Consider the following 225,976-nt stretch of genomic DNA (forward strand, 5'->3'; position numbering starts at 1 on the left):
ACGTGATCCCCGGATCGGGTCCCGAGCTGCGCACGGTCACCTGCCAGTACGCGCTCACCAAGGACCGTCGGTTCGTGCTCAGCGCGCTGCCGCAGCACCCCGACATCATCGTGGGCCTCGCTGCGGGTCACGGTTTCAAGTTCACCCCGGCCCTCGGCCGCGTGCTCGCCGAGCTCGCCCTGGACGGGGAGTCGACCGACGACCTGAGCGAGTTCGCCGCGGCCGACTCGATGGTCGTCTGACCTGCATGCCCGCGGCATCCCGATCGCCGCGCCCATCTTCCGCCCCTGCTATGGAGGTTTCGCCCATCATGCGACCGTTCCCCTGGGCCGCCGCACCGTACAGACGCCCGTGCGCGCTGGGTAGCGTGACCGCCATGTCATCGACGACACCCTCCGTTCTCGGACCCCGCACGCACGCGACATCGGGCGGAAACGACCGCGCGACGAGCACGGGGGAGTGACACGACGGTGACCCGCTACATCATCCAGCGCATCCTCTCGTCGCTGTTCGTGCTCTTCATCCTCTCGATCATCGTGTTCTCGATGGTGAGGATCATCCCGGGCGACCCGCTCGCCGCGTTCGTCGACCCGGCCAACCCCGACCCCGCGAAGCTCGAGGCCCTGCGCGCCGAACTCGGTCTCGACCAGCCGTGGATCACGCAGTACTTCTCCTGGCTGCTGGGCGTCGTGCAGGGCGACTTCGGCCGAGCGATCACCGTGCCGGGCGAGGTGTCGAACCTCATCGCGACGCGCCTGCCGCTCAGCCTCACCCTCGCGGTGATGGCGACCGTGTTCGGCACGGTGCTCGGCATCCCGGCCGGCGTGCTGGCCGCGACCCGCTGGCGTCGTCTGCCCGACCACGTCGTGCGCGGTCTCTCGTTCGTGCTGCTGGCCACCCCGCCGTTCGTGCTCGGCACGGTGCTCATCCTGGTGAACTCGCTCACCCTGCGTCTCCCGCTCGTGGGATACGCGGGGGCCGCGAACGATCCGCTGCGGGCGATCGGGGTGCTGATCCTGCCCGCCCTGCTGATCGGCATCGTGCTCGCCGCGATCGTCGCCCGGTACACGCGCGGCACCCTGCTCGACACCCTCGGTCAGGACTTCGTGCGCACCGCCCGCGCCAAGGGCGCCTCGCCCGGACGCCTGGTCGGCCGGCACGCGCTGCGCAACGCACTCATCCCCGTGACGACCGTCATCGGTATCGAGCTCGCGGCGCTCGTCGGCGGCACGGTCGTCATCGAGGCGGTGTTCTCGCTGCCCGGCATGGGGTCGCTGCTGCTGACCGGCATCCGCTCCTCCGACTATCCGATCATCCAGGCCACGGTGCTGCTGATCGGCGTCGTCTACGTGGTGATCAACTTCGTGGTCGACCTGCTCTATCCGCTGATCGATCCCCGAGTGAGGGTGCACACGCGATGACCGTCACAAGAGAACTCGCCCTCGCGAAGGTCGCCGGCAAACGTCCGGCCCGCCGGAAGTTCGGCCCCGCGTTCTGGAGCGGCGCCGGCATCCTGGGCGTCATCCTGATCCTCGCGGGCTGGATGACGATCGCACCGCTGTACGACCCGTTCGTGGCCTCGGGCCCGGCGCTCGCGCCGCCGAGCCTCGAACACATCCTCGGCACCGACAACCTCGGCCGCGACACCTTCACCCGACTGGCGCTCGCCGCCCGCACGAGTCTCATCATCTCGGGCGCGGCCGCCCTGCTCGGGGCGGTGATCGGCACCTTCTTCGGCCTGGTGGCCGGGTATGTCGGCGGATGGGTGGATGCCGTCATCATGCGCGTCGTCGATGCGGTGCTCGCGCTCCCGGCGATCCTCGTCGCCCTCGTCGTCGGCGTCGTGATCGGCAACGGACCGTGGCCGTTGATCCTCGCCCTCGGTCTGGTGTTCGCCCCCGGCTTCGCCCGGGTGATGCGCGCTCCGGTGATCGCCCTCCGCGAGCGGGACTTCGTGCTGGCGGCGACCCTGAGCGGGGTGCGCCCGGCGCGGGTGATCGTCGAGCACCTGCTGCCCAACGTGCTCACTCCGCTGTTCGTGCAGTTCGCGTCGGTCGCCTCGCAGGTCGTGCTGATCGAGGCGGCGCTGAGCTACCTCGGCCAGGGAGTGCAGGCGCCCGAGCCCTCGGCCGGCCGCATGATCAGCGAGTTCACCCGCTTCATGCAGCTGCAGCCGCTGCTGATCATCCTGCCCTCGTTGGTGATCATCCTGCTGTCCGCCGCCTGGAACCTGCTCGCCGACGGCATGCAGGACTACCTCGCTCCGCGGCGCGAGCCCGCCTTCTCGCTGGGCAAGCGCACCAAGCGCCGCGGCCCCGCGCGTTCCGACCGCACCACCACATCCACGCAGCACACCCGAACGGAGTAGAGGTATGAACAGACGACACTGGGCAGGGGTGGCGGCACTCGCCGTCGCGACCCTGGCGATCGCCGGATGCACGTCCGGCGGCGGTACCGGCACCGGCGGAGAGGATGCCGGTGACCCGGTCGCCGGCGGAACCCTCACGTGGGGCGTGCCCGCCGAGCCCTCGGCCGGCGGAATCGACCCGATGGTGGCTTCGGCCATCGCCGCCGAGGTCATCTACTCGATGGCCTACGACACCCTCCTCACCCGCGACGACGACGGCACCATCGAGCCGGCCCTCGCCACCGAGTGGGAGCAGACCGACGAGACGACGTGGGTGTTCCAGCTGCGCGACGACGTCACGTTCGCCGACGGCACGCCGTTCGACGCGGGCGACGTCGTCTACTCCTTCGAGACCCGCAAGGACGGCGGCACGAACGCCACCTACCTCAGCCTCATGGACAGCGTCGAGGCCACGGGCGACTACGAGGTGACCTTCCACTTCAGCGCTCCGGACGGAACGTTCCTCGATGCCGTCTCGGCCCGCCAGACCTTCCTCATCGTCAGCGAGGAGGCCTACGGCAACGCCACCGAGGAAGAGCGTCAGACCACGAGCGTCGGCACCGGCGCGTACCAGGTGACCGAGTGGAATCAGGGCGTCTCGGTCACGATGGAGAAGAACGAGAACTACTGGGGCGACGAGCCCTACATCGACACCATCGTCTTCGAGCTGTACCCCGACGAGAACACCCTCCTCGCCGCCGTGCAGCAGGGCAGCGTGCAGGCCGCGTCGTTCATCGACGGCAGCCTCGCGCAGCAGGCGGCATCGTCGGGCTTCACGCTCGGTGAGGCCGCGTTCCGTCAGAACCTCGCCGTCTACGTGAACCCGGAGTCGGGTCCGCTGGCCGACGTCGACGTGCGCCGCGCGTTCTCGCTCGCGCTCGACCGTCAGGCGATCGTCGACACCGCGATGCTCGGCAACGCCGGGATCTCGTTCGTGCCGCCGGCGGGCGACCCCGGCGCCACCGACGCCAGCAAGCTCCCGTACCACGAGCGTGACGTCGACGAGGCGAAGCGCCTGCTCGAAGAAGCCGGTCAGCCCAACCCCGAGATCACCCTCAGCTACATGGGTGACGTCGCGGCTGCGCATCACCCGGTCTACGAGATGATGCAGCAGCAGCTGGCCGAGGCGGGCATCACGCTCAACCTCAAGGCCACGCCGCTCGCCGAGATCTCGCCGATCTTCACCACCGGCGAGTCGTGGACCGACCTCGTGGCGATCCCGGGCAGCCCGCGCGCCTCGGCCGCCTACTACCTCGAGCCGGTGCTGCTCGAGGGCGGCTACTACAACCACTGGGACGGCAACCCCGACGCCGAGAAGGCGCGCGAGCTGCTCGTGCAGGCGAAGTCGGCGGCCACGCCCGAGGAGTACAACGAGCTCGTGGCGGAGCTCGCGAACGAAGCCGCCGACAAGGCGCTCGAGTTCGTGCCCGCCGCGGTGCCGGTGTACTTCGAGGTCTGGGACAGCAACAAGCTGCACGACTACGAGAACGACGCGTTCTACGCCCGTTCGGCGCTCGACCACGCCTGGTTGACGCAGTGACACCCCGCCCCGGCGCCTCTCTTCCGGGAGGCGCCGGGGCGCCACCCCTCTTCTCTTACAGAAGCTCCCTCACAGAAGCGAGAAGCGCATGACCGACGCCACCGACGCCCTCCGCGTCGAAGACCTCAGCATCGCCTACGGCAGCGCCCCGCCGTCGGTCTCCGGCGTCTCGCTGCGCGTTCGCAAGGGCGAGATCGTCGGCGTGATCGGCGAGTCCGGCAGCGGCAAGTCGAGCATCGCGCTCGCCATGATGGGCCTGCTGCCCGACTCGGCTCGCGTCACCGCCGCAAGCATCGACGTCGCGGGCTCCGACATGAACGACGCCACCGAGCGCGACTGGGCCGAGGTGCGCGGAGTGAAGGCATCCATGGTCTTCCAGGAGCCGATGTCGGCGCTCAACCCCTGCATGCGCATCGGCGCCCAGATCGCCGAGGTGCTGCAGATCCACGGCAAGGCCGACAAGAAGCAGGCCCGCGCCCGCGCCCTCGAGATCCTGCAGCTCGTGCAGATGCCGGATGCCGAGAAGCGCCTGAACTACTACCCCCACCAGCTCTCCGGCGGTCAGCGCCAGCGCGTCGTGATCGCGATCGCCGTCGCCGCCGGCCCCGACCTGCTGGTCGCCGACGAGCCCACCACCGCGCTCGACGTGACGGTGCAGGCGCAGATCCTCGACCTCATCAAGAGCCTCCGCGACGAGACGGGCATGGGTGTGCTGTTCATCAGTCACGACCTCGGCGTCATCGGCCAGCTCTGCGAGCGGGTCGCCGTGATGTACCGCGGACGCGTGGTCGAGACGGGTGCGGCCCGGCGCGTGCTCGAGGACCCGCGGCATCCGTACACCCGGGCGTTGCTCGAGAGCATCCCGCGGCCCTCGGTGCCCGTGCGCTCGCCGCTCGCCGTCATCCCCGCCGTGAACGACTTCGACAGCGTTCCCGCCGTGCTCGAGGAGGCATCGTGACCGACGCCCTGCAGACCCCCACAGCCCTTCCCGACGACGTGCTGCGCGTGAAGAACGTCACCCAGCGGTTCGGGCACGGCGACAACGTCATGACCGCCCTCGACGACGTGAGCCTCACTGTGCCCCGCGGCGAGACGCTCGGTCTGGTCGGCGAGTCCGGGTCGGGCAAGAGCACGCTCGCCCGTGCCATCCTGCTCATGCGCAAGCCCACCCTCGGCACGATCGAGTTCGACGGCGCCGACGTCACCGGCATCCGCGGTCGCGCCCTGCGCACGCACCGCCGCCGCATCCAGATGGTCTTCCAGGACCCCAACGACTCCCTCGACCCGCGCTTCACGGTCGCCCGGTCGATCGCCGAGCCGCTTCTGGCCGCCGGGATCGGCCAGAAGGAGCGCCGCCGGCGCATCGCCGACTCGCTCGACCGCGTCGGACTGCCGATGGATTCCGCCGGACGCTACCCGCACGAGTTCTCGGGCGGACAGCGCCAGCGCATCGCGATCGCTCGGGCGATGGCCGCCGAACCCGAGTTCGTGGTGCTCGACGAGCCCACCTCGGCGCTCGACGTGTCGGTGCAGGCGCAGGTGCTCAACCTGCTCGTGCAACTGCAGAAGGACACCGGCGTCACGTACCTCTTCATCACCCACAACCTCTCGGTCGTGCACCACATCGCGCATCGCGTGGCCGTGATGCACCAGGGGCGGGTCGTCGAGGAGGGCACCGGCGAGCAGGTCATGAACGCTCCGCAGCATCCGTACACCCAGAAGCTGCTCGAATCGATGCCGGTCCTCTACCGGAGCTGAGAGCTCTTCCGCGAAAGGGGTCGACCATGCGTGTGCAGAGGCGCGGTGACAACGAGCACGACTGGGAGCTGTACCACGGCGAGGGTCGCATCGGCATCGAGTGGTACTTCCAGCAGACGACCTCGTTGCCCACCTCGGTCATGATGTACCGGCTCGAGCCGGGCGCCGAGGAGGGGCAGCACCACCACCTCGACGATGACCCGACGAGTTGTTCGCCACGGAGTTCCGACGAGATGTACATCGTCACGCGCGGGGAGGTCGTGATCACGGCGGATTCGGATCGCCGCGTTCTGAGGGCGGGTGACGCGTTCTACGCGCCGGAGGGGATGCACCACGGGGTGCGCAACGAGTCGGATGCCGTCGCCGAACTCGTGCTCGTCTTCGGGCCCCGCGGCCCGCACCCGTTCCCGCAGACCGGGGTCGAGGCGTTCGACGCGGAGGGTGACCGGTAGGAGGAGCTGGGTCCCTGAGCTTGTCGAAGGGCCCACCGCGCGGCATCCGTGATGGGCGGAGTTCTCGCTGTGGGGCGGAGATCCGGGGCGGATGCTTCCGCCCCACGCGGAGTTCTCCGCCCGAGGCGCGGGCGGGGACGCTTCGACAGGCTCAGCGACCCAGTGATGGCGGTGGCTCAGCGACCCGGTGATGGTGCTGGCTCAGCGGCCGGTGTCTGCAACTGGGTCCCTGAGCCTGTCGAAGGGCCCCGCCCCGCGGCATCCGTTCGGGAGGACTTCTCGCGTTCGGCAGGGTCGAATCAGCGGATGCCTCCTGCGGAAGGAGAGATCTCCTCCGTTGTTGTGGCCCAGCACAGCCTCGGAGATGGGGAGCGGCGCCTGCGCGGACGCCCGAGGCGGGCGGGGACGCTTCGACAGGCTCAGCGACCCGGGGGTGGGGCTCAGCGGCCCGGGGGTGGGGCTCAGCGACCCGGGGGTGGGGCTCAGCGACCCGGTCGGTGGGGAGGGTGCTAGGCGGCCGCGCCCTGAAGGCGCTCGCGCAGCTCGTCGAGGCGCACCGCGATGCCGATGCGGAACATCCGCTCGTCGTCGCGCCATCCGGCACCGAGCACGTGGTCGAGGCGGTCGAGGCGCTGCAGGATCGTGTTCGTGTGGAAGTTGAGGGCGCGCGCCGTGCGGGTGGGGCTGGCGTTGTTGCGCACGAACGCCCGCAGGGTGCCGAGCAGGTCGGCGTTGCGCTCGGCGTCGTACTGGCGCACCGATCCGATCGTGTCGCGCAGGAACGCCGACAACCCCTGCGCATCGGTGTCGAGCACGGCCGAATAGGGCAGGAAGTCCTCGACGCGGGCGGTCAGGTCGGCGAGTTCGAGGGCGGCGAGCAGCCGCGCGGTGCGCCGGGCGGCGAGGAACGCCGACGGCAGCGGACCCTTCGCGGGCGGCGGCACGACCACGGTCACCGCCTCCTGGATCGCCGAGGCGACCTCTCGCCGCAGCCGCTCGGGGTCGACGGGGCCCCGGTCGCTCGCGAGGGCGACGACCACGAATCCGCGGTACTCGCCGACCAGCGCCCGGTCGTCGAGGGAACGTACGACGGCGCGCGCCGCGGCGGTCTGCTGATCGCCCGGCACCGCCAGCAGCAGCAACGAGTCGAGGGTCGCGAGGTCGACGCCGAGGCGTCGCGCCCGACGCTCGACATCGGAACGCCGTTCGGGCACGTCGTCGAGCAGGTCGGCGATCAGTTCGCTGCGCACGCGGTGGTCGGCTCCGGATGCCGCCTCCTGCTGCAGCTCGAGCAGTGCCCCGACCTGGGCCGCACGCTCGATGGTGCGGAGGTCGACGGCGCCGAGTTCGAAAGCGCCGTCGCCGAGCAGGAGAGCCCCGAAATGGCGGTTGCCGGCGGTGAGGGCCGAGACGGCGCGCACGCCCGCGCCCGCGACCGGGACGCAATGCCCGTTGCGGCGGCTCTCGGCCAGTGCCTCGCGCACGGGCTCGTCGAGCGACAGCATCCCGGGAGCCAGCGGCAGCCCCGCGGCGGCGATCACGTTCTCCTGCGCATCGATGATCGCGACCGCGCGGCCGAGAGCCGAGGCGAGGGTCTCGGCCACCGGGCCGAACCCGCCGCCGGCGAGCACCGCCTGCACGAGCTCCTGGTGCACGGTGTTCGCGCGGTCGCGTTCGACGAGGTGCGCGGTGAGGCTCTCGAGGGTGCGGCGGCTGGCATCCTCCGACACCTGCAGCTCGCGCAGCGTCTGCGTCGTCTGCAGGATGACCGAGGCGTGGTCGGCGAGAGCCGACAGCAGTGCGACCTCGTCGGGGGAGAATTCCTTCATCTCGCGGTTGCCGACGAACAGCACGCCGAGCACGTCGTCGCTGCTGAGCATCGGCACGCCGAGCATCGACACGAGCCCCTCGGCCGAGACGGCGTCGTCGATGCCGGTGTCATGGCGATCCTCGGTGTACGACGTGTAGTCGGCGACCCACTGCGCGGTGCGCGACTCGACCACGACGCTCGCGAGGCCGCGCCCCGGCGGCACGCGCAGCTGCTGGAACGAGGCGCTCACCGAACCGCTGGTCTCGCGCACCCGCAACTCGGAGGTGTCGGGGTCGAACTCCGACAGGTAGGCCAGATCGACGCCCATCATCTCGCGGGCGCGCTGCACGAGGCGGGCGAGCACGGCGTCGCTGTCGCGCAGCTCGGCGAGCTCGCGGGCGCTGGAGAAGAGGGCGGTGAGTTCGTGCTCGCGGCGGCGGAGACGCGACAGTTCGCGCTGGATGCGGGCGACGCGCTCGGCGAGGAGCGCGGCATCCGCTTCGCTGGCCCCGAGCGCGCGGAGGGCGTCGCTGACACCGGTGGGGCCGACGAGTTCGGGGTCGTGGGCCGCATCCAGGAGCGAGGCGATGGCGTCGTCGTGCTCGGGCATCTTCGTCCCTTCGGGGGAGGGCGGCGCCGACAGGCGCGTGACTTCAGTGTCGAGCATGAGCGCGGTCGCCCTCAAATCAGGCTGTCAGTCGCGGCCCTCGGCGCGGGCGGCGGTGCGCAGGAGGCCGGCGGCGAGTTCGGGCCACAGCTCGTGCGGGATGAGGTGGCCCATGTCGGGGTGCACCTGCAGTTCGGCGCCGGCGATCGCCTTGGCGATGTCGACGGCGGACGCCCAGTGCAGCACGTCGTCGTCGCGGCCGTGGAAGACGAAGGTGGGCGCGGTCACCGACCGCAGGGCGTCGAGGCGCTCGGGCGCGCGCTTCAGCGCCGCCCACTGCCGGGAGAACCCCTCCGGGTAGTACCCGCGGTCGTAGGCCTCGCCGGTCGCGCGCACGTGCCACTCGACCTGGTGATCGAAGCGTCCGATCGGAGCCGCTTCGAGCGCGGCCCGGGTGAACGCGACCGCCTGCTCGCGCGTCACGCGCACGGGCGCCTCGGCGAGTTCAGGACGCTCGCCGTGCGCGACCCAACGGCGTGACTGGCCCGGGATGGTCGACAGCAGCCCGAGGCTCAGGATGCGCTCGGGATGGTGGATCGCGAGCATCTGGGCCATCATGCCGCCCATCGAGTGCCCGGCGACGTGCGCCTGCGCGACTCCCAGATCGTCGAGTACGCGCAGCACGTCCTCGGCCAGATCGATGAGGTCGTAGCCGCCGTCGACGTCGTCGGGTCCGCCGAAGAGCTGCGAGAGGCCGGTGTCGCGGTTGTCGAAGCGCACCACCCGCAGGCCACCGGCCGTGAGGATGCCGATGAACTCCTCGTCCCAGCTGAGCAGTTGCGCGCCGCCACCCGAGACGAGCACGAGCACGGGGTCGTCGGCCTCGCCGAACACCTCGTAGTACAGGCGCACATCGGTGGAATCGGTGTAGGGCATGCGTACTCCTCGCGCTCGGGGGACCAGCGGTCCGCGCTCCGGGTGATGGTGCGAGTCTAGGTTCCGGGGTGGGGCGGGGTGATGTGTCGACCGCATACAGCGGGGCTCCGAGGATGAGTGTTCCACCCATCGTCGGCCCTGCCGCCCGCTCCTAGTGTCTTCCTTGACCACAGCGCCGATGACCCGGTCGCTGTCCCGAAGGAAGGTGGCCGATGTCGATCAACAGCCGAATCTCCGGACTCCGCGATCACACCCCCGATGAGCGGCTCGCCCTCGTCGCGCAGGGTGCGGAGCTGGACGCGGATGCTCTGAAGGCACTGCGCCCGGACGGCGGGCTCTCGCTCGCCCAGGCCGACCACATGGTCGAGAACGTCGTCGGCCTCATCTCGGTGCCGGTCGGCGTCGCCACGAACTTCACGATCGACGGACGCGACCGCCTGATCCCGATGGCCACCGAGGAGCCGAGCGTCGTCGCCGCCGCCTCGAACGCCGCCCGCATGGCCCGCGGCCACGGCGGCTTCACAACCTCGTACACGGGTGACGTGATGATCGCGCAGATCCAGGTGCTCGAGGCGGTCGATCCGCACGGCGCCCGCTTCGCGCTGCTCGAGGCGAAGGACGAACTGCTCGAACTCGCGAACCAGCAGGACCCGATGCTGGTCTCGCTCGGCGGCGGGGCGTTCGACATCTCGGTGCGCGTGCTTCCCACCCGCGCCGGAGTGCAGGTCATCGTGCACCTGCACGTCGACGTGCGCGATGCGATGGGTGCGAACGCGGTCAACACGATGGCCGAGGCCATCGCCCCGCGCATCGCCGAGCTCGCCGGCACCCGCACGCTGCTGCGCATCCTCACCAACAAGGCCGAGCTGCGCCTCACCCGCGCCCGCGCCGTGTTCGACGCCGAACTGCTGGGCGGCCCGCAGGTCGTCGACGACATCGTCGCCGCGAGCGCGTTCGCCGAGGCCGACCCCTACCGCGCGGCCACGCACAACAAGGGCATCATGAACGGCATCACCGCCGTCGTGCTCGCCACCGGCAACGACACCCGCGCGGTGGAGTCGGGCTGCCACTCGCACGCGGCCCGCACCGGCGGCTACACGGCGCTGTCGCAGTTCGAGAAGGATGCCGACGGCAACCTCGTCGGCACGCTCGAGGTGCCCCTCGCCGTCGGCCTCGTCGGCGGTGCGACCCGCGCGCACCCCACCGCGCAGGCGTCGGTGAAGCTGCTGGGCGTCGAGACCGCACGTGAGCTCGCGAGCGTGATCGCCGCGGTCGGGCTCGCCCAGAACCTCGCCGCGTGCCGGGCGCTCGCCGCCGAAGGCATCCAGCGGGGGCACATGACCCTGCACGCACGCACGGTCGCGGCATCCGCCGGTGCCGAGGTCGACGAGATCGGCGCGGTCGCCGCCCGCATCGTCGCCGACCGCCGCATCCGGGTCGAGTACGCCCGCGAGGTGCTCGCCGAGCTGCGCGGCGGGGCCGGCGCATGAGCGCCACGGTCCCGGCGCCGCGGGTGATCCGCGAGGAGGGGCTCCCCTCCCGCGTCACCGTGTTCGAGGTGGGTCCGCGCGACGGCCTGCAGGCCGAGACCGACATCATCCCCGCCGCCGTCAAGATCCAGCTCTGCCGTCGGCTGTACGCGGCCGGCAGTCGCGACCTCGAGGTGACGAGCTTCGTGCCGCCGACCTGGATCCCCCAGCTCGCCGACGCCGAGCAGGTCGTCGCCGGTCTCGAGGTGCCCGCGGGGTCCCGCGCGGTCGGCCTCGTGCCGAACCTCCGCGGCCTGCAGCGCGCGATCGACGCCGGCATCCGCGAGGTGTCGGTGGTCGTCAGCGCCACCGAGTCGTTCGCGAAGGCCAACCTCAACACGACCCGCTCGGGTGCCATCGACCGCGCGGTCGAGGTGATCGCTGCGGCGACCGCGCAGGGAATCCCCGTGCGCGGCTACGTCTCGATGGCCTTCGGCGATCCCTGGGAGGGGAGCGTCGACACGGATGCCGTCACCGAAGCCGCGCGCGCCCTGCACGAGGCCGGAGCCCGGAAGATCGCGATCAGCGACACGATCGGCGTCGCCACCCCCGGCCACACGATCGCGGTCATCGACGAGGCCCTCGACGCCGGCATCCCCGTCGATGCGATCGCCCTGCACCTGCACGACACCTACGGGCAGTCGCTCGCGAACGTGCACGCCGCCCTGCGACTCGGTGTCGCCGAGTTCGACGCGTCGGTCGGCGGCCTCGGCCGTTGCCCCTACGCCAAGGGCGCGACCGGTAATCTCGCGACGGAGGACCTCGTGTGGATGCTGCACGGCCTCGGCATCGAGACCGGACTCGATCTCGAAGCCCTGGCCGCCACCACGCTCTGGCTCTCCCGCATCCGCAGCGTGCGTCCCGCGTCGAACGTGGCTCGCGCGTTCGCGGCCGCCGGACTCGACACCCCCGAACCCGCACAGGAGGTCACGCCCGCATGATCGACAGCACTCTCCCCGCCCCCGGCGCGCTCGCCGGAGTCACCGTGATCGACCTGTCGCGCGTGCTCGCCGGCCCGTACGCCTCGCAGACCCTCGCCGACCTCGGGGCGACGGTCATCAAGGTCGAGAACCCGCGCGACCCCGACGTGTCGCGCGGGTTCCCGCCGTACCTCACCGACGGCGACGAGGAGTTCAGCGCGTACTACGCCCAGTACAACCGCGGAAAGCTCGGCGTCGGTCTCGACCTCGCGACCCCCGAGGGCAAGGAGGTGCTGAAAGACCTCGTACGCGGTGCCGACGTGCTCGTCGAGAACTTCCGCCCGGGCACCATGGAGAAGCTCGGCGTCGGCTACGAGGTGCTGCGCGAGATCAACCCGCGCCTGGTCTACACCGCCATTTCGGGGTACGGCCGCACGGGGTCGCGCAGCAAGCGCCCCGCCTTCGACAACACGGCCCAGGCCGCGGGCGGCATCTGGTCGATGAACGGCTACGCCGAGCATCCGCCCGTACGCGTCGGCGTCACGATCGGCGACCTCTCGGCGACCCTGTTCGCGGTGATCGGCACGCTCGCCGCCCTACGTCACGCCGAGGCGACCGGCATCGGCCAGGTCGTCGACGTCGCACAGGTCGACAGCATCGTCGCGCTCACCGAGACCGCGGTCGTCGACTACACCGTCACCGGCAACGTCGCCTCTCCGCAGGGCAACGCGCACGCCTGGGTGCGCCCCTACGAGCTGTTCGACTGCGCCGACGGCCAGGTCTTCTTCGGGGCCTACACCGACAAGCTCTGGAACGCGAGCTGCGACCTGTTCGGCACCCCCGAGCTCAAGGACGACCCCGAGATCGACACCATGCGCAAGCGGTTCGAGACCGACGTCTACGAGCGACGGGTCAAGCCGATCGTGGCGGGCTGGCTCGCCTCGCGCACCAAGCAGGAACTCGAAGACCTCGCGGGCGACGTCGTGCCGCTCACGGCCGTCAAGACGATCGGCGAGGTGGTCGAGGACCCGGGCACTGCCGAGCGCGACATGATCGTCGAGGCCGACTACGGCGACCTGGGCGTCCTGCGCATGTTCGGTCAGCCGATCAAGCTGTCGGAGACCCCCGCGACCCCCGCGCGCACCGCCAACCGCTTCGCCGAGCACGCCGACGAGGTGCTGGCGCGGTTCGCCGGGTACGACGCCGCGCGCATCGCCGAGCTGCGTGCCGCCGGGGCACTGCCGTGAGCACCCCCGCGCCCGTCGTGCGCACCGCGCCCATCACCGCCGACACCGTCGAGGCGTACCGCGGCACGTTCGCGGCATCCGATCCCGCGCTCGCCGCGGGAGATCTGCTGCCCGCGGCCTGGGAGGGCGTGTTCTTTCCGTTCGCGGTGCCGCTCGCCGATCTGCGGCCCGACGGCACCCCGGCACGCGACGGCGTGGTGCCCGAGATCGACCTGCCCCGACGGATGTATGCGGGCGAGACGACCGAGTTCCTGCGGCCGATCCGCCTGGGCGACGAGGTCGTGCAGACCACGACGCTCGGCTCGGTGGTCGACAAGACCGGCTCTCGCGGGCGCCTGACCTTCGTCGACATCGTGCGCGAGTACGCGGTCTCAGGCGAGGTCGCGGTGCGCAGTGTGTGGCACGACGTGTTCCTCGAGGCGGCGGATCCGGATGCTCCCGCTCGCGCCCCGCGCCCCGACCCGTCGATCGCGGCGGAGGGGGAGTGGGTCGAAGAGCTCACACCGGACGCGCGCCAGCTGTTCCGCTTCTCGGCGCTCACGTTCAACACGCACCTCATCCACTACGACCGCGTCTGGGCGCGCGACGTGGAGGGCCTGCCCGACCTGCTCGTGCACGGGCCGCTGACGCGCATCCTGCTGATGGACGCCGCCCGTCGCCACGCGCCCGAGCGTGTTCCCGCCGGCCTCGACGTGCGGGCGATCGCCCCGGTGCTCGTCGACCGACCGCTGCGCCTCGTCGGGAACACCCTGCCCGACGGCATCCGCGTCACCGCCGTCGACGCCGACGACGTCGTGCTCGCCACCGCCGACATCACCTGGGCCTGACGGCCACCCACCCCCCCTGGAGACACCGTGAGGCACAACCCGGACTACGCCCTCGACGACGTCGAGACCGTGCGCGCGCTCGTGCGCGAGAACCCGTGGGCGACGATCGTCAGCCACGTGCCCGGCGCCGGCCTCGTCGCCTCGCACTACCCGGTGCTGCTCGAAGAGGATGCCGAGGGCGTCTCGATCGTGAGCCACGTCGGACGCCCCGACGAGCGGCTGCATCAGCTGGGTCAGCACGAGACGATGGTGATCATCTACGGTCCGCAGGGGTACGTCTCGCCGAGCTGGTACGGCACGTCGCCGGCGGTTCCGACGTGGGACTTCGCCGTCGCGCACCTCCACGGCACCCCCGAGATCCTCTCCGATGACGAGAATCTCGCGGTGCTCGACCGCCTCGTGAGCTGGTTCGAGAGCCCGCTGCCCGATCCCTTCCTGATGCGCCGCACGCTCGAGAACACGGCGTATGCCGAGCGCATCGTGCACGGCACCGTCGGTTTCCGGCTGCGCGTGGAGCGCGTCGAGGCCAAGGAGAAGATGCACCAGGACAAGTCCCCCGAGGTGATCGCCCGCGTGATCGATGCGCTGCGCCGCCCCGGCCCCTATGAGAACCCGAAGCTCGCCGATCGCATCGCGGATGTGAACCGCGACGTGCTCGATGGAAAGGAAGTGACCGCATGACCGCGTTCGTGGGTGTGCAGGACATGGTGGAGTGGATTTCGCGCCGTGGTGCGGAGTCGATCATGACCGAGATGGCGGACACGATCGAGGCGGATTTCCGTCGCTGGGAGTCGTTCGACAAGAGTGAGCGGGTCGCGAACCATACGCCGTTCGGGGTGATCGAGCTCATGCCGATCAGCGATCCCGACGTGTACGCGTTCAAGTACGTGAACGGTCATCCGTTCAATCCGGGTCGCGGGTACCAGACCGTGACGGCGTTCGGTGTGCTCGCCGACGTGCACAACGGTTATCCGGTGTTCCTCGCGGAGATGACGATGCTCACGGCGTTGCGGACGGCGGCGACGTCGGCGATGGTCGCCCGTCGTCTCGCGCGGCCGGATTCGTCGACGATGGCGATGATCGGGGCGGGTAGTCAGGCGGAGTTCCAGGCGCTCGCGTTCCGGGGGGTGCTGGGTGTCTCGCGGCTGCGGATCTATGACGTCGACCCTGCGGCGTCGGCGAAGTTCGTGCGTAATCTCGCGCCGCGCGGGTTCGATATCACGGTGTGCGCGTCGGCGTCGGAGGCGGCCGCCGGTGCTGACATCGTCACGACGTGCACGGCCGATAAGGCGGTCGCGCAGGTGCTGGCGGATGCCGACGTCGCCCCGGGTATGCACATCAACACGATCGGCGGCGACTGCCCGGGCAAGACCGAGCTCGACCCGCGGATCCTCGACCGCGGCCCGGTGTTCGTGGAGTACACGCCCCAGACGCGCGTCGAGGGCGAGATCCAGAACGTCGCCGCCGACTTCCCGGTGACGGAGTTCTGGCAGGTGCTGAATGGCACGGCGGTGGGGCGCACCTCGCCCGAGCAGGTGACGATCTTCGATTCGGTCGGTTTCGCGATCGAGGACTTCTCGGCGCTGCGGCACCTGCGCGCCGACCTCGCGGGCACGGGTCTCGACACCGAGATCGACCTCGTCGCCGCCCCCGAGGACCCGAAAGACCTCTTCGGCTTCGCGACCTCACCCGTCCCCGTCGCCTGACGGCCCGTATTCCCGACCATCCGCGCGGTACGCGCCGAGAGGAGCAGCATGACCGAGTCCCTCACCCTCCGGAACGTTCGTCCGTACGACGGCGGCGAGCCGGTCGACGTGCTCGTGCGCGACGGTGTGATCGCGGAGATCGCCCCGGCGGGATCGGCCGCGCCGGCGGGCGAGGTCGTCGACGCGGGCGGCCGCTGGATCGGCCCGGGGTTCTGGGACGCGCACGTGCACTTCACGCAGCACGTGATCCGCCGCCGGCGCCTCGACCTCACCGAGACCCACAGCGCCGACGACGTGCTCGACATCGTGCGGCGGGCACGCGCCGAGGGTGCGCCGCTGAGCGACGGGATGCTGATGGGCTACGGGTTCCGCGACGGCCTATGGCCCGTGCCGGCATCGCTCGCCGCCCTCGAGGCGACGGTCAGCGACATCCCGGTCGTGCTCGTCAGCGGCGATCTGCACTGCGGCTGGATGAACCGCGCCGCGGCCGCACGCCTGGGCGTCGAACTCGACGAGACGGGGCTGCTGCGCGAGGGGCCGTGGATCGGCATCCTGCACGACTTCGACGAGGCGTCGCAGCTGCCGGCGGACGCCTACGCCGAGGCCGCCGCGGCCGCCGCCGCCCGCGGGGTCGTCGGCATCGTCGAGTACGAGAAGACCGACAACATCGCCGAGTGGTCGGCACGCACGGCCGGCGGGCTCACGAGCCTCCGCGCCGACATCGCCGTGTGGCCCGACCTGCTCGAGCAGGTGATCGCCTCCGGCGTCCGCACCGGCGACATCGTCGACGAGGCCGGTCTCATCACCTTCGGCCGCCTCAAGGTCGTCGTCGACGGCTCGCTGAACACCCGTACCGCCTGGTGCTGGGACCCGTACCCCGGTATGGACCCCGGCCACCCGCACGCCTGCGGCATGGAGAGCGTACCGATCCCCGAGCTGCGTCGACTGCTCGAGCGCGCCCGCGGCGCCGGCATCGAGGCCGCCGTGCACGCGATCGGCGACCGGGCGAACACCGAGGTGCTCGACACGTTCGAGGCCCTCGACATGAAGGGCGTGATCGAGCACGCCCAGCTCGTGCGCGACGACGACTTCGCCCGCTTCGCCGCGCTCGGCCTGATCGCCAGCGTGCAACCCGAGCACGCCATGGACGACCGCGATGTCGCCGACCACCACTGGGCCGGCCGTACCGGGCGCGCCTTCGCGTTCGGGTCGCTGCACCGCTCGGGCGCGACCCTGCGCCTGGGATCGGATGCCCCGGTGGCCCCGCTCGACCCGTGGATCTCGCTCAGCGCGGCCACCGCGCGCAGCCGCGGCGACCGCGGCGCGTGGCACCCCGAACAGCGTCTTCCGCTCGACGTGGCGCTCGCGGCATCCGTTCGCACCACGTTCGCGGTCGGGCAGCCCGCCGACCTCGTGATCGGTGACCGCGACCCCTACGCGAGCGACCGCGACGAACTGCGGTCCATGCCCGTCGCCGCGACCCTGCTCGGCGGACACTTCACCCACCGGGAGCTGTGATGACCACCTTCACGAACGGCCGCGTGTTCACGGGCGAGAGCGAGACCGCGTTCGCCTCGGCGTTCCGCATCGTCGACGGGATCGTCGACTGGGTCGGCGATGCCTCGGAGGTGACCGACGCGGATGCCGTCGACCTCGGCGGCCGCACCGTGCTGCCCGGTCTGCTCGACAGCCACACGCACCCCGCGCTGCTCGCGGGCACCGCAGCGGCGGCCGAGTGCTTCCCGCCCGCCGTTCTGAGCGCCGACGACCTCGTACGCGTGCTCGACGCGCACGCCACGACGATCTCCGGGGCGGATGCCTGGGTGCTGGGGCGCGGATTCGACGACACCAAGTTCCCCGAGGGGCGGATGCCGACGGCCGCCGACCTCGACCGCGTCGCCACCGATCGCCCGGTGCTGGTCTGGCGCTGCGACGCGCACTCGGCCGTCTGCAACACCCGGGCGCTCGAGATCGCCGGCATCACCGCAGCGACGGTGGACCCCGAGGGTGCGCGGTTCGAACGCGATGCCGACGGGAACCCGAACGGAGTGCTGACCGAGATCGCCGCCGTCAACGCCGTGGCCGCATTCATCCCGGCGCCGAGCCGCGACGAGCAGATCGACGCGATCGTGACGATCGGCGACGAGCTCGCCTCGCGCGGCATCGTCGCGGTGTGCGACCTGCTGTCATCGCGCATCGATCGCCCGCTCGAGACCTTCCGCGCCGCCGCCGAGCGCGGCCTGCGCACCCGCGTGGCGCTGTACCCGGGGTGGGACCCGGAGGCGCCCCTCGGTGAACTCACCGACGACGAGCGCACCGGACCGATCCGGATCGCGGGCGTGAAGGTCGTGCTCGACGGCGCCTACTCCAACCGCACCGCCTGGGTGCACGACGCGTACCCCGACTCCTGCGACCATGGTCTGCGTCTCGTCGACGACGCCGACGTGCTCGCGGCGGGCGACTGGGCGCGGCGCAACGGCGTGCAACTCGCCGTGCACGCGATGGGCGACCGGGCGCTCGACCGGGTCGTGGAGCTGTTCGAGGATCAGGAGCCGTGGCTCGACGGCATCCCCTCGGTGCGTATCGAGCACGCGACGATCGTGAGCGATGCGTATCTGGAGCGTCTGCGCTCGGCGCGCATGTCGTTCGGCATCGCGACGCACACGGTGTTCTTCTTCGCCGAGTACGACGGGTACGAGAAGGCGCTGCGCGTCGAGCAGGTGCCGGATGCGTACCCGATCGCGCGCCTGTACGCGGGCCTCGAGCCTCTGGCACTGTCGTCGGACCGGCCGGCCACCGCCTGGAGCGGCGCCGACGACGTGATGCTCTCGGTCGAAGCCGCCGTGCGGCGCCGCACCTACAACGGCATCGAGTTCGGCGCCGAGGCGGCGATCACCGTGCCGCAGGCGCTGCTGCTGTACACCTCGCGGGCGGCCTCGCTGTCGCCGCTGGAGGGCGTCGGGCGTCTCGCGCCGGGGCTCGACGGCAGCTTCGCGGTGCTCGACCGCGACGTCTTCACGGTGCCCGACGACGAGATCGCCGCCGTGCGCGTGGCGGAGACGTGGATCCGCGGAGAGCGGGTCTTCGTGCGCTGAGGCTGGTTGCTCTGAGGGGTCAAGACACGCCGCGTCCCGGCATCCGTCTGCGGCGTGTTCTGACTCCTCACGTCGGTGCGCCTCCCGCACAACTGCCACCGCACAACTTCGGAGTTTCAGGACGACACTCCGGGGACGGATGCCTCGACGCGGCGTGTCTCGCCAGAAGTCCGAAGTTGTGCGAGGTGGGGCCCTTCGACAGGCTCAGGGACCCTATGCGGCTCAGGGACCCCATGCGGCTCAGGGGCCCGGTTTCCGGGCGGCGAGGGGTCAAGACACGCCGCGCGACGGCATCCGGATAGGGCGTGTTCTGACTCCTCACGGAACCCCGGCCGCCGACCTACCCGGCCCCGAGGAGCCGCACGCGGCAGGCGAGCTCGACGGCGAAGCGCGCGTCGGGGTCGGCGAGGTCGATGCCGAGCAGCTCGCGGATGCGCCGCATCCGGTAGCCCACGCCGTTCGGATGCAGCATGAGTTCGCGGCCGGCGTGCACGAGCGACCCTTCGTGCGCGAGGTACACGAGCAGGGTGCGTACCGACTGCAGGGCCCGCTCGGGACCGAGGTCGTCGAGCGGTCGCAGGATGTCGTGCAGCAGCTCGCGACTGATGGGCGAGGCGTAGACGTCGAGCAGCACCCGCCGCAGGCCCGTGACATCGGTGAGCTCGACCCCGCCGAGGCGCCCGGCGGCGATCGCCGACTCGGCCGCGATGCGCGCCTCTGCCGCCGACTGCCGCAGCCCCAGCGCGCCGACCTGCGGGGTGCCGAGTCCGAGCGTGTAGGCCCAGTCGGATCCGGCGATCTCCTGCGCCCGCTGCTGGATGAGCGTCGCGACCTCGCGCACGCGCCGCTGGTGGTCGCCGGCCCCGTGCTCCTCGGTGCACACGAGCAGCAGGTCGTCCTGCAGGAAGGCGACGTGCCACATCTCCTCCCGCGCCTCGACGAGCTGCAGCGCGAACAGTTCGAGCGCGGGTTGCACACTGCGCGGCGCCCGGGCGTCGGGGTCGGCGGTGCCGGTCGGGGCGAGCCAGGCGACCGCGTGCGACTGGGGGAGGGGCAGGCCGAGGCGGGCGGCCTGGGCGACGAAACCCTCGGCGCGTGAGGGCTCGGCGAGCACGAGCTCGACGAGCAGGTCGGCGCGCGACTGCGTGGGGGCGAACCGGTCGCGGCTCTGCCGCTGCGCGACTCGTGAGAGCAACGAGGCGATCACGGGCAGGGACACCTCGGTCGCACCGTCGGTGCGATCGGCCACGAGGCGCCCGACGAGCACCTCGCCGATGAACACGGCATCCGCATCGGTCCACGCCGCGGTCGGGTCGGGGGCGATCGACAGGGTGACGCCGAGGGCGCTGCCGGCGACCGACAGGATGCTCTCGGTCGTGCTGTCGGCGGATGCCGCGGCTTCGGTCGCGAGGGCGATGGCGTGCGCGCCGCGCATCATCGCTTCGGATGCCCCGCCCGAGATCGCCCGGTCGATGGTCTTCGCGAGGTCGGCGGCGCCGACGCCCACGGCCGAGAACACGGGCACGCCGGCGCGCTCGGCGAGCACCCGGGCGGTCTCGGCGAGCGTGAGCGGGGCGGTGAACACGAGGCCGGCGAGACCGCGGGCGCTGGCCTGCCGCAGGGCGACGTCGATGCGGAAGGGCGGTGGCTGCTCCTCGCCGTCGATGATCGCGAGGGTGCCGGTGGCGAGGGCATCGAGGCGGTCGACGGCGGCGAGGTCGACGCGCACGATCTGCCGGTCGTCGACGGGGCCCGCATGGGACCGCAGCCCGAGCCGGTCGGCGTCGTCACGAAGATCCCGCAGTGTGTACTGTGCCATGCGCACAGTATGCCGGGAAACACTGGATGCCCGAAACATTGCCGCGAGGTGAACGGCTCCGTACCGTGAACACATGGCCCAGACTTCCTCCGTCGCACCCACCGCGGCGCCGATCACCGAGATCACGGCAGACGACATCGCCGCACTCGGCGTCGGCACCGCGATCTTCGGCACCGGCGGCGGTGGCGCCGTGTACACCTCGCAGATCATGGTCGAGACCGCGCTGCGCGAGCACGGCCCCGTTCGCCTGGTGCAGGTCGACGACCTCGGTGCCGACGACGTCGTCATCCTCATGTCGGGCATCGGTGCTCCGACGGTCGGCATCGAGATGCTGGCCGCGAAGGATCAGATCCACGCGCTGCTCGCCGAGGCCGAGCGCCTCCTCGGGCGCAAGGTCACGACGCTGATGGCGGCGGAGATCGGCGGGAGCAACGGCGTGCAGCCGATCGGCTGGGCCGCCCGCCTCGGACTCCAGATCCTCGACGCCGACGGCATGGGCCGCGCGTTCCCGGATGCCGCGATGGTCGCCATGAACGTGGCCGGTGTGCCGTGCGCATGGGCCGTGCAGAGCGATGTCGTCGGCAACATCTCGGTGATGAAGACGATCGACCTGCACTGGCTCGAGCGCCACGCCCGCGCACTCACGGTCGCGAGCGGCTCGATCTGCATCGGCGCGCACTACCCGATGACCGCCGACCAGGTGAAGGGCTCGGTCATCGAGGGCACGGTGAGCGCCGCCATCCGCGTCGGCCACGCCCTGATGTCGTCGTCCGACCCGGTCGCCGCCGTCGCCGCCGAACTCGATGCCCGCGTGTTGATGACCGGCAAGATCACCGACCTCGACCGCCGCACCGTCGGCGGATTCGTGCGCGGCTCGGTGACCATCACCGGCACCGGCGCCGACCGGGGCCGCCTGCAGCGCCTCGAGTTGCAGAACGAGAACCTGCTCGTGCTGGAGGACGGCGAGGTGCTGGTGAGCGTTCCCGACCTCATCACGATCATCGACGCCGAGACCGGCCACGCGATCACCACCGAGATGCTGCGCTTCGGCCAGCGCGTCTCGGTGCTCGCCTGGGCCTGCGACCCGATCTGGCGCACGCCGCGCGGCCTGGAACTCGCCGGCCCCCTGGCCTTCGGCTACGACTTGCCGTACGTCCCGTTCGAAGGAGCGACCCGATGACCGCCCGCGATCTCTCCATCGGCGTCGACGTCGGCGGCACGAACACCGACGCGGTCGTGCTCGACGGCGAGGGCCGGGTGCTCGCCTGGACCAAGCGCGCCACCACCGACGACATCACCGGCGGCATCCGCGCGGGCATCCGCGACGTGCTCGCCACGATCGGCGACGACCGCTCCCGGGTCTCGCGCGTCATGCTCGGCACCACGCACGCGACCAACGCGATCGTGCAGCGCCGCCAGCTCGACCGGGTCGCGATGATCCGCCTCGGCGCCCCGGCCGCGACCGAATACCCGCCGCTGACGGGGTGGCCCGACGACCTCGTGCGCATGGTGCTCGCCGGCGCCACGATGCTCGGCGGCGGTCACATGGTCGACGGCACGCCGATCGCCCCGCTCGACCGCGACGGCATCCTGCGCTTCGTCGACGGCCTCGACGACTTCGACGCGATCGCCGTGGCCGGCATCTTCAGCCCCTCGTCGCCCGAGCAGGAGCTCGAGGTCGCCGATCTGCTGCGCGGCCACCTGGGGCAGGACACCCGGGTCTTCCTCAGTCAGGACATCGGCCCTACGGGGCTGCTCGAGCGCGAGAACGCGACGCTGCTCAACGCCGCTCTCTACAGCGTCGCCCGGTCGGTCACCGAGGCTCTCGTCACCGTCGTCGCCGAGGAGGGCCTCGACGCGACCACCTTCTTCGCTCAGAACGACGGCACCCTGATGTCGCTCGACTACGCCGCGCAGTACCCCGTGCTGACGATCGGCTCCGGTCCCGCGAACTCGATCCGCGGCGCCGCCTACCTCTCGGGGCACGACGACGCGATCGTGATCGACGTCGGCGGCACGACCTCCGACCTCGGCGTGGTCGTGGGCGGCTTCCCCCGCGAGTCGACCCTGCCGCGCGAGATCGGCGGAGTGCGCACGAACTTCCGGATGCCCGACATCCTCAGCGTCGGCATCGGCGGCGGCACGATCGTCGACGTCGCCTCGGGCCGCGTGGGCCCCGACTCGGTCGGCTACCGCATCGATCGGGAGGGCCTGCTGTTCGGCGGCTCCACCCCGACGCTGACGGATGCCGCGGCACTCGCCGGCAGCCCCGTCGCCGGGCGCTCGCTCCCCGCGCTGTCGTCGTCGGTGACCGAGGCGCTCGAGCAGGCGCTCGCGCGGGTCGCCGACCGCCTCGACGAAGCCGTCGAACGCCTCTCGCTCGGTCGCATGGACATCCCGCTCGTCGTCGTCGGCGGTGGCGGATTCCTCGTTCCCGACAGCCTCGCGAGCGCGGGCAGCATCCTGCGCCCCGACCACGGCGGCGTCGCCAACGCCGTCGGCGCCGCGATCTCGCTCGCCGGCGGCCGGGCCGACCAGATGGCCCCGATGGGCGATCGCGATCAGGCGATCGAGCAGGCATCCGAAGCCGCCATCGCGAAGGCGATCCAGGCCGGCGCCGACCCGTTGCAGGTGTCGATCGTCGAAGTCCTCGAGACGCACGTGCCCTACACCGCCCAGCCCACCGTCAACGTGACGGTCAAGGCCGCAGGCCCGCTCGCGCGGCTCTCGGCCGAGGTTCCGGTCCGCTGACCGGAAGAACAAGACCACAGCATCCGCAGCTCCACCCCCTCACCCGAAATCAGGAGATCGCTATGAAACGCAGTACCGCAGTACCCGTGGCCGCCGTTCTCTCTGCGCTTGCGCTGACGCTGACGTCCTGCGCGGGCTCGCCCGATTCGTCCGCGCCGACCGAGGGTGACTACGTCTCCGGTGGCACCTTCGTGACCGCCGTCGGCGACGACCCGGGTGACCTCAACCCGCTCGTCGCCGTGTCGCCCGACACCTTCGCCGTCGTCAGCCTCGCCTACGAGACGCTCATCGCCGTCACCCCCGATGGCGAGCTCGTCCCGTGGCTCGCCGAGAGCTGGGAGGAGACGGGCACCGAGGTCGTCTTCACTCTGAAGGACGGCATCACCTGCGCCGACGGCTCGGAGTTCACCGGACAGACCGTCGCCGACAACCTCAACTACAACGCCGACCCCGCGAACGCCACGTTCTCGTACGGCTCGGTCATCGACGAGAAGGTCTCGGCCACGGCCGACGGCAACACCGTCACCGTGACCAGCACCGAGAACAACCCGTTCCTCGCGGTCAACGTCGGCACGATCATGCTCGTGTGCGATGCCGGCCTCGCCGATCCGTCCACGCTGTCGGACGCCACCGACGGCACCGGGCTGTACACGATGACCGACATCAAGCCGGGTGACACGTACACGTTCACCAAGCGCGACGACTACACGTGGGGTCCCGACGACGTCACGAGCGACACTGTCGGTCTGCCCGACGCGATCGAGTCGCGCGTCGTGAGCGACGAGAGCACCGCGGCGAACCTGCTGGTCTCGGGCGAGATCAACGCGGCGACCATCTCGGGCGCCGACCGCGCTCGACTCGACGGCGCAGGACTCACCCACACGGGTGTGCGCAACCCCGTCGGCATGATCCTCTTCAACGAGAAGGAGGGGCGTCCGTTCTCCGACCCGCTCGTGCGCGAGGCGCTGTCGATCGCGATCGACCGCGACGAGGTCGGCACGGTCATCGCCGATGGCGAAGGACTCCCGTCCGAGTCGCTCGTGACCAAGAACCCGTTGCTCTGCGTGGCCGGCGGCCCGAAGTGGGAGCTGCCCGAGACCGACACCGAGCGTGCCGGCGAACTGCTCGACGAGGCCGGCTGGACGCTCGGCTCCGACGGCAAGCGTTCCAAGGATGGCGAGCCGCTCGTCATCAAGTTCATCTACAACGCGCCGACCTCGACGCACGCCGCCTCGGCGGAGCTCGTCAAGGAGACGTGGGATGCTCTGGGTGTGACCACCGAACTGTTCGCGAACGACGCCGCGGCGTGGTCGGAGCAGCTCTACTCGACGTTCGACTGGGACACCGGCTGGGTGCAGATCGCGCCGGGCGGACCCGTCGTGCTCTCGACCTTCTTCGAGGGAGCGACCCCCGACCAGGGCGGCCTGAACTTCATGTTCGTCGACAACCCGGAGTACTCGGCACTGGCCGCTGAAGCGTCGAGCGCCGAGCCCGACGCCGCGTGCGACATCTGGCAGGATGCCGAGGCCGAGCTCATCAACCGCTTCGACGTGTTCCCGGTGATCGACAACATCCTGCCGACCTACCAGTCGGGTGCGGTGTTCGATCAGCCGAACTTCATCCAGCCCACCTCGATCCGGATGCTCGGCTGACATGACGATCACTCCTCCTCCCGCGACCGCCGAGGTGGTCGACACGTCCACGGCCGCCCTGGCGGCGCGGGTGGAGGAGCGCCGTCTGCGTCGCGGCCTCTCGCCGCGCACCGCGTTCCTGCTCCGCCGTCTCGGGCGGCTGGTGATCTCGCTCGCCGTGGTCATCGTCGCCTCGTTCCTGCTCATGTACCTCGTGCCCGGTGACCCGGTGCGCGCGGCGCTGGGCAACAGCGCCACACCGCAGCTCGTCGAGGCGACCCGCGCCCAGCTCGGCCTCGACCGGCCGATGTGGGAGCAGTTCTTCCGCTTCATCGGAGGGCTGTTCACGGGCGACCTCGGCACCTCGGTGCGGCTCCAGCGCCCGGTGGCGGATGTCATCGCCCAGCGCTTCCCGACCACGCTGCTGCTCGCGGTGCTCGCCTTCGTCATCGCCGTCGTCGGAGCGCTGCCCGCGGGTATCGGTGCGGCGGTGCTGGCCCGCTCGGGTCGCCGCCGCGGACTGTCGATGACGCTCTCGGCCGTGCTCGGCATCCTGATCGCCGTGCCCAGCTTCCTCGTGGCGGTCGGCCTCATCTCGCTCTTCGCGGTGCAGCTCGGCTGGCTGCCGGCGGCGGGGTGGGGCAAGCCGGCGGATGCCGTGCTGCCGGTCATCGCGCTGGCGATCGGCCCGATGGCCTACCTCGTGCGCATCGTGCAGGTCGAGATGCTGGCGGTGCTCGACACCACCTACATGACCACCGCCCGGGCCAAGCGACTGCCGCGGCGTCTGGTGTACCTGCGCCACGCGCTGCCGAACATCGTCACCGCGTCGCTCACCGTCGGCGGGCTCATCCTCGCCGGCCTCACCGCCGCGACCGTGCTCATCGAGACCGTCTTCGCGATCCCCGGGCTCGGCACGATCATGGTCTCGTCGGTCGGGGCCAAGGACTACCCGATGGTGCAGGGCGTCGTCATCGTCTACGCCCTCATCGTGCTGGGCGTGAACCTCGTCGTCGATGTCATCCTCGCCACCATCGATCCCCGTTCGTCGATCACGGAGGGCTGAGACATGTCCGTGCGCAAGAAGCTGCTCAACGCCACCGCGATCTCGGCGATCGTCGGAAGCGCGCTCCTGGTGTTCCTCGCCGTCGCCGGACCCACGATCTGGGGTCCCGCGGCCGACACGACCGACGTCTCCTCGCGCCTCCTCGGCGCGAGCGCCGCGCACCCGCTCGGCACCGACGAACTCGGCCGCGACATCCTCGCCCGCGTGCTCACCGCGACGCGCCTCACGCTGCTGCTCACTCTCGGCGCCACGGCGATCTCCCTCGTCGGCGGTATCGTCTTCGGCCTCGTGGCCAGCATCCTGCCGAAGTATCCGCGGCGCTGGTTCACCGGTCTCCTCGACATCCTCCTCGCCTTCCCGTGGCTGCTGATGGTGCTGTTCTTCACCGTCATCTGGGGGGCGACGGCGACCGGGGCGATGCTCGCGATCGGTTTCGCCGGCATCCCCTCGTTCGCCCGTCTCGTGTACAACCTGGCGTCATCCGTGTCGGGTCGCGACTACGTGCGGGCCGCCCGAGTCGTCGGCGTCGGCCCCGTCGGCATCCTGGTCAAGCACGTGCTGCCGAACATCGCCAACCCGTTCTTCGTGAACGCCGCGGCGACCGCGAGCGTCACGCTGCTGTCGTTCGCCGGTCTCTCGTTCCTCGGCCTCGGGGTGCAGGCGCCCGCCTACGACTGGGGCCGGATGCTGCAGGAGGGCATCCTGCGCATCTACGTCAACCCGCTCGCGGCGGTCGGACCCGGCATTGCGATCGTGCTCGCCGGCCTCGTCTTCACACTGCTCAGCGAGGCCGCCGCCGGCTCCCGCGGGTCGGGCTTCCGCGCGGTCGCCGCCCGGGCCGCCGGCGGGGTGACGATCACCTCGCGCCGGCGGAACCCTGCCCCGGCCGTCGCGGCGCCCGAGGGCGACGTGGTCGCCGAGATCACCGACCTGCACATCTCCTTCCCCACCGCCGACGGCGGCGTGGTCGAGCGGGTGCGCGGCGTCGACCTGCGGGTCGCCCGGGGCGAGATCGTCGGGATCGTCGGCGAGTCCGGATCGGGCAAGTCGCTCACCGCGATGGCGCTCGCCGGCCTCCTCGGCGACGACGCGATCATCGCGACCTCGGTGCACCGCTTCGACGACCTCGACATGACCGGTCAGTTGACGGCATCCGACCGTGCCCGCCTGGGCGTCGAACTCGGCATGATCTTCCAGGACCCGCTCACCTCGCTGAACCCCGCGCTCACCATCGGGCGCCAGCTCACCGAGGTGCCCGAGGTGCACATGGGCATGCGCCCGAAGGAGGCGCGTGAGCGCGCCGCCGACGCGCTGACCGCCGTCGGGATCCCGGATGCCGCGGGACGGCTGAAGCAGTATCCGCACGAGTTCTCCGGCGGCATGCGCCAGCGCGCCATGATCGGCATGGCGCTCACCGGCAAGCCGCGGCTGATCATCGCCGACGAGCCCACCACCGCACTCGATGTGACCGTGCAGCGTCAGGTGATGGGCGTGCTGCACCGGGCTCAGGAGGAGACGGGGGCGGCGATCGTCTTCATCTCGCACGACATCGCCCTCGTCTCGGCGTTCTGCGACCGGGTCATCGTGATGAAGGACGGGCGGATGGTCGAGAGCCTCGCCGCGGAGCGCATCCGCCAGGACGCGCAGCATCCGTACACCCGGGCGCTCATCGCCTGCCTGCCCGACATGACCAGCGACCGCACGCAGCCGCTGCCGGTGATCCCGCCGGAACTGATGCCCGAGGCGCTGGACGACTCCGCATCGGCGGAGGAACCGTCGGACGCCCGCGAGGACGCCCACGAGAAGGAGGTGCCGGTGTGAACGCACTCGAGATCACGGACCTGAGCGTCCGCTACGGCCGCACCCGCGTGGTCGAGAAGGTGAGCCTGTCGGTGCCGAAGGGTCGCACGGTCGGCCTCGTCGGCGAATCGGGGTCGGGCAAGAGCACCATCGCGGCCGCCGCCGTCGGGCTCGTGCGCCCCGAGTCCGGGTCGATCCGCGTCGACGGGGTGGAGACCGCGGTCGGCGGCTCCGCCGCGCGCCGCGCGCGCCGCCGTATGCAGCTCGTCTTCCAGGACCCGTTCTCGGCGCTCGACCCGCTCATGCCGATCGGCGACTCGATCGCCGAGGCCTTGCGCGCCACCGGCCGCCGCTGGACCCGTGCCGAGCGCATCGCCCGCGTGCGCGAACTGCTCGCCCAGGTGCACCTCGACCCCGACCGCGCGGGCGAACGCCCCGGCGCGTTCTCGGGAGGCCAGCGTCAGCGCATCACGATCGCGCGCGCGCTCGCCGGCGAGCCCTCGGTACTCATCGCCGACGAGGTCACCAGCGCCCTCGACGTCTCGGTGCAGGGCGCGATCCTCAACCTGCTGCGCGAGGTGCAGCAGGAGCTCGGGCTCTCGATGCTCTTCATCTCGCACAATCTCGCGGTCGTGCGATACATCAGCGACGAGGTCTGCGTCATGCGGCATGGCAAGCTGGTCGAGGCCGGGCCGACCGAAGCACTGCTCGCGAACCCCGCCGACCCCTACACGGAGGATCTGCTCGACGCGGTCCCCGTTCTCGGCGAGAGGATGCAGTTCTGATGGGTTCCGGTTCGGACGCGGGTTCTGGTTTCGACGGCGGGTTCGGTTCCGAGGCGGAGGAGCTGCGATCGCACCTCACCGCTGTGCGGCGCGAGCTGCACGGGGCGGTCGAGATCGGACTCGATCTGCCGAACACGCAGGCGATCCTGCTGCGCGAGCTCGATGGCCTCGGGCTCGAGATCAGCGTCGGGCAGTCGCTGTCGTCGATCACCGCCGTGCTGCGGGGTGGACGACCCGGACCCGTGGTGCTGCTGCGCGGCGACATGGACGGCCTGCCCATCACGGAGGCATCCGGTCTGCCGTTCGCGTCGACCTCGGGCGCGATGCACGCGTGCGGCCACGACCTGCACATGGCCGGAGTGCTCGGTGCCGTGCGGCTGCTGGCCGCCCGCCGCGACGAGCTGCCCGGAACGGTCGTCTTCATGTTCCAGCCCGGTGAGGAGGGGCAGGCCGGCGGTCGCATCATGATCGAGGAGGGCGTGCTCGATGCCGCCGGGTCGCGGCCGGTCGCGGCGTACGCGATCCATGTCGACAGCGCCACCCCGCGCGGGCAGCTCGTCACCCGCGAGGGCGCGATGATGGCGAGCGCCAGCGCGCTGCGCCTGACCCTGCACGGCACCGGCGGGCACGCGGCGTTCCCGCAGCTCGGCATCGACCCGGTGCCGGTGGCCGCGCAGCTCATCCTCGCGGTGCAGACCTTCGCTGCGCGTCGCCTGCCCGCCACCGACCAGGCCGTGATCTCGATCACGCGACTGAGCAGCGACTCCGAGGCGAGCAACGTGCTGGCGGCGACCGTCTCGCTCGAGGCCAACATCCGCACCCTGTCGATGCAGACCCTCGCCACGGTGCGCGAGCAGCTGCCGGTGATGCTGGCGGGCATCGCCGAGGCGAACGGATGCCGGTTGGAGTCCGAGTTCATCGCCTCGTACCCCGTGACCTACAACGACCCCGCCGAGACCCGCGAGGTGTTCGAGGTGCTCGACGAGCTCGTCGGCGAGGAGCGCGTGACGCGTCTCGCGGCGCCGTCGATGGCATCCGAGGATTTCTCCTACGTGCTGCAGGAGGTGCCGGGCGCCCTCGTGTTCGTCGGCGCCGCTCCCGACTCCGGCCCGATGCCGCTGCACTCCGAGCAGGCGATCTTCGACGACGAGGTGCTTCCGCTGCAGGCATCCGTTCTCGCCGAGCTCGCCTGGCGCCGGTTGCTGCGCGGCTGAGGCCGTCTGTACGCGGGGGCGCTCCGACAGGCTCAGCGACCCAACGGTGTGGCTCAGCGACCCAGTTCCGTAGCTCAGCGACCGAGTCTCAGCACTGGGTCCCTGAGCTTGTCGAAGGGCCCCAGCCCACGGCGCGGCTCGCGTCAGGAAACGGCTGCCTACTCGTCTTTTGAAAGTGACCTTCCGCACGCTTACCCGGCCGAACCCGCCCCGCTCTGCCGTGATCATCGCGCTTGCGGCCATGGTTCTCGGAGGATGCACCGCACCCGCGCCCGATGAGGACGAGTTCTCGCTCGGGGCGTGCGACCTGCTTGAAGCCGTGACCGTGGAGGCGATCGTCGGTGCCGGAGCGGGCAGCGAGGAGCATTCCGTCGACCAGGGGGCGCCGGCGGACAACTGGATCGTCTGCTCGTACAGTCCGGATGAGGGCGCTACGCGGCGCGAGCTCTACCTCCGTGTCGATCACAGTGGGCGCGATGATGCGGCCTTCTATGACGAGGTCTCTCCGACGTGCGATGACGGCATCCCTCTCGATGTGGAGGGCGCGATCGAGTACATCTGCGCGGACCCCCGAGCGGATGGGTCACGTGGGCCGCACGTCGTCGCTCTGTGGGCCGAGGATCTGAGATATCGCGCGAGCATCCAGGTCGTCGCATTCGAGAACGCGCCGACGGTCACCGATATGGCGGAGCCGCTCCGTGCCGCGGTACGAGACCTGATCGCCAATGTCGACGAGTCCGACTTCACCGACGACTGACTCCTGGCGCGCGTAACGCAGGAGATCTCGCGCAACGCAGGATCGAATCCCGCGGATGCTCCTGCGGAGCGCGAGATCTCCTCCGTTGTGCGCGGGGACGCTTCGACAGGCTCAGCGACCCAGTGGCGCGGAGAGCCATGTGTAGGCCACAGGTGTGTGCGACCGAGACATAGGCCCACGTCTCCCGCCCCTGACAGGCTGATCCCTGGCCGGCGTCAGCGGAGACGCCGCGGAAAGGGAACCCCATGACCTCGGCATCCACCGCCCGGCGCGACGCGCCTCCCGCGGAGCGCTCGCAGATCCGCACGATCGTCGCCTCGAGCGTCGTCGGCACGACCGTCGAGTGGTTCGACTTCTTCGCCTACTCGACGGCGGCGGCGCTGATCCTCAACAGCCTGTTCTTCCCCGACTACGACCCGTTGGTCGGCACCATCCTGGCGTTCGGCGGTATTGCGGTGGGCTACTTCGGCCGCCCGCTCGGATCGATCGTGTTCGGTCACTTCGGCGATCGCATCGGACGCAAGCGGATGCTCGTCATCTCGCTCGTCCTCATGGGTGTCGCCACGTTCCTCATCGGTCTCCTGCCGACGTACGCCGCGATCGGCGTCGCCGCTCCCATCCTGCTGATGGTGCTGCGGTTCGTGCAGGGCTTCGCCCTCGGCGGCGAGTGGGGCGGTGCGGTCCTGCTCGTCGTCGAGCACGCCGAGCCGCGCAAGCGGGCGTTCCTCGGGAGCTTCCCGCAGGTGGGTCTCGCGCTGGGCCTGACGCTGTCGACCCTCGTGTTCCTGCCGCTGGTCGCCCTTCCCGGCGATGCGTTCCAGGCGTGGGGCTGGCGCGTGCCGTTCCTGATCAGCGCGGTGCTGGTGCTGGTGGGCCTGTTCATCCGCCTGAAGATCAGCGAGACGCCCGAGTTCGAGAAGATGCGCGATGCCGGCAAGGCCGCCCGCGTGCCGCTGTGGGAGACGCTCAAGACGCACCCCGGTCAGGTCCTCTTCGCCGCTCTCAGCTTCGCCGTGATCGGCGCGGTCTTCTACATGCTGTTCACGTTCAGCCTCACGTACGGCACCCAGTTCGTCGGGCACACGCAGCCCGAGATGCTGACGATCGCGACGATCTGCTCGCTGCTGGCGCTGGTGGGGCTGCCGCTCGCCGGGGGGTTGGCCGACCGCGTCGGGGTCGCGAAGGTCTTCGCCTCCGGCACGATCCTCTCGGTGCTCCTCGCGTTCCCGGCGTTCTGGCTGATCGACACGGGCAGCCTCGCCGCCGCCTACGTCGCGTACATCGCGACCACGATCGGCTTCTGCGCGACCTACGGCACGCTCGGCGTGCTCTACGCGCAGGCGTTCGACGTGCGCATCCGCTACACGGGCATGTCGCTCGCGCTCGGGATCGGCACCATCGCCGGGTCGGCGTTCGTGCCGATCATCTATCTCGAGCTGCTCGACGTCTTCGGCGGCTCGTGGGCGATCGCGCTCTACATGGTCGTCGCGGGTGTCGTCACCCTCGTCTCGGTCGCCCTGCTGCACCGTCTCACCCGTCGCGCCGCCCGGCGCGACTCCGCCGTCTCGGAAGGATCCTCTCGATGATCGACGACACCACGCGCGCCCTGCTCGCCGGACTCGGAGGAGTGGATGCCTCGCCCGGCTCTCTCGCGGGTGTGGTGGTGGTCGACGTGACACGCGTCGTCGCCGGTCCGTACTGCTCGATGATCCTGGCCGACCTGGGCGCGACGGTCATCAAGGTCGAGAATCCCGGCGACCCCGACTACACGCGCACTTTCCCGCCGATGCTGCCGCGCGAGGAGGCCGAGCCGCTGAGCGGATTCTTCGCGCAGTACAACCGCAACAAGCTCGGCGTGACGCTGAACCTGAAGAGCCCGGGAGCGACCGAGGTGCTCGACCGGCTCGTGGAGCGCGCCGACGTGCTGGTCGAGAACTTCCGCCCCGGCACGATGGAGCGGCTCGGACACGGCTACGAGCGCCTGCGCAAGGTGAATCCGAAGCTCGTCTACGCGGCGCTCAGCGGCTACGGGCAGTCGGGCCCGTACCGGCTGCGACCCGCCTACGACAACAGTGCGCAGGCCACCGGCGGGCTGTGGTCGATGAACGGCGAGGCCGGAGGCCCGCCCACCCGCGTCGGCACGATCATCGGCGACCTCGCCGCCAGCCTCTACGGAGTGATCGGAGTGCTCGCGGCGCTCCGGCACGCCGAGCAGACGGGCGAGGGGCAGCTCGTCGACATCTCGCAGCAGGACTCCGTGCTCACCCTCACCGAGAACGCGGTCGTGTCGTACACCGTCGACGGCGTCGTGCCGAAGCCGCTCGGCAACCAGCATCCGTTCGTGCGCCCCTACGAGCTGTTCCCGTGCGCCGACGGATTCGTGTTCTTCGGCGGCTACACCGACAAGTTCTGGCGCATCTCGTGCGAGACCTTCGGCAGCCCGGCCGACTGGGACGACAACCCCGACCTGCACACCATGGCCACCCGGTTCGACGCCGAGGTCTACCAGGAGAGGGTGAAGCCGATGGTCGTGCACTGGTTCGCCGACCGCACCAAGGCCGAACTCGAGGCGCTCGCCGGAGACCTCGTGCCGCTGAGCGCGGTGAAGGACATCGGCGAAGTGGTCGAGGATCCGCAGATCGCGGCGCGCGGCATGATCGTCGACACCGACTACCCCGGCCACGGATCGCTGCGCACCTTCGGGTCGCCGGTGAAGCTCGACCGCACCCCGCCGCGGACCGCGGGGCTGGCACCCGACATGGGGCAGCACACCGATCGCGTGCTGGGGGAGTTCCTCGGCTACTCGGCCGACGAGGTCGCCGCGCTGCGCACGGGCGGCACGATCTGATGGGCATCCGTCTCGACCGCTCGGGCGGCATCGGCGTCATCACGATCGACCGCCCCGAGAAGCTCAATGCTCTGACGCTGGCGATGTACGACGAGCTCGGCGCCGCGTTCGCCGAGGTGCAGGGCGACCCGCGCATCGGCGTGGCGGTGCTGACGGGCGCGGGGGAGCGCGCGTTCTGCGTGGGTGCCGACCTGGGCGAGTCGATCCCGGCGCTCACCGAGGAACGATTCGACATCAGTGAGTGGGACGCCGCGCACCAGAAGCACTCGACGCTCGAGAAGCCGGTGGTGGCCGCGATCAACGGACTGTGCCTCGGGGGCGGGTTCGAGATCATGCTGTCGACCGACATCCGTCTCGCCTCCGCCGAGGCGCAGTTCGCGCTGCCCGAGACCGGGGTCGGCGTCGTGCCCGCTGGCGGCACGCTCGTGCGGCTCATCCGGCAGATCCCCTACGCGTTCGCGATGGACCTCATGCTGCGCGGCGACCGCATCGACGCCGAGACCGCGCTGCGGTACGGGCTCGTGAACCGGGTGGTCGAGGCATCCGCCCTGCACGACGAGGCGCTCGCCGTCGCCGAGCAGCTGCTGACCAAGAGCGCGACGGCGCTGGCGACCGTGAAGCGCGCCGTGCGGGCGCTCGCCGACCTGCCCGAGCCCGAGGCGTTCCGTCTCGAAGCGGTGCTCGGGCAGCAGGCGTTCGCGAGCGACGACGCACGAGAGGGCCTGGCAGCCTTCGCCGAGCGCCGCCCGCCGCGGTTCCCGTCGCGGGGCTGAACCCGTAGAAGGGTCCTTCCCGCATGACTGGTCCCTGAGCCTGTCGAAGGGCCATTCGCGTCGAAACCCATCACGCCCGTCGAAACCCACCGCGCCCGACGTCGCGGAAGGTGGGTCTCGACGCGATCTGTGGGTCTCGACGAGATCGCTCGGGCATCGCGCAGATACCCGGGGGAACCGGGCCCGTGGGAAGGTGGGGGTGAGAGGAGCCTCATGGTCGAGAAAGCCGCGTCGGAGCTCGTGCGCGAGGTCGTCGCCGCCGTGCGCGCCGAGCCGGGGGAGCGGATGCCGGCGCTCACGCAGTTGCTCACCGAGGCGGAGGCCGCGGCATCCGAGGTCGAGGACATCCTCGCGGCGGTGCAGGAGTCGCAGCAGCAGACCGCGCGGCTGCGGCGGCGCACCGTCGAACTCGAGGCCCTGTTCTCGACCGCGCGCGAACTCGTGCGGCTGCAGGACGTGACCGATGTGCTGCGCCGCCTCGTCGAGCGCGCGCACGAACTCATGGGCACCGACGTCACGTACCTCTCGGAGGTCGACAACGCACAGGGCGATCTGCGCGTGCGGTACTCGGCGGGCACGGTGACGCCCGAGTTCCGCGACCTGCTCGTGCCCGCCGGGTTCGGCCTCGCGAGCCTCGTCGCCGATTCCCGCGAGCCGGTCTGGGTGCGCGAGTACACGCGGATGGCGGATGCTCCGCACGATCCCGCCATCGACGGTGCGGTCGCGCGCGAGGGGCTCGTGTCGTTCCTCGGGGTGCCGTTGGCCGTCGGTGACGAGGTGCTCGGGGCGCTGTTCGCCTGCAACCGCTTCGCCCACGACTTCACCCCCGATCAGGTGCTGCTGCTCTCGGCATTCGCCGATCATGCCGCCGCCGTGCTGCACAGTGCCCGCGTACTCGCCGAGAGCGCGGCCGCCCGCGCACGCGCCGAAGAGGCCTACGCCGAGCTGCAACGCCACCTCGCCGCGACGCAGATCGTCGGCGGGATCCACGAAGAGCTCACCGCCGCCGTCGTCTCGGGGGCGACCCTGATCGATCTCGTCGCGACGGTGTCGGATCGGCTGGGGCGGCGTGTGCGCGCGGTCGACGAGGCGGGGATTCCTCTCGATGCGGGCGCGGACGCCCGTGCCGGCCTGCCGCGTCGTCGTCCGCTCACCGATGCGATCCGGGAGAGCCGCGCGAGCGGGCATGCCGTCGCGGTGCTCGACGGGGAGCGCCGGTGGCTGGTGGTCGCGATCCTCGGTGCCGACCGTGTGCTCGGCGCGATCGTCGCCGACGACGAGGCGGGGCCTCGGCAGAACGCTCGGGCCGACGAGGTCGCCCTGCCCGACGACGTCACCCGCCCCACGCTCGAGCGCGCCGCGCAGGTCGCCGCCCTGGTCTCCTTCAAACGCGACGCCGTCTCGGCGATCCGCGCCGAACGCCGGGCACGCGTGCTCGGTGCGGTGCTCGACGGGACGGCCGAGGCATCCGCTCTCTCCACCGAGGTCGCGCACCCGCTCGTCGGCGCGGCGGCGATCGACGTACGCGGACGCGAGGGGGCGCTGACCGTGGCCGCGGATGCCGTCGGCGACGACGGGCTCGTCGCGGTGCGCGAACACGGGCTCGTGGTCGCGTGGACGGCATCCGTCGGCGAGACCGACATCGTGGCAGCGACCGAGCGGGTACGGCGCACGCTCTCCCAACGACTCGACGAGCCCGGGGTCACCGCGGTCGTCGGCGCGACGGTCGAGGGTCTGCCGGCGCTGCGCACGTCGGTCGAGCGCGCGGTGCGCGACCTGCGGTTCCTCGCGCCGCTCGGGGTGTCGGGGGCGACCGTGCGATCGGACGACTTCGCGCCGTACCACGTGCTCTCCTCGGGGGAGCCGGAGGCCGCCGCCCGATTCGTCGACGGCGTGCTCGGGCCGGTGCGCGGGTGGGACGATCGGCGGGGCACGGCGCTCGTCGAGACCCTCGTCGCGTACTTCGACGCGGGGGAGAGTCGCCAGGGCGCGGCCAGCAGGTTGCGGGTGCACACGAACACGGTGCAGCAGCGCCTCGACCGGATCTGGACGCTGCTCGACGGCGACCCCGCCGATGCCGAGTACCGCTTCCGCCTGCAGGCTGCGGTGCGCCTGGAGCGCCTCCGCCGGGAGTTGCTCCGCTGAGGCGGTGCCCCGCGGCATCCGTTCGGGAGGAGTTCTCGCGTTCGGCAGGGCTGGAACGGCGGATGCCTCCTGTCGAGCGCGAGTTCTCCTCCGCAGCGGTTGACCCCGCACAACTTCGGAGATTCGGAGCGGCGCGCCGGGGCGGAGCATCCGTCGGCGGGGTGTCGTCGCGGAACTCCGGAGTTGTGCGGGCGGGGCGCGTCGACAGGCTCATCGACCCCGTGGTCAGCCTCGACCTCGAAACTAGGGCCCCTGAGCCTGTCGGAGGGCCCCACCCCGAAGAAGCGCCGACCCTATCGGAACGGATGCGGCAACTCACCCGTGTGACGCAATCTGACGCACGGTGTCGCCGCGTGTAGCCCGGCGCGACGAGCATCCGTGCGCCTGGATAGCGTCGGAAGCCCGTGCCGACCCGAGAGGACCCATCGTGGCATCCGGAATCCCCCGTCGCCTCGGCGCTGCCGTCGCAGCAGCCGTCGTCACCGCTCTGACCCTGACCGCCTGCGCGTCGGCCGCCCCCGAATCCTCGGGTGACAGCGGCGAGCCGGTCACCGGCGGCGACCTCGTCGTCGCGGCGCGTTCCGAACCGCCGCAGCTCAACCCGCTCGTCGACCAGATGGGCGGCGCGCACGTGCTCACCCCGGTCGTCGACTCGCTCGTGTGGGACAACGGCGACGGCACCTACGGCTCGTGGCTCGCCACCGACTGGGAGGTGTCCGACGACGCCCGCGTGTACACGTTCACGCTGCGCGACGACGTGACCTTCCATGACGGCACCCCGTTCGACGCCGAAGCCGTGAAGGTCAACTTCGACTACGTGGCCGACCCGGCCAACAAGTCCACGGGTTCGGTCGCGAAGCTCGGACCGTCGGCCGAGGTGGTCGACGAGTACACCGTGCGCATCACGCTGGAGCAGCCGGAGTCGAGCTTCCTCACGCTGATCGCCGCCCCGTACTTCGGCATCGTGTCGCCGACACAGCTGCTCGACGACCCCGACTCGCTCGCGTCGACCGTGGTCGGCACCGGACCGTTCGTCTTCGACGAGTGGGTCAAGGGTCAGAGCATCAGCTACGTGCGCAACGACGACTACGACTGGGGCCCGGAAGGCACCCACGAGGGCGCCGCGTACCTCGACAAGATCACCTACCGCTTCCTGCCCGAGGACCAGACGCGCTACAACGCGCTGCTCACGGGCGAGGCCGACATCGTCGATTACATCGCCCCCGAGTACGCCGAAGACGTGAAGGCCGACGACCGCTACGAGTCCGACGAGTTCCTGCTGCCGGGAGTCGGCTTCACCCTGCACCTGAACACGCGCACCGCGCCGTTCGACGACGTGAACGTGCGTCGCGCGCTGCTCACGGGCATCGACCGTGAGGCGATCGTCAAGAGCGCCACCTTCGGCGCGTACCCCGTGCAGGAGTACTTGGCGACCACGACCCCCGACTACAAGAAGGATCTCGAGAACGTCATCGAGTTCGACGCGGATGCCGCGGGCGCGCTGCTCGACGAGGCCGGCTGGACCGAGACGGATGCCGAGGGCTACCGCACCAAGGACGGCGAGCGCCTGAGCACCACCGTGCCCTACGCCGACAACGACCAGCTCGCGCAGCGCACGCTGGAGCAGGTGCAGATCGACGCCAAGGAGCTCGGCTTCGAGCTGGTGCTGCAGCCGGTCCCGGCCGCGGACTTCTCGCAGCGCCTCTACACCGGCGAGTACGGCATCATGCCGTCGTTCCAGTCGGAGGCGACCGGTATGCAGCTGTGGCGCCTGTACGGCGGCGACAACGTGTCGGACGGATCGTCGATCGGTTCGAACGCCTCGTTCCTGGCGGATGCCGAGCTCGACGGCATCCTGGCCCAGGCGCGCGCCAGCGCCGACCCGACCGCCCGCGCCGAGTTCTACGGACAGGCGCAGGAGCTGCTGCCCTCGCTCGCCCCGTCGATCCCGCTGTACTCGCGGGCCCGCGTGGTGGCGTGGCAGCCGACCGTGCACGGCGTCGCGTGGGACTACGCGTGGCCGCAGCCGTACCTGTTCGACGCCTGGAAGAACTGACCTTCGCAGGGCGACCGCCCCGGGATGCTTCGACAGGCTCAGCAACCCAGGGCGGTCGCTCTTGGCCGCCCGGTGTCTGAGCAGGTCGAAAGAGCTGTTCGGTACTGGGTCCCTGAGCCTGTCGAAGGGCCCCGCCCCGCATGACGAGAGGAACGACATGAGCACGGTCTGGCGAGTACTGCGCCGTCTCGGCGTGAGCCTGATCACGCTGTGGGGCGCGGCGACCCTCACGTTCTTCGCGCTGCGGCTCGTGCCGGTCGACCCGGCGTTCGCGATCCTCGGCGCCGGCCAGCAGCAGGTCGACATCAGTCCCGAGGTGCTCGCCGTCGTGCGGCAGGAGTACCACCTCGACGAACCGCTGATCGTGCAGTACTTCCTCTACCTCGGTCGTCTGCTGCGCGGAGACCTCGGCATGTCGTACGTGCAGGAGCAGCCGGTCGCTCCGCTGCTCGCCGCGCAGGCGGGTCCGACGATCGCCTTGGCGCTCGCCGCGATCGTGCTCGCCGTCGTGATCTCCCTCGCCGGGGGCGTGCTGACCGCCGGCCGGCGTCTGCCCAGCTGGATCTCGTCGGGCGTCGAACTGGTGCTCGCCTCGACCCCGGTGTTCTGGCTCGGCTTCGTGCTGATGCTGGTGTTCGCCGTGTGGCTGCGCGCGCTCCCCATCCTCGACAGCGGCGATCTGCGCTCGCTCGTGCTCCCCGCGCTCACCCTCGCCCTGCCGACGGCCGCCCTGCTGCTGCAGGTGCTGCGGCAGTCGCTCGACGACGCGCTCGAGCAACCCTTCATCCTCTCGGCGCGTGCGCGCGGGCTCGGATCGCTCGCCGTGACCGTGCGGCACGCGCTCCGCCACGCTGCGGTGCCGTATCTGACCATGCTCGGGTTCTCGTTCGGAGCCCTGCTCGGCGGCGCCGCGATCACCGAGACCCTGTTCAGCCGCCCCGGGCTCGGACGTCTGCTCGTCGACTCGGTGGCCTCGCAGGACATCCCGGTCGTGATCGGCGTCGTACTCGTCGGCACCGCGGTGTTCATCCTCGTCAACACCCTCGTCGACCTCTCGTACGCGCTCGTCGATCCGCGGGTGCGCGACGCCGATCGGGCGATCGGCGGGCCGATCGAGTCCGCCGATGCAGCTTCCGGAGCAACGGATGCCGCAGTCGCGGATGCCGCCTCCGCCGCCGATGCCACCGACCCGGCCGCAGCATCCGCCGCAGGCCGCACGACCGTCGAGAGGGAGGCCACCCGATGAGCGGGGGAGTCGTCGCCGGGGCCGTCACCGCGCGGCAGCACGTGCGCTGGCGCGGCTGGGTGCGCCTGGCCGCCGACATCGGCACCCTGCTGTGCGCGCTGGTGCTGGTGCTGTTCGTGCTCGCCGCGCTCTGGCCGCAGCTGCTCACGGGGCAGGACCCGCTGGCCGCCGACCGGGCGTTGATCCTGGCGCCTCCCGGGCCGGGGCATCCGCTCGGCACCGACGAGATCGGGCGCGACGTCTACGCCCGCATCGTGTTCGGTGCGCGCAGCTCGCTCGTGCTCGGGTTCGGCGCGGTGCTCATCTCGCTCTTCTTCGGAACGATCCTCGGCCTCGTCGCCGGCCTGTCGAACCGGGTGATCTCGACCGTGACCCTGCGGCTGACCGACATCGGCGCGGCGTTCCCCGAACTCGTGCTCGCGATCCTCATCCTGGCGCTCTTCGGCGGGGGGCTCGCCACCGCCACCATCGCGATCGGTATCGCCGGCATCCCCTATTACGTGCGCGTCGTGCGCGGCGAGACGCTGCGCGTGCGCACCTCGACCTTCATCGAGGCATCCCGCGGAATGGGTCTGCCGCGCGCCCGCGTGCTCGGTCGGCATCTGCTGCCGAACGCCGTGCGCCCGGTCGTCGTGATCGCGACGATCGGTCTCGGCGGGGCGACGCTCGCGGGCGCCGCCCTGTCGTTCCTCGGTCTCGGCAGCCCGCCGCCCACTCCCGAATGGGGATCGATGCTCTCGAACGCGCGCAACTTCCTGACGCTGGGGTGGTGGGCCGCGGTGTTCCCCGGTCTCGCGATCACCCTCTTCGTCATCAGCACGACCGTGCTCGGTCGTCGCCTGCAGGCACGTCTGGAGGGCCGCGGATGAGCGCGCTGATCCGCGTCGAGGGCCTGACCGTGTCCTTCGGCGGGCGTACGGCCGTCGAGGGCGTCGGGTTCGAGATCGCGCCGGGCGAGTGCGTCGCGCTGGTCGGCGAGTCGGGGTCGGGCAAGTCCGTCAGCGCGCGCAGCCTGCTCGGGCTGGTCGGCACGGGGTCGCGGGTCGATGCCGCGGTGCTCGAGATCGACGGCGTCGATGCGCGTCGGCTCACCGAACGTCGCTGGCGTCGCATCCGCGGCCGCCGCATCGGGTACATCCTGCAGGACGCCCTGTCGTCGCTCGACCCGCTGCGCACGGTCGGCAAGGAGGTGCGCGAGGCGATCGCCGCGACCGGCGGTCCGCGCGGACGAGACGGCCGCGAACGTGCGCTCGAACTGCTGCGCCGCACCCACGTGCCCGATCCCGAGACGCGTATCGACGAGCGTCCGGCGCAGCTCTCGGGGGGTCAGCGTCAGCGCGCGCTCATCGCCACCGCGCTCGCCGGGGACCCCGCCGTGCTCATCGCCGACGAGCCGACCACCGCGCTCGACGTGTCGGTGCAGAAGCAGATCCTCGCGCTCTTCGGCGAGCTCAAGCAGCAGGGCATCGCGCTGCTGCTCATCAGCCACGACCTCGCCGTGGTGTCGCAGCTCGCCGATCGCGTGCTCGTGCTGCAGGGCGGCGCCGTGGTGGAGTCGGGCGAGACCGCCGACGTGCTCTCGAATCCCGAGCATCCGTACACCCGCTCCCTGATCGACGCCGCGCCGCGGTTCGAGGGCGGCTCGGCCCCGCACGACTTCGGAGATTCGACCGGACACACCGGGGCGCAGCATCCGATCTCCGGGGTGTCGCCTCAGATCTCCGAAGTTGTGCAGGGAACGGATGCCGTCACCGACTCGGATGCCGTGACGGAAACCGGGTCCCTGACGGAAACTGGGTCCCTGAGCCTGTCGAAGGGCCCCGCCCCGCACGACTTCGGAGATTCGACCGGACACGCCGGGGCGCAGCATCCGATCTCCGGGGTGTCGCCTCAGATCTCCGAAGTTGTGCAGGCAGTGGAGGCGTCCGTGGCATCCGATGTCGTGCTCGCCGCCGACCACGTCAGCAAGACCTTCCGGCTCCCGGGCGGTGGCTCCCGTCCAGCGGTGAAGGACGTCTCGATCGCCGTGCGCCGCGGGCGCTCGCTCGGCGTGGTGGGCGAATCGGGATCGGGGAAGACGACGGTCGCACGCATCCTGGCCGGGTTCGAGACCGCGGATGCCGGCACCGTCCGACGTGCGAGCGACGACCCGCGCGACGTGCAGTTCGTCTACCAGGACCCGGGGTCGTCGTTCGACCCGCGGTGGACCGCCGGACGGCTTCTCGACGAGGCGATCGGGCTGCGGCATCCGTCTCTGTCGCGCGCCGAGCGCGGGGCGCGAGTGCGGGACTGGCTCGACCGCGTCGGACTCCCGGCGGACTTCGCCGACCGCCGACCGTCGTCGCTCTCGGGCGGTCAGCGCCAGCGGCTCGGCATCGCCCGGGCACTCGCCGTGGAGCCGGCGGTGGTCGTGCTCGACGAACCGGTGTCGGCGCTCGACGTGGCGGTGCAGAAGCAGATCCTCGAGCTGATCGCGCGCCTGCAGGCCGAGACCGGCGTCGGCTACCTCTTCATCTCGCACGACCTCGGTGTGATCCAGAAGGTCTGCGACGAGGTCGTGGTGCTGCAGGGCGGCGTGGTGCGTGAACAGGGCCCCACGTCGCAGGTGCTCCGTGCTCCCGCCGACGCCTACACGCGCCTGCTGATCGACGCCGTGCCGTCGCTTCCGGTGTCCGGCTGACCCTCCTCTTGCCCGCACCGGTCGCGCGAGTGGTCGGTTTCGGCGCTGAGATCAGCCCTTCGCGCGACCGGTACGGCCCGGTGCAGCCGTTCGCGCGACCGGAGGGCGAAGCGGATGCTTGACGCCCGCACCGCGCCCGGGTTACTGTTGCTCCACCCGTTCTGACAGCGTTGTCATTCCGCACCATCTCCGATGACTCCTGTCGATCCGCACGCGGCGCCCGAAGGCCGCTGATCCCAGGAGACACCCCATGGCCCGCTCCGGCCTCATCCCCGGTCTGAAGAACCCGCGCCGCCGCGGACTCCTCCAGCGCGGCATCCTCCGCCGCGCGACGACTCTCGCCCTGGCCGCGACGCTCGCCGCCCCGATCGCCGCCCTCGCGCCCGCGACGCACGCATCCGCCGCCCCGATCGTGAAGACCGCGGCCTTCGGCGCCCCCGACGACATCGCCGCCGACTACTACGCGGCCCTGCTGCGCCACACCCGCTGGGTGAACACGGTCTGGGATCCGGCTATCGGTGCGTACCAGTCCAAGGACTTCAACTTCGCCGTCGTGCTCGGCAACGCCGTGATCCTCACGCACGGCGAGTACGACGCCTCGGTCACCGGCATTCCGAAGGAGCAGTTGCAGCAGCGCACGGTCGACACGATCCGCTACTACGCCGCGAAGAACCGCTTCGTCGACCCGAACGGCACGTGGGGCAAGCGCCTGTTCTGGGACTCGACGTTCCAGTCGTACTTCCTCGACGCCGGTCGGGTGCTCTGGGATCAGCTCGACGCGACGACCCGGAAGAACCTCGAGACGATCGCGGTCGGGCAATCTGCGTACACGTCCGACCTGAACTACGGCAACGATCCGCTCTCGGGCTCGTGGACCGCCGATTGGCCGAGCGGCAAGCACGAGGGCGACACGGCGCAGGAGGAGGCCGGCGTCTACACGCAGGCCCTCGCCCCGGGCCTGGCCTGGGCGCCCGACCATGCGGATGCCGCGCGCTGGGACGAGCAGCTCGGAGACTGGGCGCGCAACGCCGCCGGTCAGCCGACCGCCGACCTCAACAACCCCGCGATCGTCGCCGGCAAGCCCGTGTCGACCAACACGATGCAGACGATCTACGACACCTACCTGGTCGAGAACCACGGGTCGTTCGGGCCGCACTACCAGTCCGACATCTGGCGCTCGGGCGGTCGCAACGCGATCCAGTTCATCCTCAACGACCAGCCGGTCCCCGAGTACCTGAAGCACCAGCCCAACTCGGCGGAGCTCTGGGAGTCGATCAAGATGGTGATGTCGAACCAGGGCGAGCCGTTCATGCCCATGGTCAACGACCGCGAGTACCTGTACGGGCGCGACGTGATCCCGATGGCCTTCCTCGGTCAGGTGCTGCGCGACCCCGATGCGGTGCGGGCCGAGGCGAACATGGCGGCCTCGCTCGAGGCCTACCAGGCGTACGCACCGGTCGACCGCCTCGCGAAGTTCTCCGGCGAGCCGAAGTACGAGCCCGAGGCGCGCGCCGAGATCGCGATCTCGTACCTCCTGCACGTCGCCGCGGCCGAGTCCGAGGAGGGGCCGGTCGCCCCGACCCCGCAGGACGAGTTCTTCGCGCGGCTCGCGGGCGTGCGCGACTTCGGCGCCGGCCCCGGGCTGTCGGTGCAGCAGACCGCGGATGCCTGGGCCGCCGCATCCAGCAAGAAGGGGTTCCTGAAGTTCCCGTGGGTGCCGGGTCACGACTCGTGGCTGTTCGCCCTCTCCGGAGCGACGCCGTACCTCTACCCGAACTCGGCCGCGACGGTCGACGACCGGCGCACGAGCACCTTCACGAACCCGCGCGACGGCTTCGAGGGCACCTCCTCGGTGTTCCGCATCGGCGACGGCTACGCCGGCCAGGTGACACTGCCGAACGGCGCGGCGCTCTACGCGTCGACGGGGGCGGGCTGGCAGGACGGCTCGGTATCCGTGCGCAACCTCGACATGGGCGGGTACAACGGCCTCGACGGTTCGCGCACGTACGTCACGGCCGAGGGCTCGGCGACCGACGCCCTTCCCGTCGTGACGCCGCCGGATCCCGCAGACACCAACGCCGCGCGCGTCGACGACCTGTCGTTCGACCCGGTGTCGGCACGCTACGTGCGCATGCAGGGTCAGCAGGGCAACGCGCAGTTCGGATACTCGCTGTACTCGTTCCACGCCTACGGTGCGGATGCCGAGGCCACGACCGACCTTGCCGCAGGCCGCCCCGCGACCGCGTCGAGCGAGGATCCGGCGCGCCTCGCCGCGACCGTCACCGATGCCGACCCGACGACCCGGTGGGCGGTGTCGCGCACCGATCGCACGCGTGCCGACTCGTGGATCCAGGTCGACCTCGGCAGCGAGCGCACCGTCTCGTCCGTACGGCTGGCGTGGGAGGCGAGTGCGGGCGAGCGCTACCTCGTGCAGACCTCGTCGGACGGGGTGACCTGGACGACGCAGACCGCCCGCACCGGTGGCGTCGATGCGAACGTCGCCCGTCTCGACACGGTCGATCTGACACCCGCGGGTGCGACCGCGCCGGCGCCCGTCGAGGCGCGGTTCGTGCGCATGCAGGGCGTGCAGGGCGACCCGGCCTACGGGTACTCGCTGTACACGATGCGCGCGCTGACCGCCGCCGGCGTCGATGCGGCAGCGGGTAAGCCTGCCACGGCATCCAGCGCCGACACGGGCCGTGCGCCCTCGAGCGTCACCGACAACGACGCGGCCTCGCGCTGGGCCGTCTCGCGCGCCGATCGCACGCGCGCGGATTCGTGGATCCAGGTCGACCTCGGAGCCCCGACCGCCATCGCGCAGGTGCAGCTGGGGTGGGAGGCATCGGCCGGTCGCGAGTACCGCATCCAGGTCTCCCCGGACGGCCAGACCTGGACGGATGCGGCGACCTTCCGGTACACCGGTGACGAGGTGACCTCGACCGAGGGGTCGTGGATCAACGTCGAGGATCGGGCCGGGTTCGTCGTGCGCGGCGGCCAGGCCCCGATCACGGTGTCGGCCGAGAAGCCCGGCATCAACGCGCTCCGGCTCGGCGGCGGCGATCGCCCGCTGCTCGTCGAGATGGTGCCGGGCGACGCTGCGGCGACGGCGGCTCAGGACGCCGCGCCGCAGCCGTCGGCCGAGGGACTGCTGGTCAGTTCGCTCGGCGGCTACCTCACTGCGTTCAACCTCTCCGGCGCCGACGTGACGACCGACGTCACGATCCCGTACGTCGGCGACACGGTGTCGCTGTTCGCCGGCGAGCAGACGCTCGGCGCCGATGCCTCGACCCTGCGGGTCACGGTGCCGGCCGGACAGGCGGCCGTGCTCGCTCCGCGCGCCACGGTGCCCACCGAGGTCGCGAGGTCCGCCGGAGTCGGCATCTCGGTGGTCGACGGGCGCACGGTCCGGATCTCGGATGCCGCGGCGGATGCCCGCGTGCAGGCATCCGCCGCCGCACCGACGATCGCAGTGACGAACGCCGAGACGGGCGAGACGCGGGCGCTGCCCGTGGGTGAGCCCGCCGTCGCCGCCGCCGCGAGCTTCCCCGGTGCGACGCCGTTCCCCGTGCCCGACCGGGCGCTGAGCACGCTGACGTTCCCGGCATCCGTCCTGCCCGAGGGCATGACCTCGCCTCAGGGCGCGGTCGACGGCGACGCCGCCACGTCGTGGACCCCGGGCGTCGACGGGCGCATGGTCACCGATCTCGGGTCCGCCCAGCCGATCGGAACCGTCACGACGCTGTGGGACGGATCGGATGCCCCCGCCGCCACGGTGTCGGTGAGCGACGACGGCGTGACCTTCCGCGATGTCGGGAAGATCGAGGCGGGAACGACGCACGGTGCCGTGCCGGTCGATGCGACCGCGCGCTACGTGGCGTTGAGCACCGCGTGGAAGGCGGGAGACCCGGGCCTCACGGCACTCCGCGTGCTCGTTCCGGGTGCGGTCGACGACGCCGCCCCGGGCGCGATCCGGGGGGAGATCCCCGCACTCGTGGTCGGAGCGCCCGTGACCGGCGCCCTGCAGGCATCCGGTGTTCCGGCGCCGACGTATGCGGTCGTGGCTGGGGCACTGCCCGACGGCGTGACCCTCGACCCTGCCACCGGGGCGCTCGGGGGCGAGCCGACGACAGTCGGTGCGTACGCCTTCACGGTCGCTGCCGACAACGGGATCGGCGAGGCCTCGACCCGCGCGTTCGCCGGAGAGGTCACGGCGGTGCCGGTGGATCCGGGTGAGCCTGGTACTCCCGGCACACCCGGTACTCCCGGCGGTGGTTCCGGTGGCGGAGCGGGCGGTGACGGCTCGGGATCCGACGGCGATCTCGCCGCGACCGGTCTGGTGCTCGGCTGGTCGCTCGCGGCCGCGCTGCTGCTGCTGGCCGCGGGCGGACTGCTCGTCGCACGACGTCGCCGCCTCGCGATCGAGTCCGAGGACTGACGCTCACTCACCCCGAGGGGTCGAGACACGCCGCAATCGCCTTCGCGCGCGCGGCGTGTCTCGACCCCTCAGGGCGTCTCTGACGCTCAGCTCGCGTCGGAGTCGTCGTGGTCGGGCTCTTCCGGCGCGCCGCCCGAGGCCGTGTCGGCCTCCTCGTCGGCGCCGGGCGTGCCCTGCGTGTTCTGGTTGTCGTCGTCGTGCAGGTCGTTGCTCACGGGATCGCTCATGTCGTCCTCTTTCCGTCGGGGATTCGCACCGTACGTCCGTGGCCCGCCCTCGGCGCAGGGGGTTGACTCCGCCGGAGCGAGCGTCCCGCGCTCCTAGGATGGAACGAATGACGGGGTGGACGTGGCAGGCGTGGTTCGGGCTCGTCGGTGGAGCGGCGATCTTCTTCGCGGTACTCGTGCCGATGCTTCTGGTGCAGGTGCGGCGCTACGGCGGATTCTCGTTCCGCCGTCTTCTCGGCGCCGCTGCGGTGAGCGTCTACGCTGTGGCGCTCGTCGCCTACACGCTCCTGCCTCTTCCCGAGGTGAGGGCGAACTGCATCGGCGGAGTGACCAGTGCGGAGTGGATCCCCGGGCACTCGATCGGCGACATCCTCCGCGAGACCGAGGGCCTCTCCCTGGCCGCGACGCTCACGAGCAGGGCCACACTGCAAGTGGTGCTGAACGTGGCGCTGTTCGTGCCGTTCGGCATGATCTCCCGCCGCTACTGGAACCGCGGACCGGTGGTGTCGATCCTCCTCGGCGGGGCGCTGTCCGTCCTGATCGAGGCGACGCAGTTCACGGGTGTGTGGGGCCTGTACGAATGCGCCTATCGGGTCGCCGATGTCGATGACGTCATCGCGAACACGGCCGGGGCGGCGCTCGGCGTCCTCCTTGCGCCAGTGGTGCTCTCGTGGATGCCGAGCGCACGCAGCCTGCGGGCGGCCCGGTCGACGCCCCGGCCCGTCACGGTGTGGCGCCGCTGGTTCGGCATGATCCTCGATGCGATCGCGGTGCAGGTCGCCATCAGCGTGATCTCCCTGGTTCTGCTCGTGCCTCGACTCGTCTCGTCCGGAGGCCGCGGTCCGGCGGGGCCGCAGAGTGTCGTCGAGGTGATCGTGATCGGGGTGGGGGCCGTCGCGCTCGTCGTCGTGATTCCGGCGCTGACGTCGGGGGGCGCCTCGATCGGTCAACGCCTCGTGTGGTTGTCGCCCGTCTGGCAGGAGGGGCGCGGATCCGCGCCACGAAGGTTGTATCGCGCGTCGGTCGTGGCTCTCCCCTACACGCTGGCGACGGTGGCTCAGCAGTGGCCGGGGGCGGAGACCGGGATGACGCAGACGATCGTGGGAGTGGTCGGCATCGTCAGCTCGCTGATCGTGTTCACCGCTGTCGTGTCGGTGCCCTTCAGTCGTGAGCGCCGAGGGCTTTCGCTGATCGTCTCCGGAGGCGAGCTCCGCGATTCGCGCACCTGACGACCGAGCTCGTGTCATGGACGAACTCGCCGTCCGCGCGCACGGAGGGAGTTTCCGTCACCCGACCCGCTCGAGCGGATTGTTCCGCAGCTTGTCGACCACACCGCCGTCGACGAGTCGGAGAGCCGCGGTGTGCGGCTTGCGTCGGGCCTGGTCGACGACGCCCGCGCCGAACTCCGCGGCGAGATCGAGGCGCGGATAAGCGACGAGCACCTCCCGCACGAATTCTTCCGGGAGGGCATCGGGGCGGGCGCCCGAGATGTCGAGCCCCGTCGCGATCTCGAGCAGGTGGCCCTCGATGTCGAACGCCGGATCGACCGAGGGCCAGTTGTGTCGGACGATCACGTCGAGAGCGCGATCGCTGCGTTCCGCCGACCATCCCGCCCCGGCCGTCAGCGCCACGGCCACATGTCCGCCCGCTTCCTCGTAGGAGAGGGAGGCGTTGTCGAAGGCGGGAACGATGCCGATGTCGTGCAGCAGAGCCGAGACGTAGAGCAGCTCGTGATCGATCTCGTCGCGGCCCTCGACGATCGCGAAAGCTTCGGCCCATAGCCAGGACCGCACCACGTGATTGAGCAGCGACGGGGAGTGGTACCGGGTCGCGATGTCGCGAGCGGCGACGGCGGCGGGAGACGACGGAGGGGTGAGATCGGCGAGGCGCATGTTCGTATCCTCTCGCTGAGAGGGGTGCAGAAGCGAGTCGCTCCGATCCCGCCCTGCGGCGGGCGAAGCCCCGTAGCCTGGACGCATGTCGACCCCCGCATCGCGCACCGCCCTCGACGTCGCCGACTGGCGGCGTCGCGTCTTCGCCCTCTACGCCGCCGTGCGCGAGGCCGATTCGCCCGAAGACGCCCACGAGCTGTGGCGCATCGAACGCGACGACCTCATGCTGCACCACCCCGCCACCGCGCTGCTGCCCGAGGACCGCGTGATGTTCGAGGGGCTGCCGATCGCTTCGTACGACGCGCAGTGGCGGTTCGAGCTGCCGATCCTCGAGGCCGAGCCCGGCGGATTCGACTTCGCGACCGGCACCGACGGCGTCGTGCCGTTCGAGCGCATCGGTCGGGTCGAGGTGCCGGATGCCGGTTCGCTCGACGTGTGGCGCCTGACGACGTACGGCGGAGGGTTGTTCATCCCGGTGCGCGATGCGCTCGCCGGCAAGCCCGGCGGCACCTACGGCGGCGGACGCTACCTCGTCGACACGATCAAGGGCGCCGACCTGGGATCGGATGCCGCGGGCGCCACGATCGTGCTCGACTTCAACTTCGCCTACAACCCGTCGTGCGCCTACGACCCCGCGTGGGCGTGCCCGCTCGCCCAGCCCGGCAACGTGCTTCCGGTCGCGGTGCCGGTGGGGGAGATGTACGGGGGCTGAGCGGGCCAGTGGGTCGCTGAGCCTGTCGAAGCGTCCCGCCCCGCGTCATGCCCCTGGCGTTGTCAGTGCCGGGGCTCCGGCGGTCGCCACGCTGTGCTGGTAGAACCCCCACCCGAACACGATCGTGCCGAGCAGCTGGACGACTCGCACGACGACGACCGCGGCGATGACGCCGCCGCCGCTCATGCCACCCGCGAACAGGGTTCCCAAGAGGACGACTTCGTACCCGCCGACGCCGTTGGGAGTGAGGATCACGATGCTCGCGAGGGTCGCCATCCCATAGGCCACGAAGAGGAGCGCAGGGTCTGCGGGGATGTCGAAGGCAGCGAGTCCGACCCAGAGGATGCCGGCATCGAGGACGTTGACGGCGAACGACCACAAGAGCGGTGTGAGAAGTGTGCGAGGTCGGTCGGTGATGTCGCGGAGCTCGACGTGGAGTCCGTCGAAGAAGCGCACGAGCGCGACCGTGCTCATCGGCGGAGGCCTCCGGATGATCCGGGCCGCGCGAGCGGTCGTGTGCGAGATCAGGCCGGCGAAGCGGTGTAGGAGGCGCCGACGCCGCAGCAGGACGATCGTGCCGACGATCGCGATGATGGCGAGGAGCGCGATCAGGGCGGCGAGCCACAGGAGGTCCGACCGGCCTCTGCCCTCCAGGATGAGCGCGAGCGCTGCCGCCGCCAGAAGGCAGACGAAGGAGACGAACGTGACGCCGAAGCGAACCAGCTGAGCGAGCGTCCCGCGGCTGGCGGTGACGCCGAGCGTGGAGAGCTTCCAGGTCGTGTACGCGATGCCGGCGGCGCCGGCCGACGGCAGCATGTGGTTGGCGAAGTTGAACTCGAGCGACATCCGCATGGCGGCGAGAGGACCCACGCGTGCGATCTCGCCGCGCGAGCGGAGGAAGGAGTAGAGGACCTCGCCCGTGACGGCGAAGCTCGCCAGTTGCACCGGCACGAGGAGCGCCAGCACCCAGAGGTTCACGGTCGCGAGGGACCCGATCGCCTCGATCACCTGCGGCCATGCACCCCAGATGATTCCGCTCACCACCACGACTGTCGCGGCGCTCACCCAGAATCTGCCGGATCGATACCACGGCGGGCCGGCGTCGCCTCGGATGCTCTCGTCGCTCACGTCCGGCTCCCGGTGGTGAGCGGCGAGACCCAGCGTTGCGGGTTGCCGACTCCGTGGCGGGCGAGCGTGAGCCCGTCGGAGAGGTAGTACTGGCGGAGCTTCTCCCGCTGGATCGAGCGGAAGAGGCGTGCTTTCACGATGAGCGCGGGGTCGTGCCGCAGGGTGTGCCCGGTGCGCAGGAGGGCGATGGTGACGTCCAGGTCGTCCGTGACGCGCAGGTCATCCGTGCCGGTCAGATGCCGAGCGCTCTCCCAGGCCGTCCGCCGGAAGGCGCAGTTGAATCCGTAGAGCATCGGCTGCACACCGATACTGCGCTGATGCCAGGCCCGGAATCCGCGATACCACCAGCGGAACCAGAGACGGTCACCCGGGGAGAGCTCCGAGATCGCGGCATCACCCCCGATCGCATCCAGGTCGGGCTCGCGGGCGAACCGACCGCGGATCCGATGGAGCCAATCGGAGGCCACCTCCGAATCCGCATCGATCCGGGCGACGACGTCTCCTCGAGCCGCGTCGAACCCGGTCGATCGCGCGAAGGTGATGCCCCGACGCGGCTCCTGGACGATCCGGACGCGGTCGAACGTCCGCGCGAGATGCACGGTGCGATCCGAGCATCCGTTGTCGACGATGACGACCTCTTCGGGAGGATCGGGCGTTCGCGAGAGCGCGTGGAGGCAACGGGTGATCGTCCGCTCTTCATCCAGGGCGGGGATCACGACCGAGACGGTCGGCAGATCATCAGTGCGGGGCGACAGCACGATTCGAGCACCTCTCGGAAGGGCGGGAGCGTGGGATGTGTCGACGCGTGGAGCGTCCACCGCTGGATGCTACGCATCTCCGCGCGGGATCTCACCTCCTCCGAGAGGGGGAGTTTTCAGATTTGATCTGGTATTTCAAAGGCCTTCCGGTATGCCGATCAAGGCAGTCGTGGCCGGGCGGCGCGCATGCGCCGTCAGAGCGCCCTGCCTTCGATCGCCCAGCAGAATATCGGTCCGGCGGGGCCTGCCGGCCCCGCCGGGTGGGAGAAGTGCCGAGGCAGTGTTCGGCACCTCCGATTCGGTGCAATCACTCAGGTTGAGCGGCGCTCACTTCGTCACGGGGGCCGCCGCCGCTGACTCCGCCGGCGCCGCGGCATCCGCCCGGTGCAGCGTCTCGGGCAGCACCGAGATGCCGATGAGACCGATCACGCTCAGACCCACGAGGTAGCCGGCGACGAGCCAGGGCGCACCACCGGAGAGTCCCACGAGCGCGGTGGCGACCAGCGGTGCGGTACCGCCGACGAGGGCGGCGGGGATCTCGCGCGAGATCGCGATGCCGCTCCACCGCATGCGGGTGGGGAAGAGCTCCGCCAGCATCGCCGCGCTCACCCCGATCGTCGCGCCCTGCACGATCGCGAGCCCGAGGATCAGGCCGAGGGCGACGAGAACCGAGTTCTCGGTCTGGAACAGCATGAACATGGGGAACGCGAAGGCGATCGCGAAGATCGCCGCGCCGATGAGCACGGGCTTGCGGCCGATGCGGTCGGCGAGACGCCCGAAGCCGAGGGTCGCCGGGATCGTGAGCAGCTCGGCGACGATGAGGCCGATGAGGGCGTGCGTGGGGTTCACCGAGAGCGTGCCGGTCGTGTACGAGATCGAGAACGTCTGCACGACGTAGACCCAGGGCAGGGCGAACACGAACAGCGCCATGCCGGCGAGGAGCGTGCGCCAGTGCGAGCGCACAGCCGTGACCAGCGGCGCACGCGTCACCTCGCCGTCGCGCTCGGCGGCCTCGAACGCGGCGGTCTCCTTCACGCGCAGGCGGAAGTACAGCGCGAACGCCACGATCACGATGCTCGCGATGAACGGGATGCGCCATCCCCATGCCTGGAACTGCTCGACCGGCAGCAGGCTGATGAGCGCGAACGTCGCGGTGGCGAGCGCCATGCCGATGTAGACGGATGCCCCGGGGAACCCCGCGATGAAGGCGCGGTTGCGCGTGTCGGACGATTCGCTCGCCATCGTCATCGCTCCGGCGAACTCGGCGCCCGCTCCGGCTCCCTGGAAGAGGCGCAGCACGATCAGCAGGATCGGGGCCCAGATGCCGATCGTCTCGGCGGTCGGCAGGAGGCCGATGAGGGTCGTGGCGATGCCCATCATGAGGAGGGTCGCGAGGAGGGTTCCCTTGCGGCCGATCCGGTCGCCGAAGTGCGCGAACACCAGCCCGCCGATCGGGCGCGCGCCGAAGCCGACCGCGAATGTCGCGAACGCGCCCAGCAGGCCGGCGAAGTCGCCGCCGCCCGGGAAGAACAAGGGGGCGAACACGAGGGCCGATGCCAGCCCGTAGAGCGTGAAGTCGTACCACTCGATGATGGTTCCGACCGAGCTTCCGATGACGGCCCGTCGGCGCTGTGCGCGCGGGTCCAGTCCGGGGCGATCGATGTCGTCGGCGATGTCGATGTCCATGGCACTCCTGTGTGTCGAGGTGGTGGTGCGCGCGCCGTTGTGGTCGGTTGCGGGCGAACCTCCCCCAGGCTAGGCAGGTCGCCGCACGGTCTTCATGTGCGCAGGGCACAGGGTCGGATGCTCGGAATGAACGGTCCGCACATAGGGGGTGTCGCGCATCGCATGGGCGGCGAAGGGCAGGCCTCGAGACGCCTAGCGGAAACGCATCGTCGAAGCAATGGATCCCGGCGGAATGCCGGGGAGTGGAACGATCGGATCATGGATGCGGTGGCCGAGGCTCAGATCCCCCAGGGGTCCGATGAGGCCAGCGCGCGCGTGCTGATGGGTCGGACGGCCCGCGGAGACCAGGTGGCCTTCGCCGAGATCTACGATCGCACCTCTGCACAGGTGCTCCGTGTCGTCCACGATATCGTCGGCGAGCGGGCGCCCGCCGAGGAGATCCTGCAGGCGGCGTACCTCGCCGTCTGGCGACGCGCGGCCGAGGGGGCGTCCACCTCGGCATCCGTTCTCGGGTGGATCGCGGAGATCGCGTACGGGCAGGCGGCGGACCGCTATGGCAGCGGCATGTTGGGCACTCTGCCGAAGGCACAGCGCGAATGCGTCGTGCTCGCTCGGTATTTCGGCCTCTCCGCGCAGGAGATCGCCGCGGCGACCGCCACCGCCTTCCCGATCGTCCGCGCACTGACGCGAGCGGCGCTCACGAACCTCCGCCCGGCCGCGCCGGGCATCGACGGCATCGCCAGCTGACACCACCCGCGGGCGGGCAGGGGTCACGCCGTGGTCACGCGTTCCCGCGGCCGAGTGAGCCGCGGGATCAGCACGGGCGTGCTGTCGCGGTACGCGATGTAGTCGCCGCGGTCGCCCCACTTCTTCTCGGCCCGTGCCTCGAGCAACGGGATGCCGCTCACCCGCGTGAGCAGCAGGATCACGAACAGCGGTGAGAGCAGGGCGACCCACTGCCACCCGCTGAGCACGGGCGCGGCGGTGACGAAGACTCCCACCCAGATCACGATCTCGCCGAAGTAGTTCGGGTGGCGCGAGCGCGACCACAGCCCGGTGCGGATGAACTCGTCGCGGTTGCGCGGGTCCTTCCGGAACGCCGACTTCTGCGCGTCGGCCACGACCTCGATCACCATGCCGATCGCCCACACGACGATGCCGACGATGCTCAGCCATCCGAGGGGCGGCCGGGCCGCGGCATCCGTGCTGATCGCGATCCACGCGGCCGCCGCCGTCAACGACACCCATGCGCCCTGGATCACCCACACCTGCAGGAATCGCACCGGCGACCCCTTGATCTCGTCGAATCGGCCGTCGGATCCCGCCTTGTGCACGCGCAGGGCGAGGAAGGATCCGAGGCGGACCGCCCACAGCATCACCATTCCGGCGAGGATCCAGCTGCGCACGTCGGGCATCGGCGTCAGCAGCAGGAGTGCGGCCGAGATCACGAAGAAGGTGAGGCTGCCGGTGAGATCGAAGAACCGCTCGGTGCGAAACAGCATCGCGGGGATGAAAGCGATGATCTGGATCACGAACGCGGCGGCGACGGCGAGGGAGAACAGCGGGATGCCGCCGAGCGTCGCGCCGTTCTGGCTGCCGGCGAGGGCCACGAGGGCGCCAATGACGAGGGCGGCGACGATCGCGATGAGCGAGGAGCGGGAGGACGGGGTGCGGGTGGGCGTCGGCGATGACATGGCGTTCTTTCCGTTTCTCAGAGGTAGAGGTCGTTCACGGTCACGGCCGCGCGATCCAGCACGACGCTCCGCTTGAGCTTCATGGTCGGCGTGACCAGCTCGCGGTCGTCGAGGTCGGCGAGCACGACGCTGAAACGGCGTACCTGCTCGCTGCGGGCGACGAGCGCGTTGGCGGCGTCGACGGCGCGCTGCAGGTATGCGTGCAGCGCCGGGTCGCTCACCGCGCGGATGTCGGCGTGCGAGCCGGCGGGGAGGGTCACGCCTTCGGCGGATGCCCAGGCCCGCGTCTGCTCGGGGTCGAGCACGAGCAGGGCCGAGAGGTAGGGCTTGCCTTCGCCGACCATCACCGCGTGCGAGACCAGCGGATCGCACTCGACGGATCGCTCCCAGCGGGTGGGCACGATCGTCTTGCCGTTCGAGGTGACGATGACCTCTTTGAGGCGGCCGTCGAGGATCAGCCGACCCTGGTCGTCGAGTCGCCCGAGGTCTCCGGTACGGAAGAACCCGTCGACGAAGGCGTCCGCATCGTGCGCCGGGTTGCGATAACCGTCGAACACCCCGATACCGCGCGCGAGGACCTCGCCGTCGTCGCTGATCCGCACGGTCAGTCCGGGTAGGGGCTGGCCGACGCTGCCCGAGGCGATGAGACCCGGGAGGTTGCCGGTGAGTGGCGCCGTCGTCTCGGTCAGCCCGTAGCCCTCGATGACGGGCACACCGAGGCCGCGGAAGAAGAGCGAGAGCTCGGGATCGAGCGCGGCGCCGCCCGAGAGGATGTATCCGACCCGACCGCCCATCACGGAGCGCAGGCGGCGGAAGAAGAGGGCGTCGAAGAGGCGGTGGCGCAGCCGGAGTCCCCGGCGATTCGGAATCCTGCGTCCCGCGTCGATGCGCTCGGCGCGGCGACCCCAGGCGACGGCCGTCTCGTGGGCCTTCGCCCAGACGCGGCCGAGACCCTTGTCGGCCGCTTTGGCCGCCGCAGCCGCCTGGATCTTCTCGAGCACCCGCGGCACGACGACCAGGAAGGTCGGGCGGAGGGTGTCGAGGGTGGCCACCACGGTCGACGGGTCGGACAGGTGAGCGATGCGCATGCCGCTGGCCAGGCAGATGAGCTGGAGCCCGCGCGCGAGCACGTGGGCGAGCGGGAGGAAGATGACCGTGTTGCCGTTCTCGTTCACGATCTCTCGGTACGCGGCGGCGATGTTGAGCACCTGGCCGAGGAAATTCCGATGGGTGAGCACGACGCCCTTGGGCTCGCCCGTGGTGCCCGAGGTGTACACGATCGTCGCCGGGTCGGTCTGCGCGGCGTGCCTTCTGCGCGCCTCGACTTCTTCGTCGGCGACGTCGGAGCCCAGCGCGACGAGGTCGTCGAGGGTTCCGGATGCCGCGGCGGCGGCCTCGGAACCGCGCGGGGTGGCGGCATCCATCGTCCACGCGCCCAGCGTCGGTTCGTCGGTCTGCGCGAGCGCCGCCTGCAGCAACTCCACGTGCGCCGAGGATCCGCCGATCGCCAGGCGCACGCCGGCGTCGGTGATGATCGCGCTCACCTGCGAGGGGGACGACGTCTCGTAGATCGGCACGACGACGGCGCCGGCGAACCACGCGGCGAGGTCGGCGACGGCCCACTCGTACCGCGTCGGCGCCATGATCGCGATCGGATCGCCGGTGCGGATGCCGCGGGCGATGAACCCCTTCGCGAGGGCGCGCACCTGGTGCGCGAACTCGCGGGTCGTGACCGGCTTCCATGCGTCGCCGCGGTCGACCTCGAAGGCGATGTGGTCGGGGGCGGTCGCTTCGCGCCGGGCCAGCAGGTCGGTGACGTTGCGGTAGCCGTCGAGGTCTGCGAGCGGTGGGGTCGACGACTCGATCATGGGGAGTTCCTCTCGTCGTGCGGGCGCACGCGAGTCGCCCATCTGCACCTGTTCGGAGCCGGAGGGGATTCGGATGGGGAACCCCGGGAGGGTGCGGTTACTCGGTCATCCACCCCTGCATGTCGGTCCATACCGCCGCGAGGGCACCTTCGAGCGAGAGGTCGGAGGGTCCCTCCAGCCATCTGTCCATCGCGAGATCGAAACAGGTCACGGCGAGCGCTGCCAGCGCATGCGCGTGCGCGGGGTCGATTGCGCGTTCGGTCAAGGACTGCTCGATGGCGCGTGCGAGGTGATGGCTGCGCAGAAGATCTCGCTCGTGGAGCGCGGGTTCGCTGTGGATGATGCCGCGTCGGCGTGCGATCTGTTCTCGCCAGCCCTGGATGCCTCGGCAGGCGGCGGCGAGGCCTGCGCGCACGGTGGCCGCTCCGCCCTGTTCTTGCGGGATGGACGCCATGAAGTCGCTCACCGCCTGAGGGAACTCGCGATCGCGGAGGAACAGCACGTCGCGCTTGTCGGAGAAGTGGCGGAAGAACGTCCGAGTGGTCAGCCCCGCCGCCTCGGCGATCTGCGGAACCGTGGTTCCTCGGTACCCCTGTTCTGCGAAAAGGGTCATCGCCGCTGCTTCCAACCGCAGCGCGGCATCCGGTGACCAACGAGGCATAGAGCCATGATGACACGAACTGTCGTAAGGTGGGTCTGATGACATGAGATGTCATCAGACCCGAAGGATGAACGACGATGAGTGACAACAGCGCGGCGTGGATCGATTCCCCCTATGCGGATCTGACGATCCGAGATGCTCCGGTGCCGAAGCCCGGCGCGGGGCAGCTGCTGGTCGAGGTGCGCGCGGTCGCGGTGAATCCGCTCGACGCGATCATCCAGTCCAACGGCACCGTCATGTACGGGTGGTTGCACTACCCGGTGATCCTCGGGGAGGACGTCGCCGGCGTCGTCGTCGGAACCGGCGCCGACGTGAACGATTTCGCCGTCGGCGACCGCGTCGCGGCGTATGCCACGGGCTTGGAGAAGGGGCGGGATGCCGTCTCCGAGAGCGGCTTCCAGGCCTATGCCGTGGTCGACGCGAGCCTGGCCGTCGCTCTGCCGGCCACGACGACGTTCGAGGACGCCGCGGTCCTGCCGCTGGCGGTATCCACCGCGGCGGCCGGCCTGTTCGAGAAGGACCAGCTGGCGCTGGACTACTCCCGTCTCGCCGACGCGGCACCCCGCGACGACGTCGTCGTGATCTGGGGCGGGGCGACCGCGGTCGGAGGCAATGCGATCCAGCTCGCCCGGGCGGCCGGCTATCGGGTCATCACGACAGCCTCCGACAAGAACCACGACCGGATGAGGCGGTTGGGGGCAGAAGCCGTCTTCGACTATCGCGACCCCTCGGCGGCGGCTCGGATCATCGACGAGATCGGGGACTCCGCGGTGGCAGGCATCCTCGCCGTCGCAGTGGGGTCGGCCGAGCCGTGTCTGAGGATCGCGCGCGCCACCGGCGCCACGCGTATCGCGATGGCGAGCCCTCCCGTCTCGTTCTACGATCAGCCCCGTCGTCGCGGCTTCTCCCTGGCTCGCATCCGCCTCTTCCTCACGCTCGGAACGCGAACCGCCCTCCTGCAGGTGCGCAGTCGCTCTCGCGGTATTCGAGCATCGTTCATCTGGGGGAGCGCCATCGCCACGTCACCCGTGGGGCCGGCCGTCTGGGGGGAGTATCTCCCCACCGCCCTCGCCGCGGGCAGCCATCAGCTCTACCCCGAAGCGCGCATCGCCGGAGACGGCCTTTCGGCGATCCAGGAAGCCATCGACATCCTTCGCCGTGGTGTATCCGCACAGAAGCTCGTCATCCGCCTCGATCCTGCGTCGCCCCGGTCGTGATCGACCCCTGAGATCGCGTCGACGAGATGACGTGCCGGAAGCACGGGAACCTGCATATGGAGGGGCTGACGGGAATCGAACCCGCGCTGTCTGCTTGGGAAGCAGAAGTTCTACCATTGAACTACAGCCCCGAACCCGGCATCCGTGCGGAGCAGGGTGACGCCAGCCTACCCGGCGCGCGGCCGTGGGCCAAAGCGTCGGGCAGATGCTGCGGGACGAGCGAGGGCATGTGCCAGGTCTTCGACACTAGGCTGAACCCGTGCTTCTCAGCGATCGCGACATCAGGGCAGAACTCGCTTCCGGCAAGATCGGGCTCACCCCGCACGACCCGGCGATGGTGCAGCCGTCGAGCGTCGACGTGCGGCTCGACCGGTACTTCCGACTGTTCGACAACCACAAATACCCCTTCATCGACCCCTCGGTCGATCAGCCCGAGCTCACCCGGCTGATCGAGGTCGCCCCCGACGAGCCCTTCATCCTGCACCCCGGCGAGTTCGCGCTCGGCGCGACGTTCGAGCAGGTCAGCCTGGCCGACGACGTGGCCGCCCGCCTCGAGGGCAAGTCCTCGCTCGGACGCCTCGGCCTCATCACCCACTCGACCGCCGGGTTCATCGACCCGGGTTTCACGGGACACGTCACCCTCGAACTCGCCAACGTCGCGACGCTGCCGATCAAGCTGTGGCCGGGCATGAAGATCGGGCAGCTCTGCTTCTTCCGCCTGACCTCTCCCGCCGAGAACCCCTACGGTTCCGGTCCCTACGGCAACCGCTATCAGGGGCAGCGCGGGCCGACGGCATCCCGTTCCTTCCAGAACTTCCATCGCACAGACGTCGGCGTCACAGACGTCGGAGCCCTCGGAGGCTGACATGACCAGCGACAGCATCACCCCGCCCGACCCCGACGAGATCGAGAACGGCGCGGCGGATGCCGTCGTCCCGCCGCCTCCTGCATTCGACGACACCGCAGCGGATGCGGTCGTGCCGCCGCCTCCCGTCTTCGACGATGATCGAGCCTCGGTCGTGGTGCCTCCGCCGCCCTCGTTCGACGGGCCCCTGACCGGGTCTGTTCCGCCGTTGACGTCGAGCACCGACGATGTGGTCCCGCCGCCGCCCGCGTTCGAGGGGACGACGGGAGACGCCGTGGTGCCGCCGCCTCCCGCGTTCGACGCGAGCGGCGCGAGCGCGCCGGCATCCGAATCACTGCGACGACGCAGCCCACCCGCCTTCCCGCCCGCCGCCGCTCCGGACGCCCCGTCGACCGCGCCGGAACCCGATCCGGCGTTCGTCGCACCCGAGGTTCCAGCATCCGGTGGATACCGCGCCTGGACCGTCGCGATCTTCAGCATCCTCGTGCTGCTGCTTGCCGGGGCGATCGCCCTCGTCATCTACCTCGCGACGAGCACGACGCTGAACTTCCCGAGCTTCGACGATGCCTCCTCCGATGGCGGCTCGAGCACCGTCGCGACATCGGCACCGGCGGCCGACGCCGACGCGCTGCCGGGCGTCGGCGTCGTCGCCGGGCAGCCCTGCAGCGACTTCTGCGGCGAGGTATCCCGTGCCGTCGGAGCCTCGGTGGTCGGGGCCGACGGTGCGGTGAGGTGGGGCATCGCCGAGCCGTGGACGTCTGCGGACGGTGCCGCCGCGGATGCCGTGGAGCAGGCGGTCGGCACGTATTCGTCATCGGCGGGTTCGCTCGAGTTCACGGTGTGGCGCTTCGACGACGACACCTCTGCGCTGGCCGGGTTCGACGCGCAGACGGCGGACCGTGGAGAGCCGGTGTCGAGCGACACGGTCTACGGCGACGGTCGCGGCCAGCAGCGCACCTTCAGCGACGCCGAGGGGATGACGATCTTCTGGGTGGTCGCCGACGACGACGGCAATCCCTGGGTGTTGAAAGTCACCGGACCCGACGACGCCACGAACCAGTTCTACCTCGCCCTGCCGATCTGACCCGGTCTCTGCGTTCATAACTCCGGAGAAGCGGGTCGCGGAGGCCCAGAAACCCGGAGTTCGGGCGTTTCGGTGGGCGGTTTTGAGGAGTTGCGAACGGGAGCGTGGCACCAATTCAGGACGGATGCCCTGAATCGGGGCCATTTCGGCCGATTCGGCGGGGGTGGGCGCGATCCTTCCTGAGTTGGGTACAGGCGGAGACGCGAAGAGGGGCGGATGCCGAAGCATCCGCCCCTCTCTCGTGGGGTGATTCGGGGTCAGGCGTCGCGCCCGCGGCTGAAGCCGGCGTCGAAGCCGCGCTCGTAGGCGTGCTGCGCCAGGCGGGCGGCGCGGTGCGGACCGTGCCCGCGGTGGTCACCGTGCGCGTGGGGTCCGTGGCCGCGCTCGCCGTGGGAGCCGTGGCCGCAGTCCGCGTCGCGGCCGGAGCCGTGTCGGGGATCGAAGCCGTGACGGTGGCCGGAGCCGTGTCGGGGATCGAAGCCGTGACGGTGGCCGAAGTCACGCTCGCCGTCGGCATCCTGTCCGAAGCCGTGCTCCGGTCCGAAACCGCGACCGGGACCGAAGCCCGGACCGAAGCCATGACGGTGGCCGAAGCCATGGCGCGGGCCCGCGTGCTTTCCGAAGCGTCCGCGCGGGCCGAAGCCACGGCGGTGCGAGCGGGGGAGAGGGGTCTCCTCGTCCCATCCGAAGGCGCGGGCGATCTTCTCGAGCGATGCGAGGGTGGTGGCGAGCTCGTCTTCGGAGACGGCGTCGGCGACCTTCGCGCGGATGCCGTCGACGATCGCGCCGAGGCGGTCCTTCGCCGCGCGTCCGTCGTCGGTGAGCGTCCAGCCGTCACCGTCGGCGACGACCCAGCCGCGCTCGACGAGTCGGTGCAGCTTGTGTTCGTTCAGGGGGCGTCGCGCCGGCATCGTGCCGTCGACGACGTTGAGGAGGCGCCAGTCGCGGCGGCCGACCTCGTCGCCCTCGCGGTCGAAGGCGGAGGCGAACTCGGCCGCCATGAGGCGATCGACGGCCTTCAGCCAGTAGCCGAACGGACGGGTGGTGTTCTCGGGATTCTGTTCAGAGGTGTTCATGGGATACGTCCTTTTGCATGTCAGGGTGCACGTGTATGTCACTGTGCATGTACATGTAGTGTGACATGCGATACGAATGCATGTCAAGTCGCATGTAAAATCGATGTGTGAGCACCGAAGAGATCGACCCGGCCGAAGCGATCGCCCAGGCGCTGTCCCGTCTGCGCGGACGCCGGCCCGGCGACCGCGGCGACCGCGGGGGGCCGCACGACCACGGCCACGGCGGACCGCACGGCTGGCACGGTGGCCCGCGCGGGGGCGACCGCGGCGCGCCCTTCGGTCACGGACACCCCGGCATGCCCCCGTGGATGGGCGATCCCTCCGGACGCCTCGGCGGACCCGCGCGCATGCGGATGCTCGAAGCCCTCGCCGCGGCATCCGCGCCGCTCAGCGTGAGCGAACTCGGTGCCGCCATCGGCGTCGACCAACCGCGCGCCTCTCGGCTGGTGCAGCAGGGCGTCGACCACGGTTTCCTGCGGCGCGAAGCCGATCCCGATGATGCGCGTCGCACGCGCATCGCGCTCACCGACGAGGGCCGCAGCCTCGCTCGCGGCGTGCGGGGCGAGCGGCGTCAGATGCTCAGTGGCGCGCTCGCCGCGTTCAGCGACGAGGAGCGCACCGAGCTCGCCCGTCTTCTCACCAAGCTCGCCGACAACTGGCAGCGCTAGCCGGGGCAGACCCGGTCAGCGCGGAGCCTTCACCGGGAGCAGCAGCAGGAAGCCGATGATCAGCACGATCATGATGCCCAGGATGCCGAAGGCCGTCTGAGCCGTGAGCACGATGAGCAGCGTCCAGGCGCCCGAGGCCATCCAGCTCGCCGCGCGACCGGTCGTCGCGTAGAGGCCGAAGATCTCGCCCTCGCGCCCGGCCGGGGTGACCCGGGCGAGGAACGAACGCGCGGCGGCCTGCGCCGGCCCGACGAACGCGCACAGGATGAGTCCGCCGATCCAGAACACGATCGCCCCACCGTCGCGCAGCAAGAAGACCGCCATCCCCGCGACGACCATCGACCCGATCGACGCGAGAATGATGCGCTTGGGGCCGACGCGGTCATCGAGGCGCCCGGCGAGGATCGTCGATACCCCGGCGATGAGATTCGCGGCGATGCCGAAGATGATGATGTCGTCGGTCTCGAACCGGAACACCGCGGTGCCGATGATCGCCCCGAAGGCGAACACCCCGCCGAGACCGTCGCGGAAGACGGCGCTCGAGAGCAGGTACCAGAACGTCGGGCGCGTCTCGGGATCGCGGTAGAGACCGGCGACGTCCTTCACGAGCAGCGCGTAGGAGCGGAAGAATCCGACCTTCCGCTCCGGGCGGCCGAGCGAGGGCTCGGGCACGTTGAGGAAGATCGGGATGCTGAACACGATCGCCCACACCGCGCAGCCGACCGCGATCAGGCGGTAGACGAGACCGTTGTCGGTCGGCATCCCGAACCAGTCGACCGCGTTGAGGGCCACCACGATCACGAGTGCGATGATGCCGCCGAGGTAGCCGAAGCCCCAGCCGAGACCCGAGATGCGGCCGACGTTCCGGGGGTTGGCGATGCCGATGAGCATGGCGTTGGAGTTCACCGCCGCGATCTCCTGGAACACCGTCGCCGCCGAGATCAGCGCCACGCCCAGCCAGAACAGGCTCGGCACCGGCTCGACGAACCAGAGGCCGAGCATGCACAGGATGAGGGCGCCGGTACCGATGCCCAGCCAGAGCTTCTGGCGCCCCGCGGCATCCGCTCGCTGGCCCAGCACGGGGGCGAGCAGCAGGATCCCGAAGGCCGCGATCGTCGATCCCAGCCCGAGGCCCGAGGTCAGGTCGGCCTCGGCCGCCAGGCGCACCGGGTCGTTCTCGTCGAGGGCCGCGATGTCGGCGGGCAGGAACCCCTCGCCCACGAGGTACAGGGCGGTGAAGACGAAGGTCAGGATGACGGTGTTGAAGGGCTGCGTCGCCCAGTCCCACAGCGCCCACGAGAAGACCTGCTTCCCGGGGGCCGGCGTCTCGCCGCGCAGCTCGAGGCCGATGACGGCGACGGCGCCGCTGTTCGCCGTCGCGACCGGCTCGGGGACGCCGGGCGGGGGTTCGGGTGCGCTCATGAGTCGAAGTCTGGCCGCACCCGGTGAACGGGCGGTGACGGCGCGCCGTGCCGGAGAGCCCGGACGATCGGTCGGATGCCGTGGACGGGCGGTCGGGCGCGCAGCATCCGTCTGCACCAGGCTGGACGCATGACGATCACCTCCCCCGTGCCCACCACCGCCTCCGCCCCGGCCGGACGGATGCGCTACGGCGGGCTGATCGTCGTCATGCTCATGAGCTTCCTGCTCGTGACGGCGGAGTTCCTGCCCAACGGCGTGCTCACCGAGATGGCCACCGCGCTCGGCGTGACGCCCGGGCAGGCCGGTCAGACCGTCACGGTCACGGCGCTCGTCGGGTTCGTCGTCGCGCCGACCATCGGTCTCGTCTTCCCGCGCCTCGACCGTCGGTCGCTGCTGGTGTGGATGGCGCTCGCCGCCGCCGTCTCGAACCTCATCGTCGCGATCGCCCCGAACCTGATCATCGTGCTGCTCGCCCGGTTCCTGCTGGGGGCGGCGATCAGCGCCTTCTGGTCGATGTCGATCACCGTCGCCGCGCGCATCGCGGGGCCCGAGCGCCTCGGCCGCGCCGTGATGTTCACCGCCGCCGGCACCTCGCTCGCGACCGTGGCGGGTGTGCCGCTCGGCGTGATGCTCGCCGAGATCGTCGACTGGCGCACGGTGTTCGCGATCGCGGGCGTCGCCACCGGACTCCTCGCCATCGCCCTGCGTGCACTGCTGCCCTCGGTGCCCGCGGCGCAGGCATCGAGCATCCGTCTGCTGGTCGACACGATCCGTCTGCCGGGCATCGGACTCGGCCTGATCGGTCACGTCTTCGTCGTTCTCGGGCACTTCCTCGCCTACACGTACGTGCGGCTCGCGCTCGAGCGCATTCCCGATGCGGAGGCCACGACCATCGTCGTGCTGCTCGCGCTGTTCGGCGCCGGAGGCCTGATCGGCAACCTGGTCATCGGTTTCGTGATCGACAAGACCTTCGCGTTCTTCGCGGTGCTCGCGCCCGTGGTGATCGCCGTCTCGGTCGCCTCGATGCTGCTGCTGTCGGGCTCGGTCGTCGGGATCGCGGTCGTGGTGTTCGTCTGGGGCTTCTTCTTCGCCTCGTGGCTCATCGTGGTGAACACCTGGGTCGGGCATCGGATGCCGTCGCGCCTGGAGGCCGGCGGAAGTCTGGTGGTCGTCGGATTCCAGGGCGCCATCATGCTCGCAGCCGGACTTGGCGGATTCCTCGTCGACGGGGCCGGGGTCGAAGTCGCCTACGTGCTCGGGGCGTCGCTGCTGGTCGTCGGAGCCGTGCTGTTCGGACTCTCCAACCGCGTGCGCGGCTGAGTCCGACGGGCGACGGGCGACGGTTCGAGGGGGATCGTCGCCCGCCCTCCCGCACAACTTCGGAGTTTCAGAACGACGCGCCGCGCACGAGCGCGTTTCGACGGGGTGTCGGACCAGAACTCCGAAGTTGTGCCGTCTTCGGGAGTGGGAACGCGCGAAGGAGCGGGTACGCGAAAAGGCGGGCGGATGCCGCGGCCTACGCCGAGACCGGTGTGCGGTGCGCCAGGCGCCACGACGACGGCGTCATGCCGGTGCGCCGTCGGAAGGCGCGGCTGAACCCCTCGTCGGAGGCGTAGCCCAGCGCGCGGGAGATGTCGGAGACGGACCGCCCGGCGTCGAGCATCCGCTTGGCCTGATCGACGCGCACCTCGGTGACGTACTCGGCGGGGGAGCGGCCGATCGCGGTGCGGAACCGCTCCGCGAACGCCGAGCGCGACATCGCCCCGACGCCCGCGAGGCGCTCGACGGTCCAGTCGCGGCCGGGCTCGTCGTGGATCGCGTCGATCACGCGGTCGAGGAACGGGTCTCTCGACGCCTGCGGCCACCCGGCCGGCGCACAGCCGTTCTCGGCCCATGCGCGGATCACCGACAGGAACACGGTGGTCGCCATGAGCTTGCAGATCACCGGATCGGTGCGCCGGAGCGGGAACTGCGTCGGGTCGACGAGCCCCATGCTCGCGGCGAGCGTCGCAGCGGCGGGTTCGAGAGCATCGAAGCCCGTGACGGTCACGAGATCGGGCAGCAGGGCGAGCAGCGGGGATGTCGCGTCGGCGAGCTCGATGTCGAGCACGATGAGGGTGGTGTCGCCCTCGGCCTCGAGCGCGAAGGTCGAAGCGCCGCGTGTGAGGAACGCATCGCCGGCGACGAGCAGATCCCGCGGCGCGCCGACATCGACCGAGACCTCCTGCGAGAAGCGGTCGACGTCGAGACGGCAGCCGGCCTCGAGCGGCGGATGCCCCGACACCCCGCCCTCGGCGACGTAGACGAGCGTCATGGTGTCGGGGATCATCGGCAGCAACTCGCCCGAGGAGATCGGCACGCGGCGGGCGAAGCCCACGCGGAGGTCGACGCTCGCGAGCACGCGCGCGAGGGCATCCGCATCCACAGTCATGCTTTCGGCAACGCGGCCGCGCTCGGCCTTATTCCGCTCATAGGTGCCCCCGATACCCTGGAGCCACCCCCACCCGAGGAGTCCCGTGTTCCGTTCGCCCGACCGCCTGTACCGAGTTCTCGCGATCGCGGAGGCGATCACCTGGACCCTCCTGATCGGGGCGATCATCGCCCGCGCCGTCGGCGCCCCGGGCATCGTGGTGACGATCGGCGGGGGCATCCACGGATTCGTCTTCCTCGCCTACGGGGCGACGGCGCTGCTCGTCGCCGTCAATCAGCGTTGGCACGTCGGCGTGGCGATCCTCGCGGTTGCCAGCGCCGTGGTGCCGTACGCGACGATCCCGATGGAGATCTGGCTGCACCGCACCGGGCGCCTCGCGGGCGCCTGGCGCCTCGAGGCCACCGACGATCCGCGCGACCGCCGCTGGTACGACCGCCTGATGCGCTGGTTCCTGCGCCGGCCGGTCGTGCTCGTGCTGCTGCTCGCCGTGGCGATCGTCGCCCTCTATGTGATCCTGCTGCTCGCGGGCCCTCCCGGCGGCAAGTGAGCGCGCCCGATCCCGCCCGCCTCAGGGTGTGACGACGACGGAGTTGCGATCGGCGATCTCCGCGAGCACCGCGGCCGGGTCGCCGGTCGTGCAGTCGACGATGACGTACAGCCCGACGCCGACCTCGCTGAACGCGCGAGCCGCCATGATCCACGTGCGTCCGGTGTCCTGGCCGACCACCTGGCGGTTCTCGACCGCATCGTTGCCGCCGACCTGATAGCTGAACGCGCCCGTGGTCGCGTTCGGGGTGATGTCTCCGGGGGCTCCGCCGAGCACGGCGGCGATGACGGCATCCGACGTGGCGCTGTCGTCGCCGGCGACCTGCATGTCGGCGCCGATCGTGCCCTGCCAGAAGTGCGCGGTGCAGGAGCCGTCGACCGTCGCATAGCTCCAGTTGCCCTGCCCGTCGTCGGGCGAGGCCATCTCCCATCCGTCGTCGACGAGCAGTCCGTCGCCCCACTGGATGTAGGCGGTGGTCGGCAGGGAGAGGCCGTCGTCGAACGACATCGTGGTCGGGATGCCGTCGCTGGGCGCCGTGGTCGGCGAATCGTCCGGTGCGGGCGTGGTCGTGTCATCGGCGACGGGGGCGTCGGCGGGGATCTGCGCGTAGATGCATCCGCTCAGCGGGAGGAGGGCCGCGGCCACGACGACGGCGACGGCGAGGCGGGGCAGGGGCATCCGTGACATGCGCCTCAGCCTAATCCGCCCTGCACTCCCTGCGCAGGGGGAGGAATGCCCATCCGGCGTCAGTGCGACGTCGCGATCCCGAGTCCGTCGTGCACGATGACCGCCGCGACCCGCGCTCCCGCGCCGGCCGCGACGATCAGCTGCTGCGGGCCGGGCGCCGCTGCATCGCCGGCCGCGTAGATGCCCGGCACGTCGGTACGTCCGGAGCGATCGGTGAGCAGGTGGCCGGCGGCGTCGCGCGCCGGGTCGATGCCGTCGAGGAACGGCAGCGCGGCATCCCATTCCGGGCGGACGAAGCCGCCCTCGATGGCGACGGAGGTGCCGTCGGCGAGCCGCACGGCCTCGAGATGCCCGCGGTCGCCGATGAGCTCGACGATCGGATGCCGTCGCACCACCACTCCGGCGGCGCCGAGTCGGCCCTCCTCCTGCGGGGTCACGACCGCGGCTCCGTTCGTGAACACGGTGAGGCTCTCGGTCCAGCGCGAGATCAGTCGGGCGCGGTCGGCGAGGTCTGCCGTCTCGCCGATCAGGGCGAGCGTGCGCCCCTGCAGCTCCCACGCATCGCAGGCGGCGCAGCTGAAGAGGCTCATGCCGTAGAAGCCGCGCAGGTTCGGGACGTCGGGCAGCGTCTCGCGCAGCCCCGTCGCGAGAAGGACCGCCGGGGCGGATGCCGTGCCCGCGGGCTCGCGACGCCCGATCTCGGCCGAGAACCCGGCATCCGTCCGTCGCAGCGAGACCACCCGCACCCGCGAACGGATCTCGACGTTCGGATAGCCCGAGAGCTCCTCCCGGGCGAGTCGGCGCAGCTCGTGCGGCGCGATGCCGTCGCGCGTCAGGAATCCGTGCGAGGCGAGCGTGACGGCGTTGCGCGGCCGGTCGGCGTCGACCACGAGCACCCGCGCGAGCGAGCGGCCGAGGTTGAGGGCGGCCGAGAGTCCGGCGGGGCCGCCGCCGATGATGATCACGTCGTACTCGGTGTGGTCCACAGCATCCTCCTGACCTGCGTTCGTCGCGCACGCGGTCTCGGATGGGATGCGGCTGCGCCGCCCGGGCGACGCCGCTGCGAGCCGCACCGGGTAAGGCTCGCCTTACTCCATCCTGCCATGCGGTCCGCAGTCCCGGTCCGCAGGGGACGCAGAATCAAAGTTGAGCCAGTTCATATCAAGTTTGTTTGACAGTCATCGTCCGTCGATGTACAGTTGAGCCATCGCGACTCAGGTTTTCCTGGTCGCCGCAGATTTTCAGACCAACCATCGTCAGCAACACAAAGGAGAACAACATGGCACGTGCTGTGGGAATCGACCTCGGTACGACGAACTCCGTCGTCAGCGTCCTCGAGGGCGGCGAGCCGAAGGTCATCGCCAACGCCGAGGGCTTCCGCACCACCCCGTCGGTGGTCGCCTTCACGAAGGACGGCGAGGTGCTCGTCGGCGAGACCGCGAAGCGCCAGGCCGTCACGAACGTCGACCGCACCATCGCGTCGGTCAAGCGTCACATCGGTACCGACTGGACCTTCGACGTCGACGGCAAGAAGTGGACGCCGCAGGAGATCTCCGCGCGCATCCTCATGAAGCTCAAGCGCGACGCCGAGTCGTACCTGGGCGACACGGTGACCGACGCGGTCATCACCGTGCCCGCGTACTTCAACGACGCCGAGCGTCAGGCCACCAAGGAGGCCGGCGAGATCTCGGGCCTCAACGTGCTGCGCATCATCAACGAGCCCACCGCCGCGGCCCTCGCCTACGGCCTCGACAAGGGCAAGGAGGACGAGCTCATCCTCGTCTTCGACCTCGGTGGCGGAACGTTCGACGTCTCCCTGCTCGAAGTGGGCAAGGACGACGACTTCTCGACCATCCAGGTGCGCGCCACCGCCGGTGACAACCGCCTCGGTGGAGACGACTGGGACCAGCGCCTCGTCGACTACCTGATCTCGCAGTTCAAGTCGACGACCGGTGTCGACGTCTCGGGTGACAAGATCGCCCTGCAGCGCCTCAAGGAGGCCGCGGAGCAGGCGAAGAAGGAGCTGTCGTCCTCGACGAGCACCTCGATCAACCTCCCGTACCTCTCGCTCACCGACTCGGGCCCGGTCTCGCTCAGCGAGACCATCACCCGCGCGAAGTTCGAGGACCTCACGAAGGACCTGCTAGACCGCACCAAGAAGCCGTTCGAGGACGTCATCCGCGAAGCCGGCATCAAGGTCGCCGACATCGACCACATCGTGCTCGTCGGTGGGTCGACGCGTATGCCCGCCGTCGCCGAGCTCGTCAAGCGCGAGACCGGCAAGGAGGCGAACAAGGGCGTCAACCCGGACGAGGTCGTCGCCGTCGGCGCGGCTCTGCAGGCCGGTGTCCTGAAGGGCGAGCGCAAGGACGTCCTCCTCATCGACGTCACCCCGCTGAGCCTCGGCATCGAGACCAAGGGCGGAATGATGACGAAGCTCATCGACCGCAACACCGCGATCCCGACCAAGCGCAGCGAGACCTTCACCACGGCCGACGACAACCAGCCGTCCGTCGCGATCCAGGTCTTCCAGGGCGAGCGCGAGTTCACCCGCGACAACAAGCCGCTCGGAACCTTCGAGCTCACCGGAATCGCCCCGGCCCCCCGCGGCATCCCGCAGGTCGAGGTGACCTTCGACATCGACGCCAACGGCATCGTGCACGTGTCCGCCAAGGACAAGGGCACGGGCAAGGAGCAGTCGATGACGATCACCGGCGGCTCGTCGCTGTCGAAGGACGACATCGAGCGCATGGTGCGCGAGGCCGAGGAGAACGCTGCCGAGGACAAGAAGCGCCGTGAGGCCGCCGAGGTCCGCAACCAGGCCGAGACCCTCGCGTACTCGATCGACAAGCTGATCAAGGACAACGAGGACAAGCTCCCCGCCGATGTCAAGGAGTCGGTCCAGGCCGACGTCGACGCCCTCAAGACGGCTCTCGCCGGTGAGGACGACGAGGCCGTGAAGACGGCGTTCGACAAGCTCAACGAGTCGCAGACGAAGCTGGGCGAGGCGATCTACGCGCAGTCGCAGGCGGATGCCGCGGCCGGTGCTGCTCCCGAAGGTGACGCTCCTCAGGGCGACGCATCCTCCTCCGATGAGGATGTCATCGACGCCGAGGTCGTCGACGACGAGGACGAGAAGAAGTAATCATGGCTGACAAGGACTTCGAAGAGAACAACGGAGTCGCAGGCGAGGGGTCGGATGCTCAGGCATCCGGCCCCGCGCCGCAGAATCCGGACTCCACCGAGGCCGCAGCGGCCGAGGGCTCGGACGAGACGCCGGTCGACGCGATGGATTCGGTCGACGAGCCCGTCGAAGGGCTGACGGTCGACGACATCCTCGGCGCGACGCAGACCGGTGAGGCCGCGGCGGAGGACGCCGTGCTCGCCGACCTCGAGTCGACGCTGCTCAACGACCTCAAGCGCCTGCAGGCCGAGTACGCGAACTACCGTCGCCGCACCGAGGAGCAGAGGCAGGTCGAGATCGAGCGCGCGAAGGGCGAGGCCGTCAAGGGTCTGATCCCGGTGCTCGACGATCTCGATCGCGCCAGCCAGCACGGCGACCTCGTCGACGGCACCCCCTTCGCCGTGATCGCCGAGAAGGTGCGCGCGGTCGTGGAGCGACTCGGCGTCGTCTCGTACGGCGAGAAGGGCGAGGATTTCGACCCGCAGCGCCACGAGGCCATCTTCCAGCAGCCGACGCCCGGCGCGACGGCGACCACGATCCTCGAGGTCGTCGAGGTGGGATACCGCCTCGGAGACGTCGAGCTGCGTCCTGCGAAGGTCGTCGTCGCCGTCCCAGCGGAGTAGGTGATGCATGGCTAGCCAGGATTGGTTCGACAAGGACTTCTACAAGACCCTCGGGGTCTCGAAGGACGTGAGCGAGGCCGACCTCAAGAAGGCGTACCGAAAGCTCGCACGGAAGTACCACCCGGATTCCAACCAGGGTGATGCCAAGGCAGAGGCGACCTTCAAAGAGATCAGCGAGGCCTACTCGGTGCTCTCCGACGCCGAGCAGCGCAAGGAGTACGACGAGATCCGCGCCATGGGCTCGGGCGCCCGCTTCACGGCGGGCGGCTCGGGCGCCGGCGGGTTCGAAGACGTCTTCAGTCGCTTCGGCCAGGGGGGTCGCGGGCAGTCCGCCGACTTCGAGGACATCTTCGCGATGTTCAACCAGGGGCAGGGCGGAGGGGGCTTCGGCAACGGGCGCTTCGGTCAGACGAGCGGCGGATTCCGCGGCTTCGGCGGTCCGCAGCGCGGTGCCGACGTCACGGCTCGCACGACCCTCGACTTCGTCACCGCCGTGCAGGGAGAGACGATCTCACTGCAGGGCGACGACGGCAAGCCGTTCAAGGTGAAGATCCCGGCCGGGGTCGCCGACGGGCAGAAGATCCGTCTGCGCGGTCGCGGTCGGCCGTCGCCCGACGGCGGTGAGAGCGGCGACATCGTGGTGCAGATCTCGGTGCGCCCGCATCCGGTCTTCACGCGCGAGGGTCTCAACCTGCGCCTCGTCGTACCGGTGACCTTCACCGAGGCGACGCTCGGCGCGACCATCGAGGTCCCGACGCTGAGCGGCGACGTCGTCAAGCTCCGGGTCGCCCCCGGCACCCCTTCCGGGCGGGTGCTGCGGGTCAAGGGGCGCGGCGTGACGACCAGCAAGGGCACCGGCGATCTGCTCGCCGAGCTGCAGGTGGCCGTGCCGACGCATCTCGACGAGGCGGCGCGCGAGGCGCTCGAGAAGTTCCAGGCTCTGGAGCCGACCGAGAACCCCCGTGCCGAGCTCATGGCGAAGGCTCGGCGATGACGAGCATCCGCTCTTCGTACGCGAGGACGGGGGTGTCGGATGGATGCTGACACCCCGGTCTTCGCGATCGCCGTCGCGGCCGAGCTCGCGGGTATGCACCCGCAGACCCTGCGCCAGTACGACCGCATCGGACTGGTCACCCCCGGCCGCACGCGCGGCGGCTCCCGCCGATACTCGCACCGCAACATCGAGCAGCTCCGCGAGGTCGCACAGCTCTCGTCCGAGGGGGTCAGCCTGCCGGCGATCGCCCGCCTCCTCGACCTCGAGGACGAGAATCGGATGCTTCTCCGACGTGTCGCCGAACTCGAGGCGTCCCTCCGCACCGAACGCGAGAACCGCCCCGGGGTGCGGGTGTTCGCCGCCGGTTCGTCCGGTGTCGTACCGATGCCGTCGGGCCGCCGCATCCGCCGGTCCACCGAAGTGGTGCTCTGGAACCCTCGCGACAACCGCGGCTGACGCCTCTCTCGCCATCCACCTGTGTATCCTGTCAACTGTTAACAGGAGGTCGGCGTGACACAGATCGTCAAGCGGGCGGAGTCGCTCGGGGCCCAGGTCGCGCGAGTGCTGCGACAGCGCATCGTGCGCGGAGACCTCGCGCCGGGCACCCGCATCACCGAAGAGGCGCTGGCCGAAGAGTTCGACGTGAGCCGCGGCCCGATCCGCGACGCTCTCACGCAGCTCAGCTTCGAGAATCTCGTCGAGGTGCAGCGCCCGCGCGGCGTCTACATCACCGGTCTCACGAACGACGATGTCGACCAGCTCTACAGCCTGCGCGGCGCGCTCGAGCAGCTCGCCCTCTCGCGGGCGATGCGCGTCGACGACGCCTCGCGCTGGGCGCCGATGGCCGCCGCCGTCGGGCGCATGGGAGAGGCCGCGGATGCCGGTGATCATGCGGCTTTCGTGACCGCCGACCTCGACTTCCACTCGCAGATCTACGCGCTCGCCGACCACCCGCGGCTCGAGGGCGCGTGGAGTCAGTACCTGCCGACCTTCGCCGCGCTGCTCGAAGTCACGATCAACCACGACGAGGATCTGCACGAATCCTCGGGCGACCACCGCACGCTCATGGACGTCATGCGCACCGGCACCCCCGACGAGGCATCCGCCGTCCTCGCCGCGCACCTCGACGGCGCCCGCGATCGCATGCTCAGCGAGATCACCGCGCGGGTCTGACCTCGCCTTCGGCTTTCGAATCGCGCGCCGTGCGCTCCTCCGCCCGCCGCGGCGACGAGGTGCGTGACTCGAGCGCCGCCGGTGTCAGCCGCGGCGGTGGAAGGGGCAGCCGCGGACGCGTCCGCCGGACGCCGGCATCGTCGGGAGGCGGCGCAGATTCACCTCGAGCCCGTCGTCGAGGATCTCGACGCTTCGGTCGCTCAACGCGGAGACCGCAGCCGCGAGCCCCGCGATCGCGAGCTTCTCGCCGGGGCAGCGGTGCCCCGTGCGCGGATCCGCGCCGCCGTGCGGGATGAAGGTCTCGATCGCCTCGTAGTCGTCGATCCCGACGAACCGATCCGGAACGAAGTCCCCGGGGCGGTTCCACGACGCGGCATCCGTATTCGTGCCGAGGATGTCGAGCACGACCCGATCGCCCGCCTCCACCCGCTCGCCGTCGAGTTCGACATCCTCCGTCGCCCAGGCCGGAAGCATCGGCACGAACGGCGAGGTGCGGCGGATCTCCTGCGCGAACGCCGTGGCCAGCGGGCCGTCGGTCAGCGAACCACGCTCGGCCGCTTCGGTCGCGATGCGCCCGCGCCACTCGGGATGCTCGTGCAGTCGCTTCGCGGCGTAGGCGACGAACCGCGCCACGGCGATCATCGGCCGCAGCACGTTCTGCAGTTCGATGCCGGCGAGGCGCGGAGACAGCAGCACGCCGGTCTCGTCCCTGTGCCAGGCCCATTCGTGCAGGGCGGTGCCCTCGACGGTCTCGAGCTCGCCGAGCCGCACGGCCATGATGAGGTTCTCGGCGTGGCGATCGGACCATGCCCGGTTGAACTGCGCGCTGAGGAAGGCGAGGGAGTAGGGCGCACCGAATCCGTCGACGATCTGCGCGAGGCGCTCGGCCCACCGGGTCTTCGCCCGCGCCGTGCCCGGGAGTCCGGCCCAGCGCATGACGGCGCGGCCGAAGGCCCCGACCGCGGCGTCATAGGCGGAGCGGCGGCTCGTGCCGGCCGCCCACGCGTCGACCTCCGTCCGCCACTCGCGTTCGAGGTGCGGCGCGAGGCGCGCGACCTGCTCGTCCTCGTACGCGACATCGAGGAAGGTCGTCTTACGGTGGCGGTGCGTCGGGCCGTCGAGGCTGTGCACCGAGCCCTTCCCGAAAAGGGTGTTCTGCACGAAGGCGGGCATCGCGCCGTGCCGGGCGATGCGGTCGCCGTCGTAGAACAGCGATACCGCCTCGGCGCCGCGCACGAACAGCGCGGGCTTTCCCAGCAGGCGCATCCCGACGGCGCGAGCCCCCGGTTCCGTGCGCCTCCAGAGGTGCTCGCCGAGGCGGTAGCCGCGGGTGAGCAGGCCGATCGAATCGTCGTGCAGAGGGCGGGGAGTGCTCGATCGCGTCAGCATGCGTCCACTGTCGCCGGAGGGGTGCGCCGGCGATAGGGGCTTGCACGAAGGACAAAGCGTGCTTAGGGCGCGAGTCTCCGGCGCAGACGCCAGGTGTTTCCGCGGGCGTCGGAGTAGTGCCGCAACTCGTCGAGCGCGGCGGTGGAGAGCGCCAGGCCACGGCCGCTCTCGCTGTCGGCATCCGGCATCTCGACGCCGTCCCAGTCGATCTCCGCCGGCGGGGCGGTGTCGGTGAGGGTGGCGAGGAGGTCGTCCGGCGAGACGCGGATGTCGACGGTGAGGGCGACCCCGTCCGGATCGTCGGTGTGCTGCACCATGTTGGTCGCCACCTCGCTCACCGCGAGGGTGAACAGCGTGCGGTCCTGGTCGGCGACGTGGGGGGCATCCGTCCACAGCCCGTCGAGTGCGTCGAGGACGTGGTCGACGAGCTCGAGCCGGGCCGGCCCGTCGATGTGCACCGCGCGGGTCTCAGCGTCCATCGAACGCCGATTCCGGCGTCGGGTGGTCGCGCAGCACGCGGTCGAGGTTGGTGAGGTGCAGCACGGTCTGCACCGCCTCGGGCACGGCCGCGATGCGCAGGTCGCCACCGGCGACTCGCGCGCTCTTCAGCCCGCCCACGAGAGCGCCGAGTCCGGACGAGTCGACGAACAGCAGACCCGCCATGTCGATGACGATGTTCGATTCCCCCGCCGCGATGAGGTCGCTCACCGCGTTGCGCAGCAGCGGTGCTCCCGTCGCGGTGAGTCGACCGGCCAGGGCGATGACGGAGTAGCCGTCGCGGGTGTCAGTGTTCAGATCCATGGGGCTCTTTCTCGAGGACTCGGGCGGCCGGCCCACGGTAGCGGGCGGCTTGGATGATGACGCTCAGCACGACGAGGTCGTAGAGCACCCAGGCGGTGTTCACCAGTGTGCCTGTGCCGTCGGCGGTGCCGATGATGACGCGCGTCACGCCGATGATGAGGGCGATCGTCAGCACGACCATGGCCGTCAGCTGCGGCCAGATCTGCCGCCAGGGAACTCCTCGCGGATCGCGCCCGTCCTTGCGGGTCACGGCGAACGAGAGCGGGCGGCCCAGCACGACGTTGGCGAACGCGGTCCAGCAGGCGTTGATCCACACGGGGAACAGCGCGAGCGAGTACTGCTGGCCCCGCCAGGTTCTGAGGCCTCTCGCCACCACCAGGAACAGCACCTGGTTGACGACGAAGTACGGCAGGAATCGCGCGAAGAAGTCCACCGACCAGGCGGTGACCGGGAGGACGCCGAAGACGAGGTACACCACGGGGGCCGTGAGGTAGACGACGGCGGCGAAGCCGGCGAGGTAGCTCCACATCGTGGCGAAGTACATCAGTCGCTGCCCGATCGAGAGCCCGCGCTTGACGAGCGGGTTGTCGCGCAGCATGACCTGCAGCGTGCCCTGCGCCCAGCGGAGTCGCTGGGTCAGCATCGTGCGCAGATCCTCCGGCGCCAGCCCCTTCGCGAGGATCTCGTGGTGGTAGACGCTGCGCCAGCCGAGGGAGTGCAACTGCATCGCGGTCGCCATGTCCTCGGTGACCGAGATGGTCGCCAGGGGCAGGATCGGCTGGGCCTCGTCTGCGCGATCGAGGCGCAGGGCGTCGAGCAGCGCGCGAACGGTGTCGAGCGCGGTGATGGGGGAGAGGTCGGATGCCGCCAGTGCCGCGAGCCCTGCCTCGTCGACGACGATCGCATCGAGTTCGGCATCGTGCTCGATCGGCAGGGCGCCGAGTTCGGCGAGGTCGGCGCGGATGCCCGCGAGATCCTGCGCGACGAGGATGCGCGACGCGTCATCGACGGCCGCTCGCACCCGGTCGGCCACCTCGGCGACGGCGACGCCCGCCGCCAGGTCGCGGCGACCCTGGCGGATAACGATCTGCAGCGCGCGGAACTCGCGCGTCAAGTTCGCGTCGGCCGCCGCTTCGACCTCCGCCTCGATCATCGTCTCGGATGCCCGCAGGGCACGGGCGGCCGAATCGGTGACCTCGCGCACGTACCCGATGATGCCCAGCTGCATGAGCGCCTCGCGCCGGAGCACCGCGTTCGAGCCGCAGAAGAACGCGGCATTCCAGCCGTCCTTGCCCTGCTGGATCGGTCCGTAGAAGAGTGGCGCCTGGGCCCCGAGCGGATCCGCCTCGTCCACGTTCATGAACCACTGCGGCGTCTGGACGACGGCGACCTCCGGGTCGTCGGCGAAGTAGCCGAGGGTCCGGTGCAGGATCAGCGGGTCGGGGATCTGATCCGTGTCGAGGATGAGCAGGAACTCGCCGTCGGTCTGGAAGAGCGCACTGTTCAGGTTGCCGGCCTTGGCATGGCGGGGCTTGCCCGTCCAATCGTCCGTGCGGGTGAGGTACGACACCCCGGCGGCGCGTGCCGCCGCCTCGAGCTCCGGTCGGGAGCCGTCGTCGAGGATCCAGGTGGTGTGCGGGTAGGCGATGAGCTTGGCCGCTCGCGCGGTCGTCATGACGAGCTCGATCGGTTCGTCGTAGGTCGTGATGAAGACATCGACCGTTCCGCGCGGCTCGGAGACCGGGGCCGGCCTCTCCTTGGCGCGCCACATGGTCAGGCAGAACAGGAACGTGTCGATGAGGCTGTACGTCTCGGCGATCACGAGCGGCACCGCGATCCACCAGGCCGACCAGTTGACCGATTCGAGCCATCGCCAGGCCACGTAGTTCACACCGAGCAGCACCGACAGCAGTGCCAGGATGCGGATCGTGGCGAACCGCGCGGTCATCGGTCGCGCCTCACGACGATGACCGTGATGTCATCGGTCGCCGCTTCGGCGGTCGCCAGGCCCATCGCCTCGCGGATCGCCCCGTCCGGTCCGAGTTCCGTGAGTACCCGGTAGACGTGGGCGTACGGGTCGTCGGGATCCAGCACGTCGAGGAGCCCGTCGCTGCAGCACACGAAGGCATCGCCCGGCTCGAGCCGCGCGTTCCGGGGCTCGCGGATCTCGGGGGGCTGCAGGCCCATGCCCATGCCGAGGGGTAGGCTCGTCGATCGCAGGTGTTCCCACGAGCCGTCGGCGCGCAGGATGAACGCGAGGCTGTGGCCCGCATCGATGATGTCGAGATCGCCGGTCGTGGGCGACATCTCGGCGTGCACGGCGGTGACGAACATCGCCGTGTCGCCGAGGTCCTCTTCGAGCAGCCGGTCGACCTCGGCGATCGACGCGGCGAGCCCGCGTTCGGGCGCTGTGCGCAGCGAGGCCCGGACGCTCGCGGCGATGAGCGCCGGGCCGGTGCCCTTGCCCATCGCGTCGGCGAGGGTGATGCGCAGCGCCCCGTCGTGCATGCCGAGGTCGTAGAAATCGCCGGCGAGTGCGCCGCGGGAGACCGAACCGCCGGCGATCGTGTAGCCCGGCACCTGCGGATGCGCGTGCGGTCGGAGTGTGCTCTGGATGACCGCCGCATGATCGAGTTCGGCGTCGTTCGCCAGTTCGGACTGCACCCAGAACGCGAGGTCCCGCAGCAGGTCGAGTTGTGCGTCGGTCAGCGTGCGGGGCTCGGTGTCGAGCACGCACAGCGTGCCGATCGGCTCGCCTCCGGGGGCGTGCAGCGGATGCCCCGCATAGAAGCGCAGGTGCGGATCACCGCTCACGAACGGGTTGTCGGCGAAGAGATCGGTGAGCGCGGCATCCTCGACGACCACCGTGCGATCCTGTCGCACCGTGTAGTCGCAGAACGAGTCCTGTCGTGGGGCCTCGTCGGCGCCGAGCCCGATCTCGGTCTTGCGCCACTGTCGATCGCGGTCGATGAGCGAGACGCTCACCATCGGTACCCCGAACATCTCCTTGGCCAGTCGTGCTACTCGGTCCACGCGCTCGTCGCGCGGGGTGTCGAGGATCCCCAGTTCCTCGAGCGCTTCCTGTCGTCTTCGCTCGTCGAACATTCTCCGCCCTCCACGGTCCCCACCATCCTGGCATTCTGGAACTCGAACCGCACCTCTACTATCCACGTTCGTGCGACGAAGTGTTGACTGTTAACAGTCAACACTGTTAGCCTCGCGATGTCGACAACACGGTCGACCCACGTAGAGGAGCAAAGATGCCCCGCAAGCGCATCACCCGGGCGGCCGCCGCACTCGCCGCCCTCGCAGCCACCGCTCTCGTCGTCTCGGCCTGCACCAAGGTCGAGGAGGGCGAAGATGCCGCGTCGGCATTCCCCGAGAAGGACATCCGCCTGATCATCCAGGCCAACCCCGGCGGCGGATCCGACCTGTCGTCGCGCGCCCTCGCGACCGAGCTCGAGAAGATCCTCGGCGTCAGCGTCATCCCCGAGAACATGCCCGGTGCGGCCGGAGCCCTGGCCATGGAGTACGTCGGCTCGCAGGACGCCGACGGCTACGTGATCGGCTTCGCGCCCGTCGAGATCGCCATGCTCAACACCACCCAGGGTGCGAACGTGAACCCCTCGGACTTCGACCTGCTCGGCCAGATCATGCTCGCCCCCGGCGTCATCACGGTCGGCGCGAACAGCGGCATCGAGACCCTCGAAGACCTCGTCGCCCAGGCGAAGTCCGGCCCCGTCACCGTCGCCAACTCCGGCGCCGGCTCGATCTGGGAGGCCGCGACCGTCGGCCTCGGCACCGCGACCGACGCCGACTTCACCCCGGTTCCGTACGACGGCGGTGCGACGGCCGTCGCCGCCGCGGCGTCCGGCGAGACCGTCGCCGCCGTCTCGGGCCTGGGCGAAGCGCTCGCGCAGGGCGAGGCCGTGCGCATCCTCGCCGTCATGAACGACGAGCGCCACCCCGACGCCGAAGACGTCGAGACGGTCGAAGAGGCCATCGGCGACGAAGTCGTCTTCGGCGGCTGGGGCGGCATCTACGCCCCGCAGGGCCTGCCCGATGACGTGAAGTCGACGCTGGAGGCCGCGGTCAAGGAGGCCGTCGAGTCCGACAGCTACCAGAAGTTCCAGGCGGATGCCGGGAACCTCGTCGTCTACCGCGACTCGGCCGAGTGGACGACGTACGTCGACGACCAGTTCGCGCTGTTCCAGGACCTCCTGGGCTGAGAACACTCCTGCGGGGCCGGCGCGTGCCGGCCCCGCAGTGCTCCCCTCCAACGAAGGAGACCTCATGTCGACCCCCGACATCGCCGCCGAGGCGGCACCGCAAGACGAGTACGAGGGCGCACCCGCCTCCCGGGGCCTCGAGATCGCGTTCGGCGTCGTGGCCCTCGCCTTCACCGCCGGCTACCTCTTCCTCTCCACGCAGATCCCGCTCCGCCGCGCGGCGGCCCCCGGGCAGATCGATGCGCGCTTCTGGCCTCTCGTCATCGGCGTCACCGGCGTGGTCATCGCGATCGCGATCCTCGCCGTCGCACTGACCCGTCCGGCACCCACCCGTGAAGACCTCGAGCGCATCCAGCCCGGCGGCTATCTGCGCGTCATCGCCACGCTCGCGATCACCGGTGCCTTCATCGCCCTCTGGTCGCTCGGCACGGTCATCCTGTTCGGCTACCGCATCGAGGTGTTCCCGGTCGCGGCCGCCCTGCTGATGGCCGCACTCATGCTCCTCTACGGCCACCGCCGCTGGCTGAGCCTCGTCATCTACTCCGCCTCCGTCACGGCGTTCGTCTACGTCGTGTTCGGGATGCTCCTGAGGATTCCCCTGTGAACGCGCTCATGGAGGGGCTGAACTCGCTCCTCGACATCTCGATCCTGCTCTACATGCTCGTCGGCCTCGTGCTCGGCTTCATGGTCGGAGCCTTCCCCGGCATCACCGCGACCATGGCGGTCGCGCTCGCCGCCGGTTTCACGATGACCCTCGAGCCCGTGCAGGGTCTCGCCGTGCTGCTGACGATCTACGTCGCCGCGAACTTCGGCGACCGGGTGCCGTCGATCCTCATCAACACGCCCGGCACCCCGGCATCCATCGCCACCACCCTCGACGGGTACCCGATGGCCAAACAGGGCAGGGCCGGACTCGCGCTGACGATCTCGGCGATCGTCTCGGCGGTCGGCATCCTCGCTTCGCTCGTGCTGTTCTCGGTCGCCGCCGTGCCGATCGCCAGCTTCGCCCGCGACTACTTCAAGTCGCCCGAGCTGTTCGCGCTCGTCGTCTTCGGCATCTCGATCATGATCGGCATCTCGTCGAAGTCGATGCTCAAGGGCATCCTCGCCGGCCTCTTCGGTCTCATGCTCGGCAGCGTCGGCACCTACGCCGCGACCGCCGACCAGCGCTTCACCTTCGGGGTGCTCGAGCTCGTCGAGGGCGTCAACTTCATCGCCGTGATCATCGGCCTCTTCGGCATCGCCGAGCTGTTCGACCAACTGCTCACGTACAAGAAGTCGAACGTGCGGCCGATCTCGAGCCTCGGCCGCTGGTGGCCGAACCGGTCGGAGCTCAGGCAGTCCGGCCGCGCGACCGCCGTCGGCGGGGCCGTGGGCCTGGGCGTCGGCCTCATCCCGGCCGCCGGTGGCGACATCGCCGGCCTCATCGGATGGGAACGGGCGCGTAAGGCGTCGAAGCACCCGGAGATGTTCGGCAAGGGCTCGATCGAGGGCGTCGCGGCCTCCGACACGGCGTCGAGTGCGACGCTCGGCGGATCGCTCACCACGACGATGGCGCTCGGCATCCCCGGCGACTCGGTCATGGCGGTGATGATCGGCTCGATGATCATCTGGGGCATCACCCCCGGGCCGACGCTGTTCACCAACCGTCCCGACCTCGTCGTCTCGATCGTCGGCATCATGCTCGTCGCCACGATCCTCTCGCTCGTGCTCAGCCTCATTCGCATGAAGGGCATGGTGAAGCTGCTCGACGTGCCGCAGCCGTACCTGTGGAGCGGCATCCTGATCTTCTGCATCATCGGCACCTACGCGACCTCGAACAGCCTGTCGACCGTCGTCACGATGCTCGTGTTCGGTGTGGTGGGTGTGCTGCTCAAGCGCATGCAGGTGCCGGCGGGCCCCGTCGTCCTCGGGCTGCTGCTCGGCCCGCTCGCCGAGGAGAACCTCGCCCGCACCCTCGCGATCCTCCCCACCCGGCCGTTCTTCGAGGTGGTCAGCCCGATCGCGATCGTGCTGCTCGCCCTCGCCGTGCTCTCGATCGTGATGCCCGCGATCCGTGCCGCCCGCAAGCCGCGTGCCGAGCGCACGTCGCTCGAGGACTCGATCCTCGACGACGAGAGCCGCGAGCAGATCGAGAAGGCGCACCAGGAGCTCGCAGCGAACCCCGACCTGCTCACGTCGACCGTGCGCAACGTCGACACATCCCCCCGCGCGCTCCGCAAGGCGCGCAAGAACTCCAAGGAGAACGAGAAGTGACCCGCTACGACATCCTGACCGCCGTCCCCACCGCGTTCCACCGCGACGGCAGCCTCGACCTGGAGGGGTCGCGCGCGATCTTCCGCTTCGTCGGGCAGTCGGGCAACGAGGGCGCGTTCATCCTCGGCACGACGGGGGAGTTCCCCGCCGTCGACGTCGAGGAGTTCCGCTCCCTCGTCGGCGCCGCGATCACCGAACTCGCCGGCACCATGCGCGTGATCGTGCATGTCGGCCAGCCCAGCACCTTCGAGGCCGTGCGCCTGGTCGAGATCGCCCGCGGACTCGGCGCGACCGAGTTCGCGGCCCTCACCCCGTACTACCTGAAGTCGACCGACGACGCGATCTTCGACTACTTCCAGGCGGTGTCGGATGCCGTGGGCGCCGGCCGCCTGTACGTCTACATCTATCCCGCACGCAGCGGCAACACCGTCTCGCCCGAACTGCTCGTGCGCCTCGCCGCATTGCCGAACGTCGTCGGGGCGAAGCTCAGTGAACTGTCGCTCGACGAGATCGCCGCGTACCGCGCGGTGGTTCCGGCCGACTTCGACCTGTACACGGGAGCCGACCGCGACCTGATCGCCGCCGTCGGCGCCGGGGCGCAGGGCGTCGTCTCGGGTGTCTCGTCGGTGACGCCGAAGCCGTTCCGTGCACTCGCGGATGCGGGTCGATCGGGTGATGCCGGTGCGATCGCCGCCGCCCAGGCCGCGGTCGACGACGTCGTCTCGCTGATCGGCGGAGACATGGCCCGCATGAAGGAGGCCTACCGCGTGCTCGACGTGGTCGACGCGTACTGCCGCATGGCGATCGCCGAGCCCACCGAGGCCGAGCGCACCGCCGTCGCCGAGGTGGTCGCCGCGCACCGCTGAGTCTCGGATTCGAGGGACGGATGCCCGTGGGCCGGGCATCCGTCCCTCTTCGTGCCGCCCTGAGCCGCACAACTTCGGGCCCTCTTCGTGCGGCCCTGAGCCGCACAACTTCGGAGTTCCGAAGCGACATGCCGGCGAGACGCATGCCGGGCCGGCGTGTCGGCCGGGATCTCCGACGTTGTGCAGGGACGGGCCACGCCCACAGGAAACCGAAAGGTGGCTTTCCTAGCGTCGAAGACGGGTTCCCCCGCCCGCTCCGCGCCTGGCGCGCGGTGTCCTGCCACGACGGAAGGCCTCCTCATGACGAACACCACCGCCCGAAATTCCGCCGCGACCGCCTGGGGACTTCTCGTCCTCCGCGTCGCCGTCGGCGGCATCTTCTTCGCCCACGGCGCGCAGAAGATCTTCGAGTACACGCTCGCCGGCACCACGCAGAGCTTCGCCGGGATGGGCGTGCCGCTGCCCGAGATCGCGGCTCCCTTCGTCGCCTTCCTCGAGCTGATCGGCGGAGCGATGCTCGTGCTCGGTCTCTTCACCCGCCTGGCCGGCATCCTGCTGGCGGTCGACATGGTGGTGGCGCTCGTGCTGGTGCACCTGCCCGCGGGCTTCTGGGTCGGCGAGGGCGGGTACGAGTTCGTCGCCCTGCTCGGCGCCTCCGCTCTGGCGATCGCCTTCACGGGTGCCGGACGCTTCTCGGTCGACCGCGGGGTGCTCCGCGGGCGCGCCCCGGCCTGGCTGGCCTGAGTTCGAGAACGACGGATGCCGCGGGGGCTCAGCCCTCGCGGCATCCGTCGTTTCCCATCTGTTCTGCTCGTGAGGGGTCAAGACACGCCGCAACTCTCCCGCGAGTCGCGGCGTGTCGTGACCCCTCACGGAAGTCGACGCCTCCATGCGCCGGTTCACATCGTCGGAGGTTGCGTAACCATTTGGTCCTTGACAGCGTGAAGACTACGAAGTTATCTTTATGAAACCGATTTCACGCGTCCCGAGCGAGGAGTCGGCTGCACCGTCGCAGAGAACTTGCTGGCCAAAGGAGTGAACAGTGAAGTCGAACCCCCAGAACCCGTCCCGCAACGCACGCGCGCTGCGGATCACCGGCCTCGCCGCCGTCGCCGCCGTCGCCGCCATCGCCCTCGCGGGCTGCGCGTCGGGCGGAGAGAGCGATGCCGGAAGCGCCGGAGGAGAGCTGACGTTCTCGAACTGGCAGTTCCTCGAAGACGGCAAGGGTCCCATCATCTGGGACGCCGTCAAGGGATACACCGGACCGAACGACGACATCGAGCTCACCAAGGTCGAGATCCCGTTCGCCAACTACGCCGACAAACTCAGCACCGAGCTCGGCGCCGGCGGCGGCCCCGACGTCATGGTGCTGCAGGACAGCCAGTTCGCCTCGCTCGTGGATGCCGGTGTGCTCGAGCCCCTCGACGACATCGCCGACGAGCTCGGCGACGACCTCAACAACACCAACGAGGCCGGCGTCTTCGACGGCGGGCAGTACGGCTTCAACTGGGAACGCCCGACCTACAGCACCGTCATCTACAACAAGGACATCTTCGCCCAGCTCGGGCTCGAGGTACCGACCACGTTCGACGAGTTCCTCACCACCGCGCAGACCATCAAGGACGAGCTGGGCATCGCCGGCTGGGCGGGGCGTCACCAGACCGCCGAGATCGACGGCTGGACGCTCGAGATGGCCAACTGGATCTACGGATTCGGCGGCGAGCTCAGCGACGGCGACGAGCTGACGATCGACAGGGCCGAGAACGTCGAGGCCGTCGAGGCGTTCCTCGAGACCTTCGCCTCGGGCGTCGCCCCGATCGGCGACGACGCGTCGACGTTCCGTGCGAAGTTCGGTCAGGGGCAGGTCGGCATGCTGTTCGAGAACTCGGGCGTCGCGACGACGATCACGAGCAACCCCGACAACGCCGTGAACGGTCAGAACATGGGCGCGGCTCCGCTGCCGCTCGCGAACCCCGGCTCGAACTCGCAGCTGATCATCGCGGTCAACGCGAACAGCGACAACAAGGAGGCCGCGAAGGACTTCGTGCGCTGGGTGCTCGGGGAGGAGGGGCAGACCGCGATCCGTGCGGGCCTCGGTGCCTCGGCCATGGCGACCGACGTCGAGCCGGATGCCGCGTTCCTCGAGGCGAACCCCTGGGCCACGCAGTTCCTCGAGGCCGCGAAGACCTCGAAGTCGACGCTCGTCGAGGGCTTCGAGACCGAGAGCAAGGTCATCTGGCGCGAGGTGCTCACGGCGGTCGAAGACCTGCGGGTCAACGGCGGCGACGTGAAGGCGAAGCTCGCCGAGGTGCAGGAGACCCTCGAAGCCGAACTCGGCTGAGCACCCCGAGGGGCGGGCGGTTCTTCCCCCGCCCGCCCGCCCCTCGGTCACTCCCGCGACACGCGAAAGGACACCCGGCCATGGCCACCCCCACGCTCGAGGCGCCGCAGACTGCGCCCCCTGCCTCGCCGCCGAGGCGTCGCCGCGACAGCGGCGCGATCTCGCGCTTCATCGAGCGCAACGGCGCCTACCTCTTCCTCTTCCCGGCGATCGCGTATCTGGCGATCTTCACGGTTTTCCCGCTGATCCGCGGCGTGCTGCTGTCGTTCACGGCGACCAAGCTCGTGAACCCCGCGGGTGGTCGGGCGGTCGGTCTCGAGAACTACGACTACCTGCTTTCGAGCGACAAGTTCTGGTCGTCGGTCGCCACGACGCTGCTCTACACGCTCTTCACCGTCGTGTTCTCGGTCGCGATCGGCACCGCCGGCGCCCTGCTGCTGAACACCGCGTTCAAGGGCCGCGGCATCATCCGCGCGATCGCGACGATCCCGTGGGCCGTGCCGACGGTCGCCGCCGCCCTCATCTTCGTGTGGATCTACAACAACGAGCAGGGCATCCTGAACCGCACCACCAGTGCGCTGGGGCTCGGGCAGCACGGCTGGCTCGTCGATCCGCAGTACGGACTCTTCGCCGTCACACTCGCGACGGTCTGGAAGCTCACCCCGCTCGTCATGCTCGTGATGCTGAGTGCGCTGCAGAGCGTGCCGCACGAGCTCCGCGAGGCGACCTGGGTCGACGGCGCGACGCGCTTCCAGTCGTTCCGCGCGGTCACCCTGCCGCACATCATGCCGACCGTCCGCGTCATCACCCTGCTCATGACGATCTGGTCGATCCGGCGCTTCGAGATCATCTTCCTCATCACCGGCGGTGGACCGCTCGACGTCACCAACACGCTCGTGGTGAACGTCTACCGCACCGCCTTCCAGGACCAGAACCTCGGGCGGGCCGCCGCGATCGGCGCCCTGGGCCTCGTGCTCTCGCTGCTGGTCACGGTCGTGTACTTCATCGTCGAGCAGATCCAGGAACGTCAGGAGAGCCAGCGATGACCACCGTGCGCATTCCCACCGACCTCCCGCGCCGTCGTGGCGTCGCCGCCAAGTTCGGCAGCCTCGGCAAGGCCGCGCTGATCACTCTGCTCGTCGTGTTCTGCGGCTTTCCCGTCTACTGGATGCTGTCGACCTCGCTCGGCACCGAGTCCTCGCTGTACGGCGGATCGCAGCCCCTCGTGCCCGAGGTGCAGAACATCGGTCAGTGGGGCGGGTTCCTCGCCGACATCCCGATCTTCCGCTGGCTGGGCAACTCGTTCGTGATCGCCGCGGGCACCACCGTCCTCAGCCTCGTGCTGGCGACCATGGCCGCCTACGCGCTCAGCCGCTACAGGTTCCACGGCCGCGGCGTCGCGGGGTTCATCTTCTTCAGCACCCAGATGCTGCCCGAGGCGCTGATCATCGTGCCGCTGTACGCGATCTTCGCGGGCGCCGGGCTGCTCAACAGCCACTGGGGCCTCGTGCTCGCCGACACCGCTTTCGTGATGCCGGTGGCGATGTTCATCATCAAGAGCGGCATCGACAAGATCCCCTACGAGATCGAGGAGTCGGCGCGCATCGACGGATGCTCGCGCCTGCGCATCCTCACCACGATCGTGCTCCCGCTGATCATGCCGAGCATCGCGGCGGCCTCGGTCATCGCGTTCTTCGACGGGTGGAACGAGTTCATGTTCGCGAACACCTTCATCTCGTCGAGCGATCTGTGGCCGGCATCCGTCGGGCTGTCGTCGTTCCTCGGCCAGTTCTACACGCCGATGAACGTGGTGATGTTCTGCGCGCTGCTGTTCGCCCTGCCCGCCATCATCTTCTTCCTGTGGGCGCAGCGCGGCATCGTGTCGGGCCTGACCGCCGGATCCGTCAAGGGCTGAGCGCCCTGCAACCTGGAGTATCGAAAGACATGTCTGAAGGATTCGACCCGCTGTTCTCCGTGCGCGACAAGGTGGTGGTCGTCACCGGCGGCTTCGGCCAGATCGGCGCGGAGTTCGTGCGCGAACTGCACGGCCGCGGCGCGCGCGTCGCCGTCACCTCCCGCCGCGAGGTGGCCGACCCGTCGGCCGAGCTCGGCATCTCCGACCCCGAGGGCCGACTGCTCGCGGTCGCGATGGACATCACCGATCAGCAGAGCGTGGATGCCGGATTCGACCGCGTCGCGCAGACCTGGGGCGTGCCGACCGTCGTGGTCAACAACGCCGGCCTCGACACGCAGCCCAGCGCTCCGCCGGAGGTGTCGGGGCCGTTCGAGCAGTTCCCCGTCGAGGTGTTCCGCGAGGTGGTCGACACGAACCTGGTCGGCACCTTCCTCGTCACCCAGGCGGCCGGTCGTCGAATGCGCGACGCCGGACTCGGCGGCTCGATCGTCAACGTCGGGTCGATCTACGGCATGGTCTCGCCGGTGCAGGACATCTACGCCTACAAGGCCGAGCAGACCGGCATCCCGTTCATCAAGCCGGTCGCGTACTCGGCCGCGAAATCGGGCCTCTACAACCTCACCCGCTACTGCGCGACGTACTGGGGGCGCGCCGGCATCCGCGTCAACACGCTCACGCCCTCGGGCGTGCGCCGCGACACGCAGGACGCGACCTTCCAGGCCAACTACACCGCGCGCATGCCGATCGGGCGCATGGCCGAGGCGAACGAGTTCAACGGCGCCCTGGTCTTTCTCGCCTCCGACGCCTCGACCTATATGACCGGGTCGAACGTCGTCGTCGACGGCGGGTGGACGGCGTGGTGAGCGACCTGCTGGGCACGCGTCTGTTCATGGCCGCGGTCACCCCGATGCACCGTGACGAGAGCGTCGACCACGAGGCGCTCGCCGCGATGCTCGACGGCGACATCCGCCGGGGTGTCGAGGGCGTCTACGTGTGCGGCTCGTCGGGGGAGGGCGTGCTGCTCGCAGAGGCCGAGCGCGTCGCGGTGGCCGAGACCGCCGTCGCGGCCGCCGCCGGGCGCGTGCCCGTCGTCTCGCACGTGGGTGCCATGTCGACCGGAGAGGCGGTGCGCATCGCGCAGGCGGCGAAGGATGCCGGGGTCGGCGCGATCTCGATGATCCCGCCGCTCTACTACGGGTACTCCACGGCCGACGTCGTGCGGCACTTCCGCACGGTGATCGACGCCGTCGACCTGCCGTTCGTGCTCTACAACATCCCGCAGTTCACCGGCCGCGACATCTCGGAGGGCGGCTTCGACGAGCTGCTCGCCCTGCCGCAGGTGATCGGCGTCAAGCACACCTCGCGCAACCTCTACGGCGCCGAGCGCATCCTGCAGCGCTACCCGCACCAGACGCTCATCAACGGGTTCGACGAGTTCTATCTGCCGGCACTCTCGATCGGTGCGCGAGGCGCGATCGGCACGACCGTCGCTCTGCAGATCGACCTCTTCCTGTCGCTGCGCCGCAGATTCGAGGCGGGCGACCTCGCCGGGGCACGCGCGGTGCAGGTGCGCATCAACGACACGGTCGAGGCGATGGTCGAGGTCGGGGTCTTCGGCGCCGCGAAGTACCTCGGCGGCAAGGCATCCGCTCTGTCGCTCGGCGACTGCCGCTCGCCCCTGCCGGCTCTCGACGACGCCGCGCGCGCTCGACTCGACGAGGTGCACGCACGTCTGCAGCACCACATCGCGACGACCGCCGAGGAGGATGCCGCCTGACCCTGCCCACATGCATCGATCGGTGCGAAATGACGGTTCTCGCGGGCCAGAGCCGACGCTTTCCACCGATCGATGCACCGGCGGGGCGGATAGGGTGAAGCATCCGGGCAGCAGAGGGCGGGACATGACCACGATCTACGACGTCGCCGAGCGCGCAGGCGTCTCGCCGGCGACCGTCTCGCGGGTGTTCAACGGCACCAAGGTCTCGCCCGAGAAGGTCGAGGCCGTGCGTCGGGCCGCCGCCGATCTCGACTTCACGCCCAACCGCGCCGCCCGCAGTCTGCGCACGCAGACCTCCGAGGTGATCGCCCTCGTCATCCCCGACATCGAGAACCCGTACTTCACCGAGATGGCGCGCGGGGTCGAAGACGTCGCGAGCGAGGCCGGGTACTCGGTCGTGCTCTGCAACTCCGACTCGCAGCCCGCCAAGGAGTCGACCTACCTGCAGATCGCGATCGCGGAGCACATGTCGGGCGTCATCATCGCCGCGGCCTCCGACGCCACGAGCCTCGACAGCATCCTCGCGACCGGTCGCCCCGTCGTCGCGGTCGACCGCGCCACGCGCTACGACCTCGACGGCGTCGTGATGGCGAACCGGGAGGCGGGTGTCGCGGCGACCGACTCGTTGATCGCGGCCGGATACCGCCGCATCGCCTACATCGGCGGGCCGGAAGACATCGACACGGCCGCCGATCGTGCCGCCGGGTGGCGACAGGCGCTGACGGATGCCGGGCGCGAGGCCGACATCGCGGCGCTGCAGCGGTTCGCGACGTTCCGGGTCGACGGCGCGCGGGCGGCGATGGAGGAGCTGCTGGCGCTCCCCGAACCGCCGGATGCCGTCGTCGCCGGTAACAACCTCATCGGCGTCGGTGCGATCCAGGTGCTCACCGAACGCGGTCTCACCCCGCCCGCGGTGGGTGTCGCGGTGGTCGGATCGCTGCCGTTCACGACGCTCTCGCCGACCGCCGTGAGCATCGTGCGCCTGCCCGCGCGGCACATGGGCGTGACGGCCGCCCGCATGCTGCTCGAGCGCATCGCCGGAGATTCAAAGCCCGCCCGCACAGTCGTGCTGCGCGGCGAGACCCGGCACGCGAGCGCGGCCCGGGGCTGACTCTCCCCTCCCCGCTCTCCCCTTCCCCGCCCCTCCTTCCCGGCCCCCTTACCTGCTCCCCTCCGCACCCCGCGCACAATCTCGCATTTCTGCAGAATCTCGAAGCAGGAGGGAGAGAACGCTGGGAGACTCCGCAGATCTGCGAGATGTCGCGGACCAGTCCCGCGCTGACTACGCAACCACAAACTCCACTTGCGATCTGAAATCGATTTCACATATCCTGAACCGAGCGTGATCAAGGAGGACACACCATGCGATGCACCCTCGGGGTCGACGTCGGCACATCCAGCACCAAGGGCGTGCTCACGGCATCCGACGGCACGATCCTCGCCACCGCCACCCGCGCGCACGACGTCTCGCGGCCGCGCACCGGCTGGGTCGAGATGGATGCCGCGATCTGGTGGGACGAGTTCGCCGACATCGCACGCGAACTGATCGCCGCCCGGCCCGATGCCGAACTCACCGCCGTCGGAGTGAGCGGCATGGGCCCGTGCATCCTGCTCGCCGACGAGAACGACGAGCCCGTGCGCCCCGCGATCCTCTACGGCGTCGACACCCGCGCGACCGCCCAGATCGAGCGCATCACCGCCGACCTCGGCGTCGACGAGATCACCCGCGTCGGCGGATCGGTGCTCACCTCGCAGGCGGGCGGCCCGAAGATCGCGTGGATCGCCGAGGAGGAGCCGGATGCCTGGGCGCGCGCCCGCCGCCTCTTCATGCCGGCGTCGTGGCTCGCCCGCAGGCTCACGGGCGCCTACGTGCTCGACCACCAGTCGGCCAGCCAGGTCTCGCCGCTCTACGACATCGAGAACGAGCGCTGGCACGCCCCCTTCTGGGGCCGCTACGCGACCGCCATCGTGCAGCCGCGCCTCGCCTGGGCGGGCGACATCGCGGGCACCGTGACGGCGCAGGCATCCGAGATCACCGGCATTCCGGCGGGCACCCCCGTCATCGCCGGCACGATCGACGCGTGGACCGAGGCCGTCAGCGTCGGCGCGCACGAGGTCGGCGACCTCATGCTCATGTACGGCACGACCATGTTCCTCGTCGCGACGGGCGACGAGACCCTCCGCACCCCGTCGATGTGGACCACCGCCGGCGCCTTCCCCGGCACCCGCAACCTCGCGGGCGGCCTCTCGACCTCGGGCGCATTGACCGCGTGGCTCGCAGACCTGACGGATGCCGACTACCCGCAGCTCCTCGCCGAGGCCGAGGCATCCGGCCCGGGTGCCCGGGGCCTGCTCGTCCTGCCGTACTTCGCGGGGGAGCGCACCCCGATCCAAGACCCCGACGCCCGCGGCGTGGTCGCCGGTCTCACCCTCGAACACACCCGCGGCGATCTGTATCGCGCGGCCCTCGAGGCGACCGCCCTCGGCGTGCGCCACAACGTCGAGACCATGCGCGCGGCCGGCGCCGACATCCGCCGCATCGTCGCCGTCGGCGGCGGCACGCAGGGCCGCCTCTGGCTGCAGGTCGTCTCCGACGTCACCGGCCTCGTGCAGGAGGTTCCGGCGACCACGATCGGCGCGAGCTACGGTGCGGCCTTCCTCGCCGCGGTGGCCACCGCCGATGAGCCCCCGCTCATCACCGAGTGGAACCCGGTGACCGACACCATCACTCCGAACGCCGAACTGCGCACGACCTACGACACCCTCTTCGACCGGTACGTGCGCCTGTACGCCGGCACCCGAGACGTCGTGCACGAACTCGCCGCCGAGCAGCGCGGCGCCACCCGCCCCACGACCACCGCATCCACCCCCGCATCGGAGGAATCATGACCTACACCCTGCCGACCCCGGCATCCCGCCCGGCATCCGCCCCGAAGACCGCGTACCTGATCGCATCCGGCGACCTGCGCGAGGCCGCCAACACCGGCGGCTGGCCCGTGCAGGTCGAGCTCGAAGCGGGCGTCACCGGAGTCTTCAACGACCTCGGTTGGACCGTCATCCGCGCCAACGACGTCGACCCCGCCACCGGCCACGGCTTCATCTCGAGCCAGCGCATGGGCCTCGAGGTCTTCAAGAACATCCCGACGGATGCCCCGCTCATCGTCGCGGAGGCCGTCTGGCAGTACTCGCACCACGTGCTCGCCGGGCTGCGCACGCACCAGGGGCCGATCCTCACGGTCGCGAACTTCGCGGGCGACTGGCCCGGACTCGTCGGGCTGCTCGGGCTGAACGCCGGCCTCACCAAGATGGACAAGCCCTACGCGACGATCTGGTCGGTCGACTTCACCGACGAGTGGTTCAAGAACGGCATCAAGGAGTGGACCGAGACCGGCGCCATCACCCACGATGCCTCCCACGTGCGCCCGCTGCCCGAGCTTCCCGACAGCCCCGAGAAGCAGCTGGGTGAGGCGCTCGCCGCCGAGCTGCTCGCCGAGAAGGCCATCATCGGCGTCTTCGACGAGGGCTGCATGGGCATGTACAACGCCATCTTCGACGACGAGCTGCTCAACCGGGCCGGCATCTACAAGGAGCGCCTGTCGCAGTCCGCGCTGTACGCCGAGATGCTCGAGGTCAGCGAGGCCGAGGCGGATGCCGCCTACGACTGGCTGATCGATGCGGGCATGACCTTCGTCTACGGCGAGGATGCCGCCACCGAGCTCACCCGCGAGCAGGTGCAGTGGCAGCTCAAGATGTACATCGCCGCCCTCCGCATCGCCGACGACTTCGGGCTCGACGCCGTCGGCATCCAGTACCAGCAGGGTCTGAAGGACCTGGTACCGGCATCCGACCTCGCCGAAGGCATCCTGAACTCCACCGAGCGCCCGCCGGTCACCTCGCGCGACGGTTCGCGTGTGCTGCACGAGGGCCGCGCCTTCCCGCACTTCAACGAGGCCGACGAGGGCGTCGCCGTCGATGCGCTCGTCACCGACCGGGTGTGGCGCGCGATGGGCCTGGTGCCCGACAACACCCTGCACGACGTGCGTTGGGGAGAAGAGTTCGACGGCCAGTTCGTCTGGGTCTACGAGATCTCGGGCTCGGTGCCCGCCTCGCACCTCGGCGGTTGGCAGAACGCCGAGGGCTGGCGCCAGGGCCACGTGTTCTTCCCCGCGGGCGGCGCCACGATCAACGGTGTCTCGAAGCCCGGCGAGCTCGTGCTCTCGCGCGTGTTCATCGCCGACGGCATCCTGCAGGCCGACATCTTCCGCGCATCCGTCGTCGAGCTGCCCGCCGAGGAGACGCAGCGCCGCAAGGACGCCACGAACCCGGAGTGGCCGATCGCGCACGTCGTGCTGCACGGCGTCTCGCGCGACCAGTTCATGGCCCGCCACAAGGCCAACCACGCCCAGACGGTCTACGCGCCCGACGCCGAGACCGCCGACAAGGCGCTCATCGCCAAGGCCGCGATGTTCGCGGGCATGGGCATCAAGGTCAACCTCGTCGGCGACGTCGCGGTCTGAGACCCCCGGAGGGGTGAGGGGCGGATGCTTCGGCATCCGCCCCTTTTCGTGTGCGCATCGACCGTTTCGCGTGTGCATCGATCGGTGCACAATGCCGGCTATCGGAGCGGATGACCGACGTTTCGCACCGATCGATGCACCCGACGAGCCCGCTCAGACCTCCGTGTTGCGCGACACGTACGCGGTGCGCTCCACGACCGGCCGCACGAGCTCGGTGATGCCGCGGGCCTCGAGCAGCGCCGGGTCGGCGGCATCCGTCGACGTCACGAACGCCGGGTCGGCGCCGGACTCGCAGGCGTCCACCCACGCCTGGAAGATCGAGCCGCCGGGGCTCATCGCGCCGCGGCTGATCGGCGTCTCGGCATCGTCGACCTCGACCACGATGCCGAGCGTGCGCGCCGGCGCCGGACGGCGCTTTCGCAGCTCGGGGATCAGCTCGGCGAACCGTCGGCCGATCGGCTTGGCGGTGCCCGTCTGATCGACGAGTCCGAGCGTGTACTCGAGGTCGGGGAAGTCGGCGAGATCGCGGCTCACGTCGTGGGAGCACCACCACGTCACGCCCCACAGGTCGTCGGTGCGCGCGACCGAGCGCAGCGTCGCCTCGAGGAAGTCGGGGGTCTGCTCGGGGGCGAGGCAGTTCGACGGAGCGCCGACCTCCTGCAGCCAGATCGGCTTGTGGGGGTCGGTCGCGAACGCGCGCGCCAGCTCGATCATGTACTCGGCATGACGATCGGATGCCGTCGACCGCCCGCCGTACTTCTGCGCGGTGCCGTTGAAGATCCACGAGTGCACGGTCGTCATCGCGCCGAGCCGCGAGGCCAGCGCCGGGGTGAAGCCGTGGCCGTCCATGTACCAGGCGGCGTCGTACTCGCTGTGCACATGGCGCTGCGAGGGGGCGGATGCGTCGGCCGCATCGAGCAGCGTCGTGATCCAGGTCGCGGCCTCGGCCTCGGTGACCGGCCAGGGCGAGGGGTGGGTCTGCGCCGAGAACTGGTTCGTCTCGTTGCCGAGCGTGAAGCCCAGGAAGTTGCGGGCGTCCGTCAGCCGCTCGCCCAGGCGCGTGACCAGCTCGGCCTGCCCGCTCAGCGCCTCGGGGTGCGTGAACATGTTCTTGTCGTGCCAGGTGAACAGCCACGACGGGATGAAGTCGAAGCTCGACAGATGCCCCTGGATCACGTCGACGCTCGCGTCGAGCCCGAACTCGGCGGCGACGTCGACCACGGCGCGCACGTCATCGACCGCTTCGTCGCGGATGAGCGTGCGGTTGGGCTGCAGCACCGTCCACAGCGCGAAGATGCGCAGGTGGTCGAGCCCGAGGTCGGCGAGGGCCGAGAAGTCGCGGCGCACTTCGTCGAGGTCGAGCGACATCCACGCGTGCATCCACTTCGATCGCGGCGTGTAGTTCGCGCCGAAGCGCAGGGGGTCGGCGGGGGAGAGGGCGACGTTGTCCATCGGGCAAGCCTAGCCACGGCATCCGTGGTCTCTCCGGACCCCCGGGACGGGGAAGACTGGAGGAATGATCCGAACAGCAGATCTCAGCGGGGGGGATGCCGTCGCCGTCGGGCGCCTCGTCGAGGACTACCTCCGGCAGACCGAGAGCGAGAAGGTCGCCCACGGGGCGGCCCCGGCGTCCGACGCTCTGCCCGAGACCTACCGTCGCGAGGTCGAGGACCCGGCCGATGCCTACGCCGACTGCGGTGTGTTCGTCGCCGAGCTCGACCGTGAGGTCGTCGGAGTCGTGGTGCTGCGACCCGATGCCGACGGCGTCGAGATCAAGCGGCTCTGGGCCTCGCCCGAGGTGCGGGGCCGGGGAGTGGGATCCGGGCTGCTCGACGCCGCGATCACGGCCGGTGAGGGCGATGTGCGCCTGTCGGTCTGGGAATGGCGCACCGACGTCATCCGCCTCTACGAGTCGCGCGGGTTCGGGCGCGTGCCGTCGTGGGATGCCCGTCCGGCCCTCGTCTGCATGCGCTTCTCTCCCCGTGAGGGGTCATGACACGCCGCACCGGAACCTCGACGCGCGGCGTGTTCTGACCCCTCACGGCTCGGGAATCGGGCACGCGTCAGGCCGGTGGCAACCGCAGCACGTCGGGCGACTCGCCGCCGGTGAGATCGTCGGCGATGCGGATGCTGCGCGCCAGATCGTCGAGCGCGCCGTCGAGGGTGCCGAAACGCTCGCGCTCGCTGCAGATCGCGGTGAGCGTGACGAGGTGCGTTCCCGTGTCCCACGTGTAGGTCGTGAACGGCGGGGCGGCCGGCGACGGCGGCATCGCGACGACGAGCTTCTCGCCCGCGCCGAGAGCCGTGCGGAACTGGACCGTGTCGTCGTACTCCATCGGCATCGATGCCCGCGCGATGCGCACCTCGGGGGTGAGCTCCTGCGTGGTCGCCATCGCGACGACCAGCTCGGGGTCGGCCTTCCATGTCCACACCAGCACGCGTCCGTCGGCGCGCTTCATCAGCATCGGGGCGGCCTGGCTCATCATCCACGCCCCGAGGCGCGAGCCCGGTCGCTCGGTCGCGCCCAGGGCCGCGTTCGCCTGGCCCAGGAGCATCCGGATGGCCGCCTTGCGGTGGCGTCGTCCCTTCCACCCCAGCGAGTCGGTCACGGGGATCCACAGCGAGGGGTCGGCATCCGCAGTCAGTCGCATGTCTCCACGGTAGACGGTGTTGCCGGGAGGATGCCGGTGGGCCTCGGAGTCGCGCGCAGGGGCCTCCGGTAGAGTTGCCAACGTCCTCCGGGGCACCCCTGGCCGCGAACCGTAAGGCAGCATGTCTGTTTCTCCCACCGACCCGACCAGCGCACCCGACACCGGGGAGCGACCGTTGCGCATCCTGATCGGCGCCGACACGTTCGCGCCCGACATCAACGGCGCCGCCCGCTTCGCCGAGCGTCTGGCCGCCGGTCTCGTGCAGCGCGGCCACGACGTCCACGTCTCGGCGCCCAATCAGGCGTACCGCCGCTCGAAGCCGCACACCGAGATCATCGAGGGCGAGCGCATGACCCTGCACCGGCTGCCGTCGGTGCGCTGGGCGCCGCACGACTGGCTGCGTTTCGTGTGGCCGTGGCGTTCGAAGCACTGGGCGCGCACCGTGCTCGACCGGGTCAACCCCGATGTCGTGCACATCCAGTCGCACATCGTGATCGGCCGCGGCCTCGCGCGCATCGCGCGCCAGCGCGGCATCCCCGTGATCGCCACGAACCACGTCATGGCCGAGAACATCCTCGAGCACACGACGATGCCGGACGCCGTGAACCGTTTCATCACGAAGCACGCGTGGGCCGATGCCAAGCGCACCTTCGACCTGACCCGCGCGGTGACCACGCCCACCCGCCGTGCCGCCGACTTCCTCGAGGGCACGGTCGCGGTGAAGGGCGTGATCCCGGTGAGCTGCGGCATCGACCGCACGCAGTACACCCCGGTCATCGCACCGCGCGAGAAGAACCGGATCGTGTTCGTCGGGCGCCTGACGGCCGAGAAGCAGATCGACGTCATCCTGCAGGCGATGACGAAGCTCGACCCGGCGCTCGACACCACCTTCGACATCGTCGGCGGCGGAGACCAGCGCAAGCAGCTCGAGAACCTCGCCACCCAGCTCGGTCTCGGCGACCGGGTCACCTTCCACGGGCGCACCTCCGACGAAGAACTGCGGGCGCTGCTCTCGCGCGCGAGTCTGTTCGTGATCGCCTCGATCGCCGAACTGCAGTCGATCGCGACGATGGAGGCCATGGCCTCGGCGCTGCCGATCGTCGCCGCGGATGCCGTCGCGCTCCCGCACCTCGTGCACCACGGCGAGAACGGCTACCTGTTCGAGCCCGGGAACGTCGACGAACTCGCCGCACGCCTCGCCGACGTGCTGACCGCCGAGCCGGCCGAGTACGCGCGCATGCAGCAGGCGTCGCTCGACGGCGTCGCGATCCACGACATCAATCGCACCCTCGACACGTTCGAGGCGCTGTACCGCGACGCTCCTCTGCCCGAGTGACGCGCATGCACGTCGTGTTCTTCGGCGACCAGCACCTCGACTCGCTCGGTGGGGCGCAGGTCTCGATGCGGCTGCAGCGGGAGTTCCTCGAGCGCGCCGGGCACACCGTCACCGTCGTCGCGCCGCGCATGCATGGGCCACGAGCGGCGGGCGCGGCGATGGATGCCGCGAATCTCGACCTGCCCTCGATGCCGATCACGCTCGACCGGGAGTACTCGATGACGTGGCCGGGGCGGGCGACCGATCGCTACCTCGACCGCGCGATGACCACGCGTCCGCCCGTCGATCTCGTGCACGTGCAGGCGGACTTCTGGGGGGCCTTCATCGGCCACCGGTATGCGCAGCGGCACGGCATCCCGGTCGTGCACACGATGCACAATCGCGTCGACGTCGGGATCGCGGCCGTCACCCCTCTGCACCGTCCGGTGCTCGCAGCGTTGAACGCGTGGCGCCGCGTGGCGCTGCGAGGTGCCGCAGGGTCGGCGCCCGGGCGCCCGGTCGGCGGCAGCGACGGCTGGGCGTTCCTGCGGGGGCTCGCGGCCGGGGCATCCGCCGTCACCGCCCCCTCGACGCACTTCGCCCGCCGGCTCGAGCAGCACGACGTGTTCGATGCGGTCGACGTGATCTGGAACGGCATCGACGACGACGTGCGCGCCGCCGTGCTCGCCGAGGCGCCGGTCGAACGGATGCCGGGACGCCCGCGGTTCGTGTGGCTCGGACGCATGAGTCCCGAGAAGCGGCTGCTCCCGTTCCTCGAAGCGTGGAACACGGCCGGTATCGACGCCGAGCTCGAGATCATCGGCGGGGGAGGGCAGCGCGCAGCGGCCGAGAAGCTCGTCGCCGGACACGACGGCGTACGATTCGCCGGGCGCCTCACCTACCCGCAGACCCTCGCTCGCATCGCCGCAGCCGATGCGCTGGTGCAGACGTCGATCGGCTTCGAGACGCAGGGCATGACCCCGTTCGAGGCCGCGACGCTCGGCACGCCGTCGATCATCAGCGACCCCGACATCGCCGCCGAACTCGGGGGCGGGTTCTGGGCGGTGGCCGACCCTTCGACAAGCTCAGGGACCCCGTCCGTCGAGCCGGCGCGCGTCGCAGCGCTCGCCGAGACGCTGCGGGTCGCGGCATCCGACATCGCCGCCGGCACGGCGCCCACCCCGTTACCCACGGTGGCCGAGGCCTTCCGGCAGTCGTCGCGCACCGCCGCCATGGTCGAGGTCTACGAGCGCGTGCTCGCCGACGGCTGACCACTCGCCGGGTGCGCGCTTACAGGAATGCGTAGAACAGGCTCGAGATCCAGCCCAGGATGATGCCGAGCAGCTGCACGCCGCCGACGCCGATCGCTACGCCCGCGAACACCTGGCCGCCGGGGCGCCGCACCGCGATGAGTCCGAGCACGAGGGCGGCGGCGCTGGCGAGGAACGTGACGACGCCGAACAGCAGCGTGAAGACGCCGTAGCCGCCATCGCCGTAGCCCGAGTAGTAACCGATCGACGACAGCAGGAACGGCTGGGTCAGCACCTGCAGCGCGCCGATCGCGGCGACCGCGAGGGCGATGATGAACGCGACGCGCGCGAGGGTGTTGTTCGGGCCGGCGGGGCGTGCCGGTGCGGGGGTCGCGCCGTACGCGGGCTGCTGCGGAGAGGTGTAGGCGCCCGAGCCCGGGTGGGCGTAGGCGCTCTGCGGGGTGGAGGTTCCGGGATACTGCGGTGCCTGCTGCTGCGGGGCCTGCTGGCCGTAGGGCGGCTGCGGGGCGCCGTACGGGGGTGCTGCCGGATACTGCGGATCGGCGGGAAGAGCGGATGCCGCGGGCGGAGCACTCGGGAACTGCTGCTGCGGCGGGTTCGCGGGGTTCCCGTTCGGGGCCGTGGGGGGAACGGGAGGCAGCTGCGGGTCGCTCATGGCTCCGAGCGTAGTCGCCGGAGTGGTTCGGCGGGGTGAGCGATTCGCGACGAGGGGTCAAGACACGCCGTGCTTGACGGCATCCGTACGGCGTGTCTTGACCCCTCAGCGGGAAGCCCGGTGCAGGGGTTCGCGATCGACGACGCGGTTCCAGTCGGTGGGGATGGCGCGGTATCCGTCGCGGCGCAGTTCGACGACCGTGGCGACGAGGGCCCAGAGGATCAGTGCGGCGAGGAGGATGAGGAGTACCATGGCAGAAACGCTACGGTCGACGTTGATCTGCCACGAGTGGCAGGATGGACGCCTGTCGTATGAAACCTGCCATTCGGGAGCGCGCATGAAAACAGTCGCCTGCATCGTCCAAGACGGATTCGCCCCGTTCGAGTTCGGCCTCGCGTGCGAGGCCTTCGGCCTCGACCGGTCGAACGACGGCGTCCCGAACTTCGACTTCCGCGTCGTCGCACCGCGTCCCGGCGTCGTGGCCTCCAAGCTCGGGTTCTCGCTGAACGTCGAGCACGACCTCTCGTTCGCCTACGAGGCTGATCTCGTCGTCTTCTGCCCGGTTCCGCGGGAGTACTGGGACCGCATCGATCCGCTGCTGCTCGAGGTCGCCCGCGATGCGGTCGCCCGGGGTGCCTGGGTGCTCACGATCTGCAGCGCCTCGTTCATCCTCGGGGCTGCGGGTGTGCTCGACGGGCGTCGCGCCACCACGCACTGGATGTACTCCGAGATCATGGCGTCGATGTACCCCGAGGTCGAGATCGATCCGGACGTGCTCTTCGTGCAGGACGGCCGGATCATCACCAGCGCCGGCACGGCCGCCGGTATCGACGCGTGCCTGCACCTACTGCGGCAGGAGCTCGGCGCCGAGCTCACCAACCGCATCGCCCGCCGCATGGTCGTGCCGCCGCAGCGCGACGGCGGGCAGGCGCAGTTCATCGACCGGCCGATCCCGGTCGTGCCGAGCGACTCGCTCGCCGCGGTCGCCGATTGGGCCGTCGAGCATCTGCGCGACGAGCTCGGCGTCGATCAGCTCGCCGCCCGTGCCCTCATGTCTCCGCGCACCTTCGCCCGCCGGTTCAAGGCCGAGTACGGCGCGACCCCGGCGGCCTGGCTCGCGCGCCAGCGCATCATCCACGCCCAGCGGATGCTCGAGCGCACCGATTTGCCTCTCGATCGCATCGCCGGCGAGTGCGGGTTCGGCTCGGCGGCCGTGCTGCGCCAGAACTTCGCCCGCGTGCTCGGCCTGACGCCGACCGCCTACCGCGCCCGCTTCTCGTGCGCGGTCGAGGAGGCCCCCGCGGCCTGAGACTCTGCGGGGTGGGGCCCTTCGACAGGCTCAGGGACCCGGTGCTGTGCGCTCCGTCGCGACCGGGTCGCTGAGCCAGTCGAAGCGTCCCCGCTCGGATCCCTCACGGGAGGAGATCTCGCCTTCGGCAGGAGGCATCCGCTGTTCTGGCCCTGCGGACTGAGTGTTCTCCTGCCCAACGCGTGGGTGGTGGGGCCCTTCGACAGGCTCAGGGACCCAGTGCGGTGCGCTCCGTCGCGACCGGGTCACTGAGCCTGTCGAAGCGTCCCCGCTCAGAACCGCGTCAGAGGGCGCGGGTCGTCGACCGTTCGACGAGAGAACAGGGCAGCAGCACGTGCGCGGCATCCTGCTCGGGGGCGGCCAGGCGCGAGAGCAGCAGTTCGACGGCGCCGTGCGCCATGTCGAGGATCGGCTGCCGCACCGTCGTGAGGTCGAACGCCTGCCACGACGACATCGCCACGTCGTCGAAACCGAGGATCGAGACGTCCTCGGGCACCGCGACGCCGAGCGCGGTCGCCGCGTTCAGCGCTCCGAAGGCGACGAGGTCGTTGTGGCAGAAGAGCGCGGTGGGCGGCTCGGGCAGTTGCAGCAGGCGGGTCGCGGCGTCGAAGGCGCGCGTGTAGTCGAGGTCGGCGACCTCCAGCAGGCCCTCGTCGAACGCGACGCCGGCAGCGTCGAACTCGAGCAGGAAACCGCGGTGCCGGTCGTTGACGGATGCCGCACCCAGAGGCCCCGAGATCACCCCGATGCGTCGGTGGCCGAGATCGAGCAGATGCCGTGCGGCGATGCGTCCGCCCTCGAAGTTGTCGGGAGAGATCGAATCGGATGCCGGGGCGGCGCCCGGGCCCATCGTGACCGAGGGCACCCCGAGCGAGACGATGCGTCCCTCGTCGTCGGGGGAGAGCAGGGTGGTGGTGAGGATGACGCCGTCGACGTTGGTCTCCCAGAGCGTGCGGGCGAGGTCTTCGGTGGTGTCGGCGCGCCCCGAGAGGATGAGGGCGCGGTAGCCGGCGTGGTTGAGTTCACCGCTGATGGTGTGCAGCAGCTCGGCGTAGTAGCTGTTGCGCGGATCGCCGAGTACGACGCCGATCGTGTGGGTGCGGCTGGTGACGAGGCTGCGGGCGCTGAGGTTGGGGCGGTAGCCGAGCTTCTCGATCGCCGCCTCGACCTTGGCGCGGATGTCGTCCGACACCCCTTCGCGCCCGTTCACGATGCGCGAGACCGTGGTCTGCGAGACCCCGGCCGCTTTGGCGACGTCGATGCTCGTGACACCGCGTGACTTCGGCGGCATGGGCCCTCCTCTTGCGTGCCGGGACTCCCATGCTAGACGGCGCAGGGAGTGGATGACTACGCAACCCCGGGCGAGGACGTCAGGCGTGCCAGTGGGCGGGCGAGGGCAGGGTGTGGTCGCGCACGTCCACGCCGGCCGGAGCGACGGATGCCGTGGCGTACAGCAGCGACTGCGTGGGGTAGCCGTGCGGGCGGTTGTCGCGGATGATCGCGCGATCGTCCTCGGGAGAGAGCTCGGCGCTCTCGGCGAGCAGAGCGGTCCACTCAGCCACCCAGTCCGCACTGTCTGCGGCCGGTGCGAGCGCACGGAACCTCGGCAGCCAGGTGCGGATGCGGGGGGTCACCGCGTCGTCGAGATCGTCGTGGGCGATCATGTGCGTGCCGAGCGGAACCGGGGTCTCGCGCAGCACGGCTCCGTCCCACGAGAGCACGCGCGCGCCCTCGGGGCCGACCTCGAGCAGGTTGAAGCCGTGCATCGGCAATGCCCCCTCGGGCGAGCGGCCCGCGACGGATTCGAGGGCGAGCGATCCGCGCGAGACGGCGCGGTCGCCGGCCAGCTCCTGCACGTCGGCGCGGTTGAGCAGCACGGCGAGGCGTCGGCGCTGAGAATCGACCGCGAGCCAGGCGCCGCCCGCGCGGCGATCGCGGATGCCGATCACGCCGGGGTACTGCTCGGGCCACCACGGGCCCAGGGCATCCCACTCGCGCTGCGGGTCTTCATCGCGCACCGCGAGGAGTCTCACGGAGGCGGCATCCTCGACATCGATCACGACCGTGCACACGCTCTCGATCTTATGCGCGCCGCCGGGCGGAGTTCTCGTCGCCGGGCGGACTTTCTCGTGTGAGGAATCCGCCCCACGCGGAGTTCTCCGCCCGTTGCGGAGGAGATCTCTCGCTCTGGAGGGCCGGAAGGGAGGATGCTCCCTGCGGAAGGCGAGTCCTCCTCCGTTGCGGGGCGCGTCGTCTCGCTGCGCTCGCTCAGCCGCCGGAAGGGGCTCCGCTCGCTCAGCCGCCGGAGGGCGGGAGGGGGGCTCGCTCGCTCAGGGTCGGGCGGAGTTCTCATCGTCGGGCGGACTTTCGCGTGTGAGGAATCCGCCCGACGCGGAGTTCTCCGCCCGACGCGGAGTTCTCCGCCCGACGCGGAGTTCTCCGCCCGTCGAGGAGGAGATCTCTCGCTCCAGAGGGCCGGAAGGGAGGATGCGTCCTGCGGAAGGCGAGTTCTCCTCCGTTGCGGGGCGCGTCGTCTCGCTGCGCTCGTTCAGAGACCGGTGGGGCTCCACTCGCTCCGGAGCCACGCGGCGCCGAGGCGAACGGCGCCCCGCACGACCGGATGCTGCGGCAGAATCGAAAGCGTGAACATCGTCGTCGGAGTCACGGGCGGCATCGCCGCGTACAAGACGGTGCACCTCGTGCGCCTCCTCATCAAGGCCGGACACGACGTGACCGTCGTGCCCACCGAAGACGCGCTGCGCTTCGTCGGCACCCCCACGTGGGAGGCGATCAGCCGTCATCCCGTCACGACGAGCGTGCACGACGACGTCGCCCGCGTGCGCCACGTCGCCCTCGGTCAGGCGGCCGAGCTGGTGATCGTCGCCCCGGCGACCGCGAACACGATCGCGTCGATGACCGCCGGGCTCGCGAGCGACCTGCTCGGCACGACGCTGCTGGCCACCGAGGCGCCGGTGCTGATCGCGCCGGCCATGCACGCCGAGATGTGGCGGCACCCGGCGACGCAGGCCAACATCGCCACTCTGCGCTCCCGCGGTGTGCATCTGGTGGGCCCCGCCGACGGCGAGCTGGCCGGCGGAGACAGCGGGCCGGGACGGATGTCGGAGCCGGAGGAGATCTTCGCCGCGGCCCAGGCGTTGCTCGCTCCCGGCGATCTCGCGGGCCTCCGCGTCGTCGTCTCGGCGGGCGGCACGCGCGAGCCGATCGATCCGGTGCGCTTCCTCGGCAATCGTTCGAGCGGCCGTCAGGGCGTCGCGCTCGCCGCAGAGGCCGCGGCCCGCGGTGCCGAGGTCACGCTCGTCGCCGCGCACATCGATGCCGCGATCCTGGCGTCGGCGCGGCATCCGTCGGTCGAGGTCGTGCCGGTCGGTACGGCGGCAGAGCTGTCGGTCGCGATGAGGGATGCCTCGGCCTCGGCGGATGTCGTGATCATGGCCGCCGCGGTCGCCGACTACCGGCCCGCGCGCGCCTCCGATCACAAGCTCACGAAGGAGGAGGGCGTGCTCGATCGCGTCGACCTCGTCGAGAACGAGGACGTCGTGGCCGCGCTCGCCGCTCTTCGCGCCGAGGGGCGCGCGCCGGCGGGGCAGACGATCGTCGCGTTCGCCGCCGAGACGCTGACGGATGCCGAACAGCGCCGTGAGCGCGCTCGGGGCAAGCGCGAGCGCAAGGGCGTCGACCTGCTGGCGGTGAACCTCGCGGATGCCGAGAACGGCTTCGAGCGCACCGACAACGCGGTCGAGATCATCGGCGACGGCGGCGCGATCGTCGCCGAGGCATCCGGGAGCAAGCGAGAGGTCGCGCGCGCGATCTGGGATGCGGTGCGGATGCTGCGCTGAGGCGGGCATTGTCGATGAGGTACTGTCCTGATAAACTTGAGTCGAGCCAACTCAAGTTTCGAGCACTCATTGACCAGAAGGAGTCTCCCAGGAGGGACAGATGACCACCCCGCAGACCGGTTCCCAGAACGACCAGCAGTCCGCACTCGAGCAGTTCGGGATCAACCTCACCGACCGCGCCCGTCAGGGCAAGCTCGACCCCGTGATCGGCCGCGACAGCGAGATCCGTCGCGTGAGCCAGGTGCTCACCCGTCGCACCAAGAACAACCCGGTGCTCATCGGCGAGCCCGGCGTCGGCAAGACCGCCGTCGTCGAGGGTCTCGCCCAGCGCATCGTCGCGGGTGACGTCGCCGAGTCCCTCAAGGACAAGGAGCTGATCACGCTCGACATCTCGGCGCTCGTCGCCGGCGCGATGTACCGCGGTCAGTTCGAGGAGCGGCTGAAGCAGGTCCTCAAGGAGATCACCGAGTCCGACGGGCAGATCATCACCTTCATCGACGAGCTGCACGTGCTCATGGGCGCCGGCGGCGGGGAGGGCTCGGTCGCGGCATCCAACATGCTCAAGCCGATGCTCGCCCGAGGAGAGCTGCGTCTGATCGGCGCCACCACGCTCAACGAGTACCGCGAGTTCATCGAAAAGGACGCCGCGCTCGAACGCCGCTTCCAGCAGGTATACGTGGGCGAGCCGACCGTCGAAGACACGATCGCCATCCTCCGCGGGCTCAAGGAGCGCTACGAGGCGCACCACAAGGTCGCCATCTCCGACGGTGCGCTCGTGGCTGCGGCATCACTGTCGAACCGGTATCTGCCCGCGCGGCAACTGCCCGACAAGGCGATCGATCTGATCGACGAGGCCGCCTCGCGGCTGCGCATGGAGATCGACTCGGCCCCGGTCGAGATCGACGAGCTGCGCCGCCACGTCGACCGCCTCAAGCTCGAGGAGCTCGCGCTCAAGAAGGAGAAGGACCCGGCCTCGAAGGAGCGTCTTGCGACGCTCCGCGCCGACCTCGCCACCGAGCAGGCCAAGCTCGGCGAGCTGCAGGCCCGGTGGGAGCGGGAACGCGCATCGCTCAACCGTGTCGGCGACCTGAAGACGCGCCTGGATGCCGCCCGCAGCGACGCCGAGCGCGCGCAGCGCGAGGGCAACCTCGAGCGCGCCTCCCGGCTGCTCTACGCCGAGATTCCGGCGTTGGAGCGTGAGGTCATGGAGGCCGAGCGGTCGGAGTCCGTCGGTTCCGACGGTGAGCGGCGCATGGTCAACGAGCAGGTCACCGACGAGGACATCGCCGGCGTCATCGCTGCGTGGACCGGCATCCCCGTCGGGCGCCTGCTGCAGGGCGAGACCGAGAAGCTGCTGCACCTCGAGTCCGAGCTGGGCAAGCGGCTCATCGGGCAGAAGGATGCCGTCAAGGCCGTGTCGGATGCCGTGCGCCGCTCGCGCGCGGGCATCAGCGATCCCGGTCGTCCCACCGGGTCGTTCCTGTTCCTCGGGCCGACCGGTGTCGGTAAGACCGAGCTCGCGAAGGCGCTCGCCCAGTTCCTCTTCGACGACGAGCACGCCATGGTGCGCATCGACATGTCGGAGTACGGCGAGAAGCACTCCGTCTCGCGTCTCGTCGGCGCCCCTCCCGGGTACGTCGGGTACGAACAGGGCGGTCAGCTGACCGAGGCCGTACGTCGTCGCCCCTACAGTGTGATCCTGCTCGACGAGGTCGAGAAGGCGCACCCCGAGGTGTTCGACGTGCTGCTGCAGGTGCTCGACGACGGGCGCCTCACCGACGGACAGGGGCGCACGGTCGACTTCTCGAACGTGATCCTGATCCTCACGTCGAACATCGGCTCGCCGATCCTCATCGACCCGGTGCTCTCGCCCGATCAGAAGCGCGAGCAGGTGATGGCGCTCGTGCAGCAGGCATTCCGACCCGAGTTCCTCAACCGCCTCGACGACATCGTGATGTTCCAGGCGCTCAGTGAAGACGACCTCGCGCAGATCGTCGAGCTGTCGATCGATCAGCTGCACACGCGGCTGCACGACCGCCGGCTCACGCTCGCGGTCACGCCCGACGCGCGGTCGTGGCTCGCCGAGCGCGGGTACGACCCGGTGTTCGGTGCGCGCCCGCTGCGCCGCCTCATCCAGAGCGAGGTGCAGAACAAGCTGGCGACGGCGCTGCTCTCGGGCGGTGTCCGCGACGGCGACACGGTGCGCGTGGACGTCGCAGCCGACGGCACGGGCCTCGTGCTCACGGCCGAGGCACCGGCATCCGTTCCGGACGACGATGACGACGTGATCGAGGCGGAATTGCTCGACGACTGATCGTCCTACGACGAAGAAGAGCCCGGTACGCGATGTGCGTACCGGGCTCTTCTGCGGCGAGGGGTGTGCTCAGGCGCTGAGGATGACCGTCTCGGCGATCGGGCGGCGCACGCGCGGTGCGGTCTCGCGCTGCTGCAGCACCTCGGGGAGCGCGGTGACGTCGCCGAACTCGCCCACGGCGAAGACGGTCACGGCCGAGAAACGGGGCTCGAGGTCGGCGAACTCGCGCACGGCCTCCGGGTCGAATCCGCTCATCTGGTGCACGAGGAGTCCTTCGTGGTGGGCCTGCACCGAGAAGTGCGCGACGGCCTGACCGAGGTCGTAGAGGGCGTGGGTGATCGGCGTGCCGTCTTCGGTCGCGGTCTCGGCGACGGCGACGACGAGAACGGCGGCGTTCACGGCCCACGCCTGGTTGAAGCCGACGAGCGAGTCGACGACCTGTGCGTGCAGGGCCGTGCCGCGGCGGGCGACGATGAAGCGCCACGGCTGCGAGTTGTTGGCGGAGGGGGTCCAGCGGGCGGCCTCGAGGGAGGCGGCGAGCTTGGCCTCGTCGATCGCGTTCTCGGCGTCGAAGGCGCGGGGGCTCCAGCGCTCGGCGAGCACCTCGAGGACGGGGTGCTCGGTGGGGGCGGTGCGGACGAGGGTGGGAGTGCTCACGGTGGTGCCTTTCAGACGGGGTGCCGATCGGACTCCGTCGTCCGCTACGCGAGTGTGAACGCATGTGTCCGCATGGATATTCCTGAGGATGTGCGCGTTTCGTCGTGTGACGCGGTTCGCCGAGACCCATCGCAAACGCCGAGACCCACCACCCTCGACGTGCGGGGCGGTGGGTCTCGACGGCCGTGGTGGGTCTCGACGGGTGGTGCGGCGCCTCAGCCGCGCAGCGCTTCCGTCAGCTTGACCCGCGAACCCATGCGCAGCAGCGAGTTCTCGTAGATCTTCGCGCCGATCGCGATCGCCGCGATGCAGCTCACCAGCAGGATCGCCAGCGACAGGATCGGCTCCCACCACTGCGCCTCACCGACGAACAGGCGCATCGGCATCCCGACCGGGGCCGAGAACGGCACGTACGACATGATCGTCAGCACGAGCGCGTTGTCGTTGAAGACGATGACGAGGATGTACGGCGCCATGATGAGCATCGTGATCGGGGTCGTGGTGGCGCCGATGTCCTCCTGGCGCGACACCATCGAGGCTGCCGCGGCGAACAGCGAGGCCAGCAGCACGAACCCGAAGAGGAAGAACACCGCGAACCACAGGATCGGCCCGCCGAGCAGCGTCAGCACGTCTCTCTGCCCGGTGACGATCAGACCGACGGTCGCGATCGCGGCGAGGGCGACGATCTGCGCCATCGCGAGGATCGTGTTGCCGATGACCTTTCCGGCGAGCAGGGTGCGGGCGGGGATCGCCGACAACAGCAGCTCGACCACGCGGGTCTGCTTCTCTTCGACGACGCTCTGCGCGATCGTGCCGCCGAAGGTCGATGCCGCCATGAGGAACACGATGCCGAAGGCGAGCGCGATGAAGTACCGCAGCAGCGGATTGGTGGTCGCAGGCTCCAGGATCTGCACCTCGGGCGTCTCGGAGAGGCCGCTGACGAGCGAGCTCGGGGCGTCCTTGAGGGCCACGACCGTGTAACCGGTGGGGCCCGTGCTCGACACGACCGCCGCGTCGACCTTCTCCTCGCGCACGAGCTTTTCGGCGGCCGCGTCGTCGGCGACTTCGGTCACCTCGACGTCGGGCAGTGCCGACACCGCGGCGGAGGTCTCGGAGGTCGCAGCGACCGGGGTCTTGTCGCTGCCGCTGTTGTTGCTGGCGAACCCGCCGATCAGCACACCGGCGAGGGCGATGAGCATGAGGATGACGGTCGAGATGACGAACGCCTTGCTGCGCAGCTTCGAACCGATCTCGCGCTCGGCGACGAGCCAGATCCCGCTGGAGCTGCGGATGGGGGAACCGCCCCCGGGAGTCGACGTGGTCACTGGATGACCTCCTTGAAGATCTGGGCGAGGGACGGATGCTTGGGGGCGAAGCTCGCGACGTCGCCGTGGGCGACGGCGGTGCGCAGCACGCGCTGCGCGGTCTCCGCTCCGTCGGTGTCGAACAGGGCATAGCCGCCCTCGAAGTCGACGACCGTGACGCCCGGTTCGGTGCGCAGCCAGCCGGCGTCGCCCGCCGAGACGAGCTCGTACCGGCTGCCGGCGTGCTCGGCGCGGAGCGCGTCGCGGGAGCCGGCGGCGCGGATCGTGCCCCCGGCGAGGATGACCAGGTCGTCGCAGAGGCGCTCGACGACGTCGAGCTGGTGCGAGGAGAACAGGATCGATGCGCCCTGGGCGGCGGTCGCCTGCAGCGTCGAGGCGACGACGTCGACCGCCAGGGGGTCGAGGCCCGAGAACGGCTCGTCGAGGATGAGCACCTTCGGGTCGTGCACGAGGGCCGCGGCGATCTGCGCGCGCTGCTGGTTTCCGAGCGACAGCGACTCGATCGTGTCGTTCAGGCGCTCGCCGAGGCCGAGATCGGTGAGGATCGCGGTGGCGCGGGTCGTGGCATCCGCCTTGCCGAAGCCGTGCAGACGGGCGAGGTAGACGATCTGCTCGAGCACCTTCATCTTGGGGTAGAGGCCGCGCTCCTCGGGCATGTAGCCGAAGTTGCGGCGGTTGTCGCCGGTGACCGGCGCGCCGTCGAGGGTGACGGTGCCGGAGTCCGACGAGAGGAGTCCGAGCACGATGCGCATGGTCGTCGTCTTGCCCGCACCGTTGCCGCCCACGAAGCCGGTGAGCCGGCCCGGGGAGACATCGAACGAGACGTCGTCGAGCACGCGCCGTGAGCCGTAGCTCTTGGTGATGCCGTGGAGTTCGAGCTTTCCTGAGGTCATGCCTCCACGTTAGGGACGGGGCGGATGCCGCGGCATCCCCCCTGCGGGGGATTGTCGCGCGTCCTCCGCGCGGGTGACCTAGCGGCGCGGTCGCCGCCGTGTGGTGTGCAGGACGGTGCGCACGACGAGTCCGGCGACGAGCGCCCAGAATGCGGCGCTGACGCCGAGCACGGAGATCCCGGATGCCGCGACGAGGAAGGTGACCACGGCCGGCAGCCGCTCGCCCGGGTCGTCGATGGCCTGCTGCACGGCCGAGCCGAAGGCCGCGAAGAGGGCGAGTCCCGCGACGGCGGGGATGACGGCGGCGGGGGCGAGGAGCACGAGCGCGGCGAACGCGGCCGAGGCGGCGCCGAGCACGAGATACGACGCGCCGGTCGAGACCCCCGCGACCCAGCGGCGCTTCGGATCGGGGTCGGCGTCGGGCGAGGCGGCGAGGGCGGCGCTGATCGCGGCGAGGTTGATCGCGTGTCCTCCGGCGGGAGCGCCGATCGCCGTGCCGAGTCCGGTGACGAGCATCGCCGGCCGCCACGGCACCTCGTAGCCGAAGCTGCGCATGATCGCGACGCCCGGCACGTTCTGCGAGGCCATCGTGACGATGAACAGCGGCAGTGCGAGTCCCACGATCGCGCCGACCGTGAAGGTGGGGGCGGTGAGTTCGACGCGGGGGAGCAGGATGCCGGGATCGATCGCGGTGCCCTGACGCACGAGGTCGACGGCCACGACGACCGCCGCGGCGAGGAATGCGATCGGCACCGCCCATCGCGGCGCGAGGCGGGCGACGATCAGCCAGGTGACGACGACCGGCACGACGCCCCACGGATTCTCGACGATGCCGGTGATGGGGGCGAGGCAGAGCGGCAGCAGCACACCCGCGAGCATCGCCTGCGCGATCGAGGCGGGGATGCGCGCGATGAATCCGCCGAGGGCCGGCCACAGCGCGGTGAGCAGGATGAGTGCCGCCGTCACGAGGAACGCGCCGACGGCGGCGGGCCAGCCGCCCTCGATGGCACCCGCCGTGGTGCCGGTCGCGGCGAGCAGCGCGGCGCCGGGCGTCGACCACGCGACGGTGATCGGCATCCGATACCGCCAGGCGAGCACGATGCACGCGAGTCCCATGGTGAGGCTGGCGGCGAGCAGGCCGCTGGCGGCCTGGGCGGCGGATGCTCCGACCGCCGAGAGCCCGGTGAGCACGACCGCGAACGAGCTGGTGAAGCCGACGAGAGCGGTGACGATGCCCGCGAGGATTGGCCGCGAGAGCGGGGTAGGGGGCGCGGCGGATGCTGCGGACGCGTCGGCGGACATGGATCCGAGGCTATCGCCCGACGCCGACACGCGGTGTCGTCGGGCGTTGCCGTCAGGCGGGTACGCGGCTCAGGCGAGCCCGAGGCGGTGCGCGAGCACCACCGCCTGCACACGATCGCGCGCTCCGAGCTTCTGCAGGATGCGCGAGACGTGGGTCTTCACGGTCGCCTCGCCGATGAAGAGGGCGGCGGCGATCTCGGCATTGCTGCGCGCATCGGCGAGGAGGGTGAGCACCTCGGCCTCCCGCTCGGTGAACGGCTCGGCCAGGCCGGGAAGCGTGATCGCGGGCGGTGCGGTGCGCTGCGCCGCGGGGGTCGCTGTCGGGGCGGATGCCGTCACCTCGGACGGTGCCGCGGGCGCTGCCGACGGTGCCGCGGGAGCGCCCCCGGCGAACCGGGCGAGCACGCGACGGGTCACCTCGGGCGCCAGCATCCCGTCGCCCGCCGCCAGCGCCCGCACGGCCGCGATCAGGTCTTCGGGGCCGGCGTTCTTGAGCAGAAACCCGCTCGCCCCGGCATCCAACGCCTGGTAGAGGTAGTCGTCGCGGTCGAACGTGGTGACGATCGCGATGGCCGCCGTGACACCGGGGTCGGCGACGATTCGCCGCGTCGCCTCGATGCCGTCCATGTCGGGCATCTGCACGTCCATCGTGATGACATCGGGGCGCAGCGCGGTGGCCTGTGCCACGGCATCCGCTCCGGTCGCCGCCTCGCCCACGATCTCGATGTCGTGCTGGGTGCCGAGGATCGTGCGGAATCCCGCGCGCAGCATCGCGTGGTCGTCGACGAGCAGCACGCGGATCGGGGCGGCGGTCATTCGGGGGTCCTCACGGGTCGCGGAGCGGCGTTCAGCGGCACGCGCGCCCGCACGCGGAGACCACCGAGGGGGCGCGGTGTGACCTCGATCGTGCCGCCCGAGGCGATCGCGCGCTCGCGCATGCCGAGCTGTCCGAGGCCCGGGCGCAACTGGCCGATCATGCGGCCGGTGTTGACGACCTCGACCTCGACGCCGTGCTCGTCGTAGCGCACGCGCACGTCGGCGGTGGCGCCGATGCCGGCGTGACGACGGGCGTTGGTGAGCGACTCCTGGGTGATGCGGTAGAGGTTCACCCCGACGAGGGAAGGCACGTCGACCGGTTCGCCGATTACGGTGTAATCCGTCGGCAGCCCCGCCTCGGTCGACGCCTCGACCAGTTCGCGGATGTCGTCGAGCCCGACCGTCGAGGCGGGGTCGGAGCTCTCGCCGCCCGGGGCGCGCAGGGTCTCGAGCAGCTGGCGCAGCTCGCCGATCGCATCGCGCGCCGATCCCTCCACTCCGGCGAGGAGGTCCTTCGCCTTCCCGGCATCCTGATCGACGACGAGCCGAGCCGCCCCCGCCTGCACGCCCATCACCGACACGTGGTGCGCGACCACATCGTGTAGTTCGCGGGCGATGCGCACGCGGTCGAGCGCGACGGCCTGCGCGGCCGTCACCTCGCGCTCGCGCTCCAACTCGGCCGTGCGCTCCTCGAGCACCGACCGTTCGGATGCCGAGATCCACGAGCGCTCGCCGAAGTAATAGGCGCCGCCGAAGTAGAGGAGGTTGAGCAGGATCTGCAGCATCATGAACGCGACGTAGGGCGACATCGCGCCCGCGATGACCTCGGCCTCGTCGGCCTGGCTGATCGCATCGCGGTACATCGTGATCAGCAGCCACGCGAACATGCCGACGATGATGCCGACGCGCACGAGCATCGCCCCACGGCGGTTGTTCATCCAGGCGCCGACCGTGTAGATGCCGATGAACATCGCGATGTTGCCGACGTAGATCTCGGGGATGCGGATGGTCACGGCCGCGAAATACGCGGCCGAGACGATGATCGCGACCGCCGCCGGATAGCGCCGCCGGAACGCGAGTGGTGCGGTGACCACCACGGCGTAGACCAGGGCGGTCCAGAGCTCGGCCTGCTCGTCGCCGTAGATCTGCGAGATCGACGAGAGCGCGGCGCTGAGGATCGCGCCCACGAACAGCACGGCGGCGAGCAGCAGGTCGCTGCGTCGCTCGCGCTCGGTCGGATGACGCTGGAACTCGGCGGGCATCCCTCCACCGTAGGGGGAGGGCGCGACACGGGGCATCCCCCGTGCGGCGGATGCTGCGTCGCGTGGTGGGCCCTTCGACAAGCTCAGGGACCCAGTTCCCGGACTGTGTTGTTGGACCTACGACTGGGTTGCTGAGCCTGTCGAAGCACCCTGCCCGTGACGCCCCGCCGTTGACACTCGTACTGGCCGCCTCACACCGATGGCGACGAAGGTGCGATCGGTCGGCTGTTCGATCGCGTACCGAAGTACGTCGCTGATCGAGCCTGCGGTCACCGACGAGGCGGGCGTCACGCTGCTCCGCTACCGCCGCACCGACCGCGTGCCCTCGGTGTCGCCGTTCTAGCGGTCAGCCAGCATCCGCTCGACCATTCGCGCCACCCCATCATCGTCGTTCGACTCCGCGACCTCGTCGGCGGCATCCTTCACGACGGCATCCGCGCCGGCCATCGCCACCCCATGCCCGGCCCAGCGCAGCATCTCGACATCGTTGAGGGCATCGCCGAAGGCCATCACGTCGGCGCGGTCGATGCCGAGATACCCGCAGAGACGGGCGAGGCCGGTCGCCTTCGTGACGCCCTCGGCCATCACCTCGACGAACGGCGCACCCGACAGGGTCGCCTCGAACCCGGTGAGGCCCAGCGACCGCAGGGCGTCGAAGAGTTCGGACGGCGCGAGCTCGGGATGCCGGATCACGAACTTGAGGCTCGGGGCGTCGAGCACCTCGTCGAGCGGCACGCCGCCCATCGTCTTCGGGTCGCGCTTGTGGTCGGAGAGATCGGCGATCGCCGCGTACCCCTCCTGGGCGACGAAGGTCTCGCCGCCCTCGCGAACGCTGGCGAACAGCAGCCCGGGCACGCTCGCGCGTAGCGCCTCGGCCAGCGTGCGGATCGTCTCGGCCGGCAGCTCTTCGGCGAACAGCATCCGCCCGTCGGTGAGGTGCGTGGCGTAAGCGCCGTTGCTGCAGAGTGCCCAGTCGCGGAAATCGGCGTCGCCGGCGATCGCGCGCAGCCCGATCGGCTGCCGGGCCGTGACCGGAACGACGTGGATGCCGCGAGCCCGCGCGCCGTCGAGCGCCGCCCGCGTGCGGGGCGTGACCGACGAGGTCGAGTCGAGCAGGGTGCCGTCGAGATCGGTGGCGATCAGCCGGAGCGTCATGGGTGGAGCGTCACGAGAAGATCATCGGCAGATCGTCGTCGTCGTCCGCGCCCCCGAGGTCGATGTCGGCGACGACCGGCACATGGTCGCTGGGCTGCTCGCCCTTGCGCTCGTCGCGGTGGATCGAGGCACCCGTGACCGCGTCGGCGAGCGTGCGGGAGCCGAGGATGAAGTCGATGCGGATGCCCTCGTTGCGAGGGAACTTGAGGCGCTGGTAGTCCCAGTAGGTGTAGCCCTCGGGGAGGATCGGGCGCACGACGTCGGTGAGCCCGGCATCCGCCATCGCGAAGAACGCGGCGCGCTCGGCGGGGGAGACGTGGGTGGAGACGCCCTCGACGATGTCGGGGTCTCCGTTGTCGGTGTCGAACGGGATGATGTTGAAGTCGCCGACCAGCGCGAGCGGCAGGGCGGGGTTCGCCGCGAGCTCGGCCGCGGTCGAGTTCTTCAGCGCCTCGAGCCAGTGCAGCTTGTAGGCGTAGTGCGGGTCGTCGAGCGAGCGGCCGTTGGGCACGTACAGGCTCCACACCCGCACGCCGTCGACCATCACGCCCAGCGCGCGCGCCTCGAGCGGGGCATCCGGGCCCTCGTGGCCCTTCGCGAACCCGGGCATGCCGTCGAACCCGGTGCGCACGTCGCTCATCGGCAGTCGGCTCGCGATCGCGACGCCGTTCCACTGGTTGAGCCCGTGCACCTCGACCTGGTAGCCGGCCTCTTCGAAGGGCCCGTAGGGGAACTGCTCGGGCTTGCACTTGATCTCCTGCATCGCGAGCACGTCGATGTCTTCGCGAACGGCGAACTCGACGGTGCGGGTGACACGGGTACGGATGGAGTTGACGTTCCAGGTGGCCAAGCGCATGCGACCAGCCTAGTTGCGGGGCCGGACACGCGATCTGCGGCCCGCGACACGCAGATGACGCCCCGACGACATCTGACAGCGCAGTCAGAGCCTGTCTCTCCTACACTGGATGCCGTGACCGCACTCGACGCAGACCGCCAGAACCTCCTCGCCCTCATCCAGGACGAGGCGGTGTTCCACGGCGACTTCACCCTCTCCAGTGGCAAGAAGGCGACGTACTACGTCGATATGCGCAAGCTCACCCTCGATCATCGGGCCGCTCCCGCGATCGGCCGCATCATGCTCGACCTGATCGCCGACCTCGACGTCGTCGCCGTCGGCGGGCTCACGCTCGGCGCCGACCCGATCGCCAACTCGGTGCTACACGCCTCCGTCGCGACCGAGCATCCGCTCGACGCGTTCGTCGTGCGCAAGGAGCCCAAGGACCACGGCCGCGGTCGCCAGATCGAGGGAGCGGATGTCGCGGGCAAGCGCGTCGTCGTCCTCGAAGACACCTCGACCACCGGCCAGTCGGCGCTCAAGGCGGTCGAGGCGCTCCGCAAGGAGGGCGCCGAGGTCGTCGCCGTCGCCGTGATCGTCGACCGCAAGACCGGCGCCCAGGCCGCGATCGAGGCCGAGGGCCTCGAGTGGCGTGCCGCCTTCGACCTCGACGACCTCGGGCTCGACCCCCAGTGACCCGCTACGCCCTCGCCGTCGACGTCGGCGGCACGAAGATGGAGGCCGCCCTCGTCGCCGAGGACGGCACGCTCGTCGACGGCTCCCGCAGCCGGCAGGCGACCGGACGCGAGGCGACTCCCGCATCGATGGATGCCGCAGTGGCAGCGATCGTGCAGCACGCGCTCGCCGCTCTTCCCCCCGATGCCGAGCTCGTCGGCGCGGGTGCGGGAAGCGCCGGCCCCGTCGACCGCCCGAGCGGAACGATCGTGCCCGTGAACATGCCCTCCGCGCGCGGCTACGGTCTCGCCGCAGCGGTTCGGCGCGAGGCATCCGCCGTGGTCGGACGAGACGTGCCGACCGTGCTCGGCCACGACGGCGGCGCGCTCGCGCTCGCCGAATCGTGGCGCGGGGCGACGCAGGATGCCGCGGCCTCGCTCTCGATCGTCGTCTCGACCGGCATCGGTGGAGGCTTCGTGGTGAACGGCGCGTACATCCCTGGGGCCTCGGGCAACGCGGGGCACCTCGGGCAGATCCGCCGCGAGGGCGGGCTGACGCTCGAGGAGATCGCCTCCGGTCCCGCGAGCGTGACCTGGGCGCAGCAGCAGGGCTGGGTCGGGGCGACCGGCGAGGACCTCGCTCGCGACTCGGTCGCCGGCGATGCGACCGCTCGCGCCGCGATCGAACGCTCGGCGAAGGCCGTGGGCGAGGCGTTGGCGGATGCCGCGACCCTCGTCGACCTCGACATGGTCGCGATCGGCGGAGGTTTCTCGCGCGTCTCCGACGACTACATCGAACTGGTGCAGGAGGCGCTCACCGCGAGCGCCGTGCACGAGTACTCCCGTCGCGCGCGCGTCGTGCGCTCGGGGCTGGGGGACGAGGGTCCGTTGATCGGCGCCGCGGCGCTCGTGCTGCGCTAGTCCGACGCGCGGTCAGCGGCCGGGCACGTAGAGGTGCCGCGCGGGGCCCTCGAGGCGCGCGAGCGCGATTTTGAGTTCGGTGACGTCATCGGCAACCGCGTCTATGCGGGTGGTGAGCTTCGCGTCAACCGCATCGATGCGACGCACGCACCAGGCGAAGCCGGCGAGCATGCTGGCTCCGAGGGTCAGCACGATGCCGATCGCGCTGACGACGATCGCAAGAGTCTCTGCGGACACGAACACGCTCCTATTGTGCGACCTGATCTCGGGTTTCGCCACTGACGGTACCCGTCAACCGAGTCGTGTCGCGACGTGCCCCGCGTCAAGCCGCTGGGCTGTGGACAAACCCGTTGTCGAGAGGTCCGTGCAGGAAGAGTGGGAGAGCCCACCGACGGCATCCGTACGCACTCCTAACAAATTCCGCGTACCCTCGTAGCAAGACGACGAAAGGGGCACGCATGCGCGTACTCGGACTGCTCTCGGGTACCTCCCACGACGGGATCGATGTGGTGGTGGTCGACTTCGCCCAGCACGACGGCGCCCTGCGCGGCACCGTGCTCCACGAAGACAGCGTGCCCTACGCTCCCGACCTCCGTGCCCGCCTCGTCGCCGCGCTCCCTCCGGCGCAGACGACGCTCGCCGAGGTGTGCGAACTCGACACGCTCATCGGTCAGGCGTTCGCCGACGTCGCCGCCTCGGCTGCGGCATCCGTCGGGGGAGTGGATGCCGTCTGCACGCACGGCCAGACCGTCTACCACTGGGTCGAGGGCGACCATGCCCGCGGCACCCTGCAGATCGGGCAGCCCGCGTGGATCGCCGAGGCCGTCGGTGCGCCGGTCGTGTCGGACGTGCGCATCCGCGACATCACGGCGGGCGGGCACGGCGCCCCGCTCGTGTCGTTCCTCGACGAGCTGCTGCTGCGAGGTCGGGGCGACGTCGCCGCCGCTCTCAACCTGGGCGGCATCGCGAATATGACGGTCGTCGCCGACGGCCGCGTCTCGGCCTACGACATCGGCCCCGCCAATGCGCTCGTCGACGCCGTCGTCGTCGACCGGGGTCTCAACGACAAGGGCTATGACGAGGATGCCGCGATCGCCCGTACCGGCACGATCGACGAGACCCTGCTGGCCGAGCTCCTCGCCGATCCGTACTACGCGCTCTCGGCGCCGAAGAGCACGGGCAAGGAGCACTTCCACCTCGACTACGTGCGCGAACACGTCGCGGATCGCGACATCTCGGATGCCGACCTCGTGCGCACCCTCACCGAACTCACCGTGCGCACCGTCGCGCAGGACGTCGCCGCCGCCGGCATCCGCTTCCTCGCCGTGTCGGGCGGCGGATGCCACAACCCGATCATCCTCGAGGGCCTGCGCTCCGCTCTGCCCGGCGTCGACGTCGTGCTCGCCGATGAACTCGGCGCCTCGGTCGACAGCAAAGAGGCGATCCTCTTCGCCCTCATCGGCTGGTGCACGATGCACGGCGTCGCCGCGATCGTACCGGGTGGCACGGGGGCTCGCGCGCCGCGCATCCTCGGCACGATCACGCCGGGCGAAGGACCGCTGCGGATGCCGAAGCCGGTCGACGCGGTGACGAGCCTGACGCTGACGACCGCCGGCTAGCGGCGAGGGCTCGTCAGCGCCGCTGGTCTTCGTCCCAGGGACCTTCCCACCAGTTGCCGCCGCGCTCGTCGGAGTCGCCCCCGCGACGCCGCGATCGCACGAACTGCACGATGATCAGGGTGAGCGAGCTGAGCCCGATCACGATCAGCACCAGGAAGAGCATGTCGCTCTGGTTCACGGTCGCTTCCCCTCCGCGGCATCCGCCACGATCTTGGCGATGCGTGTGTCGCGCGTCTCGGCGCGCTTGGCCATCGCGATGTGCGTGAGCCCGAACTTCTTCACCGACTTCGGGAACGCGTCCCAGTTCGCGCGTGCGACCGGCACCGCATCGAGAGCGGCGGTCAGTTCGGGCGGTTCGATCCCGGCTTCGGGGCCGTCGAGCAGGGTCCACGAGCCGTTGGCCTTGGCGCTTTCGAGCACGCGGATGCCGGCGGGGGCGAGCAGTCCCGCAGCTTCGAGCTCGATGAGGCGGGCCTTGTTGGTCGCCGCCCAGCCGCTGCCGGGGCGGCGCGGCGAGAACCATTGCGCGTTCACGCCGTCGAAGGTGCGCACCGGCCCGTCGATCCAGCCGAAGCAGAGCGCGTGCCGCACGGCGTCTTCGTAGCCGAGGCCGTCGCCGGAACCGCCGCGCACGCTCAGCAGCCAGACGCCGGCGGTCCGTTCGTGGTTGTCCTCGAGCCAGGCGCGCCAGGCCGCAGCATCCGCCGCGGTGAGGCGCTCGCCGTCGTCGAGAACACCCATGTCAGTCCTCGTCGAGTGTCGGGATCGACGAGGTGACGGTGGGCAGCAGGTCGGCGACCGAGTCGACGATCTCGTCGGGCCGGAACGGGTACTTTTCGACCTCTGCCAGGTCGCTGATGCCGGTCATCACGAGCACGGTGTGCAGACCCGCCTCGATACCGGCGACGATATCGGTGTCCATGCGGTCGCCGATCATGCCGGTCTTCTTCGAGTGGGCGCCGATCTTGTTGAGCGCCGAGCGGAACATCATCGGGTTCGGCTTGCCGACCACGTACGGCTCCTTGCCGGTGGCCTTGGTGATGAGCGCCGCGATCGCCCCGGTCGCAGGGAGCACGCCGTCGGAGCTGGGACCGGTCGCGTCGGGGTTGGTGACGATGAAGCGCGCGCCATTGATGATGTGGCGGATCGCCTTGGTGATCGCCTCGAACGAGTAGTTGCGGGTCTCGCCGACGACGACGAAATCGGGGTTCGTCTCGGTCATGATGAACCCGGCCTCGTGCAGCGCCGTGAGGATGCCGGCCTCACCGATCACGAACGCCGAACCGCCGGGCAGCTGCTGGGCGAGGAAGTCGGCCGTGGCGAGCGCCGAGGTCCAGATGCGCTCTTCGGGAACCACCAGGCCGCTCGCGCGCAGACGGGCCGACAGGTCGCGCGCGGTGAAGATCGAGTTGTTCGTGAGCACGAGGTAGGGGATCTCGTTCTGCTCCCACCCGGCGAGCATCTCGGATGCCCCGGGGATGGGCGTGTTCTCGTGCACGAGAACGCCGTCCATGTCGGTCAGCCAGCATTCGATGTCGTCGCGGTGTTGTCCCATGTGCTCAGCCTAGAGCCAGCGGGTTGCGGGCACCTGAGCATGTTGGGCCGGGCGTCAGGGGGTCGGTGCGGGTGAGGGCTCTCGGACGAATTGCGGGTCGCCGGGGGTGATGCCGAAGAACAGGGGGTCGGTGGGGGATTCGGTGTCGATCGGGAGGTAACCCTCGCCGAGCCGTTCGCCGTGGAAGATCAGGCGGCTGAGTTCGTCGCGGTCGCCCGGCCAGCAGGTGGTTTCTGCGGCGATCCGGAGTTGGCCGTCTCTGCGGATTTCGACGAGGAGAAGCGAGAAGTCTCCTTGGTCGCGTACGGTCACTTGGATCAGTTGGCCCTCTTGGTCATCTCCGCCGAGGACGCTGCGTCGCGGGGACATGTCGTGGTCGGTGAAGAAGGATTCGACCGTGTCCGCAAATTCCTCGCGCTGCGTGCCGTCGAGGGCGATGCTGCGGTTGAGGTCGAATCGATACTGATTCGCGTCACATTCGACCGGCTGCATGCCGTAGACGCCGATCTGTCCGATCGTCCATCCATCGGTCGAAAGTGTCGACTGGAGATCGTTCACGAATCCGCGATAGCGAAGGTAGTTCGCTTCGGCTTCGTCGAACAGCGCCTGGCCGCTCGGGGCGGGTTCGTTCACCGTACATCCGGTCAGTGCTAGCGCGCTTAAGAGAGCGAGGGCTTTCGCGGCAGGAGTGACGCGGCTCCGATGCGCCTGGCGCACGGGTCAGGGAGCAGGGGTCGGCGAGGGACTCTCGCGGACGAACTCGGGGTCGCCGGGGGTGATGCCGAAGAACAGGGGGTCGGTGGGGGATTCGGTGTCGATCGGGAGGTAGCCCTCGCTGAGGTAGACGCCCCCAAAGAGTAGGTCTGAGAGTTCGTACGAGTCGCCCGGGCGACAGTGGGTGTCGGCGCTGATTCCGATATTGCCGTTCTTGCGGAACTCGACGAGTAGCATCGCGAAGTCGCCCTCGTCGCGGACAATGACCTGGATCAGTTGGCCCTCGTGGTCGTCTGCCCCCAGCGTTCCGCGGGCGGGGGAGAAGCCTTGTTCGGCGAGAAACTGTTCCGCGAGGTCGGCGTAGTCCTTACGTTTGTCTCCGTCCAAGACCACGTTGCGGTGCAGGCTGAAGTAATAGCCGTTTCCGTCGTCGCAACGCAGCGGTTGCATGCCGTAAGAGCCCAGTTGGCCGATCTCCCACGTGCCGTCGTGAAGAGCGAGCTGAAGCTCGTTCACCAGGCCTCGATAGTCGAAATAGGTCTGCTCGGCCTCCGCGTACAACACATCGCCAGTAGGTATCGGTTCGCTGCAACCTGACAAGGATGAGGCAGAGGTGAGGGCGAGGATGCTTACGGCAGCACCACGCCGGAAATTCTTATTTGAGAGCACGGCGTCAGGGGGTCGGAGTGGGGGATGGCTCGCGGACGAACTGGGGGTCGCCGGGGGTGATGCCGAAGAACAGGGGGTCGGTGGGGGATTCGGTGTCGATCGGGAGGTAGCCCTCACTGAGATACACCCCACCGAAGAGGAGGTTGGATAGCTCGTAGGCGTCGCCGGGGCGGCAGATAGTGGTGGCGGAGACGACGGCGGTGCCGTTGGAGCCGAACTCGATGAGGAGTTGTTCGAGTCCTTGTTGGTCGCGTGCTTCGATCTGGATGAGGGACTTCGCTCCCTCGCCCAGCGTGCGGCGTCCGGGTGTCATGCCGATGTCGAGGAGGTGTTGCTCGATCGCGTCGGCGTTGCTGTTCCGGTCGGCGACATCGAGGCGCAGGAGACGGCCGAGGCTGAACTGGTAACCGTTGCCGTTGTCGCAGCGACTGGGTTGCATGCCGTACTCGCCAAGCTGCCCCACGATCCACGGGCCCGACGAGAGCACGGACTGGACGCCGTTGACGAGCGTTCGGTACTCGATGTACGTCCTCTCCGCATCCGTAAACAGCTCATCACCGGTTGGCGCGGGTTCGGAAGATTGGCACGAAGTCATCAGGAGGATTCCCGTCAGGGTGAGGGCGATGTTTGTGAGAAGTCGTGGTCGGCGTCCTGGCCGAGGAGCAATCGAGGTCACCAGAGCCACCAGTCGTCGCTACCGTAGCCGCCTGGCGTTGTGAGTGGATCGCCTGTATTGATGATCTCGATGATGTTCGCGAATGACTCCGACCCGTCCTGCAGGTATCCCTCCGGATAGCCCGTGGTTCCGATCGACCAGTCACCTTCGTCGTGGGTGCCGTGTCCCGGCGTCTGCAACAGAGGGGTTCCGTCATGGCGCGCTGATGTCGGCTGTGAGCCGTCGAGGTTCGGCCCGTAGCCACCATTGGAATCGAACGAGGTGGCACCGTCGATGCTCCCGGGGTCAATCGAGTGCGTGCCCCACCTGATCAGGTTGAGGCCATCGGATGCCCAGCGTCCCTTCCGTGCCCACATATCTTCCGGTGATGTAGACGCGTAGATGTTCGTTCCGGCGTAGTCGACGCGAGCATCGGGGTCCTCGCCGAGCGCCCGATCCGTCAGTCCGGCAGAACCAACGGCGATCAGGTTATCTACTCCGAGATTGTCGTAGGCGCTCCCGACAGCGAGGAACGCGGTCGTGCTCCCATATGAGTGACCGATCACGGTGGTGACGGCGTCGCCTGGTGCTTCGTGGTCAAGCCCTCGCAGGAAAGAGGTGAGCGATTCGGCCCCTGCGACTGCGAGATCCATGCCTCCCACCGTCTCATAGTTCGGAGTGTCGTAACCGAACCAGACGATGGCCGCGCCAGTCCCGCCGTCACGGGCGACCCCCTTGTTGACGTCGCTAGCGGTCGCTCCCCAATCTCTCAGATGACGAAGCTCGGTCAACATTCCGCCGAGGAGGACGCTGACGTTCGTGATCCCTGTCAGTGGATCAACCAACCGACTGCGATCGTAGGAAAATCCGTCGACATACAGCATCGCCGCAGTTCCCTGATTCTTGTCGAAGAGGTTAAGAGAGATCGGCACGCCACCGTGGTCTTTAAGTTCGGAGAGCAACGCTTCGATCTCTCCGTCCCGAGGCTCGCCCCAGGACGTCTTGCTTGTCTCTTCGAGCACCGCGACGTTGGCGGCGATCCGGTACTCGTACGGAATCCCTTCCAGGTTCCCGATGAACTCCGGGTACGAGGCCGCGATGCGTGCGCGCTCCGCCTCGCTCATCGAGTCCCAGATGGCCGCGACCTCTTCCGGGCTGTCGGCATCCGCGAGCGCAGCCAACGAGGGAGCATCCGCGGTGCTGATGTACCCGCTGTCGACGCGGGCGAGCGAGGCGACGGCGCGCGCATATGCGTCGTCCCAGGCCTCGAATTCCCTCTCCCACGCCGTCCAGGCATCCGCGAGGTCCTCGGCAGCGCGATCGCGCGTACCCTGGGCCGTCGTGACCCCTTCGCGAAAACGGTCGTCGCGCGAGAGCAGAGTGGAGGTCGAGGTCTCGGTCTCTTCGCCCGCGCTCCAAGCTCGGTAGTCGTCACTGCGAGTCCATGCGCCCAGCTCGTCCTCCGCCGTGCCGACTTCGGCGACCGCCGTAGAGAGCGCGGTTTGCGCGGCCGAGACGTCGGCCATCAGCTGATTCGCCTTCCCGCCGTGCGCCTCGACGGCAGTACCGTATCGGAGCACGATGCCGGATAGCCGCTCGATTCGATCACTCGGTTTCTCCAGAGCTGCCGCCACGTCGCCGGCGCTGCTCCGCACGCGGTCAATGGCAGCGCCCGACCCTTCGAGGTGGCCGGTGAGGTTGTTCAGCACGAGCTGCATCTGCTCGACCGCCTCCTTCGCCTTGGTCAGGCGCTCATGGAGGGTATTCATCTGTCCGACGTCGTAGGCGATCGTCTCGAACGGGTAGCCGCGGGGCGAGGTGGTCACAGCGGGAGGTTCTCCCATCCGGCGCCGAGTCGGATGTCGAGTTCCTCGGTCTGGGTCTCGATGTCGAGGATGCGTCCCATCACCACTTGCACGTCGTGCTCACCGAGTTCGACGTGTGCTCGCGTCTCTCCGAGCGCGCCTTCGAGCATCTCGCGCAGTGAGGTGCGACCGACCGGTGCCTGCACGCCGGTGTCGGTGTCGTGTGCGGAGTCCATGGAATCCGTCAGATCTCGCGCTGCCACCTCAAGTGCCAAGCGCTGCGTGTACAGCACCGAGTAGGTGACGTTGACATCGTCTGCCACGGAATCCCCCCAGATCCTCGAACCGATTCACGCTATCGAGTTCGAAGACCGCTTCCGCCACGAGCAACGAAAGTATGTGGAAACTACGTACGTGCCCTAGGCGGCAAGCCAGACCACCTCGGCTGCACCGTCCGGCAGCTCCACCTCGGTGCCGTCGATCTCGACGCCGGATGCCGTCACCCGCACGGTCGACGACACATCGAGGCCGAGCGATTCGAGAGCGCGCAGCAGCTCCGGGTCGCGGTCGTCGACGCGCAGCACCGTGCCGGTGTGGCCGGTCGGAGCATCCGCCAGCAGCACGAACGGCACGCGCTCGACGTTGCCGTCGGCATCCGGGATCGCATCGCCGTGCGGGTCGAAGCGCGGGCGCCCGAGGCGGGCATCGATGCCCTCGAGCAGGCGGTCGCTGATCGTGTGCTCCAGCACCTCGGCTTCGTCGTGCACCTCGTGCCAGCCGTAGCCGAACTCCTGCACGAGCCACGTCTCGATCAACCGGTGGCGGCGCACCATCGCGAGCGCCCGCCGCGTTCCGGCATCCGTCAGACGCACGGCACCGTAGGGCACGTGCGAGACCAGGCCGGCCGCAGCCAGCTTCTTCACCATCTCGGTGACCGAGGAGGGGGCGATGCCGAGTTTGCCGGCCAGCACCGACGGCGTGATCGGCGCGTCCTGCCACTCGGTGTGCGCGTAGACGGTCTTCAGGTAGTCGTCTGCTGCCGGGGATGCCACGGCCCCAGTTTAGGCGAGCCGTGCTTCGCGGCCCGGCCGGGGTCAGTTCGCGACGGCGACCAGGATGCCGAACGCGGCCTGACCGGCGAAGAAGATCACGAGGAATCCGAGGATCGCCCCGGCCAGCGACAGGCGACCGTCATAGTCCGGAACCTCGGCGATGCCGATCTTGCGGGCGCGGAACGCCAGCACCAGCGTTGCGACGCCGAGCGCGAGCTGCGTCCACGGGCTGGCCGGGCCGATGACTGTCGGGAAGGCGACCAGCACGCCGCCGAGCAGGCCGGTCGCGAGTCCGATCCAACTGAGGAGACGGACGTTGCGGCGGGCGGTGTCGGCAGACATGACATCGAGCCTATCCGCGCCCCGGGCGCCTGCGGTTCAGGCCCCCGTGAGCACGAGCCAGAGCAGGGCGGCGTTCAACGCGATGAGGAGCACCGAGGCGACGACCCCCGCGAGCGTCGTCCAGAGACGGTTCGCCCAGACGCCGAGCGTGCGCTTCTGGGCCGTGAGCGCCACGAGGGGGATGAGCGCGAACGGGATGCCGAACGACAGCACCACCTGGCTGAGCACCAGAGCGAGCGTCGGATCGACATTGAGCCCGAGGATCACGAGCGCGGGGATCAGGGTGATCAGGCGTCGCAGCAGCAGCGGGATCCGCACGTGCAGCAGGCCGTGCATGATCTCTGCACCCGCGTAGGCGCCGACCGACGTCGAGGCGAGTCCCGAGGCGAGCAGGCCGACGGCGAAGAACGTGGCCACGACAGGCCCGAGGCCCGCGGCCAGCGCGGCGTGCGCACCCTCGAGCGAGTCGGTGCCCTCGACGCCCGCGAGGTTCGCGGCCGCCAGCAGCAGGATGCCGAGGTTCACCGAGCCCGCGACCACCATCGCGATCGTGACGTCCCATCGAGTGGCGGTGAGCAGGCGGCGGATGCGCGAGGGTTCGGTGCGCACGGCCTCGGCCGCGGCATCCGCCGGCGCCAGGCGGGGGTTGGCGCCGAACCGGTCGCGACTCAGGGCGGAGTGCGCGTAGATGGCGTGCGGCATGATCGTCGCGCCCAGGATGGATGCCGCGAGCAGCACCGACCCGGTTCCCTCGAAGCGCGGCACGAGGCCGCCGACGACACCCGCCGGATCGGGCGGCGCGACGAAGACGCCGGCGACGAATCCGATCGTGATGATCGCCATGAGGGCGATGATGACGAACTCGAAGGGCCGTGCGCCGCGGCGGTTCTGCACCGTGAGCAGGATCATCGAGACCGCGCCCGTGATGAATCCGCCGAGCAGCAGCGGCACGTTGAAGAGGAGATTCAGGGCCACTGCGCCGCCGATGATCTCGGCGAGGTCGGTCGCCATCGCGACGAGTTCGGCCTGCAGCCAGTACGAGCGCCGGGCCCAGCGGTTGCGCAGGCGCGAGCCGAGCACCTCGGGCAGGCTCTGCCCCGTCACGACCCCGAGCTTCGCCGACAGGTACTGGATCAGCCAGGCCATCACGTTTCCGGCGACGACGACCCAGACGAGCAGGTAGCCGTACTGGGCGCCCGCGGTCATGTTGCTCGCGACGTTGCCCGGGTCGAGGTAGGCGACACCGGCGACGAGCGCGGGGCCGAGCAGCCAGAGGCTGCGCGGTGGCACGGTGCGGGTGGCCGGGGCGTCGATCAGCGAGGACTTTTTAGGCACACCGAAACCCTAGCGGATATTTAGGCGCACCGAAATCTCTTCGGGGTGCGGCGACGGATAGCCTGGCGGGATGGAAGAGCACACGCCGGAGCGCACCACCCACGGCGTCGGGCCCTGGCCCGGAGGGCGGGACGAATGGCCCGCGGGCGAGGAGTACGACCCCGAACTCCTCGAGCACGGCGACACCCGCAACGTCATCGACCGCTACCGGTACTGGCGGATGGAGGCGATCGTCGCCGAGCTCGACACGCATCGGCATCCGTTCCATGTCGCCATCGAGAACTGGCAGCACGACATGAACATCGGGTCGATCGTGCGCAGCGCGAACGCGTTCCTCGCCGACACCGTGCACATCATCGGACGCCGCCGCTGGAACAAGCGCGGCGCCATGGTCACCGACCGCTACCAGCACGTCGTGCACCACGAGGACATCGAGGCGTTCGCAGCCTGGGCCGCGGCCGAGGGGATGCCGATCGTCGCCGTCGACAACGTCGAGGGCTCGGTGCCGGTCGACAGGGCCGAACTGCCCGAACGCTGCGTGCTGCTCTTCGGTCAGGAGGGCCCGGGGCTGTCGGCGGAGGCGCTCGCCGCGGCATCCGCCCACATCGAGATCACGCAGTACGGGTCGACGCGTTCGATCAACGCGAGCGCCGCGGCAGCCGTGATCATGTACGAGTGGTGCCGCCGGTACGCGGACTGATCACCCCAGCCGCGCGCTGATCCGGATCTCGTCGCCGACCGTCACGCGCAGGTCGTGCACGCGCAGCCGCATGCCATCGTCATGTCGGAATCAGTCGCGATCGATGCCCAGGACGTGCCGGTACAGGGCGCTGACGTTGCGATCGAGGGCGTCGATCCGGCTGTGCACGCTCCGGATCTCGGTCTTCATCACGTGGATGAACAGCGTCGAGACGATGGTGATCATGCCGAACATGGCTGCGGCGAAGACGCCGATCAGCACCCAGACCTGTGGTTCGTTCATGCCCAGCACTCCTCCATTGTCGATTGCGGAGCTTCAGACTGCCAGGCCGGGTCGGGGTGAGACTTCGCGCGGAACGTGAGCTGTGGACAACGTGTGGAACGGCGCCGATGTGCAGGACTAGTCGCCGGCCGTCATCCACCGCCCGGAGCGCACTCGCCACCCGAGCGTGGCGAGACGGGCGAGCAGATAGACGCCGAAGAAGGCGACGGAGAGCCAGATGAGCCCGGACGCCCCGTCGACTCCGAGCGCCGAGATGATCCACAGCGTCGGCAGGAACGGCACGAGGGTGAGTCCGCCCGCGAGTGCGAGGTACCGGGCGTCGTTCGCGCCCATCAGCACCCCGTCGAGCACGAACACGACGCCGGCGATCGGCTGCGCGACGGCGAGCACGAGCAGCGCGGGTTGCACGAGGGCTGCGATCTCGGCATCGCCCGTGAAGATGATGCCCAGCACGCCCGAGAGCGCGGCGATCACCCCGCCGACGATGACCCCGAACCAGGCGCCCCACGCGACGGTTCTGCCGAGCACGCGCTGCACCTGGCGCTCGTCGCCGGCGCCGAGCTCCTTGCCGATCAGGGCCTGGGCGGCGATGGCGAGCGCGTCGAGTGCGAAGGCGGCGGCCGAGAAGATCGTGAAGACGATCTGCCATCCGGCCAGCTCGTCGGTGCCGACCGCGGTCGCGACGGCGACGGTGGCGAGCAGGGCGACGCGCAGGCTCACGGTGCGCAGGAACAGCCACCCGCCCGACTTCGCGGTGCTCGTGAGACCGCCTCGCTGCGCCCGCAGCGAAGCGTCGTGCTTCGTCGCGAGCCGCCGCACGACCAGCACGTAGGCGCCGACCATTCCCCACTGAGCGGTGACGGTGCCGGCGGCGGAGCCGGCGATGCCCCACCCGAGTCCGTAGATGAAGAGCACGTTGAGCAACGCGTTCGCGCCGAAGCCGAGTCCCGCGATCCAGAGCGGGGTCATCGTGTTCTGCAGGCCGCGCAACAAGCCCGTGGCCGCGAACACGATGAGCATGGCCGGCAGACCCCACATCGAGATGACGAGGTAGTCGTTGGCCTGCGCGGAGACCGCGTCGCTCGCGCCGAAGAGCGACACCAGCCAGGGGGAGGAGACGGCGCCGACCACCGCGAGCACCGCGCCGAGCCCGAGCGCGAGCCACATGCCGTTGATGCCGACGCTGACGGCCTCTCCCGGCTGTCCGGCCCCGAAGCGACGGGCGACGGCGGGCGTCGTGGAGTAGGCGAGGAACACCATCAGACCGACGATCGTCTGCAGCACGGCACCGGCGATGCCGAGGCCGGCGAGGGGTGTCGTGCCGAGGTGGCCGATGAGGGCGGCGTCGACGATGAGGAACGCCGGTTCGGCGATGAGTGCACCGAGCGCGGGGACGGCGAGGCGCAGGATCTCTCGGTTGAGGGAGCGGCGCGCGGTCATCCTCCGAGCCTATTGGCCGCCGCCGACATGGTGACGCGTCCCGAGACGCCCGCGGATGCCGGTCGTAGGCTGGAGGAGATCGGATGCAGCAGATCGGAGCGTCATGACGGATCCCCGCGAGGAGGCCGCACGCTATCGGGCGCGGCAGCAGGCGCGACGCCACGGCCACGAGATCGACGACGATGACGGCGTCGCTCCGGGCATCGGCGCGGCCGTCGATCGCGCCGCCTTCATCGAGACCGCGATCCAGGTCGCCATCCGACGCGGCGACTTCGACGATCTGCCGGGTGCGGGCAAGCCGCTCGAAGGGCTCGGCGACCATCATGATCCCGATTGGTGGATCCGCCGGAAGATCGAGACCGAGAACCTCACCGGCCTCGGGCCGCCCGCGCTGCTCTTGCGCACGGAGGATCGGGGATTGGATGCCGAGCTCGATCTGCTCGGGCGCGAGGCCGACGTGCGCTCGGTGCTCGAGGACTTCAACCGCCGCGTGCGTGAGGCGCGTCGGCAGCTCCAGGGCGGACCGCCCGTCGTCACCGAGCCACGCGACGTGGAGGTCGAGGTCGCGGCGTGGGCGCAGCGCCGTGCCGAGCGGGCGGCGGCTACGGCGAACGCCTCCGAGGCCCCGAGGCGACGGCGTTTCGGACTGCGTCGTCGCTGACGCCGTGTGACGGAATCGCGCCGGCCCTGGACACCATGTCGGGGGTGCGTCCTAGGGTGGAGCGTATGACTGATGCGCTTCCTTCGGGCCTCGCCCTTGACGAGTTCAGCTCCGACATCCGCCCGCAGGACGACCTCTATCGCCATGTCAACGGCGCCTGGCTCGACCGCACCGAGATCCCCGGCGACAAGGCCCGCTGGGGGTCGTTCCACCTGCTCGCCGAGCAGGCCGAGAAAGACGTCCGGGCCATCATCGAAGAGTCGCAGGACGCCGAGCCCGGCACCCTCGCGCGCAAGATCGGCGACCTCTTCGCGAGCTTCATGGACACCGAGCGCATCGCCGCCGCCGGCACGACGCCCCTCGCCGAGACCCTGGCCGAGATCGACGCGATCGACGATGTCGCGTCCTTCCTGCGCACCGTCGGCGCCTACGACCGTGACGGCCGCGCCGCCGTGATCGGGCTCTACGTCGACGGAGATCCCGGCAACCCCGAGCGCTACGTGCCGGTGCTGGTGCAGGCCGGGCTGTCGCTCCCCGACGAGAGCTATTTCCGTCTCGAGACCTTCGCGGAGACGCGCGCCGCGTATCGCGCGCACCTCGAGCGCCTGCTGACCCTGGCGGGCATCGCGGATGCCGCGACGAACGCCGAGCGGTCGATCGCGCTCGAGACCGAGCTCGCCGGCCACCACTGGGACAACGTGCGCAGTCGCGACGCGGTCGCCACCTACAACCTCAAGACCTGGAACGAGCTGCAGGAGCTCGCCGGGGTCGACCTGACCCCGTGGCGCGAGGCGGTCACTCCGTCGAACCCCCGCGCCTTCGACGAGGTCGTCGTCTCGCAGCCGAGCTTTTTCGAGGGTCTCGGCACGCTGCTCACTCCCGAGCGCCTCGACGACTGGAAGGCGTGGCTGCGCGCCAAGGCCGTGCACGCCGCCGCGGCGTACCTCACCGACGACCTGGTCGAGGAGAACTTCTCCTTCTACGGCACCCAGCTCACCGGCGTGCCCACCCTCCGTGAGCGGTGGAAGCGCGGTGTCTCGCTCACCGAGGGCGCCCTCGGCGAGGCGATCGGCAAGGTCTACGTCGAGCGGCACTACCCGGCGACGGCCAAGGCCGCGATGGACGAGCTGGTCGCGAACCTCATCGAGGCCTACCGGCAGAGCATCACCGAGCTCGAGTGGATGACGGCCGAGACGCGCGAGCGCGCCCTCGCCAAGCTCGACTCCTTCACCCCCAAGATCGGTCACCCCGAGGTCTGGCGCGACTATTCGACCCTCGAGATCGACCGCGACGACCTCTTCGGCAACGTGCGCCGGGCCTCGACCTTCGAACACGACCGCAACATCGACAAGGTCGGCAAGCCCATCGATCGCACCGAGTGGCACATGCCGCCGCAGATGGTCAACGCCTACTACAACCCGTCGATGAACGAGATCGTGTTCCCGGCGGCGATCCTGCAGTACCCGTTCTTCGACGCGTCCCGCGACGCGGCCGCCAACTACGGCGGGATTGGCGCCGTGATCGGTCACGAGATCGGGCACGGCTTCGACGACCAGGGCAGCCGTTACGACGGCGACGGCCGCCTCGAGGACTGGTGGACGGATGCCGACCGCTCGGCGTTCGAGGAGCGCACCAAAGCCCTCATCGCGCAGTACGACGCGCTGGTGCCCGAGGGGCTCGACGCCGAGCACCACGTCAACGGCGCGCTCACGATCGGCGAGAACATCGGTGACCTCGGGGGTCTCGGAATCGCGCTGAAGGCCTACGAGCTCTCGCTGGACGGGGCCGAGGCGCCCGTGATCGACGGTCTCACCGGGGTGCAGCGCCTGCTGCTCTCGTGGGCGCAGGTGTGGCAGCAGAAGAGTCGCGAGGCCGAGACGCTGCGACTGCTCACGATCGACCCGCACTCGCCCAACGAGTTCCGCTGCAACCAGATCGTGCGCAACATCGACGCCTTCTACGAGGCGTTCGACGTGACCGCCGACGACGCTCTGTGGCTCGCAGAAGACGCACGCGTGACGATCTGGTGACCAATCACCGCAGTCTGTGAGGCCGTCCCACGCGGCGGGGTTACGATAGCCCTGCCGCGGGGGACGAGCCCCTCGGCATCCCGCTATCCATCCCCCCGGTAAGGATCACGCGTGGGCTCCCCCCAACCCTCGATTCCCGAGCCTGTCGACGGCTCGAACGCGGTGCTGCGTCGCTCGCAGCGACCCAGCAGGCGCAGTCCCCGGCGTGCAGCCGTGGGCCGTCGCTCCTTCACCGCGACGCTCGGCGCCCTCGAGAATCTGGTCGATTCGGGAGCCCAGGTCTCGGTGCACGTCGTCGATCTCGACAGCCACGTGCACGTGCTCGCGGGTGACGACCACGTCACGATGCCGGTCGCGGGACTCGGGGTCGTGCCGCTCCTCATCGAGGTCGCCGCGGGCTTCGAGAGCGGCGCCCTCGATCCGCTTGAGATCATCGACCGATCGAGCATCGACGAGGTCTCGACCTCGGGGCTGTGGCGTCACCTGCACGCCCCGGCGCTGCCGCTCGAAGACCTCGCCGTTCTCGCTGCGACCGCGGGAGATCCGATCGCGGTCAACGCGCTACTCCGCAAGGTCGGCCACGACCGAGTGCGGGAGCGCATCGAAGCGCTCGGTCTGCGGCGCACGGCCGTGCTCGACCGGTTCCGCGACAAGCGGGGGCCCGATGACGCACCCCAGGTCGCCGTCGGCTCCACCCGCGAGCTCGCGGGTCTCTTCTCGGCCCTCGTCAACTCCGCCGTCGTCGACGCAGCGGTCAGCGCCCGCGTGTCGGAGTGGCTCAGCCTCAACCAGGATCTGAGCCTGGTCGCGGCATCGACCGGCCTCGACCCGTTCGCGCACGACCACGACGCTCACGGCCTGCTCTTCGTCAACAAGACCGGACGCGACCGCGGTGTGCGCGCCGAGGCGGGAGTGCTCGCCGGCCCTCGCGCGGGTGTGGCCTACTCGCTCATCGTCTGCTTCGACGACCTCTCGATCACGCACCGGCTGCGCGCCCACGACGCGTTCCGTGTGCTCGGCGTCGAACTCATGGAGTACACGCACTGACGCCGTGGGTGGTGGGTGCTTCGACAGGCTCAGCAACCCAGTAGCGCGAGCTCAGCAACCCAGTAGCGCGAGCTCAGCAACCCAGTGTCGAGAAACCTGGGTCCCTGAGCCTGTCGAAGGGTCCACGCGGAGGCAGCCGAGCGCTAGGCTCGCCGGATGACCCGCCCCGACTGGACCCCGCACCGCCGTGACGACGGCGAGCTGCTCGGCTGGATCCACCCGGTGGGCGATGACTGGGTGGCCGTCGATGTGCTCGGGCGGCCGGCATCCGTCCCCACCGACTGGCTCGACGCCGAGGCCGCCCTCGACGAGCGGGGCATCGCGTGGCTCGCCGATCCGTGGATGCTCGACGGCGAAGCCGCCCGCCCGCTGCGTGTGCGCATCGTCGAGGTGACCCCCGATCGAGACGGCGTTCCGGGACGCATCGTGGTGAAGGTCGACGACTTCGGCGACGTCACGCGTCCGCCGACCGAGCGGTTCGAGCTGCCGTGGCCGATCCCGAACCGTCTGCGCCCACCGCGCACCGACGACCCGGACCCGCGCGCCCTCTGACCCGCGCGGCGGGAGAGGAACGGGCTCAGGGCAGCGACGGATGCTGCTCGGAGGCGCGTTGCTTCGGGATGAAGAGCGACAGCACGAGGGCCACGATGCCGGCGGCGATCGCCAACCAGAAGCACACCTGGAACGCGTCGTGCGTCGGCACCGCGACGCCGTCGACATCGATGCTCATCGCCGCGAGCACCCCGCCCATGACGGCCGAGGCGCTGGAGGTGCCCACCGAGCGGAAGAGCGCGTTGAGGCCGTTCGAGGCGCCGGTCTCGTTCGCCGGAACCGAGCGCATGATGATCATCGGCATCGCGGCGAAGGTGAACCCGATGCCGACGCCGATGAGCAGGTTGCCGACGAGGATGTGCCACACCTCGCTCGACAGCAGCAGCACGAAGACGTAGGCGAGCACGATGGCCGCGGCGCCCACCGTGAACAGCGGTCGGGGTCCGACCGTGCGCTCCAGCCAGCCCGACAGCGGCGAGATGACCATCATCACGAGGCCGGCGGGCATCACCACGAGCGATGCCGAGATCATGTCGAGTCCGAAACCGGCACCGGTGCCGGCGGGCATCTCGAGCATCTGCGGGAAGGTCACGTTCGAGGCGAAGAGGGCGAAGCCCATGCCGATCGCGGCGATGTTGGTGAACAGAACGGCGGGGCGCGCCGCGACGCGCAGGTCGAGCAGGGGATCGGTCGTGCGCAGCTGGTACCAGCCCCAGACCAGCAGCACGACGAGGCCGCCGATGACGCAGGCGAGGGTCGGGAGCGACGTCCAGCCCCATTCCGCGCCGCGCGATACGAAGAGCAGGATGCCGGTCAGGCCGATCGCGAGGCCGATCGCACCCAGCACGTCGAGGCGCCCGGGCGAGCGGAGCACGTCTTCGGGCACGACGAAGAAGATGAGCAGCAGCCCCACCGCGCCGAGGGCGGCGGCGAGCCAGAACAGGGCGTGCCAGTCGGCGTTCACCGCGAGGTACGCGGCGATCGGCATGCCGAGCGCGCCGCCCACGCCCATCGTCGCGCTCATGAGGGCGACCGCGGTGCCGAGGCGCTCGGGAGGGAGCACGTCGCGCATGATCGCGATGCCCAGCGGCACCACACCCGTGACCGCACCCTGCAGTCCGCGCCCGATGATCACGCCGATGATCGAGCCCGACAGGGCGGCGATCAGCGACCCGACGATCAGGAGGGCGAGCAGCACGATCGCCACGCGGCGCTTGCCGTACATGTCGCCGAGGCGGCCCGAGATCGGCGTCGCGACGGCGGCGACGAGCAGCGTGATCGTGACGACCCAGGTGGTGTCTTCGCGCGACGAGTTCAGCAGCGCCGGAAGCTCGGCCTGCAGCGGCACCACGAGGGTGAACATGAACGACGAGCACAGGCCCGCGAACGCGAGCACCGCGACGATCGCCCATCGCGGGGTGTTGCGTGAGAGTCGTCGTCTGGCCTTGTCGTCGTTCACTCCCACCGACTCAGGCTATCGGCGTCTGAGAGGGGTGAGGGTCGTGGGGAGCCGCTCATCGCGGTGGCAGGACGAAGTCACCCGTCTCGCCGGGGTTGACCGCGACCTCCCAGCGGAAGCCGTCGGGGTCAGAGAAGTACCCGGAGTACCCGCCCCACTCGCGCTCGCGCCCCGCACTCACCGCAGCGCCCAGCAGCGCGACCTCGGCGAGCACCGCATCGACCTCGGCCGGAGTGGCGAGGTTGTGGGAGAGCGTGATCGGAGCGACGCCGGATGCGGGAGCCTCGCCGATCTCAGCGGTGAAACCGTCGACCGACCACAGCGAGAGCATGAGCCGCTCGCCGATCGGGAGCATCAGCACGTCGTCGCCCGAGAACATCGGCTCCCACCCGAGCCCGTCGACGTAGAAGGCACGGGTGCGCGCGAGGTCGGAGACGGCGAGAGTGATGAAGCTGACGCGTTGTTCCATGCAGGCGAGTCTGTCACCGGCGTCCGACATCTGGAACCGGCATCCAGCATCCGGGATCCGGCATCCGGTTCGGGGGCCGAAGCGCCGGATGTCGGACACATCGCGCCGATCCGTCCGACATCTGTCCCGGCGGCCCCCGAACTGTCCGCCCCGGCTCGTCGCCGTCAGCGAACGTCTTTCATGAGCTTCAGTACCGGCTTGATCGACAGCAGCAGCCCGATGCCGACGAGGATCGCGATGCCGCCCAGGATCGAGAAGTACGGCACCTCGTCGTCGGGGTCGTAGAACCCGACGAGCCAGCCCGAGATCGCCGTGCCGAGCGCGACCGAGAGGAAGAACAGCGCCACCATCTGCGTGTGGAACACCTTCGGGGCGAGCTTCGTCGTCACCGACAGGCCGACGGGCGAGAGCAGCAGCTCCGCGACGGTGAACACGAAGAGGATGCCGACGATGGCCAGCAGCGGCGTGGAGTTCGGCCCCCCGCCCGCGAACGGGAGGAACAGCAGGAAGGCTGCGCCCATGATGATCGCACTGAGCCCGAACTTCGCCGGCGTCGACGGCTGGCGCTTTCCGAGGCGGGTCCAGATGGCGGCGAAGACGCCCGACAGGATGATGATGAAGACCGGGTTGATGGACTGCACCCACGAGACCGGCATCTCCCAGCCGAACAGGTCGCGATTCAGACGCTCGTCGGAGTAGACCGTGAGCACGGTGAACTGCTGCTGATATAGCGACCAGAAGGCGACGCTCGTGACGAACAGCGGCAGGAAGCCCCACACGCGCGAGCGCTCGGTGGCGTCGATGCGGCGGCTCGAGAGGATCACCGCGAAGTACGCGATCGCGGCCGCGACGGTCACCCCGATCACGATCGGCGCGAGGTTGTCGGCGCGGATGACGCCGACCAACACCAGCACGACGATGACGATCACGGCGGCGAGGCCGACGACGGCTACCATCGGGTAGCGCGCCTTCGGGAGCGGGTTCGGCACGCGGCGCGCCTCGTCGGGCAGGGCGCGCCGCCCGAAGGCGTACTGCACGAGACCCAGCGTCATGCCGATCGCCGCCAGCCCGAATCCGTAGTGGAATCCGAGGGTCGACTGCAGGATGCCGGTGAGGATGGGCCCCAGGAAGGCGCCCAGGTTGATGCCGAGGTAGAACAGCGAGAAGCCGGCATCCCGGCGCACGTCCTCCGGAGCGTAGAGCGTGCCGACCACCGAGGTCGCGTTGGCCTTGAGCCCTCCCGAGCCGAGCGCGACCAGGATCAGGCCGACCCCCACACCGAGCAGCCCCGGCAGCAGAGCGAGCGCGAGGTGCCCGGCGACGATGACCATCGCGCTCACGAAGAGCACGCGCTCCGACCCGAACAGGCGGTCCGCGAGCCACGCGCCGAGGATGGTCGAGAGGTACACCGAGCCGCCGTAGGCGCCGACGATTCCGCCGGCGACCGCCTGGGGGATGCCGAGGCCGCCGTCGGTCACGGAGTAGTACAGGTAGATGAGCAGGATGCCCTGCATGCCGTAGAAGCTGAACCGCTCCCACATCTCGACGCCGAAGACGTGCACCAGCGCCCAGGGTTGCCCGAAGAAGCGGGTGTTCTCATCACGGTTCTTGCGGGGCTGTGCGGTCGTGCTCATGGTTAGACGGTAGTCCCCATGGTCGCCGTGCACGAGGCTCGGGCCGCTCCGCCATCGCGAGGGGCCGCAGATAGAATGAGGATGCCGCGGCATCCGCGTGCCGCATCCCACTCGCATCCGACCATTGGAGCCACCATGGCCGAACAGTCCCGCCTCGACAAGGTCATCGCCCTCGCCCGCCACCGCGGGTTCGTGTTCCAGGCGGGTGAGATCTACGGCGGTTCGCGCTCGGCCTGGGACTACGGCCCCCTCGGCACGGAGCTCAAGGAGAACATCCGTCGACAGTGGTGGCAGACGTTCGTGCGCGGCCGCGGCGACATGGTCGGCCTCGACTCGAGCATCATCCTGCCCAAGCGCGTGTGGGAGGCCTCCGGCCACGTCGCCACCTTCACCGACCCGCTGGTCGAGTGCCTTCACTGTCACAAGCGCTTCCGTGCCGACAACCTCGTCGAGGACTTCGAGGCGCGCAAGGGCCGCACGGCCGAGAACGGCCTCGCCGACGTGCCCTGCCCGAACTGCGGCACCAAGGGGCAGTACACCGAGCCCAAGTCGTTCTCGGGTCTCGTGAAGACGTACCTCGGTGTCGTCGACGACGAGTCGGGTCTCTACTACCTGCGCCCCGAGACCGCGCAGGGCATCTTCGTGAACTTCTCGAACGTACTCACCGCCAGCCGCAAGAAGCCGCCGTTCGGCATCGGCCAGGTCGGCAAGGCGTTCCGCAACGAGATCACCCCCGGTAACTTCATCTTCCGCACGCGGGAGTTCGAGCAGATGGAGATCGAGTTCTTCACGCCGCCGGCCGACGCGCAGGAGTGGTTCGAGCACTGGGTCGAAGCCTGCTGGAACTGGTTCATCGACCTCGGCATCGACCCCGAGAACATGCGTCAGTTCGACGTGCCCGAAGACGATCGCGCGCACTACTCCGCCGGCACGATCGACGTCGAGTACAAGTTCGGCTTCGCGGGCAAGGAGTGGGGCGAGCTCATGGGCGTCGCCAACCGCACCGACTACGACCTGTCGAGCCACAGCGAGGCCTCGGGCCAGAGCCTGACCTACTTCGACCAGGCGACCGGCGAGCGCTACACGCCGTTCGTGATCGAGCCGTCGTTCGGTCTGACGCGCGCCATGATGGCCTTCCTCGTCGACGCGTACCGCGAAGAAGAGGTGCCCAACGCCAAGGGCGGCACCGACGTGCGCACCGTGCTCAAGCTCGACCCGCGCCTCGCGCCGGTCAAGGCCGCGGTGCTGCCGCTGTCGCGCAACGAGCGCCTCTCGCCGCTCGCCCGCGAGGTCGCCGACACCCTGCGCAGCTCGTGGGCCGTCGACTTCGACGACGCCGGCGCGATCGGACGCCGCTACCGTCGCCAGGACGAGATCGGCACCCCGTTCTGCGTCACCGTCGACTTCGACTCGCTCGACGACCGTGCCGTCACCGTGCGCGACCGCGACACGATGGCGCAGGAGCGCGTCTCGATCGACGAGCTGCACCAGTACCTGGCCGAGCGCCTGAAGGGCGCCTGAGCCGCGGCATCCGATCAGCGGATGCCGAAACCCCCGGTTCTCGTCGAGGCCCCCACCTGCACGCGTGCAGAAGTGGGGGCCTCGTGCGTGTCCGGGGGCGTCGGCGCTGGGCTCGTCCCCGGTATCGATCTCACCGGGTACGGCGTGGGGCATCCGTCGGGTCTGTACCTCGCCGCCGCCGGATGCCTGCTCGCGATCGTCTCGGCGATCGTGGTGTCGTGGGTGGCCCTGGTCGAGGTGCTGCGCTGAGCGCAGCGCCAGAGTGGCGGATGCCGCGGCGTCAGCCCGTGACGGTGAGCTGCATCTCGGGGGTGCCGCCCGCCTCGGCCCAGGCGAGCGAGCGTTCGAGCACGCCCCGCAGCACGTCGAGGTCGATCTCTTCGAGGTCTGTGATGTAGAGGCATCCGGCTCCCGTGGTGTGCGGTCCGAGCGCGGCCAGGGCCTCCTCGTGCGCGGCGACGCCGTCGAGCAGATAGATCGTCGTCGCCGCCTTGCGCGGCGCGAAGGCCAGCAGCCCGGTGTCGCCCTCCGAGCCGGACGGGTACCGGTAGTGGCACGAGCCGAAGCCGACGATCGTGCCCCAGGTCGCGGGCTCCCGACCGGTGATCTCCTGCATCAGGGCGGTCAGCGTCTCGGCATCCCTCCGGCGCTTCGCCGGAACCGAGCGGGCGATCAGACCCGCGACGTCGTCACCGGTCTGCTTCATGATCAGGCCTTCTCGGCCTTCGCGGCGGCCTTCATCGCCTTCTTGTGCTCGCGCACCTTGGTGAGCGACTCGGGCGAGACGATGTCGGCGACGCTGCGGAACGATCCGTCGACACCGTAGTCGCCCGCCGCCTCACGCCAGCCCGCGCCGGTGAATCCGTACTGCTTGCCGAGCAGCGCCAGGAAGATCTTCGCCTTCTGCTCGCCGAAGCCCGGCAGTGCCTTCAGCCGCTTCAGTACCTCGGCGCCGTTCGGGTCGCCCTGCGTCCAGATCGCCGCGGCGTCTCCGCCCCAGTCGTCGACGATGGTCTGGCACAGCGTCTGCACGCGCGTCGCCATCGATCCCGGGAAGCGGTGCACCGCCGGCGTCGTCTTGAACGCCTCGAGGAACTCGTCGGGGTCCATGCTCGCGATGGCCGAGGCATCCGTCGCACCCGTGCGCTGCTCGATCTTCAACGGACCCGCGAACGCGGTCTCCATCGGCACCTGCTGATCCAGCAGCATCCCGACAAGAAGGGCGAGCGGGTTGTCGGTCAGGAGCGCGTCGGCGGCGGTGTCTCCGGTGATGTGAAGGGCCATGCGTTCATTCTCGCACCGGGTGCGGTCGCCCACGGGGCGCTGCGCGATGGATGCCGGGCACGGATCAGCGGCGTGTGGGGTCAGTTCGGGGGCCGAAAGGACGAATGTCGGACCGATCGGGCGCGAATATCCAACATCTGTGCCGGAAGCCCCCGGTTTGGACAGTGACAGCCCGGGTTCGGACAGCGGTGGTCCGGGACGACGTCAGGCGGAGGCGGCGTCGTCGAGCGGTGAGACGGCCGATGCGGCGGGCGCCTCGGGCGTCAGGCCGTAGAGCGTCGAGAGTGCGGCGGCGAAGTCGTCGGCGCGACCGGCGGCGGCGAGCTCGTGCGCTCGGGTCGTCGGGGTGTGCAGCAGCACTCCGGTGAGGTGGCGGAGGGCCTGCTCGACCTTGCCGTCCTCGTCGCCGCGCGCGCGGGCGCGGCCGATCTCGGAGTCGAGCAGCGAGAAGATGTGCGAGCGCAGGGCGATCACCGACGGGGTCACGCTCTGGCGAGCGCCCACGACGTGGAAGGTGTCTGCAGCCTCGCGCACGACGCTGCGTGCGGCATCCGTCGCCTGCAGCTCTTCGAGCGGGGCGTGCAGACGGATGGTCTCGAGGTCGAGCAGCGCGACACCCTCGAGGGTGGCGACGGCCGGGTCGACGTTGCGGGGCATGCCGAGGTCGACGACGAGCTGGTTGCCGTGGGCGACCGGGCAGGTTGCGGCCGAGGCTGCGGTGAGTCCGGCGGGCGCCTGCAGGTGCTGCGGCCCGAGCACCGGCTCGGTGGCGGTGGTGCACGTGATCAGCAGGCTCGACCGGGCGGCCGTGCGCGCGTAATCGGCCTCGGCGACGGGACGGATGCCGTGCTTCGCGGCGAAGATCTCGGCGCGGCCCGAGGGCGAGTACACCGAGATGTCGACGGCGCCGCGCTCGCGGAGCGTGGCGAGGGTGACCGCGGCGTAGGCGCCCGTGCCGACGAGCAGCACGCGCTCGGCCGACCAGTCTGCGATGCGGCTGTCGGCGAGTTCGAGCGCGAGGCGCACGAGCGAGCGACCGGCGCGGCCGAGGGCCGTGACGTTCTTGACCTTGCGCTGCGCCTGGCTGGCACGCTGGAAGAGGCGCTCGAGCTCGGGGGAGGTGGTGCCTTCTTTGCGGGCCGACTTGAGGGCACGGCGCACCTGGCCGGCGATCTCGCCCTCGCCGGAGACGACGGATTCGAGACCGGACGCCACGGAGAACAGATGCTCGGCGACACGGCGGCCCGAGTGCACGGTGTAGGCGCCGTCGAGTTCGGTGGCGGGAACGCCGGTCGCGGCCTCGACCGCTTCGAGCACGGCCTCGACGCCGATGGCGCCCGCGGCGGTGACGGGTTCGTCCATTTCCACGTACGCCTCGAAGCGGTTGCACGTCGCGAGAACTACGGCACCCTGCACGCACGGAGTCATGCCCACGAGAGTGGGGGCGACGTCGTCGGGGGTGCGGCTCAGGCGTTCGAGCAGATCGAAGCTGGCGGTCTTGTGACTCGCCGTGACACACAGCAGCACCCTTCGATTGTACCGGAGGCTCCCGGCGCCGAGGTCGCCCGGCCCACAGCATCCGCATCGGGGGCGGATGCGAGGATGGAGGCATGGCCCTCTCCGACGCTCCGCTCCTGCGCGCCCTCGCGGGCGAACGCCCCGCTCAGACCCCCGTGTGGTTCATGCGCCAGGCCGGCCGCTCGCTGCCCGAATACCGCGAGCTGCGGGTGGGTACACGCATGCTCGACGCCTGCCTCACCCCCGACCTCGCCGCCGAGATCACGCTGCAGCCGGTGCGCCGGCACGGCGTCGACGCGGCCGTGTTCTTCAGCGACATCGTCATCCCGCTGCGCCTGGCCGGAGTCGAGGTCGAGATCGAACCGGGGCGCGGGCCGGTGTTCGCGAACCCTGTGCGCACGGCATCCGACGTCGACCGCATCACGGCGATCGATCCCGCCTCGCTCGACGCCACCGCGATCTCCGAGGCCGTGCGCCTCACCGTCGCCGAGCTCGGCGACACCCCGTTGATCGGCTTCGCCGGCGCCCCCTTCACGCTCGCGGCGTATCTCGTCGAGGGCGGCCCGTCGAAGGAGCACCTGCGCGCCCGGGCCATGATGCACGCCGACCCCGACTCGTGGAACCGCCTCGCCGGATGGCTGGCGCAGGTGTCGCGGGTGTTCCTCTCTGCGCAGCGCGACGCCGGCGCATCCGTCGTTCAGCTGTTCGATTCGTGGGCGGGCGGCCTGAGCCCCGCCGATTACCGCGCTTTCGTGCGCCCGTACTCGAAGACCGCGCTCGAGGGCATCGGACTGCCGACCATCCACTTCGGCGTCGGCACCGGACCGTTCCTCGCCGACATGCGTCTCGACGGTGCGGCCGACGGCGTCGGCGTCGACTGGCGGCAGCCGCTCGATGAGGCCGCCTCCGTGCTCGGACCCGACACCACGGTGCAGGGCAACATCGATCCGGCGCTGCTGTCGGCCCCGTGGCCGGTGCTCGAGGCGCACGTGCTCGACGTGCTGCAGCGCGGCCGCGCCGCCCGGGCGCACATCGTCAACCTCGGCCACGGCGTGCCGCCCGAGACGGATCCCGATCAGCTCACGCGCATCGTCGAGCTGGTGCACGCGCAGCGCGCCTGACGCGTCACCCCGTGAGGGGTCGCAACACGCCGCGCCGCCGCTCGGCCGTGCGGCGCGTCGTGACCTCTCACCGGGTTATCCCCGGCCGAGGCCTGAGCGGGGCGATGCGAGGATGGAAGGCATGACCGAGCCCTCCGAACTCGCCGCCCGCGCCGCCGAGAAGCACGTCGTCGTGATCGGCGGTGGGATCGGCGGCCTCATCGCCGCCCGTGAGTGCGCCAAGGTCGGCATGCGCGTGACGGTGCTCGAAGCCTCGGATGCCGTGGGCGGCGCGATCCGTCGGACCGAACTCGACGGGGTGGCCCTCGATGCGGGGGCGGAGAGCTTCGCGACCCGCGGCGGGCACGTGCGTGCGCTCCTCGCCGAACTCGGCATCGATGACCGCATCGTCGCGCCCGCTCCCGGAGGGGCCTGGCTCGCCGGGGTTCCGGGCATCGGGGCCGCGCCGCTCCCCGTCGGCGGCCTGCTCGGCATCCCCGCCAATCCGTTCCAGGACGACGTGCGCCGCATCATCGGCTGGTCGGGCGCCTGGCGCGCGTACCTCGATCGGGTGCGTCCGCCGCTGACCATCGGGCACGAGCACAGCCTCGGCAAGCTCGTCTCGACGCGTATGGGCGACAAGGTGCGCGACCGACTCGTCGCTCCCGTGACCACGGGTGTCTACTCCGCGTCGCCCGCCGACATCGACGTCGATATCGCCGCCCCCGGGCTCAACGCAGCGCTCACGCGCACCGGTTCGCTGTCGGGCGCGGTCGCGGCGCTGCGTGACGAAGGAGCCGCCCGTGCTGCCGCGAAGAAGCCGGGAGCCGCCGTCGAGGGTCTCGACGGCGGCATGACCGTGCTCGTCGACGCGCTGCTGGCCGACCTCGAGAACTTCCGCGTCGAGGTGCGCACGTCCTCGCCCGTGCGCACGATCGGCCGCGACGGAGACGGCTGGATAGTCGGCTCCGCCGCGCCGGTCGACCCTGCCGACGAGCTCGCGCCCGAGCTGTCCGATGACGAGATCGTGGCGGTCGCGGAGGAATGGCAGGCGGATGCCGTCGTCGTCGCCGTCGACGAGCGCACGGCTCGTGCGCTGCTCGCCGACGCGGTGCCCGCACTCGTGTCGGCCGACGACGTGCCGGCGCCCGAGATCGAGATCGTGACCCTGCTCCTCGACGCTCCGGCGCTCGATGCGGCTCCTCGCGGCACCGGAGTGCTGACGGTGCCCGGCAGCCACGTGGCCAAGGCGCTCACGCACTCCACCGCGAAGTGGGAGTGGGTGCGCCGGGCGGCGGCGGGGCGTCACGTCGTGCGCGTGTCGTTCGGCGCACAGGGCGAGCCGGCCGCCACCGCAACGCTCGACGACGATGCCGCGGCCGCGCTCGCGCTGAGCGAGGCATCCGCTCTTCTGGGCGTCGATCTGGCGCCGTCGGCGCTGGTCGCCGCGCACCGTTCACGCTATGTGCAGGCGCAGCCGGCGTCGGTGATCGGATCGGCTGAGCGTCGTGCGGCGGCACGCTCCGCCGTGCACGCCGTTCCGGGCCTCGCGGCGGTGGGCGCCTGGCTCGCGGGCACGGGGCTGGCGCAGGTGATCCCCGATGCGACCGACGAAACCGACCGCCTGCGACGCACCCTGATCTGGGAGTGAGCGCTTCGCGCCTGTCAACCCCCTGCCTTCTCAATGCCGAAATCGGCATATGGGGTTACGCTGGGTACCTGGCCGACGGGGATCGAACGCCTGCGGCTCGACCGGAACAACGTGAGGAGACCCCATGAAGGGGAAGATCGGACTCGTCGTCGGAATCGGCGTGGGATACGTCCTCGGAACGCGCGCCGGACGCGAGCGCTACGAGCAGATCAAGACGCAGTGGCTCAAGGTCTGGAACCTCGACCCCGTGCAGGAGCGCGTCGAGCAGGTCAAGGACTTCGTGGGTCAGAAGGCCGCCGCGGTTCCGGGCGCCCTCTGGAACGGCGCCGTCAAGGTCGTCAAGTCGGTCGGCAGCGACGGTACCCCCGGGCAGAAGCTCGACTCGGTGATCGCCGCGGGCAAGGATGTCGCCGACGACCTCGAGGATGCCGCCGAAGAGGTGAAGGATCGCGTCGAGGAGGCCAGGAACTCGTCGACGAAGTCCTCCCCGAAGACCTCCTCCGCGAACGCCTCCGCCTCGACCGGTGCCGCGCGCAAGCCCGCCGCCAAGAAGTCGGCGACGACCAAGCCCGCCGCGAAGAAGACCGGGAACTGACCATGCCCCGCGGCTATCGCGACCGCGCCGATGACAGCTTCCTGTCGCTGATCGGCGACCTCCCCGAACTCGTCTCGAACCTCGTCAAGGCCGAGATCAACGCCGCCAAGGCGTGGGTCTCCCGCACCGCGAAGGATGCCGGTGTCGGCGCCGTCTGGTTCGTCGTCGCCCTGTTCTTCCTGTTCTGGGCGATCCCGGTGCTGCTGGTCTTCGCCATCGCGGGCATCGCCTCGTGGTGGCCGGTGTGGCTCTCGGCGCTGGCGGTGTTCGGCATCCTGATCCTGGCCGTGCTGTTCTTCGCACTGCTCGGCCTTCTCAAGTTCCGCAAGGTGCTGCGCCGGGAGAATCCCGCGCAGGCCGTCGCCACAGACGTTCGCATCGTGAAGGAGGCCGGCGACAATGACGAATTCTGACCTGCCGATCACCGCCGTCCCCGGCGGCATCGTCGACCCCGTCGCCTCGGCGCGGGCAGAGCTCAAGGCTGCTCTCGCGGCGATCGAGATCAAGGGCAACGTGCCGCGTCGCCTCGACAAGGCCTCCAAGCGCGCAGCCGTGCGACTGCGGCTGTTCTCCGAGCGCAACCCCGCAGGGGCGATCGCGATCGCCGTGGGCGCGGCGGCCGTCGTCGGCAGCGCCGTCTGGGTGATCGCTCGGGCGATCTCGCGCTGATCCCGTCTTTTCGCGACGCCTCGGAACCCGCTTCCGGGGCGTCGCGTTTTTGCACGCTCGGCCGCATTCGCAGCCATCCGACAAAAGGGGCAGACTGGGACCATGTCCGATGAGAGCGCAGAGAACCCGTCCGGCTTCACCCTCTGGGCCGTGTGGCGACGCAATCCCGACGTGCCCGTCACCGAGTCCGACTCGACCGAACTCGAGACGATCGTCTCGTACGTCGAGGACTCCGGGGTCACCGTCCGGGGCTTCTACGACGTCTCGGGCCTCAAGGCCGACGCCGACCTCATGGTGTGGCTGCACGGCGACACCGCCGAAGAACTGCAGAAGGCGCTGCGCCGCCTGCGCCGCACCGAGCTGCTGCGCTCGCTCCTGCCCGTCTGGAACGTGATGGGGGTGCACCGCGACGCCGAGTTCAACCGCTCGCACGTGCCCGGCTTCCTCCGGGGCGTCGAGCCCAAGGACTGGCTCTGCCTCTACCCGTTCGTGCGCACGCCGGAGTGGTACCTGGCACCCGAGACCGATCGTCGCGCCATGCTCGCCGACCACGGTCGCAAGGGTGCCGCGTTCACCGGCGTCGTCGCCAACACCGTCGCCGCGTTCGCCCTCGGCGACTACGAGTGGATCCTCCCGATGGAGGCCGATGACCTCACCGATCTCGTCGACATGATGCGCGACCTCCGCTACACCGAGGCCCGCCTGTTCGTGAAGGAGGAGGTGCCCTTCTACACGGGGCGCAGGCTCCGCTTCGACGAGATCGCGGACGTGCTGCAGTAGGCCCGCCGTGAGTTCCCCGATCCGCCTCGGTACCCGCCGCAGCGCTCTCGCGCAGGCCCAGTCCGGTCACGTCGCCGCCGCCCTCGAGAAGGTCGTCGGCCGCCCCGTCGTGCTCGTCCCGATCACCTCCGAGGGCGACACCAACCGCGCCTCACTGTCGGAGATCGGCGGGCAGGGCATCTTCGCCACGCGTCTGCGCGAGGCGCTGCTCGCGGGGGAGTGCGACTTCCTCGTGCACTCGCTCAAGGACCTGCCGACCGCGATCCCCGAGGGCCTCGTCATCGCTGCGACGCCCGTGCGCGAGGATGCGCGTGACGTCGCGATCACCCGAGGCGGCACTCCCCTGCACGAACTGCACGCCGGGAGCACGGTCGGCACGGGCTCGCCTCGCCGAATCGCCCAGGTGCGTCGCCGGGCCCCTCACTCGACCGTCGTCGATCTGCGCGGCAACGTCGACTCGCGTCTCGCGCGCGTCGCCTCCGGTGAGCTGGATGCCGTCATCCTCGCCGCCGCCGGCCTCTCCCGGCTCGGCACCGACTCCCCGCTGCATCGTGAGGAGCTCGGGCTGAGCGAGTGGCCGACCGCTCCCGGGCAGGGAGCCCTGGCGGTGGAGACGACGACGGATGCCCCGGCCGAGCTGCGTGAGGCCCTCGCCGTTCTCGACGATGCGCCCACCCGTCTCGCGATCACTCTGGAGCGCGCGATCCTCGAGGGTCTGGACGCCGGATGTCAAGCCCCCATGGCCGCGCATGCGGTCGTCGAAGGCAGCGAGATCCGCGTCAGGACGGTCGTGTACGCGGCCGATGGCGGTCGCAGGATCGGGCTCGACGTCACCGAACCCCTGAACGAGGGGTATATTCAACGGAACGGCAGTGGCAATGATGCGGATGCTGCCGATGGTGCAGATCCGATCCAGGCCGTTCGAGCGCTGGGATTGGCTGTCGCCCGTCGGCTGCTCGAACAAGGGGCGGCCGAACTCGTCCCCCGAGAGCAATCCTGATGACCACGACACCCGAATCGAAGCACGACAAGCCTCTAGACGGCTGGCGGATCCTCGTCCCCCGCGGAGGCCCGTGGGGCGACGGCGTCGCCGCGAGCCTGCGTCTGCAAGGAGCGGTCCCCGTCGTCGCGCCCCTCATCAACTTCGCCCCGACGACCGACCAGGCAGCCCTCGACGTCGCCCTCGCGCAGCTCGCCGCCGGTGCCTACGACTGGCTCACCGTGACGAGCGCGACCACGGTCGACGTGCTCTTCGCGCACCGTGCGGTGGTGCCGGCGACGACGCGCATCGCGGCGGTCGGCGAGACCACGGCCGCGGCGCTGCAGGCCGTCGGGTACGAGGTCGCGCTGGTGCCCACGCAGGACAACTCGGCCGAGGGGATGGCGCAGCAGATGATCTCGCTCGAGACCGAGCCGCGCCGCATCCTCGCTCTCCGCAGCGAGATCGCGAAGCCGGTGCTGAGCGTGCAGCTCACCGAGGCCGGTCACGACGTCGACAGTGTGGTGGCGTACCGTACGGTCGGCGTGCCGGTGACGGATCGCATCAAGCGCGACGTCGAGAACGGCCGCATCAACGCCATCCTCATCACGAGCGGTTCGGTCGCCGAGCAGGTGCGCGAGCAGTTCCCCGTGATCCCCGACGACACGTTGCTCGCCGCGATCGGTCCGCGCACCGCGCGCGATGCCCGTAACGCCGGGCTGCCGGTGTCGGTGGTCGCGGACCGTCAGACGGTCGACGCGCTCATCGATGCGGTCTCGCACTTCACCCTTCCGCACGCGGCAGACGAGTTCACGCCGTGAGCTTCCCCGAGGTGCGCCTGCGACGCCTGCGCCAGTCGCCGGCTGTCCGCCAGCTCGTGCGCGAGACCAGCCTCCAGCCGCAGCAGCTCGTGCTGCCGATGTTCGTGCGCGAAGGACTCACCGACCCGGCGCCGATCGGCTCGATGCCCGGTGTCGTCCAGCACTCGATGGACTCGCTGCGCGCTGCGGCGGTCGAGGCGGCGGAGGCCGGGGTCGGCGGCGTCATGCTCTTCGGCGTTCCCGCGGTACGAGATGCCCGGGGCTCCGGCGCAGACGCTCCGCACGGCATCCTGAACCTCGCGACCGAGGCGTTGGCGGCCGAGGTGGGCGACGCCCTCGTCGTGCAGACCGACCTGTGCCTCGACGAGTTCACCGACCACGGCCACTGCGGCGTGCTGGCCGCCGACGGTTCCGTCGACAACGACGCGACCCTCGAGCGCTACACCTCGATGGCTCTCGCCCAGGCGAGGGCCGGCTCGCAGCTGCTCGGGCTCTCGGGCATGATGGACGGCCAGGTCGCCGCGATCCGCCGGGCGCTCGACGCCGAGGGGTTCACGCGCACGATCCTCATGTCGTACGCGGCGAAATACGCGAGCGCGTTCTACGGCCCCTTCCGCGAGGCGGTCGACTCGCAGTTGACCGGCGACCGCCGCACCTATCAGCTCGATCCCGGCAACCGCCGCGAGGGCGTGCGCGAGGCCGTGGTCGACGAGCAGGAGGGCGCCGACATCGTGATGGTGAAGCCGGCGATGGCCTTCCTCGACGTCCTCCGGGAGGTGCGCGACACCGTCCATATTCCGGTCTGGGCATACCAGGTGTCGGGCGAGTACGCGATGATCGAGGCCGCCGCGGCGAACGGATGGATCGACCGCCGCGCGGCGATCCTCGAGTCGCTGCTGTCGATCCGGCGTGCCGGTGCCGACGCGGTTCTGACGTACTGGGCGACCGAGGCCGCCCGCTGGCTGCGCGACTGATCGGTCGCCGCCGCATTTCGAGAGGAAGCACCATGTCCGATCGCAACGATGATCTCTTCTCCGCCGCCCGTGCGGTGATTCCCGGCGGCGTGAACTCTCCTGTCCGCGCCTACGGCTCGGTCGGCGGCACGCCGCGATTCCTCACGTCCGCGCAGGGCGCGACGGTGACGGATGCCGCGGGCACGACGTACATCGACCTCGTCGCCTCGTGGGGCCCGGCGCTGCTCGGTCACGCGCACCCGGAGGTCGTCGCGGCGGTGCAGGAGGCCGCGACCCGTGGCCTGTCGTTCGGGGCGCCCACCGAGGGTGAGGTCGAGCTCGCAGCACTGATCGCCGACCGTGTGCGGTTCGGCGAGATCCGCCCGATCGAACGCGTGCGTCTGGTGTCGACGGGAACCGAGGCGACCATGACCGCGATCCGCCTGGCTCGCGGCGCGACCGGCCGCGACCTGCTGGTGAAGTTCGCCGGTCACTACCACGGTCACTCCGACGGGCTTCTCGCCGCGGCGGGCTCGGGCGTCGCGACGCTCGCGCTGCCGGGATCCGCGGGCGTCCCCGCGCCGATCGCCGCGCAGACGCTCGTGATCGACTACAACGACCCGGAGGCGCTGGCGGCCGTGTTCGCCGAGCACGGCCAGCGCATCGCGGCGGTCATCGTCGAGGCATCCGCGGCGAACATGGGCGTCGTCGCACCGCTCCCCGGGTTCAACCGCCTCATCGCCGACACGGCCCATGCGCACGGCGCGCTGATGATCCTCGACGAGGTGCTCACCGGGTTCCGGGTGCACCCGGCCGGATTCTGGGGCTTGCAGGCCGCGGAGGGCGAGGACTACCTCCCCGACATCGTCACCTTCGGCAAGGTCGTCGGCGGGGGGATGCCGCTGGCAGCCCTCGGCGGACGGGCCGACGTGATGGACCTCCTGGCGCCGCTGGGGCCGGTCTACCAGGCGGGCACGCTCTCGGGGAATCCGCTCTCCGTCGCGGCGGGTCTCGCCACGCTGCGTCTGGCGACGCCGGAGGTCTACGCGACGATCGACGCGGCAGCCGACCGGCTCTCGCGCGCGCTCGATGCGGCTCTCACGGATGCCGGCGTCGAGCATGCGGTGGCGAAGGCGGGAAGCCTGTTCAACGCCTCGTTCCGCGCCTCCGCCCCGCGTGACTACGCCGAGGCCCAGGCGCAGGAGACGTTCCGCTACGCGCCGTTCTTCCACTCGCTGCGAGAGCAGGGGATCGCGCTGCCGCCGAGCGTGTTCGAGGCATGGTTCCTCACGGCCGCCCACGGCGACGAGGAACTGCTGCGTATCGAGGCGGCGTTGCCCCTCGCGGCCGCTGCCGCGGCATCCGCTCGTCCCTGAGTGAGCGCTTTCCCACAACGGATCGTTGTGTTCCTGTGAGCAAGATCCAGACAACTGGGGGGATGCCGCTGGCAGACTGGGTGTCATGGTGACGTTGCTGTTGGATCAGACGCAACTCGAGATCGTGCTCTCGCCGCTGGAACGCGCCGCGAGCTTCCACCGCGACAACCTCCGCATCGTGCGCGAGACGATCACCAAGGTGCAGCTCACCGATGACGCATGGACCTGGCTGCGCGGTGTGCCCAACCCCGGCACCCACATCCCCGGCATCCTCGCCGCCGGCACGTGGAAGGCCGCGGGCAGCACCGACTTCGTGCTCATCCGCAAACGCCGCCCGAGCGTCGTGATCGATCTCACGGGCGATGAGCAGTACCGCCGTCTCATTCTGACCACCCGGCACGGCCTCGCCCTGACGCAGGCCCTGCGGCTCGAGGTCTCCGAGGAGCCCGCCGATGTCGAGGAGATCGTGTCGACCGGGTCGATCCCCACGACGAAGCAACCCCGGCGGCCGGTGATCCGACCGCGGCCCGCCTGAGTTCCCGCCTCTGCGCAGTGAGACGCCCTCCGCGACCATCGGGTCGGGAGGGCGTCTCGCTGAGCGGGTCGATCAGTCGCGGGGGCGGTACTCGCCGTGCTCGTGGTGCTGCTCGACCTCGCCGCTCTGGTCGTAGTCATCGGCGTTGGCGAGCTCGTCATCGGTCGCCGTGAGCGGGATCTCCGGGATGATCTCGATCACGGTCGTGCGCGGTGCGCCGTCGAGGGGAGCGCCCTCGGTGGGAGCGTCGTCGTCGTCGGTGGGAGCGTCGTCGGATTCGGCGTCGTCGGGCGCTTCGCCGTCGGATGCCTTCTCAGCAGGGGACTCGTCGGTCGCCGTGTCGGCTTCGATCTGTGCGTCGGCTTCCGTCTGCGTGTCGGCGTGCTGCGCGGAGGTCGCGGCGTCGGCGTCGCCCGCTTCGGAGGGCGTCTCGCCGAAGGGGTAATCCCGCGGCTCGTCCTCGAAGTAGGTGCGGGCGGCATCGGCGAGCATCGAGCTGACCGCGGCCGAGCGCGGGTCGGCGTCCTCGTCGACGGTCGTCTCGCTGCCTTCGGCGGACCCGTCGGCCGGGCCCAGGTCGTCGAACACCTCGACCCCGGCCTCCTCGCCGATCGGAACACCGGCGGCTTCGCCGTCGACGGCGGGGGTGGGAGCCTCCGCACCCGGGAACGAGGTGGCCTCCTCCTCGGCGGCCGAGCCGTTGCCGAAGAGGATGTCGTCGAACGAGGGGAGCCCTGCGGCCGACGCGTCGACCGATGCGGCCTGCGCGGCATCCGCATCGGTGACCGTCTGGTCCGCAGGCGTCTGGTCCGCAGGCGTCTGGTCCGCAGGCGTCTCGTCCGTAAGCGTGTCGTCGGCTGCTGCGTCGTCGGATGCCGTGTCGTCGTCGACGGAGACGTCGACCGATCCGTCGGCATCCGCTTCGTCCGTGACGATCTCGCCGTCGTTCAGGATCGCGGCCCCTGCTCCGGATGCGACCACTGCTGCGGCGACGGGACCACCGGGCACCGCCGCGGCGGCATCGGTGGCGATCGCGGAGGCGGTCATCGCCGCCGTGTCGTCTGCCGCGACCTGCTCGTCGGCGTCTGCCGGAGCGGGCGTCTCGGCGACCGCCGCCGGCGCTGCAGCCGGAGCGACGAGCTGCGTGGCGAGCAGGCCCGTGTGCGGCTCGAGCCGGCCGCCGCGGGTGAGCTGGATGAAGACGTCTTCGAGCGTCGGACCGCGCTGCACGAGAGTGGTGAGGGCGATCCCGGCATCCGCGGCGACGGCACCGACCCGGCGGGCGTCGGTGCCGCGCACCGTGAGCCCGGAACGGAGGATCTCGATGTCGAAGCCGGCGGCGGCGAGAGCGGCGGTGAGCGCGGCGCGATCGGCCGCATCGACGATGACGGCGCCGGCCGAAGGATCGGCGAGCTCCTCGATGCCGCTCGCGAGCACGAGCCGCCCCTTCGACAGCACGAGCACGTTGTCGGCGACCTGCTCGACCTCGCTCAGCACGTGCGACGAGACCAGCACCGTGCGACCCTCGTCGGCGAGACGGCGCATGAGCAGGCGCATCCAGCGGATGCCTTCGGGGTCGAGCCCGTTGGCCGGCTCGTCGAACACGAGAGCCCCGGGGTCGCCGAGCAGGGCGTGCGCGACGCTCAGGCGCTGGCGCATGCCGAGCGAGAAGCCGCCGATACGCGAGTCGCCCTCGTTCTCGAGCCCGACCAGGGCGAGCACCTCGGCGACGCGGCCGAGCGGGATGTCGTTGGCCTTGGCGGCGATCGTGAGTTGGCGGTTCGCGGTGCGGCGCGGGCGGTAGGCGGTCTCCTCGAGCACCGAGCCGATGACGCGCAACGGCTGGCGGAGCTCCGCGTACGACTGGCCACCGATCGTCGCGGTGCCGGAGGTCGGACGCACCTGGCCCAGAAGCATCCGCAGCGTCGTCGTCTTGCCTGCCCCGTTGGGGCCGAGGAACGCGGTGACCGCACCCGGCTCGATCCGAGCAGAGAAGTCGGAAACGGCGGTCACCTCATTGAAGCGCTTCGTCACGCCCGTGAATTCGAGAACCTGTCCGTCGGTCATGCGCGACCTCTCCTTGCTTGGTCAATTCCCCCTATCCTGCCGGAAAACCGTCCGGATCGCGTATTTCCTGTGGATTGCGAGCCCTCGAGGCGACCGGGGTAGCCTGGCTCCCGTGACCGAGACCTCTGCTGCCGACCGCGTCCTCGTCCGCACGGAAGGGGCTCTCGGGCGGCTCACGCTTCAGCGTCCCGAGGCGATCAACGCCCTCGACCTGGGCATGGTGCAGGCGCTCACCGCGGCGCTCGACGCCTGGCGCACCGACACCGACGTGCAGATCGTGCTTCTCGACGGCGCGGGCGACCGCGGTTTCTGCGCCGGGGGAGACGTGCGCGCTCTGCACGCGCAGATCGTGTCGGGGCATCCCGAGTCCACTGCCGACTTCTTCCGCGCGGAGTACGGGCTCAACGCCCTGATCGCCGAGTACCCCAAGCCGATCGTCGTCTTCGCCGACGGCATCACGATGGGCGGCGGCATCGGACTCGCGGGGCACGCGACGATCCGCATCGTGACCGAGCGCTCGAAGCTCGCGATGCCCGAGACGCGCATTGGCTTCACCCCCGACGTCGGTGGCACGTGGCTGCTCGGCCGTGCGCCGGGACGCCTCGGCGAGTACCTGGCCCTGACCGGCGGCTCGATGAGCGGGGCGGATGCCATCGCCCTCGGTTTCGCGGACTACTACGTGCCCTCCGCCCATCTCGACGCCCTGCGCGAGGCGCTCGCGTTCCGGGCCGATCCGACGGGGCCGAGCGAGATCGTGCTGCTGTTCGACGAGACACCGGAGCCCTCGGAACTGTCGCCGTCGCCGCAGTGGATCGATGAGGCCTTCTCCGCGGACTCGGTCGTCGAGATCGTCGAGCGGTTGCAGGCGCAGGGAACCACGGATGCCGCGGCCGCGGCCGACCTGCTCGAGGGGCTCGCGCCGACGGGGTTGGTCGTGACGCTCGACGCCGTGCGCGAGGCGCGCGCGGCGTCCGGGCTGCGGGAGGCCCTCGAGGGCGAGTACCGGCGGGTGCTGTGGTTCGTGCACGAGCATCCCGACCTCGTCGAGGGCATCCGCGCGCAGCTGGTCGACAAGGACCGCAACCCGAAGTGGCAGCCCGCTTCGCTCGCCGAACTGGGGGCGGATGCCGGAGCGGATGCTCGTGCGTACGTGCCGGCGACGCCGCTGTTCTGAGCCCTAGCGCGGCTGTCGATGGGTTCGCTGTGAGCGAAGGTTCCGAACTCGGCGGTACGAATGTCGGAGCTTCGTGTCACGCTGTGTTGTGGCCGATCCCGGTCGGCATCTTCCCCCACACCTGAGTCCACAGCTTCATCTCTCAGAAAGTCCGCCTGTGCTGGGTAAAATTCTCGTCCGATATCTGTCCCGCTATAAGTGGCTGCTGGTCGGCGTGCTGGTCTTCCAGCTCGCGAGCGCCTTGGCGACCCTGTACCTCCCGCGTCTCAACGAGGACATCATCAACAAGGGTGTCGCGCTGTCCGACACCGCCTACATCTGGCGGACCGGCCTCTTCATGCTCGCCGTCTCCCTCGGGCAGATCATCGCCGCGATCGTGGCGACCTACTTCGCCGCCAAGGCCGCGATGGGTGCCGGCCGCGACATCCGCGCCGATGTGTTCAGCAAGGTGAACGGCTTCTCCGAGCGCGAGGTCTCGCAGTTCGGCGCGGGCTCGCTGATCACCCGCAACACGAACGACGTGCAGCAGGTGCAGATGCTGGCGATGATGGGCGCGACCATGCTGGTCACCGCTCCGCTCCTCGCGATCGGCGGCATCATCTTCGCCGTGCAGACGAATCCGGGGCTGAGCTGGCTCATCGCCGTGTCGGTGCCGTTGCTGCTCGTCGTCGCCGGTCTCGTCGTCAGTCGCATGGTCCCGCTGTTCCGCAGCTACCAGGGCAAGCTCGACACCGTGAACCGCGTCATGCGCGAGCAGCTCACCGGAGTTCGCGTCGTGCGTGCGTTCGTGCGCGAGCGCATCGAAGAAGAGCGCTTCCGCGGAGCGAACACCGACATCATGGTCGTCGGTCGCAAGGTCGGTTCGCTCTTCGTCCTCCTCTTCCCGCTTTTCATGCTCATCCTCAACGTCACGGTGGTGGCGGTCGTCTGGTTCGGCGGCGTCGAGGTGAACGCGGGCACGGCGCAGGTCGGCACGATCTTCGCGTTCATGCAGTACGTCGGGCAGATCATGGGCGGCGTCATCATGGCCAGCTTCATGGCGATCATGATCCCCCGGGCGGCGGTCTCGGCCGAGCGCATCGGCGAGGTTCTCGACACGCCCTCGAGCATGGAGCGCCCGACGAACGGCGTCGCGTCGTTCCCCGTTCCCGGTTCGGTCGCCTTCGACGACGTCGAGTTCACCTACGCCGGGGCGGACTCCCCGGTGCTCTCCGGCATCAGCTTCGCCGCCGAGCCGGGCGAGACCGTGGCGATCGTCGGCTCGACCGGTGCCGGTAAGACGACGCTCGTCTCGCTCATCCCGCGTCTGTTCGACGTGTCCGGTGGTGCGGTGTTCGTGGGCGGTGCCGACGTGCGCACGGCCGATGTCGACGCGCTGTGGGCGACGATCGGGCTCGTGCCGCAGCGTCCCTTCCTCTTCACCGGCACCGTCGCGTCGAACCTGCGCTACGGGCGCGAGGAGGCCACCGACGAGGAGCTCTGGCATGCTCTCGAGATCGCCCAGGGGCGCGATTTCGTCGAGGAGATGCCCCAGGGGCTCGACTCGCGCATCACGCAGGGGGGCACCAACGTCTCCGGCGGTCAGCGTCAGCGTCTCGCGATCGCTCGCGCCATCGTGCACCAGCCGCAGATCCTCGTCTTCGACGACTCGTTCTCGGCGCTCGATCTCACGACCGATGCGCGTCTCCGCCAGGCGCTCTGGCGCGAACTCCCCCATGTGACGAAGATCGTCGTCGCGCAGCGCGTTTCGTCGATCACCGATGCCGACCGCATCGTCGTCCTCGAGGGCGGCACCATGGTCGGCGTGGGCACGCACGAAGAGCTGCTCGAGACGAGTACGACCTATCGAGAGATCGTCGAGTCGCAGCTGGGGGTCGACGCATGAGCGCGCAGAACGAGACGCCGAAGCGTCGAGGTCGCGGCGGCAAGATCACGGCCGCCACGTCGACCGTCGAGCCGGAACTCACCGACGACGAGAAGTACGAGGCCGAACTCGCCGAGCAGGCGCGCCAGAACAGCGGCGACTGGGACAGCGTCGCGCCGGGCAAGGCCGACAACTTCGGCAAGAGCTTCGCCCGCATGATCGGTCTGCTCAAGCCGTCGGCCGTATGGTTCGTCCTGGTCTCGATCTTCGGTGCGATCGGTGTCGTCCTGACCGTCGCCGCGCCCAAGGTGCTCGCCGAGGCGACCAACATCATCTACACCGGGTTCCTGTCGAATCAGCTCGCGCAGCCGGTGGGAGACGCTCCGGGGCTCCCGGTCGGCACCTCCCAGGCCGACGCCGTGTCCGCACTGCGAAGCGTGGGCCAAGACGACTTCGCCAACCAGATCGCCGCGCTCGACAGCTTCCGGGTCGGTGACGGCGTCGACTTCGACGGTCTGCGCTGGGTCATCGCCGCAGTGCTCGCGATCTACGTCGTCGCCGCTTTCCTCGAGTGGCTGCAGGGCTATGTGATCAACGTCATCATGGTGCGCACGATGTGGCGTCTGCGCGAGCAGGTCGAGGCGAAGATCAACCGACTTCCGCTGTCGTACTTCGACAAGGTGCAGCGCGGAGACCTGATCTCTCGCGTCACGAACGACATCGACAACATCACCCAGACGATGCAGCAGTCCCTGTCGGGGGCGATCACGGCCGTGCTCACGGTCGTGGGCGTGCTCGTGCTGATGTTCTCGATCTCCTGGCAGCTCGCGCTCGTCGCCCTCGTGGCGCTTCCGCTCATGGGCGTCATCTTCGGGATCATCGGGCCGCGGTCGCAGAAGGCCTTCGGCACGCAGTGGCGCAAGGTCGGTCGTCTCAACGCGCGCGTCGAGGAGGCGTTCTCCGGGCACGCGCTCGTCAAGGTCTTCGGGCGCGAGCGCGACGCGCTCGACCGCTTCCAGGACGAGAACGAAGAGCTCTACCAGGCCGCGTTCAAGGCGCAGTTCCTGTCGGGCATCATCATGCCGGGCATGACCTTCGTCGGCAGCCTCACCTACGTCGGCATCGCCGTTCTCGGTGGTCTGATGGTCGCCAGCGGCCAGCTTCGCATCGGAGACGTGCAGGCTTTCATCCAGTACTCGCAGCAGTTCACGCAGCCGCTGTCGCAGCTGGGGGGAATGGCGGCGGTGGTGCAGTCGGGCACCGCCTCGGCCGAGCGCGTCTTCGAGTTGCTCGACACCGAGGAGCAGGAGGCCGACGCCGTAGACGCCCCGGGGCTCGTGGAGGGCCAGGGCGTCGTGGAGTTCGAGAACGTCGCGTTCTCGTACACGCCCGAACGTCCGCTCATCACCGACCTCTCCTTCCGGGTCGAGCCGGGGCAGACGGTTGCGATCGTCGGCCCGACCGGCGCGGGCAAGACCACGCTCGTCAACCTCATCATGCGGTTCTACGAGCTGAACGGCGGGCGCATCCTGCTCGACGGACAGGACATCTCGGAGGTCACGCGCGACGAGCTGCGTTCCCGCACCGGCATGGTGCTGCAGGACCCGTGGCTCTTCAACGGCAGCATCCGTGAGAACATCCGGTACGGGCGTTCCACCGCGACCGATGACGAGGTGCTCGCGGCCGCGAAGGCGACGTACGTCGATCGCTTCGTGCACGCCTTGCCCGAGGGCTACGACACCGTTCTCGACGAGGACGCGTCGAACGTCTCGGCGGGTGAGCGCCAGCTCATCACGATCGCCCGTGCGTTCGTCGCGAAGCCGTCGATCCTGATCCTCGATGAGGCCACGTCGGCGGTCGACACCCGCACCGAGTTGCTGCTGCAGAACGCGATGGCAGCGCTCCGCGAAGGCCGAACGTCGTTCGTGATCGCTCACCGCCTGTCGACGATCCGCGATGCCGACCTCATCCTCGTGATGGAGCACGGCGACATCGTCGAGAAGGGCACGCATGACGAGCTCATCGCTGCGCAGGGCGCCTACTGGCGGCTCTACCAGTCGCAGTTCGAGCAGGCGGCGACCGATATCGATGCCGAGGAAGCCCTCACCGGCTCGACGCCGACCGTCGTCACCGGCGACGCCGACGACGAGAACGCGGCCGAGCAGGCCGCGGCGGATGCCGTCACCGGCGCATCGGTCGGCGCGCAGCAGCCCGCCGCCGAAGCTGCCGCGGCTCGGGCCGTGATCGAGCATCCGTCCACCGACGGTGGCACCCGCGGCTGACCCGCCGCGCCTGACCGCCGCAGATACTCGGGCTCGCGCCCGCCGAAGCGCCTCGACTCGCATCCCGCGGGCCGGGGCGCTTCGCATACGGCAGGCGCTGGCTTGAGAACCCGCGCGCCGCGCATCCGCTCGCCGTCGCCGCGCATCCGTTCGTCCCGCTCATCTGCACGAAGTGCGCACGTCTGCGCGATGATCCCGCGACTTTCACCGTGCAGACATGATCCGTCCGTGCAGGCGTGATGGCCGGGTCAGGTGCAGGGAGAGATGACATCTGCAGGGAGGTTCGGCGGGATTCTCCCTGCGCATGTGGCGCTTCCCTGCGGATGGAGAGGGCGCGAAGGGCGGCAAGAGCGCGAGAGGGTGATCCGAACGTGAGGGGTCACAACACGCCTCACGGGCGGGTGCGGACAGGGCGTGTCGTGACCCCTCGCGGGGAGAGGGGAGGGGAGGCCCCGGCCCTACTCCGAGTCGAGACCGAACAGGGCGAGCGGATGCGTGAGGCGCCACCAGATGCTCGGCTCCTCGACGTCGTCGTCGAGCACGAGTTCCGTCGTCGTCGCGTCGACCGGTCCGGCCGTGCTCAGCGAGCCCACGGCATCGCCACCCTCCCGTGCATCGCCGAGCGAGAAACTCGTCGACGTCGTCGCCGACGTGCCGTTCCAGAGCAGCACGTCGGCGTCGGCATCCGTCACGACGTCGACCTCCGCGCCCCATTCGGTGCGCACCTGACCGACGACCGTGCCGGCCGGGACCGCGGGCTCCTGGGCGAGGAGCGCCGCCTCGACCTCGGCGAACAGCGAGCGCGTGGCGGCGAGCCGCTGCTCGTCATCGTCTTGATTCAGCACCGCGGCGTAGAGCTGCACGGTGCTGTCGCCGACGGTCACGTTCTTCGCCGTGAGCAGGTTCCACCCGACGAGCGTTCCGGTCTTGATGCCGACGACGCCGGGGTCGGCGAGCATGCCGTTCGTGTTGGTGACGAGGCCCGCGCCGGGCAGCTCGACGGCCGGTGTGCCGACGATCTCCGCGAACACCGGGTTCTTCATCGCGAGTTCGCCCAGGCGCACCAGGGCATCGGGGGTCGCGACGTTACCGACGTCGAAGCCCGACGGCGTGACGACCGTGATGTCGCTGAGACCGCGCTCGCTCAGCCAGATCTCCGCGGCGGCCGCGAACTCGCCGTTCGATCCCCAGATCTCCCGCGCGAGGCGATCGATGTAGTTGTTCGCCGACCCGAGCAGCGTGCCCTGCAGCATCTGGTACTCGGTGAGCACCCCGCCGACCGGCACATCGAGCGACGACTGATCCGACATCCGGTACGACCAGTACGACTGGCTGTCGGCGCGGGTGAACGAGAACTCGGGCCCCTGCTCGCCGAGGGCCAGGGGCATCCGATCGAGCACCATCAGCGAACTGACCACCTTCGTGATGCTCGCGATGCTCGCCGGATCCACCGAGGATGCCGTCGAGCCGATCCCGCCCACGCCGACCGCTGCGCTGCCGACGCCCGGCCACGCTACGGCGGCGGGGGGAGCGGCGACGGTGGTGAACTCCACCGAATGCACGGTCGGGGCGACCTCGTGCAGCGGCCAGAGGATGGTCGTGCCGGCATATGCCCCGACGAGACCGAGAACCATGCCGATCGGCACGAGCACGCGGGCGCTCGCGATCGCCGGGCGCAGCCGGGCGCCGCGCATGATCGCGACGGCGGGGTCTTCGACGTACGGATCGTCGTAGGTCCGTGCCGCCGAACCTGCCGCGACGGCAGCGGTGTCGATCCAGGTCAGGGCCGTGGCCGGGCGCTTCTCATCCGCCCACGCGGCCTCGGGAGTCTCGCTCTCGCTCGCCTCCGGACCAGGGGATGCCTCGGCACCCGTACCCTCGGCACCCGTACCGCCAGCGCCCTCGGCGCTGGCGGCTTGCGCGTCTACCGGCTCCGCCTCGGGAGGGGCGGATGCCGTCGCAGACGCCTCGAACTCGCCCGGGGCGTCGGCCGCAGCCGCGCCGGAATCGGGCACAGCGGCGGTGGCGGCGTCGGTGGGATGAGCGGCGGTCACTCGATTACGGTACCCAATCTCCGGGCTGATCTGCGGCGATGCGTCACGGGCGGGCGCGGGTGTCGGAGCGCGGGTATGCTGGTCACCACAACCACGGGAGTCCGGCGAGCCGGGCTGAGAGGGAGCGAATCGCGCTTCGACCGTCGAACCTGATCTGGGTCATGCCAGCGCAGGGAGGAGTTCAGATGAGTACGTCCACGCCCGCATCCGCCGCGAAGAACACCGGCGAAACGGCATCCGCGAAGAGCGCACCCGCCCCGATCTGGCGTTGGCGCGTCGTCGACATCGTCGTCGCCAGCGTGCTCGGCGTCGCCGCCGGCCTGATCTTCCTGGCCTGGAACGTCGGCTACCTCGGCCCGAAGGCGCTCCTCGAGCCGCTGCTCCCGGGCCTGCAGGGTCTGCTCGACGGGCCGTGGCTGTTCGCCGGTGTGCTCGGCGGCCTCATCATCCGCAAGGCGGGCGCGGCGATCTACGTCGAGCTGCTCGCCGCGGTCGTGTCGGCCCTGATCGGCAACCAGTGGGGCGGGTTCCTGACGCTCGAGGCCGGTCTCGTGCAGGGGCTGGGTGCCGAACTGATCTTCCTGCTGTTCTTCTACCGCCGCTGGTCGCTCCCGGTCGCGATCCTCGCCGGAGCGGGCGCGGCCCTCGCCGGCGGCATCAACAACCTCATCCTCTGGTACGCGGGCTCGGGCACCGAGTTCACGGTGATCTACCTGATCAGCGCGGTCGTGTCGGGTGCGGTGATCGCGGGGGCCCTGTCGTGGGTGCTGGCGCGCGGCATCGCGGCCACGGGGGCTCTCGATCGCTTCGGCTCGGGCCGTGAGGCGCGCGTCCGCGTCTGATGGCGATCGATCAGGCCGGCCCCGCGGCGGTGGAGGCGACCGCGTGGGGCTGGCGGCACGCCAGCCGCCTGGCCTGGGCGCTGCAGGACGTCTCGTTCCGGATCGAACCGGGCGAGCGTGTGCTGGTGCTCGGCGCATCAGGGGCCGGTAAGTCGACGTTGCTGCAGGGGCTCGCGGGTGTGCTCGGTGGCGACGAAGAGGGTGAAGCCCAGGGCTCGCTCCTCGTCGACGGCATCCCCGCAGCGTCCACGCGCGGGCGCACGGGGCTCGTGTTGCAGGACCCCGACTCGCAGGTCATCCTCGCCCGGGTCGGTGACGACGTCGCCTTCGGGTGCGAGAACCTCGGCATCCCGCGAGCGGAGATCTGGCCGCGCGTGACGCAGGCGCTCGACGCCGTCGGGCTCGACGTGCCGCTCGACCGCCCGACCAAGGCGCTGTCGGGCGGGCAGAAGCAGCGGCTCGCGCTCGCCGGCATCCTCGCGATGCGGCCGGGGCTCGTGCTGCTCGACGAGCCGACCGCCAACCTCGATCCCCAGGGCGTGGTCGAGGTGCGCGATGCAGTCGAGCGGATGCTGCAGGCGCACCCCGCGACGCTGATCGTCGTCGAGCACCGCCTCGACGTGTGGCTGCCGCTGATCACCCGGGTGATCGTGGTCGGGCAGGGCGGCGTCGTCGCCGACGGGCCGCCCGCGCACGTGCTCGGCACCGAGGGCGCCCGGCTCGCGGCCGACGGTGTATGGGTGCCGGGGTTCGCTCCGGATGCCCCGCCCGCCCCGCTGTCGGCGCCCGGCGAGGCGCTGATCTCGGCCCGAGACCTCGCCGTCGCCCGGGTGAAGGGAAAGCCCGTGGCGACGGGTATCGACCTCGACGTGCACGCGGGGCAGGCGCTCGCGATCACCGGGCCGAACGGTGCCGGCAAGTCCACCCTCGGGCTCACGCTCGCGGGGCTCCTGACGCCCGCAAACGGTGCGGTCACGGCATCCGCGGCGCTGGCCGCCGGCATCGGAGCGACGCCGATCGACTGGGCCTCGCGGGAGCTGCTGACCCGGATCGGCATGGTCTTCCAGGAGCCCGAGCATCAGCTGCTGGCGAAGACCGTGCAGGACGAGCTCGCGGTCGGCCCGCGCGCACTCGGCATGCCCGAGCACGAGATCGCCGCGCGCAGCGAGGAACTGCTGCACCGCCTGCGCCTCGATCGGCTCGCGCGCGCCAACCCGTACACGCTGTCGGGCGGCGAGAAGCGCCGTTTGACGGTCGCCGCAGCCCTCGCGACGCGCCCCCGGGTGCTCGTCCTCGACGAGCCGACCTTCGGACAGGACGCCCGCACCTGGGCCGAACTCGTCGCGATGCTCGCCGCCCTGCGCGACGAGGGCACCGCGATCGTGACGATCACGCACGACCTCGACGTCACCCGCGCACTCCACGCCGAGCGCTACGAGCTGGGCGGCATCCGATGACCGTTCTCGACACCACCGCCCGCACCGGACGCATCGCCGGGATCAACCCCGTCGCCAAGCTCGGGGTGAGCGCGCTGATCGCGATCCCGCTGATCCTGACACTCGATCCGGTCTCGGCATCCGTCGCCCTGGTGCTCGAGTGCGTGCTGTTCTTCTTCGCCGGTATCGGGTGGCGCGAGTTCTGGTTGCGCACCTGGCCGGTCTGGCTCGCGGCGCCGCTCACCGCGGTGACGATCGCGCTCTACGGCGAGACGAGCGGCACGATCTACGTCGAGTGGTTCGTGCTGCGCATCAGCGACGGGTCGCTCGCGCTCGCGCTCGCGACCTTCTTACGCGTGCTCGCGATCGCCCTGCCCTCGGTCGTGCTGTTCATCACGGTCGACCCGACGGACCTCGCCGACGGTCTCGCGCAGGTGCTGAAGCTGCCTGCCCGGTTCGTGCTGGGCGCGCTCGCCGGGTTGCGCATGATCGGGCTGTTCCTCGACGACTGGCGGGCGCTCGAACTCGCGCGTCGGGCCCGCGGGGTCGCCGATCGCGGACGCATCCGCCGGTTCTTCGGCATGGCGTTCGCGCTGCTCGTGCTCTCGATCCGCCGGGGCGCCAAACTCGCCACCGCGATGGAGGCCCGCGGCTTCGGAGCCCCCGGCCGGCGCACGTGGGCGCGCGAGTCGCGGTTCGGGGCGGCCGAATGGATGCTGCTCACGATCGGGCTCGCGATCTCCGCGGTGGCCGTGGCCGCCGCGGTCGCGACCGGCGCGTGGAACTTCATCCTCGGGCCGAGCTCGTAGCGGTCGCTCAGGTCTCGTTCCAGAGCCGCATGTAGAACTCGAGCCGCTCGTCGTCGCGCTCGACGCCGTACGCCTCGAGCAGGGGGTCCTCCCACCCGGGGCCGAAGTTCCACCCGGTGCTCATGGCCGCGGCGGCGAGGTCGGCCCAGCGGTCGGCGAGGCCGAGGGCGGCGAGATCGACGTGGGCGGCGGGGTTTCCCGCGGCATCGAGCAGCGTGTTGGGCATGCAGGCGTCGCCGTGGCACACGACGAGGCGGTCGATCGGCGGGGCCTCGTGCAGCTCGGGCGGCACGACGACTCCGCGCTCGGCGGCGTTCGAGACGCGCCACTGCACGCTCCATTCCCACGGGCAGTCGGCGACGGGGAGGGTGTCGTGCAGCGTCCGCAGGGCGCGGCCGACGGCGGGCACCGCGACCTCGGCCTTGTCCGCCCAGCGCGGATCGACGGCGCTGAACGCGTCGAGCGCGCGGGTGACCAGCCACTCGTGCGCGTCGTCCTCGCCCTGGGCGAGCACCTCGGGCACCGTGATCCAGCGGCGGGCCCAGCGCATCCGCTCGGCCTCATCGTGCATGTTGGCCTCGTCGTCGAGCGGGCCCCACTTGATGTAGCGACCGTCGTCGGTGCGGAATGTGAGGCCCCCGATGCCGTTGCGCCAGACCGGGGTCACGGCGGCGCGACCGGCGAGGTCGCGCACGCGCGCGGGGATCTCGATGTGGGCGTCGGGGATGCTCATCCCTCCAGTCTGCCGTGCGTCGCGATCACAACTCCTCAGAATCGCGTGCGTTCCGGGCGTGGCTCCGCGCCGTTCCGGGGGTGCGGCCTGCGCACGTGGTCGATTCTCCGGAGTTACGAACGCCGACCCCGTAGGCTCGCTCACACACAGCCGCCTCCGGGGGATCGTGGTGACACCAAGAACCACGTAGGCTGAAACTCAGTCGCACGACGACGTTCGAAGGAGAACACCATGCAGATCAGCGGACAGGGCGCGCTCATCACGGGCGGCGCCTCGGGGCTGGGCCTCGCCACCGCACGTCGACTCGCCGCCGACGGCGCCCACGTCACGATCATCGACCTCTCGACGTCGAAGGGTGCCGAGCTCGCCGACGAACTCGGCGGACTCTTCGTTCCGGCCGACGTCACCAGCGTCGACGAGGTGCAGGATGCCGTCGCCCAGGCGCAGGCGGTCGCCCCGCTGCGCGTCGTGGTCAACTGCGCCGGCATCGCGCCGCCCGCGAAGGTGCTCGACCGAGACGGCAACCCGGCCGTGCTGGCCGACTTCGAGCGCATCGTGCGCATCAACCTCGTCGGCACGTTCAACGTGCTGTCGCAGGCATCCGCCGTCATCGTGAAGAACTCCCTCGACAGCGACACCGACACCCGCGGCGTCATCGTCAACACCGCGAGCGTCGCCGCCTTCGACGGCCAGATCGGGCAGCCCGCATACGCCGCGTCGAAGGGCGGCGTGCACGCGATGACCCTGCCGGTCGCCCGTGAGCTCGCGCGCTACGGCATCCGCGTCGTCACCATCGCCCCCGGCATCATGGAGACGCCCATGCTCATGGGGCTGCCGCAGGCCGCGCAGGACTCGCTGGGCCAGCAGGTGCCGCACCCCTCGAGACTCGGGCGCCCCGACGAGTACGCCGCCCTCGTGCAGCACATCGTCGAGAACGACTACCTCAACGGCGAGACGATCCGCCTCGACGGCGCGATCCGGATGGCGCCGAAGTAACCCGCCCGCACCGGCATCCGCTCCGGTCGCACTTTCTGTCGGAATGGCGGCGTCAGAACGACGGAAAATGCGACGGGAAGCATCAGCAGAGAAGGAGACCCATGTCACTCGCAGGAAAGACCATCCTGATGTCCGGCGGCAGCCGCGGGATCGGACTCGCGATCGCGCTGCGCGCCGCGGCCGACGGCGCGAACATCGCCATGCTCGCGAAGACCGACACCCCGCACCCCAAGCTCGAGGGAACGATCCACACCGCCGCCGAGCAGATCCGAGCGGCCGGCGGCCAGGCGCTCGCGATCGTCGGCGACGTGCGCGACGACTCCGACATCACCGAGGCCGTGATGAAGACGCAGGGTGAGTTCGGTGGCATCGACATCGTCATCAACAACGCCAGCGTCATCGACCTGTCGCGGTCGCTCGATCTCGATCCCAAGAAGTACGACCTGATGCAGGACGTCAACGTGCGCGGCACGTTCATGCTGTCGCGCGCGGCCGTGCCGATGCTGAAGGATGCCGAGAACCCGCACATCCTGTCGCTCTCGCCGCCGCTCAATCCCACGCCGAAGTGGCTCGGTGCGCACACCGGATACACCCTCGCGAAGTTCGGGATGACGATGGCGACGCTCGGTCTCGCGGCGGAGTTCGCGCGCGACGGCATCGCCGCGAACACGCTCTGGCCGCGCACGACCATCGCGACCGCGGCGGTGCAGAACCTGCTCGGCGGCGACAAGGTCATGGCCGCGAGCCGCACGCCCGACATCTACGCGGATGCCGCGTACCAGGTGCTCCTGCAGCCCGCCGGGTCGTACACGGGGCAGACGCTCATCGTCGAAGACGTGCTCGAGGCCGCAGGAGTGACCGACTTCTCCGGTTACGCTGCGATCCCGGGCACTCCGGACGGGGCGCTCTTCCCCGACATCTTCCTCGACTGAGACGGGGTGTCTCGCCGGGACGCTTCGACAGGCTCAGGGACCCAGTTTTGGCGCTGAACGCGGCGGACGCTTCGACAGGCTCAGCGACCCCGAAGTGGGTCCCTGAGCCTGTCGAAGGGCCCCGCCTCGCACGGGCTCAGAACAGCAGGTACACCGCGCCGAGCACCGTGAGCACGATGACGATGCGGTCGAAGAGTCGCTGGTCGAGTTTCTTGGCGACGGCGAGGCCGATCAGCGCGCCGACGACGACGAGCGGGGCGAGGGCGGCATCCATCAGCAGCACCTGCCCCTCGAAGAGGCCGAGTCCCGCGAGGAACGGCACCTTGGTGAGGTTGATGATCGCGAAGAACCAGGCCGAGGTGCCGAGGAACACCTGCACCGGGGTGCGCGTCGCGAGGAAGTACATCGACATCACCGGGCCGCCGGCGTTCGCGACCATCGTCGTGAATCCGCCGAGGGTGCCGTACGTGCCGGCGAGAACGATGCCGCCGCGGGCGGGGGCCACGGCATCCGCCCTGTTCTGCCGCCACCGACGCCACAGGGTGACCGCGATCATCACGAGCAGGATCACACCGATCGCGCGTCGCACCACACCGTCGCCGGCGAACGCCAGGAATGCGAAGCCCGCGAGCAGGCCCAGCACGACGGCGGGGGCGAGTCGCAGGATCGTCGGCCAGTCGGCGTGCCGGCGGTAGGCGAGGATCGCGAAGACGTCGCCGACCATGAGCAGGAGCAGCATCGCAGCGGTCGAGGTGCGCGCCGGCAGCACCGCCGCGAACAGGGCGATCGCGAGGATGTTGCCACCGGGCAGCGCCGTCTTCGAGATGCCGATCGTGACCGCGGCTATCCCGAGGGCCACCCACGCCCAGGGGTCGAGAGCGATCACGAAGCCGCGTCAGCCGCGGACGGCGGCGAGGGCGGCGGCGAAGCGAGCGGAGCGCTGCTCGATGTCGGCCCAGTCCTGGGCCTTGAGCGAGGCGCCATTGGCGAGGTCTCCGCCGGCACCCACGGCCACGGCGCCGGCCGCGAACCAGTCGGCGAGGTTGTCGGGGTTCACGCCGCCGGTGGGCATGAGGGGAGCCTCGGGGAAGGGGCCGCGCAGGGCACCCAGGTAAGAGGGCCCGCCGAGCGACGCGGGGAAGATCTTGACGACGTCGACGCCGAGCTCGAGCGCCCCCATGACCTCGGTGGGCGTCATGGCGCCGGTCATCACCACGCGGCCGGTGTCGAGCATGCTGCGCGTGAGGTGGGGGAGCGTGCCGGGGCTCACGAGGAACTCGGCACCCGCGTCGGCGGCGAGAGTCGCCTGCTCGGCGGTGGTGACGGTGCCGGCGCCGACGTACGCCGCGTCGCCGTGACGGGCGATGAGCTCGCGGATGACGGCGGGTGCATCGGGGGTCGAGAACGTGACCTCGATACCGGTCACGCCGCCGCGGATGATGGCCTCTGACGCCTCGAGGGCGAGCTCGGGGGTGGAGGCGCGGAGTACGGCGAGGACTCCGGTGGCGCGGGCACGGGTGAGACGGTCGGACATCATGCTCCTTGTGGTGGGGGTCGTTCTATTCTCGCCGACGCCAACTTGTCATTACAACAGACGCGCTCAGGCCCGAACGCGCGCGCTCCGCTCCGCGCGGGCTTGCTCAGGCCCGCCAGTCATCGATCAGGTCCTTCGACTCCTTCAGGCCGAGCCCGGCCTCCTCGCGGAGCAACTTGATCGCAGCGATCGGCTGTTCTGTGGCGACGAGACGGTCGATCTCGGCCACGGTCTCGGGCGGGAGCGAGGCGCGCAGCGACCCGACGTCGTGGAACACGGGCGGCTGGATCGGGATCGCCGTCGTCGCGGGCGCGGCACCGACCCGCCAGTGGTCGATGCGGCGCTTGGCCGACTGCAGGCTCTCACCGGTGTGGTCGCGCAGGGTCTTGATCGCGGCGATCTTGCTGTCGGCGCGCACCAGATCGTCGATCTTCGCGACCACCTCCGGGGCGATCGGCGCCGGAACGCCGGCGGCGACCTCGGGCACCTTCGGCCGCATGCCGCGCAGCGCGGCCGAGACGATGGCGATCACGATGATCGCGCCGACGATGATCCCGATGATCCATACGAAGTCCATGCCGGTCAGTCTAGGCAGCAGCCTCCGACAGTCCAGCCGTCTCCCACCCGCTCGCCGGTACCCTGGAGGGTATGACCGAGAACCCCCGCACGCGCGAGACGCGCCCCGCAGCATCCGCGTCCGCCCCCGAGGGTCGACCCGCCCAGGGCAAGGTGCGCACCACGGGCCCCACCCAGGTGCGCCCGGCGACCGAAGGCTGGACCCAGCAGAAGGACGCCGAAGGCCGCCCGCTGCTGCAGTTCGCCAGCCCCAAGCGCGGCAAGCCGCCCGTGCACCTCGCCGACCTCACTCCCGAGGAGCGCGTCGAGAAGGTGAAGGAGCTCGGTCTGCCCGGCTTCCGCGCCAAGCAGCTCGCGACCCACTACTTCCGCCACTACACGTCCGATCCCGCGCACATGACCGACCTGCCGGCCGGCATCCGCGACGAGCTGGTGGCCGGCATGCTGCCGCCGCTGATGACCGAGGTCCGCCGTCTCGAGACGGACCGCGGTGACACGATCAAGTTCCTCTGGCGTCTGCACGACGGCGCCCTCGTCGAGTCGGTGCTCATGCGCTACCCCGGCCGCATCACGCTGTGCGTGTCGAGCCAGGCCGGCTGCGGCATGAACTGCCCGTTCTGCGCCACCGGCCAGGCGGGTCTCACGCGCAACATGTCGACCGCCGAGATCGTGGAGCAGATCGTGCGCGCCAACCGCCTCATCGCCGAGGGTGGGCTGGGCGGCAAGAAGGCCGACGACCACAGCATGGAGCGCGTCTCCAACATCGTCTTCATGGGCATGGGCGAGCCGCTCGCCAACTACAAGCGGGTGATGGATGCCGTGCGCATCATGGTCGCCCCGCAGCCCGAGGGCCTCGGCATGAGCGCTCGGGGAATCACCGTCTCGACGGTCGGTCTCGTGCCGGCGATCAAGAAGCTCGCCGAGGAGGGCATCCCGGTCACCTTCGCGCTGTCGCTGCACGCGCCCGACGATCACCTGCGCGACGAACTCATCCCGGTGAACTCGCGCTGGAAGGTCGACGAGGCGCTCGACGCCGCCTACAACTACTACGAGAAGACCGGTCGCCGCGTCTCGATCGAGTACGCGCTCATCAAGGACATGAACGACCACGCCTGGCGCGCCGATCTCCTCGCCGAGAAACTCAACCAGCGCGGCCGCGGATGGGTGCACGTGAACCCCATCCCGCTGAACCCGACGCCGGGATCGATCTGGACCTCGTCGGAGAAAGACGTCACGGCCGAGTTCGTGCGCCGACTCAACGACGCCGGCATCCCGACGACCCTCCGCGACACCCGCGGCAAGGAGATCGACGGCGCCTGCGGTCAGCTCGTCGCGACGACGGAGGACGAAGCGGCCTCGGCAGCGATGGCCTGATCGCGCCGCCCATCCGAGGCGCCGAGCCGTTCGGCATCCTCGAGCCAACGCCCGATCCGCTCAGGCGAGGCGTTCTTGACCCCGAGCATCCGATGGGTGCGCACCGAACGGATGCCGCAGAACCGCATCGTGTTGCGCACCACCTGGCGCTGCGCGGGCAGTCCCGTGAAGGGCGCGGCGTACCAGGGGGTGTCGGCGAGCAGCAGGAGACGCCCGTGCGGTGCGGTGAGCAGTCCGATCGGCAGACCCTGAGGCGAATAGCGGTACTCCTGCTGGGGTAGCAGGGCGCGGTCGAAGAAGCCCTTGAGCAGCGCGGGCACCGACCCCCACCACAGCGGCGTCGCAATGACGATCGTCTGCGCCTCGGCGAGGGCCTGCTTGGCGTCGAGCAGGTCGGGTTCGAGCGTCATGCGCCGCCGGTACCCGAACCGCATGTGCGGGTCGAAGTCGAGGTCGCGCAGTGCGAGCACTCGGGCGTCGCCGTGTCCTGCGGCGTAGCGCCGGGCGAGCGAGGCGGTGAGGGATTCGGCGTACGGGTGGCCGTCGATCACGAGAGCGGTCATGCGTCGGTTCCAATCTGGACAGTGTCAAGCAGGTGGACAGTGTCAAGATAGGAGACAATGTTGCGCATGTCAAGTTCGAAAACGGGGTACCACCACGGCGATCTCGCGCGCGCTCTCGAAGACGCCGCGATGCAGTTGCTCGAGCGGATGCCGGCGGCCGACATCAGCCTGCGCGAGGTCGCTCGCGCCGCCGACGTCAGCCACAACGCCCCGTACCACCACTTCTCCGATCGCCTCGGACTGCTCAAGGCGATCGCCGAGCGCAGCATGGCCGACCTGCTCGCCCAGGTGCAGAACGCGACGACGGATGCCGCATCCCCGCGGGCGGCGCTCGCCGCGGGCGGCGAGGCGTACATCCGATTCGCGGTCGAGCATCCGCACGCCTTCGACGCCGTCTACGACCCCACGGTCTGCGTGCCAGGCTCGCCCACTGCGACGATGGCCCCACTGATCGAGTCGCTCGAAGGCGCGCTCGCCGCGGCGGCCGCCGCCACCGGACTCGACCGGCCCACCGACGTCGTGGCGCTCTGGGGTCTCATCCACGGCCTCGGCACCCTCGCCGCCGCCGGGCACTTCGGCCTCGACGACGCGCTCGCCGCCTACGCCGCTGCTCTCGACCGGTTGTTCGCCGGGCTCTGACCCCGGAGGAGCTCCTCCCGAACCTGGGAGCCGTCAAAGCCTTCTTCCACCGTGCGCACAGGCGACATTTCGTAGATTGTCGGGATGCCCTATTCCGCCCACCGACCGGGTCGCTTCGACTCGCAGGGTCGGATCATCATCGACGGCGACCCGAACGCCCCGACGGATGACCTCGACTTCCTGCGCGAGTACGAGCCCACAGGTTCCGCCGACGACCCGTTCGTGATGGACTCCGCAACGCGCGAGAACCCGCGCCCGGAGACCGCCGACGACTCGACAGGATCGGATGCCGCAGCATCTGCCCCGTCGAAGCCCGCTCGTGCGCCGCGTCCGCCGCGCGAACGCAAGCCCCGCGCGCCCCGTACCCCCGGCTCGCGCCTGCGGCAGCTCGCGATCCTCGGCGGGGCCGAGGGCGAGATCCTTGACCGTGTTCCCGGTGAGACGCCCCGCTTCGTGCAGATGTTCTTCGTGCTCGCCGGCACCGCCCTGGTCTCGGCGATCTCGATGCTGTTCGCGCTCACGACCGGCGTGGGGGCCGCGATCTGGCTGGCCGTTCCGCTCGCGCTCGTCTGGGCGCTCATCATCTTCAATCTCGACCGGTTCCTCACCTCGACCATGGCGTCGACGCGCAACGTGTGGCGTCTCTTCGGCCTCGCGATCCCGCGAGTGATCATGGCGGCGATCATCGGGTTCGTGGTCGCCGAGCCGTTGGTGCTGCAGGTGTTCCACAACGACATCGCCCGCGAGGTCGCGTCGACCAACATCACGCAGTCGCAGACCGACCAGGAGGCTCTCGAGTCCGGCCCCGAGAAGATCGCCCTCGATGCTGCGACCGCCAAGGTCGCCGAGCTCGAGAACCAGGCGGCGACGGGCATCGTGGCAGGAACCGATTCATCGTCGGCATCCGAATCCGCCGCGCAGGCGACGGTCGACGACCTCACCGCCAAGCTCGCCGAGCAGCAGACCGTCATCGACCAGGCGCGCGCGCTCTACCAGTGCGAGCTCACCGGCGAAGGGGCGGGAACCGTGCCCGGCTGCACGGGCGTGAACGGCGAGGGCGCGAGCTCCGACGCCGCCCAGGCTCAGCTCGCCCAGGCGCAGCAGACCTACGACGGTCTCGCCGAGCAGCTCCGCGTCGCGAACGAGGAGCTGGCGACGGCCGGCACCGCCGCGAAGGAGAACACCTCGACCTCCGAGGCGACGAACCGCCAGACCGCGCAGGACCAGCTGCCCGCCGCGCGCGACACCTACGACCAGGCGCTCGCGGCCTACAACGCCCGAGCGGATGCCGTGGCACAGGGCAACGCGGGAGCGACGGGTCTCCTCAGCCAGATCAGCGGACTGAATCGCCTGAGCGAGAAGGAGCCCACGATCCTGTGGGCGCACATCCTCATCGCGGCGCTGTTCTTCATGATCGAGCTGCTGCCCGTGCTGGTGAAGGTGCTCACCTCGTACGGCGACCCGAGCCTCTACGAGAAGGCCGCGGCGATCCGCAAGCAGGTCGCGCTCGACAAGGTCACCGCCGAGGGCTTCGCCGATCGTGCCTCGATCGTGCAGACGCAGTCGGCCGCGGTGACCGAGACGACGGCGCGCACGAGCTGAGGTGGCGACCCAGGCCGTGAGGAGTCGAGACACGCCGTGAAGGATGCCGTTCGCGCGGCGTGTCTCGACCCCTCATGTTGAATGCGGCGGGTTCCCAGCCTCAATTCCTACGATGACCGCCATGAACTCATCACGCCGTGCGACCGTCTGGGTGTCTGTGATCGGTGTTCTCGCGGTGGCTACGTACGCCGCCGTCGCCGCGCTGCAGATCATGGTGCTCAATCCCCTTGCGGCGGCTCCGGGCCGGACGCTCGATCAGATCCGGGCTGACATGGGGGGAGCGGGGGAGAGCCTGAGCCCCGCCTCGGTGCTCGGGATCCTCGGCATTGGCGTCGTGCTGGCAGTGGTCGTCGCCATCGTCGCGATCATCGGACGGATGCCGGCGGCACTGGCGGCGATGGTGTTCCTGAGCCTCGTGGTGCTCGGAACCCCCGGGTACTTCGGCGCATCGTTCGGGGCGGGTATGGGCCTCGCCGACACCTACGGGATCGGAGGTGCCGACTACTCGCCGTGGGCGCGTCCGCTCTACGCCGCGAGCCTGGTGGCACTCGGCGTCCTGCTCGTCCTCGCCGTCCGTGAGATCCGTCGTCGCCGCCCGGACACGAAAGTGTGAGACCGGTCACGAAACCGGCCCGCGGTGTCGGCGACCGGCGCTAGCGTTGGTTCATGGTCAACTATCGCTATCTCGGTAACAGCGGTCTCAAGGTCTCTGAGATCACCTACGGCAACTGGGTCACCCACGCCTCGCAGGTCGGCGACGACGCCGCCGTCAAGACCGTTCACGCGGCACTCGACGCCGGCATCACCACGTTCGACACCGCCGATACCTATGCCAACACCGCGGCCGAGGTCGTGCTCGGCAAGGCCCTCGAGGGGCAGCGCCGCGAAGGCCTCGAGATCTTCACCAAGGTCTACTTCCCGACCGGGCCCAAGGGTCCGAACGACACCGGCCTGAGCCGCAAGCACATCATGGAGTCGATCAACGGCTCGCTGACCCGTCTCGGCACCGACTACGTCGACCTCTACCAGGCGCACCGCTTCGACTACGAGACCCCGCTCGAGGAGACGTTCCAGGCCTTCGCCGACGTGGTCCGCCAGGGCAAGGCGCTCTACATCGGAGTCTCGGAGTGGACGGCCGAGCAGCTGCGCGAGGGCCACGCTCTCGCGAAACAGCTCGGCATCCAGCTCATCTCGAACCAGCCCCAGTACTCAATGCTGTGGCGTGTCATCGAGGGCAAGGTGGTTCCGGCCTCCGAAGAGCTCGGCATCTCGCAGATCGTCTGGTCGCCGATGGCGCAGGGCGTGCTCAGCGGCAAGTACCTTCCGGGGCAGCCCGTGCCCGAGGGCTCGCGCGCGACCGACCCGCACAGCGGTGCCGACTTCATCAAGAACTTCCTGCAGGACGACATCCTGACCGCCGTGCAGCGCCTCAAGCCCATCGCCGAGCAGGCGGGTCTCACGATGCCGCAGCTCGCGATCGCGTGGGTGCTGCAGAACCCGAACGTCGCCGCAGCACTGGTCGGAGCATCGCGCCCCGAGCAGCTCGCCGACACGGTCAAGGCATCGGGTGTGAAGCTCGACGCCGACACCCTGGCGGCGATCGACACCGCACTCGGCGACACGGTCAACCGCGACGCCGAGCACACCTACTCGACCTCGCCGAAGAGCCGCCTGGTCTGAGCATCTGCGGCTGACGCACACGCATGAGACCCCCTGCCGCCCACGCGCGGCGGGGGGGGGTCTTGTGCGTGCGCCCACCGCCCCCGGGAGTCGTCGAAACCCCTCACTCGCGTCGAAACCCACCGCCGCCGACGTCGAGAACGGTGGGTCTCGACGCGAACAGTGGGTCTCTGCGGTGCGGGGAGCGCGCGATCAGCGGATGCCGGCGCGCGCCACGAGCCACGGCACCGCGACATCGACGAACCGCTCGATGTCGGATGCCTCGGTGTAGAGGTGCACCGAAAGCCTCACGTACCCCTCGCCGCCGAAGCTCGTGAACGCCGTCTCGATCCCGGTCGCGGGCAGGATCTCGGCGCGCAGGGCATCCGCCTCCTCCCGGGTCGCGCCGAGTCCGTGCGGCAGACGGATCAGACGCATCGACGGCACCGGCGACGGCACCAGGGCCAGCGGCTCCGCCTCGGCGAACGGACGGAGTGCCGCTGCGATCGCCTCGGCGCCGGCATCCGCCATGTCTCTCATGACCTCGCGCGTGCGCTCCCAGCCGAACTCGTATTCGATGAAATCGATCGCCGTCGGCGTCGCGAGATACCCGGTCGCATCGAGCGTGCCCTGATAGTCGAAGCGCGCGGGAAAGGGCTCCTGCGCATTCCACGAGTCGATCAGCGGCCAGAGGTCGTCGCGGTCCGTGGCCGTCGTCACCAGCAGAGCGGATCCGCGTGGGGCGCAGGGCCACTTGTGCAGGTTGCCGAACCACCACGTGCCACCCGCCGTCGCCGCGGCATCCTGTATCAGCCCCGCCGCGTGCGCGCCGTCGATCAGCGTGCGGGCGCCGTGGTGCGCGGCCATGTCGGCGATGCGCCGCGTCGGCATGAGGCGCGCGGTGGGCGAGGTGATCTGATCGACCACGATGAGGCGAGTGCGCTCGCCGACCTCGGTGGCGAAGCGGTCGACGACCTCGTCATCGGTGGCGAGCAGTGGAATCGGGATCGTGCGGATCGTCGCCCCGGTGCGGCGCGCGAGCCGCTCGGCGCCCATCGTCACCGCACCGTACCCGTGGTCGGTCACGATGATCTCGTCGCCGGGGTCGAGGTGCACGGCGTTGTAGACGACGGTCGCCGCGGCGGAGGCGTTCGGCACGAACGCGGCGTCCTCGGGGCGCGCGCCGACGAACGGTGCCGAGCGCTCGCGGGCCTCGCAGGTGCGCTCACCGAGCGTCGGGAACCACGCCACGGGGTTGCGGTCCCCCAGGCGGCGCAGAGCATCCTGATTCTCGATCACGGGCGTCGGGACCGCGCCGAACGAACCATGGTTGAGGTGCACGGTGGCGGGATCGAGCGGCCACGCATCGCGTGCTCGCGGGAACGACCGCAGCACGACGGGATCGGGGAAGGGCTTCATCGCGCTGGCGCGGCGCTTCAGGCGAGCGTGATGTCGACCTGGATCTCGGTCGCCAGCTTCTCGAGATCGGTGCGCAGCGCGTCGAGGTCGGCGGATGCCGGAACCGTCGCCGTGACCGTGGACTCGAACAGGCGTCCGCCGGCCATCGCGGCATCGCGCGTCTCGGTGTCGATGGTCGTGATGCTCAGCGCGTGGGTGTTCAGCACGCCGGAGATCTCGTGCACGATGCCCGCACGGTCGTTGCCCAGCACCGAGAGCGAGATCGAGTTCTCGGCCGCGCGGGTGGGCGCCGCATCCGATCCGGTGTGGATCGTCACCGTGAGCAGTCCGGTCAGTGCGCGCAGGGCCGCCTGCAGCTCGGCGACCCGCTCGGGCGCGACAGAGACCTCGATCACCCCGGCGAAGGTGCCGGCGAGCTCGGCGAGGCGGCTGTTCTCCCAGTTGCCCCCGTGGGCGTCGACGGCATCGGCGACGGCGGCGACGAGGCCCGGACGGTCTGCACCCGCGACGGTGAGGATCAGAGTAGTCATGGGGGTCAGCGTAGTCCGGCGGTGCATAACTCCTCAGAAAAGGGCTGCGGGGCGCCGAATTCGGCTCGGAATCGGTGGTTCTGATCGAAAGCTCCGGAGTTACGAGCGGGCGGCCGGCGCTAACTCAGGACCAACGGATGCCGGGGCTCCGGAATAGGGCTCAGGGGCCCGGTTTCGGGGTCAGCCAGGGAAGTCGGTCCAGACGCCCGTGTCGAGGAAGCCGTCGAGGCGGGCGCGGTGGGGGGCGAGGTCCCAGCCCTGCGCCGCGACCCACTCGTCGGAGTAGTAGGTGCCGGCGTAGCGGACACCGCTGTCGCAGATCAGGGTCACGACGCTGCCGGTCTCGCCCGCCGCGCGCATGCGGGCGATCAGCTGGAAGGCCCCGTACAGGTTCGTGCCGGTCGACCCGCCCGCCCAGTGCAGGGTGCGCTCGCGCAGCAGACGGATCGCCGCGATCGATCCCGCGTCGGGCACACGGATCATCTCGTCGATCACGCTCGGCACGAACGACGGCTCCACGCGCGGGCGTCCGATGCCCTCGATGCGGCTCGGACGTCCGTCCGGAGCATCGGCTGTTCCCGCCCAGCCGTCGTAGAACGCCGAACCCTCGGGGTCGACGACCGCGATCTCGGTGGCATGCCGCCGGTAGCGCACGTACCGGCCGAAGGTGGCGCTCGTGCCGCCCGTTCCGGCGCCGACGACGATCCAGCGGGGGATCGGATGCCGCTCCTGCGACAGCTGACTGAACACGCTCTCGGCAATGTTGTTGTTGCCGCGCCAGTCGGTCGCGCGTTCGGCGAAGGTGAACTGGTCGAGGTAGTGGCCGTGGCAGTCGGCGGCGAGGCGGCGGGCCTCGGGCGACATGTCTTCGGCGCGGTCGACGAAGTGGCAGGTGCCGCCGTAGAACTCGATGAGGTCGATCTTCTCCTGAACCGTCGAGCGCGGCACGACGGTCACAAACGGGAGTCCGAGCATCCGGGCGAAATAGGCCTCGGAGACGGCGGTCGAACCGCTCGACGATTCGACGAGGGTCGTGTCGTGCCGGATGAGTCCGTTGACGAGGCCGTAGAGGATCAGCGACCGCGCGAGGCGGTGCTTGAGCGACCCGGTCGGATGCACCGACTCATCCTTCAGATACAGGTCGATGCCCCACTCGGCGGGCAGCGGGAAGACATGCAGGTGGGTGTCGGCACTGCGGTTGGCGTCGGCCTCCAGCAGAGCGATCGCGTTGCTGGTCCAGGAATCCACCGTTCGAGCGTAGCGGGGCTCAGTTGTCGGTGTAACCGCCTTCGCCGGTGTCGCCGTCGTAGGTGAACGTGCGGTCCGACAGCGTGATCTGGATATCGCTGCCGAGCGGCTCCTGCGCGAGGAGCTTGCGCTCGAGCTCGGCGACCTCGTCGAGGTACTCCGACGGATCGGCACCCCAGATCGCCGCGACCTTCATGTCGGTGAGCAGGTAGAGGAACGCGCTCACCGCGGTCTGGTTGAACTCGTTGTCGGGAATCCGCTGCCACAGCGAGCCGTCTTGCCGGGCACGCTTGTACTCGTCGATCTTGTTCTGGATGACGACATCCGCGCCCTCTCCGCCCGTGTCGCTCGGAGGTGTGGAGGGTTCCTCCTCGGGCGTGACCTCGGAGTCGTCGGAGCTGTCGGAATCGGAGTCGCCCGGCGTCCCCTGGCCCTGATCGTCGCTCGTCGTGGGCACGGCTTCGGGGCGGCCGTTCTGCGACACGATCACGCCGGCCACGGCGGCGATCGCGATCACCATGACGACCGCGGCCGCGATGATCGCGACCGTCAGTCCCGAGCGTCGAGGCGTCGACGGCGGCGGGGAGGCGACTGCGTTCGATGCGGGGTACCCCGGGGGCGGATATCCGTTCGGCGGGGGGTACCCGCCTGCGGGTGGGTACCCGCTCGATGCCCGATACGCTCCTGCCTGCGGCTGGTCGGAGGATGCCGGGTGGTGGGGTGGTACTGCAGAACCGGGTGCGGATGCCGGAGCCGATGCGGCGGGCGGCGCCGGGTAGCCGTGAGGCGCGGGCCGTCCGGCCTGCGCGGACTGCCCGGGCGGTGCGTATGTCGGGCCCGGCTGGTACGCGGACGTCGGACGATAGCCCTGTGGCGGCTGATAATGCGTCGGCTGGTACTGCCCGGGCGCGTACTGCCCAGGGTGGCGCTGACCAGGAGGGAGAGGAGCGCCCGGGGGCAGAGCCTCGGCGGCGGCATCCGTCCCCACCGGGGGAGCCAACGGCGGTTGCGCCGGAGGCGGGGGCGTCGCAGGAGCGGGCGGAGCCGGAGGGACGACTGCGTCCGGATCGGTCCCGGCTGCCTGCTCGTCGTCGCTCACGGCTGAACCCGTGTGCTGCCGGCGAGGGTCATGCCGCCGCGGCCGTCGACGTGCAGCAGGGAGGCCTGGGACTGCTCCTGCTGCAGCTGGAACTCGAAGCGCGAGCGGTCTCCGCGGTGGTAGGCGATGAAGTACTCGATCGGGGTGTCGTCGTCGGTGCGGCTCACGCTGCGCAGACGCAGGAGGGCGGATCCGGCGCTGACCCCGAGGTGACCGGCCTGCTCGTGCGTCGCGACCGTCGCCTCGGCCGAGCGCACGCCGCGGGTGGCGACGATGCCGTGCTCGGCGAGCACGCGGTAGAGAGAGGAGTCCGACAGGTCGACGCCCAGGGTGACCGCGCCGACGGCATCCGGCATCCACGTGGTCGACAACGACCACGGCTCGTCGTCGACGTGGCGCAGGCGTTCGAGCACGACGACCCGCGACCCGACCGGGATCTCGAGGGCCGCCGCGATCTCGTCGTCGGCGACCGCGAACTCGTGGCGCAGCACATCGCTGTGCACGTGTCCGCCGCGACGCTCGACGTCGTCGTACAGCCCCACGAGCGTGTGCACCAGGCTCTCCGCCGTGCGCGGGCGCGAGACGAACGTGCCCTTGCCCTTGACCCGCTCGACGAGCCCCTCGTGCTCCAGTTGCGCGAGCGCCTGGCGCACGACGGTGCGCGAGACGCCGTAGCGCTCGCAGAGCCCGTGCTCGCCCGGCAGCGGGTCGCCCGGCTGCAGCCCGTCGCGCGCGATGCCGTCGACGATCAACTGCCGAAGCTGGTCGTACATGGGCGCGGCGGAGTGGCGATCGATCGCATCGGGAAGCACGGCGGACATGTTAGTACGCCACCCCCGCGTGCAGGATCACATTCGCGTACGGGGTGAACTCGCCGGAGCGTACGAACGCGCGAGCCCCGTGCGTGAGCTTCTTGAAATCGACGTGCGGCACGAGCTCGATCTCGAAGTCCATGCCGGCGAACCGCTCGCGCAGCGCCGCGAGCACCTCGGGACTCTTCTCGGCGACCTCGGCCGAGACCGTGGCGCCCTCGACGACGAGCTCGGCGAGCACGGTGTCGAGCACGTCGAAGAAGGCCGGAGCCCCGGGGCGATAGGCGAGGTCGATGCGCTCCGACCCCGGAGGGATCGGCAGACCCGCGTCGGTCACGACGAGCAGGTCGGTGTGCCCGGTCTCGCTGATGACCCGCGACAGCGCGGGGTTGATCGTGGTCGCGGTCTTGCGCATGGCGGCTCCGGTCTGTGTGGTGGGGTGGGCGGTCAGCCGACGGGCGCCGCTTCGCGCTCCGCGAGGAACGCGTCGACGTCGGCGCGCAGCGGCAGGCTCGGCGAGGCGCCCTGCTTCGTGACGGTGAGGGCGCCGGCGGCGGTCGCCAGACGCACGGCGTCGGCGAGGCTGCTGCCGCTCGCGAGCGCGGCACCGAGGTACCCGGCGTACGCATCGCCGGCGGCGGTGGTGTCGACGGCGGTGACGGGGAAGGGCGGGATGACGGATGCCCCGTCCGGGGTGACCACGCACGATCCCTGACCCGCGAGCGTGATGACCGCGGCGCCGACGCCCTGGGCGAGGAACCAGCGCCCGGCGCGCTCGGCGGACTCGGCATCCGTCACTTCGATGCCGCTGATGAGCGTCGCCTCGGTCTCGTTCGGCGTGACGATGTCGATGTTCGCCCACACCTCGACCGGCAGTGGCGCGGCCGGCGCGGGGTCGAGGATCACGGTCATGCCGTGCTCGCGGCCGCGACCGGTGATGTGCGCGGTGAGGGCCGAGGGTGTCTCGAGCTGGGTGAGCAGCACCGAGGTGGTCGGGGCGAGGGCGGCGAGCGCCTCGTCGATCTGCATCGTGCTGAGGGCGGCGTTGGCCAGCGGCACCATGACGATGTCGTTCTGCGCCGAGGCATCGACGCGGATGTGCGCGATGCCGGTCGGGCCGGGCACGGTGCGCAGATGAGCGAGGTCGACGCCGGCCTCGCTCAGGCCGTCGACGACGAGGTCGTGGAAGAGGTCGTCGCCCACGCATCCGACGAAGCTCGTGCGCGCACCGGAACGGCCGGCGGCGACGGCCTGGTTGGCGCCCTTGCCGCCCAGCATCAGGGTGAACTGATCGCCCAGGATCGTCTCACCGCGCGCGGGGAGACGCTGCGAGAAGGTGGTCACATCGGCGGTGACGCTGCCGACGATCACGACGCCGGAACGGTCTTCGGGGTGTGCGGTGGCCATGTCGCTCCTGGTCGTCTTCGACGGCGATGTACGTCGGCCGGAGCTTTGACATCGCCCCACGCCTGTCATTACATTAGCCGAAAGCAAACCTGTAACGACAGGTTGCCGCAGAGGAGTCCCGATGACCGTGATCGCCCCCCGCCTGTACGTCGACAGCGCCGACGTCGACCGGGTGTCCCGGCTCCTCGCCGCGGGCGTCGTACACGGCGTCACCACGAACCCCACGATCCTGGAGCGTGGCGGGCGCACCGCCGCCGAGATCCCCGAGCTCTATGGCCGCTGGGAGTCCGAAGGAGCCGCCGAGATCTTCTTCCAGACGTGGGGCGGCGACACCGCCTCGTTCCTGCGCAACGCCGAGCGCATCCGCGAACTCGGGCCGCGGGTGGCCGTGAAGGTTCCCGCCACCGCAGCCGGCTTCGCCGCGGCATCCGCCCTCGTCGCCGATGGGGCCACCGTGCTCGTCACGGCCGTGTACTCCGTCGCCCAGGCGCTCGCGTGCGCCAGCATCGGCGCGCAGTACATCGCGCCGTACCTCGGGCGCATGCGCGATGCCGGCATCGACGGTGACACGGAGATCGCCCGCATGCAGGAGGTCTGCGAGGGCAGCGGCTCGAACGTGCTCGCCGCGTCGCTGCGCACCGCTGACGACATCGTCGGACTGCGCCTGGCCGGAGTGCCCTATTTCACCGCCGCGCCCGACGTGATCGAGCAGGCGCTGTTCCACGAGGTCAGCGACACCTCGGCGGCCGAGTTCGACGCCGCCATGGTGCGCCTCGGGGCGTGACGATCGCGCCCTCCCCGATTCCGACCCGAGGGGTCAAGACACGCCGCATCTCGGTCGAGCATCGCGGCGTGTTGTGACCTCTCGCGGATCGCGCGCGGGGGTCCTTCGGATCGCGCGCGGGGGCCCGTCTGTGTGAGGGGTCAAGACACGCCGTGTCCCGAGCGAGCTACGCGGCGTGTTTTGGCCCCTCGTGGTCGGACGGGCGAGAGAGACGAGTGCGAGGGGCGGATGCCTAGGCCGAGGCGGCCTGGCGCAGCCACCGCTCCACGCCCGCGATGTGTGCCGTGGCGAGCGAGGTCGCCAGCGCCGGGTCGTGCTGGGCGATCGCATCGGCGATCGCGCGGTGCTCCGACAGTGTGCGCTCGACCGCGCCGCCCTCGGTGAGTCCGCGCCACACACGGGCACGCACGGTCTGACTGCTGAGGTGCTCGATCAGGCTCGCGAGGTAGGCGTTGCCGGCCATGCCGACGATCTCGCGATGGAAGCGGATGTCGTGCTCGACGAGCTCTTCGATCGTCACCGACGCGTCGACCCGCTCGACCTCGTCGACGAGGGCCGCGATCTGCTCGTCGTCACCGAGGGTCGCCGCGAGCCCCGTGGCCTGCGACTCGAGCATCCGCCGTACGGCGAAGATCTCGAGCATCGAATCGTCGTCGTGCATGTCGCCGACGAACGAGATCGCCTCGAGCAGCAGATGGGGCTCGAGACTCGTGACGTAGGTGCCGTCGCCGCGACGCACGTCGAGCACACGGATGACCTCGAGGGCCTTCACCGCCTCGCGCATCGAGTTGCGGGAGAGGCCCAGGCGCTCCGACAACTCCTTCTCGGGCGGAAGCCGATCGCCCGGCGACAGCTCGCCCGACACGATCATCGCCTTGATCTTCTCGATCGCCTCATCGGTGACTGCCATGGCCGTCATCCTAGCCAGTCATCCGATGTCTGAGGCAGGATGGGCGTATGCGAGTCCTCGATACGCACCTGCACATGTGGGACGAAGAAGTCCTCACCTACACCTGGCTGGAGGGACCCTACGCCTACCGCTTCGCTGAGACGGAGGTCGAGCACGATCGACTCGACGTCGAGCGCGAGGAGGCGGTGTTCGTCCAGGCCGAGACGGTCGAGGGTGATTACATCGGAGAGGTGCGGTGGGTGCAGTCCCTCGCGGGTCGCCTCGGGATCGCCGGGATCGTCGCCGGCGCGCAGCTGCACCGCGGCGTCGACACGGTGACGCACCTCGAAGAGTTGGCGACGCACCCGCTCGTCGTCGGCGTGCGCCACAACCTGCAGAACGACCCCGACGGCCTCGCCGTGTCGAGCGCCTTCGTCACCGGCGCGCGCGAGGTCGCCGCACGTGGATGGACGTTCGACGTGTGCGTGCGGGCCGTACAGCTGCCCGACATCGCCCGCCTCGCCGGCGCCGTGCCGGAGCTGCGGATGGTGCTCGATCACCTCGGCAAGCCGGCCGTCGGCACGGCGGATGCGCCGCTCGCCCCCTCTGCGGAATGGGTGCGCGACATGGAAGAGGTGGCGAAGCATCCGGAGGCGTTCTGCAAGCTCTCGGGACTGCCCGCCGAATCGGGCGGCGTCTGGAGCGCCGAGCAGCTCGTGCCGTTCCTCGACGTGGCGGCGGATGCCTTCGGCGTCGAGCGCCTGATGTGGGGGAGCGACTGGCCGGTCTCGTCGATCGGCCCGGCCGAGCAGGGCGACCCGCACGCGCCGACCGACGGCTCGGCGACGTACCAGTACAGCGCGCGCCAGCGCTGGCTCGACACCGTGACGGAGTGGGCCGAGGCGCGCGGGCACGACATCGATGCGATCTTCTGGGTGAACGGTCGGCGGTTCTACCGGTTGGACGACCCGCGGGTGGAGTCGACGGATGCTCCCCGCCGGGGGTTCTTCGGGCGGCTGTTCGGGGGCTGAGCAGCTCTCCCCGCACGCGCAACGAAGGAGATCTCGCGTTCCGCAGGAGCATCCGAATCATCTGCTCCTGCGCAACGCGAGATCTCCTCCGTTGCGTACGACGCCCGGGACTACTCCGACCGCAGGCGCAGCTGCGCCATGCCGCCGTCGACCTCGATGAACGTGCCGGTCGTCGAACCGGCCGCCGGCGAGACGAGGTAGGCGACGGCCGCCGCGACCTCGGCGGGGCTCACGAGTCTGCCGTGCGGCTGGCGGGCCTCGAGGGCCGCGCGCTCGGCGTCGGGATCGGATGCCGCGCCCAGCAGTCGCCCGACCCAGGGGGTGTCGGCGGTGCCGGGGTTGACGGCGTTGACGCGGATGCCTTCGCGCAGGTGGTCCGCCGCCATCGCGCGGGTGAGGGCCGAGACGGCACCCTTCGACGCGGTGTACAGCGCGCGCTGGGGAAGACCGGTGGTGGAGGCGATCGATGCCGTGTTGCAGACCGCCGCGGCCGGCGACTCGCGCAGCCAGGGGAGCGCGGCCGAGGTCACGCGGGCGATGCCGGTGACGTTGATCGACAGCACGCGGGCCCACTCGTCGTCGTCGTTCGCGGTGATGTCACCGGTCGCGCCGATCCCGGCGTTGTTGACGACGATGTCGATGCGGCCGAACTCCTCGCCCACGGCGGCGACCGCCGCGTCGACGCTCGCCCGGTCGGAGATGTCGGCCGTGAACGCCGCGAAACGGGCATCCGCTCCGGAGGTGTCGCGGTCGAGGATGGCGATCTGCGCGCCGTCCTCGTGCAGGCGATCGGCGATCGCGGCGCCGATGCCGGAGGCGCCGCCGGTGACGATCGCGACGAGTCCGTCGAGCACGCCGGTCACTTCGCCGCCTCCCAGGCCACGAACTCCTGGCGCTGGTGGCCCAGGCCGTCGATCTCGACCTCGACCACGTCGCCCGGGGCGATGTAGGGGAAGTTGCCCGAGAGCGCGACGCCCTGCGGGGTGCCGGTGAGGATGAGGTCGCCGGGCTCGAGGGTCACGTACTGCGACAGGTGGTGCACGATGTGCTCGACCGAGAAGATCATGTCGCTCGTGTTCGAGTCCTGACGCGGCTCGCCGTTGACGAAGCTGCGCAGGCCGAGTGCGTGGTGATCGACCTCGTCGGGAGTGACGAGCCACGGGCCGGTCGGGTTGAAGCCCGCCGCGATCTTGCCCTTCGACCACTGGCCGCCCGAGACGGCCATCTGGAAGTCGCGCTCGGAGACGTCGTTCGCGAGCACGAAGCCGGCGACGTGGTCCATCGACTCCTCGGGAGAGTCGAGGTAGGCGGCGCGGGTGCCGATGACGATGCCGAGCTCGACCTCCCAGTCGGTCTTGGTGCTGTCGCGGGGGATCGTGACGGTGTCGTTCGGGCCGACCACGGTGTTCGGGGTCTTCAGGAACAGGATCGGGATGGTCGGCGGCTCGGAGCCCGACTCGGCGGCGTGCGCGGCGTAGTTCATGCCGATGCAGATCACCGCGCTGGGGCGCGCGATGGGGGCGCCGATGCGGAGGGCCGCGGCATCCTCGAGCTCGGGCAGCTCGCCGGCGTCGCGGGCGGCGGCGACGCGGGAGGCGAAGTCGCTTTCGAGGAAATCGCCGTTCACATCGGATGTCACTGGGCGGAGGTCGAGGTAGCGATCACCCTCGACGAGGACGGGGATCTCTGTACCTGGGGTGCCGAGCCGCGCGAACTTCATGATTCTCCTGATCCTTCGGGTGGCCGCCCAGGGACGGCCGTCGTCGTTGACAGTATAGACATCGGATGTTTACACTCCAAGGGATTGCATGGGATTTCTCCATGCCCCGAGAGGAACCGTACCCGTGAGCCGCATCGTCGCACTCGACACCACCGACATCCGCTTCCCCACCTCGCTCAGCCTCGACGGCTCCGACGCGATGAACCCCGACCCCGACTACTCCGCCGCGTACGTGGTCGTGCGCACCGATGCGGAGGACGGCATCGAGGGCCACGCGTTCGTGTTCACGATCGGCCGGGGCAACGACGTGCAGGTCGCCGCGATCGACGCCCTGGCCGGACACCTCGTCGGACGCGAGATCGAGCCGCTGCTCGACGACATGGGCGGGACGTTCCGCGAGATCATCGGCGACTCGCAGCTGCGCTGGCTCGGTCCGGAGAAGGGCGTCATGCACATGGCGATCGGCGCCGCCATCAACGCGCTGTGGGACATCAAGGCCAAGCGCGCCGGGATGCCGCTGTGGCAGCTGCTCGCCCGGATGACGCCCGAGGAGCTCGTCGACCTCGTCGACTTCCGCTACCTCACGAACGCCCTCACCCGCGACGAAGCCCTCGAAATCCTCCGTGCCGCCGAACCCGGCCGCATCGAGCGCGAACGCGAGCTGCTCGCCACCGGCTACCCGGGGTACACGACCAGCCCCGGATGGCTCGGGTACTCCGACGAGAAGCTCGAACGCCTCGCCCGCGAGGCGATGGCCGACGGCTTCACCCAGATCAAGCTCAAGGTCGGAGCCGACCTCGACGACGACATCCGCCGCTTCCGCAAGGCCCGGGAGGTGTGCGGCCCCGACTTCCCCATCGCGATCGACGCGAACCAGCGCTGGGAGGTCTCGGAGGCGATCGAGTGGGTGAACGCGCTCGCCGAGTTCCACCCCGCCTGGATCGAGGAGCCCACCAGCCCCGACGACATCCTCGGCCACGCCGAGATCGCCCGCGGCGTCGCCCCCATCCGGGTCGCGACGGGCGAGCACGCGCAGAACCGCATGATCTTCAAGCAGCTGCTGCAGGCCGATGCGATCTCGGTGATGCAGATCGACGCGGTGCGCGTCGCCGGCGTCAACGAGAACATCGCCAACCTGCTGCTCGCCGCGAAGTTTGGGGTGCCGGTCTGCCCGCACGCCGGTGGCGTGGGGCTGTGCGAGGCCGTGCAGCACCTGTCGATGTTCGATTTCGTCGCCGTGACCGGTACCCGCGAAGGTCGCATGATCGAGTTCGTCGATCACCTGCACGAGCACTTCGTCGTGCCCACCGACATCCAGGGCGGGTCGTACATGGCCCCCACCGCCCCCGGGTCGGGCATGGAGATGAAGGCCGACAGCATCCGCACCTACACGTGGACGGGCGAGCATGTCGTCGCCTGACCCCGTGCTCGGCATCCCCACGCTCGGCTACGGCGCGGCGAACGTCGGAAATCTCTTCCGCGCGCTGAGCGACGACGACGCCTGGGCGGTGCTGGATGCTGCATGGGAGAGCGGCATCCGCTCCTACGACACCGCCCCGCACTACGGCCTCGGCCTGTCGGAGCGGCGCCTCGGCGCCTTTCTGCAGACGAAGCCCCGCGACGAGTTCGTGCTGTCGACCAAGGTCGGGCGACTTCTGCGCCCGAACCCCGAGCACGTCGCCGGTGGACTCGACACGGCCAACGACTTCCACGTGCCCGACGACCTGCAGCGGGTGTGGGACTTCTCGGCCGACGGCATCCGTACGAGCCTCGACGAGTCGCGCGAGCGCCTCGGCATCGAACGCATCGACCTGCTCTACCTGCACGACCCCGAGCGGCACGACCTCGACCTCGCGCTCGCCGAAGCCCTGCCGGCCATGGAGCAGCTGCGCGCCGAGGGACAGGTGTCGGCGATCGGCATCGGATCGATGGTGTCGGATGCCCTCTCCGCAGCCGTGCGCTCCGCCGACCTCGACCTCATCATGGTCGCCGGCCGCTACACGCTGCTCGAGCAGCCCGCTGCCGCAGACGTTCTGCCGGCCTGCCGGGAGACCGGCACGGGGATCGTCGCGGCGTCCGTCTTCAACTCCGGACTGCTCGCGATGACCGAGCCGCGCCGCGATGGGCGGTACGAGTACGGTCAGCTGCCCGACGAGCTGTGGGACCGCCTCGTGCGCATCGCGGCGGTCTGCGGTGACCACGGCGTGCCGCTGCCGGCCGCCGCGATCCAGTTCCCGCTCCAGGCGGCCGAGGTGCGCTCGGTCGTCGTGGGCGGCAGTCGCCCCGAGCAACTCGCGCAGAACGCGGAGTACGCGGCGCTGTCGATCCCGGCCGAGCTCTGGCAGAATCTCGCCGAAGAGGGACTCATCCCCGCCGGCTGACCCGCTGCAGACCCGTGGCCGCGCGGACCCGAACCGCGCGGCCGCGCACCACCCATCGAAGGAACCCCATGCTCGAAGGCATCCACCCCCTGCTCACCGGCGAGCTGCTGCTGCACCTCGACCGGATGGGCCACTCCGATGCGGTCGTGATCGCCGATGCGCACTTCCCGGCCTGGGCGCTCGGCGAGCGTGTGATCGATCTGCCGGGGACCACGACCCCGGAGATCGTCGCGGCGATCCGCACCGTGCTGCCGCTCGACGACGCCGTGGCCTTCGACCTCATGGCGTCAGCCGACGGCGAGGTGCTCGACGTGCAGCGCGAGCTCATGGACGCTGCGGGCACCGACGCGGACACGACGCGGTTCATCGAGAGGTTCGCCTATTACGACCTCGCCGAGCGGGCGTACGTGATGGTGCGCACGGGCGAGACCCGTAAGTACGGCAACGCGCTGCTGCGCAAGGGCGTCGTCGGGCACGCCTCGGCCTGAGATCTCGGTCGCTCGCGGTTCATAACTCCGGGAATTCGGGGATGGGAAGCCCGGAATGGGTCGATCCGGTGGCACCCGGACGCACTTTTCCGGATCTATGCGCGCGACAACGCGTACCCAACTCAGGACGAATGGGCCTAAACGGGCCGAATCGCCCCAGAAGCGGGGGTTCCGGGCAGCTTGTCCTGAGTTAGGTACGCCCGGCAGCTGGCAGGGGCCCGACGGTCGACTCGCGCACGACGAGTTCGGCGGCGAACGGGGTCATCGCGGGCGGCGGGGCGGCGGGATCGGCGAGCTGCTGCAGGAGTACCGCGCCCGCGGCGCGACCGATCTCGTAGCCGGGCTGTCGCACGCTCGTGAGCGGCACCACGCCCTGGTGCGCCTGGGCGACGTCGTCGAAGCCGATGATCGCGACGTCGTCGGGCACGCGGATGCCGTGGCGTACGAGCTGGGTGAGCACGCCGAGCGCAACCATGTCGTTCGCGGCGAAGATCGCATCGGGCAACTCGGCTCGAGGCAGGGCGGCGATGCGCGCGCCCGCGGTCATCCCGTCGTCCGTGGTGAGGTGGTCGACGTCGATCACCTCGATCGCGGCGTCCGTCCCCACGATCGCACGGCGGAGGCCGGCGAGGCGATCATTCGACTGGCTGACCGTCGGGGTGCCGAGGAACATCACCCGTCGGCGCCCGATCGAGAGCAGGTGCTCGCCCGCGAGGCGTCCGCCGCCGACGTCGTCGAAGAGCACCGAGGCGACCTTCGTGGAAGGGGGGATGGGGCCGACGACGACCGAGCGGATGCCGCGATCGGCGAGTGTCTCGAGCCGCGGCACGACATCGCCGAACGGATAGATGATGATGCCCTGCACGCGGTGCGCCTCGAACATGTCGAGGTTGCGGCTCTCCTGCGCGCCGTCGCGGTTGCTGTTGCTGAAGAACAGCGACCACCCGGCCTCGCGGGTGATGTCTTCGACGCCGCGCGAGAGTTCGTGGAAATAGGGCAGCCAGGCGTCGAGAAGGATCAGCGCGAGCGCCGTGCTCGACCCCGCGCGCAATTGACGTGCCGATTCGTTGGGCACGTAGCCGAGCTCCTCGATGGCCGCCCGCACCTTCTCACGACTGGACGCGCGGAGCACGTGCGGGTGGTTGAGGTAGTTGGACACGGTCGACGACGAGACGCCAGCGAGGGCGGCGACGTCTTTGACGCTCGCGGGCATCGATCCTCCGTGATCACCGTCCGGCGCACCGTGCGCCGATGGGTGGCATCAGCGTAACCGACGTTATTGGCACGTTACAAGAAAGTTCTTGACACCTCCTGGGCGCGGCGCATAGCGTGACCTGCACATCGTTTTGGCACGTGCCAATCGGTGAAGGCGACGGTGCCGCACACCCGCCTCCGAGGGATCTCATGAACATCGGCTGCCACGGGCTCGTCTGGACCGGGAACTTCGACGCCGACGGCATCCGTCTCTCGGTCGAGAAGACCAAGGAGGCCGGTTTCGATCTGATCGAGTTCCCCCTCATGGATCCGTTCTCGTTCGATGTCGCCGCCGCGAAGGATGCTCTGGAAGAGCACGACCTCGCCGTCAGCGCCTCGCTCGGCCTGTCGGAGGCGACCGATGTGACGAGCTCCGACCCGGCGATCGTCGCGGCGGGCGAAGCCTTGCTGCGGAAGGCCGTCGACGTGCTCGCCGACCTCGGTGGCACGCACTTCTGCGGCGTCATCTACAGCGCCATGAAGAAGTACATGGAGCCGGTCACCGCCGAGGGGCTCGAGAGCAGTCGCCGCGCGATCGCGACGGTCGCCGATCACGCGGCCGAGCGCGGTGTGTCGGTCGCCCTCGAGGTCGTCAACCGCTACGAGACGAACGTGCTGAACACCGCGCGTCAGGCGATCGACTTCGTCGGTCGGATCGACCGGTCGAACCTCGGCATCCACCTCGACACGTACCACATGAACATCGAGGAGTCGGATATGTTCGCGCCGGTGCTCGACGCCGCCCCGCAGCTGCAGTACGTGCACATCGGCGAGAGCCACCGCGGCTACCTCGGCACCGGATCGGTCGACTTCGACACGTTCTTCAAGGCGCTGGGGCGCATCGGCTACGACGGCCCGATCGTGTTCGAGTCGTTCTCGTCGGCGGTCGTCGCACCCGATCTGAGTCGGATGCTGGGGATCTGGCGCAATCTGTGGACCGACAACGTCGAGCTGGGCGCGCACGCGAACGCCTTCATCCGAGACAAGCTCACGGCCGTCGACTCGATCCGTCTGCACTAGGCGCATCGCCCCGGCGGGGAACCTGTGACCAAGTTGTTATTACAGGTCTTCCCCTCCCGGACTTCATTAGATACATTTAGGTACAACTTGCGCGGGAGACCGCGGAGCGTCAGAATTGATCCGATGTTTAACCCCATCGGGTGAACGCGGCAACGAAGCAGCAGTGAACAAGAACCTTCAAGGAAGCAGGTGAGGCACGTGAGTGATCCCATCCTCAAAGTGGAGGGCATCAGCAAGGGATTCCCCGGTGTCCAGGCGCTCAAGGACGTGCACCTCGAGGTGCGCGCCGGTGAGGTTCTCGTCCTCGTCGGAGAGAACGGCGCCGGAAAGTCGACCCTCATGAAGATCCTCTCCGGGATCTACGCCAAGGACGAGGGAACGATCGTGTTCGAGGGGCGGGAGGTCGAGCTCACGAGCCCGCTCCAGGCGCAGGAGCTCGGCATCACGATCATCCACCAGGAACTCAACATGATGCCCGACCTCACGGTCGCGCAGAACATCTTCGTCGGCCGCGAGCCGCGCACCGGCCCGTTCCTTTCGGAGCGCAAGCTCAACCAGCAGACGGCCGAACTGCTGCAGCGTCTCAACATCCACCTCGACCCCAAGGCCCGCGTCGGCGACCTGACCGTGGCCGAGCAGCAGATGGTAGAGATCGCCAAGGCCCTCTCGTTCAACGCCAAGGTGCTCATCATGGACGAGCCCACCTCGGCGCTCACCGACTCCGAGGTCGAGACGCTGTTCGTGCTGATCGAGCAGCTCAAGGCGTCCGGCACCGGCATCGTCTACATCTCGCACCGCATGGACGAGTTGCGCCGCCTCGCCGACCGCGTCAGCGTGCTGCGTGACGGCGCATACATCGGATCACTCGACAAGGCCGAGGTCAGCGTCCCGAAGATCATCGAGATGATGGTCGGCCGCGCGATCGACGAGGGAACCCGCCCCACGGCGCGCGAGCACCAGGGCGACCCGGTGGTGCTCGACGTGCAGGACCTGTCGACCAAGAGCCTGCTCAAGGACATCTCGTTCCAGCTGCACCGGGGTGAGATCCTCGGGTTCGCCGGTCTCATGGGCGCAGGGCGCACCGAGACCGCCCGTGCGATCATCGGTGCCGACCCCAGCGACGGCGGCACGGTCACCATCTCGGGCCGGCAGGCGAAGATCGGGCAGCCTGCGGATGCCGTCAAGCACGGCGTCGGCTACCTCTCGGAGGACCGCAAGCTCCTCGGGCTCATGCTCGAGCAGGACGTGACCTTCAACACCGTTCTCGCCTCGCTCGGCTCGTACGCCAACGGGATCGGCTGGATGGGCGACGGCAAGGCCAAGAACCGCACCAAGGAGTACGTCCAGCAGCTGCGGGTGAAGACGCCCTCGGTCAATCAGGTCGTCAAGCTGCTCTCGGGCGGCAACCAGCAGAAGGTCGTCATCGCCCGGTGGCTGATGCGCGACTGCGACATCCTCATCTTCGACGAGCCGACCCGTGGCATCGACGTCGGAGCGAAGGAAGAGATCTACCGCCTGATGCAGCAGCTCGCTGACCAGGGAAAGTCCATCATCGTCATCTCGTCGGAACTGCCCGAGATCCTCCGCGTCGCGAACCGCATCGCCGTGTTCGCGAACGGCCGGATCACCGGGACGCTCCGCAACGAGGAAGCCAGCCAGGAGAAGATCATGCAACTCGCAGCCCATGGGGAGGAAGACTGATGAGCACCCCGCAGAACGGGTCGTCGACGACGACGATCATCCAGACCGCCGTCAACGAGAACACCGACAAGCGCGACATCGGCGGCTTCCTCCGGCGCCAGGTGCAGCAGTCGCTGGCGTTCGGCACGCTCGTCGTGCTGTTCATCTTCTTCTCGGTCGCCAGCCCGAACTTCCTCACCTGGAGCAACGTCTCCGGCATCCTGCTCTCGACCGCGGTCATCGGCATCCTCGCCCTCGGCACCACGTTCGTGATCATCACCGGCGGCATCGACCTGTCGCTCGGTACCGGCATGGCGCTCTGCTCGGTCATGACGGGTGTGTTCATCACCAACATGGGGCTGCCGGTGTTCGTCGGCGTCATCGGCGGCATCGCGACCGGTGTGCTGATGGGACTCGTCAACGGCGTGAACATCACGTTCCTGCGGCTGCCCCCGTTCATCGCGACCCTCGCGATGATGATGATCGCCGGTGGCCTCGCCCTCGTCATCTCGGGCGTCGCGCCGATCTACTTCTCGTCGTCCGCTCCGGACTTCAAGCAGATCGCCCTCGGCACCCTCATCCCGGGGCTCCCGAACGCCGTGCTCATCACGCTCGTGCTCGCCGTCATCGCCTACCTCGTGCTGTCGAAGACGCTGCTCGGCCGCTACACCTTCGCGATCGGCTCGAACGAAGAGGCCACGCGCCTCTCGGGCGTCAACACGCGCCGCTGGACGATCTTCGTCTACATGTTCGCGGGGGCGTTCACCGGTATCGCGGGCGTCATCATCGCCTCGCGCCTCGACTCCGCCCAGCCGCAGATCGGCACGGGCTACGAGCTGCAGGCGATCGCGGCCGTCATCATCGGCGGCACCTCGCTGCTCGGCGGGCGCGGCTCGATCCTCGGCACCGTGATCGGTGCGCTCATCATGAGCGTGCTCGTCAACGGCCTGCGGATCATGTCGATCCAGTCCGAGTGGCAGAACATCGTCGTCGGCGTCGTGATCCTGATCGCGGTGTTCTTCGACTCCCTGCGCAACCGCGCACGCACCTGACCCCGGAGGCGGCGTTGTGCCCGCCGCCTCCGATCGGCGACCCGGCCGACACCGCGGAGCGATCCGCACCGGCACACCGCACCACGAATGTCCCCTCCGGCCCTCGGCCGGCACACACACAAACAACGGAGTTTCCATGAAGTTCGGAAAGAAGGCCGCGTTCGCGGCTCTGATCGCCTCGGCGGCGATCGTCGTGGCAGGCTGCTCGAGCAACGCGGGCGGCGGCGACGCCGGTGGCGACGCCGGCAGTGGTGACGAGATGTACATCGCGCTCGTCTCGAAGGGCTTCCAGCACCAGTTCTGGCAGGCCGTCAAGAAGGGTGCCGAGGAGAAGGCCGCCGAGCTCGGCGTCACGATCACCTTCGAGGGCCCCGCAGCCGAGACCGAGGTCGACGCGCAGCTGCAGATGCTGCAGACCGCCATCGACAAGACGCCGGATGCCATCGCGTACGCCGCGCTCGACCCCGAGGCCTGCGTCCCGTACCTCGACAAGGCCAAGGCCGCCGACATCCCCGTCGTCTACTTCGACGCACCGTGCGACGGTGACGTGGGTCTGAGCCTCGCCGCCACCGACAGCAAGGTCGCCGGAGCCCTGGCAGCCGAGCACATGGCCGAACTCATCGGTGGCGAGGGCGAGGTCGCCATCGTCGGCCACTCGCAGATCAACTCGACCGGTGTCGAGCGTCGTGACGGCTTCGTCGACAAGATCGAGGCGGACTACCCCGACATCGAGATCGTCGACATCCAGTACGGCGACGGCGACCACCTGAAGTCGGCCGACATCGCCAAGGCCATGATCGCCGCGCACCCCGACCTCAAGGGCATCTACGGCACCAACGAGGGATCGGCGATCGGCGTCGTCAATGCGGTCAACGAGCTCGGCCTCGAGAAGGGCAAGCTCACCATCATCGGATTCGACTCCGGTGCGGCGCAGATCAACGCGATCAAGGACGGCACGATGGCCGGCGCCATCACGCAGGACCCGATCGGCATCGGCGCGCAGGTCGTGCAGGCCGCGTACGACGCCGCCAACGGCGACGCGGTCGACGAGTTCTACGACACGGGTTCGTACTGGTACGACAAGACGAACCTCGAGGACGACAAGATCGCCGCGGTTCTCTACCAGTGATCTGATCTCCGGATCGAGAGGCCCCTCGCCTTCGGGTGGGGGGCCTCTTCGTGTCTCGGGACGGGACGCTTCGACGGGCTCAGCGACCCAGATACGGGGTCCCTGAGAACCCAGAAACTGGGTCCCTGAGCTTGTCGAAGGGCCCCGGCCCAGGCAACTGGGTCCCTGAGCCTGTCGAAGGGCCCACTCCGAGAAACTCCCGGGCGCAACGGAAAGGCCCGGTATCCGAGGGGGACACACCGGGCCTTTCCCAACCGGAGAGAGGGGGGGATCCTCCGGTTGCATCCGCCGTCAGAGACGGCGGAGGAATGTGAGCTGCGAAGAGGGCTCCACGATCAGTTGCTGCAGAGCCTCATTGAACGGGCCTCCGGCCGGAGCCGAGAGGTGCGCCTGGAACGCTGCGTCATCGCGATAGACCTCGTACACGAAGAAGCGATCGGGATCGTCGACGAGTCGCATGGCATCGAAGACCACGTTACCTGTTTCTGCTTGTACTTCCACAGAGAACTCGCGCAGAAGTTCGGCGACGCGATCGCCTTCGCCGGGGCGGGCCGTGAAGGTGGCGTGCAGGATGGTGGGGTCGGATGCGGATGCTTCGGACAACGGTGTCTCCAGAGGTCGGTCGGTTCAGCGCGAGAGTGCGAGCAGGCGGGCGGGGTTGGCGATGAGCATCCGATCCACGGCCTCGTCTCCGATGAGGCGGCGCAGACGCGGCACGTAGCGCTCGCCGAGATAGGCGAGGCCGGGCATCCCGCCGTAGGCGAGGTAGCGGGTGCGGCGCGCGACGTCGCCGCCGAGCAGCACCCGGTCGCCGACGCCGCGCTCGACGACCGCGGCGGTGAGCGCGAGCAGCTCGGCATCCGATCGGGTGCGCGGCCGGGCCATGCCGTCGTAGCCCAGGTAAGCGCCGCGCTCGGCGAGCGAGGCGTGCAGGCCCGGGTCGGGGTCGCGGTCGGCGTGGGCGAGCACGATGCGATCGGATGCCGCGCCTGCGGCTGCGAGCAGGTCGAGCACCTCGTGCGCCGCCGTGCAGAACTCGAGGTGCACCATGATCGGCGCCCCGGTCTCGCGATGCGCGGCTGCGAGCGCGTCGAGGGTGGTGCGTTCGAAGTCGCTGATGCGCCAGTAGTCGATGCCGCCCTTGAGGAGTCCGGCGCGCACCGGGGCGCCGTTCGGTCCGACGGCTAGTGCTCCGGCCCTTGACTCGCCTGCACAATTTCGGAGTTCCGGGTCGACGCGCCGGGGGCCGAGAGGCGCAGCGCGGCGTGTCGCTTCGGATCTCCGAAGTTGTGCGGCGTCGAAGGTGACCTCTGCGTCGTCGACCGGCATCCCGTCGACGATGTCGCGCACGAACAGCGCGGTCAGGGCGTCGACGTCCCAGGTGCGGATGGGATGCCCCGGCGCGTAGTGCGCCTCGCGGTGACGCCCGGTCGTGGCGACGATGTGCAATCCGGTCGCGGCACCGATGCGCGCGACGGCCTCGGGGTCGCGTCCGATCCCGAACGGGGTCGCGTCGACCATCGCGGCGAACCCGCTGTCGCGCAGGCCTTCGGCTTCGGCGCCCGAGAGCGCCTCGTCGTCGAGCTCGTCGCCGGGTAGCAGCGGACTCACCTGGAACAGGTGCTCGTGGTAGTTCGTCGCCCCGAGCTGCGCCGGGTCGATGTCGCCGAGGACCGTGCGGATCATCGGCGCGCGAACTCCGCTGCCTCGGCGAGTCGCTCGACGATCTCGGGCGTCAGGTCGAGCTCGAAGACGTCGGCGACGACCTGCGACCACCCGTGGATGAAGTAGCGCCAGCCGTCGACGACGACGAGCGACCGCGCCCGCTCCTGCGCACGGGCCTGGTGCAGGAACTCGAGCGAGCCGCGGTAGTTGAACTCCCACACGTAGGCGCCTTCGGGAAAGGCGACGTCGTCGGGCAGGGGAGAGCCGGGGCGGTCCTTGCCGAGTCCGGTGGCGTTCACGATCACGGAGCCCGCCGGTGCCCCAGCCACCAGGGCGGCCGCCTCCTGCGGGGTGTCGGTGCGCACGTAGCGGATGAGGTGCTCGGGGGTGCCGTGCTGCGTGTGGACGCCGCGCAGATGTTCCAGCGCCTCGTCGGTGCGGGCCGTCACGGTCACGCGGGTCGGGGCATCCGCCCGTTCGGCGAGCGCCCAGCTCAGCGCCGTGCCCGACCCGCCGGCGCCGAGGATCACGACCTCGGCTCCCGTGCGGGCGAAGTGGTCGGCGGGCAGGAAGTCGTTCAGGGCGAGGTCGACGGTGATGGGGTCCTTGGCGCGTCCGATGAGGCGGTCGCCCCGCTTCGAGATGCTCGAGATCTCGCTGCACGAGACCGCGAAGGGGTCGAGCTCGTCGAAGAGATCGGATGCCGCGGCGTACACGTTCATCTTGTGGGTCGTGACGAGGGCGCCCCGGTGGTTCGGGTCGTCGCGGATCTGCTCGACCATCGCGACGTACTGGGCGGGCGTGGCATCGATGGGGAGGTCGTGCCCGACCAGCTCTCGGGTCGGCAATCCGAGCACGTCGGCCCACCGGGGGAAGACCTGCATGATCGACGACGAGCCGGTGCTCACGCCGACGAAGCCCATGTATCCCGCTGCAGTGCCGGCGTCGACCGGGCGGGAGGTGGGGAGGGGAGTGGTCATCGGGTTCTCCTACGGAACTGTCACGGGGAAGCGGGGTTCGGCGCCCTTCAGCACGGCGATCACGTCGTCGAGTGAGAGGGAGCCCATGTTGTCGACGGCCTGGGTCGTCTGGGCGCCGAGATGCGGGGTGATGATCACCCGATCGGCGAGGGCGTCGGCGAGCAGCGGGCTGTTCTTCGCGGCGGTGTCGCCGTCGAGGGTGTCGGCCGCGTAGCCGGCGAGAAGGCCGTCGTGCAGAGCATCGGCGACCGCGGCCTCGTCGATCAGGTCGCCGCGGGCGGTGTTGACGATGATGCTGCCGCGACGCATGCGGGCGAGTCGGCCGGCATCGACGAGCAGCTGTCCGCCCGGCGCGTGCAGCGAGATCAGGTCGGCCGTCTCGAACAGTTCGTCGAGGCCCGTGGGCACGGCGCCCGCGGCGCGCACGACCTCGGCGGCGAGGAACGGATCGGCGGCGAGGATGCGGCATCCGAAGCCGCTCAGTCGCCTCGCGACCCCGTGGCCGATGCGGCCGAAGCCCACGATCCCGACGGTCGCCGCTCCCAGCTCACGGCCCCGGCGCACTCCCCAGTCGCCCGCCCGCACCCGGCGATCGCCGTCGGGCACGAACCGCAGGACGGCGAGCATCAGGCCGACCGCGTGATCGGCGACGGCATCCGCGTTCGCACCCGGAGTGTTCGACACCGGGATGCCGCGGCTCCGGGCCGCGGCCAGATCGACCGCCTCGGTGCCGACGCCGTACCGCGCGATGACCTTGAGCCTCGGCGCCGCGGCGAGGTGCGCGTCGGTGATGGGGCCGGTGCCGGCGATCCAGGCATCCGCTCCGTGCAGCAGCACGCGCAGCTCGTCGAGGTCGTGGTGCGCGGGGCCGCGGAGGATGCGGTGCCCCGCGATCGCCGCCCGCTCGACGAGGTCGAGGTCGCCGTCGGAGAACGAGCGGCTGGTGACGAGGATGACGCCCATCAGTCCGCCGCTTCGACGCTCGGTCGCCCGGCGAACCAGGGGGCGAGGGCCGTGTACGCCTCGGTGAAGCGCGCGTGGCGCCGGGCGTACACCGCGTGGCGGGCCGGATCGGGCGTGAACTCGGCGGTGACCTCGCTGAGTGCGCGGGCGGCCGAGAACTCGGCGAGTCCCAGGCCGACGGCGCCGGTGACCGCGGCACCGAGGCTGTTCGCCTCCTCGACGATGGTGCGGCGGCGCACGGGCACGCCCCACACGTCGGCGAGCACCGAGAGGTACACGTCGCTCTGCGCACCGCCGCCGACCGCGTCGATGCGGTCGATCGTGGCGCCCGAGGCGCGGAACGCCTGGATGCAGGTGAGCAGGTTGAACGCCGTGCCCTCGAGCGCCGACCGCACGAGGTGCGCGCGCGTGTGGTGGCGGGCGAGACCCACGAACGCGCCGCGGGCATCCGGATCCCACAGGGGGGAGCGCTCGCCCAGCAGGTAGGGCAGGAAGTAGAGGTCGTCGGTGTCGACGTCGGCGGATGCCTCGGCGGTGAGCCGCCCCGTGTCGGGGTGCGCCGGGTCGGGCGAGAGGGCCTCGGCGATCCACTGGACGGATGCTCCGCCCGCCTGCATCGTGGCGGTGGGCACGAACGACCCCGGCACGACGTTGTCGAACGTGAAGGTGCGCATCGCCGGGTCGTGCAGCGGCGCATCCGCCGCGAACGAGATCCACGACGAGGTGCCGAGGCACACGTAGGCGCCGTCCTCCGGCGCCACGACTCCCGAACCGACCGCCGCGAGCGGGCCGTCGCCGCCGCCCATCACCACGCGCACACCCGTGTGCAGGCCGAGGGCCTCGGCCGCGGCATCCGTCAGCGGTCCCGCGATCGCGGTGGAGTCGAGGATCTCGGGGAACAGCGACGGGTCGAGGCGTGCCGCCTGCAGCACCTCGCTCGACCACGTGCCGGTGCGCTGGTCGTAGGCGTTGGTGCCCGAGGCGTCGGAGCGGTCGGTCGCGAGGCGACCGGTGAGGCGCAGCACGATGAAGTCCTTCGCGATGCAGAACCGGCGCACGCGCGCCCAGACCTCGGGCTCGTTGTCGCGCACCCACATGATCTTCTCGACCGAGTAGGTGGGGTTCAGCCGGTGGCCCAGGATGCCGTACGCGTGCTCGGCGCCGAGCGCCTGCTCGAGCTCGCGCTGCTGCGCGCCCGCGCGGGTGTCGGCCCAGATGATCGCGGGGCGGGCGGGCTCGCCGTCCGCGTCGAGCAGCACGGCGCCCATCATCTGGCCGCCTACGACGAGGCCGGCGACCTCGGTGGGGAGGGTGCTCGTCTTCGCGAGCAGGGTGCGGGTCGCCTCGACGACCGCGTTCCACCAGTCGAGCGGGTTCTGCTCGGCGACACCGCCCGCGGCGAAGTGCGCGGGGTAGGGCACCGTGACCGACGACACCAGGCGCCCGTCGTCGTGGTGCAGCGAAGCCTTGTTCCCCGTGGTGCCGAGGTCGTGCGCGATCAGCATGGTCGGCTCAGCTCGCGGTCGTGTAGGGCCGCAGGTCGGCCGAGCCGCCGGCCCCGCGGTAGGCGCGGGACCCCATGCCGTGCTCGAGCACCCAGCCGTAGTCGTGACCGGCGCCGCCGGGGTAGACCGCGAGGAACGCGTAGGGCTCGTCGCCGGTGTTGATCGAGCGGTGGGCCCAGCCCGGCGGGATGTACCCGATGGTGCCGGGCAGCATGTCGAGCCATTCGGTGCGCCCGCCGTCGAACATGAGCAGGCCGCCGCGGCCCTTCAGTGCGAGGTAGATCTCGCCCTGGTGGTTCGGGTGCTGGTGCCCCTTGGTCATCCAGAGCTCGCCGGAGGTGTCACCGGGCATGATCGTGGTGATCGATTGCGGCAGCTCTCGGTCGATTTCGGGTACGGGCGAGCTGACGACGGTGTAGACGACGGGGTCGTCGCCGTCGGCTGCGGTCTTCCAGGCGTCGTGATCGAGGAAGAGGCCCTCGAGGTCCGACATCCGCCGGGTGAGAGTGGGGCCCTCGGGCGTGAGGGTCAGCTTCTCGGCGTCGAAGGCGATCGCCATCGGCTGGATCGGCGGGGTGTGGAAGGTGGGCATCGGTGCTCCTCGTCGCGCAGCGTCATTGCTGGTCGGGCATCGCGCCACAACCTGTCATTACAGGTGAGCATACCTGTTACTACAGGTTGTCGTCTACCTGCATCTGCGCGGGTTCGTGCGCGCAGGTGCGCACTCCCCTCTACCCGCTCGATTCGAAACTCCGGCGGCTACACCGCCTGCCTGGCGCGGTACGCGCCTACCGCGTTGCACCGTGCTGCGGGTTGACCTGAGTTCGCGGCGATGCGTGGCGCTCGTGGCCACCCAGTCTGCAATCGGGCGCACTTAGATTTACCGCGGGATGCGAAAGAAGTCCCGGGAACTCGCACATTTCTCGACATGCTGGAGAAAGGCGTCCCAGTCGGTGTGCCAATTCGAGACCAGTGACCGCAAGTCGCCCTCGCTATACTCGCGGCCGACATCCTGTGGCGTGAGTGCGCCGTGGGCGATCTTGTTACGTTGTGTGACAACGGCGTCGATGCTGTTCCAGATTCCTTTTAGTAGCCGTCCCGGTGGGCCGATTTGAAAGGTCTGCGCCCAGAGCTTGACCTGGGACTGTTTCATGAATGACCCATCATCGGGGAAGTCGTCGGGATTGATTGTTGGCAGTCTGTCTCTCCTGTTTAAGACTTCGATGACGGTCGGAATGCCCGCGGCGTAGACCTTTCTCTCGCTGACGTCTCGCAGAGATTTCGCGGCGTCTCGCATCGCGAAAGCGCGTAAACCGGGCTGTAACCGACTGTTGCTGATGCGCATCTGAATAGCTGTCTCAAGGATCGTGCGCGTCAGAGTCTTCAACATATCCTCGTACGCGGCGAAAAGTAGGACAATGGCGAGTCCACGCGCTTCGCGCGAGATTGGGCCAACCGCGGGCGGCTTCGGGTGGGTCTCGTCAATCAGTGAGACCACGACGTCGATGCGTTCTTTTAAAGCCTGTCGGTGGGGGGCGACACTGATCATTTGCCGAGGATAAAGTGATCGCGGGAAATCTCGACCCTGCCCGAGACGCTTGACTTATTGTTCGTGGCCCCAGTCGTCACTTTCTTGATCTCGTCGCTTGTAACCCATGTAACGTCACTCGGAGCGTTAAGCTGTGCATTTTCCTGGAGAGCGAGCGCGGCTCCCACGGCGACACCCTCATAAAGATTTACCGCGGTGGTGCTCTTTCGTGATTTCAGGCCGTCGGGAAAAGCGGATGCGAGATAGGAGAAGGTTTGGTTGAAGGTTTTGCGACGCTTATCGACCTCAGGATTATCTGCTGCCATCGAGCAGAAATCGTTAAGAAAATCCTTAACGGAGTGATCGAACGACTTGTAGTTCTCCAGGAATGCAAAGAATCGCAGCACGTATTCCTGAGCCGTCCCGTCCCGCTGCTGCCCGACAGGAAGCTTGACCACTGTCCTAAAGTTCTCAGACTTTGCCAACTCGTCGAGAAGATCGACAAAGTCTCCCATGTAAACGCATTCGCGAACTTCTTGATCAGTCAGACGGATGCCGCCGGTGTTGAGTCGCTCGAAGAGGTCGAACCTCACCCGGAGATCACTCTTATCGTTTAGGACGATGACTTTAATTGGGCGATCCTCAAGGCCGGTGCGAATGTCGGCAGGAAGTTGCTCGGCTGTCAGACCTTCCAGCAATGATAGTTTTTCGAGTCCTGTCAGCTTGGTGGGCTCGCCCGGCAGGCTCGCAGCCGTACGCGTGTCAGTATCTCCGAGGAAGCTCACGAGGCTCAGAAGGCGCTGCAGTCCATCGACGACTTCCCAGGTCGTTCCCTTCGTCTCGTCAACGTTGGTGGCCATAAACAATGACGGCACCGGGATGCCGAGGAGAAGCGATTCGACGAGTCGAGACTGGCGTTCGACATCCCAGCGAAACTGGCGTTGATACGCCGGCGCGATCTCGATTCGGGACTTCCCTACCCTCCGAACTAGTTCGTCAACGGTCACGTCATATGAGTCGAAATCGACTTTGTGGCGTTGTTCGGCGAGTTGTGCTCTTTGCTTCGCGGGGTCGACCTTTGCCATGCAGCAACAATAGCGTGGAGGGTGCGTCTTGGGTCTAGCTCGCTACGCATATTCGCCACGACGTTGTGAGGATGTCCCGCCGCTGAGATCTAAGACGGGCGGCTACACCGCCTGCCTGGCACGGTAGGCGGCCACCGCATTGCGGTTGGCGCAGGTGGGGGAGCAGTAGCGCTTCGACCGGTTGCGGCTGAGGTCGAGGGCGATCGCCTCGCAGGTCTCGTCGTCGCAGATCGAGAGGCGCGAGCCCTCGTCCTGCCGGATCACGTCGATCAGCGCCATCGCGGTCTCGATCAGCACCCGCTCCGCGAGGGGGCGCTCGTCGCCCACGGCATGCAGGTGCCAGTCGGTGCCCTCGTGGCGCACGAGGTGCGGAGTCAGCTGCACCTCCGAAAGCGCCTCGTTCACGTACGCGGCCATGTCGTCGCGGGGCGCGAGCAGCATCCCCCGCAGGCGCGGGCGGAGGTCGCGGAGCCCGGTCAGCTCCGCCTGGTCGACGTCGAGTCGACCGGTGTAGGGGAACTCCTCGAGAAAGGTCCGCTCGTCGTCGACCGTCTGCAGGGTGTCGGGATGCTCGGCGGAGTTCACGAGCCAGACGGATGCCTGCAGTGCATCCGCCGTGTCATCGGTGAAGATCATGTTGACATCTTACATCCGCCCCGAGTAGCGTCACATGCCATGGGTGCTATGACCTATGACGCACGGACGGCGCGCGGCGTCAAGCTGGGCCTTCCGCTGGCGATCGGCGCTGCTTTCGCGTTCGGCATGTCGGGTGGGTGGGCGCGCGGCCTGATCGATGCCGGGTGGACCCCCGGCGCCGCCGTCACCGCGCGCATCTGGGTCGCCGCGCTCGTGCTGCTGATCCCGACGATCCTCACCCTGCGCGGGCGCTGGCATCTGCTGCGCCGCAACGCCGGAATCATCACCGCTTACGGACTGCTCGCCGTGACGGCGACGCAGCTGTTCTACTTCCAGGCCGTCGCCGTGATGGACGTCGGGCTCGCCCTGCTCATCGAATACACGGCGCCGGTCGCCGTCATCCTCTGGCTCTGGATCCGGCGCGGGGAGAAGCCCCGTCGCCGCAGCATCCTGGGCGCGGTGATCGCCTTCGTCGGCCTGGTGCTGATGCTCGACATCGTCACCGGCGCCGAGGTCAATGTCGCCGGCATCCTCTGGGCGCTCGGCGCGATGGTGGGCGCGGCCACCTACTTCGTGCTCTCGGCGAGGGCCGATACCGGGCTTCCTCCGCTCGCTCTCGCGGGCAGCGGTCTGCTGCTCGGAGCGGTCGGCCTCACGGTCGCCGGAGCCGTCGGCATCCTCCCGATCGCCTGGAGCACCGACGACATCTCCTACCGGTTCGGTACGGTGCCGTGGTTCGTACCGGTTCTCGCGATGGGCGTGCTCGCGACGGCCGTCGCGTACCTGCTGGGCATCGCCTCGACGCGGATGCTCGGGTCTCGGCTCGCCTCGTTCGTCGCTCTCGCCGAGGTCGTCGCCGCCCTGCTGTTCGGCTGGCTGCTGCTCGGGCAGCTCCCCGACCTGTTGCAGGCGCTCGGCGGTGCGCTCGTGCTCGCCGGGGTGGTCGTCGTGAAGCTCGGTGAGCCGGATCCCCCGGAGTTCGTCGAGCCCGAGCCGGCTCCCTGAGCTGCAACCGGGTCCCTGACCCTGTCGAAGGGGCCTACCCCGCGCCCAGTCAATGCATACCGCAAGCCGCTCGTGAAGCTCGCACCTGCGCCAGAACCCGCCTTATGTATACAATCGACCCATGACTCTCTCCGTCGAGCGCACCTCGGCCGGTGATCGCGCGTACGCGGCACTGCTCGACGGCATCCAATCCGGAGTGATCCCCGCCGGCACCGTGCTCGGCGAGGTCGAGCAGGCCGCGCGACTCGGCGTCAGCCGCACGCCGCTGCGCGAAGCGCTGCGCCGCCTCTCCGCCGACGGGCTCGTCGTGCAGCAGTCTCCGCGCGTCACGGTCGTCGCAGACCTCGATGCCGACGACATCCGCGAGCTCTTCGAGATCCGCCGGGCGCTCGAAGAGACCTCGGCCCGCCTCGCCGCCACCCGAGGCGACGCCGCCGTCTTCGCCGCGCTCGCCGAGGAGTTCGCGCACGTCGACCTCACGGCATCCGCAGGCCGTGATGCGTACTACGCGCTCATCGCCCGGTTCGACGCCGCCCTCGACGCGGCCGTCGCCAACGACTACATCGCCAACGCCCTGCGCACCGTGCGCACCCACCTCGTGCGGGTGCGGCGCATGGCCCGTGACAAGCCCGCGCGGCTCGCGGCATCCGCCTCCGAGCACCGCACCATCGCCCAGGCGCTCGCCGCCCGCGACGGCGACCTCGCCGCCCACGCCACGCACGTGCACCTGCACAACGCGCTCACCGGCATCCTCGACTCCCTCCCCGCCGAATCGGCGACAGCCCCCGCGACCGAAGGAAGACCATGACCGTCACCCACCACGTCCGCGTCCACCGCAGCGACGAGAACCTCGCGCGTGAGGATCAGCTCGCCTGGAAGATCGCCGAGGTCGCCGCCGACCCGGTCGAGGTCGAGCAGCCCGTCGTCGACATGATCATCAACCGCATCATCGACAACGCCTCGGTTGCCGCGGCATCCCTCACGCGTGCGCCGATCAACGCGGCGCGCGCGCAGGCGTTCAGTCACCCGGTGTCGACCGGAGGCGTCGGCGCGAACCTCTTCGGCGCGGCCCTCGACCACCGCACCAGTCCCGAGTGGGCGGCCTGGGCGAACGGCGTGGCCGTGCGCGAGCTCGACTACCACGACACCTTCCTCGCCGCAGAGTACTCGCACCCCGGCGACAACATCCCCCCGATCCTCGCGGTCGCCCAGCACACCGGCGCCGACGGGCGGGCGCTGGTGCGCGGCATCGCCACCGGCTACGAGATCCAGATGGATCTCGTGCGCGCGATCTGCCTGCACAGGCACAAGATCGACCACGTCGCCCACCTCGGGCCGTCGGCCGCCGCCGGTATCGGCACCCTCCTGGGCCTCGACGTCGAGACGATCTACCAGGCCGTCGGCCAGGGGCTGCACACCACCACCGCCACCCGCCAGAGCCGCAAGGGCGAGATCTCGACCTGGAAGGCGCACGCCCCGGCCTTCGCGGGCAAGATGGCCGTCGAGGCGGTCGACCGTGCGATGCGAGGACAGACCAGTCCGGCCCCGATCTACGAGGGCGAGGACGGTGTGATCGCGTGGATGCTCGACGGCAAGGATGCCGCGTACGAGGTGCCGCTGCCCGCCGCCGGCGAGGCGAAGCGCGCGATCCTCGACTCCTACACGAAGGAGCACTCGGCCGAGTACCAGGCCCAGGCGTGGATCGACCTCGCCCGCAAACTCGGCGTCGAGAATCCGGCCCTCCGCGACCCGGCGAACATCGAGGCGATCGTGCTGCACACCAGCCACCACACGCACTACGTGATCGGATCGGGAGCGAACGACCCGCAGAAGTACGACCCGACCGCGTCGCGCGAGACGCTCGACCACTCGATCCCGTACATCTTCGCGGTCGCGCTGCAGGACGGCGGCTGGCACCACGTCGACTCCTACGCGCCGTCGCGGGCGGGTCGGGAAGACACCGTCGCGCTGTGGCACAAGATCACCACGGCCGAGGATGCCGAGTGGACTCGCCGCTACCATTCGGAGGACCCCGACGAGAAGGCGTTCGGCGGTCGCGTCGAGATCCGCCTCACCGACGGGTCGACCGTCGTCGACGAGATCGCCGTGGCCGACGCGCACCCGCTCGGTGCCCGCCCCTTCGCCCGCGAGAACTACATCGCCAAGTTCCGTCTGCTCGCCGAGCCCGTGCTCGAGCCCGCCGAGATCGAACGCTTCCTCGAACTCGTGCAGCGCCTGCCCGAACTGACCGCTGCCGAGGTCGGCGAGCTGTCGATCGTCGCGAAGCCCGGCCTGCTCGACGCAGCGCCTGCTCCGAAGGGGTTGTTCTGATGCTGTACTCCACGACCACCGCGGCCGAGAAGCGCCGCGCGCTGCGCGAACGCCTCGCGAGCGGTGAGCTGCTGCGGTTCCCCGGGGCGTTCAACCCGCTCAGCGCTCGCCTGATCGCCGAGAAGGGCTTCGAGGGCGTCTACATCTCGGGCGCCGTGCTCTCGGCCGACCTCGGACTCCCCGACATCGGGCTCACGACGCTCACCGAGGTCGCCGGTCGCGCGAAGCAGATCGCCCGTATGACCGATCTGCCGGCGATCGTCGACGCCGACACGGGGTTCGGCGAGCCGATGAACGTCGCGCGCACGATCCAGGAGCTCGAGGATGCCGGCCTCGCCGGCATGCACATCGAGGACCAGGTGAACCCCAAGCGGTGCGGGCACCTCGACGGCAAGAGCGTCGTCGACGAGAGCACGGCGATCAAGCGGATCCGGGCCGCCGCTGATGCGCGCCGCGACGAGAACTTCCTGCTCATGGCGCGTACCGACATCCGGGCGATCGAGGGGCTGGACGCCGCGATCGACCGCGCGAAGGCGCTGGTGGATGCCGGTGCTGATGCGATCTTCCCCGAGGCGATGCGCGAGCTCTCGGAGTTCGAGGCGATGGCGGACGCGCTCGACGTGCCGATCCTCGCCAACATGACCGAGTTCGGCAAGAGCGAGCTCTTCTCGACGTCTCAGCTGCAGAGCGCGGGCGTCAGCATCGTCATCTGGCCGGTGTCGCTGCTGCGCACCGCGATGGGCGCGGCCGGCCGTGCGCTCGATACGCTGAACTCGGAGGGGCATCTCACGTCGATGCTCGGAGAGATGCAGCACCGCGCCGATCTCTACGAACTCATCGACTACGAGTCGTACAACCATTTCGACTCGGGCGTCTTCAACTTCACCATCACGAAGGAGTGAGTATGACCGAGCCGGACATCAAGAAGGGCCTCGCCGGGGTCGTCGTCGACACGACCTCCATCTCGAAGGTCAACCCCGAGACGAACAGCCTGCTCTACCGCGGATACCCCGTGCAGGAGCTCGCTGCGACGCAGTCGTTCGAGGCCGTGGCGTACCTGCTGTGGCACGGGGAGCTGCCGACGCCGGAGGAACTGGCGGCGTTCCGCGTCGAGGAGCGCCGGCACCGCGCGCTCGCCGACAACGTCAAGGCCGCGATCGACCTCGTGCCACTGGACGCGCACCCGATGGACGAGGTGCGCACGGCGGTCAGCCTGATCGGGGCCTCCGACCCGGGCGCGGGCGGATCGGTGCTGGATGCCGGCGGCAACCCCGAGCAGAACCTCGAGCGCAGCATCCGCCTGTTCGCGGCGCTCCCCGCGATCGTTGCCTACGGCCAGCGCCGCCGTCGCGGGCAGCAACTCATCGCGCCGCGCGACGATCTCGACTACTCGGCCAATTTCCTCTGGATGACGTTCGGCGAAGAGGCGGATGCCGTCGTCGTCGACGCGTTCAACCGGTCGATGATCCTCTATGCCGAGCACTCGTTCAACGCCTCCACCTTCACGGCGCGGGTCATCACGTCGACGCTCAGCGACCTGTACTCGGCCGTCGTCGGGGCGATCGGTGCGCTCAAGGGCCCGCTGCACGGCGGAGCGAACGAAGCCGTGCTGCACGTCTTCGACGAGATCGGGTCGGCGGACGGCGTGAAGGCGTGGCTCGACAAGGCCCTCGCCGAGAAGCGGAAGATCATGGGCTTCGGACACCGCGTGTACAAGAAGGGCGACTCGCGGGTGCCGACCATGAAGGCGGCTCTCGACACGCTCGTCGAGCACTTCGACCGGCCGGAGGTCGCGGCGCTGTACGACGCGCTCGAAACGGAGTTCGTCGCACGCAAGGGCATCTACCCGAACCTCGACTACCCCTCGGGTCCGGCGTACAACCTGATCGGCTTCGACACCCTCACCTTCACGCCGCTCTTCGTCGCGGCGCGGGTGACCGGGTGGACGGCGCACGTGATCGAGCAAGCCGGTGCTAACGCGCTGATCCGGCCGCTGTCGGAGTACGTCGGTCCGGACGAGCGGCACGTCGCGGGCTGATCGCCGGCCGGGCGAACGAGACGCCCTGGGACCCTTCGACGAGCTCAGGGACCCAGGCCGTCTCGACACGGGAGCGCCTGGGCCCTTCGACAAACTCAGGGGCCCAGGCGCTCGTGCGAGTGAGTGCCGGTGGCGTCAGCCGATGTTCTCGACGGCCGCGCGTGCGCGTGCACCCGCCTGCGAGGCGGTGCCGTCGTTGCTCTCCATCGTGCTGCGCAGCAGCGTGATGATGTTGCGCACCTCGTCGGCGGCGTTCTTCCACCGCAGCTCCTTGCCGCGGTACTCCTCGGAGACCCCGTCCGCGGAGTAGTCGGCCATGGCGTTCTGCACGGCCTTGTCGCGGTCGGCGATCAGGCTCTCGAGCAGGCCAGAGACGCGGTTGAACTCCCCCTGCACCTCCTGGGACGCGGCGACGCTGTAGGCGCGGCGATCTTCGTATGCCATCGTCTGTCTCCTTCTTCTCAGCGTGATCCGCCGAAGCGTGCGGCCTCGAAGGACGCACCGCTCTCGGCTCCACGGGTCTGGTCGACCATCTCGGACTCGCCCTCGCGGAACGCGCGGTCCATGCCCGAGATACCCCCGAGCACGGCGGCGAGCGACGAGTTCAGCTCGGCGGCGACCTCGTCGGTGCGGCCCTTGAAGCTGTCGAAAGCGGCCTTCGCGGCACCCGCGTGCACCTGCATCAGCGGGTCGGCCGCGACCACGAGCTGCTTCACGAGTGCCCCGAGGTCGTCGCTGGATCCCGACGTCTGCTTGCCGAGAACGCTGAGCGTCTCGGCCCCCATATCGAACTTCATGCTCCGGTCTTCCTTTCGTCGCCCTCCGTCTCCGCGGTCGCAAAGACGCCATCGCCCCCGATGGGCGAGGAGAGAGTAACAGGGCGGCCTGCGATGATGTCGAAGTTATCCACAGACCGCACCTGTCGCCTTTTATTTGCTTTTTGAGGGCGCTACTCGCGCATACGAGGGACGTCGGCTGCGCGGGCGATGTCGACCACGGACTGCCGGAACGACTGCGACTCGGGGTCGAGGTAGCCGATGGCGGGCGCCTCCCACGGTTGCAACACCGCCCATATCGGGCTCAACGCCAGCTGTGCCGGATTCACCCGGTAGTAGGGCAGATCCGAGCGTTGCGCATTGTGGCCGTCGGTCGCGAGCCCGCGTTCCGTGAGCACGGGTCCGTCAGCGCGGGGCTTGTCGTGGACGATTCCGCCCTCGGAGCTGAAGTTCCGCACACCGCCGATATCGGCCGGATCCACGGGGTGCTCACCCATGCGGCCGATGGGGGCGACCCAATCGTCCGGGCTCGTCGCCTCCGGGTGCGCGTAGGTCGCGTGGATGACGAGCTCGCCGGCATCCATCTGCCGCTCCAGCGCGTAGGCCGTCTGCCCGTTGATGCCCGCCGAACCGTAGAACCATGCGTTGCTGACGAGCCTCGGATTGTCGGCCATCATCTGCGCTCCCATGGTCGTGCCGAGGGAGTGCAGGCCGAGGTTGAGCTGGGTATCGGGGTTGTGCGCACGGAATCCGTGGAGGAGATGCGACAGGCGGACGGCACCGTTGTCGGGGCGCTCGATGTGTTCGACCTCGATCATGCCCCCGGAATCCCACTCCATGAAGAGCACCGTCGCGGTCGTCGCCGATGTGCGTGCCGCCACCTCGGTCTGCATCGTCCGGGTGCTCTGCGCCCAGTCCCGGAGAGAACCGAGATCCTCGGTGATGCCGTGGGTGAGCGTCGTGATCTGGTCGGCGCCGTCGAGATCACCCCAGCCGATGCTCGCCCGTGGGTTGCCGGTCGAGGTCTCGGCGAAGAGCGACAACAACTGCGGCTCGGGGCCGCTGCCGTCGTCGAGGAGCTTCGACAACTCGGTCAGTCGCTCTCGGTGCTCGCTGTGCAGGTCGTCGTCGGCCAACATCTGACGCAACGACTCCCGGTTGAACAGGTCGCGCGTGCTCGCCGTGATGCCGTTGAGGTTGCCGATCGCGAACGGCGCCAGAGCGAAGAGCTGCTCGGCGGATGCCGACTCCGTCTGCGCCCACAACCGTTGCGCCCTCTCGGGGTCGACCATCCCGACGGCTGCGGCGAAGTCCGGATGGTCGTCGACCCAGGCGCGGACGTCGTCGCGATCGGCCCGTCCCATCCACGAGATGCGCCTCGCCGAGGCCTCCGACAGCGAGCGGGTGAGCCGCTCCTCCAGTCCGATGGCCGCCCCCACGCCGCCGGGATACAGCGACTGCGACGCGCCCCAGTAGCTCTGGGCGATGTCGACGGTCCCGCCTCCGGCATCCGACACGGTGTCGCCGCCGCTGATGCCTCGGAGACCGCTCGCCAAGCCCTCCTCGACCTGTTCGACATCGCGTCGCAACCGGGCGATCTCGCCCTCGATCTCTCCGACGGCGGTCTCGGCCGCGTGCTGGTCCGCCCAGGCCGCCAGCCGTTCCCGGGACGCGAGGGACAACGCGTGCTCGGCATCATCGGCGTCACGGGCCCGCACGAACCGCGCCTCGGCTGCGGCGACGTCGAGCGCCGCCGCGGTGGCGCGGATGTTGACGGCATCGATCCGCGACGCGAGGTCGTCGCGGCGCCGCCGAAGGTCGGGGAGCGCCTCGGATGCGACGGAGACGAGGCGATCGCGCGCATCGTGCAAAGCGTCGGCGAAGTCCAGCGAAGCGCGCGCCGGGCGATCGAGCAGCTCGTAGGCACCCTCCGCTCCGCGCACATCGAAGACCTCGTGCAGCCGTTCCCACCGATCTGCGGCATCCATCATCGCGGACTCGATCTTCTTCGCGGCGAGGTTGAGCCGACCGGCGAGAGCCTCGAGCGCAGATGGAGCGAGCACCGTCGGCAGCTCCTCCGAGACGCTCACCGTCGCCCTCCGTCGATCAGACCGACGTTCGCCGGAGACCCGATGCCCCACGCGTCCTCCGCCCGCTGCGCGGCCGCGCGCATCTCGCCCGCCATCTGCTCGTCACCGGCGACGACGGCGACCGTCGCCTCGCTCACGGCGCCGGCCGCGGCGTTGATCGCGTACATGATCTTGCCCGGCACGAGGCGGCGATCCTCGAGGAACACCTCCCAGGCCGACGAGAGCGTCGTGCGTCCATCGGCGATCAGGGTCCCCCCGCCCTCGAACGCCGCCTCCTCGATCTCTTCACGGCTCTGCTCGAATCGCGACGCCGTGTCATCGACACCCGTGAGCACCCCGGCCACCCCGTCCGGATCCACCCGCCATCCTTCACTGTTCATTTTCATTTCCTCCGGTCTGCCCGACCTTCACGGTCTGGCGCCGGGAGCGTAACAAAACGGACTCCGAGAATCGCGAAGTTATCCACAGGGGGTGCTCGGCAGGTGTCCTCGTATGTATAAACTCGCCGACCGTGGGTGCGCGTGGGGCGCACTCCACAAAGGGGGGTCATGAGCACGGCTGGGCAGACGGATGGCGGCGTCGACGCGTTCGTCTACAGCGTGCGAGCCGATACCAGGGCGTGGTGCCCCGCCCTGGTATCGGACACCCTCACGGTGCTCGTGCCGCTGATCGGCGCCATGCTGACGTCTGCCGCGGGGGAGCGTCTGGCAGGTGCAGGGCTGGTGCTCCTCGCGCTGGGGATCGCGGGAGGTCAGGCGTCGGCGCTCGCTCGCAGCGGGCGCACGCTCGGCGCACGGCTGTTCGGGCTCCGCGTCGTCGAACGATCGAGCGGATGCCCCGCCGGACGCTTCCTCGTCGCCGACCTCGTCGCTCGCCGGCTCCGGGTACTCGACATCCGTCGAGGTCGCGACCCGATCTCCTCCGCCGTGGCGCTCTACCGGTTCCCGAGCGCGCTGCCACGCAGCATCCGGCCACGCGGGCGACGAACACCGTCGCGCTCCTGGATTCGGGTCAGCGACTTCCGTTCGCGCGCGCTCTGGTCGTCGGCAGGAACCCGACGGCGGATGCCCGGGGCGAGCAGCGGTTCTCCTGGCCCGACCTCTCGCGCACGCTGTCGAAGACCCACGCCCGACTCGAATGGGACGGCGAGAGCGTGTGGGTCACCGACCTCGGCTCCGCCAACGGGACGGCGATGGAGGTCGGCGCGGAGCGGGCGCCACTCGATCCGTTCGTGCCGGCGCGCATGCCCGCGGATGCGGTGCTCTGGCTGGGCGATCGCAGCCTCACGATCGCCGGCTCGCGTCGGGATCGCCCCGGCGCATCCGATGCGGCCGATACCCGTCACGAAGCGTTCCGAGGAGCGAACCATGCCTGATCTCCGCGACCGCGCCCTCATCGAGGAGGCGCGCACGCAGCGCTTCCGGCTCGGTTCGGCACTGCTGCACGGGCGCATCTCGGATCGCCGCACGGTGAACGACAACGTCCGCCGATTCATCGCCTCCCTCATCGTGGCGGCCCTCGCCTGCGCGGTGTGCGTCGGCATCTCGTTCGTCACCGATCTGCTCCAGGCGCAGGCGGCCGAGAAGGCGCGGCAGAACGCGTCGATCAGCATCATCGAAGAGGAGCCGGTGTGAGCGACTACACGCGCCTGAGCGTTCGGGGCTCGTCTCGACGGGCCGAGATCGCGGTGTCGAGCGACGACCCGCTCGGCAGTCTGCTGCCGCAGCTGATCGATGCCCTGGGTGAACCCGCCGGCACCGGTGGTCGCCCCCTCGCGCTCGTCACCGCGATCGGGGACTCGCTCGACCTCGAGCGCACCACCCGCGAGCAGGGCCTCGTCGACGGCTCGGTGCTGCGCCTGCTCCCGTTCGACTCCGCACCGCCGCCACCGATGGTCATCGACGTGGTCGACGTGGTCGCCGACGAGCTCGAGAACCGCCGCGACCGCTGGGGCGATGCCTCGAGGGCCGTCGTCAGCGCGGTCATCGTCGCACTGTCCGCGGCCGCCGCGTCGATCGCGGTGCCGTTCGACGGTGCCGCCGGCGGGGCCGTGCGCTTCGGCCTGCTGGGTCTGCTCCTCGTCTTCGCCGTGGGATCCGGTCTGTTCGGTCGCCGTCGGCCGGCGGCCGTCATCGCGACCGCGGCGATGGGGGCGGCCGTGCCCGCCGCGTTGTATGCCGCGGGAGCCCAGGTCGCGACGCAGCCGGCATCCGTCCTCGCGATCACCGCCCTGTGGATCGCGCTCGTCTGGTCGGCCGTGCTCCTGATCGGGGTGGGGGTCGCACTCGCCTCGCGCGGAGCGATGGTCGGCGGTGCGCTGGGGATAGCGCTGACCGTGCCGCTGCTCACGGCCCTGGTGATGGGTATGCGGCCGGACCAGGCGGCCGCGGTGATCGGCGTCGTCGCGGCGTTGCTCCTGGGTCTCGTGCCGTGGCTCGCGCTCACGGTTTCCGGTCTCACGGGCCTCGACCATCGAGCGGCCAGTGCCGATCTGCCGCGCCCCGCGGCGTCGGGCGCCGTGGCCGAGGCGTATCGCACCCTCGACTGGGTCGTGGCCGTGCTGGCCGCGGTGATCGCGCTCTGCGGAATCGTCCTCTGGATGACGGATGCCGTCTGGCCGAGGCTCCTCGCGGCGTCGCTCGCGCTCGTGGTGCTGCTGCGATCGCGGGCGTTCCCGCTCCGGTCGCAGGGCTTCCTGCTCTGGGCGGCCGCGATCGCCATCGCCGGTGTCGTCGGGGCGACCCTGATCGTGAACGGTTCGATCGGGTGGGCCGTCGCCTCCGGTGCCGTGCTGATCGGCGTGACAGCGGCCGTCACCGGGCTCGTGCGCCCGAAAGCGCATCAGCGAGCGCGGCTGCGCTCCCTCGGCGATGCGCTGGAGACCGCTGCCGTGGTCGCGATCGTGCCGATGGCGGTGGGGGTCTTCGGGATCTACACCGATCTGCTCGCACTGTTCGGAGGGGGCGCATGATGCCGTTCGACCGCGGGGCCATCCCCGTGGCGATGTTCGGCAGCGGCGCAGCGCTCCACACCCGGTTCGCCGCGTGGGACGCCGCGATCACCCGACCGATGAGCACAGTCCGTCGCATCGGATTCGTCCAGCTCGCGGCCGGAGCCGGCGCGACGACCGTCGCGGGTGAGACCGTGCGCCTCATCGCCCGACGGCGGGCGGCTCCGCCGCTCGTCGCGGACCTATCGCCCGAGGGCGATCTCGCCCGGCACTTCGGGATCGTCGAGACGTCACCGCGTCGGGACCGACGCCTGTTCCGCACCAGCGGCGACGCCCGGCAGACGGTGCAGGTGACGTCGGGTGTGCTCGGGACCCGACCGTCGGATGCCGAGGCCCGCCCGGTCGCCGCTTGGGAGCGCGAGATCTCACCCGTCATGCGCTTCCACGAGGTCGTGATCGCGGACTTCGGTCCGCGCGATCCCGATCGTGAGATCGCCGAGATCGCCCGGCTCTGCGATGCGGTCTGCGTCGTCGCCCCCGCGCGGCGCGAGGGGGCGGAACTGGCCCGGGTCGTGGTCGAGGCGATCGACGCCCTGCCCGGGAGCCAGCGGGCGGTCGTCGCCCTCGTCGATGCGAGCAGGGAATCGCGACGGGTTCCCGCGGTGATCGCGGCGCAGACCGAGCAACCGGTGATCGTCGTGCCGCATGATACGGCGTTGGCCGCGGGAGGGTCGGCGCGATCCTTCCGAGCGCGGCAGGCCCTGCTCCGTCTCGCGGGCGCCCTCATCGGCGAGGTCGGCGCATGACGCAGTCCATCGTGCACCGTCCTGCTCGGGCCGTCCTCCCGGCAGAGGCCCCGGAGGGCATCGTGCTCGCCGCGCCACCGGCGAGTAATGACGACGCCGCCGGTTTCCCGTTGCAGTCGGTGCTGCCGATCGTCGGCAGCCTCTCGTCGATCACCCTGATGGTGCTCCTCCGCGGCAATCCGATGTTCGTCGTGATCGGCGCGGTGATCCTCGTCGTCGCCCTGGTCGGAGGCGTCGGCATGGCGTTCACGACGCGCGGAAACGCGGCGCGTCAGCGTCGGATGCAGCGAGAACGCTATCTCGATCACCTCGAGCACGTCCGAGCCGAGCAGCGCGACCGGGCGGCCCACGTGCGGCGGGCGGCGCTCACCCGGCATCCCTCTCCCTCGGCGCTCATCGAGCTCGGGCACGATCCGGCGCGCCGCTGGGAGTGCCGCCCATCCGACCCCGACTTCCTTCAGGCGCGCGTCGGCACCGGCGACCTCCCGGTGCTCCCGGTGGTCCTGCCCGCGGAATCGAATCCGGTGCAGCCGTACGACCCGATCATGAAGGCAGCCGCCGAACGACTGGTCCGCTCCGCGGGAGTGGTACAGGGGATGCCGGCGACCGTCGACCTCTCGGCGGGTGGGCAGTACGCGATCGTCGGCGACCGGGTGCGGGCGTTGCAGGTGGCGCGATCGATCGCGGTGCAGATCGCGACGTTCCACTCGCCCGACGAGGTGCACCTCGCGGCCGTGGTCCCGGCATCCGCACTCGACGACTGGCGCGGCTTCGACCTGCTCCCGCATGCAGCCGCCCCGCGCCCCGCCGCCGATCAGCCATTGGCGCGCCGTATCGCCCCGACGCTCGACGAGCTGCTCGTGCTGATCGGACCCGAGCTGCGCGATCGTGTGGCCGCCACGACGGCGGCACGTCGGGCCGGGCGCCGCATCCGTCCGGTGCGTCTCGTGCTCTTCATCGATGAGGGCGACGGGTATGCGACGGCTCCGCCGCGCTGGGACTCGGTGCTCGACGCCGCCGATCTGGGCATCACGACCGTGCACCTCGTCGACGATCGTCTCAAGGAACCCGAGCACGTCGTCGCCCGGGTCGTGGTCGATGCGGCGGGCTGCACGATCGAGAGCCCGGCCGGGCCGGGGGAGCCGGTGGTCTGCGCGGCGGATGCCGTCGAGCAGGCGCTGCTCGAGACGATCGCGCGTCCTCTCGCGGCCCTGCGGATGAGCAGGGCGACGGCGGCCGAGGCGACCGACGCGGTGGCACCCGACCTCGGTGAGCTCCTCGGCCTGGGGGATGTGGCGCAGATCGACCCGCGCCGGGCGTGGGCGCCTCGCTCCGCCGCGGACTTCCTCCGCGTGCCGATCGGCGTCGACGATTCGGGGGCGCCCGTGCTCCTCGACCTCAAGGAATCGGCGCAGCTCGGTATGGGACCGCACGGCATCTGCATCGGAGCGACGGGGTCGGGCAAGAGCGAGCTGCTGCGCACCCTCGTGCTCGGACTGGCGGCCACGCACGGGCCGGATGATCTCAGCATGATCCTCGTCGACTACAAAGGCGGGGCGGCCTTCGCGCCGTTCGCCCATCTCCCGCACGTCGCCGGGATCATCGACAACCTCGCCGACGATCCGCAGCTCACCGAACGGGCGCGCGCGAGCATCAACGGCGAGGTCGTGCGTCGACAGCAGCTCCTGAAAGCCGCCGACAACTCGGCATCGATCACGCAGTACCGACAGCTCCGTCGCCGTCGACCCGAGTTGCCGCCGTTGCCCCACCTGTTCCTCGTGATCGACGAGTTCGGCGAGCTGCTCACCGCCAAGCCGGAGTTCGTCGACCTGCTGCTCACCATCGGACGCATCGGCCGTTCGATCGGTGTGCACCTGCTGCTCTCGAGCCAGCGGATCGAGGCGGGCAAGCTCCGCGGTCTCGAGACCTACCTGTCGTATCGGATCGGACTGCGCACGTTCTCGGCCGCCGAGAGCGCCATGGTGCTCGACACGCAGGACGCGTTCCACCTGCCGGCGATCCCGGGATACGCCTACCTCAAGGTCGACACCTCGATCTACACCCGGCTGCGCGCGGGGTACGTCTCGGGGCTCGTCGACGACGCACGGGAGCGGCCGGTCGATACGACGGAGGAGCCGCGGCTGCGGATCATCGGGGCGTACGACACGGTCGCGCCGCCGCCCGAGGTCGCGGCCGACGGGGTTCCGGCGGTGCGGAAGATCGCCGCGGAGGAGAGCAGTCTGCCCGAGCGAGCGCTGGTCGACGTGGCCGTCGAGCGGCTCGCGAAGGGCGCGATCCGCACGCGTCCGGTCTGGTTGGCGCCCCTTCCCACCCGGGTCGCGCTCGGCGGGCTGCTTCCGTCGAGCGGAGGGATCGAGGATGCTGCGGGGCTGCGCATCCCGATCGGCCTGCTCGACGAGCCGGCCCAGCAGAGGCAGCAGCCCTGGCAGCTCGATCTGACCCGCTCGGGCGGGCACATCAGCGTGATGGGTGCACCGCAGTCCGGTCGCTCGACGTTCCTGCGCACCGTCGCGGCGTCGATCGCGGTGACCCGCACACCGCGGCAGGTGAGCGTGTACGGACTCGACCTCACCGGCGGCGGTCTCGCACGCATCGAGGGGTTCCCGCATGTCGGCGGCGTCGCGACGCGCGGGCATCGGGAGCGCGTGGGCCGAGTGCTCGAAGAGCTCACGACCATGCTCGGCGTGCGCGAGCAGGTGTTCCGCACGGAGGGGATCGACTCCGTCGATGAGCTGCGCCGCCGCCACGCGGCCCGAGAACTCCCGCAGCTGCCCTCGGCCGATGTCGTACTGCTCGTCGACGGCTATGCGACGCTGCGCGCCGATTTCGAGGAGTTCGAGGGTTCGCTGCAGCGCCTCCTCGATCGCGGCGGCAGCTACGGCATCCACGTCGTGGTCACGCTCAATCGCTGGAACGACCTGCGCTCGCCGCAGCAGGGGGTGATCGGTACGCGGATCGAACTGGGGCTCAACGACCCGAGCGACTCGCAGGTCTCGCGCAAGCTCTCGTCGTCGCTGCGGCGCGATGAACCGGGGCGTGCGCTGACGGATGCGTCGGAGTTCGCGCAGATCGCCCTCCCGGTGCTCGAGGACGACGACTCGGTGGGTGTCGGCGAGATGCTGGAGGCGCTCGCGCGCCGGTCCGCGGAGTCGTGGCCGGACCGGAAGCGGCGCCGATCCGGCTGCTTCCGGAAGACCTCGATCCGCGGATGCTCGCGGATGCCGGGATCGATCCGTCGATGATCCCGCTGGGTCTGCGGCAGGACACGATGAAGACGTTCTCGCTCGACCTCGCGCGCAACGACCCGCACCTGATGGTGCTCGGAGACACCGGGTGCGGAAAGACGACCGTGCTGCGGGGCATCGTCCGTGGCGCGCTCGCGAGCCACACGGCGGACGACCTGGTCATCGCGTTGATGGACGTGCGTGGCGATCTTGCGGACGAGGTGCCCGAGCCGTATCTCGGCGGGCACGCCTCCACCGCTCCGCTGGCGCGTCAGCTCGCGGAGTCGATCGCGATCGAGCTCGACAAGCGACAGGCGTCGAAGGTGGCGGGGCCGAGGATCCTCGTGGTCATCGACGACTTCGACGTGCTGGCGGCGGGCGGCACCGAGCCGCTGCGGCCGCTCCTGCCCTACCTCGCCTCGGCGCGCGACCTCGGCCTGAACGTCGTGCTCACCCGGCCTGTGCTGGGTGCATCGCGGGCGATGTTCGACATGTCGCTCCAGGCGCTGCGCGACACCGGCGGATCGACGTTGGTCATGAGCGGCGATCGCGGCGAGGGGCCCCTGCTGACGAAGATCTTCGCCGAGCAGATGGTGCCCGGGCGCGGGCGGTTCGTGCGTCGGGGCGCGGGGGCGACCCTCGTGCAGGTCGCGCGGTTCGCCCGTGAAGAGTGAACGCCTCACACGGAGATCGTTGCGGCGGGCATGGCCGGGCATCCCGATATGCCGCAAACGAGGACATTATGCTGTATCCGTGAGTGAACACGAGACACCGGAGACTCCCCAGCCCCATGACCCGGCGGCGGCCGGTTCCGCATCGGATGCGGTCCCCACGCCACCGCCGGCGCCACCCGCCGCAGCAGACGCCCCGGACGTGCCCCCGGCCACGACGCCGGCCGGCCCGGATGGCTCGGAATACGTCCCCGGCGGACACGCCCTCCCGCCCGCGGATCCGCGTCACGCTCCCGGCCAAGCCTCGGCGAACGCACCCGGCGAGCACGCTCCTGGTCAGCCCGCTCCCGGTCAGCCCGACGGCCAGGCGGCTCCCGGTCAGCCCGCGCCGGATCAGCCTGCACCCGGTCAGCCCTATGGCCAGCCTGCACCCGGTCAGCCCTACGGTCAGCCCGTTCCCGGGCAGCCTGCTCCCGGTCAGCCCTACGGTCAGCCCGCACCCGGGCAGCCCTACGGTCAGCCTGCACCCGGTCAGCCCTACGTTCAGCCTTACGGCCAGCCCGGGGAGGGTTTTCCGCCGGCGGGGCCGGAGATCGGCCCGAACAAGAAGCTTCCGCTCGGTGCGATCATCGGCATCATCGCGGCGGGAGTCGTCGTCCTGCTCGTGATCGCCCTGGCCATCATCATCCCGCTGGCGGGTCGCGGCGGTGACGCCGGAGGCGGCTCGAACGGCGAGCCCGCGCCGCCCGCGGCCACCCCGGAGGAGTGGGTCGAGGAGTACCTCACCGCCCTTTCGGAGGGCGATGCCGAGACGGCGCGGAAGTACGTCGACACCTCGTCGTACAGTGATGTGCTCCTCACGGACGAGGTGCTCGAGGCCTCTCTCGAGCTGGGCGCCATCGACGACATCGAGGTCGGTGAGGCCGAGGAGGGCGAGTACAGCGACGTCGTCGTGCCCGCGACCTTCACGGTCGGCGGCACCGAGGTGACACGCGAGTTCGGGATGTACCAGAGCGAGTACGACGGCGACATCACCATGTACAACGGAGGCGCGCGAATCTCGACCTACGGGTTCGACGACATCGGCCTCACGGTGAACGGCGTGGAGATCTCGGAGGACGCCCTGGTCTTCCCGGGCATGTACGAGTTCGCAACGAGCCTCGAAGAGTTCACGATCGAGGGCGAGACGACGCTTCTCGTCGCGGACGAGAAGAGCGAAGAGGCGGCGAGCATGCTGCGTCCCGTGCTGAGCGAGACGGGGGTGACGTCGTTCCGCGAACTGGTCACGGCTTCGCTGCGCGAGTGCCTGGCGATGAAGACGCTCGCGACGCCCTGCGGCATGGATGTCACCGGCATCGAGCAGGACGGCTTCAGCCCCGTCGACGGAACCGTGACCCGCGCCCTCACCGCTGAGGGCGAGGCGTCGCTCGCCGCCCTCGTCGGAGAGGTCAGCGACCGCGCGGTCGTCTCGACATACGAGTCGTTCCGCACCGACATCACGCTCGAGGGACAGAACGCCGCGGGCGAGCGCGGTGCGTTCGAGGTGCTCTTCGGTGCAGGGATGCTGTCCCCGAAGGTCGACTTCGCGGCCGAGACCCCGACGGTCGTCTGGGAGTAGTCGCGGCATCCGCTCTCGCACCCAGAAGGGCCCGGCATCCGCGGTGGATGCCGGGCCCTTCTCGGGGCTGGGGCCCTTCGACGGGCTCAGGGACCCAGGGTGGCGCACGGACCCAGGGCGGGTCAGGCGCGCGTCACCTCGAGCTCGATGACCGACCATGACAGGGCGGGCAGGGTCGCCCGCACGGTTCCGTCGACGATCTCGGCGGCGGCGAGCGGCACCATGTGCACGGTGTCCGGGGCCGTCTCGAGGTTGGCGGTCGAGCGGTCGCCGCCCTCGGGGATCGTGAGCGTCTCGGCCTGGCGCACGCGCAGGTCGCCCAGGCCGTGCAGGTCGATCGTGAGGTCGTTCGCCGAGTCGAGCGAGCGGTTCGCCACGAACACCACCAGGCGTCCGGTCTCCTCGTCCCACGTGGCGGCCGCATCGACCGAGTCGACGTCGCCGTAGCGCTTCGTCGCGATCTGCGACGCCGAGACGGCGAGACGCAGGATGCGCCCCTTCGCCAGCCGCGCCATCCGCTCGAACGGCCAGAAGCTGGTCTGTCGCCAGGCCGGACCGTTCTCCTCCGAGCGGATCGGCGCGATCACGTTCACCAGCTGCGCCTGGTTGGCGATGCGCACGCGGTCGCCGTGCCGCAGCAGGCTGTTGAGCAGGGTGCCGACGACGACGGCATCCGTCACCGAATAGGTGTCCTCGATGAGGCGCGGGTGCTCGCGCCATCCGGCCTTCGCGATCTCGCCCGCCTCGACGTCGTTGTACTTGCGCTGATCCCACACGTTCCATTCGTCGAACGAGATGTCGACCTGCTTGGTGTGCTTGCCGGCGGCCTTGACCGCGTCGACCGTCGCGATGACGCCCTCGATGAAGCCGTCCATGTCGACCGATTCCGCGAGGAACGACTCGGTGTCGCCGTCGTGCTCCTGGTAGTAGGCGTGCATCGAGACGAAGTCGACCTCGTCGTAGGCGTGGGTGAGCACCGTGTGCTCCCACGACCCGAACGTCGGCATCGACCTGCTCGACGACCCGACCGCCACGAGTTCGATCGACGAGTCGACCAGTTTCATGGCCTTGGCCGACTCCTGCGCGAGACGGCCGTACTCGGCAGCGGTCTTGCCGCCGATCTGCCACGGTCCGTCGAGCTCGTTGCCCAGGCACCACAGCTTGATGTCGAAGGGCTGCTCCGCGCCGTTCTTGCGACGCAGGTCCGACCAGTACGTGCCGCCCGGGTGGTTGGCGTACTCGACGAGTGCGCGGGCCTCTTCGACGCCGCGGGTGCCGAGGTTGATCGCCTCCATCACCTCGACGTCGGCCTCCTTCGCCCAGTCCATGAACTCGTGCAGGCCGAAGGCGTTGGTCTCGATCGTGTGCCACGCGCCGTCGATCCGAACCGGGCGATCCTCGACCGGGCCGACACCGTCTTCCCAGCGGTAGCCCGAGACGAAGTTGCCGCCCGGATACCGCACGACCGTCGGTCCCATCTCCTTCACCAGGGCCAGGACGTCCTGACGGAATCCGCGCTCGTCGGCCTGCGGGTGCCCCGGCTCGTAGATGCCGGTGTACACGCAGCGCCCCATGTGCTCGACGAAGGACCCGAAGAGCCTCCGGGGAACGTCGGCGATGGTGAAGTCGCGGTCGATGGTGATGCGGGCGTGAGACATTGCTCTCCTTGGTTGCGGCGGATGCCGGGGGGACGGGGGACTACTACTGACCGCCGAAGCCGCTGGTCGCGACTCCCTTGACGATCTGCTTCTGGAAGATGAGGAACACGACGATGAGCGGGAGCGCGGCGAGCACGGCCTGCGCCATGACCTGCGCGTACTGCACGCCGTAGGCGCTGATCACGGTCTGGAGCCCGACCGGCAGCGTCATGAGCGTGGTGTCGTTGATGACGAGGAACGGCCACAGGAAGTTGTTCCACGCAGCGATGAACACGAAGATCGCCACGGATGCCAGGATCGGCCGCGACAGCGGCAGCACGATCGACCAGAAGATGCGCAGGCGGCTGGCGCCGTCGACGCGGGCGGCGTCTTCGAGCTCGATCGGGATCGCGTCGAAGAACTTCTTGAGGATGAACACCATCGCCGGCGCCACGACCTGCGGCAGGATCAGACCCCAGTGCGTGTCGATCAGGTTGAACGCGAGCATCTCGTAGAAGAGCGGGATGATCAGCACCTGCGGCGGCACGACGATCGAGGCGATGATCACGACGAACAGCCACTTGCGGCCGGTGAAGTCGAGCCGCGAGAAGGCGTAGGCCGCCAGGGCCGAGATCGTCAGCGTGATGAGGGTGACGGCGACCGAGGTCCACAGGCTGTTGAGCGCCCAGACGTAGACGTTTCCCTGCGAGAGGATCGCCGTGAACGCCTCGAGGGTGGGGCCGCTCGCGCCGACCCAGCCGGGGTCGCCGGACGCGGCATCCGTCTCGGTCTTGAAGGCGGTCGCGACCGCCCAGAGGAACGGCAGCAGCCAGCCGATCGCGAGGAGCGCCAGCACCACGAACGCGGCGATGCGCAGCGGCGAGAACGGCTTCTGACCGGGCAGCTTCGGGCGCGCGGGGCGCCGGTGGCGGGGAACGATGAGCGTGCGGGTCTGGTCGTCGGATGCGGAGTCGGTGGGGATGAGGGTGGCGGAGGACATCACTGCTCCTTCTTGCGACGCGTGACCAGGGCCTGCGCGACGCCGATGATGACGATGAGGGCGAAGAAGACGTACGAGATCGCCGCGGAGTATCCGAAGCGGTAGTTCACGAAGCCGGCCTCGTAGATGTACTGCACGATCGAGCGGGTGGTGTCGCTCGCGACGCCGCCGAGCATCTGGTACGCCTGGTCGAACAGTTTCAGCGAGGCGAGGATCTGCAGGATGAGGATCAGCGCGGTGGCCGGTCCGAGCTGCGGGAGCGTGATCGACCAGAACTGACGCCACGCGCCGGCCCCGTCGAGGGATGCCGCCTCGTACTGCTGCGGAGGAATGTTCTGCATGGCGGCGAGGTAGAGCAGGAAGTTGAACCCGACCGTCCACCACACCGTCGCGATCACGATCGACAGCATGTTGGTGTCGGAGTTCTGCAGCCAGGCGATCGGCTCGAGGCCGAAGAAGGTCAGGATGTTGTTGGCCGCGCCGATCTGGGGGTTGAAGATCCAGACCCAGATCTGCGAGATCACGGTGGATGCGAGCAGGTACGGCATGAAGAACGACAGCCGCCAAAGCCACTGGCCGGGGAGGCCCCGGTCGACGAGCGCCGCCATGAGCAGGGCGATCGCGACGAGCGGAACGGTCGAGAGCAGTGTGAACCAGACGGTATTGCCCATCGACTGCCACATCACCGGATCGACGAGGGCCTCCGCGTAGTTGGCGAACCCGACGAACCCTCCGCCGGCGCCGGTGAGCGACTGGTCGGTGAAGCTCAGGTAGATGCCGTGCAGGATCGGCCAGACGAGGAACAGGGCGAAGGCGATCAGGAACGGGGTGAGGAAGGCCCAGCTGATGAGCTGCTCGTGCCTGCGCGAGCCGGCGCGGCGAGGGCGGAAGTCGGATGCTCCGCCGGTGACGATGGTGCGGGTGGCGGTGGCGCTCATGACTTCCACGTCCCCTCGGGGTCGGCGGGGTTGGGCTGTCGCAGCAGCGTGTTCACGCGCGCTTCGAAGCGGTCGATCGCGGCGGCCGGGTCGGCGCCGGAGAGCAGCACGTTCTGCACGGCGGCGCCGAACTCGCCCTGGAAGCTCGACCCCGAACCCGTGAACCACGCCGTCGGGTCGTAGACGACGTTGTCGGCGGCCGAGGCGTAGTGCGCCTGCGGCACGAGGTCGTCGTAGGCGGGGGAGGAGGTGACCGGGAGGTAGGCGGGGATGTGCCCGGCCTCGGCCCACTGGAACGAGTCCTTCAGCATGTCGGCGACGAAGCGGTACACGAGGTCGCGGCGCTCCTCGTTCGCGTTCGACTGGTGGGGCAGCACGAAGGAGTGCGAGTCGGCGTAGACCGCCGGCGTGCCGTAGATCGTCGGGATGGTGGTCGCGTCGAAGGGCAGATCGTTGCTCTGCATCGTGCGCAACTCCCACACGCCGGTCATGAGCATGCCGCTCTTGCCGGTGGCAAACTCCGCGACGGCCCCGCCGTAGTCGGCGCGGGCGGCGGCGATCTCACCGTCGAGCAGGGTCTGCATGAAGCGCAGCGCCTCGACCGCGGCATCCTTGTCGATCACGGCCGTGCCGCCCACGGGCAGTTCGATCTGCATGCCGTGCTGCGCGTAGAGCCCGTAGAACAGGCGCCACATCTGGGCGCCGTCGCCGAGGTACCCGAACGAGAGCGCGTGCTCGGGCGACTGCGCCCCGACCTCCCGGAGCTGATCGACGAACTCCTCGGGAGACGATGTCTGCTGCAGCTTGCCGTCGGAGTCGAGGACCCCGGCCGCGTCGCAGATGTCGGTGTTGAACATGAGCACGAAGGGGTGGGCGTCGAGCGCGACGCTGTAGAGGCGGTCGCCCACGAATCCCTTCTCCCAGATCGGGCCGGGGAAGGTGGAGCGGTCGACGCCGAGCTCGGCGAGCCGGTCGACTTCCCATGTGTCGAGGAGCCCGCCGGGGGCCCAGCCGTTCACGCGCGTCGCGTGCATGATCGCGACGTCGGGGGCTCGTCCGCCGGCACCCGCCATCGCGAGCTTCGTGTAGTACGGGGTGCCCCAGGCGAGCACGGTGGGGCGGATGCGGTAGTCGGACTGCGCCGAGTTCACACCGTCGAGCAGCGATGACATCGTCACGCCGTCGCCTCCGGAGAGCAGGTGCCAGAACTGCAGGGTCTCGGTGCGAGATCCTGCGGGGGAGAGGGGAGAGCAGCCGGCGAGCAGTGCCGCGCCGGCGGTGAGCGTGGCGGCGGTGAGAAACTGCCGGCGGGACAGATCGAGCGGGGGCGTCATCGTCACTCCTTCGTGACCGGATGGTGGACGCCTCATCATTACATCGATGTAATCGCCGACGCAAGCAGACGATCCGAACGGATGCCGTGGCTCAGGGCCGGAAGCCGAGCGGTGCGGCTTTCGTGCTGTCGCGCTCCAGCAGATGATGCGACAGCGTGAGGGCCCGCGGGGGAGCGGACCGGTCGTCCATGCGGGTCTCGAGCAGGCCGAGGGCGGCGACCGCGAAGGCCCGGCGATCGAACGCGATGGTGGTCAGCGACGGCGAGGTGTACTTCGAGAACTCGACGTCGTCGAAGCCCGTGACGATCACGTCCTCCGGCACGCGCACGCCGCGGTCGTGCAGCGCGTGCAGGGCGCCGAGGGCGAGGGAGTCGGTGAAGGCGACGATCGCGTCGAAGGCGACGCCGCGCTCGAACAGTGTGCGCACGGCATCCGCTCCGCCCGCCATCTCCCACGGCAGGCGGTTGACCTCGAGCGCCGGATCGCGGGGGATGCCCGCCTCCCGGAGCGCGTCGTGCACGCCCTCGAGGCGCAGGCGGCTCGTGGCGGTCGCGACCGAGGGGTCGTCGTCGGCGCCGACGACCGCTATCCGCCGGGCGCCGCGTGCGAGCACATGCCGCGCGGCATCGGCGGCGGCGAGCCGGCTGTCGATGCGCACGTGGTCGGCGCGGTTCTGCTCGACCTCGCCGATCACGACGAGCGGCGGCAGACGGTCGGCGTACTTGAGCACGCTGTCCTCGAGGCGGATGGGGTTGAGGATCAGGCCGTCGACGAGGTGGGCTCGGGCGCGGGAGACCAGCTCCTTCTCGCGCTCGGGCTCGGATGCCGTCTCCTCGATCTGCACGGCCAGCCCCCGCTCGTGCGCGGCTTCGACGATCCGGTGCACGAGCTCGGCCGAGAACGCGGTCGCGAGATCGGGGAGGGCGACGGCGATGATCCCCGAGCGTCCCTTGCGCAGCCCGCGGGCGCTGAGGTTCGGCACGAAGTCGAGCTGCGCCATCGCCGCCTCGACCTTCGAGCGTGTGCTGTCGTTCACGGGGACGGTGCCGGTGACGACGTTCGAGACCGTCTTCGGCGAGACACCGGCGAGAGCGGCGACGTCTTTCATCGTCGCGCGGCGCGGCGGGGTCGTCGTCATGCGGTCAGCCTACCCGCGGGGTCGTCGTCCGCCGTGGTACATCGTTGTAGAGAATGTGCTCCTGGCTATGCTGGCGCGATGGGCAACGAACGCAATTGGGCGGGCAACCTCACCTACCGGGCATCCCGGGTGGAGCACCCGGCGTCGATCGACGAGCTGCGGGCGCTGCTCTCGCAGGGCGGAATGGTGCGGATGCTGGGCTCGCGCCACTGCTTCAACGACATCGCCGACACGGACGGCGTGCTGATCGCCCTCGACCGGCTGCCCGCGGTGTTCGAGGTGAGTCCGGAGCGCGACGCCGTGCGGGTGGCCGGAGGGCTGCGCTACGGCGACATCGCCCCGCTGCTCGCCGCCGAGGGGCTCGCGCTCGCCAACCTCGCCTCGCTGCCGCACATCTCCCTCGCCGGCGCCGTCGC

214 protein-coding genes, 1 tRNA gene and 1 riboswitch (2 of these 216 only partly in view) are annotated in these 225,976 nt (G+C 69.9%); of the genes, 123 read left to right on the forward strand and 92 right to left on the reverse strand.

The features are described 5' to 3' along the window. The 7 genes from solA to ACIPVN_RS11200 form a co-directional block, all read left to right on the forward strand. Window positions 1-242: the end of an N-methyl-L-tryptophan oxidase gene (gene solA, locus ACIPVN_RS11170; protein WP_400442775.1), read on the forward strand. The gene continues 886 nt to the left of window position 1, outside the view; only the last 242 of its 1,128 coding nucleotides appear in the window; the start codon falls outside the window, past its left edge; it ends in the stop codon at window positions 240-242. Window positions 243-470: 228 nt separating this feature from the next. Beyond that, window positions 471-1,421, forward strand: coding sequence for an ABC transporter permease (locus tag ACIPVN_RS11175; RefSeq protein ID WP_400442776.1), 951 nt, complete (start codon window positions 471-473; stop codon window positions 1,419-1,421). Beyond that, a complete protein-coding gene (locus ACIPVN_RS11180; protein WP_400442777.1) occupies window positions 1,418-2,368 on the forward strand; it encodes an ABC transporter permease in 951 nt (316 codons plus the stop codon). The genes ACIPVN_RS11175 and ACIPVN_RS11180 overlap by 4 nt, the downstream gene beginning before the upstream one ends. Before the next feature lie 4 nt (window positions 2,369-2,372). Then, window positions 2,373-3,947 (forward strand): ABC transporter substrate-binding protein, encoded by a 1,575-nt coding sequence (locus ACIPVN_RS11185; protein WP_400442778.1) that lies wholly within the window; start codon window positions 2,373-2,375, stop codon window positions 3,945-3,947. Between the two features lie 88 nt (window positions 3,948-4,035). After that, a complete protein-coding gene (locus ACIPVN_RS11190) occupies window positions 4,036-4,905 on the forward strand; it encodes an ABC transporter ATP-binding protein (protein WP_400442779.1) in 870 nt (289 codons plus the stop codon). Beyond that, on the forward strand, window positions 4,902-5,705 hold the full coding sequence (locus tag ACIPVN_RS11195) for an ATP-binding cassette domain-containing protein (RefSeq protein ID WP_400442780.1): 804 nt from the start codon (window positions 4,902-4,904) through the stop codon (window positions 5,703-5,705). Before ACIPVN_RS11190 ends, ACIPVN_RS11195 begins: the two co-directional genes overlap by 4 nt. Window positions 5,706-5,731: 26 nt before the next feature. Further along, window positions 5,732-6,157 carry a cupin domain-containing protein gene (locus tag ACIPVN_RS11200; RefSeq protein ID WP_400442781.1) on the forward strand — a complete coding sequence of 142 codons (426 nt, stop codon included), beginning with the start codon at window positions 5,732-5,734 and terminating at the stop codon, window positions 6,155-6,157. A gap of 509 nt (window positions 6,158-6,666) precedes the next feature. Here the strand turns inward: ACIPVN_RS11200 and ACIPVN_RS11205 are convergent. Further along, window positions 6,667-8,634: a helix-turn-helix domain-containing protein gene (locus ACIPVN_RS11205; RefSeq protein WP_400442782.1), complete on the reverse strand. Its 1,968-nt coding sequence runs from the start codon at window positions 8,632-8,634 to the stop codon at window positions 6,667-6,669. A 27-nt stretch (window positions 8,635-8,661) separates the two neighbouring features. After that, entirely contained in the window at window positions 8,662-9,510 is an 849-nt protein-coding gene (locus ACIPVN_RS11210; RefSeq protein ID WP_400442783.1) for an alpha/beta fold hydrolase, read from the reverse strand. Window positions 9,511-9,722: 212 nt separating this feature from the next. Between ACIPVN_RS11210 and ACIPVN_RS11215 the strand changes: the two genes are divergently transcribed. The 8 genes from ACIPVN_RS11215 to ACIPVN_RS11250 are packed head-to-tail and all read left to right on the forward strand — an operon-like array spanning window position 9,723 to window position 18,834. Further along, a complete protein-coding gene (locus ACIPVN_RS11215; protein WP_400442784.1) occupies window positions 9,723-11,000 on the forward strand; it encodes a hydroxymethylglutaryl-CoA reductase, degradative in 1,278 nt (425 codons plus the stop codon). Continuing rightward, a complete protein-coding gene (locus ACIPVN_RS11220; RefSeq protein ID WP_400442785.1) occupies window positions 10,997-11,980 on the forward strand; it encodes a hydroxymethylglutaryl-CoA lyase in 984 nt (327 codons plus the stop codon). The genes ACIPVN_RS11215 and ACIPVN_RS11220 overlap by 4 nt, the downstream gene beginning before the upstream one ends. After that, complete coding sequence (locus ACIPVN_RS11225; RefSeq protein WP_400442786.1) at window positions 11,977-13,206, forward strand: CaiB/BaiF CoA transferase family protein; 1,230 nt, start codon at window positions 11,977-11,979, stop codon at window positions 13,204-13,206. The genes ACIPVN_RS11220 and ACIPVN_RS11225 overlap by 4 nt, the downstream gene beginning before the upstream one ends. After that, on the forward strand, window positions 13,203-14,033 hold the full coding sequence (locus ACIPVN_RS11230; protein WP_400442787.1) for a MaoC family dehydratase N-terminal domain-containing protein: 831 nt from the start codon (window positions 13,203-13,205) through the stop codon (window positions 14,031-14,033). The genes ACIPVN_RS11225 and ACIPVN_RS11230 overlap by 4 nt, the downstream gene beginning before the upstream one ends. A gap of 27 nt (window positions 14,034-14,060) precedes the next feature. Then, on the forward strand, window positions 14,061-14,714 hold the full coding sequence (locus ACIPVN_RS11235) for an FMN-binding negative transcriptional regulator (protein ID WP_400442788.1): 654 nt from the start codon (window positions 14,061-14,063) through the stop codon (window positions 14,712-14,714). Then, window positions 14,711-15,739: an ornithine cyclodeaminase gene (locus ACIPVN_RS11240; protein WP_400442012.1), complete on the forward strand. Its 1,029-nt coding sequence runs from the start codon at window positions 14,711-14,713 to the stop codon at window positions 15,737-15,739. Before ACIPVN_RS11235 ends, ACIPVN_RS11240 begins: the two co-directional genes overlap by 4 nt. A gap of 48 nt (window positions 15,740-15,787) precedes the next feature. Then, window positions 15,788-17,257, forward strand: coding sequence for an amidohydrolase (locus ACIPVN_RS11245; protein ID WP_400442789.1), 1,470 nt, complete (start codon window positions 15,788-15,790; stop codon window positions 17,255-17,257). Then, window positions 17,257-18,834, forward strand: coding sequence for an amidohydrolase (locus ACIPVN_RS11250; RefSeq protein ID WP_400442790.1), 1,578 nt, complete (start codon window positions 17,257-17,259; stop codon window positions 18,832-18,834). Before ACIPVN_RS11245 ends, ACIPVN_RS11250 begins: the two co-directional genes overlap by 1 nt. A 340-nt stretch (window positions 18,835-19,174) precedes the next feature. Here the strand turns inward: ACIPVN_RS11250 and ACIPVN_RS11255 are convergent, their stop codons facing one another. After that, entirely contained in the window at window positions 19,175-20,653 is a 1,479-nt protein-coding gene (locus tag ACIPVN_RS11255; protein WP_400442791.1) for a PucR family transcriptional regulator, read from the reverse strand. Window positions 20,654-20,726: 73 nt separating this feature from the next. On the opposite strand from ACIPVN_RS11255, the gene ACIPVN_RS11260 reads away from it, so the two are divergent. The 17 genes from ACIPVN_RS11260 (at window position 20,727) to ACIPVN_RS11340 (ending at window position 46,840) form a co-directional block, all read left to right on the forward strand. Continuing rightward, window positions 20,727-21,833, forward strand: a complete 1,107-nt coding sequence (locus ACIPVN_RS11260) for a DUF917 domain-containing protein (RefSeq protein ID WP_400442792.1) — start codon at window positions 20,727-20,729, stop codon at window positions 21,831-21,833. Continuing rightward, window positions 21,830-23,404: a hydantoinase/oxoprolinase N-terminal domain-containing protein gene (locus ACIPVN_RS11265; protein WP_400442793.1), complete on the forward strand. Its 1,575-nt coding sequence runs from the start codon at window positions 21,830-21,832 to the stop codon at window positions 23,402-23,404. Before ACIPVN_RS11260 ends, ACIPVN_RS11265 begins: the two co-directional genes overlap by 4 nt. 62 nt (window positions 23,405-23,466) lie before the next feature. After that, complete coding sequence (locus ACIPVN_RS11270) at window positions 23,467-25,056, forward strand: ABC transporter substrate-binding protein (protein ID WP_400442794.1); 1,590 nt, start codon at window positions 23,467-23,469, stop codon at window positions 25,054-25,056. 1 nt (window position 25,057) lies between these two features. After that, entirely contained in the window at window positions 25,058-26,101 is a 1,044-nt protein-coding gene (locus ACIPVN_RS11275) for an ABC transporter permease (RefSeq protein ID WP_400442795.1), read from the forward strand. 3 nt (window positions 26,102-26,104) lie between these two features. Continuing rightward, on the forward strand, window positions 26,105-27,922 hold the full coding sequence (locus ACIPVN_RS11280; protein WP_400442796.1) for a dipeptide/oligopeptide/nickel ABC transporter permease/ATP-binding protein: 1,818 nt from the start codon (window positions 26,105-26,107) through the stop codon (window positions 27,920-27,922). Continuing rightward, the gene (locus ACIPVN_RS11285) at window positions 27,919-28,686 is read left to right on the forward strand and encodes an ABC transporter ATP-binding protein (protein WP_400442797.1); all 768 of its coding nucleotides are present in this window, start codon (window positions 27,919-27,921) and stop codon (window positions 28,684-28,686) included. The genes ACIPVN_RS11280 and ACIPVN_RS11285 overlap by 4 nt, the downstream gene beginning before the upstream one ends. After that, a complete protein-coding gene (locus ACIPVN_RS11290; RefSeq protein WP_400442798.1) occupies window positions 28,686-29,900 on the forward strand; it encodes a M20 family metallopeptidase in 1,215 nt (404 codons plus the stop codon). The genes ACIPVN_RS11285 and ACIPVN_RS11290 overlap by 1 nt, the downstream gene beginning before the upstream one ends. A 175-nt stretch (window positions 29,901-30,075) precedes the next feature. Then, window positions 30,076-30,657, forward strand: a complete 582-nt coding sequence (locus ACIPVN_RS11295; protein ID WP_400442799.1) for a hypothetical protein — start codon at window positions 30,076-30,078, stop codon at window positions 30,655-30,657. 245 nt (window positions 30,658-30,902) lie between these two features. After that, window positions 30,903-32,243 (forward strand): MFS transporter, encoded by a 1,341-nt coding sequence (locus tag ACIPVN_RS11300; RefSeq protein ID WP_400442800.1) that lies wholly within the window; start codon window positions 30,903-30,905, stop codon window positions 32,241-32,243. Then, window positions 32,240-33,505 carry a CaiB/BaiF CoA transferase family protein gene (locus ACIPVN_RS11305; protein WP_400442801.1) on the forward strand — a complete coding sequence of 422 codons (1,266 nt, stop codon included), beginning with the start codon at window positions 32,240-32,242 and terminating at the stop codon, window positions 33,503-33,505. Before ACIPVN_RS11300 ends, ACIPVN_RS11305 begins: the two co-directional genes overlap by 4 nt. Beyond that, entirely contained in the window at window positions 33,505-34,278 is a 774-nt protein-coding gene (locus tag ACIPVN_RS11310; protein ID WP_400442802.1) for an enoyl-CoA hydratase/isomerase family protein, read from the forward strand. Before ACIPVN_RS11305 ends, ACIPVN_RS11310 begins: the two co-directional genes overlap by 1 nt. Before the next feature lie 213 nt (window positions 34,279-34,491). Continuing rightward, a complete protein-coding gene (locus ACIPVN_RS11315) occupies window positions 34,492-36,423 on the forward strand; it encodes a helix-turn-helix domain-containing protein (protein WP_400442803.1) in 1,932 nt (643 codons plus the stop codon). A gap of 427 nt (window positions 36,424-36,850) precedes the next feature. Then, entirely contained in the window at window positions 36,851-38,479 is a 1,629-nt protein-coding gene (locus tag ACIPVN_RS11320; protein WP_400442804.1) for an ABC transporter substrate-binding protein, read from the forward strand. Between the two features lie 157 nt (window positions 38,480-38,636). Further along, complete coding sequence (locus tag ACIPVN_RS11325; RefSeq protein WP_400442805.1) at window positions 38,637-39,725, forward strand: ABC transporter permease; 1,089 nt, start codon at window positions 38,637-38,639, stop codon at window positions 39,723-39,725. Continuing rightward, window positions 39,722-40,594: an ABC transporter permease gene (locus tag ACIPVN_RS11330; protein ID WP_400442806.1), complete on the forward strand. Its 873-nt coding sequence runs from the start codon at window positions 39,722-39,724 to the stop codon at window positions 40,592-40,594. Before ACIPVN_RS11325 ends, ACIPVN_RS11330 begins: the two co-directional genes overlap by 4 nt. Next, window positions 40,591-42,405 carry an ATP-binding cassette domain-containing protein gene (locus ACIPVN_RS11335; protein WP_400442807.1) on the forward strand — a complete coding sequence of 605 codons (1,815 nt, stop codon included), beginning with the start codon at window positions 40,591-40,593 and terminating at the stop codon, window positions 42,403-42,405. Before ACIPVN_RS11330 ends, ACIPVN_RS11335 begins: the two co-directional genes overlap by 4 nt. Window positions 42,406-42,655: 250 nt before the next feature. Further along, window positions 42,656-46,840 carry a discoidin domain-containing protein gene (locus ACIPVN_RS11340; protein WP_400442808.1) on the forward strand — a complete coding sequence of 1,395 codons (4,185 nt, stop codon included), beginning with the start codon at window positions 42,656-42,658 and terminating at the stop codon, window positions 46,838-46,840. A gap of 86 nt (window positions 46,841-46,926) precedes the next feature. Here ACIPVN_RS11340 and ACIPVN_RS11345 read toward each other — a convergent pair whose 3' ends face one another. Then, entirely contained in the window at window positions 46,927-47,067 is a 141-nt protein-coding gene (locus ACIPVN_RS11345; protein ID WP_400442809.1) for a hypothetical protein, read from the reverse strand. A gap of 107 nt (window positions 47,068-47,174) precedes the next feature. Here ACIPVN_RS11345 and ACIPVN_RS11350 point away from each other — a divergent pair, with 107 nt between their 5' ends. After that, the gene (locus ACIPVN_RS11350; RefSeq protein ID WP_400442810.1) at window positions 47,175-48,296 is read left to right on the forward strand and encodes a VanZ family protein; all 1,122 of its coding nucleotides are present in this window, start codon (window positions 47,175-47,177) and stop codon (window positions 48,294-48,296) included. 57 nt (window positions 48,297-48,353) lie between these two features. Here ACIPVN_RS11350 and ACIPVN_RS11355 read toward each other — a convergent pair whose 3' ends face one another. After that, window positions 48,354-48,959: an HD domain-containing protein gene (locus tag ACIPVN_RS11355; protein WP_400442811.1), complete on the reverse strand. Its 606-nt coding sequence runs from the start codon at window positions 48,957-48,959 to the stop codon at window positions 48,354-48,356. 85 nt (window positions 48,960-49,044) lie between these two features. Between ACIPVN_RS11355 and ACIPVN_RS11360 the strand changes: the two genes are divergently transcribed. Beyond that, window positions 49,045-49,671: a DUF1684 domain-containing protein gene (locus ACIPVN_RS11360; protein ID WP_400442812.1), complete on the forward strand. Its 627-nt coding sequence runs from the start codon at window positions 49,045-49,047 to the stop codon at window positions 49,669-49,671. A 45-nt stretch (window positions 49,672-49,716) separates the two neighbouring features. Here the strand turns inward: ACIPVN_RS11360 and ACIPVN_RS11365 are convergent, their stop codons facing one another. From ACIPVN_RS11365 to ACIPVN_RS11375, 3 genes are all read right to left on the reverse strand, one after another. Next, window positions 49,717-50,736, reverse strand: a complete 1,020-nt coding sequence (locus ACIPVN_RS11365) for a YbhN family protein (protein WP_400442813.1) — start codon at window positions 50,734-50,736, stop codon at window positions 49,717-49,719. Between the two features lie 59 nt (window positions 50,737-50,795). After that, window positions 50,796-51,557 (reverse strand): glycosyltransferase, encoded by a 762-nt coding sequence (locus ACIPVN_RS11370; RefSeq protein ID WP_400442814.1) that lies wholly within the window; start codon window positions 51,555-51,557, stop codon window positions 50,796-50,798. 327 nt (window positions 51,558-51,884) lie between these two features. Continuing rightward, a complete protein-coding gene (locus ACIPVN_RS11375; protein ID WP_400442815.1) occupies window positions 51,885-53,243 on the reverse strand; it encodes an MFS transporter in 1,359 nt (452 codons plus the stop codon). Window positions 53,244-53,501: 258 nt separating this feature from the next. On the opposite strand from ACIPVN_RS11375, the gene ACIPVN_RS11380 reads away from it, so the two are divergent. Further along, window positions 53,502-53,990, forward strand: coding sequence for a sigma factor-like helix-turn-helix DNA-binding protein (locus ACIPVN_RS11380; RefSeq protein ID WP_400442816.1), 489 nt, complete (start codon window positions 53,502-53,504; stop codon window positions 53,988-53,990). A gap of 23 nt (window positions 53,991-54,013) precedes the next feature. Here the strand turns inward: ACIPVN_RS11380 and ACIPVN_RS11385 are convergent, their stop codons facing one another. The 3 genes from ACIPVN_RS11385 to ACIPVN_RS11395 form a co-directional block, all read right to left on the reverse strand. Next, entirely contained in the window at window positions 54,014-54,937 is a 924-nt protein-coding gene (locus ACIPVN_RS11385) for a DUF1295 domain-containing protein (protein ID WP_400442817.1), read from the reverse strand. Window positions 54,938-54,954: 17 nt separating this feature from the next. Then, window positions 54,955-56,805: an AMP-dependent synthetase/ligase gene (locus tag ACIPVN_RS11390; protein WP_400442818.1), complete on the reverse strand. Its 1,851-nt coding sequence runs from the start codon at window positions 56,803-56,805 to the stop codon at window positions 54,955-54,957. A 97-nt stretch (window positions 56,806-56,902) separates the two neighbouring features. Then, window positions 56,903-57,466, reverse strand: a complete 564-nt coding sequence (locus tag ACIPVN_RS11395) for a helix-turn-helix domain-containing protein (protein WP_400442819.1) — start codon at window positions 57,464-57,466, stop codon at window positions 56,903-56,905. 77 nt (window positions 57,467-57,543) lie between these two features. On the opposite strand from ACIPVN_RS11395, the gene ACIPVN_RS11400 reads away from it, so the two are divergent. Continuing rightward, a complete protein-coding gene (locus tag ACIPVN_RS11400; RefSeq protein WP_400442820.1) occupies window positions 57,544-58,683 on the forward strand; it encodes a zinc-binding alcohol dehydrogenase family protein in 1,140 nt (379 codons plus the stop codon). A gap of 57 nt (window positions 58,684-58,740) precedes the next feature. Here ACIPVN_RS11400 and ACIPVN_RS11405 read toward each other — a convergent pair. Further along, a tRNA-Gly gene (locus ACIPVN_RS11405) sits at window positions 58,741-58,814 on the reverse strand. Window positions 58,815-58,942: 128 nt separating this feature from the next. On the opposite strand from ACIPVN_RS11405, the gene dcd reads away from it, so the two are divergent. Next, complete coding sequence (dcd, locus tag ACIPVN_RS11410; RefSeq protein WP_400442821.1) at window positions 58,943-59,548, forward strand: dCTP deaminase; 606 nt, start codon at window positions 58,943-58,945, stop codon at window positions 59,546-59,548. Window position 59,549: 1 nt separating this feature from the next. Continuing rightward, entirely contained in the window at window positions 59,550-60,632 is a 1,083-nt protein-coding gene (locus ACIPVN_RS11415) for a hypothetical protein (RefSeq protein WP_400442822.1), read from the forward strand. 257 nt (window positions 60,633-60,889) lie between these two features. On the opposite strand, the gene ACIPVN_RS11420 is transcribed toward ACIPVN_RS11415, so the two are convergent. Continuing rightward, window positions 60,890-61,708, reverse strand: coding sequence for a hypothetical protein (locus ACIPVN_RS11420; RefSeq protein ID WP_400442823.1), 819 nt, complete (start codon window positions 61,706-61,708; stop codon window positions 60,890-60,892). Between the two features lie 107 nt (window positions 61,709-61,815). On the opposite strand from ACIPVN_RS11420, the gene ACIPVN_RS11425 reads away from it, so the two are divergent. Further along, the gene (locus ACIPVN_RS11425; RefSeq protein WP_400442824.1) at window positions 61,816-62,376 is read left to right on the forward strand and encodes a MarR family winged helix-turn-helix transcriptional regulator; all 561 of its coding nucleotides are present in this window, start codon (window positions 61,816-61,818) and stop codon (window positions 62,374-62,376) included. 15 nt (window positions 62,377-62,391) lie between these two features. On the opposite strand, the gene ACIPVN_RS11430 is transcribed toward ACIPVN_RS11425, so the two are convergent. Continuing rightward, complete coding sequence (locus ACIPVN_RS11430; protein ID WP_400442825.1) at window positions 62,392-63,798, reverse strand: MFS transporter; 1,407 nt, start codon at window positions 63,796-63,798, stop codon at window positions 62,392-62,394. Window positions 63,799-63,927: 129 nt separating this feature from the next. Here ACIPVN_RS11430 and ACIPVN_RS11435 point away from each other — a divergent pair, with 129 nt between their 5' ends. Then, window positions 63,928-65,118 (forward strand): MFS transporter, encoded by a 1,191-nt coding sequence (locus ACIPVN_RS11435; protein ID WP_400442826.1) that lies wholly within the window; start codon window positions 63,928-63,930, stop codon window positions 65,116-65,118. 196 nt (window positions 65,119-65,314) lie between these two features. Here ACIPVN_RS11435 and ACIPVN_RS11440 read toward each other — a convergent pair whose 3' ends face one another. Beyond that, window positions 65,315-66,229: a helix-turn-helix domain-containing protein gene (locus tag ACIPVN_RS11440; RefSeq protein ID WP_400442827.1), complete on the reverse strand. Its 915-nt coding sequence runs from the start codon at window positions 66,227-66,229 to the stop codon at window positions 65,315-65,317. Between the two features lie 85 nt (window positions 66,230-66,314). On the opposite strand from ACIPVN_RS11440, the gene ACIPVN_RS11445 reads away from it, so the two are divergent. Then, entirely contained in the window at window positions 66,315-66,776 is a 462-nt protein-coding gene (locus ACIPVN_RS11445; protein WP_400442828.1) for a DUF3817 domain-containing protein, read from the forward strand. Window positions 66,777-66,797: 21 nt separating this feature from the next. Here the strand turns inward: ACIPVN_RS11445 and ACIPVN_RS11450 are convergent, their stop codons facing one another. Both ACIPVN_RS11450 and ACIPVN_RS11455 read right to left on the reverse strand, forming a co-directional pair. After that, on the reverse strand, window positions 66,798-67,463 hold the full coding sequence (locus tag ACIPVN_RS11450; RefSeq protein WP_400442829.1) for a hypothetical protein: 666 nt from the start codon (window positions 67,461-67,463) through the stop codon (window positions 66,798-66,800). A gap of 59 nt (window positions 67,464-67,522) precedes the next feature. Beyond that, entirely contained in the window at window positions 67,523-68,449 is a 927-nt protein-coding gene (locus ACIPVN_RS11455; protein WP_400442830.1) for an NAD(P)/FAD-dependent oxidoreductase, read from the reverse strand. 293 nt (window positions 68,450-68,742) lie between these two features. Here ACIPVN_RS11455 and dnaK point away from each other — a divergent pair, with 293 nt between their 5' ends. Genes dnaK through ACIPVN_RS11480 form a run of 5 tightly spaced genes read left to right on the forward strand, consistent with a single transcriptional unit; the run spans window position 68,743 to window position 73,437 of the window. After that, window positions 68,743-70,608 carry a molecular chaperone DnaK gene (dnaK, locus tag ACIPVN_RS11460; RefSeq protein WP_400442831.1) on the forward strand — a complete coding sequence of 622 codons (1,866 nt, stop codon included), beginning with the start codon at window positions 68,743-68,745 and terminating at the stop codon, window positions 70,606-70,608. Between the two features lie 2 nt (window positions 70,609-70,610). Further along, the gene (locus ACIPVN_RS11465) at window positions 70,611-71,270 is read left to right on the forward strand and encodes a nucleotide exchange factor GrpE (RefSeq protein ID WP_400442832.1); all 660 of its coding nucleotides are present in this window, start codon (window positions 70,611-70,613) and stop codon (window positions 71,268-71,270) included. Window positions 71,271-71,277: 7 nt separating this feature from the next. Then, complete coding sequence (locus ACIPVN_RS11470; RefSeq protein WP_400442833.1) at window positions 71,278-72,264, forward strand: DnaJ C-terminal domain-containing protein; 987 nt, start codon at window positions 71,278-71,280, stop codon at window positions 72,262-72,264. A gap of 39 nt (window positions 72,265-72,303) precedes the next feature. Further along, entirely contained in the window at window positions 72,304-72,720 is a 417-nt protein-coding gene (locus tag ACIPVN_RS11475) for a heat shock protein transcriptional repressor HspR (RefSeq protein ID WP_400442834.1), read from the forward strand. A gap of 54 nt (window positions 72,721-72,774) precedes the next feature. After that, on the forward strand, window positions 72,775-73,437 hold the full coding sequence (locus tag ACIPVN_RS11480; RefSeq protein ID WP_400442835.1) for a GntR family transcriptional regulator: 663 nt from the start codon (window positions 72,775-72,777) through the stop codon (window positions 73,435-73,437). A gap of 84 nt (window positions 73,438-73,521) precedes the next feature. On the opposite strand, the gene ACIPVN_RS11485 is transcribed toward ACIPVN_RS11480, so the two are convergent. The 5 genes from ACIPVN_RS11485 to ACIPVN_RS11505 all read right to left on the reverse strand — a co-directional run bounded on the left by ACIPVN_RS11485 (window position 73,522) and on the right by ACIPVN_RS11505 (window position 78,732). Further along, entirely contained in the window at window positions 73,522-74,826 is a 1,305-nt protein-coding gene (locus ACIPVN_RS11485; RefSeq protein WP_400442836.1) for a cytochrome P450, read from the reverse strand. A gap of 62 nt (window positions 74,827-74,888) precedes the next feature. Beyond that, window positions 74,889-75,305, reverse strand: a complete 417-nt coding sequence (locus ACIPVN_RS11490) for an ATP-binding protein (protein ID WP_400442837.1) — start codon at window positions 75,303-75,305, stop codon at window positions 74,889-74,891. After that, window positions 75,295-75,627, reverse strand: a complete 333-nt coding sequence (locus tag ACIPVN_RS11495) for an STAS domain-containing protein (RefSeq protein WP_400442838.1) — start codon at window positions 75,625-75,627, stop codon at window positions 75,295-75,297. Before ACIPVN_RS11495 ends, ACIPVN_RS11490 begins: the two co-directional genes overlap by 11 nt. Next, complete coding sequence (locus ACIPVN_RS11500) at window positions 75,611-77,575, reverse strand: glycosyltransferase family 2 protein (RefSeq protein ID WP_400442839.1); 1,965 nt, start codon at window positions 77,573-77,575, stop codon at window positions 75,611-75,613. The genes ACIPVN_RS11495 and ACIPVN_RS11500 overlap by 17 nt, the downstream gene beginning before the upstream one ends. Beyond that, a complete protein-coding gene (locus tag ACIPVN_RS11505) occupies window positions 77,572-78,732 on the reverse strand; it encodes a PP2C family protein-serine/threonine phosphatase (RefSeq protein WP_400442840.1) in 1,161 nt (386 codons plus the stop codon). The genes ACIPVN_RS11500 and ACIPVN_RS11505 overlap by 4 nt, the downstream gene beginning before the upstream one ends. Before the next feature lie 155 nt (window positions 78,733-78,887). Here ACIPVN_RS11505 and ACIPVN_RS11510 point away from each other — a divergent pair, with 155 nt between their 5' ends. The 13 genes from ACIPVN_RS11510 (at window position 78,888) to ACIPVN_RS11570 (ending at window position 93,528) form a co-directional block, all read left to right on the forward strand. After that, on the forward strand, window positions 78,888-79,856 hold the full coding sequence (locus tag ACIPVN_RS11510) for a tripartite tricarboxylate transporter substrate binding protein (RefSeq protein ID WP_400442841.1): 969 nt from the start codon (window positions 78,888-78,890) through the stop codon (window positions 79,854-79,856). 64 nt (window positions 79,857-79,920) lie between these two features. Next, window positions 79,921-80,460 carry a tripartite tricarboxylate transporter TctB family protein gene (locus ACIPVN_RS11515; RefSeq protein WP_400442842.1) on the forward strand — a complete coding sequence of 180 codons (540 nt, stop codon included), beginning with the start codon at window positions 79,921-79,923 and terminating at the stop codon, window positions 80,458-80,460. Beyond that, window positions 80,457-82,112 (forward strand): tripartite tricarboxylate transporter permease, encoded by a 1,656-nt coding sequence (locus ACIPVN_RS11520; RefSeq protein WP_400442843.1) that lies wholly within the window; start codon window positions 80,457-80,459, stop codon window positions 82,110-82,112. The genes ACIPVN_RS11515 and ACIPVN_RS11520 overlap by 4 nt, the downstream gene beginning before the upstream one ends. Further along, window positions 82,109-82,978: a dihydrodipicolinate synthase family protein gene (locus ACIPVN_RS11525; protein ID WP_400442844.1), complete on the forward strand. Its 870-nt coding sequence runs from the start codon at window positions 82,109-82,111 to the stop codon at window positions 82,976-82,978. Before ACIPVN_RS11520 ends, ACIPVN_RS11525 begins: the two co-directional genes overlap by 4 nt. Window positions 82,979-83,278: 300 nt before the next feature. Further along, window positions 83,279-83,722 carry a DoxX family protein gene (locus ACIPVN_RS11530; RefSeq protein ID WP_400442845.1) on the forward strand — a complete coding sequence of 148 codons (444 nt, stop codon included), beginning with the start codon at window positions 83,279-83,281 and terminating at the stop codon, window positions 83,720-83,722. Between the two features lie 298 nt (window positions 83,723-84,020). Continuing rightward, window positions 84,021-85,319 (forward strand): ABC transporter substrate-binding protein, encoded by a 1,299-nt coding sequence (locus ACIPVN_RS11535; protein WP_400442846.1) that lies wholly within the window; start codon window positions 84,021-84,023, stop codon window positions 85,317-85,319. 80 nt (window positions 85,320-85,399) lie between these two features. Continuing rightward, on the forward strand, window positions 85,400-86,365 hold the full coding sequence (locus ACIPVN_RS11540) for a carbohydrate ABC transporter permease (protein ID WP_400442847.1): 966 nt from the start codon (window positions 85,400-85,402) through the stop codon (window positions 86,363-86,365). Next, window positions 86,362-87,234 carry a carbohydrate ABC transporter permease gene (locus ACIPVN_RS11545; RefSeq protein ID WP_400442848.1) on the forward strand — a complete coding sequence of 291 codons (873 nt, stop codon included), beginning with the start codon at window positions 86,362-86,364 and terminating at the stop codon, window positions 87,232-87,234. Before ACIPVN_RS11540 ends, ACIPVN_RS11545 begins: the two co-directional genes overlap by 4 nt. Before the next feature lie 29 nt (window positions 87,235-87,263). Continuing rightward, window positions 87,264-88,097 (forward strand): SDR family oxidoreductase, encoded by an 834-nt coding sequence (locus ACIPVN_RS11550; protein ID WP_400442849.1) that lies wholly within the window; start codon window positions 87,264-87,266, stop codon window positions 88,095-88,097. Further along, entirely contained in the window at window positions 88,094-89,011 is a 918-nt protein-coding gene (locus ACIPVN_RS11555; protein WP_400442850.1) for a dihydrodipicolinate synthase family protein, read from the forward strand. Before ACIPVN_RS11550 ends, ACIPVN_RS11555 begins: the two co-directional genes overlap by 4 nt. A gap of 124 nt (window positions 89,012-89,135) precedes the next feature. Beyond that, window positions 89,136-90,122 (forward strand): LacI family DNA-binding transcriptional regulator, encoded by a 987-nt coding sequence (locus ACIPVN_RS11560; protein WP_400442851.1) that lies wholly within the window; start codon window positions 89,136-89,138, stop codon window positions 90,120-90,122. A 251-nt stretch (window positions 90,123-90,373) separates the two neighbouring features. Next, window positions 90,374-91,900 (forward strand): FGGY-family carbohydrate kinase, encoded by a 1,527-nt coding sequence (locus ACIPVN_RS11565; RefSeq protein WP_400442852.1) that lies wholly within the window; start codon window positions 90,374-90,376, stop codon window positions 91,898-91,900. Beyond that, window positions 91,897-93,528 carry a fucose isomerase gene (locus ACIPVN_RS11570; protein WP_400442853.1) on the forward strand — a complete coding sequence of 544 codons (1,632 nt, stop codon included), beginning with the start codon at window positions 91,897-91,899 and terminating at the stop codon, window positions 93,526-93,528. The genes ACIPVN_RS11565 and ACIPVN_RS11570 overlap by 4 nt, the downstream gene beginning before the upstream one ends. Window positions 93,529-93,681: 153 nt before the next feature. Here ACIPVN_RS11570 and ACIPVN_RS11575 read toward each other — a convergent pair whose 3' ends face one another. After that, a complete protein-coding gene (locus ACIPVN_RS11575; protein ID WP_400442854.1) occupies window positions 93,682-94,980 on the reverse strand; it encodes a glycosyl hydrolase in 1,299 nt (432 codons plus the stop codon). A 64-nt stretch (window positions 94,981-95,044) separates the two neighbouring features. On the opposite strand from ACIPVN_RS11575, the gene ACIPVN_RS11580 reads away from it, so the two are divergent. Further along, complete coding sequence (locus ACIPVN_RS11580) at window positions 95,045-95,524, forward strand: GNAT family N-acetyltransferase (RefSeq protein ID WP_400442855.1); 480 nt, start codon at window positions 95,045-95,047, stop codon at window positions 95,522-95,524. A 67-nt stretch (window positions 95,525-95,591) separates the two neighbouring features. Here the strand turns inward: ACIPVN_RS11580 and ACIPVN_RS11585 are convergent, their stop codons facing one another. Further along, entirely contained in the window at window positions 95,592-96,179 is a 588-nt protein-coding gene (locus ACIPVN_RS11585; protein ID WP_400442856.1) for a hypothetical protein, read from the reverse strand. A gap of 121 nt (window positions 96,180-96,300) precedes the next feature. On the opposite strand from ACIPVN_RS11585, the gene ACIPVN_RS11590 reads away from it, so the two are divergent. Together ACIPVN_RS11590 and ACIPVN_RS11595 are read left to right on the forward strand one after the other, a co-directional pair. Beyond that, the gene (locus ACIPVN_RS11590) at window positions 96,301-97,515 is read left to right on the forward strand and encodes a glycosyltransferase (protein WP_400442857.1); all 1,215 of its coding nucleotides are present in this window, start codon (window positions 96,301-96,303) and stop codon (window positions 97,513-97,515) included. Between the two features lie 5 nt (window positions 97,516-97,520). Further along, a complete protein-coding gene (locus tag ACIPVN_RS11595; RefSeq protein ID WP_400443362.1) occupies window positions 97,521-98,765 on the forward strand; it encodes a glycosyltransferase in 1,245 nt (414 codons plus the stop codon). A gap of 19 nt (window positions 98,766-98,784) precedes the next feature. Here ACIPVN_RS11595 and ACIPVN_RS11600 read toward each other — a convergent pair whose 3' ends face one another. Then, window positions 98,785-99,420, reverse strand: a complete 636-nt coding sequence (locus ACIPVN_RS11600; protein WP_400442858.1) for a hypothetical protein — start codon at window positions 99,418-99,420, stop codon at window positions 98,785-98,787. A 105-nt stretch (window positions 99,421-99,525) separates the two neighbouring features. Continuing rightward, window positions 99,526-99,672: a hypothetical protein gene (locus tag ACIPVN_RS11605; RefSeq protein ID WP_400442859.1), complete on the reverse strand. Its 147-nt coding sequence runs from the start codon at window positions 99,670-99,672 to the stop codon at window positions 99,526-99,528. A gap of 85 nt (window positions 99,673-99,757) precedes the next feature. On the opposite strand from ACIPVN_RS11605, the gene ACIPVN_RS11610 reads away from it, so the two are divergent. After that, complete coding sequence (locus ACIPVN_RS11610) at window positions 99,758-100,729, forward strand: GlxA family transcriptional regulator (RefSeq protein WP_400442860.1); 972 nt, start codon at window positions 99,758-99,760, stop codon at window positions 100,727-100,729. Window positions 100,730-101,012: 283 nt separating this feature from the next. Here ACIPVN_RS11610 and ACIPVN_RS11615 read toward each other — a convergent pair whose 3' ends face one another. Both ACIPVN_RS11615 and ACIPVN_RS11620 read right to left on the reverse strand, forming a co-directional pair. Next, entirely contained in the window at window positions 101,013-102,020 is a 1,008-nt protein-coding gene (locus ACIPVN_RS11615) for a LacI family DNA-binding transcriptional regulator (RefSeq protein WP_400442861.1), read from the reverse strand. 79 nt (window positions 102,021-102,099) lie between these two features. Continuing rightward, window positions 102,100-102,801, reverse strand: coding sequence for an NRDE family protein (locus ACIPVN_RS11620; RefSeq protein ID WP_400442862.1), 702 nt, complete (start codon window positions 102,799-102,801; stop codon window positions 102,100-102,102). 570 nt (window positions 102,802-103,371) lie between these two features. Between ACIPVN_RS11620 and coaBC the strand changes: the two genes are divergently transcribed. Together coaBC and ACIPVN_RS11630 are read left to right on the forward strand one after the other, a co-directional pair. Then, window positions 103,372-104,586, forward strand: coding sequence for a bifunctional phosphopantothenoylcysteine decarboxylase/phosphopantothenate--cysteine ligase CoaBC (coaBC, locus tag ACIPVN_RS11625; protein ID WP_400442864.1), 1,215 nt, complete (start codon window positions 103,372-103,374; stop codon window positions 104,584-104,586). 100 nt (window positions 104,587-104,686) lie between these two features. Then, window positions 104,687-106,900, forward strand: a complete 2,214-nt coding sequence (locus ACIPVN_RS11630) for an ATP-dependent Clp protease ATP-binding subunit (protein WP_400442866.1) — start codon at window positions 104,687-104,689, stop codon at window positions 106,898-106,900. A gap of 69 nt (window positions 106,901-106,969) precedes the next feature. Here the strand turns inward: ACIPVN_RS11630 and ACIPVN_RS11635 are convergent, their stop codons facing one another. The 6 genes from ACIPVN_RS11635 to ACIPVN_RS11660 all read right to left on the reverse strand — a co-directional run bounded on the left by ACIPVN_RS11635 (window position 106,970) and on the right by ACIPVN_RS11660 (window position 113,155). Next, window positions 106,970-107,557 (reverse strand): nitroreductase family protein, encoded by a 588-nt coding sequence (locus tag ACIPVN_RS11635; protein ID WP_400442868.1) that lies wholly within the window; start codon window positions 107,555-107,557, stop codon window positions 106,970-106,972. A gap of 215 nt (window positions 107,558-107,772) precedes the next feature. After that, window positions 107,773-108,882 carry an ABC transporter permease gene (locus tag ACIPVN_RS11640; RefSeq protein ID WP_400442870.1) on the reverse strand — a complete coding sequence of 370 codons (1,110 nt, stop codon included), beginning with the start codon at window positions 108,880-108,882 and terminating at the stop codon, window positions 107,773-107,775. Beyond that, on the reverse strand, window positions 108,879-109,775 hold the full coding sequence (locus tag ACIPVN_RS11645; protein WP_400442871.1) for an ABC transporter ATP-binding protein: 897 nt from the start codon (window positions 109,773-109,775) through the stop codon (window positions 108,879-108,881). Before ACIPVN_RS11645 ends, ACIPVN_RS11640 begins: the two co-directional genes overlap by 4 nt. 78 nt (window positions 109,776-109,853) lie before the next feature. After that, window positions 109,854-111,077 carry a benzoate/H(+) symporter BenE family transporter gene (locus ACIPVN_RS11650; RefSeq protein WP_400442872.1) on the reverse strand — a complete coding sequence of 408 codons (1,224 nt, stop codon included), beginning with the start codon at window positions 111,075-111,077 and terminating at the stop codon, window positions 109,854-109,856. Window positions 111,078-111,146: 69 nt separating this feature from the next. Further along, window positions 111,147-111,893: a response regulator gene (locus tag ACIPVN_RS11655; protein ID WP_400442874.1), complete on the reverse strand. Its 747-nt coding sequence runs from the start codon at window positions 111,891-111,893 to the stop codon at window positions 111,147-111,149. Beyond that, window positions 111,890-113,155 (reverse strand): sensor histidine kinase, encoded by a 1,266-nt coding sequence (locus ACIPVN_RS11660; protein WP_400442876.1) that lies wholly within the window; start codon window positions 113,153-113,155, stop codon window positions 111,890-111,892. Before ACIPVN_RS11660 ends, ACIPVN_RS11655 begins: the two co-directional genes overlap by 4 nt. A gap of 199 nt (window positions 113,156-113,354) precedes the next feature. Between ACIPVN_RS11660 and ACIPVN_RS11665 the strand changes: the two genes are divergently transcribed. Next, window positions 113,355-113,498 (forward strand): hypothetical protein, encoded by a 144-nt coding sequence (locus tag ACIPVN_RS11665; protein ID WP_400442877.1) that lies wholly within the window; start codon window positions 113,355-113,357, stop codon window positions 113,496-113,498. Here the strand turns inward: ACIPVN_RS11665 and ACIPVN_RS11670 are convergent. Continuing rightward, a complete protein-coding gene (locus ACIPVN_RS11670) occupies window positions 113,495-114,310 on the reverse strand; it encodes a Cof-type HAD-IIB family hydrolase (protein ID WP_400442879.1) in 816 nt (271 codons plus the stop codon). The two genes, ACIPVN_RS11665 and ACIPVN_RS11670, sit on opposite strands and share 4 nt — an antisense overlap. A gap of 10 nt (window positions 114,311-114,320) precedes the next feature. Continuing rightward, entirely contained in the window at window positions 114,321-115,166 is an 846-nt protein-coding gene (locus ACIPVN_RS11675) for an exodeoxyribonuclease III (RefSeq protein ID WP_400442881.1), read from the reverse strand. A gap of 114 nt (window positions 115,167-115,280) precedes the next feature. Here ACIPVN_RS11675 and pyrE point away from each other — a divergent pair, with 114 nt between their 5' ends. Both pyrE and ACIPVN_RS11685 read left to right on the forward strand, forming a co-directional pair. Beyond that, a complete protein-coding gene (pyrE, locus tag ACIPVN_RS11680; RefSeq protein WP_400442883.1) occupies window positions 115,281-115,841 on the forward strand; it encodes an orotate phosphoribosyltransferase in 561 nt (186 codons plus the stop codon). Then, the gene (locus ACIPVN_RS11685; RefSeq protein ID WP_400442885.1) at window positions 115,838-116,740 is read left to right on the forward strand and encodes an ROK family protein; all 903 of its coding nucleotides are present in this window, start codon (window positions 115,838-115,840) and stop codon (window positions 116,738-116,740) included. Before pyrE ends, ACIPVN_RS11685 begins: the two co-directional genes overlap by 4 nt. 12 nt (window positions 116,741-116,752) lie before the next feature. Here ACIPVN_RS11685 and ACIPVN_RS11690 read toward each other — a convergent pair whose 3' ends face one another. Continuing rightward, window positions 116,753-116,983, reverse strand: a complete 231-nt coding sequence (locus tag ACIPVN_RS11690; protein ID WP_400442886.1) for a hypothetical protein — start codon at window positions 116,981-116,983, stop codon at window positions 116,753-116,755. Between the two features lie 215 nt (window positions 116,984-117,198). On the opposite strand from ACIPVN_RS11690, the gene ACIPVN_RS11695 reads away from it, so the two are divergent. Next, the gene (locus ACIPVN_RS11695; protein WP_400442888.1) at window positions 117,199-118,359 is read left to right on the forward strand and encodes an anhydro-N-acetylmuramic acid kinase; all 1,161 of its coding nucleotides are present in this window, start codon (window positions 117,199-117,201) and stop codon (window positions 118,357-118,359) included. 13 nt (window positions 118,360-118,372) lie between these two features. On the opposite strand, the gene ACIPVN_RS11700 is transcribed toward ACIPVN_RS11695, so the two are convergent. The 11 genes from ACIPVN_RS11700 to ACIPVN_RS11750 all read right to left on the reverse strand — a co-directional run bounded on the left by ACIPVN_RS11700 (window position 118,373) and on the right by ACIPVN_RS11750 (window position 126,486). Beyond that, window positions 118,373-118,537 carry a hypothetical protein gene (locus ACIPVN_RS11700; protein ID WP_400442890.1) on the reverse strand — a complete coding sequence of 55 codons (165 nt, stop codon included), beginning with the start codon at window positions 118,535-118,537 and terminating at the stop codon, window positions 118,373-118,375. Then, window positions 118,534-119,100, reverse strand: coding sequence for a YdeI family protein (locus tag ACIPVN_RS11705; protein ID WP_400442891.1), 567 nt, complete (start codon window positions 119,098-119,100; stop codon window positions 118,534-118,536). Before ACIPVN_RS11705 ends, ACIPVN_RS11700 begins: the two co-directional genes overlap by 4 nt. A gap of 1 nt (window position 119,101) precedes the next feature. Continuing rightward, complete coding sequence (locus ACIPVN_RS11710; protein ID WP_400442893.1) at window positions 119,102-119,914, reverse strand: HAD-IIA family hydrolase; 813 nt, start codon at window positions 119,912-119,914, stop codon at window positions 119,102-119,104. Window positions 119,915-119,968: 54 nt separating this feature from the next. Beyond that, entirely contained in the window at window positions 119,969-120,631 is a 663-nt protein-coding gene (locus ACIPVN_RS11715) for a hypothetical protein (RefSeq protein WP_400442895.1), read from the reverse strand. A gap of 3 nt (window positions 120,632-120,634) precedes the next feature. Further along, window positions 120,635-121,144: a hypothetical protein gene (locus ACIPVN_RS11720; RefSeq protein WP_400442897.1), complete on the reverse strand. Its 510-nt coding sequence runs from the start codon at window positions 121,142-121,144 to the stop codon at window positions 120,635-120,637. Window positions 121,145-121,301: 157 nt separating this feature from the next. After that, complete coding sequence (locus ACIPVN_RS11725) at window positions 121,302-121,982, reverse strand: hypothetical protein (protein WP_400442899.1); 681 nt, start codon at window positions 121,980-121,982, stop codon at window positions 121,302-121,304. Continuing rightward, entirely contained in the window at window positions 121,970-123,778 is a 1,809-nt protein-coding gene (locus ACIPVN_RS11730; RefSeq protein WP_400442900.1) for an alpha/beta hydrolase, read from the reverse strand. Before ACIPVN_RS11730 ends, ACIPVN_RS11725 begins: the two co-directional genes overlap by 13 nt. After that, window positions 123,775-124,080 carry a hypothetical protein gene (locus ACIPVN_RS11735; RefSeq protein ID WP_400442902.1) on the reverse strand — a complete coding sequence of 102 codons (306 nt, stop codon included), beginning with the start codon at window positions 124,078-124,080 and terminating at the stop codon, window positions 123,775-123,777. Before ACIPVN_RS11735 ends, ACIPVN_RS11730 begins: the two co-directional genes overlap by 4 nt. 96 nt (window positions 124,081-124,176) lie before the next feature. Next, a complete protein-coding gene (locus ACIPVN_RS11740; RefSeq protein WP_400442904.1) occupies window positions 124,177-124,809 on the reverse strand; it encodes a metal-dependent transcriptional regulator in 633 nt (210 codons plus the stop codon). A gap of 42 nt (window positions 124,810-124,851) precedes the next feature. Then, a complete protein-coding gene (locus ACIPVN_RS11745) occupies window positions 124,852-125,151 on the reverse strand; it encodes a hypothetical protein (RefSeq protein WP_400442906.1) in 300 nt (99 codons plus the stop codon). Between the two features lie 36 nt (window positions 125,152-125,187). Further along, a complete protein-coding gene (locus tag ACIPVN_RS11750; RefSeq protein ID WP_400442907.1) occupies window positions 125,188-126,486 on the reverse strand; it encodes an Nramp family divalent metal transporter in 1,299 nt (432 codons plus the stop codon). Window positions 126,487-126,556: 70 nt separating this feature from the next. Here ACIPVN_RS11750 and ACIPVN_RS11755 point away from each other — a divergent pair, with 70 nt between their 5' ends. Continuing rightward, window positions 126,557-127,186: a TrmH family RNA methyltransferase gene (locus ACIPVN_RS11755; RefSeq protein WP_400442909.1), complete on the forward strand. Its 630-nt coding sequence runs from the start codon at window positions 126,557-126,559 to the stop codon at window positions 127,184-127,186. A gap of 90 nt (window positions 127,187-127,276) precedes the next feature. On the opposite strand, the gene ACIPVN_RS11760 is transcribed toward ACIPVN_RS11755, so the two are convergent. Together ACIPVN_RS11760 and ACIPVN_RS11765 are read right to left on the reverse strand one after the other, a co-directional pair. Further along, entirely contained in the window at window positions 127,277-127,468 is a 192-nt protein-coding gene (locus tag ACIPVN_RS11760; protein ID WP_400442911.1) for a hypothetical protein, read from the reverse strand. 117 nt (window positions 127,469-127,585) lie between these two features. Continuing rightward, window positions 127,586-128,908 carry an MATE family efflux transporter gene (locus tag ACIPVN_RS11765; protein ID WP_400442913.1) on the reverse strand — a complete coding sequence of 441 codons (1,323 nt, stop codon included), beginning with the start codon at window positions 128,906-128,908 and terminating at the stop codon, window positions 127,586-127,588. A gap of 103 nt (window positions 128,909-129,011) precedes the next feature. Between ACIPVN_RS11765 and ACIPVN_RS11770 the strand changes: the two genes are divergently transcribed. From ACIPVN_RS11770 to ACIPVN_RS11785, 4 genes are all read left to right on the forward strand, one after another. Further along, on the forward strand, window positions 129,012-129,569 hold the full coding sequence (locus tag ACIPVN_RS11770) for a DUF1992 domain-containing protein (protein WP_400442915.1): 558 nt from the start codon (window positions 129,012-129,014) through the stop codon (window positions 129,567-129,569). A gap of 65 nt (window positions 129,570-129,634) precedes the next feature. Next, window positions 129,635-131,599: a M13 family metallopeptidase gene (locus tag ACIPVN_RS11775; protein WP_400442917.1), complete on the forward strand. Its 1,965-nt coding sequence runs from the start codon at window positions 129,635-129,637 to the stop codon at window positions 131,597-131,599. Window positions 131,600-131,710: 111 nt separating this feature from the next. Then, window positions 131,711-132,646, forward strand: a complete 936-nt coding sequence (locus ACIPVN_RS11780) for a serine hydrolase (RefSeq protein ID WP_400442919.1) — start codon at window positions 131,711-131,713, stop codon at window positions 132,644-132,646. 156 nt (window positions 132,647-132,802) lie between these two features. Then, entirely contained in the window at window positions 132,803-133,198 is a 396-nt protein-coding gene (locus tag ACIPVN_RS11785) for a hypothetical protein (RefSeq protein ID WP_400442921.1), read from the forward strand. Window positions 133,199-133,223: 25 nt separating this feature from the next. Here ACIPVN_RS11785 and ACIPVN_RS11790 read toward each other — a convergent pair whose 3' ends face one another. From ACIPVN_RS11790 to ACIPVN_RS11800, 3 genes are all read right to left on the reverse strand, one after another. Then, complete coding sequence (locus ACIPVN_RS11790) at window positions 133,224-134,663, reverse strand: MFS transporter (RefSeq protein WP_400442923.1); 1,440 nt, start codon at window positions 134,661-134,663, stop codon at window positions 133,224-133,226. A 49-nt stretch (window positions 134,664-134,712) separates the two neighbouring features. Then, the gene (locus tag ACIPVN_RS11795; protein ID WP_400442925.1) at window positions 134,713-135,126 is read right to left on the reverse strand and encodes a VOC family protein; all 414 of its coding nucleotides are present in this window, start codon (window positions 135,124-135,126) and stop codon (window positions 134,713-134,715) included. A 164-nt stretch (window positions 135,127-135,290) separates the two neighbouring features. Beyond that, entirely contained in the window at window positions 135,291-136,760 is a 1,470-nt protein-coding gene (locus ACIPVN_RS11800; RefSeq protein ID WP_400442927.1) for a peptide MFS transporter, read from the reverse strand. Between the two features lie 135 nt (window positions 136,761-136,895). Here ACIPVN_RS11800 and ACIPVN_RS11805 point away from each other — a divergent pair, with 135 nt between their 5' ends. Together ACIPVN_RS11805 and ACIPVN_RS11810 are read left to right on the forward strand one after the other, a co-directional pair. Beyond that, entirely contained in the window at window positions 136,896-138,281 is a 1,386-nt protein-coding gene (locus tag ACIPVN_RS11805; protein ID WP_400442928.1) for a glycine--tRNA ligase, read from the forward strand. A gap of 21 nt (window positions 138,282-138,302) precedes the next feature. After that, window positions 138,303-138,530, forward strand: coding sequence for a hypothetical protein (locus tag ACIPVN_RS11810; protein WP_400442930.1), 228 nt, complete (start codon window positions 138,303-138,305; stop codon window positions 138,528-138,530). 31 nt (window positions 138,531-138,561) lie between these two features. Here the strand turns inward: ACIPVN_RS11810 and ACIPVN_RS11815 are convergent, their stop codons facing one another. From ACIPVN_RS11815 to ACIPVN_RS11825, 3 genes are all read right to left on the reverse strand, one after another. Then, on the reverse strand, window positions 138,562-138,987 hold the full coding sequence (locus ACIPVN_RS11815) for a DUF1801 domain-containing protein (protein WP_400442932.1): 426 nt from the start codon (window positions 138,985-138,987) through the stop codon (window positions 138,562-138,564). 2 nt (window positions 138,988-138,989) lie between these two features. Then, on the reverse strand, window positions 138,990-139,565 hold the full coding sequence (locus tag ACIPVN_RS11820) for an HhH-GPD-type base excision DNA repair protein (protein WP_400442934.1): 576 nt from the start codon (window positions 139,563-139,565) through the stop codon (window positions 138,990-138,992). Window positions 139,566-139,769: 204 nt separating this feature from the next. Continuing rightward, window positions 139,770-141,092 carry a glutamyl-tRNA reductase gene (locus ACIPVN_RS11825; RefSeq protein ID WP_400442935.1) on the reverse strand — a complete coding sequence of 441 codons (1,323 nt, stop codon included), beginning with the start codon at window positions 141,090-141,092 and terminating at the stop codon, window positions 139,770-139,772. An 83-nt stretch (window positions 141,093-141,175) separates the two neighbouring features. Between ACIPVN_RS11825 and hemE the strand changes: the two genes are divergently transcribed. The 11 genes from hemE to ACIPVN_RS11880 all read left to right on the forward strand — a co-directional run bounded on the left by hemE (window position 141,176) and on the right by ACIPVN_RS11880 (window position 150,542). Further along, window positions 141,176-142,204, forward strand: coding sequence for a uroporphyrinogen decarboxylase (gene hemE, locus ACIPVN_RS11830; RefSeq protein WP_400442937.1), 1,029 nt, complete (start codon window positions 141,176-141,178; stop codon window positions 142,202-142,204). Window positions 142,205-142,325: 121 nt separating this feature from the next. Further along, window positions 142,326-143,834: a protoporphyrinogen oxidase gene (hemG, locus tag ACIPVN_RS11835; protein WP_400442939.1), complete on the forward strand. Its 1,509-nt coding sequence runs from the start codon at window positions 142,326-142,328 to the stop codon at window positions 143,832-143,834. A gap of 124 nt (window positions 143,835-143,958) precedes the next feature. Beyond that, a complete protein-coding gene (locus tag ACIPVN_RS11840) occupies window positions 143,959-144,429 on the forward strand; it encodes a hypothetical protein (RefSeq protein ID WP_400442941.1) in 471 nt (156 codons plus the stop codon). Window positions 144,430-144,431: 2 nt separating this feature from the next. Further along, complete coding sequence (locus ACIPVN_RS11845) at window positions 144,432-144,842, forward strand: phage holin family protein (RefSeq protein WP_400442942.1); 411 nt, start codon at window positions 144,432-144,434, stop codon at window positions 144,840-144,842. After that, the gene (locus tag ACIPVN_RS11850) at window positions 144,829-145,098 is read left to right on the forward strand and encodes a hypothetical protein (protein ID WP_247624410.1); all 270 of its coding nucleotides are present in this window, start codon (window positions 144,829-144,831) and stop codon (window positions 145,096-145,098) included. Before ACIPVN_RS11845 ends, ACIPVN_RS11850 begins: the two co-directional genes overlap by 14 nt. Window positions 145,099-145,200: 102 nt before the next feature. Beyond that, complete coding sequence (hemQ, locus tag ACIPVN_RS11855; RefSeq protein WP_400442944.1) at window positions 145,201-145,878, forward strand: hydrogen peroxide-dependent heme synthase; 678 nt, start codon at window positions 145,201-145,203, stop codon at window positions 145,876-145,878. Window positions 145,879-145,885: 7 nt separating this feature from the next. Beyond that, window positions 145,886-146,878 (forward strand): hydroxymethylbilane synthase, encoded by a 993-nt coding sequence (gene hemC / locus ACIPVN_RS11860; RefSeq protein ID WP_400442946.1) that lies wholly within the window; start codon window positions 145,886-145,888, stop codon window positions 146,876-146,878. Then, window positions 146,878-147,678: a uroporphyrinogen-III synthase gene (locus ACIPVN_RS11865; RefSeq protein ID WP_400442947.1), complete on the forward strand. Its 801-nt coding sequence runs from the start codon at window positions 146,878-146,880 to the stop codon at window positions 147,676-147,678. Before hemC ends, ACIPVN_RS11865 begins: the two co-directional genes overlap by 1 nt. Then, window positions 147,675-148,652 (forward strand): porphobilinogen synthase, encoded by a 978-nt coding sequence (gene hemB / locus ACIPVN_RS11870; protein ID WP_247633731.1) that lies wholly within the window; start codon window positions 147,675-147,677, stop codon window positions 148,650-148,652. The genes ACIPVN_RS11865 and hemB overlap by 4 nt, the downstream gene beginning before the upstream one ends. Before the next feature lie 32 nt (window positions 148,653-148,684). Then, window positions 148,685-150,007 (forward strand): glutamate-1-semialdehyde 2,1-aminomutase, encoded by a 1,323-nt coding sequence (locus ACIPVN_RS11875; RefSeq protein WP_400442949.1) that lies wholly within the window; start codon window positions 148,685-148,687, stop codon window positions 150,005-150,007. 85 nt (window positions 150,008-150,092) lie between these two features. Next, on the forward strand, window positions 150,093-150,542 hold the full coding sequence (locus ACIPVN_RS11880; protein ID WP_247624416.1) for a hypothetical protein: 450 nt from the start codon (window positions 150,093-150,095) through the stop codon (window positions 150,540-150,542). 72 nt (window positions 150,543-150,614) lie between these two features. Here ACIPVN_RS11880 and ACIPVN_RS11885 read toward each other — a convergent pair whose 3' ends face one another. After that, window positions 150,615-152,609 (reverse strand): ATP-binding cassette domain-containing protein, encoded by a 1,995-nt coding sequence (locus ACIPVN_RS11885; RefSeq protein WP_400442951.1) that lies wholly within the window; start codon window positions 152,607-152,609, stop codon window positions 150,615-150,617. Between the two features lie 112 nt (window positions 152,610-152,721). Between ACIPVN_RS11885 and ACIPVN_RS11890 the strand changes: the two genes are divergently transcribed. The 3 genes from ACIPVN_RS11890 to ACIPVN_RS11900 all read left to right on the forward strand — a co-directional run bounded on the left by ACIPVN_RS11890 (window position 152,722) and on the right by ACIPVN_RS11900 (window position 157,929). Further along, window positions 152,722-153,783, forward strand: a complete 1,062-nt coding sequence (locus ACIPVN_RS11890; RefSeq protein ID WP_400442953.1) for an enoyl-CoA hydratase/isomerase family protein — start codon at window positions 152,722-152,724, stop codon at window positions 153,781-153,783. 157 nt (window positions 153,784-153,940) lie between these two features. Beyond that, window positions 153,941-155,668, forward strand: a complete 1,728-nt coding sequence (locus ACIPVN_RS11895; protein ID WP_400442955.1) for an ABC transporter ATP-binding protein — start codon at window positions 153,941-153,943, stop codon at window positions 155,666-155,668. Continuing rightward, a complete protein-coding gene (locus ACIPVN_RS11900; protein WP_400442957.1) occupies window positions 155,665-157,929 on the forward strand; it encodes an ABC transporter ATP-binding protein in 2,265 nt (754 codons plus the stop codon). The genes ACIPVN_RS11895 and ACIPVN_RS11900 overlap by 4 nt, the downstream gene beginning before the upstream one ends. A 458-nt stretch (window positions 157,930-158,387) precedes the next feature. Here ACIPVN_RS11900 and ACIPVN_RS11905 read toward each other — a convergent pair whose 3' ends face one another. Next, window positions 158,388-159,983, reverse strand: coding sequence for a D-alanyl-D-alanine carboxypeptidase family protein (locus ACIPVN_RS11905; protein WP_400442958.1), 1,596 nt, complete (start codon window positions 159,981-159,983; stop codon window positions 158,388-158,390). An 83-nt stretch (window positions 159,984-160,066) separates the two neighbouring features. Continuing rightward, window positions 160,067-160,178: riboswitch (TPP riboswitch) on the forward strand. On the opposite strand from ACIPVN_RS11905, the gene ACIPVN_RS11910 reads away from it, so the two are divergent. The 3 genes from ACIPVN_RS11910 to ACIPVN_RS11920 all read left to right on the forward strand — a co-directional run bounded on the left by ACIPVN_RS11910 (window position 160,169) and on the right by ACIPVN_RS11920 (window position 163,070). Then, the gene (locus ACIPVN_RS11910; RefSeq protein ID WP_400442960.1) at window positions 160,169-160,825 is read left to right on the forward strand and encodes an ECF transporter S component; all 657 of its coding nucleotides are present in this window, start codon (window positions 160,169-160,171) and stop codon (window positions 160,823-160,825) included. It overlaps the preceding riboswitch by 10 nt. Next, window positions 160,825-162,282 carry an ABC transporter ATP-binding protein gene (locus ACIPVN_RS11915; protein ID WP_400442962.1) on the forward strand — a complete coding sequence of 486 codons (1,458 nt, stop codon included), beginning with the start codon at window positions 160,825-160,827 and terminating at the stop codon, window positions 162,280-162,282. Before ACIPVN_RS11910 ends, ACIPVN_RS11915 begins: the two co-directional genes overlap by 1 nt. Further along, complete coding sequence (locus ACIPVN_RS11920; protein ID WP_400442964.1) at window positions 162,279-163,070, forward strand: energy-coupling factor transporter transmembrane component T family protein; 792 nt, start codon at window positions 162,279-162,281, stop codon at window positions 163,068-163,070. The genes ACIPVN_RS11915 and ACIPVN_RS11920 overlap by 4 nt, the downstream gene beginning before the upstream one ends. A 7-nt stretch (window positions 163,071-163,077) precedes the next feature. On the opposite strand, the gene ACIPVN_RS11925 is transcribed toward ACIPVN_RS11920, so the two are convergent. Next, window positions 163,078-163,803 carry a phosphotransferase gene (locus ACIPVN_RS11925; protein WP_400442966.1) on the reverse strand — a complete coding sequence of 242 codons (726 nt, stop codon included), beginning with the start codon at window positions 163,801-163,803 and terminating at the stop codon, window positions 163,078-163,080. Window positions 163,804-164,034: 231 nt separating this feature from the next. On the opposite strand from ACIPVN_RS11925, the gene ACIPVN_RS11930 reads away from it, so the two are divergent. Next, window positions 164,035-164,799 carry an SDR family NAD(P)-dependent oxidoreductase gene (locus tag ACIPVN_RS11930; RefSeq protein WP_400442968.1) on the forward strand — a complete coding sequence of 255 codons (765 nt, stop codon included), beginning with the start codon at window positions 164,035-164,037 and terminating at the stop codon, window positions 164,797-164,799. 101 nt (window positions 164,800-164,900) lie between these two features. Continuing rightward, complete coding sequence (locus ACIPVN_RS11935; RefSeq protein WP_400442970.1) at window positions 164,901-165,731, forward strand: SDR family oxidoreductase; 831 nt, start codon at window positions 164,901-164,903, stop codon at window positions 165,729-165,731. 136 nt (window positions 165,732-165,867) lie between these two features. Here the strand turns inward: ACIPVN_RS11935 and ACIPVN_RS11940 are convergent, their stop codons facing one another. The 3 genes from ACIPVN_RS11940 to ACIPVN_RS11950 form a co-directional block, all read right to left on the reverse strand. Beyond that, entirely contained in the window at window positions 165,868-166,617 is a 750-nt protein-coding gene (locus ACIPVN_RS11940) for a sulfite exporter TauE/SafE family protein (RefSeq protein ID WP_400442972.1), read from the reverse strand. A gap of 9 nt (window positions 166,618-166,626) precedes the next feature. Then, window positions 166,627-167,265 carry a bifunctional 4-hydroxy-2-oxoglutarate aldolase/2-dehydro-3-deoxy-phosphogluconate aldolase gene (locus ACIPVN_RS11945; protein ID WP_400442974.1) on the reverse strand — a complete coding sequence of 213 codons (639 nt, stop codon included), beginning with the start codon at window positions 167,263-167,265 and terminating at the stop codon, window positions 166,627-166,629. A 106-nt stretch (window positions 167,266-167,371) separates the two neighbouring features. After that, window positions 167,372-167,842, reverse strand: a complete 471-nt coding sequence (locus ACIPVN_RS11950; protein WP_400442976.1) for a hypothetical protein — start codon at window positions 167,840-167,842, stop codon at window positions 167,372-167,374. A gap of 71 nt (window positions 167,843-167,913) precedes the next feature. Here ACIPVN_RS11950 and rlmN point away from each other — a divergent pair, with 71 nt between their 5' ends. Continuing rightward, window positions 167,914-169,215, forward strand: coding sequence for a 23S rRNA (adenine(2503)-C(2))-methyltransferase RlmN (rlmN, locus tag ACIPVN_RS11955; protein ID WP_400442978.1), 1,302 nt, complete (start codon window positions 167,914-167,916; stop codon window positions 169,213-169,215). On the opposite strand, the gene ACIPVN_RS11960 is transcribed toward rlmN, so the two are convergent. Further along, on the reverse strand, window positions 169,164-169,778 hold the full coding sequence (locus ACIPVN_RS11960; RefSeq protein WP_400442980.1) for an NAD(P)H-dependent oxidoreductase: 615 nt from the start codon (window positions 169,776-169,778) through the stop codon (window positions 169,164-169,166). The genes rlmN and ACIPVN_RS11960 overlap by 52 nt on opposite strands. Before the next feature lie 66 nt (window positions 169,779-169,844). Here ACIPVN_RS11960 and ACIPVN_RS11965 point away from each other — a divergent pair, with 66 nt between their 5' ends. From ACIPVN_RS11965 to ACIPVN_RS11980, 4 genes are all read left to right on the forward strand, one after another. Then, window positions 169,845-170,417 (forward strand): TetR/AcrR family transcriptional regulator, encoded by a 573-nt coding sequence (locus tag ACIPVN_RS11965; RefSeq protein ID WP_400442981.1) that lies wholly within the window; start codon window positions 169,845-169,847, stop codon window positions 170,415-170,417. A gap of 84 nt (window positions 170,418-170,501) precedes the next feature. Further along, window positions 170,502-172,019: a DUF4407 domain-containing protein gene (locus ACIPVN_RS11970; RefSeq protein ID WP_400442982.1), complete on the forward strand. Its 1,518-nt coding sequence runs from the start codon at window positions 170,502-170,504 to the stop codon at window positions 172,017-172,019. A gap of 121 nt (window positions 172,020-172,140) precedes the next feature. After that, window positions 172,141-172,632, forward strand: a complete 492-nt coding sequence (locus tag ACIPVN_RS11975) for a hypothetical protein (protein WP_400442984.1) — start codon at window positions 172,141-172,143, stop codon at window positions 172,630-172,632. Between the two features lie 53 nt (window positions 172,633-172,685). Next, complete coding sequence (locus ACIPVN_RS11980; protein WP_400442986.1) at window positions 172,686-173,699, forward strand: aldo/keto reductase family protein; 1,014 nt, start codon at window positions 172,686-172,688, stop codon at window positions 173,697-173,699. A gap of 192 nt (window positions 173,700-173,891) precedes the next feature. On the opposite strand, the gene ACIPVN_RS11985 is transcribed toward ACIPVN_RS11980, so the two are convergent. The 4 genes from ACIPVN_RS11985 to ACIPVN_RS12000 form a co-directional block, all read right to left on the reverse strand. Then, window positions 173,892-175,097 (reverse strand): aminotransferase class V-fold PLP-dependent enzyme, encoded by a 1,206-nt coding sequence (locus ACIPVN_RS11985; RefSeq protein WP_400442987.1) that lies wholly within the window; start codon window positions 175,095-175,097, stop codon window positions 173,892-173,894. Between the two features lie 17 nt (window positions 175,098-175,114). Beyond that, a complete protein-coding gene (locus tag ACIPVN_RS11990; RefSeq protein WP_400442988.1) occupies window positions 175,115-175,627 on the reverse strand; it encodes a glycine cleavage system protein R in 513 nt (170 codons plus the stop codon). 180 nt (window positions 175,628-175,807) lie between these two features. Continuing rightward, window positions 175,808-176,875: a PLP-dependent cysteine synthase family protein gene (locus ACIPVN_RS11995; protein WP_400442989.1), complete on the reverse strand. Its 1,068-nt coding sequence runs from the start codon at window positions 176,873-176,875 to the stop codon at window positions 175,808-175,810. A gap of 19 nt (window positions 176,876-176,894) precedes the next feature. Further along, window positions 176,895-177,395 (reverse strand): hypothetical protein, encoded by a 501-nt coding sequence (locus ACIPVN_RS12000; RefSeq protein ID WP_400442991.1) that lies wholly within the window; start codon window positions 177,393-177,395, stop codon window positions 176,895-176,897. Here ACIPVN_RS12000 and ACIPVN_RS12005 point away from each other — a divergent pair. Next, the gene (locus tag ACIPVN_RS12005; RefSeq protein WP_400442993.1) at window positions 177,394-177,654 is read left to right on the forward strand and encodes a hypothetical protein; all 261 of its coding nucleotides are present in this window, start codon (window positions 177,394-177,396) and stop codon (window positions 177,652-177,654) included. The two genes, ACIPVN_RS12000 and ACIPVN_RS12005, sit on opposite strands and share 2 nt — an antisense overlap. A 316-nt stretch (window positions 177,655-177,970) precedes the next feature. On the opposite strand, the gene ACIPVN_RS12010 is transcribed toward ACIPVN_RS12005, so the two are convergent. From ACIPVN_RS12010 to ACIPVN_RS12020, 3 genes are read right to left on the reverse strand one after another with little or no spacing between them, the layout of a single operon-like run. After that, entirely contained in the window at window positions 177,971-178,795 is an 825-nt protein-coding gene (locus ACIPVN_RS12010; RefSeq protein ID WP_247624439.1) for a GntR family transcriptional regulator, read from the reverse strand. Between the two features lies 1 nt (window position 178,796). Continuing rightward, window positions 178,797-179,201, reverse strand: a complete 405-nt coding sequence (rbsD, locus tag ACIPVN_RS12015) for a D-ribose pyranase (protein WP_400442995.1) — start codon at window positions 179,199-179,201, stop codon at window positions 178,797-178,799. A gap of 32 nt (window positions 179,202-179,233) precedes the next feature. Further along, on the reverse strand, window positions 179,234-180,193 hold the full coding sequence (locus ACIPVN_RS12020) for a ribokinase (protein WP_400442997.1): 960 nt from the start codon (window positions 180,191-180,193) through the stop codon (window positions 179,234-179,236). Window positions 180,194-180,314: 121 nt separating this feature from the next. On the opposite strand from ACIPVN_RS12020, the gene ACIPVN_RS12025 reads away from it, so the two are divergent. Next, a complete protein-coding gene (locus ACIPVN_RS12025) occupies window positions 180,315-180,977 on the forward strand; it encodes a transaldolase family protein (protein ID WP_400442999.1) in 663 nt (220 codons plus the stop codon). Between the two features lie 232 nt (window positions 180,978-181,209). Here ACIPVN_RS12025 and ACIPVN_RS12030 read toward each other — a convergent pair whose 3' ends face one another. Next, window positions 181,210-181,887 carry a FadR/GntR family transcriptional regulator gene (locus tag ACIPVN_RS12030; protein ID WP_400443001.1) on the reverse strand — a complete coding sequence of 226 codons (678 nt, stop codon included), beginning with the start codon at window positions 181,885-181,887 and terminating at the stop codon, window positions 181,210-181,212. 47 nt (window positions 181,888-181,934) lie between these two features. Between ACIPVN_RS12030 and ACIPVN_RS12035 the strand changes: the two genes are divergently transcribed. Next, the gene (locus ACIPVN_RS12035; protein ID WP_400443002.1) at window positions 181,935-182,897 is read left to right on the forward strand and encodes an amidohydrolase family protein; all 963 of its coding nucleotides are present in this window, start codon (window positions 181,935-181,937) and stop codon (window positions 182,895-182,897) included. A 110-nt stretch (window positions 182,898-183,007) separates the two neighbouring features. Here the strand turns inward: ACIPVN_RS12035 and ACIPVN_RS12040 are convergent, their stop codons facing one another. Both ACIPVN_RS12040 and ACIPVN_RS12045 read right to left on the reverse strand, forming a co-directional pair. Further along, the gene (locus ACIPVN_RS12040; protein ID WP_400443004.1) at window positions 183,008-183,760 is read right to left on the reverse strand and encodes an SDR family NAD(P)-dependent oxidoreductase; all 753 of its coding nucleotides are present in this window, start codon (window positions 183,758-183,760) and stop codon (window positions 183,008-183,010) included. After that, window positions 183,757-184,617, reverse strand: a complete 861-nt coding sequence (locus ACIPVN_RS12045; RefSeq protein ID WP_400443005.1) for a fumarylacetoacetate hydrolase family protein — start codon at window positions 184,615-184,617, stop codon at window positions 183,757-183,759. The genes ACIPVN_RS12040 and ACIPVN_RS12045 overlap by 4 nt, the downstream gene beginning before the upstream one ends. Window positions 184,618-184,741: 124 nt before the next feature. On the opposite strand from ACIPVN_RS12045, the gene ACIPVN_RS12050 reads away from it, so the two are divergent. From ACIPVN_RS12050 to ACIPVN_RS12060, 3 genes are all read left to right on the forward strand, one after another. Continuing rightward, on the forward strand, window positions 184,742-186,037 hold the full coding sequence (locus tag ACIPVN_RS12050; protein ID WP_400443006.1) for an L-fuconate dehydratase: 1,296 nt from the start codon (window positions 184,742-184,744) through the stop codon (window positions 186,035-186,037). Next, the gene (locus ACIPVN_RS12055; protein ID WP_400443008.1) at window positions 186,024-186,998 is read left to right on the forward strand and encodes an aldo/keto reductase; all 975 of its coding nucleotides are present in this window, start codon (window positions 186,024-186,026) and stop codon (window positions 186,996-186,998) included. Before ACIPVN_RS12050 ends, ACIPVN_RS12055 begins: the two co-directional genes overlap by 14 nt. 68 nt (window positions 186,999-187,066) lie before the next feature. After that, window positions 187,067-187,486, forward strand: a complete 420-nt coding sequence (locus ACIPVN_RS12060; protein ID WP_400443010.1) for an RbsD/FucU family protein — start codon at window positions 187,067-187,069, stop codon at window positions 187,484-187,486. A gap of 190 nt (window positions 187,487-187,676) precedes the next feature. Here ACIPVN_RS12060 and ACIPVN_RS12065 read toward each other — a convergent pair whose 3' ends face one another. Further along, on the reverse strand, window positions 187,677-188,699 hold the full coding sequence (locus ACIPVN_RS12065) for a LacI family DNA-binding transcriptional regulator (RefSeq protein ID WP_400443011.1): 1,023 nt from the start codon (window positions 188,697-188,699) through the stop codon (window positions 187,677-187,679). Window positions 188,700-188,890: 191 nt separating this feature from the next. Here ACIPVN_RS12065 and ACIPVN_RS12070 point away from each other — a divergent pair, with 191 nt between their 5' ends. From ACIPVN_RS12070 to ACIPVN_RS12085, 4 genes are all read left to right on the forward strand, one after another. Next, window positions 188,891-189,760 carry a sugar phosphate isomerase/epimerase family protein gene (locus ACIPVN_RS12070; RefSeq protein WP_400443013.1) on the forward strand — a complete coding sequence of 290 codons (870 nt, stop codon included), beginning with the start codon at window positions 188,891-188,893 and terminating at the stop codon, window positions 189,758-189,760. A 198-nt stretch (window positions 189,761-189,958) separates the two neighbouring features. After that, on the forward strand, window positions 189,959-191,461 hold the full coding sequence (locus tag ACIPVN_RS12075) for a sugar ABC transporter ATP-binding protein (protein ID WP_400443014.1): 1,503 nt from the start codon (window positions 189,959-189,961) through the stop codon (window positions 191,459-191,461). Next, window positions 191,461-192,492 (forward strand): ABC transporter permease, encoded by a 1,032-nt coding sequence (locus ACIPVN_RS12080; protein WP_247624453.1) that lies wholly within the window; start codon window positions 191,461-191,463, stop codon window positions 192,490-192,492. Before ACIPVN_RS12075 ends, ACIPVN_RS12080 begins: the two co-directional genes overlap by 1 nt. A gap of 136 nt (window positions 192,493-192,628) precedes the next feature. Beyond that, window positions 192,629-193,621 carry an ABC transporter substrate-binding protein gene (locus tag ACIPVN_RS12085; protein WP_400443016.1) on the forward strand — a complete coding sequence of 331 codons (993 nt, stop codon included), beginning with the start codon at window positions 192,629-192,631 and terminating at the stop codon, window positions 193,619-193,621. Between the two features lie 291 nt (window positions 193,622-193,912). Here the strand turns inward: ACIPVN_RS12085 and ACIPVN_RS12090 are convergent, their stop codons facing one another. The 9 genes from ACIPVN_RS12090 to ACIPVN_RS12130 form a co-directional block, all read right to left on the reverse strand. Next, window positions 193,913-194,224, reverse strand: coding sequence for a putative quinol monooxygenase (locus tag ACIPVN_RS12090; protein ID WP_400443018.1), 312 nt, complete (start codon window positions 194,222-194,224; stop codon window positions 193,913-193,915). A gap of 24 nt (window positions 194,225-194,248) precedes the next feature. Continuing rightward, the gene (locus ACIPVN_RS12095) at window positions 194,249-195,307 is read right to left on the reverse strand and encodes a phosphotriesterase (RefSeq protein WP_400443020.1); all 1,059 of its coding nucleotides are present in this window, start codon (window positions 195,305-195,307) and stop codon (window positions 194,249-194,251) included. Continuing rightward, the gene (locus ACIPVN_RS12100; RefSeq protein WP_400443022.1) at window positions 195,304-196,266 is read right to left on the reverse strand and encodes a shikimate dehydrogenase family protein; all 963 of its coding nucleotides are present in this window, start codon (window positions 196,264-196,266) and stop codon (window positions 195,304-195,306) included. The genes ACIPVN_RS12095 and ACIPVN_RS12100 overlap by 4 nt, the downstream gene beginning before the upstream one ends. Window positions 196,267-196,275: 9 nt before the next feature. Then, on the reverse strand, window positions 196,276-197,229 hold the full coding sequence (locus ACIPVN_RS12105) for a phosphoglycerate dehydrogenase (protein ID WP_400443023.1): 954 nt from the start codon (window positions 197,227-197,229) through the stop codon (window positions 196,276-196,278). Further along, complete coding sequence (gene xylB, locus ACIPVN_RS12110) at window positions 197,229-198,734, reverse strand: xylulokinase (RefSeq protein ID WP_400443025.1); 1,506 nt, start codon at window positions 198,732-198,734, stop codon at window positions 197,229-197,231. Before xylB ends, ACIPVN_RS12105 begins: the two co-directional genes overlap by 1 nt. A 7-nt stretch (window positions 198,735-198,741) precedes the next feature. Then, complete coding sequence (locus tag ACIPVN_RS12115) at window positions 198,742-199,326, reverse strand: glucose-6-phosphate isomerase family protein (RefSeq protein ID WP_400443027.1); 585 nt, start codon at window positions 199,324-199,326, stop codon at window positions 198,742-198,744. 288 nt (window positions 199,327-199,614) lie between these two features. Then, complete coding sequence (locus ACIPVN_RS12120; protein WP_400443029.1) at window positions 199,615-200,283, reverse strand: MAE_28990/MAE_18760 family HEPN-like nuclease; 669 nt, start codon at window positions 200,281-200,283, stop codon at window positions 199,615-199,617. After that, a complete protein-coding gene (locus ACIPVN_RS12125) occupies window positions 200,280-201,347 on the reverse strand; it encodes a DUF262 domain-containing protein (protein ID WP_400443030.1) in 1,068 nt (355 codons plus the stop codon). The genes ACIPVN_RS12120 and ACIPVN_RS12125 overlap by 4 nt, the downstream gene beginning before the upstream one ends. A gap of 102 nt (window positions 201,348-201,449) precedes the next feature. Then, window positions 201,450-201,983 carry a CGNR zinc finger domain-containing protein gene (locus ACIPVN_RS12130; protein WP_400443032.1) on the reverse strand — a complete coding sequence of 178 codons (534 nt, stop codon included), beginning with the start codon at window positions 201,981-201,983 and terminating at the stop codon, window positions 201,450-201,452. Window positions 201,984-202,031: 48 nt separating this feature from the next. Here ACIPVN_RS12130 and ACIPVN_RS12135 point away from each other — a divergent pair, with 48 nt between their 5' ends. From ACIPVN_RS12135 to ACIPVN_RS12155, 5 genes are all read left to right on the forward strand, one after another. Then, window positions 202,032-202,988 carry an EamA family transporter gene (locus tag ACIPVN_RS12135; protein ID WP_400443034.1) on the forward strand — a complete coding sequence of 319 codons (957 nt, stop codon included), beginning with the start codon at window positions 202,032-202,034 and terminating at the stop codon, window positions 202,986-202,988. A 121-nt stretch (window positions 202,989-203,109) separates the two neighbouring features. Continuing rightward, on the forward strand, window positions 203,110-203,796 hold the full coding sequence (locus ACIPVN_RS12140) for a GntR family transcriptional regulator (protein WP_400443035.1): 687 nt from the start codon (window positions 203,110-203,112) through the stop codon (window positions 203,794-203,796). Continuing rightward, a complete protein-coding gene (locus tag ACIPVN_RS12145) occupies window positions 203,793-205,319 on the forward strand; it encodes an MmgE/PrpD family protein (protein ID WP_400443036.1) in 1,527 nt (508 codons plus the stop codon). Before ACIPVN_RS12140 ends, ACIPVN_RS12145 begins: the two co-directional genes overlap by 4 nt. Further along, a complete protein-coding gene (gene prpB / locus ACIPVN_RS12150) occupies window positions 205,319-206,221 on the forward strand; it encodes a methylisocitrate lyase (protein ID WP_400443037.1) in 903 nt (300 codons plus the stop codon). Before ACIPVN_RS12145 ends, prpB begins: the two co-directional genes overlap by 1 nt. A gap of 2 nt (window positions 206,222-206,223) precedes the next feature. Further along, window positions 206,224-207,357: a bifunctional 2-methylcitrate synthase/citrate synthase gene (locus ACIPVN_RS12155; protein WP_400443038.1), complete on the forward strand. Its 1,134-nt coding sequence runs from the start codon at window positions 206,224-206,226 to the stop codon at window positions 207,355-207,357. A 135-nt stretch (window positions 207,358-207,492) separates the two neighbouring features. Here the strand turns inward: ACIPVN_RS12155 and ACIPVN_RS12160 are convergent, their stop codons facing one another. The 4 genes from ACIPVN_RS12160 to ACIPVN_RS12175 all read right to left on the reverse strand — a co-directional run bounded on the left by ACIPVN_RS12160 (window position 207,493) and on the right by ACIPVN_RS12175 (window position 210,603). Continuing rightward, complete coding sequence (locus tag ACIPVN_RS12160) at window positions 207,493-207,801, reverse strand: pore-forming ESAT-6 family protein (RefSeq protein ID WP_247624473.1); 309 nt, start codon at window positions 207,799-207,801, stop codon at window positions 207,493-207,495. 17 nt (window positions 207,802-207,818) lie between these two features. After that, complete coding sequence (locus tag ACIPVN_RS12165) at window positions 207,819-208,154, reverse strand: hypothetical protein (protein WP_247624474.1); 336 nt, start codon at window positions 208,152-208,154, stop codon at window positions 207,819-207,821. Between the two features lie 152 nt (window positions 208,155-208,306). After that, window positions 208,307-210,223 (reverse strand): alpha/beta hydrolase, encoded by a 1,917-nt coding sequence (locus tag ACIPVN_RS12170; protein ID WP_400443040.1) that lies wholly within the window; start codon window positions 210,221-210,223, stop codon window positions 208,307-208,309. Next, complete coding sequence (locus tag ACIPVN_RS12175) at window positions 210,220-210,603, reverse strand: DUF6507 family protein (RefSeq protein ID WP_400443042.1); 384 nt, start codon at window positions 210,601-210,603, stop codon at window positions 210,220-210,222. The genes ACIPVN_RS12170 and ACIPVN_RS12175 overlap by 4 nt, the downstream gene beginning before the upstream one ends. A gap of 452 nt (window positions 210,604-211,055) precedes the next feature. On the opposite strand from ACIPVN_RS12175, the gene ACIPVN_RS12180 reads away from it, so the two are divergent. From ACIPVN_RS12180 to ACIPVN_RS12210, 7 genes are all read left to right on the forward strand, one after another. Continuing rightward, window positions 211,056-211,598 carry an FHA domain-containing protein gene (locus ACIPVN_RS12180; protein ID WP_400443044.1) on the forward strand — a complete coding sequence of 181 codons (543 nt, stop codon included), beginning with the start codon at window positions 211,056-211,058 and terminating at the stop codon, window positions 211,596-211,598. Next, window positions 211,591-211,857: a hypothetical protein gene (locus ACIPVN_RS12185; protein ID WP_400443045.1), complete on the forward strand. Its 267-nt coding sequence runs from the start codon at window positions 211,591-211,593 to the stop codon at window positions 211,855-211,857. The genes ACIPVN_RS12180 and ACIPVN_RS12185 overlap by 8 nt, the downstream gene beginning before the upstream one ends. After that, window positions 211,854-213,194, forward strand: coding sequence for an EsaB/YukD family protein (locus tag ACIPVN_RS12190; protein WP_400443047.1), 1,341 nt, complete (start codon window positions 211,854-211,856; stop codon window positions 213,192-213,194). The genes ACIPVN_RS12185 and ACIPVN_RS12190 overlap by 4 nt, the downstream gene beginning before the upstream one ends. Next, window positions 213,191-213,979 carry a hypothetical protein gene (locus ACIPVN_RS12195; protein WP_400443048.1) on the forward strand — a complete coding sequence of 263 codons (789 nt, stop codon included), beginning with the start codon at window positions 213,191-213,193 and terminating at the stop codon, window positions 213,977-213,979. The genes ACIPVN_RS12190 and ACIPVN_RS12195 overlap by 4 nt, the downstream gene beginning before the upstream one ends. After that, window positions 213,976-217,242, forward strand: a complete 3,267-nt coding sequence (eccCa, locus tag ACIPVN_RS12200; RefSeq protein WP_400443050.1) for a type VII secretion protein EccCa — start codon at window positions 213,976-213,978, stop codon at window positions 217,240-217,242. Before ACIPVN_RS12195 ends, eccCa begins: the two co-directional genes overlap by 4 nt. After that, on the forward strand, window positions 217,152-217,898 hold the full coding sequence (locus ACIPVN_RS12205; RefSeq protein ID WP_400443052.1) for an FtsK/SpoIIIE domain-containing protein: 747 nt from the start codon (window positions 217,152-217,154) through the stop codon (window positions 217,896-217,898). Before eccCa ends, ACIPVN_RS12205 begins: the two co-directional genes overlap by 91 nt. Window positions 217,899-217,977: 79 nt before the next feature. Next, window positions 217,978-219,513: a hypothetical protein gene (locus ACIPVN_RS12210; protein WP_400443054.1), complete on the forward strand. Its 1,536-nt coding sequence runs from the start codon at window positions 217,978-217,980 to the stop codon at window positions 219,511-219,513. 122 nt (window positions 219,514-219,635) lie between these two features. Here ACIPVN_RS12210 and ACIPVN_RS12215 read toward each other — a convergent pair whose 3' ends face one another. The 5 genes from ACIPVN_RS12215 to ACIPVN_RS12235 form a co-directional block, all read right to left on the reverse strand. Then, window positions 219,636-221,171, reverse strand: a complete 1,536-nt coding sequence (locus tag ACIPVN_RS12215) for an alpha-N-arabinofuranosidase (RefSeq protein ID WP_400443056.1) — start codon at window positions 221,169-221,171, stop codon at window positions 219,636-219,638. A 43-nt stretch (window positions 221,172-221,214) separates the two neighbouring features. Then, window positions 221,215-222,150 carry a carbohydrate ABC transporter permease gene (locus ACIPVN_RS12220; protein ID WP_400443057.1) on the reverse strand — a complete coding sequence of 312 codons (936 nt, stop codon included), beginning with the start codon at window positions 222,148-222,150 and terminating at the stop codon, window positions 221,215-221,217. Further along, complete coding sequence (locus ACIPVN_RS12225; RefSeq protein WP_400443059.1) at window positions 222,150-223,088, reverse strand: carbohydrate ABC transporter permease; 939 nt, start codon at window positions 223,086-223,088, stop codon at window positions 222,150-222,152. The genes ACIPVN_RS12220 and ACIPVN_RS12225 overlap by 1 nt, the downstream gene beginning before the upstream one ends. Then, window positions 223,085-224,422 carry an extracellular solute-binding protein gene (locus tag ACIPVN_RS12230; RefSeq protein ID WP_400443061.1) on the reverse strand — a complete coding sequence of 446 codons (1,338 nt, stop codon included), beginning with the start codon at window positions 224,420-224,422 and terminating at the stop codon, window positions 223,085-223,087. Before ACIPVN_RS12230 ends, ACIPVN_RS12225 begins: the two co-directional genes overlap by 4 nt. Before the next feature lie 91 nt (window positions 224,423-224,513). Further along, window positions 224,514-225,560 carry a LacI family DNA-binding transcriptional regulator gene (locus tag ACIPVN_RS12235; RefSeq protein ID WP_400443063.1) on the reverse strand — a complete coding sequence of 349 codons (1,047 nt, stop codon included), beginning with the start codon at window positions 225,558-225,560 and terminating at the stop codon, window positions 224,514-224,516. A 78-nt stretch (window positions 225,561-225,638) separates the two neighbouring features. On the opposite strand from ACIPVN_RS12235, the gene ACIPVN_RS12240 reads away from it, so the two are divergent. Beyond that, on the forward strand, window positions 225,639-225,976 hold the 5' end (the start) of the coding sequence (locus ACIPVN_RS12240) for a D-arabinono-1,4-lactone oxidase (protein ID WP_400443065.1). The gene runs 922 nt beyond the window's last position; only the first 338 of its 1,260 coding nucleotides appear in the window; it begins with the start codon at window positions 225,639-225,641; the stop codon falls past the right edge of the window.

Origin of the sequence: Microbacterium sp. NPDC090003, from assembly GCF_044748385.1 — a bacterium.
In the GTDB taxonomy this organism is placed as follows: Bacteria; Actinomycetota; Actinomycetes; order Actinomycetales; family Microbacteriaceae; genus Microbacterium.

Coding starts and splice junctions, on each gene's coding strand:
- ACIPVN_RS12155 (WP_400443038.1), top strand. CDS start 206,224: ATGACCGAGCCGGACATCAAGAAGGGCCTCGCCGGGGTCGTCGTCGAC.
- ACIPVN_RS11950 (WP_400442976.1), bottom strand. CDS start 167,842: ATGGACTTCGTATGGATCATCGGGATCATCGTCGGCGCGATCATCGTG.
- ACIPVN_RS11655 (WP_400442874.1), bottom strand. CDS start 111,893: ATGACCGCCGCCCCGATCCGCGTGCTGCTCGTCGACGACCACGCGATG.
- ACIPVN_RS11435 (WP_400442826.1), top strand. CDS start 63,928: ATGACGATCACCTCCCCCGTGCCCACCACCGCCTCCGCCCCGGCCGGA.
- ACIPVN_RS12000 (WP_400442991.1), bottom strand. CDS start 177,395: ATGGTGATCGCGATCGCCGCCGTGGCCGGCGTGATCGTGTCGCAGAAC.
- ACIPVN_RS11450 (WP_400442829.1), bottom strand. CDS start 67,463: ATGTCACGGATGCCCCTGCCCCGCCTCGCCGTCGCCGTCGTCGTGGCC.
- ACIPVN_RS11745 (WP_400442906.1), bottom strand. CDS start 125,151: ATGTCTGCCGACACCGCCCGCCGCAACGTCCGTCTCCTCAGTTGGATC.
- dnaK (WP_400442831.1), top strand. CDS start 68,743: ATGGCACGTGCTGTGGGAATCGACCTCGGTACGACGAACTCCGTCGTC.
- ACIPVN_RS12145 (WP_400443036.1), top strand. CDS start 203,793: ATGACCGTCACCCACCACGTCCGCGTCCACCGCAGCGACGAGAACCTC.
- ACIPVN_RS11305 (WP_400442801.1), top strand. CDS start 32,240: ATGATCGACGACACCACGCGCGCCCTGCTCGCCGGACTCGGAGGAGTG.
- ACIPVN_RS11705 (WP_400442891.1), bottom strand. CDS start 119,100: ATGGGTGTTCTCGACGACGGCGAGCGCCTCACCGCGGCGGATGCTGCG.
- ACIPVN_RS12235 (WP_400443063.1), bottom strand. CDS start 225,560: ATGACGACGACCCCGCCGCGCCGCGCGACGATGAAAGACGTCGCCGCT.
- ACIPVN_RS12045 (WP_400443005.1), bottom strand. CDS start 184,617: ATGAAGTTCGCGCGGCTCGGCACCCCAGGTACAGAGATCCCCGTCCTC.
- ACIPVN_RS11250 (WP_400442790.1), top strand. CDS start 17,257: ATGACCACCTTCACGAACGGCCGCGTGTTCACGGGCGAGAGCGAGACC.
- ACIPVN_RS11430 (WP_400442825.1), bottom strand. CDS start 63,798: ATGAGCGCACCCGAACCCCCGCCCGGCGTCCCCGAGCCGGTCGCGACG.
- rlmN (WP_400442978.1), top strand. CDS start 167,914: ATGACCGAGAACCCCCGCACGCGCGAGACGCGCCCCGCAGCATCCGCG.
- ACIPVN_RS11920 (WP_400442964.1), top strand. CDS start 162,279: ATGACCGTTCTCGACACCACCGCCCGCACCGGACGCATCGCCGGGATC.
- ACIPVN_RS11400 (WP_400442820.1), top strand. CDS start 57,544: ATGAGTGACAACAGCGCGGCGTGGATCGATTCCCCCTATGCGGATCTG.
- ACIPVN_RS11880 (WP_247624416.1), top strand. CDS start 150,093: ATGGTGACGTTGCTGTTGGATCAGACGCAACTCGAGATCGTGCTCTCG.
- ACIPVN_RS11975 (WP_400442984.1), top strand. CDS start 172,141: ATGAACTCATCACGCCGTGCGACCGTCTGGGTGTCTGTGATCGGTGTT.
- ACIPVN_RS11900 (WP_400442957.1), top strand. CDS start 155,665: ATGAGCGCGCAGAACGAGACGCCGAAGCGTCGAGGTCGCGGCGGCAAG.
- ACIPVN_RS11215 (WP_400442784.1), top strand. CDS start 9,723: ATGTCGATCAACAGCCGAATCTCCGGACTCCGCGATCACACCCCCGAT.
- ACIPVN_RS11615 (WP_400442861.1), bottom strand. CDS start 102,020: ATGCCGCCGAAGTCACGCGGTGTCACGAGCATCGACGTCGCCAAAGCG.
- ACIPVN_RS11475 (WP_400442834.1), top strand. CDS start 72,304: ATGGATGCTGACACCCCGGTCTTCGCGATCGCCGTCGCGGCCGAGCTC.
- ACIPVN_RS12070 (WP_400443013.1), top strand. CDS start 188,891: ATGAACATCGGCTGCCACGGGCTCGTCTGGACCGGGAACTTCGACGCC.
- ACIPVN_RS11575 (WP_400442854.1), bottom strand. CDS start 94,980: ATGGACAACGTCGCCCTCTCCCCCGCCGACCCCCTGCGCTTCGGCGCG.
- ACIPVN_RS11280 (WP_400442796.1), top strand. CDS start 26,105: ATGTCCGTGCGCAAGAAGCTGCTCAACGCCACCGCGATCTCGGCGATC.
- ACIPVN_RS11605 (WP_400442859.1), bottom strand. CDS start 99,672: ATGGTACTCCTCATCCTCCTCGCCGCACTGATCCTCTGGGCCCTCGTC.
- ACIPVN_RS11470 (WP_400442833.1), top strand. CDS start 71,278: ATGGCTAGCCAGGATTGGTTCGACAAGGACTTCTACAAGACCCTCGGG.
- ACIPVN_RS11775 (WP_400442917.1), top strand. CDS start 129,635: ATGACTGATGCGCTTCCTTCGGGCCTCGCCCTTGACGAGTTCAGCTCC.
- ACIPVN_RS11340 (WP_400442808.1), top strand. CDS start 42,656: ATGGCCCGCTCCGGCCTCATCCCCGGTCTGAAGAACCCGCGCCGCCGC.
- ACIPVN_RS11540 (WP_400442847.1), top strand. CDS start 85,400: ATGGCCACCCCCACGCTCGAGGCGCCGCAGACTGCGCCCCCTGCCTCG.
- ACIPVN_RS11335 (WP_400442807.1), top strand. CDS start 40,591: ATGAGCGCGCTGATCCGCGTCGAGGGCCTGACCGTGTCCTTCGGCGGG.
- ACIPVN_RS11205 (WP_400442782.1), bottom strand. CDS start 8,634: ATGCTCGACACTGAAGTCACGCGCCTGTCGGCGCCGCCCTCCCCCGAA.
- xylB (WP_400443025.1), bottom strand. CDS start 198,734: ATGCTGATCGCGCACGACCTCGGCACCACGGGGAACAAGGCTTCGCTG.
- ACIPVN_RS12060 (WP_400443010.1), top strand. CDS start 187,067: ATGCTCGAAGGCATCCACCCCCTGCTCACCGGCGAGCTGCTGCTGCAC.
- ACIPVN_RS12220 (WP_400443057.1), bottom strand. CDS start 222,150: ATGTCCTCCGCCACCCTCATCCCCACCGACTCCGCATCCGACGACCAG.
- ACIPVN_RS11610 (WP_400442860.1), top strand. CDS start 99,758: ATGAAAACAGTCGCCTGCATCGTCCAAGACGGATTCGCCCCGTTCGAG.
- ACIPVN_RS11805 (WP_400442928.1), top strand. CDS start 136,896: ATGGCCGAACAGTCCCGCCTCGACAAGGTCATCGCCCTCGCCCGCCAC.
- ACIPVN_RS11850 (WP_247624410.1), top strand. CDS start 144,829: ATGACGAATTCTGACCTGCCGATCACCGCCGTCCCCGGCGGCATCGTC.
- ACIPVN_RS11360 (WP_400442812.1), top strand. CDS start 49,045: ATGTCGACCCCCGCATCGCGCACCGCCCTCGACGTCGCCGACTGGCGG.
- ACIPVN_RS11290 (WP_400442798.1), top strand. CDS start 28,686: ATGGGTTCCGGTTCGGACGCGGGTTCTGGTTTCGACGGCGGGTTCGGT.
- ACIPVN_RS12160 (WP_247624473.1), bottom strand. CDS start 207,801: ATGGCATACGAAGATCGCCGCGCCTACAGCGTCGCCGCGTCCCAGGAG.
- ACIPVN_RS12035 (WP_400443002.1), top strand. CDS start 181,935: ATGCGAGTCCTCGATACGCACCTGCACATGTGGGACGAAGAAGTCCTC.
- ACIPVN_RS11820 (WP_400442934.1), bottom strand. CDS start 139,565: ATGGCCCTTCACATCACCGGAGACACCGCCGCCGACGCGCTCCTGACC.
- ACIPVN_RS11665 (WP_400442877.1), top strand. CDS start 113,355: ATGGCGACGAAGGTGCGATCGGTCGGCTGTTCGATCGCGTACCGAAGT.
- ACIPVN_RS11985 (WP_400442987.1), bottom strand. CDS start 175,097: ATGAAGCCCTTCCCCGATCCCGTCGTGCTGCGGTCGTTCCCGCGAGCA.
- ACIPVN_RS12130 (WP_400443032.1), bottom strand. CDS start 201,983: ATGATCTTCACCGATGACACGGCGGATGCACTGCAGGCATCCGTCTGG.
- ACIPVN_RS11970 (WP_400442982.1), top strand. CDS start 170,502: ATGCCCTATTCCGCCCACCGACCGGGTCGCTTCGACTCGCAGGGTCGG.
- hemE (WP_400442937.1), top strand. CDS start 141,176: ATGGCCCTCTCCGACGCTCCGCTCCTGCGCGCCCTCGCGGGCGAACGC.
- ACIPVN_RS11355 (WP_400442811.1), bottom strand. CDS start 48,959: ATGCGCCTCGCCGATCTCACCCCTCCGTCGTCTCCCGCCGCCGTCGCC.
- ACIPVN_RS11500 (WP_400442839.1), bottom strand. CDS start 77,575: ATGACCGCGCGGTTCGCCACGATCCGCATCCTGGCACTGCTGTCGGTG.
- ACIPVN_RS11505 (WP_400442840.1), bottom strand. CDS start 78,732: ATGTTCGACGAGCGAAGACGACAGGAAGCGCTCGAGGAACTGGGGATC.
- rbsD (WP_400442995.1), bottom strand. CDS start 179,201: ATGCGCAAGACCGCGACCACGATCAACCCCGCGCTGTCGCGGGTCATC.
- ACIPVN_RS11885 (WP_400442951.1), bottom strand. CDS start 152,609: ATGACCGACGGACAGGTTCTCGAATTCACGGGCGTGACGAAGCGCTTC.
- ACIPVN_RS12095 (WP_400443020.1), bottom strand. CDS start 195,307: ATGATCCGCACGGTCCTCGGCGACATCGACCCGGCGCAGCTCGGGGCG.
- ACIPVN_RS11420 (WP_400442823.1), bottom strand. CDS start 61,708: ATGAACACCTCTGAACAGAATCCCGAGAACACCACCCGTCCGTTCGGC.
- ACIPVN_RS11990 (WP_400442988.1), bottom strand. CDS start 175,627: ATGACTACTCTGATCCTCACCGTCGCGGGTGCAGACCGTCCGGGCCTC.
- ACIPVN_RS12100 (WP_400443022.1), bottom strand. CDS start 196,266: ATGACCACTCCCCTCCCCACCTCCCGCCCGGTCGACGCCGGCACTGCA.
- ACIPVN_RS11810 (WP_400442930.1), top strand. CDS start 138,303: ATGCCGAAACCCCCGGTTCTCGTCGAGGCCCCCACCTGCACGCGTGCA.
- ACIPVN_RS11785 (WP_400442921.1), top strand. CDS start 132,803: ATGACCCGCCCCGACTGGACCCCGCACCGCCGTGACGACGGCGAGCTG.
- ACIPVN_RS11755 (WP_400442909.1), top strand. CDS start 126,557: ATGGAAGAGCACACGCCGGAGCGCACCACCCACGGCGTCGGGCCCTGG.
- ACIPVN_RS12010 (WP_247624439.1), bottom strand. CDS start 178,795: ATGTCCGCCGTGCTTCCCGATGCGATCGATCGCCACTCCGCCGCGCCC.
- ACIPVN_RS11915 (WP_400442962.1), top strand. CDS start 160,825: ATGGCGATCGATCAGGCCGGCCCCGCGGCGGTGGAGGCGACCGCGTGG.
- ACIPVN_RS11190 (WP_400442779.1), top strand. CDS start 4,036: ATGACCGACGCCACCGACGCCCTCCGCGTCGAAGACCTCAGCATCGCC.
- ACIPVN_RS11695 (WP_400442888.1), top strand. CDS start 117,199: ATGCGCGTACTCGGACTGCTCTCGGGTACCTCCCACGACGGGATCGAT.
- ACIPVN_RS12105 (WP_400443023.1), bottom strand. CDS start 197,229: ATGGGCGTCATCCTCGTCACCAGCCGCTCGTTCTCCGACGGCGACCTC.
- ACIPVN_RS11910 (WP_400442960.1), top strand. CDS start 160,169: ATGAGTACGTCCACGCCCGCATCCGCCGCGAAGAACACCGGCGAAACG.
- ACIPVN_RS11570 (WP_400442853.1), top strand. CDS start 91,897: ATGACCTACACCCTGCCGACCCCGGCATCCCGCCCGGCATCCGCCCCG.
- hemQ (WP_400442944.1), top strand. CDS start 145,201: ATGTCCGATGAGAGCGCAGAGAACCCGTCCGGCTTCACCCTCTGGGCC.
- ACIPVN_RS11930 (WP_400442968.1), top strand. CDS start 164,035: ATGCAGATCAGCGGACAGGGCGCGCTCATCACGGGCGGCGCCTCGGGG.
- ACIPVN_RS11415 (WP_400442822.1), top strand. CDS start 59,550: ATGACCAGCGACAGCATCACCCCGCCCGACCCCGACGAGATCGAGAAC.
- ACIPVN_RS11465 (WP_400442832.1), top strand. CDS start 70,611: ATGGCTGACAAGGACTTCGAAGAGAACAACGGAGTCGCAGGCGAGGGG.
- ACIPVN_RS11515 (WP_400442842.1), top strand. CDS start 79,921: ATGTCGACCCCCGACATCGCCGCCGAGGCGGCACCGCAAGACGAGTAC.
- ACIPVN_RS11550 (WP_400442849.1), top strand. CDS start 87,264: ATGTCTGAAGGATTCGACCCGCTGTTCTCCGTGCGCGACAAGGTGGTG.
- ACIPVN_RS11710 (WP_400442893.1), bottom strand. CDS start 119,914: ATGGGACAACACCGCGACGACATCGAATGCTGGCTGACCGACATGGAC.
- ACIPVN_RS12215 (WP_400443056.1), bottom strand. CDS start 221,171: ATGTCTCACGCCCGCATCACCATCGACCGCGACTTCACCATCGCCGAC.
- ACIPVN_RS11220 (WP_400442785.1), top strand. CDS start 10,997: ATGAGCGCCACGGTCCCGGCGCCGCGGGTGATCCGCGAGGAGGGGCTC.
- ACIPVN_RS11585 (WP_400442856.1), bottom strand. CDS start 96,179: ATGCGACTGACTGCGGATGCCGACCCCTCGCTGTGGATCCCCGTGACC.
- ACIPVN_RS11795 (WP_400442925.1), bottom strand. CDS start 135,126: ATGGAACAACGCGTCAGCTTCATCACTCTCGCCGTCTCCGACCTCGCG.
- ACIPVN_RS11345 (WP_400442809.1), bottom strand. CDS start 47,067: ATGAGCGATCCCGTGAGCAACGACCTGCACGACGACGACAACCAGAAC.
- ACIPVN_RS12175 (WP_400443042.1), bottom strand. CDS start 210,603: ATGAACAGTGAAGGATGGCGGGTGGATCCGGACGGGGTGGCCGGGGTG.
- ACIPVN_RS11300 (WP_400442800.1), top strand. CDS start 30,903: ATGACCTCGGCATCCACCGCCCGGCGCGACGCGCCTCCCGCGGAGCGC.
- ACIPVN_RS11180 (WP_400442777.1), top strand. CDS start 1,418: ATGACCGTCACAAGAGAACTCGCCCTCGCGAAGGTCGCCGGCAAACGT.
- ACIPVN_RS11495 (WP_400442838.1), bottom strand. CDS start 75,627: ATGGATCTGAACACTGACACCCGCGACGGCTACTCCGTCATCGCCCTG.
- ACIPVN_RS11650 (WP_400442872.1), bottom strand. CDS start 111,077: ATGTCCGCCGACGCGTCCGCAGCATCCGCCGCGCCCCCTACCCCGCTC.
- ACIPVN_RS12140 (WP_400443035.1), top strand. CDS start 203,110: ATGACTCTCTCCGTCGAGCGCACCTCGGCCGGTGATCGCGCGTACGCG.
- ACIPVN_RS11315 (WP_400442803.1), top strand. CDS start 34,492: ATGGTCGAGAAAGCCGCGTCGGAGCTCGTGCGCGAGGTCGTCGCCGCC.
- ACIPVN_RS11770 (WP_400442915.1), top strand. CDS start 129,012: ATGACGGATCCCCGCGAGGAGGCCGCACGCTATCGGGCGCGGCAGCAG.
- ACIPVN_RS11225 (WP_400442786.1), top strand. CDS start 11,977: ATGATCGACAGCACTCTCCCCGCCCCCGGCGCGCTCGCCGGAGTCACC.
- ACIPVN_RS12180 (WP_400443044.1), top strand. CDS start 211,056: ATGCCCCGCCGGACGCTTCCTCGTCGCCGACCTCGTCGCTCGCCGGCT.
- ACIPVN_RS11865 (WP_400442947.1), top strand. CDS start 146,878: ATGACCACGACACCCGAATCGAAGCACGACAAGCCTCTAGACGGCTGG.
- ACIPVN_RS11330 (WP_400442806.1), top strand. CDS start 39,722: ATGAGCGGGGGAGTCGTCGCCGGGGCCGTCACCGCGCGGCAGCACGTG.
- ACIPVN_RS11925 (WP_400442966.1), bottom strand. CDS start 163,803: ATGAGCATCCCCGACGCCCACATCGAGATCCCCGCGCGCGTGCGCGAC.
- ACIPVN_RS11325 (WP_400442805.1), top strand. CDS start 38,637: ATGAGCACGGTCTGGCGAGTACTGCGCCGTCTCGGCGTGAGCCTGATC.
- ACIPVN_RS11875 (WP_400442949.1), top strand. CDS start 148,685: ATGTCCGATCGCAACGATGATCTCTTCTCCGCCGCCCGTGCGGTGATT.
- ACIPVN_RS12120 (WP_400443029.1), bottom strand. CDS start 200,283: ATGATCAGTGTCGCCCCCCACCGACAGGCTTTAAAAGAACGCATCGAC.
- ACIPVN_RS11440 (WP_400442827.1), bottom strand. CDS start 66,229: ATGACTGTGGATGCGGATGCCCTCGCGCGCGTGCTCGCGAGCGTCGAC.
- ACIPVN_RS11675 (WP_400442881.1), bottom strand. CDS start 115,166: ATGCGCTTGGCCACCTGGAACGTCAACTCCATCCGTACCCGTGTCACC.
- ACIPVN_RS11660 (WP_400442876.1), bottom strand. CDS start 113,155: ATGCCCGCCGAGTTCCAGCGTCATCCGACCGAGCGCGAGCGACGCAGC.
- ACIPVN_RS11200 (WP_400442781.1), top strand. CDS start 5,732: ATGCGTGTGCAGAGGCGCGGTGACAACGAGCACGACTGGGAGCTGTAC.
- ACIPVN_RS11545 (WP_400442848.1), top strand. CDS start 86,362: ATGACCACCGTGCGCATTCCCACCGACCTCCCGCGCCGTCGTGGCGTC.
- ACIPVN_RS12065 (WP_400443011.1), bottom strand. CDS start 188,699: ATGCCCGCGAGCGTCAAAGACGTCGCCGCCCTCGCTGGCGTCTCGTCG.
- ACIPVN_RS11210 (WP_400442783.1), bottom strand. CDS start 9,510: ATGCCCTACACCGATTCCACCGATGTGCGCCTGTACTACGAGGTGTTC.
- ACIPVN_RS12020 (WP_400442997.1), bottom strand. CDS start 180,193: ATGGCCACCGCACACCCCGAAGACCGTTCCGGCGTCGTGATCGTCGGC.
- hemG (WP_400442939.1), top strand. CDS start 142,326: ATGACCGAGCCCTCCGAACTCGCCGCCCGCGCCGCCGAGAAGCACGTC.
- ACIPVN_RS12230 (WP_400443061.1), bottom strand. CDS start 224,422: ATGACGCCCCCGCTCGATCTGTCCCGCCGGCAGTTTCTCACCGCCGCC.
- ACIPVN_RS11390 (WP_400442818.1), bottom strand. CDS start 56,805: ATGATCGAGTCGTCGACCCCACCGCTCGCAGACCTCGACGGCTACCGC.
- ACIPVN_RS12030 (WP_400443001.1), bottom strand. CDS start 181,887: ATGGCAGTCACCGATGAGGCGATCGAGAAGATCAAGGCGATGATCGTG.
- ACIPVN_RS11565 (WP_400442852.1), top strand. CDS start 90,374: ATGCGATGCACCCTCGGGGTCGACGTCGGCACATCCAGCACCAAGGGC.
- ACIPVN_RS11395 (WP_400442819.1), bottom strand. CDS start 57,466: ATGCCTCGTTGGTCACCGGATGCCGCGCTGCGGTTGGAAGCAGCGGCG.
- ACIPVN_RS12080 (WP_247624453.1), top strand. CDS start 191,461: ATGAGCACCCCGCAGAACGGGTCGTCGACGACGACGATCATCCAGACC.
- ACIPVN_RS11260 (WP_400442792.1), top strand. CDS start 20,727: ATGGCCCAGACTTCCTCCGTCGCACCCACCGCGGCGCCGATCACCGAG.
- ACIPVN_RS11960 (WP_400442980.1), bottom strand. CDS start 169,778: ATGACCGCTCTCGTGATCGACGGCCACCCGTACGCCGAATCCCTCACC.
- ACIPVN_RS11240 (WP_400442012.1), top strand. CDS start 14,711: ATGACCGCGTTCGTGGGTGTGCAGGACATGGTGGAGTGGATTTCGCGC.
- ACIPVN_RS11380 (WP_400442816.1), top strand. CDS start 53,502: ATGGATGCGGTGGCCGAGGCTCAGATCCCCCAGGGGTCCGATGAGGCC.
- ACIPVN_RS11965 (WP_400442981.1), top strand. CDS start 169,845: ATGTCAAGTTCGAAAACGGGGTACCACCACGGCGATCTCGCGCGCGCT.
- ACIPVN_RS11765 (WP_400442913.1), bottom strand. CDS start 128,908: ATGACCGCGCGCCGCTCCCTCAACCGAGAGATCCTGCGCCTCGCCGTC.
- ACIPVN_RS11270 (WP_400442794.1), top strand. CDS start 23,467: ATGAAACGCAGTACCGCAGTACCCGTGGCCGCCGTTCTCTCTGCGCTT.
- ACIPVN_RS11265 (WP_400442793.1), top strand. CDS start 21,830: ATGACCGCCCGCGATCTCTCCATCGGCGTCGACGTCGGCGGCACGAAC.
- ACIPVN_RS11645 (WP_400442871.1), bottom strand. CDS start 109,775: ATGACCTCAGGAAAGCTCGAACTCCACGGCATCACCAAGAGCTACGGC.
- ACIPVN_RS11375 (WP_400442815.1), bottom strand. CDS start 53,243: ATGGACATCGACATCGCCGACGACATCGATCGCCCCGGACTGGACCCG.
- prpB (WP_400443037.1), top strand. CDS start 205,319: ATGCTGTACTCCACGACCACCGCGGCCGAGAAGCGCCGCGCGCTGCGC.
- ACIPVN_RS11185 (WP_400442778.1), top strand. CDS start 2,373: ATGAACAGACGACACTGGGCAGGGGTGGCGGCACTCGCCGTCGCGACC.
- ACIPVN_RS11275 (WP_400442795.1), top strand. CDS start 25,058: ATGACGATCACTCCTCCTCCCGCGACCGCCGAGGTGGTCGACACGTCC.
- ACIPVN_RS11595 (WP_400443362.1), top strand. CDS start 97,521: ATGCACGTCGTGTTCTTCGGCGACCAGCACCTCGACTCGCTCGGTGGG.
- ACIPVN_RS11485 (WP_400442836.1), bottom strand. CDS start 74,826: ATGCTGACGCGATCGAGCACTCCCCGCCCTCTGCACGACGATTCGATC.
- ACIPVN_RS12125 (WP_400443030.1), bottom strand. CDS start 201,347: ATGGCAAAGGTCGACCCCGCGAAGCAAAGAGCACAACTCGCCGAACAA.
- ACIPVN_RS12135 (WP_400443034.1), top strand. CDS start 202,032: ATGACCTATGACGCACGGACGGCGCGCGGCGTCAAGCTGGGCCTTCCG.
- eccCa (WP_400443050.1), top strand. CDS start 213,976: ATGACGCAGTCCATCGTGCACCGTCCTGCTCGGGCCGTCCTCCCGGCA.
- ACIPVN_RS11590 (WP_400442857.1), top strand. CDS start 96,301: ATGTCTGTTTCTCCCACCGACCCGACCAGCGCACCCGACACCGGGGAG.
- ACIPVN_RS12225 (WP_400443059.1), bottom strand. CDS start 223,088: ATGAGCGCCACCGCCACCCGCACCATCGTCACCGGCGGAGCATCCGAC.
- ACIPVN_RS11580 (WP_400442855.1), top strand. CDS start 95,045: ATGATCCGAACAGCAGATCTCAGCGGGGGGGATGCCGTCGCCGTCGGG.
- ACIPVN_RS11600 (WP_400442858.1), bottom strand. CDS start 99,420: ATGAGCGACCCGCAGCTGCCTCCCGTTCCCCCCACGGCCCCGAACGGG.
- ACIPVN_RS11310 (WP_400442802.1), top strand. CDS start 33,505: ATGGGCATCCGTCTCGACCGCTCGGGCGGCATCGGCGTCATCACGATC.
- ACIPVN_RS12055 (WP_400443008.1), top strand. CDS start 186,024: ATGTCGTCGCCTGACCCCGTGCTCGGCATCCCCACGCTCGGCTACGGC.
- ACIPVN_RS11350 (WP_400442810.1), top strand. CDS start 47,175: ATGACGGGGTGGACGTGGCAGGCGTGGTTCGGGCTCGTCGGTGGAGCG.
- ACIPVN_RS11845 (WP_400442942.1), top strand. CDS start 144,432: ATGCCCCGCGGCTATCGCGACCGCGCCGATGACAGCTTCCTGTCGCTG.
- ACIPVN_RS11630 (WP_400442866.1), top strand. CDS start 104,687: ATGACCACCCCGCAGACCGGTTCCCAGAACGACCAGCAGTCCGCACTC.
- ACIPVN_RS12165 (WP_247624474.1), bottom strand. CDS start 208,154: ATGAAGTTCGATATGGGGGCCGAGACGCTCAGCGTTCTCGGCAAGCAG.
- ACIPVN_RS11385 (WP_400442817.1), bottom strand. CDS start 54,937: ATGTCATCGCCGACGCCCACCCGCACCCCGTCCTCCCGCTCCTCGCTC.
- ACIPVN_RS11760 (WP_400442911.1), bottom strand. CDS start 127,468: ATGAACGAACCACAGGTCTGGGTGCTGATCGGCGTCTTCGCCGCAGCC.
- ACIPVN_RS11840 (WP_400442941.1), top strand. CDS start 143,959: ATGAAGGGGAAGATCGGACTCGTCGTCGGAATCGGCGTGGGATACGTC.
- ACIPVN_RS11490 (WP_400442837.1), bottom strand. CDS start 75,305: ATGGACGCTGAGACCCGCGCGGTGCACATCGACGGGCCGGCCCGGCTC.
- ACIPVN_RS11530 (WP_400442845.1), top strand. CDS start 83,279: ATGACGAACACCACCGCCCGAAATTCCGCCGCGACCGCCTGGGGACTT.
- ACIPVN_RS12195 (WP_400443048.1), top strand. CDS start 213,191: ATGATGCCGTTCGACCGCGGGGCCATCCCCGTGGCGATGTTCGGCAGC.
- ACIPVN_RS11945 (WP_400442974.1), bottom strand. CDS start 167,265: ATGTCCGACCGTCTCACCCGTGCCCGCGCCACCGGAGTCCTCGCCGTA.
- ACIPVN_RS11670 (WP_400442879.1), bottom strand. CDS start 114,310: ATGACGCTCCGGCTGATCGCCACCGATCTCGACGGCACCCTGCTCGAC.
- ACIPVN_RS11560 (WP_400442851.1), top strand. CDS start 89,136: ATGACCACGATCTACGACGTCGCCGAGCGCGCAGGCGTCTCGCCGGCG.
- ACIPVN_RS11980 (WP_400442986.1), top strand. CDS start 172,686: ATGGTCAACTATCGCTATCTCGGTAACAGCGGTCTCAAGGTCTCTGAG.
- ACIPVN_RS11815 (WP_400442932.1), bottom strand. CDS start 138,987: ATGAAGCAGACCGGTGACGACGTCGCGGGTCTGATCGCCCGCTCGGTT.
- ACIPVN_RS12115 (WP_400443027.1), bottom strand. CDS start 199,326: ATGCCCACCTTCCACACCCCGCCGATCCAGCCGATGGCGATCGCCTTC.
- ACIPVN_RS11245 (WP_400442789.1), top strand. CDS start 15,788: ATGACCGAGTCCCTCACCCTCCGGAACGTTCGTCCGTACGACGGCGGC.
- ACIPVN_RS11255 (WP_400442791.1), bottom strand. CDS start 20,653: ATGGCACAGTACACACTGCGGGATCTTCGTGACGACGCCGACCGGCTC.
- ACIPVN_RS11510 (WP_400442841.1), top strand. CDS start 78,888: ATGCCCCGCAAGCGCATCACCCGGGCGGCCGCCGCACTCGCCGCCCTC.
- ACIPVN_RS12185 (WP_400443045.1), top strand. CDS start 211,591: ATGCCTGATCTCCGCGACCGCGCCCTCATCGAGGAGGCGCGCACGCAG.
- ACIPVN_RS12005 (WP_400442993.1), top strand. CDS start 177,394: ATGACGACCGCGGCCGCGATGATCGCGACCGTCAGTCCCGAGCGTCGA.
- ACIPVN_RS11800 (WP_400442927.1), bottom strand. CDS start 136,760: ATGAGCACGACCGCACAGCCCCGCAAGAACCGTGATGAGAACACCCGC.
- ACIPVN_RS11935 (WP_400442970.1), top strand. CDS start 164,901: ATGTCACTCGCAGGAAAGACCATCCTGATGTCCGGCGGCAGCCGCGGG.
- ACIPVN_RS12025 (WP_400442999.1), top strand. CDS start 180,315: ATGACCGTGATCGCCCCCCGCCTGTACGTCGACAGCGCCGACGTCGAC.
- ACIPVN_RS12085 (WP_400443016.1), top strand. CDS start 192,629: ATGAAGTTCGGAAAGAAGGCCGCGTTCGCGGCTCTGATCGCCTCGGCG.